The organism is Paracoccus onubensis, assembly GCF_003591515.1.
Taxonomy (GTDB): domain Bacteria; phylum Pseudomonadota; class Alphaproteobacteria; order Rhodobacterales; family Rhodobacteraceae; genus Paracoccus; species Paracoccus onubensis.
In genome coordinates this window covers 1-228,425 of sequence record NZ_QZCG01000006.1, presented here as the reverse complement: position 1 = coordinate 228,425, position 228,425 = coordinate 1, and the positions used below count along the sequence as shown (strand labels likewise).

220 protein-coding genes, 1 tRNA gene and 1 riboswitch (1 of these 222 running past the window's edge) are annotated in these 228,425 nt (G+C 60.3%); of the genes, 136 read left to right on the top strand and 85 right to left on the bottom strand.

Going from position 1 to position 228,425, the window contains the following annotated elements; all coding sequences use genetic code 11:
• Positions 1-1,392 carry the 5' portion of a lysine--tRNA ligase gene (locus D3P04_RS10605; protein ID WP_119748635.1) on the bottom strand. Its footprint begins 198 nt before the window's first position, so only the first 1,392 of its 1,590 coding nucleotides appear in the window; the start codon lies at positions 1,390-1,392; the stop codon falls past the left edge of the window.
• 91 nt (positions 1,393-1,483) lie between these two features.
• Here D3P04_RS10605 and D3P04_RS10600 point away from each other — a divergent pair, with 91 nt between their 5' ends.
• Positions 1,484-1,906 carry a tellurite resistance TerB family protein gene (locus tag D3P04_RS10600; protein WP_119748633.1) on the top strand — a complete coding sequence of 141 codons (423 nt, stop codon included), beginning with the start codon at positions 1,484-1,486 and terminating at the stop codon, positions 1,904-1,906.
• 65 nt (positions 1,907-1,971) lie between these two features.
• Here the strand turns inward: D3P04_RS10600 and recO are convergent, their stop codons facing one another.
• Positions 1,972-2,703, bottom strand: a complete 732-nt coding sequence (gene recO, locus D3P04_RS10595) for a DNA repair protein RecO (RefSeq protein ID WP_119748744.1) — start codon at positions 2,701-2,703, stop codon at positions 1,972-1,974.
• A gap of 87 nt (positions 2,704-2,790) precedes the next feature.
• Complete coding sequence (locus tag D3P04_RS10590; protein ID WP_119748631.1) at positions 2,791-3,297, bottom strand: MarR family winged helix-turn-helix transcriptional regulator; 507 nt, start codon at positions 3,295-3,297, stop codon at positions 2,791-2,793.
• Between the two features lie 222 nt (positions 3,298-3,519).
• On the opposite strand from D3P04_RS10590, the gene ectA reads away from it, so the two are divergent.
• From ectA to D3P04_RS10550, 8 genes are all read left to right on the top strand, one after another.
• Complete coding sequence (ectA, locus tag D3P04_RS10585) at positions 3,520-4,068, top strand: diaminobutyrate acetyltransferase (RefSeq protein ID WP_119748629.1); 549 nt, start codon at positions 3,520-3,522, stop codon at positions 4,066-4,068.
• A gap of 57 nt (positions 4,069-4,125) precedes the next feature.
• Positions 4,126-5,418 carry a diaminobutyrate--2-oxoglutarate transaminase gene (gene ectB, locus D3P04_RS10580; RefSeq protein ID WP_119748627.1) on the top strand — a complete coding sequence of 431 codons (1,293 nt, stop codon included), beginning with the start codon at positions 4,126-4,128 and terminating at the stop codon, positions 5,416-5,418.
• A gap of 5 nt (positions 5,419-5,423) precedes the next feature.
• Positions 5,424-5,819, top strand: coding sequence for an ectoine synthase (locus D3P04_RS10575; RefSeq protein WP_119748625.1), 396 nt, complete (start codon positions 5,424-5,426; stop codon positions 5,817-5,819).
• Between the two features lie 2 nt (positions 5,820-5,821).
• Complete coding sequence (locus D3P04_RS10570; protein WP_119748623.1) at positions 5,822-7,246, top strand: aspartate kinase; 1,425 nt, start codon at positions 5,822-5,824, stop codon at positions 7,244-7,246.
• Positions 7,247-7,359: 113 nt separating this feature from the next.
• Positions 7,360-7,554: riboswitch (cobalamin riboswitch) on the top strand.
• A 121-nt stretch (positions 7,555-7,675) separates the two neighbouring features.
• Positions 7,676-9,502 carry a TonB-dependent receptor plug domain-containing protein gene (locus D3P04_RS10565; RefSeq protein ID WP_119748621.1) on the top strand — a complete coding sequence of 609 codons (1,827 nt, stop codon included), beginning with the start codon at positions 7,676-7,678 and terminating at the stop codon, positions 9,500-9,502.
• Positions 9,489-10,289, top strand: a complete 801-nt coding sequence (locus D3P04_RS10560; RefSeq protein ID WP_232844967.1) for an ABC transporter substrate-binding protein — start codon at positions 9,489-9,491, stop codon at positions 10,287-10,289. The genes D3P04_RS10565 and D3P04_RS10560 overlap by 14 nt, the downstream gene beginning before the upstream one ends.
• The gene (locus D3P04_RS10555) at positions 10,286-11,272 is read left to right on the top strand and encodes a FecCD family ABC transporter permease (protein WP_119748617.1); all 987 of its coding nucleotides are present in this window, start codon (positions 10,286-10,288) and stop codon (positions 11,270-11,272) included. The genes D3P04_RS10560 and D3P04_RS10555 overlap by 4 nt, the downstream gene beginning before the upstream one ends.
• Complete coding sequence (locus tag D3P04_RS10550; RefSeq protein WP_119748615.1) at positions 11,269-12,009, top strand: ABC transporter ATP-binding protein; 741 nt, start codon at positions 11,269-11,271, stop codon at positions 12,007-12,009. Before D3P04_RS10555 ends, D3P04_RS10550 begins: the two co-directional genes overlap by 4 nt.
• A gap of 39 nt (positions 12,010-12,048) precedes the next feature.
• Here the strand turns inward: D3P04_RS10550 and D3P04_RS10545 are convergent, their stop codons facing one another.
• Entirely contained in the window at positions 12,049-13,947 is a 1,899-nt protein-coding gene (locus D3P04_RS10545; protein WP_119748613.1) for a propionyl-CoA synthetase, read from the bottom strand.
• Positions 13,948-14,154: 207 nt separating this feature from the next.
• Between D3P04_RS10545 and D3P04_RS10540 the strand changes: the two genes are divergently transcribed.
• The 9 genes from D3P04_RS10540 to nagZ all read left to right on the top strand — a co-directional run bounded on the left by D3P04_RS10540 (position 14,155) and on the right by nagZ (position 23,322).
• Positions 14,155-14,592 carry a hypothetical protein gene (locus D3P04_RS10540; RefSeq protein WP_119748612.1) on the top strand — a complete coding sequence of 146 codons (438 nt, stop codon included), beginning with the start codon at positions 14,155-14,157 and terminating at the stop codon, positions 14,590-14,592.
• A 113-nt stretch (positions 14,593-14,705) separates the two neighbouring features.
• Positions 14,706-15,332, top strand: a complete 627-nt coding sequence (locus tag D3P04_RS10535; protein WP_119748610.1) for a holin-associated N-acetylmuramidase — start codon at positions 14,706-14,708, stop codon at positions 15,330-15,332.
• Positions 15,323-15,835 (top strand): holin family protein, encoded by a 513-nt coding sequence (locus D3P04_RS10530; RefSeq protein WP_119748608.1) that lies wholly within the window; start codon positions 15,323-15,325, stop codon positions 15,833-15,835. The genes D3P04_RS10535 and D3P04_RS10530 overlap by 10 nt, the downstream gene beginning before the upstream one ends.
• 114 nt (positions 15,836-15,949) lie before the next feature.
• Complete coding sequence (locus tag D3P04_RS10525) at positions 15,950-17,911, top strand: heme lyase CcmF/NrfE family subunit (RefSeq protein WP_119748606.1); 1,962 nt, start codon at positions 15,950-15,952, stop codon at positions 17,909-17,911.
• On the top strand, positions 17,908-18,366 hold the full coding sequence (locus D3P04_RS10520; RefSeq protein WP_119748604.1) for a cytochrome c-type biogenesis protein: 459 nt from the start codon (positions 17,908-17,910) through the stop codon (positions 18,364-18,366). The genes D3P04_RS10525 and D3P04_RS10520 overlap by 4 nt, the downstream gene beginning before the upstream one ends.
• Before the next feature lie 63 nt (positions 18,367-18,429).
• Positions 18,430-19,200 (top strand): enoyl-CoA hydratase-related protein, encoded by a 771-nt coding sequence (locus D3P04_RS10515; RefSeq protein WP_119748602.1) that lies wholly within the window; start codon positions 18,430-18,432, stop codon positions 19,198-19,200.
• A 142-nt stretch (positions 19,201-19,342) separates the two neighbouring features.
• Positions 19,343-21,085, top strand: a complete 1,743-nt coding sequence (gene argS / locus D3P04_RS10510) for an arginine--tRNA ligase (protein ID WP_119748600.1) — start codon at positions 19,343-19,345, stop codon at positions 21,083-21,085.
• 72 nt (positions 21,086-21,157) lie between these two features.
• Complete coding sequence (locus D3P04_RS10505; protein ID WP_119748598.1) at positions 21,158-22,342, top strand: SPOR domain-containing protein; 1,185 nt, start codon at positions 21,158-21,160, stop codon at positions 22,340-22,342.
• Entirely contained in the window at positions 22,339-23,322 is a 984-nt protein-coding gene (gene nagZ, locus D3P04_RS10500) for a beta-N-acetylhexosaminidase (RefSeq protein WP_119748596.1), read from the top strand. Before D3P04_RS10505 ends, nagZ begins: the two co-directional genes overlap by 4 nt.
• Positions 23,323-23,519: 197 nt before the next feature.
• Here nagZ and D3P04_RS10495 read toward each other — a convergent pair whose 3' ends face one another.
• The 7 genes from D3P04_RS10495 to D3P04_RS10465 all read right to left on the bottom strand — a co-directional run bounded on the left by D3P04_RS10495 (position 23,520) and on the right by D3P04_RS10465 (position 29,307).
• Positions 23,520-24,347, bottom strand: a complete 828-nt coding sequence (locus tag D3P04_RS10495; RefSeq protein WP_119748594.1) for an alpha/beta fold hydrolase — start codon at positions 24,345-24,347, stop codon at positions 23,520-23,522.
• Entirely contained in the window at positions 24,344-24,994 is a 651-nt protein-coding gene (locus D3P04_RS10490; RefSeq protein ID WP_119748592.1) for a haloacid dehalogenase type II, read from the bottom strand. Before D3P04_RS10490 ends, D3P04_RS10495 begins: the two co-directional genes overlap by 4 nt.
• Positions 24,991-25,779 carry an enoyl-ACP reductase FabI gene (locus tag D3P04_RS10485; RefSeq protein ID WP_119748590.1) on the bottom strand — a complete coding sequence of 263 codons (789 nt, stop codon included), beginning with the start codon at positions 25,777-25,779 and terminating at the stop codon, positions 24,991-24,993. The genes D3P04_RS10490 and D3P04_RS10485 overlap by 4 nt, the downstream gene beginning before the upstream one ends.
• A gap of 21 nt (positions 25,780-25,800) precedes the next feature.
• Complete coding sequence (gene fabB, locus D3P04_RS10480) at positions 25,801-27,030, bottom strand: beta-ketoacyl-ACP synthase I (RefSeq protein WP_119748588.1); 1,230 nt, start codon at positions 27,028-27,030, stop codon at positions 25,801-25,803.
• A gap of 22 nt (positions 27,031-27,052) precedes the next feature.
• Complete coding sequence (gene fabA, locus D3P04_RS10475) at positions 27,053-27,562, bottom strand: bifunctional 3-hydroxydecanoyl-ACP dehydratase/trans-2-decenoyl-ACP isomerase (RefSeq protein ID WP_119748586.1); 510 nt, start codon at positions 27,560-27,562, stop codon at positions 27,053-27,055.
• Positions 27,563-27,699: 137 nt separating this feature from the next.
• Positions 27,700-28,572: a glycosyltransferase family 2 protein gene (locus D3P04_RS10470; protein WP_119748584.1), complete on the bottom strand. Its 873-nt coding sequence runs from the start codon at positions 28,570-28,572 to the stop codon at positions 27,700-27,702.
• A gap of 12 nt (positions 28,573-28,584) precedes the next feature.
• Positions 28,585-29,307 (bottom strand): hypothetical protein, encoded by a 723-nt coding sequence (locus D3P04_RS10465; RefSeq protein WP_182912804.1) that lies wholly within the window; start codon positions 29,305-29,307, stop codon positions 28,585-28,587.
• A gap of 203 nt (positions 29,308-29,510) precedes the next feature.
• Between D3P04_RS10465 and infC the strand changes: the two genes are divergently transcribed.
• From infC to D3P04_RS10450, 3 genes are all read left to right on the top strand, one after another.
• A complete protein-coding gene (gene infC / locus D3P04_RS10460) occupies positions 29,511-30,050 on the top strand; it encodes a translation initiation factor IF-3 (protein WP_119748582.1) in 540 nt (179 codons plus the stop codon).
• A 74-nt stretch (positions 30,051-30,124) separates the two neighbouring features.
• Positions 30,125-30,595 carry a dUTP diphosphatase gene (dut, locus tag D3P04_RS10455; protein WP_119748580.1) on the top strand — a complete coding sequence of 157 codons (471 nt, stop codon included), beginning with the start codon at positions 30,125-30,127 and terminating at the stop codon, positions 30,593-30,595.
• On the top strand, positions 30,595-31,638 hold the full coding sequence (locus D3P04_RS10450) for a HesA/MoeB/ThiF family protein (protein WP_119748578.1): 1,044 nt from the start codon (positions 30,595-30,597) through the stop codon (positions 31,636-31,638). The genes dut and D3P04_RS10450 overlap by 1 nt, the downstream gene beginning before the upstream one ends.
• A gap of 9 nt (positions 31,639-31,647) precedes the next feature.
• Here the strand turns inward: D3P04_RS10450 and D3P04_RS10445 are convergent, their stop codons facing one another.
• The 4 genes from D3P04_RS10445 to scpA all read right to left on the bottom strand — a co-directional run bounded on the left by D3P04_RS10445 (position 31,648) and on the right by scpA (position 36,803).
• Complete coding sequence (locus D3P04_RS10445; protein ID WP_119748575.1) at positions 31,648-32,937, bottom strand: homoserine dehydrogenase; 1,290 nt, start codon at positions 32,935-32,937, stop codon at positions 31,648-31,650.
• Positions 32,938-33,137: 200 nt separating this feature from the next.
• Positions 33,138-33,683 carry a hypothetical protein gene (locus D3P04_RS10440; RefSeq protein WP_147391912.1) on the bottom strand — a complete coding sequence of 182 codons (546 nt, stop codon included), beginning with the start codon at positions 33,681-33,683 and terminating at the stop codon, positions 33,138-33,140.
• Between the two features lie 46 nt (positions 33,684-33,729).
• A complete protein-coding gene (locus tag D3P04_RS10435) occupies positions 33,730-34,554 on the bottom strand; it encodes a glycosyl transferase (RefSeq protein ID WP_119748742.1) in 825 nt (274 codons plus the stop codon).
• Between the two features lie 116 nt (positions 34,555-34,670).
• Positions 34,671-36,803, bottom strand: a complete 2,133-nt coding sequence (gene scpA / locus D3P04_RS10430; RefSeq protein ID WP_119748571.1) for a methylmalonyl-CoA mutase — start codon at positions 36,801-36,803, stop codon at positions 34,671-34,673.
• 57 nt (positions 36,804-36,860) lie between these two features.
• Here scpA and D3P04_RS10425 point away from each other — a divergent pair, with 57 nt between their 5' ends.
• Entirely contained in the window at positions 36,861-37,379 is a 519-nt protein-coding gene (locus D3P04_RS10425) for a DUF4174 domain-containing protein (RefSeq protein ID WP_119748569.1), read from the top strand.
• 96 nt (positions 37,380-37,475) lie between these two features.
• Positions 37,476-37,685, top strand: coding sequence for a hypothetical protein (locus tag D3P04_RS10420; RefSeq protein WP_119748568.1), 210 nt, complete (start codon positions 37,476-37,478; stop codon positions 37,683-37,685).
• On the opposite strand, the gene D3P04_RS10415 is transcribed toward D3P04_RS10420, so the two are convergent.
• From D3P04_RS10415 to D3P04_RS10385, 8 genes are all read right to left on the bottom strand, one after another.
• On the bottom strand, positions 37,651-38,226 hold the full coding sequence (locus tag D3P04_RS10415) for a hypothetical protein (RefSeq protein WP_119748566.1): 576 nt from the start codon (positions 38,224-38,226) through the stop codon (positions 37,651-37,653). The genes D3P04_RS10420 and D3P04_RS10415 overlap by 35 nt on opposite strands.
• A gap of 40 nt (positions 38,227-38,266) precedes the next feature.
• Positions 38,267-40,264 (bottom strand): acetyl-CoA carboxylase biotin carboxylase subunit, encoded by a 1,998-nt coding sequence (locus tag D3P04_RS10410; protein ID WP_119748564.1) that lies wholly within the window; start codon positions 40,262-40,264, stop codon positions 38,267-38,269.
• Between the two features lie 106 nt (positions 40,265-40,370).
• Positions 40,371-40,601 (bottom strand): hypothetical protein, encoded by a 231-nt coding sequence (locus D3P04_RS23340; protein ID WP_119748562.1) that lies wholly within the window; start codon positions 40,599-40,601, stop codon positions 40,371-40,373.
• Between the two features lie 78 nt (positions 40,602-40,679).
• Entirely contained in the window at positions 40,680-40,928 is a 249-nt protein-coding gene (locus D3P04_RS10400) for a hypothetical protein (RefSeq protein WP_119748560.1), read from the bottom strand.
• Positions 40,929-41,058: 130 nt separating this feature from the next.
• Positions 41,059-41,448, bottom strand: coding sequence for a hypothetical protein (locus D3P04_RS10395; RefSeq protein ID WP_119748558.1), 390 nt, complete (start codon positions 41,446-41,448; stop codon positions 41,059-41,061).
• Between the two features lie 81 nt (positions 41,449-41,529).
• Complete coding sequence (locus D3P04_RS23335; protein ID WP_182912803.1) at positions 41,530-41,673, bottom strand: hypothetical protein; 144 nt, start codon at positions 41,671-41,673, stop codon at positions 41,530-41,532.
• Positions 41,674-41,878: 205 nt separating this feature from the next.
• Positions 41,879-43,411: an acyl-CoA carboxylase subunit beta gene (locus D3P04_RS10390; RefSeq protein ID WP_119748556.1), complete on the bottom strand. Its 1,533-nt coding sequence runs from the start codon at positions 43,409-43,411 to the stop codon at positions 41,879-41,881.
• A 203-nt stretch (positions 43,412-43,614) separates the two neighbouring features.
• The gene (locus D3P04_RS10385) at positions 43,615-44,451 is read right to left on the bottom strand and encodes a universal stress protein (protein ID WP_182912802.1); all 837 of its coding nucleotides are present in this window, start codon (positions 44,449-44,451) and stop codon (positions 43,615-43,617) included.
• Positions 44,452-44,558: 107 nt separating this feature from the next.
• On the opposite strand from D3P04_RS10385, the gene D3P04_RS10380 reads away from it, so the two are divergent.
• The 5 genes from D3P04_RS10380 to D3P04_RS10360 all read left to right on the top strand — a co-directional run bounded on the left by D3P04_RS10380 (position 44,559) and on the right by D3P04_RS10360 (position 49,803).
• The gene (locus D3P04_RS10380) at positions 44,559-46,070 is read left to right on the top strand and encodes an MFS transporter (RefSeq protein WP_232844965.1); all 1,512 of its coding nucleotides are present in this window, start codon (positions 44,559-44,561) and stop codon (positions 46,068-46,070) included.
• Positions 46,071-46,169: 99 nt separating this feature from the next.
• The gene (gene alr / locus D3P04_RS10375) at positions 46,170-47,186 is read left to right on the top strand and encodes an alanine racemase (RefSeq protein ID WP_119748738.1); all 1,017 of its coding nucleotides are present in this window, start codon (positions 46,170-46,172) and stop codon (positions 47,184-47,186) included.
• Positions 47,187-47,316: 130 nt separating this feature from the next.
• On the top strand, positions 47,317-48,393 hold the full coding sequence (locus D3P04_RS10370; protein ID WP_119748552.1) for a PhoH family protein: 1,077 nt from the start codon (positions 47,317-47,319) through the stop codon (positions 48,391-48,393).
• Positions 48,386-48,883, top strand: coding sequence for an rRNA maturation RNase YbeY (gene ybeY / locus D3P04_RS10365; protein ID WP_119748550.1), 498 nt, complete (start codon positions 48,386-48,388; stop codon positions 48,881-48,883). Before D3P04_RS10370 ends, ybeY begins: the two co-directional genes overlap by 8 nt.
• Positions 48,880-49,803, top strand: coding sequence for a hemolysin family protein (locus D3P04_RS10360; protein WP_119748548.1), 924 nt, complete (start codon positions 48,880-48,882; stop codon positions 49,801-49,803). Before ybeY ends, D3P04_RS10360 begins: the two co-directional genes overlap by 4 nt.
• 218 nt (positions 49,804-50,021) lie before the next feature.
• On the opposite strand, the gene D3P04_RS10355 is transcribed toward D3P04_RS10360, so the two are convergent.
• Together D3P04_RS10355 and D3P04_RS10350 are read right to left on the bottom strand one after the other, a co-directional pair.
• A complete protein-coding gene (locus D3P04_RS10355) occupies positions 50,022-50,975 on the bottom strand; it encodes an alpha/beta fold hydrolase (RefSeq protein WP_232844963.1) in 954 nt (317 codons plus the stop codon).
• Positions 50,976-51,002: 27 nt separating this feature from the next.
• Positions 51,003-51,287, bottom strand: a complete 285-nt coding sequence (locus tag D3P04_RS10350; RefSeq protein WP_119748546.1) for an SCP2 sterol-binding domain-containing protein — start codon at positions 51,285-51,287, stop codon at positions 51,003-51,005.
• A 61-nt stretch (positions 51,288-51,348) separates the two neighbouring features.
• Between D3P04_RS10350 and D3P04_RS10345 the strand changes: the two genes are divergently transcribed.
• The 5 genes from D3P04_RS10345 (at position 51,349) to D3P04_RS10325 (ending at position 56,513) form a co-directional block, all read left to right on the top strand.
• A complete protein-coding gene (locus tag D3P04_RS10345) occupies positions 51,349-51,930 on the top strand; it encodes a hypothetical protein (RefSeq protein WP_232844962.1) in 582 nt (193 codons plus the stop codon).
• A 4-nt stretch (positions 51,931-51,934) separates the two neighbouring features.
• On the top strand, positions 51,935-54,826 hold the full coding sequence (locus tag D3P04_RS10340) for a helicase-related protein (protein ID WP_232844961.1): 2,892 nt from the start codon (positions 51,935-51,937) through the stop codon (positions 54,824-54,826).
• The gene (locus D3P04_RS10335; protein ID WP_119748544.1) at positions 54,823-55,122 is read left to right on the top strand and encodes an RNA-binding S4 domain-containing protein; all 300 of its coding nucleotides are present in this window, start codon (positions 54,823-54,825) and stop codon (positions 55,120-55,122) included. Before D3P04_RS10340 ends, D3P04_RS10335 begins: the two co-directional genes overlap by 4 nt.
• Before the next feature lie 173 nt (positions 55,123-55,295).
• Complete coding sequence (fdxA, locus tag D3P04_RS10330; RefSeq protein WP_119748542.1) at positions 55,296-55,634, top strand: ferredoxin FdxA; 339 nt, start codon at positions 55,296-55,298, stop codon at positions 55,632-55,634.
• Positions 55,635-56,003: 369 nt separating this feature from the next.
• On the top strand, positions 56,004-56,513 hold the full coding sequence (locus D3P04_RS10325; RefSeq protein ID WP_119748540.1) for a CarD family transcriptional regulator: 510 nt from the start codon (positions 56,004-56,006) through the stop codon (positions 56,511-56,513).
• Positions 56,514-56,573: 60 nt separating this feature from the next.
• Here the strand turns inward: D3P04_RS10325 and D3P04_RS10320 are convergent, their stop codons facing one another.
• Positions 56,574-56,909 carry a VOC family protein gene (locus D3P04_RS10320; RefSeq protein WP_119748730.1) on the bottom strand — a complete coding sequence of 112 codons (336 nt, stop codon included), beginning with the start codon at positions 56,907-56,909 and terminating at the stop codon, positions 56,574-56,576.
• A 148-nt stretch (positions 56,910-57,057) separates the two neighbouring features.
• On the opposite strand from D3P04_RS10320, the gene D3P04_RS10315 reads away from it, so the two are divergent.
• From D3P04_RS10315 to D3P04_RS10290, 6 genes are all read left to right on the top strand, one after another.
• Complete coding sequence (locus D3P04_RS10315; protein WP_119748538.1) at positions 57,058-57,975, top strand: manganese-dependent inorganic pyrophosphatase; 918 nt, start codon at positions 57,058-57,060, stop codon at positions 57,973-57,975.
• On the top strand, positions 57,975-58,844 hold the full coding sequence (locus tag D3P04_RS10310) for a TIGR01459 family HAD-type hydrolase (RefSeq protein ID WP_119748536.1): 870 nt from the start codon (positions 57,975-57,977) through the stop codon (positions 58,842-58,844). Before D3P04_RS10315 ends, D3P04_RS10310 begins: the two co-directional genes overlap by 1 nt.
• A gap of 120 nt (positions 58,845-58,964) precedes the next feature.
• Positions 58,965-59,408 (top strand): MaoC family dehydratase, encoded by a 444-nt coding sequence (locus tag D3P04_RS10305; protein WP_119748534.1) that lies wholly within the window; start codon positions 58,965-58,967, stop codon positions 59,406-59,408.
• A gap of 29 nt (positions 59,409-59,437) precedes the next feature.
• Positions 59,438-60,367 carry a bifunctional riboflavin kinase/FAD synthetase gene (locus D3P04_RS10300; protein ID WP_119748532.1) on the top strand — a complete coding sequence of 310 codons (930 nt, stop codon included), beginning with the start codon at positions 59,438-59,440 and terminating at the stop codon, positions 60,365-60,367.
• Positions 60,367-60,807, top strand: a complete 441-nt coding sequence (locus D3P04_RS10295) for a YcgN family cysteine cluster protein (protein ID WP_119748530.1) — start codon at positions 60,367-60,369, stop codon at positions 60,805-60,807. Before D3P04_RS10300 ends, D3P04_RS10295 begins: the two co-directional genes overlap by 1 nt.
• Positions 60,804-61,844, top strand: a complete 1,041-nt coding sequence (locus D3P04_RS10290) for a threonine aldolase family protein (protein WP_119748528.1) — start codon at positions 60,804-60,806, stop codon at positions 61,842-61,844. The genes D3P04_RS10295 and D3P04_RS10290 overlap by 4 nt, the downstream gene beginning before the upstream one ends.
• Before the next feature lie 191 nt (positions 61,845-62,035).
• On the opposite strand, the gene D3P04_RS10285 is transcribed toward D3P04_RS10290, so the two are convergent.
• The 6 genes from D3P04_RS10285 to D3P04_RS10260 all read right to left on the bottom strand — a co-directional run bounded on the left by D3P04_RS10285 (position 62,036) and on the right by D3P04_RS10260 (position 68,544).
• Complete coding sequence (locus D3P04_RS10285) at positions 62,036-62,506, bottom strand: CinA family protein (RefSeq protein ID WP_119748527.1); 471 nt, start codon at positions 62,504-62,506, stop codon at positions 62,036-62,038.
• Entirely contained in the window at positions 62,503-62,994 is a 492-nt protein-coding gene (locus D3P04_RS10280; protein WP_119748525.1) for a phosphatidylglycerophosphatase A family protein, read from the bottom strand. The genes D3P04_RS10285 and D3P04_RS10280 overlap by 4 nt, the downstream gene beginning before the upstream one ends.
• A 111-nt stretch (positions 62,995-63,105) precedes the next feature.
• On the bottom strand, positions 63,106-64,287 hold the full coding sequence (locus tag D3P04_RS10275) for a bifunctional 2-C-methyl-D-erythritol 4-phosphate cytidylyltransferase/2-C-methyl-D-erythritol 2,4-cyclodiphosphate synthase (RefSeq protein ID WP_119748523.1): 1,182 nt from the start codon (positions 64,285-64,287) through the stop codon (positions 63,106-63,108).
• 10 nt (positions 64,288-64,297) lie between these two features.
• Entirely contained in the window at positions 64,298-66,478 is a 2,181-nt protein-coding gene (purL, locus tag D3P04_RS10270) for a phosphoribosylformylglycinamidine synthase subunit PurL (protein WP_119748521.1), read from the bottom strand.
• Between the two features lie 68 nt (positions 66,479-66,546).
• Positions 66,547-67,272, bottom strand: a complete 726-nt coding sequence (locus tag D3P04_RS10265; RefSeq protein WP_232844960.1) for a class I SAM-dependent methyltransferase — start codon at positions 67,270-67,272, stop codon at positions 66,547-66,549.
• A gap of 357 nt (positions 67,273-67,629) precedes the next feature.
• The gene (locus D3P04_RS10260) at positions 67,630-68,544 is read right to left on the bottom strand and encodes a LysR family transcriptional regulator (protein WP_119748517.1); all 915 of its coding nucleotides are present in this window, start codon (positions 68,542-68,544) and stop codon (positions 67,630-67,632) included.
• Between the two features lie 161 nt (positions 68,545-68,705).
• Between D3P04_RS10260 and D3P04_RS10255 the strand changes: the two genes are divergently transcribed.
• The 3 genes from D3P04_RS10255 to ccmE all read left to right on the top strand — a co-directional run bounded on the left by D3P04_RS10255 (position 68,706) and on the right by ccmE (position 73,582).
• Positions 68,706-72,095 carry an indolepyruvate ferredoxin oxidoreductase family protein gene (locus D3P04_RS10255; protein WP_119748515.1) on the top strand — a complete coding sequence of 1,130 codons (3,390 nt, stop codon included), beginning with the start codon at positions 68,706-68,708 and terminating at the stop codon, positions 72,093-72,095.
• A gap of 190 nt (positions 72,096-72,285) precedes the next feature.
• Positions 72,286-73,113, top strand: coding sequence for a glutamate racemase (locus D3P04_RS10250; protein ID WP_119748513.1), 828 nt, complete (start codon positions 72,286-72,288; stop codon positions 73,111-73,113).
• 10 nt (positions 73,114-73,123) lie between these two features.
• Positions 73,124-73,582, top strand: coding sequence for a cytochrome c maturation protein CcmE (gene ccmE / locus D3P04_RS10245; protein WP_119748511.1), 459 nt, complete (start codon positions 73,124-73,126; stop codon positions 73,580-73,582).
• 28 nt (positions 73,583-73,610) lie between these two features.
• Here ccmE and D3P04_RS10240 read toward each other — a convergent pair whose 3' ends face one another.
• From D3P04_RS10240 to D3P04_RS10215, 6 genes are all read right to left on the bottom strand, one after another.
• Positions 73,611-74,483, bottom strand: coding sequence for a lysophospholipid acyltransferase family protein (locus D3P04_RS10240; protein WP_119748509.1), 873 nt, complete (start codon positions 74,481-74,483; stop codon positions 73,611-73,613).
• Positions 74,483-75,430, bottom strand: a complete 948-nt coding sequence (locus D3P04_RS10235; RefSeq protein ID WP_232844959.1) for a DMT family transporter — start codon at positions 75,428-75,430, stop codon at positions 74,483-74,485. The genes D3P04_RS10240 and D3P04_RS10235 overlap by 1 nt, the downstream gene beginning before the upstream one ends.
• A 55-nt stretch (positions 75,431-75,485) precedes the next feature.
• The gene (tkt, locus tag D3P04_RS10230) at positions 75,486-77,513 is read right to left on the bottom strand and encodes a transketolase (protein ID WP_119748507.1); all 2,028 of its coding nucleotides are present in this window, start codon (positions 77,511-77,513) and stop codon (positions 75,486-75,488) included.
• Between the two features lie 80 nt (positions 77,514-77,593).
• On the bottom strand, positions 77,594-78,040 hold the full coding sequence (locus D3P04_RS10225; RefSeq protein ID WP_119748505.1) for a MarR family winged helix-turn-helix transcriptional regulator: 447 nt from the start codon (positions 78,038-78,040) through the stop codon (positions 77,594-77,596).
• A gap of 102 nt (positions 78,041-78,142) precedes the next feature.
• Positions 78,143-78,709, bottom strand: a complete 567-nt coding sequence (locus D3P04_RS10220; protein ID WP_119748503.1) for a retropepsin-like aspartic protease family protein — start codon at positions 78,707-78,709, stop codon at positions 78,143-78,145.
• Positions 78,709-79,326: a MarC family protein gene (locus D3P04_RS10215; RefSeq protein ID WP_119748501.1), complete on the bottom strand. Its 618-nt coding sequence runs from the start codon at positions 79,324-79,326 to the stop codon at positions 78,709-78,711. The genes D3P04_RS10220 and D3P04_RS10215 overlap by 1 nt, the downstream gene beginning before the upstream one ends.
• Positions 79,327-79,453: 127 nt before the next feature.
• On the opposite strand from D3P04_RS10215, the gene D3P04_RS10210 reads away from it, so the two are divergent.
• The 18 genes from D3P04_RS10210 (at position 79,454) to D3P04_RS10120 (ending at position 98,558) form a co-directional block, all read left to right on the top strand.
• A complete protein-coding gene (locus D3P04_RS10210) occupies positions 79,454-79,702 on the top strand; it encodes a twin-arginine translocase TatA/TatE family subunit (protein WP_119748499.1) in 249 nt (82 codons plus the stop codon).
• Between the two features lie 16 nt (positions 79,703-79,718).
• On the top strand, positions 79,719-80,204 hold the full coding sequence (gene tatB, locus D3P04_RS10205; protein WP_119748497.1) for a Sec-independent protein translocase protein TatB: 486 nt from the start codon (positions 79,719-79,721) through the stop codon (positions 80,202-80,204).
• A 1-nt stretch (position 80,205) separates the two neighbouring features.
• On the top strand, positions 80,206-81,060 hold the full coding sequence (tatC, locus tag D3P04_RS10200) for a twin-arginine translocase subunit TatC (protein ID WP_232844958.1): 855 nt from the start codon (positions 80,206-80,208) through the stop codon (positions 81,058-81,060).
• A 5-nt stretch (positions 81,061-81,065) separates the two neighbouring features.
• The gene (locus D3P04_RS10195; RefSeq protein ID WP_119748726.1) at positions 81,066-81,908 is read left to right on the top strand and encodes an ATP-binding protein; all 843 of its coding nucleotides are present in this window, start codon (positions 81,066-81,068) and stop codon (positions 81,906-81,908) included.
• Positions 81,909-82,005: 97 nt separating this feature from the next.
• Positions 82,006-83,289: a short-chain fatty acyl-CoA regulator family protein gene (locus tag D3P04_RS10190; protein WP_119748493.1), complete on the top strand. Its 1,284-nt coding sequence runs from the start codon at positions 82,006-82,008 to the stop codon at positions 83,287-83,289.
• A 113-nt stretch (positions 83,290-83,402) separates the two neighbouring features.
• Positions 83,403-83,762: a response regulator transcription factor gene (locus tag D3P04_RS10185; protein ID WP_119748491.1), complete on the top strand. Its 360-nt coding sequence runs from the start codon at positions 83,403-83,405 to the stop codon at positions 83,760-83,762.
• Positions 83,763-83,780: 18 nt separating this feature from the next.
• Positions 83,781-84,092: a hypothetical protein gene (locus D3P04_RS10180; protein ID WP_119748489.1), complete on the top strand. Its 312-nt coding sequence runs from the start codon at positions 83,781-83,783 to the stop codon at positions 84,090-84,092.
• Positions 84,082-86,730 (top strand): ATP-binding protein, encoded by a 2,649-nt coding sequence (locus D3P04_RS10175; RefSeq protein WP_119748487.1) that lies wholly within the window; start codon positions 84,082-84,084, stop codon positions 86,728-86,730. The genes D3P04_RS10180 and D3P04_RS10175 overlap by 11 nt, the downstream gene beginning before the upstream one ends.
• A gap of 79 nt (positions 86,731-86,809) precedes the next feature.
• Positions 86,810-87,961: a FliM/FliN family flagellar motor switch protein gene (locus D3P04_RS10170; RefSeq protein WP_119748486.1), complete on the top strand. Its 1,152-nt coding sequence runs from the start codon at positions 86,810-86,812 to the stop codon at positions 87,959-87,961.
• Between the two features lie 245 nt (positions 87,962-88,206).
• Complete coding sequence (infA, locus tag D3P04_RS10165) at positions 88,207-88,425, top strand: translation initiation factor IF-1 (protein WP_055212580.1); 219 nt, start codon at positions 88,207-88,209, stop codon at positions 88,423-88,425.
• Positions 88,409-89,008, top strand: coding sequence for a Maf family protein (locus D3P04_RS10160; protein ID WP_408634371.1), 600 nt, complete (start codon positions 88,409-88,411; stop codon positions 89,006-89,008). The genes infA and D3P04_RS10160 overlap by 17 nt, the downstream gene beginning before the upstream one ends.
• The gene (locus D3P04_RS10155; protein ID WP_119748482.1) at positions 89,005-90,051 is read left to right on the top strand and encodes a ribonuclease E/G; all 1,047 of its coding nucleotides are present in this window, start codon (positions 89,005-89,007) and stop codon (positions 90,049-90,051) included. The genes D3P04_RS10160 and D3P04_RS10155 overlap by 4 nt, the downstream gene beginning before the upstream one ends.
• A complete protein-coding gene (locus D3P04_RS10150) occupies positions 90,051-90,212 on the top strand; it encodes a DNA gyrase inhibitor YacG (protein ID WP_119748480.1) in 162 nt (53 codons plus the stop codon). The genes D3P04_RS10155 and D3P04_RS10150 overlap by 1 nt, the downstream gene beginning before the upstream one ends.
• An 84-nt stretch (positions 90,213-90,296) precedes the next feature.
• Positions 90,297-90,372, top strand: a tRNA-Phe gene (locus tag D3P04_RS10145).
• 317 nt (positions 90,373-90,689) lie between these two features.
• A complete protein-coding gene (locus tag D3P04_RS10135; protein ID WP_119748476.1) occupies positions 90,690-92,693 on the top strand; it encodes a type VI secretion system Vgr family protein in 2,004 nt (667 codons plus the stop codon).
• Positions 92,694-93,119: a DcrB-related protein gene (locus tag D3P04_RS10130; protein ID WP_119748474.1), complete on the top strand. Its 426-nt coding sequence runs from the start codon at positions 92,694-92,696 to the stop codon at positions 93,117-93,119.
• 4 nt (positions 93,120-93,123) lie between these two features.
• On the top strand, positions 93,124-97,761 hold the full coding sequence (locus D3P04_RS10125) for an RHS repeat-associated core domain-containing protein (protein WP_119748472.1): 4,638 nt from the start codon (positions 93,124-93,126) through the stop codon (positions 97,759-97,761).
• The gene (locus D3P04_RS10120) at positions 97,758-98,558 is read left to right on the top strand and encodes a hypothetical protein (RefSeq protein ID WP_147391910.1); all 801 of its coding nucleotides are present in this window, start codon (positions 97,758-97,760) and stop codon (positions 98,556-98,558) included. The genes D3P04_RS10125 and D3P04_RS10120 overlap by 4 nt, the downstream gene beginning before the upstream one ends.
• 224 nt (positions 98,559-98,782) lie before the next feature.
• On the opposite strand, the gene D3P04_RS10115 is transcribed toward D3P04_RS10120, so the two are convergent.
• Positions 98,783-99,010, bottom strand: a complete 228-nt coding sequence (locus D3P04_RS10115; protein ID WP_119748468.1) for a DUF1150 family protein — start codon at positions 99,008-99,010, stop codon at positions 98,783-98,785.
• Between the two features lie 10 nt (positions 99,011-99,020).
• Entirely contained in the window at positions 99,021-99,431 is a 411-nt protein-coding gene (locus D3P04_RS10110; protein ID WP_119748724.1) for an Hsp20 family protein, read from the bottom strand.
• 353 nt (positions 99,432-99,784) lie between these two features.
• On the opposite strand from D3P04_RS10110, the gene D3P04_RS10105 reads away from it, so the two are divergent.
• From D3P04_RS10105 to D3P04_RS10070, 7 genes are all read left to right on the top strand, one after another.
• A complete protein-coding gene (locus tag D3P04_RS10105; protein ID WP_119748466.1) occupies positions 99,785-100,018 on the top strand; it encodes a YdcH family protein in 234 nt (77 codons plus the stop codon).
• 73 nt (positions 100,019-100,091) lie between these two features.
• Positions 100,092-100,577, top strand: a complete 486-nt coding sequence (gene purE, locus D3P04_RS10100; RefSeq protein ID WP_119748464.1) for a 5-(carboxyamino)imidazole ribonucleotide mutase — start codon at positions 100,092-100,094, stop codon at positions 100,575-100,577.
• Positions 100,570-101,607 (top strand): 5-(carboxyamino)imidazole ribonucleotide synthase, encoded by a 1,038-nt coding sequence (locus tag D3P04_RS10095; protein WP_119748462.1) that lies wholly within the window; start codon positions 100,570-100,572, stop codon positions 101,605-101,607. The genes purE and D3P04_RS10095 overlap by 8 nt, the downstream gene beginning before the upstream one ends.
• Before the next feature lie 125 nt (positions 101,608-101,732).
• Positions 101,733-102,605 carry an ABC transporter permease gene (locus tag D3P04_RS10085; RefSeq protein ID WP_232844957.1) on the top strand — a complete coding sequence of 291 codons (873 nt, stop codon included), beginning with the start codon at positions 101,733-101,735 and terminating at the stop codon, positions 102,603-102,605.
• Positions 102,602-103,414 (top strand): ABC transporter permease, encoded by an 813-nt coding sequence (locus tag D3P04_RS10080; RefSeq protein WP_119748460.1) that lies wholly within the window; start codon positions 102,602-102,604, stop codon positions 103,412-103,414. The genes D3P04_RS10085 and D3P04_RS10080 overlap by 4 nt, the downstream gene beginning before the upstream one ends.
• A 38-nt stretch (positions 103,415-103,452) precedes the next feature.
• On the top strand, positions 103,453-104,535 hold the full coding sequence (locus tag D3P04_RS10075) for an ABC transporter ATP-binding protein (protein WP_119748458.1): 1,083 nt from the start codon (positions 103,453-103,455) through the stop codon (positions 104,533-104,535).
• Positions 104,502-105,164, top strand: coding sequence for a CCDC90 family protein (locus D3P04_RS10070; RefSeq protein WP_119748456.1), 663 nt, complete (start codon positions 104,502-104,504; stop codon positions 105,162-105,164). Before D3P04_RS10075 ends, D3P04_RS10070 begins: the two co-directional genes overlap by 34 nt.
• A gap of 9 nt (positions 105,165-105,173) precedes the next feature.
• Here D3P04_RS10070 and D3P04_RS10065 read toward each other — a convergent pair whose 3' ends face one another.
• From D3P04_RS10065 to D3P04_RS10050, 4 genes are all read right to left on the bottom strand, one after another.
• Complete coding sequence (locus tag D3P04_RS10065; RefSeq protein ID WP_119748454.1) at positions 105,174-105,515, bottom strand: MmcQ/YjbR family DNA-binding protein; 342 nt, start codon at positions 105,513-105,515, stop codon at positions 105,174-105,176.
• Positions 105,516-106,856, bottom strand: coding sequence for a cytochrome P450 (locus tag D3P04_RS10060; protein ID WP_119748452.1), 1,341 nt, complete (start codon positions 106,854-106,856; stop codon positions 105,516-105,518).
• Entirely contained in the window at positions 106,853-108,046 is a 1,194-nt protein-coding gene (locus D3P04_RS10055; RefSeq protein WP_119748721.1) for a hypothetical protein, read from the bottom strand. Before D3P04_RS10055 ends, D3P04_RS10060 begins: the two co-directional genes overlap by 4 nt.
• 177 nt (positions 108,047-108,223) lie before the next feature.
• On the bottom strand, positions 108,224-108,724 hold the full coding sequence (locus D3P04_RS10050; RefSeq protein ID WP_119748450.1) for an Lrp/AsnC family transcriptional regulator: 501 nt from the start codon (positions 108,722-108,724) through the stop codon (positions 108,224-108,226).
• Positions 108,725-108,871: 147 nt separating this feature from the next.
• Between D3P04_RS10050 and trxB the strand changes: the two genes are divergently transcribed.
• On the top strand, positions 108,872-109,864 hold the full coding sequence (gene trxB, locus D3P04_RS10045) for a thioredoxin-disulfide reductase (RefSeq protein ID WP_119748448.1): 993 nt from the start codon (positions 108,872-108,874) through the stop codon (positions 109,862-109,864).
• A gap of 39 nt (positions 109,865-109,903) precedes the next feature.
• On the opposite strand, the gene D3P04_RS10040 is transcribed toward trxB, so the two are convergent.
• Positions 109,904-110,803 (bottom strand): LysR substrate-binding domain-containing protein, encoded by a 900-nt coding sequence (locus tag D3P04_RS10040; RefSeq protein WP_119748446.1) that lies wholly within the window; start codon positions 110,801-110,803, stop codon positions 109,904-109,906.
• Positions 110,804-111,101: 298 nt separating this feature from the next.
• Here D3P04_RS10040 and D3P04_RS10035 point away from each other — a divergent pair, with 298 nt between their 5' ends.
• Entirely contained in the window at positions 111,102-111,791 is a 690-nt protein-coding gene (locus D3P04_RS10035) for a bifunctional sulfate adenylyltransferase/adenylylsulfate kinase (RefSeq protein ID WP_119748444.1), read from the top strand.
• A 51-nt stretch (positions 111,792-111,842) separates the two neighbouring features.
• Here the strand turns inward: D3P04_RS10035 and purD are convergent, their stop codons facing one another.
• Positions 111,843-113,105 (bottom strand): phosphoribosylamine--glycine ligase, encoded by a 1,263-nt coding sequence (gene purD / locus D3P04_RS10030; RefSeq protein WP_119748442.1) that lies wholly within the window; start codon positions 113,103-113,105, stop codon positions 111,843-111,845.
• A 170-nt stretch (positions 113,106-113,275) separates the two neighbouring features.
• On the opposite strand from purD, the gene xseA reads away from it, so the two are divergent.
• From xseA to D3P04_RS09975, 11 genes are all read left to right on the top strand, one after another.
• Complete coding sequence (gene xseA, locus D3P04_RS10025; RefSeq protein WP_119748441.1) at positions 113,276-114,850, top strand: exodeoxyribonuclease VII large subunit; 1,575 nt, start codon at positions 113,276-113,278, stop codon at positions 114,848-114,850.
• Positions 114,851-115,007: 157 nt separating this feature from the next.
• Complete coding sequence (locus D3P04_RS10020) at positions 115,008-116,333, top strand: efflux RND transporter periplasmic adaptor subunit (RefSeq protein ID WP_119748439.1); 1,326 nt, start codon at positions 115,008-115,010, stop codon at positions 116,331-116,333.
• A gap of 25 nt (positions 116,334-116,358) precedes the next feature.
• Positions 116,359-119,484, top strand: a complete 3,126-nt coding sequence (locus tag D3P04_RS10015) for an efflux RND transporter permease subunit (RefSeq protein ID WP_119748437.1) — start codon at positions 116,359-116,361, stop codon at positions 119,482-119,484.
• Between the two features lie 122 nt (positions 119,485-119,606).
• Positions 119,607-120,494: a LysR family transcriptional regulator gene (locus D3P04_RS10010; protein WP_119748435.1), complete on the top strand. Its 888-nt coding sequence runs from the start codon at positions 119,607-119,609 to the stop codon at positions 120,492-120,494.
• A gap of 87 nt (positions 120,495-120,581) precedes the next feature.
• Complete coding sequence (locus D3P04_RS10005; protein ID WP_119748433.1) at positions 120,582-121,058, top strand: formate dehydrogenase subunit gamma; 477 nt, start codon at positions 120,582-120,584, stop codon at positions 121,056-121,058.
• The gene (locus D3P04_RS10000; RefSeq protein ID WP_119748431.1) at positions 121,055-122,572 is read left to right on the top strand and encodes a formate dehydrogenase beta subunit; all 1,518 of its coding nucleotides are present in this window, start codon (positions 121,055-121,057) and stop codon (positions 122,570-122,572) included. The genes D3P04_RS10005 and D3P04_RS10000 overlap by 4 nt, the downstream gene beginning before the upstream one ends.
• A complete protein-coding gene (gene fdhF / locus D3P04_RS09995) occupies positions 122,569-125,475 on the top strand; it encodes a formate dehydrogenase subunit alpha (RefSeq protein ID WP_119748429.1) in 2,907 nt (968 codons plus the stop codon). The genes D3P04_RS10000 and fdhF overlap by 4 nt, the downstream gene beginning before the upstream one ends.
• A complete protein-coding gene (gene fdhD / locus D3P04_RS09990) occupies positions 125,475-126,302 on the top strand; it encodes a formate dehydrogenase accessory sulfurtransferase FdhD (RefSeq protein ID WP_408634369.1) in 828 nt (275 codons plus the stop codon). Before fdhF ends, fdhD begins: the two co-directional genes overlap by 1 nt.
• Positions 126,292-126,492, top strand: coding sequence for a formate dehydrogenase subunit delta (locus tag D3P04_RS09985; RefSeq protein ID WP_119748427.1), 201 nt, complete (start codon positions 126,292-126,294; stop codon positions 126,490-126,492). Before fdhD ends, D3P04_RS09985 begins: the two co-directional genes overlap by 11 nt.
• Positions 126,493-126,554: 62 nt before the next feature.
• Entirely contained in the window at positions 126,555-127,502 is a 948-nt protein-coding gene (locus D3P04_RS09980) for a diacylglycerol/lipid kinase family protein (protein ID WP_119748425.1), read from the top strand.
• Complete coding sequence (locus D3P04_RS09975) at positions 127,499-128,299, top strand: metallophosphoesterase family protein (protein WP_119748423.1); 801 nt, start codon at positions 127,499-127,501, stop codon at positions 128,297-128,299. Before D3P04_RS09980 ends, D3P04_RS09975 begins: the two co-directional genes overlap by 4 nt.
• A 93-nt stretch (positions 128,300-128,392) precedes the next feature.
• Here D3P04_RS09975 and D3P04_RS09970 read toward each other — a convergent pair whose 3' ends face one another.
• The 6 genes from D3P04_RS09970 to D3P04_RS09945 form a co-directional block, all read right to left on the bottom strand.
• Positions 128,393-129,718 carry a sigma-54-dependent transcriptional regulator gene (locus D3P04_RS09970; RefSeq protein WP_119748421.1) on the bottom strand — a complete coding sequence of 442 codons (1,326 nt, stop codon included), beginning with the start codon at positions 129,716-129,718 and terminating at the stop codon, positions 128,393-128,395.
• A gap of 20 nt (positions 129,719-129,738) precedes the next feature.
• Complete coding sequence (locus D3P04_RS09965) at positions 129,739-131,484, bottom strand: sensor histidine kinase (protein ID WP_232844972.1); 1,746 nt, start codon at positions 131,482-131,484, stop codon at positions 129,739-129,741.
• 119 nt (positions 131,485-131,603) lie between these two features.
• A complete protein-coding gene (gene purQ, locus D3P04_RS09960) occupies positions 131,604-132,272 on the bottom strand; it encodes a phosphoribosylformylglycinamidine synthase subunit PurQ (protein WP_119748419.1) in 669 nt (222 codons plus the stop codon).
• A gap of 204 nt (positions 132,273-132,476) precedes the next feature.
• The gene (gene glyS, locus D3P04_RS09955; protein ID WP_119748417.1) at positions 132,477-134,642 is read right to left on the bottom strand and encodes a glycine--tRNA ligase subunit beta; all 2,166 of its coding nucleotides are present in this window, start codon (positions 134,640-134,642) and stop codon (positions 132,477-132,479) included.
• The gene (locus D3P04_RS09950; protein ID WP_119748415.1) at positions 134,642-135,115 is read right to left on the bottom strand and encodes a DUF6446 family protein; all 474 of its coding nucleotides are present in this window, start codon (positions 135,113-135,115) and stop codon (positions 134,642-134,644) included. Before D3P04_RS09950 ends, glyS begins: the two co-directional genes overlap by 1 nt.
• Positions 135,112-136,035, bottom strand: a complete 924-nt coding sequence (locus tag D3P04_RS09945) for a glycine--tRNA ligase subunit alpha (RefSeq protein WP_119748413.1) — start codon at positions 136,033-136,035, stop codon at positions 135,112-135,114. The genes D3P04_RS09950 and D3P04_RS09945 overlap by 4 nt, the downstream gene beginning before the upstream one ends.
• Positions 136,036-136,142: 107 nt before the next feature.
• Here D3P04_RS09945 and D3P04_RS09940 point away from each other — a divergent pair, with 107 nt between their 5' ends.
• Together D3P04_RS09940 and D3P04_RS09935 are read left to right on the top strand one after the other, a co-directional pair.
• Complete coding sequence (locus D3P04_RS09940) at positions 136,143-137,597, top strand: peptidoglycan-binding domain-containing protein (RefSeq protein ID WP_182912801.1); 1,455 nt, start codon at positions 136,143-136,145, stop codon at positions 137,595-137,597.
• A 256-nt stretch (positions 137,598-137,853) separates the two neighbouring features.
• On the top strand, positions 137,854-138,681 hold the full coding sequence (locus D3P04_RS09935; protein ID WP_147391909.1) for a hypothetical protein: 828 nt from the start codon (positions 137,854-137,856) through the stop codon (positions 138,679-138,681).
• A 6-nt stretch (positions 138,682-138,687) separates the two neighbouring features.
• On the opposite strand, the gene D3P04_RS09930 is transcribed toward D3P04_RS09935, so the two are convergent.
• Positions 138,688-140,139 carry a TrkH family potassium uptake protein gene (locus D3P04_RS09930; protein WP_119748407.1) on the bottom strand — a complete coding sequence of 484 codons (1,452 nt, stop codon included), beginning with the start codon at positions 140,137-140,139 and terminating at the stop codon, positions 138,688-138,690.
• A gap of 148 nt (positions 140,140-140,287) precedes the next feature.
• Between D3P04_RS09930 and D3P04_RS09925 the strand changes: the two genes are divergently transcribed.
• The 3 genes from D3P04_RS09925 (at position 140,288) to D3P04_RS09915 (ending at position 143,241) form a co-directional block, all read left to right on the top strand.
• The gene (locus tag D3P04_RS09925) at positions 140,288-141,172 is read left to right on the top strand and encodes an MBL fold metallo-hydrolase (protein ID WP_119748405.1); all 885 of its coding nucleotides are present in this window, start codon (positions 140,288-140,290) and stop codon (positions 141,170-141,172) included.
• 192 nt (positions 141,173-141,364) lie between these two features.
• A complete protein-coding gene (locus tag D3P04_RS09920; RefSeq protein ID WP_119748403.1) occupies positions 141,365-142,486 on the top strand; it encodes a Ppx/GppA phosphatase family protein in 1,122 nt (373 codons plus the stop codon).
• Positions 142,486-143,241, top strand: coding sequence for an RlmE family RNA methyltransferase (locus tag D3P04_RS09915; RefSeq protein WP_119748401.1), 756 nt, complete (start codon positions 142,486-142,488; stop codon positions 143,239-143,241). Before D3P04_RS09920 ends, D3P04_RS09915 begins: the two co-directional genes overlap by 1 nt.
• On the opposite strand, the gene D3P04_RS09910 is transcribed toward D3P04_RS09915, so the two are convergent.
• Positions 143,233-144,078, bottom strand: a complete 846-nt coding sequence (locus tag D3P04_RS09910) for a helix-turn-helix transcriptional regulator (protein WP_182912800.1) — start codon at positions 144,076-144,078, stop codon at positions 143,233-143,235. The two genes, D3P04_RS09915 and D3P04_RS09910, sit on opposite strands and share 9 nt — an antisense overlap.
• A 329-nt stretch (positions 144,079-144,407) precedes the next feature.
• Positions 144,408-145,337: a tRNA (adenosine(37)-N6)-dimethylallyltransferase MiaA gene (gene miaA / locus D3P04_RS09905; RefSeq protein ID WP_408634368.1), complete on the bottom strand. Its 930-nt coding sequence runs from the start codon at positions 145,335-145,337 to the stop codon at positions 144,408-144,410.
• Positions 145,338-145,384: 47 nt separating this feature from the next.
• Here miaA and pyrH point away from each other — a divergent pair, with 47 nt between their 5' ends.
• The 8 genes from pyrH to D3P04_RS09865 all read left to right on the top strand — a co-directional run bounded on the left by pyrH (position 145,385) and on the right by D3P04_RS09865 (position 153,979).
• Positions 145,385-146,119, top strand: coding sequence for a UMP kinase (gene pyrH / locus D3P04_RS09900; RefSeq protein ID WP_119748395.1), 735 nt, complete (start codon positions 145,385-145,387; stop codon positions 146,117-146,119).
• Positions 146,120-146,237: 118 nt separating this feature from the next.
• Positions 146,238-146,801 (top strand): ribosome recycling factor, encoded by a 564-nt coding sequence (gene frr / locus D3P04_RS09895; RefSeq protein ID WP_119748393.1) that lies wholly within the window; start codon positions 146,238-146,240, stop codon positions 146,799-146,801.
• A gap of 6 nt (positions 146,802-146,807) precedes the next feature.
• Positions 146,808-147,545, top strand: coding sequence for a polyprenyl diphosphate synthase (gene uppS, locus D3P04_RS09890; protein WP_119748391.1), 738 nt, complete (start codon positions 146,808-146,810; stop codon positions 147,543-147,545).
• Between the two features lie 14 nt (positions 147,546-147,559).
• Positions 147,560-148,393 carry a phosphatidate cytidylyltransferase gene (locus tag D3P04_RS09885; protein ID WP_119748389.1) on the top strand — a complete coding sequence of 278 codons (834 nt, stop codon included), beginning with the start codon at positions 147,560-147,562 and terminating at the stop codon, positions 148,391-148,393.
• A gap of 4 nt (positions 148,394-148,397) precedes the next feature.
• Positions 148,398-149,555: a 1-deoxy-D-xylulose-5-phosphate reductoisomerase gene (gene dxr / locus D3P04_RS09880; protein ID WP_119748387.1), complete on the top strand. Its 1,158-nt coding sequence runs from the start codon at positions 148,398-148,400 to the stop codon at positions 149,553-149,555.
• The gene (gene rseP / locus D3P04_RS09875) at positions 149,552-150,883 is read left to right on the top strand and encodes an RIP metalloprotease RseP (RefSeq protein WP_119748385.1); all 1,332 of its coding nucleotides are present in this window, start codon (positions 149,552-149,554) and stop codon (positions 150,881-150,883) included. The genes dxr and rseP overlap by 4 nt, the downstream gene beginning before the upstream one ends.
• Before the next feature lie 103 nt (positions 150,884-150,986).
• Positions 150,987-153,290: an outer membrane protein assembly factor BamA gene (gene bamA, locus D3P04_RS09870; protein ID WP_119748383.1), complete on the top strand. Its 2,304-nt coding sequence runs from the start codon at positions 150,987-150,989 to the stop codon at positions 153,288-153,290.
• On the top strand, positions 153,290-153,979 hold the full coding sequence (locus tag D3P04_RS09865; RefSeq protein ID WP_119748381.1) for an OmpH family outer membrane protein: 690 nt from the start codon (positions 153,290-153,292) through the stop codon (positions 153,977-153,979). Before bamA ends, D3P04_RS09865 begins: the two co-directional genes overlap by 1 nt.
• 24 nt (positions 153,980-154,003) lie before the next feature.
• Here D3P04_RS09865 and D3P04_RS09860 read toward each other — a convergent pair whose 3' ends face one another.
• A complete protein-coding gene (locus tag D3P04_RS09860) occupies positions 154,004-154,942 on the bottom strand; it encodes a nucleoside hydrolase (protein ID WP_119748379.1) in 939 nt (312 codons plus the stop codon).
• A gap of 204 nt (positions 154,943-155,146) precedes the next feature.
• Between D3P04_RS09860 and D3P04_RS09855 the strand changes: the two genes are divergently transcribed.
• Positions 155,147-156,004, top strand: coding sequence for a DUF2189 domain-containing protein (locus tag D3P04_RS09855; protein ID WP_119748378.1), 858 nt, complete (start codon positions 155,147-155,149; stop codon positions 156,002-156,004).
• Positions 156,005-156,025: 21 nt separating this feature from the next.
• Here the strand turns inward: D3P04_RS09855 and tgt are convergent, their stop codons facing one another.
• On the bottom strand, positions 156,026-157,156 hold the full coding sequence (gene tgt, locus D3P04_RS09850; RefSeq protein ID WP_119748376.1) for a tRNA guanosine(34) transglycosylase Tgt: 1,131 nt from the start codon (positions 157,154-157,156) through the stop codon (positions 156,026-156,028).
• 126 nt (positions 157,157-157,282) lie between these two features.
• Between tgt and D3P04_RS09845 the strand changes: the two genes are divergently transcribed.
• From D3P04_RS09845 to tpiA, 3 genes are all read left to right on the top strand, one after another.
• Positions 157,283-157,639 carry an SUF system Fe-S cluster assembly protein gene (locus D3P04_RS09845; protein ID WP_119748374.1) on the top strand — a complete coding sequence of 119 codons (357 nt, stop codon included), beginning with the start codon at positions 157,283-157,285 and terminating at the stop codon, positions 157,637-157,639.
• A 164-nt stretch (positions 157,640-157,803) separates the two neighbouring features.
• The gene (locus tag D3P04_RS09840) at positions 157,804-158,175 is read left to right on the top strand and encodes a HesB/IscA family protein (RefSeq protein WP_119748372.1); all 372 of its coding nucleotides are present in this window, start codon (positions 157,804-157,806) and stop codon (positions 158,173-158,175) included.
• Positions 158,176-158,269: 94 nt separating this feature from the next.
• Positions 158,270-159,019, top strand: a complete 750-nt coding sequence (gene tpiA / locus D3P04_RS09835; protein WP_119748370.1) for a triose-phosphate isomerase — start codon at positions 158,270-158,272, stop codon at positions 159,017-159,019.
• Positions 159,020-159,040: 21 nt separating this feature from the next.
• On the opposite strand, the gene D3P04_RS09830 is transcribed toward tpiA, so the two are convergent.
• The 8 genes from D3P04_RS09830 to D3P04_RS09795 all read right to left on the bottom strand — a co-directional run bounded on the left by D3P04_RS09830 (position 159,041) and on the right by D3P04_RS09795 (position 167,835).
• Positions 159,041-159,742: an HAD-IA family hydrolase gene (locus D3P04_RS09830; protein ID WP_119748368.1), complete on the bottom strand. Its 702-nt coding sequence runs from the start codon at positions 159,740-159,742 to the stop codon at positions 159,041-159,043.
• The gene (gene cbbX, locus D3P04_RS09825; RefSeq protein WP_119748367.1) at positions 159,739-160,671 is read right to left on the bottom strand and encodes a CbbX protein; all 933 of its coding nucleotides are present in this window, start codon (positions 160,669-160,671) and stop codon (positions 159,739-159,741) included. The genes D3P04_RS09830 and cbbX overlap by 4 nt, the downstream gene beginning before the upstream one ends.
• Positions 160,672-160,855: 184 nt before the next feature.
• Positions 160,856-161,275: a ribulose bisphosphate carboxylase small subunit gene (locus D3P04_RS09820; RefSeq protein ID WP_119748365.1), complete on the bottom strand. Its 420-nt coding sequence runs from the start codon at positions 161,273-161,275 to the stop codon at positions 160,856-160,858.
• 83 nt (positions 161,276-161,358) lie between these two features.
• On the bottom strand, positions 161,359-162,825 hold the full coding sequence (locus tag D3P04_RS09815) for a form I ribulose bisphosphate carboxylase large subunit (RefSeq protein ID WP_119748363.1): 1,467 nt from the start codon (positions 162,823-162,825) through the stop codon (positions 161,359-161,361).
• Between the two features lie 23 nt (positions 162,826-162,848).
• Positions 162,849-163,928 carry a class II fructose-bisphosphate aldolase gene (gene fba, locus D3P04_RS09810; protein WP_119748361.1) on the bottom strand — a complete coding sequence of 360 codons (1,080 nt, stop codon included), beginning with the start codon at positions 163,926-163,928 and terminating at the stop codon, positions 162,849-162,851.
• Entirely contained in the window at positions 163,928-165,919 is a 1,992-nt protein-coding gene (tkt, locus tag D3P04_RS09805; protein ID WP_408634370.1) for a transketolase, read from the bottom strand. The genes fba and tkt (D3P04_RS09805) overlap by 1 nt, the downstream gene beginning before the upstream one ends.
• A 20-nt stretch (positions 165,920-165,939) precedes the next feature.
• A complete protein-coding gene (locus tag D3P04_RS09800; protein WP_119748357.1) occupies positions 165,940-166,812 on the bottom strand; it encodes a phosphoribulokinase in 873 nt (290 codons plus the stop codon).
• A gap of 15 nt (positions 166,813-166,827) precedes the next feature.
• On the bottom strand, positions 166,828-167,835 hold the full coding sequence (locus D3P04_RS09795; RefSeq protein WP_119748355.1) for a class 1 fructose-bisphosphatase: 1,008 nt from the start codon (positions 167,833-167,835) through the stop codon (positions 166,828-166,830).
• A gap of 97 nt (positions 167,836-167,932) precedes the next feature.
• Here D3P04_RS09795 and D3P04_RS09790 point away from each other — a divergent pair, with 97 nt between their 5' ends.
• Complete coding sequence (locus tag D3P04_RS09790) at positions 167,933-168,871, top strand: LysR family transcriptional regulator (RefSeq protein ID WP_119748353.1); 939 nt, start codon at positions 167,933-167,935, stop codon at positions 168,869-168,871.
• Here the strand turns inward: D3P04_RS09790 and D3P04_RS09785 are convergent.
• The gene (locus D3P04_RS09785; RefSeq protein WP_119748351.1) at positions 168,866-169,327 is read right to left on the bottom strand and encodes an Lrp/AsnC family transcriptional regulator; all 462 of its coding nucleotides are present in this window, start codon (positions 169,325-169,327) and stop codon (positions 168,866-168,868) included. The genes D3P04_RS09790 and D3P04_RS09785 overlap by 6 nt on opposite strands.
• Positions 169,328-169,465: 138 nt before the next feature.
• Here D3P04_RS09785 and hppD point away from each other — a divergent pair, with 138 nt between their 5' ends.
• A complete protein-coding gene (hppD, locus tag D3P04_RS09780; protein WP_119748349.1) occupies positions 169,466-170,578 on the top strand; it encodes a 4-hydroxyphenylpyruvate dioxygenase in 1,113 nt (370 codons plus the stop codon).
• Between the two features lie 64 nt (positions 170,579-170,642).
• Here hppD and D3P04_RS09775 read toward each other — a convergent pair whose 3' ends face one another.
• A complete protein-coding gene (locus tag D3P04_RS09775) occupies positions 170,643-170,846 on the bottom strand; it encodes a dodecin family protein (protein WP_119748347.1) in 204 nt (67 codons plus the stop codon).
• 90 nt (positions 170,847-170,936) lie between these two features.
• Between D3P04_RS09775 and D3P04_RS09770 the strand changes: the two genes are divergently transcribed.
• Positions 170,937-171,293: a Rieske (2Fe-2S) protein gene (locus tag D3P04_RS09770; protein WP_119748345.1), complete on the top strand. Its 357-nt coding sequence runs from the start codon at positions 170,937-170,939 to the stop codon at positions 171,291-171,293.
• A gap of 21 nt (positions 171,294-171,314) precedes the next feature.
• Here the strand turns inward: D3P04_RS09770 and parE are convergent, their stop codons facing one another.
• Complete coding sequence (gene parE / locus D3P04_RS09765; protein WP_119748343.1) at positions 171,315-173,276, bottom strand: DNA topoisomerase IV subunit B; 1,962 nt, start codon at positions 173,274-173,276, stop codon at positions 171,315-171,317.
• A 212-nt stretch (positions 173,277-173,488) separates the two neighbouring features.
• Positions 173,489-174,148, bottom strand: a complete 660-nt coding sequence (locus D3P04_RS09760; protein WP_119748341.1) for a glutathione S-transferase family protein — start codon at positions 174,146-174,148, stop codon at positions 173,489-173,491.
• Positions 174,149-174,311: 163 nt separating this feature from the next.
• Here D3P04_RS09760 and D3P04_RS09755 point away from each other — a divergent pair, with 163 nt between their 5' ends.
• The 3 genes from D3P04_RS09755 (at position 174,312) to D3P04_RS09745 (ending at position 179,464) form a co-directional block, all read left to right on the top strand.
• Positions 174,312-174,998, top strand: a complete 687-nt coding sequence (locus D3P04_RS09755; protein WP_333473096.1) for a DUF1007 family protein — start codon at positions 174,312-174,314, stop codon at positions 174,996-174,998.
• Complete coding sequence (locus D3P04_RS09750; RefSeq protein WP_119748337.1) at positions 174,995-175,915, top strand: nickel/cobalt transporter; 921 nt, start codon at positions 174,995-174,997, stop codon at positions 175,913-175,915. Before D3P04_RS09755 ends, D3P04_RS09750 begins: the two co-directional genes overlap by 4 nt.
• A gap of 114 nt (positions 175,916-176,029) precedes the next feature.
• Positions 176,030-179,464, top strand: coding sequence for a pyruvate carboxylase (locus D3P04_RS09745; protein WP_119748335.1), 3,435 nt, complete (start codon positions 176,030-176,032; stop codon positions 179,462-179,464).
• Positions 179,465-179,709: 245 nt separating this feature from the next.
• Here the strand turns inward: D3P04_RS09745 and D3P04_RS09740 are convergent, their stop codons facing one another.
• Positions 179,710-179,988 (bottom strand): hypothetical protein, encoded by a 279-nt coding sequence (locus D3P04_RS09740; protein WP_182912799.1) that lies wholly within the window; start codon positions 179,986-179,988, stop codon positions 179,710-179,712.
• 171 nt (positions 179,989-180,159) lie between these two features.
• On the opposite strand from D3P04_RS09740, the gene D3P04_RS09735 reads away from it, so the two are divergent.
• The 26 genes from D3P04_RS09735 (at position 180,160) to trmB (ending at position 203,101) form a co-directional block, all read left to right on the top strand.
• Positions 180,160-180,525: an NADH-quinone oxidoreductase subunit A gene (locus D3P04_RS09735; RefSeq protein WP_119748331.1), complete on the top strand. Its 366-nt coding sequence runs from the start codon at positions 180,160-180,162 to the stop codon at positions 180,523-180,525.
• A complete protein-coding gene (locus D3P04_RS09730; RefSeq protein ID WP_119748715.1) occupies positions 180,525-181,049 on the top strand; it encodes a NuoB/complex I 20 kDa subunit family protein in 525 nt (174 codons plus the stop codon). Before D3P04_RS09735 ends, D3P04_RS09730 begins: the two co-directional genes overlap by 1 nt.
• Positions 181,050-181,054: 5 nt before the next feature.
• The gene (locus D3P04_RS09725) at positions 181,055-181,675 is read left to right on the top strand and encodes an NADH-quinone oxidoreductase subunit C (RefSeq protein WP_119748329.1); all 621 of its coding nucleotides are present in this window, start codon (positions 181,055-181,057) and stop codon (positions 181,673-181,675) included.
• Complete coding sequence (locus tag D3P04_RS09720) at positions 181,672-182,091, top strand: GFA family protein (RefSeq protein ID WP_119748327.1); 420 nt, start codon at positions 181,672-181,674, stop codon at positions 182,089-182,091. The genes D3P04_RS09725 and D3P04_RS09720 overlap by 4 nt, the downstream gene beginning before the upstream one ends.
• Positions 182,092-182,094: 3 nt before the next feature.
• Complete coding sequence (locus tag D3P04_RS09715) at positions 182,095-183,333, top strand: NADH-quinone oxidoreductase subunit D (protein WP_119748325.1); 1,239 nt, start codon at positions 182,095-182,097, stop codon at positions 183,331-183,333.
• A 21-nt stretch (positions 183,334-183,354) separates the two neighbouring features.
• Positions 183,355-183,702, top strand: a complete 348-nt coding sequence (locus D3P04_RS09710) for a hypothetical protein (protein WP_119748323.1) — start codon at positions 183,355-183,357, stop codon at positions 183,700-183,702.
• Positions 183,703-183,710: 8 nt separating this feature from the next.
• On the top strand, positions 183,711-184,799 hold the full coding sequence (gene nuoE / locus D3P04_RS09705) for an NADH-quinone oxidoreductase subunit NuoE (protein ID WP_119748321.1): 1,089 nt from the start codon (positions 183,711-183,713) through the stop codon (positions 184,797-184,799).
• A 28-nt stretch (positions 184,800-184,827) separates the two neighbouring features.
• Positions 184,828-185,547, top strand: a complete 720-nt coding sequence (locus tag D3P04_RS09700; RefSeq protein WP_119748319.1) for a hypothetical protein — start codon at positions 184,828-184,830, stop codon at positions 185,545-185,547.
• Positions 185,547-185,759, top strand: coding sequence for a DUF5337 domain-containing protein (locus D3P04_RS09695; protein WP_119748317.1), 213 nt, complete (start codon positions 185,547-185,549; stop codon positions 185,757-185,759). The genes D3P04_RS09700 and D3P04_RS09695 overlap by 1 nt, the downstream gene beginning before the upstream one ends.
• Positions 185,760-185,786: 27 nt before the next feature.
• On the top strand, positions 185,787-187,082 hold the full coding sequence (gene nuoF, locus D3P04_RS09690; protein WP_119748315.1) for an NADH-quinone oxidoreductase subunit NuoF: 1,296 nt from the start codon (positions 185,787-185,789) through the stop codon (positions 187,080-187,082).
• A 6-nt stretch (positions 187,083-187,088) separates the two neighbouring features.
• The gene (locus D3P04_RS09685) at positions 187,089-187,472 is read left to right on the top strand and encodes a hypothetical protein (RefSeq protein WP_119748313.1); all 384 of its coding nucleotides are present in this window, start codon (positions 187,089-187,091) and stop codon (positions 187,470-187,472) included.
• Positions 187,472-188,062: a DUF5333 domain-containing protein gene (locus D3P04_RS09680; RefSeq protein WP_232844970.1), complete on the top strand. Its 591-nt coding sequence runs from the start codon at positions 187,472-187,474 to the stop codon at positions 188,060-188,062. Before D3P04_RS09685 ends, D3P04_RS09680 begins: the two co-directional genes overlap by 1 nt.
• Before the next feature lie 10 nt (positions 188,063-188,072).
• The gene (gene nuoG, locus D3P04_RS09675; RefSeq protein WP_119748311.1) at positions 188,073-190,094 is read left to right on the top strand and encodes an NADH-quinone oxidoreductase subunit NuoG; all 2,022 of its coding nucleotides are present in this window, start codon (positions 188,073-188,075) and stop codon (positions 190,092-190,094) included.
• Positions 190,095-190,099: 5 nt separating this feature from the next.
• Positions 190,100-190,873: a hypothetical protein gene (locus D3P04_RS09670; RefSeq protein ID WP_119748309.1), complete on the top strand. Its 774-nt coding sequence runs from the start codon at positions 190,100-190,102 to the stop codon at positions 190,871-190,873.
• A gap of 18 nt (positions 190,874-190,891) precedes the next feature.
• Positions 190,892-191,923, top strand: a complete 1,032-nt coding sequence (gene nuoH / locus D3P04_RS09665) for an NADH-quinone oxidoreductase subunit NuoH (protein WP_119748307.1) — start codon at positions 190,892-190,894, stop codon at positions 191,921-191,923.
• A 3-nt stretch (positions 191,924-191,926) separates the two neighbouring features.
• Complete coding sequence (gene nuoI / locus D3P04_RS09660) at positions 191,927-192,418, top strand: NADH-quinone oxidoreductase subunit NuoI (protein WP_119748305.1); 492 nt, start codon at positions 191,927-191,929, stop codon at positions 192,416-192,418.
• Entirely contained in the window at positions 192,415-192,825 is a 411-nt protein-coding gene (locus D3P04_RS09655; RefSeq protein WP_119748303.1) for a carboxymuconolactone decarboxylase family protein, read from the top strand. Before nuoI ends, D3P04_RS09655 begins: the two co-directional genes overlap by 4 nt.
• Positions 192,822-193,424, top strand: coding sequence for an NADH-quinone oxidoreductase subunit J (locus tag D3P04_RS09650; protein ID WP_119748301.1), 603 nt, complete (start codon positions 192,822-192,824; stop codon positions 193,422-193,424). The genes D3P04_RS09655 and D3P04_RS09650 overlap by 4 nt, the downstream gene beginning before the upstream one ends.
• A gap of 98 nt (positions 193,425-193,522) precedes the next feature.
• Positions 193,523-193,828, top strand: a complete 306-nt coding sequence (gene nuoK / locus D3P04_RS09645; protein ID WP_119748300.1) for an NADH-quinone oxidoreductase subunit NuoK — start codon at positions 193,523-193,525, stop codon at positions 193,826-193,828.
• 6 nt (positions 193,829-193,834) lie between these two features.
• A complete protein-coding gene (gene nuoL, locus D3P04_RS09640) occupies positions 193,835-195,991 on the top strand; it encodes an NADH-quinone oxidoreductase subunit L (protein WP_119748298.1) in 2,157 nt (718 codons plus the stop codon).
• Between the two features lies 1 nt (position 195,992).
• The gene (locus D3P04_RS09635; RefSeq protein WP_119748296.1) at positions 195,993-197,561 is read left to right on the top strand and encodes an NADH-quinone oxidoreductase subunit M; all 1,569 of its coding nucleotides are present in this window, start codon (positions 195,993-195,995) and stop codon (positions 197,559-197,561) included.
• Between the two features lie 10 nt (positions 197,562-197,571).
• On the top strand, positions 197,572-199,080 hold the full coding sequence (gene nuoN, locus D3P04_RS09630) for an NADH-quinone oxidoreductase subunit NuoN (protein WP_119748294.1): 1,509 nt from the start codon (positions 197,572-197,574) through the stop codon (positions 199,078-199,080).
• Positions 199,073-199,846: a biotin--[acetyl-CoA-carboxylase] ligase gene (locus D3P04_RS09625; protein WP_408634367.1), complete on the top strand. Its 774-nt coding sequence runs from the start codon at positions 199,073-199,075 to the stop codon at positions 199,844-199,846. The genes nuoN and D3P04_RS09625 overlap by 8 nt, the downstream gene beginning before the upstream one ends.
• Positions 199,847-199,850: 4 nt before the next feature.
• Positions 199,851-200,630: a type III pantothenate kinase gene (locus D3P04_RS09620; protein ID WP_119748290.1), complete on the top strand. Its 780-nt coding sequence runs from the start codon at positions 199,851-199,853 to the stop codon at positions 200,628-200,630.
• A complete protein-coding gene (locus D3P04_RS09615) occupies positions 200,623-202,299 on the top strand; it encodes a ribonuclease J (protein WP_119748288.1) in 1,677 nt (558 codons plus the stop codon). The genes D3P04_RS09620 and D3P04_RS09615 overlap by 8 nt, the downstream gene beginning before the upstream one ends.
• An 85-nt stretch (positions 202,300-202,384) precedes the next feature.
• Positions 202,385-203,101 (top strand): tRNA (guanine(46)-N(7))-methyltransferase TrmB, encoded by a 717-nt coding sequence (trmB, locus tag D3P04_RS09610; protein WP_119748286.1) that lies wholly within the window; start codon positions 202,385-202,387, stop codon positions 203,099-203,101.
• 48 nt (positions 203,102-203,149) lie between these two features.
• On the opposite strand, the gene guaA is transcribed toward trmB, so the two are convergent.
• The 8 genes from guaA to proS form a co-directional block, all read right to left on the bottom strand.
• Complete coding sequence (gene guaA / locus D3P04_RS09605; RefSeq protein ID WP_119748285.1) at positions 203,150-204,709, bottom strand: glutamine-hydrolyzing GMP synthase; 1,560 nt, start codon at positions 204,707-204,709, stop codon at positions 203,150-203,152.
• 113 nt (positions 204,710-204,822) lie between these two features.
• A complete protein-coding gene (locus D3P04_RS09600) occupies positions 204,823-206,166 on the bottom strand; it encodes a branched-chain amino acid ABC transporter permease (RefSeq protein ID WP_119748283.1) in 1,344 nt (447 codons plus the stop codon).
• 14 nt (positions 206,167-206,180) lie between these two features.
• Positions 206,181-207,188: a branched-chain amino acid ABC transporter permease gene (locus D3P04_RS09595; RefSeq protein ID WP_119748281.1), complete on the bottom strand. Its 1,008-nt coding sequence runs from the start codon at positions 207,186-207,188 to the stop codon at positions 206,181-206,183.
• Positions 207,189-207,191: 3 nt separating this feature from the next.
• A complete protein-coding gene (locus tag D3P04_RS09590) occupies positions 207,192-207,896 on the bottom strand; it encodes an ABC transporter ATP-binding protein (RefSeq protein WP_119748279.1) in 705 nt (234 codons plus the stop codon).
• A gap of 145 nt (positions 207,897-208,041) precedes the next feature.
• Positions 208,042-208,827 carry an ABC transporter ATP-binding protein gene (locus D3P04_RS09585; RefSeq protein ID WP_119748277.1) on the bottom strand — a complete coding sequence of 262 codons (786 nt, stop codon included), beginning with the start codon at positions 208,825-208,827 and terminating at the stop codon, positions 208,042-208,044.
• A 114-nt stretch (positions 208,828-208,941) separates the two neighbouring features.
• Positions 208,942-210,126, bottom strand: a complete 1,185-nt coding sequence (locus D3P04_RS09580) for an ABC transporter substrate-binding protein (RefSeq protein ID WP_119748275.1) — start codon at positions 210,124-210,126, stop codon at positions 208,942-208,944.
• 123 nt (positions 210,127-210,249) lie between these two features.
• Positions 210,250-211,251, bottom strand: coding sequence for an SRPBCC family protein (locus D3P04_RS09575; RefSeq protein ID WP_119748273.1), 1,002 nt, complete (start codon positions 211,249-211,251; stop codon positions 210,250-210,252).
• A 21-nt stretch (positions 211,252-211,272) separates the two neighbouring features.
• On the bottom strand, positions 211,273-212,622 hold the full coding sequence (proS, locus tag D3P04_RS09570) for a proline--tRNA ligase (protein WP_119748271.1): 1,350 nt from the start codon (positions 212,620-212,622) through the stop codon (positions 211,273-211,275).
• Positions 212,623-212,770: 148 nt separating this feature from the next.
• On the opposite strand from proS, the gene D3P04_RS09565 reads away from it, so the two are divergent.
• From D3P04_RS09565 to D3P04_RS09550, 4 genes are read left to right on the top strand one after another with little or no spacing between them, the layout of a single operon-like run.
• Positions 212,771-213,967: an AI-2E family transporter gene (locus tag D3P04_RS09565; protein WP_119748269.1), complete on the top strand. Its 1,197-nt coding sequence runs from the start codon at positions 212,771-212,773 to the stop codon at positions 213,965-213,967.
• A gap of 18 nt (positions 213,968-213,985) precedes the next feature.
• Positions 213,986-214,663 (top strand): P-loop NTPase family protein, encoded by a 678-nt coding sequence (locus D3P04_RS09560; RefSeq protein ID WP_232844956.1) that lies wholly within the window; start codon positions 213,986-213,988, stop codon positions 214,661-214,663.
• Between the two features lie 42 nt (positions 214,664-214,705).
• Positions 214,706-216,871 carry an RNA degradosome polyphosphate kinase gene (locus D3P04_RS09555; protein WP_119748265.1) on the top strand — a complete coding sequence of 722 codons (2,166 nt, stop codon included), beginning with the start codon at positions 214,706-214,708 and terminating at the stop codon, positions 216,869-216,871.
• Between the two features lie 55 nt (positions 216,872-216,926).
• Positions 216,927-218,450, top strand: coding sequence for a Ppx/GppA family phosphatase (locus D3P04_RS09550; protein ID WP_119748263.1), 1,524 nt, complete (start codon positions 216,927-216,929; stop codon positions 218,448-218,450).
• 8 nt (positions 218,451-218,458) lie between these two features.
• Here D3P04_RS09550 and D3P04_RS09545 read toward each other — a convergent pair whose 3' ends face one another.
• The 3 genes from D3P04_RS09545 to D3P04_RS09535 form a co-directional block, all read right to left on the bottom strand.
• The gene (locus D3P04_RS09545; protein WP_119748261.1) at positions 218,459-219,208 is read right to left on the bottom strand and encodes an SDR family NAD(P)-dependent oxidoreductase; all 750 of its coding nucleotides are present in this window, start codon (positions 219,206-219,208) and stop codon (positions 218,459-218,461) included.
• 106 nt (positions 219,209-219,314) lie between these two features.
• A complete protein-coding gene (gene groL, locus D3P04_RS09540) occupies positions 219,315-220,964 on the bottom strand; it encodes a chaperonin GroEL (protein WP_119748259.1) in 1,650 nt (549 codons plus the stop codon).
• A 54-nt stretch (positions 220,965-221,018) separates the two neighbouring features.
• The gene (locus D3P04_RS09535) at positions 221,019-221,306 is read right to left on the bottom strand and encodes a co-chaperone GroES (RefSeq protein WP_119748257.1); all 288 of its coding nucleotides are present in this window, start codon (positions 221,304-221,306) and stop codon (positions 221,019-221,021) included.
• A 198-nt stretch (positions 221,307-221,504) separates the two neighbouring features.
• On the opposite strand from D3P04_RS09535, the gene D3P04_RS09530 reads away from it, so the two are divergent.
• Entirely contained in the window at positions 221,505-222,515 is a 1,011-nt protein-coding gene (locus D3P04_RS09530; protein ID WP_119748255.1) for a TraB/GumN family protein, read from the top strand.
• 114 nt (positions 222,516-222,629) lie between these two features.
• Here D3P04_RS09530 and D3P04_RS09525 read toward each other — a convergent pair whose 3' ends face one another.
• Genes D3P04_RS09525 through D3P04_RS23330 form a run of 4 tightly spaced genes read right to left on the bottom strand, consistent with a single transcriptional unit; the run spans position 222,630 to position 226,552 of the window.
• A complete protein-coding gene (locus D3P04_RS09525; protein WP_119748253.1) occupies positions 222,630-223,970 on the bottom strand; it encodes an HlyC/CorC family transporter in 1,341 nt (446 codons plus the stop codon).
• An 8-nt stretch (positions 223,971-223,978) separates the two neighbouring features.
• Positions 223,979-224,944, bottom strand: coding sequence for a site-specific tyrosine recombinase XerD (locus D3P04_RS09520; protein WP_119748251.1), 966 nt, complete (start codon positions 224,942-224,944; stop codon positions 223,979-223,981).
• Positions 224,941-226,422 carry a hypothetical protein gene (locus tag D3P04_RS09515; protein WP_119748249.1) on the bottom strand — a complete coding sequence of 494 codons (1,482 nt, stop codon included), beginning with the start codon at positions 226,420-226,422 and terminating at the stop codon, positions 224,941-224,943. Before D3P04_RS09515 ends, D3P04_RS09520 begins: the two co-directional genes overlap by 4 nt.
• Complete coding sequence (locus D3P04_RS23330; protein WP_182912798.1) at positions 226,415-226,552, bottom strand: hypothetical protein; 138 nt, start codon at positions 226,550-226,552, stop codon at positions 226,415-226,417. Before D3P04_RS23330 ends, D3P04_RS09515 begins: the two co-directional genes overlap by 8 nt.
• A 144-nt stretch (positions 226,553-226,696) precedes the next feature.
• Between D3P04_RS23330 and D3P04_RS09510 the strand changes: the two genes are divergently transcribed.
• Both D3P04_RS09510 and aroB read left to right on the top strand, forming a co-directional pair.
• Entirely contained in the window at positions 226,697-227,233 is a 537-nt protein-coding gene (locus D3P04_RS09510) for a shikimate kinase (protein WP_119748247.1), read from the top strand.
• Positions 227,230-228,339, top strand: coding sequence for a 3-dehydroquinate synthase (aroB, locus tag D3P04_RS09505; RefSeq protein ID WP_119748245.1), 1,110 nt, complete (start codon positions 227,230-227,232; stop codon positions 228,337-228,339). The genes D3P04_RS09510 and aroB overlap by 4 nt, the downstream gene beginning before the upstream one ends.
• Positions 228,340-228,425: the final 86 nt, after the last annotated feature.

Sequence of the window (228,425 nt, the reverse complement as noted above, 5' to 3'; positions counted from 1 at the left end):
TTGCAGGGTTTCCGCATCAACGGGCTGGCCCCATTCGGCCAGCCGCGCGGCCAGATCTTCCATCGCCCTGCGCTCGATATCGTCCGGAGCCCGGAACTGCCGTGCAGGCGCCACGAAATCGTTGAAATAGCGCAGGGCGAAATCTGCAGCCTGATCGAGTCCGGGATGGGTTTCGGGGCTGGCTTCGGGCGCATAGCGGCGAATGAAACCCCAAAGCCCCTCCTTGCCCGAGGCGCCCGCGACCGAGGCGAGATTCAGCAGCATCTGGAACGACACGACCAGATCCGAGGCGGGCACGTTATCGCCATGAATATGCCGCACCGGGTTCATGAGTTTCTGTTCGGTGGTCTGTTCCGGATAGGCGCGCAATTGCTGATGATATTCGTCCACCGCCTTGGGAATGACGTCGAAATACATCCGCTTTGCCGTCTTGGGCTTCTGATACATGAAGTAAGACAGGCTCTCGGTGGCAGCATAGGTCAACCATTCGTCGATCGACAGGCCGTTGCCCTTGGATTTGCTGATCTTCTGCCCGTTCTGGTCAAGAAACAATTCATAGGTGAAATGTTCCGGTTTCCTGCCGCCAAGTATCTCGCAGATACGATCATAGATCGGCGTATTCGTGGAGTGATCTTTCCCGTACATCTCGAAATCCACGTCAAGCGCGGCCCACCGGGCGCCGAAATCGGGTTTCCACTGCAATTTGACCTGACCACCCGTCACCGGCAGGGTCAGTTCCTCACCCTCATCGTCGAAGGTGATCGTGCCGGCACGGGCATCGACATGCTTGATGGGAACATAAAGCACGCGTCCGGATGTCGGGCTGATCGGCAGGAAGCAACTATAGGTCTGCTGCCGCTCTTCGCGCAGGCTGGCCAGCATCACCTCCATGATCCTGTCATATTGCTCGGCCGCACGCAGCAGCACCGGATCGAACCGGCCCGAGCGATAGAAATCGGTGGCACTGATGAATTCATATTCGAATCCGAACGTGTCCAGAAAGCGGCGCAGCATGGCATTGTTATGCTGTCCGAAACTTTCATACTGCCCGAACGGGTCGGGCACCGAGGTCAGCGGCTTTTGCAGATGTTCGCGCAGCAATTCGGGTTGCGGCACATTCTCCGGCACCTTGCGCATTCCGTCCAGATCGTCCGAGAAGCAGATCAGCTTGGTCGGGATATCGCTGATGATTTCGAAGGCGCGGCGGATCATCGTCGTCCGCGCCACCTCGCCAAAGGTACCGATATGCGGCAGACCCGAGGGGCCATAACCGGTCTCGAACAGAACGTAACCCTTCTCGGGGGGCTTCTTTTCAAAGCGTTTCAGCACCCGGCGCGCCTCTTCGAACGGCCAGGCCTTCGATTTCATCGCGGCATCGCGCAAGGTGGTCATCGCATTTTCTCCTGTAACGGGACCTTGCCGCCTTATTGAAAGGCCGCGCAATCGTCAATATTCTGGTGTCCGACCCTGACGGAGACATGACATGACGACGAACTTGCCTTCCCTTTCGCCCTGCGATGCGCTGGTTGCCGTCATGGTCGCCGTTTCCGCCTCGGATGAGAACATGCGCACTGCCGAACTTGTGGCGATTCAGCGCATGGTCGATCATGCACCGATTTTCGCGGATTATGACGACGACCGGATCCGCCCCGTCAGCCAGACCGTCATGGCTCTGTTTGAAGAAGAGGACGGGCTTGACGCGTTTTTCGGTCTGATCCGCGAGGCACTGCCCGAGAAACTTTATGAAACCGCCTATGCGCTTGCCTGCGATGTCGGCGCGGCCAATGGCCGTCTTTACGAAGGCGAAATTGCCATGCTTGCGGAGATTCGCGATCAGCTTAACATCGTGCGCCTGCATGCCGCCGCGATCGAGCTTTCGGCGCGGGTACGCCACCGGGTGCTGTAACGCAGTCGCTGCGCCTGGGCGGACTGCCCGCTCCTGAAGGATTGCGGCAGGAAATCTGATCGACGTTAACCCCGGCCTGCAGTCGTCAGTCGCCGGATCAGCCGCCCCCGCGCCGCGGGTAACGGATGGCCGACCAGTTCCGCCGCAAGCCGGCCTTCAAGAAAATGCCCTGTGATGGCCAATCCTTCGGCAAGCCCATTGCCGCGATTGTCGCCCGCGCCGCCAAGCATTGCAGGCAAGGGCAATAGCCGCTCTGCCCATTCTCCGGCGCCTTCCCGGCTGACAGCCCGGCCCGAACGCGGGCTGACATATGCCAGCCCATCCCGTGTTCCGGTCACGGCGCATGTGTTCAGATCAAGGCCGAAGCCCATCTCGTCAAGCAGGCGCATTTCCCAATACAGGTAATCTTCCGCCCAGTCGCGGCCCTCATCCATGGCATCCAGCAGCGCTTCGGTTGCTGCGACCAGGGCCGGATGCGGATCGCGCTCGGGCAGTACAAAGCGCAGCAGCGCGCATACCGCATTCAACCCCGCCAGCCCAAGAGGATCCGCCAGAAGCGCCGCGCGTTGCCGGACCGGTTCGACCGCGAAATGTCCCAGATGATTCTCCTGTCGCGCCCGCCAGTGTAACGCCAGACGCGATCCGGGTTGCAGCAGCGCCGCCCGCTTCCGCGAGGCCCCGCCGGGCACCAGCCCGACATGGCGGCCATGTTGCAGGGTCAGCACATCCAGAATGACCGCGGTTTCTCCATGTGTCCGGGCAGAGATGACGGTGCCTTCAGCCTGCCATTCCATGATCGTCTTTCTCAAATGCGGGCATCAGGCTGGCATGATGCGGCGTTTCGCACAAGCCTCGTCCTTTACACAGCGCCTTTTTGCCCAAATTCAGCCGCGACCGCGATCCTGACGGATATCGCCGATCGTCAGGACCGGCGCGGCCTCGATATCGGCAGCGTTCAGCATCAAGGCAACCCTGTTCAGCACGGACAGGATCATCTGCTGCTCCCAGGCTTCCAGTTTCTGGTAATTGGCAACGAAATGCTGCTGCAGCGCGCTGGGAGCGCTGCGCAAAGCCTCGACCCCGGCGGGGGCGATAACGACATGGGTCTGTCGCCTGTCCGTGCTGGAACGTTCGCGGCGGACCATTCCACGGTTTTCAAGCTGATCGACAAGCGCGGTGACGGTCGCCTGACGGACTCCCATCTGGTTGGCCATGGCGGTCGGCGTGGCGTTGCCTTCCTTGCGTCCCGACAGGATTTGCAGCACGCGCAACTTGGCAGGCGTCAGGCCCGCCGCCTGCGCCAGTTCCCGCTCGTACAGCTCGGTCGCCCGCAGAATACGCCGTAAAGCGATCAGGGTATCGTCAAGTCGTTTGTCATCGGAACCGTCCATAGGCGCATCATCACATGAAAGATCGAACCGGTTCAATCTGTAAGCGTCGTGTAAAATATTTCGCTTGACTAATGACTTTCTGACATCGCATCGAGGTGATATATAAAAAAATTCATAAAAATACAGTAAATTAACTGAAAATGGCCAAAATGTGCCGATAAGGTTGCAACCAAAGCGTGTTTTTATTAATTAGTATCACGAAGCAATTCAGAGGCCTGATTAATGCCCAAGGACGTGAACGAGATCGAAAAGCAACGCATGCGGACACTTGTCCTGCGCAAACCCCGCAGTACCGACGGCTCGGCCATCTGGGAACTGGTGCGGGAATGTACGCCGCTGGATGAGAACTCGATGTATTGCAATCTCGTGCAGGCCGAACATTTCAGCGACACCTGCGTATTGGCCGAGATGGGTGGCGATATCGTCGGCTGGATCTCGGGCCACATGATCCCGAACGAGGATGCGCTTTTCGTCTGGCAGGTGGCTGTCAGCCCGCGTGCGCGGGGTCTTGGGCTTGGCCGCAGGATGCTTGAACATCTGATCGGCCGCGATGCTTGCGCGGAAGCCGACCGGCTGAATACCACGATCACCAAGGATAACGAGGCATCCTGGGCGCTGTTCCGCAGCTTTGCCCGCGAGGTCGGCGGAGAGATTTCCGACAAGGCGCATTACAAGCGCGACACCCATTTCGATGGCCAGCACGCGACCGAACATATGGTGACGATTACTCTTCCGGCCGCGGATGAGGCGGAAACCTCCGACGCCGCCTGAGACGTGCCTTGCATCCCAGGAATTCATCAGAACGCACGACGTGCGAAAGGACTTTCAATGTCTGACAACATGATTACGAAGCATGACTCGGAAATTTTCACGCGCCGCGAAAGCGAAGCGCGCTCATATTGCCGAAGCATTCCGGCGGTATTCACATCCGCGAGCGGTTCGATCCTGACCGATCAGGACGGTGTGGATCATATCGATTTTCTGGCTGGCTGCTCATCGCTGAATTACGGCCATAACGATGCCGATATGAAGGATGCGCTTGTTCGGCATATCACCTCGGACGGGCTGGCCCATGGGCTGGATCTGCATACCGATGCCAAGGCCGGCTTTCTGAAGGCGTTCGAGCATCATATCCTGAATCCCCGTGACATGGACCACCGTGTGATGTTCACCGGTCCGACCGGCGCGAATGCCGTCGAGGCGGCGATGAAAATTGCTCGCAAGGTCACCGGACGCACGAATATCATTGCCTTCACCAATGGTTTCCATGGCGTCACGATGGGCGCCCTGGCGGCGACCGGGAACGGCTATCATCGAGGCGGCGCGGGCATGGACAAGCAGGGCGTCACCCGTATGCCCTATGACGGCTATGCCAAGGATGTGGATGCTGCCGCGTTGCTGGACCAGATGCTGTCCGATGCCTCTGGCGGGATCGACGCGCCTGCCGCGATCATGCTTGAGACCATACAGGGCGAGGGCGGGCTGAACGCCGCCTCGGGCGAATTTGTCGGCAAGATTGCCGATATCGCGAAAAAGCACGGAGCATTGCTGATCATCGACGATATTCAGGCAGGCTGCGGCCGCAGCGGCACCTTCTTCTCGTTCGAGAAGATGGGCGTCATGCCGGATATCGTCACCATGGCGAAATCCGTCTCGGGCTTCGGTCTGCCGCTTGCGCTGGTGCTGGTGCGTCCGGAATATGACGTGTTCGGCCCTGCCGAGCATAATGGCACATTCCGGGGCAATACCCATGCCTTCGTGACAGCCCGTGTCGCCATCGAGAAATTCTGGGCGGACAAGGCATTCGAAACGGAACTGGCCGAAAAGGCAGTGCTGATCGAGACGCGTCTGACCGAACTGACCGATCTGGTTCCCGGCGCTTTTCTGAAAGGGCGCGGCCTGATGCGCGGCGTTGATGTGGGCACCGGCGAACTGGCCGATGAAATCTGTGGCCGTGCGTATGAAAAGGGCCTGATCATCGAAACCTCTGGCAGTGACGGGCAGGTCGTCAAAGTGCTTGCCCCGCTGACAACCTCGGTCGAGATTTTCAACAAGGGATTTGATATCCTGCTGGAATCGGCAGAGGAAGTCCTTGCCACAACCAAGATAGCTGCGGAGTAACAAAGATGATCGTGCGTGATTTCAACAAACTGAAAGATACCGATTCTTCGGTTTCGGATGCCCGGTGGAATTCTGTCCGGATGCTGCTGGCCGATGACGGGATGGGATTCTCGTTCCATATCACCACACTGGAAGCCGGCTCCGAGCATACATTTCATTACAAGCACCATTTCGAAAGCGTCTATTGCATGTCGGGCAAAGGCTCGATCACCGATCTGGGCACCGGCGAGACACATGAGATCAAGCCGGGCGTCATGTATGCGCTGAATCTGAATGACAAGCACACCGTGCGGGCCGAGGAAGAACTGGTCATGGCTTGCTGCTTCAACCCGCCCGTGACGGGCAAGGAAGTGCACCGTGAAGACGGCTCTTATGCTCCGGCGGAAGAACTGACGGACTGAATATGACCCATACTGTCGAGAAAATCGGCGGCACATCGATGTCGCGCATCCATGAATTGCGCGACACGCTGATCATCGGAGATCGCAAGGGGGCCGAACTTTACGGACGTATCTTTGTCGTCTCGGCCTTCGGCGGAATCACCAACCTGCTGCTGGAACACAAGAAATCCGGTAAGGCCGGGGTTTACGCGGCCTTTGCCAGCTCGGATTCCGATCATGGCTGGCATGAGGCGCTTGATCGCGTGGCCGAAGCCATGACCCGGGCGCATCAGGCCGTTCTGGACCATCCCGCTGATATCGAGCGTGCGGATGCATTCGTCCGCGACCGCATCCTTGGTGCCCGCAACTGCCTGATCGATCTGCAGCGCCTGTGTTCATACGGTCATTTCCGGCTGTCCGAGCATATGATGCAGACCCGCGAACTTCTGTCGGGGCTGGGCGAGGCGCATTCCGCCTTTGTCACTACGCTGATGTTGCAGCGAGCCGGGGTGAACGCCCGCTTTGTCGATCTGTCGGGCTGGCAGGACGACGGCGATGTCAGTCTTGACCAGCGTATCGGGGGCGCGATGGATGGTGTCGATCCCGCGAATGAAATGCCCATCGTCACTGGCTATGCGCAATGCAGCGAAGGTCTGATGCGCGAATTCGACCGCGGTTATTCGGAAGTGACCTTTTCGCGGCTGGCGGCACTTACCGGCGCGCGCGAGGCGATCATTCACAAGGAATTCCACCTGTCCTCCGCCGATCCGAACCTTGTCGGGCAGAAGGCCGTGCGCAAACTGGGGCGGACGAATTACGATGTTGCGGACCAGCTTTCCAATATGGGGATGGAGGCCATCCATCCCAAGGCAGCCAAGACCCTGCGTCAGTCAGGCGTACCGCTGCGGGTCACCAACGCGTTCGAGCCGGAGGATCCCGGCACCCTGATCGACGACCAGCCCACGGATGAAGCGCGGGTCGAGATCGTGACCGGGCTTGATCTTTTCGCGCTCGAACTGTTCGAGCAGGACATGGTCGGTGCGAAAGGATATGACGCCACGGTGCTGGAAATCCTGACCCGGCATAATGTGAGGATCGTCTCCAAAGTATCCAATGCCAACACGGTCACGCATTACGTCGACACGTCGCTCAAGGTTCTGCGCAGGGTCGAAAAGGATCTGGAGCAGCGTTATCCCTCGGCGCTGGTGACATCGCGGGCGATCTCGATGGTGGCAGCGATCGGGCGCGATCTGAATGGCTTGGCCGTGCTGAGCCGTGGCCTGAACGCATTGGCCGATAACGGCCTGGAAGCAATCGGCGCGACACAGGGGCCGCGTCCGGTCGATGTTCAGTTCATCGTGGAACGCGACGTCATGAAGCCTGCGATCCGGGCTTTGCATCATGCGCTGGTCGAACAGGAGCCGCAGGGGCTGTTGAAGGCAGCGTAAAACGGCATTGCCCGTGAGTGAGGATTCCGGCCCGCTGGCTTTGCCTGCGGGCTGTTTTCATTCATGGCCGCGCCAGCGCCCGCGTCTTTGCTTGCTTAATCGTTCATGTTGGATTAACTGCATCTTGCTTCGGTTCCGGGCGTCATGCCCGGTGAAAAGGGAACGCGGTGCAAACCCGCGACTGCCCCCGCAACTGTGAGCGGCGAGCGAAGCCGGAGGATGCCACTGTCTGCCTTGTCGCGGATGGGAAGGCCCGGCCAAGCGAAGACCCGCAAAGTCAGGAGACCTGCCAAAGCGATCACCCTGAGTGCATGCGAGGGGCATGCGCGATACGGTTTTTCCGTCGTGGTGATACTCGTGACCGGCAGCCGGTCTGTCCGGGCAAAATGTATCCAGCCCGCCACCGGGCGGCCGACAGGAAATCGACAGATGAGAATTATCGCAATTCTGACTGTAACCACAGCACTTACGGCAGTTTCCTCGAATGCGCAGGAGCCTGTGCTTCTGTCCGAGATTACCCTGACCGCTGGCAGCGAGGCTACCGAACTCAGCCGTTCGGGCAGTTCGGTTTCGGTGCTTGACGAAGACAGTCTCGCGAACCGGACCGGGCAACCCATCGCGCAAAGCATCAGCCGGTTGCCGGGAGTCACCATGACTCAGTCCGGTCCGCTGGGGACGACCGGCGCATTGCAGGTGCGCGGCGCGCCTGCGCAATATGTGCCTGTGATCATTGACGGAATCGATGTCTCGGATCCGGCGGCGGGGCAGCCCGCTTTCGATATCGGCGGCATGTTTGGCGCGAATCTGTCCCGGGTTGAGCTTTTGCGCGGAACCCAATCCTCGCTTTATGGCTCGCGCGCCGTGGGAGGTGTGCTTTCTATGCAGTCCCTGCGCCCGGAACAGGACGGGATTCACCATCGTTTCGGGATCGAGGCAGGCAGCTTCAATACGCTATTGGCCAGTTACGGCGTCACGTTGCGGCAGGGTGGAACGGATCTGGCGTTCTCGGCCAGTCGGATCCACAGCGACGGATTTTCCGCCAAGGACGAGAATGACGGCAATTTCGAGCGTGACGGTTACGACGCCACTCGCCTGAACTTCTATGCGGCGCAGGAATTGCAGAACGGGGCCATTATCGGCCTCAACGGTTTCTGGGAAAAAAGCGAGGGCGATTTCGACGAATTCGGCGGTGATATCACGGGCACACCGGGCGATGAATATAACGAACGCGAATCCTATGGGCTGCGTGCCTTCGCGCATTTCTCGACTGGCGAGGTTCAGCATGATGTCGCCCTGACCCGCTATCATATCGACCGCATGAGTTGGACGAATGATCATGGTGATCCTTTTGTCGGCACCCGCACCAAATTGTCCTGGCAGGGCGCAATGGATCTGGGCGGCGCGGGCACGCGCCTGATCATCGGCGCGGATACCGAGAAGGAAAAATCCGAAGGCAACGGCGATTCCCGCATGTCGGGCGCTTTCGCTGAAATTGCGGTGCCGGTGAGTCCTCGGCTTGACGTCAACGCCTCGCTGCGCCGCGATGAGCATTCGCGTTTTGGCGGCTATACCTCGGGCCGCCTGACCGCGGTTTATCGCGCCAGCGAGGATTTGCTGTTCCGCGCTGCGGTCGGCAATGGTTTCCGGGCGCCATCGCTGTACGAGCTATACGATTCCTACGGCAACCCTGATATGGAACGCGAGGAAAGCGTGACCGCTGAACTCGGTGTCGAAAAGCGTTGGGGAGATGAGAATTATCTGCGTGCCACCGCGTTCTACACCGAAGCAGAGAACCTGATCGGCTTTGATACGGAGTCGGTGTCCTGCAAGAGCGCGGTCGAGACAGGCTGGCCGGGATGCTACGCGCAGGTCGATGGGAAGGCCCGCCGCAAGGGGGTGGAACTCGATGGCCGCTTCGCCATTGGTACGGGCCGTGCCCTGACGGCATCCTATACCTACACGGACAGCAATGTAATCGCGAACTGGGCGGATGTTCCCGCGCATAGTCTTCACCTTGGCTTCGAGACGGAATTCACAAGCGGGACCACGGCAGGTATCTCGCTGCGATATCTGGCCGATCGGCCGGGAGAGCTGGAGGATTTCGCCACGCTCGATCTGCTGTTCAGCCATCCCCTGACCGAAAACGCCCAAGCCTATCTGCGCATCGAGAATATCTTCGACAAGCAATATCAACTGGTTGACAGCTATGGCACTCCTGATCGCTCTGTCTATGCGGGGCTGCGTGCGTCGTTCTAGGCGCATCTGCGGCTGGGTGGCGGCGATGCTGATCGCCGCAGTCCTTCCTGCCGAGTCCGCGCCGCAGCGTGTGGTGTCGATGAATCTGTGCACCGATCAGATTGCCATGTTGCTTGCGGCGGAAGGACAGTTGATTTCGGTCAGCGATCTGGCGGCGGATCCCCGGATGTCGTCGATGGCGGACAAGGCTGCGGCGTACCAGGAAAATCATGGCCGGGCCGAGGAAATCTATCTGATGCGTCCCGATCTGGTTATTGCGGGGCAATTCACGCAAGGGCCGACCGTGCAGATGTTGCGGCGGCTTGGGATCCGCGTCGAGGTTTTTCCTCCGGCCGAAAGCATCGAGTCGATCCGCAAGGAGATCCGCCATATGGGTGCGTTGCTGGGCCGTGAAAAAGCCGCGGAAGCCCTGCTTGCCGATTTCGACGAGGGTCTGGAGACTACCGCCAGCAAGACCCGGCGCGGCAGGGCTGCGCTTTATTATGCGAATGGTTTCACCTCCGGGCGGAACACGCTGGCCGGGACGATTCTGGATGCCGCGGGCTATGACAATGTCGCCGGAGATTTCGGCATCGACGACACCTCGGCGCTGCCCATGGAACTGATCGTGATGTCGCAGCCGGACCGGGTGATTACCGGCTCGAAATGGCCCGGGCAATCCCGGTCCGAGGCGATCCTTGATCATCCCGCCCTGAAGAAACTCTCATTCGGGATCGCCGAGGCGACGGACCGGGATTGGGTTTGCGGCACCCCGTATATTCTTCGCGCCATCGGGGATCTGCAATGAAGCCGGTTTTCGCCCTCCTGACCCTGCTGATGCTTGGGCTGTTCATCCTGTCTTTGGTGACCGGTCCCGCCGATCTGAGCATGGCTGACAGTCTTCTGGCGATGATATGGGGCGGAGACGGTCCGGTTCCGATCGTCATGCGCGAGATCCGTCTGCCGCGCGCGATCCTTGGGCTGGCGATCGGCGGGGCGCTTGGACTTGGCGGAGCGGCGATGCAGGGCTATCTGCGCAATCCGTTGGCCGAGCCGGGGCTGATCGGCGTCTCGGGGATGGCCGCGCTTGGGGCGGTTCTGGCGATTCAGACCGGAATGGCCCTGAACGCGCCACTGGCATTGCCGCTATCGGCTTTGATCGGCGCGGCGGCCGGAGCGGGTCTGCTGATCCTGCTGGCCGGTCCGGGCGGCGGGTCGGTCACGCTGATCCTTGCCGGAATTGCCATCTCGGCATTGGCGAATGCCGGGACGGCATTGGTTCTCAACCTGTCTCCTAACCCTTATGCGGCGAATGAGATCGTCTTCTGGCTGATGGGATCGCTGGCCGACCGCTCGATGCTGCATGTCGCGCTTGCCTTGCCGTTGATCCTGCTGGGCGCTGTGCTGGTCTGTGGCACGGCGCGCGGGCTGGATGCACTCACGCTGGGTGAATCCGCGGCGATGTCGATGGGAGTTTCGGCGGTGGCGCTAAGATGGCGCCTGATCGCGGGGCTGGCGCTTATGATCGGCCCGGCAACTGCGGTCGCCGGAGTGATCGGCTTCGTGGGGCTTGTCGTTCCGCATATCCTCAGGCCGTGGGTTGGCGCGCGCCCGTCGCTGCTGTTACCGGCATCGGCGCTTGGTGGTGCGATCCTTGTGCTGACTGCGGACATCGCAGTGCGGATGATCGTGCCCGAGAGGGATCTGAAACTGGGCGTGCTGACGGCAATCATCGGTGCGCCGCTGTTTCTGCATCTGATCTGGAAGACCCGCAGCGGAGGCAGGATATGAGTTTGCTCGAACTGCGGGAACTTTCGGTGATCCGGCGCAATCGGCAGGTGCTGAACGATGTGAGCCTGACCATTAGCGAAGGCGAACTGGTCGGGCTGATCGGTCCGAACGGTGCGGGAAAATCGACCCTGATGGAGGCCGCGCTGGGGATGATCCCGTTTTCCGGCAGTTCCAGCCTTGCAGCGATGGGAACGGAAGGGCGCGCCCGCAAAGCCGCCTATCTGCCGCAATCGCGTGAAATCGCCTGGCCCGTCAGCGTCGAGGATCTGATCTCGCTGGGGCGCCTTCCCTGGCCGGGCGGCGGATACAGGGCAGAAGACAGGGATGCCATCGAATCCGCCATCACCCGCATGGAGCTTCAGCCATTCCGTCATCGGACCGCGCTGCGCCTTTCGGGAGGCGAACAGGCGCGGGTTCTGATTGCGCGGGCATTGGCGCAGCAAACCCCGCTGATCGTCGCGGATGAGCCGGTCGCGGGGCTTGATCCGGCGCAACAGCTTGCCTGTCTGCGCCTGTTCCGGCAGCTCGCGCAAGAGGGCAGAGGCCTGCTTGTATCGTTGCACGATCTTGGGCTTGCCGTCCGGTTCTGCGACCGTCTCGTGCTTCTGGCCGGGGGAACGGTGCTGGCAGATGGCGATCCCCGGCATGTGCTGCGGGACGAGATGGTTCAGAACGCCTTCGGCATCACCCTCCGTCATGTCGAAACACCAGACGGGCCGACGGTTCTGCCGGTCTGAGGCCGTGCAGGGGAAATGTCCGGGACGGCAGAGGCGCTGTCAGGAGTCGCCTTGCCCGATATGCCCGACCTTTTTCAGTGCCTCGGCAATTTCATCCAGAATCGCGGGATCGTCTATCGTGGCGGGCGCAGTCACCGTTTCGCCATTCGCGACCTTTGCCATGATCGCGCGGAGGATCTTGCCCGAGCGGGTCTTGGGCAAGCGCTCGACCACACAGGCGGTCTTGAAAGCGGCGACGGGCCCGATCTTGTCCCGAACCATGGCAACGACCTCGCGGGTGATCTGTTCGTCCGGCGCTTCGATGCCGCGTTTCAGGCACAGGAAACCCAGCGGCACCTCGCCTTTCAGCGGATCGCTTGCGCCGATCACCGCAGCCTCGGCGACGGCAGGATGCGAGGCAAGAACTTCTTCCATGGCGCCGGTGGACAGGCGGTGACCGGCGACATTGATCACGTCATCGGTGCGCGCCATGATATAAAGATAGCCATCCGCATCGACATATCCCGCGTCCCCGGTTTCGTAATAGCCGGGGAAACGTTCGAAATAGGCCTTGTGAAGCCGCGCTTCGGCGTTCCACAGATTCGGCAGCGCTCCCGGCGGCAACGGCAATTTGATCGCAATCGCCCCAAGCGTCCCGGTTGGCGTCTCATTGCCTGAATCGTCAAGGATATGAACATCATAGCCGGGCATCGCCACCGAGGGGCTGCCCTTCTTGACCGGCAGATGCTCGATGCCGAAAGGGTTCGCGGCGATGGACCAGCCGGTTTCCGTCTGCCACCAGTGATCCAGTACTGGCAGGTTCAGCTTGTCCTCAAGCCAGGTGATCGTATCCGGATCGGCCCGTTCGCCCGCCAGAAACACCGCCTTGAGAGCAGACAGATCGTAATTGCCGATCAGCTTGCCCTCCGGATCCTCGCGTTTGACCGCCCGGATGGCGGTCGGAGCGGTGAAGAAGCTTTTGACCTTATGCTCGCTTATCACGCGCCAGAAGGTTCCGGCATCCGGCGTTCCGACCGGCTTGCCTTCGAATATGATCGTCGTCGCGCCCGCGAAAAGCGGTGCATAGCAGATATAGCTATGCCCGACCACCCAGCCGACATCCGAGGCGGCCCAATATACGTCTCCGGCCTCGATGTCGTAGATATTCTTCATCGACCAGTTCAGTGCCACCAGATGGCCGGCGCTATGCCTGATCACGCCCTTGGGCTTACCGGTCGTTCCCGAAGTGTATAGAATATAGACCGGATGGTTGCCCTCGACAGGCAGGCAATCCGCAGGAACTGCGTCCTGCTGGAAGCTGTCCCATTCAAAATCCCGCCCGGGGACCATCTCGGCGATTTCCTGTTCCCGCTGCAGGATCACGCAGAATTCCGGCTTATGCGTGGCCATGTCGATGGCCGTGTCCAGCAGTGGCTTGTAGCTGACGATCCGGCCCGGCTCGATCCCGCAGGAGGCCGAGATGATGGCACGGGGAGTTGCATCGTCGATACGTACCGCCAGTTCCCGCGCGGCAAAGCCGCCGAAGACGACGGAATGGATCGCGCCGATCCTTGCGCATGCGAGCATGGCGATGATCGCCTCGGGAACCATCGGCATATAGATAATGACCCTGTCGCCCTTGACGACGCCTTTTGCCTGCAAGGCGCCTGCCAGACGGGCGACCCGGTCGCGCAGCTCGGAAAAGGTGATCTTCTGGACGCTGCCGGTGACAGGGCTGTCATGAATGAGTGCGGGCTGATCGCCGCGTCCTGCCTTGACATGGCGATCCACGGCGTTCCAGCAGGTGTTGACCATCGCATCCGAGAACCATTCCCCCACCGGGCCCTGATCGAACCATCCCTTGGCGGGCGCGCGGTCCCAGTCGATATCCTCGGCCGCTTTCAGCCAGAATGCTTCCGGATCCGCTTTCCACGCGTCGTAAATGTCACGATAAGTCATGTCTCATCCCCTCCTTGCCTGCCAGCACCGGTGTTACACGATGATCTTCGGCGGCTGCAACGCCACTTTGCCCGAAGCGCGCTCTGTGGCCCGTTCCGGTCTGATGCGGGTTTGACAAAATCGACCGGTCACAGCAGGCTGTTTACCGGGGGCCGGGTTTGTCACGGCGGGTGTCTCGCCGGGCCGCTGCCCCGCAGGAGAGGTGCTATGAAACTGTCCGATATGTTTTCCAGTCTTGCCGGCAATGCCCGCAATTTCGAAGAGCGGGTCAGCGAATGGCAGGCCCAACTGACCAGCAGCAACGAAGACATGATGGTCAGTGCCCGCAAATGGCAAGAGACGGCCATGCAGCGTCAGGAAGAGTTGAACAAGCAGATGCAGGGCTATTTCGAAGAGGCGAATGAGAATGTTCGCGCACAATGGCAGACGATGCAGACATCCTGGGAAGAGCAGTTCAGGAAGATGCAGGAAAAGGGTGAGGAAATGCGTGCAGCGGCGATGAAAAGCGGGAATTTCCCCGACTGGGCCGAGGCCTATGCCGCCCAGATGGTGGCCTTCGCGCAAAAGATGCAGGATGAGGCCGCCAATGCCATCGCCGCCGCAACCGAGGCGCGGGGATCGGACAAAAAGAGCAGGAAAGGCTGATCTGTCAGGCGCCACAGGGAGGGCAACGCCCGCATGGTTAAGCCGGAATTAACCGGCGAGCGCGACTTTCGTCAACTCCGCCAATCCGGGCGGGAACAGGCGAAAGGGATGCAATGGCAAATGTTGAAGCGCCAACCGTGGACATGATCGCAAGAGAGATCGTCGCCCGCGAGGGCGGCTATGTGAATGATCCGGACGATCCGGGCGGGGCGACCAAATACGGCGTCACCATCGGCACCATGCGTGCGCTTGGGATGGATCTCGACAAGAACGGCCGCGTGGATCGGGCCGATGTGAAGGCCCTGACCCGCGAACAGGCCGAACATGTCTTTGTCGAACATTATTTTCATCGCCCCCGTTTGGCGGAACTGCCAGAGACGGTGCAGGCGTCGGTCTTCGACATGTATGTGAATTCCGGTGCCAATGCCGTGAAAATCCTGCAAAGGCTTGTGACGCGGATGGGGTTTCCTGCAAATCCCGACGGGGTGATCGGCCCCCTGACGGTTTCAGCCGCCCATGCCGCGGCGGATGCGGCGCCCGAATATCTTGCGGATGCCTATGGGATCGCCCGGCGCAACTATTATTACGCTTTGGCCGACCGCAGATCCGCCAGCCGCAAATATGCCCGCACCCGTAGGGGCGGCAAAGGGGGATGGATCACCCGCGCCGAAAGCTTCATCTCGCCCAGATATCATTTATCCGAAACCGAACATCGCAGGAGGATCGCGCAATGGGGCTGATCGGCAGGCTGGTTCGCGGGCAGGGCGCCACCGCGCTTGGCAGCGCCGTGGGGGGCGTGGCTGAAATCTTCGTCCAGAACGCCACCCGCCGGATGGAACTGGACGAAGCGGCATATGGCCGGGCGGTCACTCAGTTCGGGCAGGAATTCACGAACCGTGACGGCGGTTGGTTCGATAGCATCGTCAATGGATTGAACAGGCTTCCCCGGCCGCTTCTGGCTTTGGGGACGATGGCGCTTTTCGGTTATGCGATGATCGAGCCCGCCGGCTTCGGATTGCGGATGGAGGGCCTGCAACGGGTGCCCGAGCCGCTTTGGTGGCTGCTTGGCGCGATTGTCGGATTTTATTTCGGCGCGCGTGAAGCGCATTATTTCCGCAATCGCCATTGGCCCGTGAAAGGCGCGGAACCCGCAGCGCAACGGGCTGTTCAGGTGCCCGAAGACGATTTCCCGGACAATGCCGCCTTGCGGGATTGGGCGGCAAATATGCGAAAACGGCTGTGATTCTCGCCGCACCGGGGTGGCGGATACACGGAAAACTGACAGGTAGCGACAAAGGGGGGACTTTCCCCCCTTTTTTCATGGCTCTATGCTGTGCCCATACGGAGGTTCGCTCATATGATCGCAGAATTCGGCCATTTCGCCCTGATCCTTGCCCTGGCCGTCGCGGTCTATCAGATGATCGTGCCGATGATCGGGGCGGCAAAAGGCTGGCCCGGCTGGATGGAAAGCGCGCGTCCGGCGGCGATGGCGCAGTTCTTGCTGACCGGGCTGTCATTCGCGGCGTTGACGGTCGCATTCGTGACCTCGGATTTCTCGCTGAAACTGGTCTATGAGAATTCCCATACCGCCAAGCCGATGCTTTACAAGATCGCCGGCGTCTGGGGGAATCATGAAGGCTCGATGCTTTTATGGGTGCTGATTCTTGCCCTGTTCGGTGCGGCGGCCGCGGTGTTCGGGGGCAATCTGCCGCTACAGCTTCGGGCGCGGGTGCTGGCGGTGCAGGCGTCGATTGGTGCTGCGTTCTACGCATTCATCATCTTTACCTCGAACCCGTTCCTGCGGCTGGCGAACCCGCCTTTCGACGGGCGCGACCTGAACCCGCTCTTGCAGGATCCGGGCTTGGCCTTTCATCCGCCATTTCTCTATCTGGGCTATGTCGGGCTTTCGATGGCCTTCAGTTTCGCCGTCGCCGCCCTGATCGAAGGTCGCGTCGATGCGGCATGGGCGCGATGGGTCCGCCCCTGGACGCTTGCGGCATGGATGTTCCTGACCGTCGGTATCGCGCTTGGCTCGTGGTGGGCCTATTACGAGCTTGGCTGGGGCGGGTTCTGGTTCTGGGATCCGGTCGAGAACGCCAGTTTCATGCCCTGGCTGCTGGCGGCGGCGCTGCTGCATTCGGCAATCGTCGTGGAAAAGCGCGAGGCATTGAAAAGCTGGACGATCCTGCTGGCGATCATGGCTTTCGGTTTTTCGATGATCGGGACATTCATCGTCCGGTCGGGCGTGATCACCTCGGTCCACAGTTTCGCAAGCGATCCGACACGTGGCATCTTCATCCTTGCCATTCTGGCCGTGTTTACCGGCAGTGCATTGACGCTTTATGCCGCACGGGCGGGGCAGATGACGGCCCGGGGGGTCTTTACTCCGGCATCGCGCGAAGGCGCATTGGTGGTCAATAATGTATTGCTGGCAGTCTCGGCCCTGGTCGTCTTCGTTGGAACCATGTGGCCGCTGCTGGCTGAAATGCTTTGGGACCGCAAGCTTTCGGTCGGCGCGCCCTTCTTCAACAAAGCATTCACCCCCTTCATGCTGATCCTGGCCATCGCCCTGCCTTTGGGGGCGATCATCCCCTGGAAACGCGGATCGATGCGGGCATTGAAACCGCTGCGCGGCGCGTTGATTTTTACCGGGGCGGTCATGCTGCTGGTCTTCTCGGTCTCGACCGGGCGTTCCGCCATCGCCCTGATCGGTGCCGGGCTGGGCGCGTGGCTGATCGGTGGCGCGGTGGCGGAACTGGTTTACCGCACTGGAAATTCGGGCCTGTCACGGCTGTTGCGGCTGCCGCGGGCCGATTGGGGCAAGGCGGTGGCGCATGCGGGGCTGGGCGTGACCTTTATCGGCGTGGCGCTGCTGACTGCCTGGCAGACCGAGGATATCCGCGTCGCACAGATTGATGAGCCGTTCGAGATTGCAGGCTACCAGATCACACTGAAAGAGGTGAATGAGATCGAAGGGCCGAATTATATTTCGACCATGGCGACGATGGAGGTACAGCGGAACGGCCGGCAGGTCGCGCTGCTTCATCCTGAAAAGCGCGTCTATCCGGTGCAGGCGATGCCGACGACCGAAGCGGCGATAGATAACGGCCTGTTCCGCGACATTTATCTTGTCATCGGCGATGCCCAGAAGGACGGGGGCTGGGCGGTACGATCCTATGTGAAACCCTTTGCCAACTGGATCTGGGCGGGCGCGATCCTGATGGCGCTGGGCGGTGCGATCAGCCTGTCGGATCGCCGCTACCGTGTTGCGGCGGGCGAAAAGCGCCGCAGCCCTGCGGCAGCGGTGCCGGCTGAATGAAACGGCTGAGCCTGATAGCCGCGCTGTTGCTGGCGCTGGTGTCCCCCGTTTTCGCGGTGCAGCCGGATGAGGTGCTTGACGATCCCGTGCTGGAGGCACGCGCCCGCGAGATTTCGCAAAAGCTGCGCTGTCCCATCTGTCAGGGTGAGAATATCGATGAATCCAATGCGGCGATCAGCCGTGATCTGCGGCTATATGTGCGCGAGCGTCTGGTGGCGGGCGATAATGATGACAAGGTGATCGACGCGGTCGTGGACCGCTTCGGGGAATATGTCCTGTTCGAGCCACGCGCCCGCGGCTCGAACCTGATCCTGTGGCTCGCGGGGCCGGTCATGGCCTTGATCGGTCTGCTGATTGCATGGGGTTTCGTAAAGGCGCGGTCGCGCGAGGCGGCGGTTCCCGAACCGCTGAAAGATGACGAGCAGGCCCGCCTGCGCGAAATCATGCGGGATTGACGCCGGGTTCCGCTTTTATCGATGCGGAATTTGAGCATCATATGCCGCAAAGAAGGGGATGGTATGAATTACGAAACGATCGAGTTCACCACCGAAGGCGGAATCGGCACGCTGACGCTGAACCGTCCGAAGGTGATGAATGCCTTGAACAGCAGGATGCGGGCCGAAATCACGCAGGTGCTGACCGATTTGCCCGGCGAATCTCGCTGTGTCGTCATGACCGGATCTGGCGCGGCTTTCTGCTCTGGCCAGGATCTGACCGATGCCGGGTCGGCGATCGATCTGGAAGCAACCCTGCGCGACGAATACGAACCGATGCTGCGCGCGGTTCGCAACTGCCCGGTTCCGGTGATCGCGGCTGTCAATGGCGTGGCGGCAGGGGCGGGAGCCAATCTGGCGCTTGTCGCCGATGTGGTGATCGCGGCGGACAGCGCCAAGTTCATTCAGGCTTTCACCCGGATCGGGCTGATTCCCGATGCAGGCGGCACATGGGCGATCCCGCGTGCCGTCGGGGCTGCGCGCGCCATGGGGCTGATGCTCTTCGCGGATGCAATTCCGGCCCGCAAGGCTGCCGATTGGGGCCTGATCTGGGAAGCGGTTCCCGATGAGGATTTCACCGGGATCGTGGCCGACCGCGCCCGCCAGCTTGCTCAGGGGCCGACCTCGGCCTATCTGTCGGTGCGGCAGGCGGTGGCGGCGTCCTTCGACAATGATCTGGATGCGCAACTGAAGCTGGAAGCCAGTCTGCAGGGACGGGCAGGGCGCAGCGATGATTTCCGCGAGGGGGTGGCAGCCTTTCTCGAAAAGCGAAAGCCGCGCTTTACCGGGAAGTAAGGACGCTTTCCTGCGTCTGCCGGGTTGCGTTCCGGTTTGCCTGACATTTCGGGACTGCGGACCGGAAGGTACCGTGGCTTTGAATGGTTGACCTCCCCCGGTGAGTGGCGTTAACCCGCGATGATCAGTCAGGAAGACGAAAATGAACCTTTTCACCGATCTTCGCGGCACCGTCCTTGCCGCGCTGGAGCAGATGACCGAGGCAGGGGAACTGCCCAAGGGTCTGGATTTCTCGAATGTCGCGGTCGAGCCTCCGCGCGATCCGGCGCATGGGGACATGGCGACCAACGCCGCCATGGTGCTGGCAAAACCTGCCAGGGCCAAACCGCGCGATATCGCCGAAAAACTTGCCGCGAGGCTGACCGATCCGCGTATCAGCAGCGCCGAGGTAGCGGGACCGGGATTCCTCAATCTGCGCCTTGCGCCGGATATCTGGCGCGGCGTGGTCAAGGCCGCGATCGAGGGTGGTGAGGATTTCGGACGCTCGCAGATCGGCGCGGATATTCGCGTCAATGTCGAATTCGTCAGTGCCAATCCCACCGGCCCGATGCATGTCGGCCATGTCCGCGGGGCGGTCTTCGGGGATGCCCTGGCCAATCTTCTGGATTTCTCGGGCCATGACGTAACCCGCGAATATTATATCAATGACGGCGGCGCGCAGGTCGATGTTCTGGCGCGCTCCGCCTATGAGCGGTATCGCGAGGCCAACGGTCTTGAACCCGCGATCAGCGAGGGGCTTTATCCCGGCGATTACCTGATCCCGGTCGGTGAGGCGCTTAAGGCGAAATATGGCGACACTCTGCTGAACAAGCCGGAAGAGGATTGGCTGGACGACATCCGCGAATTCGCCACCCAGGCGATGATGCAGATGATCCGCGACGATCTGGATGCGCTGGGCGTGCGCATGGATGTCTATTCAAGCGAAAAGGCGCTTTACGGCAGCGGCAAGATCGAAGCCGCGATCGAGCGGCTGGACAGTATGGGCCTGATCTATCGCGGCGTCCTGGAACCGCCCAAGGGCAAGCTGCCCGAGGATTGGGAAGAGCGCGAGCAGATGTTGTTCCGCTCGACCGCGCATGGCGACGATGTGGACCGGCCGATTCAGAAATCGGATGGCGCCTGGACCTATTTCGCGCCCGACATCGCCTATCACTGGGACAAGATCGACCGGGGTTTCGATCAGTTGATCGATGTCTTCGGCGCCGATCACGGCGGTTATGTCAAGCGGATGAATGCGGCGGTCAAGGCTTTGTCGAACGGGCGTGTGCCTTTGGACATCAAGCTGATCCAGCTTGTGAAGCTGTTCAGGAATGGCGAGCCGTTCAAGATGTCCAAGCGCGCGGGGACCTTCGTCACGCTGCGCGACGTGGTCGAGGAGGCGGGGGCCGATGTAACCCGCTTCATCATGCTGACCCGCAAGAACGATGCGCCTCTGGATTTCGATTTCGCCAAGGTGCTTGAGCAGTCCAAGGATAATCCGGTCTGGTATGTGCAATATGCCAGCGCGCGGGTTCATTCGGTGCTGCGCCGCGCGCGCGAGGCGGGGATCGACGTTTCGGATAAGATGCTGCTTTCCGCCGATCTGGCCCGGATTTCGCATCCAGCCGAGCTTGACCTGGCGAAAAAAGTTGCAGAATGGCCACGCCTGGTCGAGCATGCCGCCCGCGCGCATGAGCCGCATCGCATTGCATTTTTCCTCTACGATATCGCGTCAGAGCTGCACTCATTGTGGAATCGCGGCAATGATGATGCCAGCCTGCGCTTCGTTCAGGATGATGATTTCGCTGCGAGTCAGGCAAAAATTGCCCTGGTTCGCGCCGTCGGCGTTGTCATTTCCTGTGGACTCGGTATCTTAGGCGTAGCTTCGGCAGAGGAAATGCGCTGATATAATGCGCCCCTGCCGGCAAGGAACGAGCAGGTAACAGTAAAGCCGGGCTAACCGGCAGGCAGGCAGGCTATGGCAGTGATGGATTTCCGCGAAGGCGGATATATTTTCTCGCGTCACAAGGTACGGCGCGAGTTTGCTTATGACCAAGGTGGCTGGGACGAAGACGGAGCGCATGTGGATGATGCCCGTTACGCGGGTGATCCCGATGGGCTTCCGCCCCTGACGACGCGCCTTGCCAGACTGACCCATTATCTGGGCGCATTGGCATCGGTCGCGTTGATGATCGGCCTGATGGTCTGGGGATGGCAGCTCATATCGCGGGATGTTTCGGGGATCCCGGTCATTCACGCGCTGGGAGGCGAGGCGCGTTCGACGCCTGAAGACCCCGGCGGAGAGCTGACAAACTATACCGGTTACGCCGTGAATAATGTCGCCGAGGGCGCCGACACCGTGCCGGTCGATCAGGTTGCGGTCGTTTCTTCGGAAATCGCTCTGGCGGATGAAGATGTGGCCATGGGTCAGCTGGGGGCCGAAGCCCGTGAACCGACCCAGCAATCCGAAGTTCCGCTAAGCTTCGACGGCGAGCCGATCGCGCCGCTGTCCGATAGCGAGATGCGCAAGATCGCCGAGGCCGAAAGCCGGGCCGCAGCGGCACATGCCGCCGCGCGGAATGAGGTTGCGAATGCCGAGATCGTTGATGCTCCGGCAAGCGAAGGCCCGGTCAATGAAGTCGTGACCGATGAAAACGGTGTTCCCGCTCAGGCCGCCGCCATCACTGCGGCGCTGGCAGAAGCACAAGCCCAACAGGCAAACGACGCGTTGGCGACATCGACCCGTCCGGCGCCTCGTCCGCGGAGAACAAGCGCCGCCGAGACTGCCCCCGCGACCACCCAGACGGCCGCTGCCGAGGCTGCTCCTGCCCCGGCATCGGCACCTGCCGCGCGTCCTGCGGCAGCCTCTGCTCCGGCGCCTGAAGCGCAGCCGGCAACCGCTGTCGCTTCGGCAGGCGGCCCGGTGGTGCAACTTGGGGCATTCGACAGCAATGCCATCGCAGAGAGCGAATGGAACCGCCTGTCGGGCAAGTTCGGCTCGTTGTTTTCCGGCAAGGGTCAGGTGATCCAGGAGCACGCATCGAATGGGCGCACCTATTGGCGGCTGCGGGTTGCGGGCTTCAGCGACACCTCTGACGCCCGGAATTTCTGCGCCGAGATGAAGGCCGGCGGAACCGATTGTATCGCGCTGGCGGCCCAGTGAACCACAGCGCAACGATTCTCGGCGGGATCGCCGGGACCAGCCTGACTGCGGCCGAACGGGATTTCTTCCGTTCGGCCGATCCTTGGGGCTTCATCCTTTTCGCCCGCAATGTCGAAAGCCCCGGACAGCTTCGCCGCCTGACCGGCGATCTGCGCGAGGCGGTAGGCCGCGATGCCGTCATTACCATCGATCAGGAAGGCGGCAGGGTTCAGCGCCTGCGCGCGCCGCATTGGCGCGAATGGCCCGCCCCGCTGGATCAGGCAGGGGCGGGCGCGCGGGCGATGTGGCTGCGCTATCGGCTGATCGGAGCGGAACTGAAGGATTGCGGGATCGATTCAGACTGCGCGCCGACGCTTGACGTCGCCCAGCCCGAGACGCATCCGTTTCTGCGCAATCGCTGCCTTGGAACCGATCCTGTCAAAGTGGCGGAACTGGGGCGCGCGGTGGCTGACGGTTTGCTGGCGGCGGGGATTCTTCCGGTGATGAAGCATATGCCCGGCCACGGCCGCGCCATTGCCGACAGTCATCATGATTTACCCAAAGTCGATGCCGGACCGGATGAATTGGCAGCGGTCGATTTTGCCCCCTTCCGCAGCCTGAACGATCTGCCCATGGGGATGACGGGTCATATCTGTTTCACGGCGTTGGATGCTACCCCCGCGACGGCATCTGCAAAGATCATTGGATTGATTCGTGACCAATTGGAATTCGATGGTTTGCTGATGACCGATGATATCAGCATGAACGCGCTTCCCGGAACCGAGGCCGAGCGCGCCGCGGCGGCAATTTCCGCCGGCTGCGATCTGGTGCTGCATTGCAATGGCGATATCGCCACGATGGAGCCGGTCGTTGCAGCAACAGGCATGATGAACGCCAAGGCGCAGCAACGCGCGGAACGCGTTCTGACCATGCGTCAAAGCCCGGAACCTGCCGATCTGGAGGCATTGTTGACGGAATATCACACGCTGATCGGCGCTTAGAGCGTGTCGCGTTGAATCTGAAACGCGGCTTATTTGCGTCCCGCGATGGCCGGGGGCACTGCCCCATTGCGGGCAGTCTCTTGGACCAGCGGCGCGACCCGCCGGCGACCCCGGAGGTATTTGGACAAAGAAGAAGCAGAGGGAGGGGGAGCCGGGCGGGCGCGACAGGTTATGGGTGCAGATCGCTTCGGACGTGATCAGCCTTGCATCGTGGCAAGCCAGCGGTTCAGGACATCCAGCGACTCAGGTTCGTCCAGCCATGGAATATGTGCGCGGCCGGGGATCTCTGCATAGATCGTATCGGGACGACGGCGGCGCATTTCGGTAACGGATTCCGGCGACAGAAGATTGGAATTCGCGCCGCGCAGCAGAGCGACGGGAAATCCGGCACAGGTATCCCAAAGCGGCCATAAATCCGGTGTCTCACCCTGAAATGCGGCCAGGAATGCGTTTCGCAACGCGGGATCGTATTTGATCCGCAGCCCGTCCGGGGTCTGCTCGTAATGTTTTTGCGCATCCGCAAACCAGCGGCCTTCCGGCACATCGACAAAGCCGGGCATGGCGGAAGGCAGGCGGGCGGCCAGTTCTGCATGGCTCTTTGCCGCAGGGTTGCGGCCGACATAATCGAATATCTGTTCAAGCCCGGTCTGCTCGATCTTCGGGCCGACATCGTTCAGGCACAGCCCAAGCAGCCGGTCATGTGCGGTCGCGGCAAGAAACAGGCCGATCAGACCGCCGCGCGAGGTTCCGAGGATCGCGGCCTTGCCGATGCCCAGATGATCCAGAAGCGCTGTCGCGTCTTTCGCTTCTTGCGGTACGGTATAGCTGTTCTCCCCCGTCCAGTCGGATTGGCCGCGGCCCCGGTAATCCATCCGGATCAGCCGGACATCCGGCAAATGCGGGGCGACATAATCGAAATCGGCCATGTTACGGGTCAGCCCCGCCAGACACAAAACCGGCAGCCCGTTGCCTTCGTCACGATAGGCAAGCCGGGTTCCATCTTTGACGGTGAAGAATTCGGTCATCGAAGCTCTCGCAGATCCGAAACGATCCTGCCGGGCTGGCAGGGCAGGCGGTCCACAGGGAAGCCCATGCGATTGACCCAGATGGTCCGAAAGCCGAATCGGGTCGCGCCGTAGATGTCCCAGCCATTGGAGGACACGAAATTGATATCGCCCGGAGCGCAGGAGAAATGATCGGTGACGATACCGTAAGCCCTTGCCGAGGGTTTGAATTCGCCCACGGTTTCCACCGATAGCAGCGCGTCAAATCGCTGATCCAGCTTTGCGGATGTGACCGCATCGTCAAGCATCCGGGGGTTGCCGTTGGAGAATATGGCGAGACGGCCGCCCTCGCTGCGCAGCCTGTCCAGCATCTTGGGCACCTCGGGATAGGCGGGCAGGTGGCGGTAAAGATCCAGCAGCCGGGCGGATTGTTCCGGCGTGACGCCATGATGCTCTGATACCCAGTCGAGCGCGTCGGATGTCACTTGCCAGAAATCGGCATGTTCACCGGTGATCGTGCGCAGCCATGAATATTCAAGCTGTTTGCGCCGCCAATCGGCCGAAAGCGCCTTCCAGACGGCATTCAGGGAAGGATCGTCGTTTGCCGCCTGACGCGCGGCCCCGTCGACATCGAACAGAGTGCCGTAAGCGTCGAAGACCCAGATCACAGGTTTTCGCTTTGCGGCATGCCAAGCACGTGATAGCCGCCATCCACCCGCACGACCTCACCGGTGGTCGAGGCGCCCCAATCCGACAACAGCCAGACCGCGGTGCCGCCGATCGCTTCCAACGTGGCATTGGCGCGCAGCGGCGCGTTCGCCTCGGTATGGCGGAAGGTCTTGCGCGCGCCGCCGATCGCCGCGCCTGCAAGGGTCTTCATCGGGCCGGGCGAGATGGCGTTGACGCGGATACCATCGGGGCCAAGATCATTCGCCAGATAGCGGACGCTGGATTCCAGCGCCGCCTTGGCGACGCCCATGACATTGTAATAGGGTGTCACCCGGTTCGATCCGGCATAGGTCATGGTCAGGATCGTCGAACCCGGAGCCATCAGTGGCATTGACCGGCGGGCCACCTCGATCAGCGAATAGCAGGAAATATCCAGCGAATGCTTGAAATTCGCGCGGCTGGTATTGACGAAACGCCCGGTCAATTCGTCCTTGTTGGAAAAGGCGATGGCATGGATCAGGAAGTCCAGACGGCCCCAGCGATCGGTTATACCGGTAAAGGCGGCATTCAGGCTGTCATCATCAGTGACATCGACATCCAGCAGAAAGTCCGAGCCGACGGATTCGGCCAATGGCGCGACCCGTTTGCCGAATGCCTCGCCCTGATAGCTGAACGCAAGTTCGGCCCCTTCGGCCGCCGTGGCGCGCGCAATACCCCAAGCGATGGAGCGGTCGTTGGCGACCCCCATCACAAGCCCTCGCTTGCCCTTAAGAAGTTCGCCCATATTCTGACCTCGTTCTTGTTCTTATTCAATATATCTGGACATCAGCAATGTCGCATTGGTGCCGCCGAAACCGAAACTGTTCGACAGAACCGAGTCAAGCCCGGCATTGTCGATGCGGGTCGTGGCAATCTCTTCCGGTTTGATCTCGGGATCCAGTGTCTGAATATTTGCAGATGCTGCAATGAAGTCATTTTGCAACATCAGCAGACAATAAATCGCCTCATGCACCCCTGTCGCGCCAAGGCTGTGACCTGTCAGCGATTTCGTAGAACTGACGGGCGGCATATTGCCCTCTCCGAACAGCCGCCGCAGCGCCTTGATTTCGCCCAAATCTCCTACCGGGGTCGAGGTGCCATGCGCGTTGACATAGGATATCTTGCGGCCTTCGGGCAGCGTTTCCACGGCAAGCCGCATCGAGCGTTCACCGCCTTCGCCGGACGGGGCCACCATGTCATAGCCGTCGGAGGTGGCGCCATAGCCGGTGACTTCGGCATAGATTTTCGCGCCGCGAGCCCTGGCATGCTCCAGTTCCTCCAGCACGACGACCCCGCCGCCGCCGGCGATCACGAAACCGTCCCGGGTTTCGTCATAAGGGCGCGAGGCGGTTTCCGGCGTGTCGTTATATTTCGACGACATCGCGCCCATCGCGTCGAACAGGCAGGACAGGGTCCAGTCCAGTTCCTCGCCGCCGCCCGCAAAGACAATATCCTGCTTGCCCATCTGGATTTGCTCGACCCCGTTGCCGATGCAATGCGCGCTGGTCGAGCAGGCCGAGGTGATCGAGTAATTGACGCCCTTGATCTTGAACGGTGTCGCAAGGCAGGCGGAATTGCTTGAAGACATGCAGCGCGTGACCATGAACGGTCCCATCCGCTTTGGCGCGCCCTTTTCGATGACGATCCGATGCGCCTCGAAGAAATTCGACGTGGATGGTCCGCCCGAACCCATGATCAGGCCTGAGCGCGGATTGGAAACGTCGCTTTCCTCCAGCCCGCTATCCGCGATTGCCTGCTCCATGGCGATGAAATTATAGGCTGCTCCGGGACCCATGAAGCGCAGGTTGCGCTTGTCGATATGATCTTCAAGCGTGATCTGCGGTTTGCCGTGGATCTGGCTTCGAAAGCCATGTTCAGCGTAATCCGGTGCGAATACGATACCCGAACGGCCCTGGCGCAAGCTTTCGGTGACTTCGGCGGCATTGTTGCCGATCGGAGAAACGATACCGAGCCCGGTGATAACGACACGTCTCATAGGGGCCTCCTTCTGGAATTGGTTAAGTGGTCGACAGAGCGACTTTCATATCCTTGACCTGATAGATGACGTCGCCATCGGCCTCGACCCGTCCATCCGCCACACCCATGGTCAGGCGCCGGGTTTGCACAGCCTTGGTGAAATCGACGAAATAGCGCAGCATTTTACGATCGGGGCGTACCATTCCCGTCAGCTTGACCTCACCGACGCCAAGCGCATAACCGCGCCCTTCCCAGCCGCGCCAGCCAAGATTGAAGCCGGTCAATTGCCACAGCCCGTCAAGACCAAGACAACCGGGCATGATCGGATTTCCGGGGAAATGGCAGGGAAAAAACCACAGGTCGGGCTTGATATCGAATTCGGCGGTGACATGACCCTTGCCATGCAGGCCGCCATCCGCGGAGATATCGGTGATCCGGTCCATCATCAGCATGGGAGGTTCCGGCAGCTGGGCGTTTCCGGGGCCGAACAACTCGCCCCGCGCACATGCAAGCAGCTCGTCGCGGTCAAAGCTGGTTTGCGTCATTGCCATAAAGTCCTGCCTTCCCTCTAATGTTCCCTCGACCGGTCATGGCCGACTTGATCATCGTTTATCATTCGCAGCGAAAGTCCTGCAAGCGCATGGCGCTACATGATCGAATTTAGGCGTCATATGGGCATTTTTGCAGATCAGAACCACTGACCGGGTTCCATCAGCCCGAAATCCATCAATTGCTGCGCGCGCCATTCGAAGGGCACCGAATTGCGCCAGACGAAGCTGCCGATCGCATCGCGAGAGCCGGGATTGGTGGTCAGTGCCTTGGCAACGCGGAAAGAGGCGATCGCCGCCGTCAGATTGTGATGCCACGGGCAGGAATAGGTATTGTATTCCTGTATGTTGAAGCGGTGATCCGGCAGAATTTCCAGACCTTTGGTCGCGCGGAACAACGATATCCGGTCGATTCGCCGTTTATCCGCCGACAGATGCTCTTCGAAGCGCCAGCGAAGCCCGCCGAAGAAATCAAGCTGACGCTCGACGGGATGATTATCGCGTCCAATCCGGGCAAGGGCATAATAGCCGGTGCGGTCGAACATGGTATGCTCGAAATCCACCGCATTCGGGCAGCGGTTCAGATCGGGCGCATAAAGATCGATGACATAGCTCAGCATGGCCGAGCGGCGTTCCTCGACATGGAAGGTCAGCATCTCACCGACGCTGCGGCTTTCGGAAAACGGGAAATAAAGAAATTCACCGTTGAAACAGTAATATAACCAGGTTCCTTCAGGGACGGCCCGGATGACGGCATTGATCGCATCGACATGCGCGGCCGGGCGCCGGGTCTGACAGCGCAGATTGGTCACCCGGGCCTTGTCCTCTTCGGACAGGATCAATGGTTCCGGAGACAGCGCGAGAATATGGCGAAAACCGGCTTTCAAATGATGTTTCAAGGTTGCCGCGACGGCGATGTCGTCTTCGACCAGGATTATCGCCAACGGCCCTTTGGTCAGGGCCTTGGGCTTGTTGTTCAGAAAATCGTTAAGATCAGAAAAATCAGATGTCATTTCAATGTTTTGTCAATTGCTTTTCATTACGGATTTGACCTGTTCGAGCGCGGCCTGAAGAAGCTGGGGATTGTCGCCCGCGCTTTCGATCAGACGTTTGAGCGTGGCCCGCTGGGCCTCGGGGATATCTGCCGTCTCGATCAGTTCAATGACACGTTCGGCGTCGAAGCCTTCGGGCGTAAGCTCCGATTCGATGCGGCTCGCCGTGACGGCGGCATCGGCGGCGGTATCGGTCGCTTCGGCTGCCTCTCTGGCGGCATTCGCGGCAACTTCCGCCGCTTCGCTTTGGGCGGATGAGGTGGGGTCATTGGCCTGCGCGGCGGCCTCTGCGGCACGATCCGCGGCATCCAGCGCAGCCTCGGCGGCGGCTTCGGCCTCGTTCGCGGCCGAGCTTGCAGCGGGATGCGCGGATTCTCCGGTCACCTGAACCGCTTCGGCAGCGGCGTCGGCGGCAATCGCGGCGGCATCGGCGGCGGCGTCCGCAGCGTCATTTGCGGCCTGTGCGGTATCTTCTTCCTGTGCGGACTGTTCCTCTTCGGCGGGGAGGTCGGTCCCGGCTTGCCCGGCCGCGTCCGGCCCGGCATCCGTTTCGGCAGAGGTTTCGTCGGATTCGGGTGCGGCTTCGGTTACCGGGGCTTCGTCGCTTGGGGATTCGCTTGTCCGCTGCCCGTCCCACCACCACCATCCGCCAGCGGCGGCAGCGAGAATCAGGAGTGGAAATAACAGCCTTTGCATGGTGAATCTTTCATTTCGGTCCCGGTCGCGTCATCTATCGCACAGGCGGCGCGCCGCGAAAAGTCACCATCCGGCCATCGGACGCGGCAAATGAGCGACAAAAGCATGCTTTGCATAACTCATAGCAGCGAATTCGGTTGAATCACCGGGGGCTCACGCTTATTTTTCCGCTATTCACGTCATGGTTATGAAGGAGAAACACCATAGCCCGCAGACCGCATAATGCACCGCCCACCCGTGACACTGGTCCCCGCGTCAACGAACGTATCCGTGTGGCAGAAATTAGACTGATCGGCCCCGAGGGCGAAAATGTAGGCGTTGTGCCTCCATCGGTCGGATTGCAGATGGCCGAAGATGCGGGGCTTGATCTGGTCGAGATTTCCCCGAACGCGACCCCGCCGGTCTGCAAGGTGATGGATCTTGGCAAATTCAAGTATGAACAGCAGAAACGCGAGGCCGAGGCGCGCAAGAAGCAGAAGATCATCGACGTCAAGGAGGTCAAGTTCCGTCCCGGCACGGATACCCATGACTATGACGTCAAGATGCGGAATGTCATGAAGTTTCTGGATGCGGGCGACAAGGTCAAGGTGACCCTGCGTTTCCGAGGCCGCGAAATGGCGCATCAGGATCTTGGTCTTGAACTGTTGAACCGGGTTAGAGACGATGTTGGCGAGGCCGGCAAGGTCGAGGCCATGCCGAAACTGGAAGGCCGCCAGATGGTGATGATGATCTCGCCGCGGTAAGCCTTTTCGTGCGAGATTGCTGAAACGGGGCCGCGCAGGCATTGCCGCGCGGCCTTTGCATGTGAGGAGATCGGATGAGCGAAGCACCAAGAATCGGAATCAAGCGGATCGAGGATTCGGATCACACTCTGGCGCTGCCGTCCTATGAAACCACCGGGGCGGCGGGCGCGGATCTGCGTGCGAATTTCCCCGACGGGGCGCGCGAAGGTCTTTTGCTTTCTCCGGGGCAGCGGGCTTTGGTGCCAACGGGGCTGATCCTTGACATCCTGCCGGGATGGGAGGTTCAGGTCAGGCCGCGTTCCGGGCTGGCGCTCAGACATGGTCTGACGCTGGTCAATACGCCCGGCACGATTGACAGCGATTATCGCGGCCCGGTCGGCGTGATCGTGATCAATCTGGGGGATGAGCCCTATCATCTGCGTCATGGCGAGCGCATTGCCCAGTTGGTTGTGGCACCCGCCTCGCAGGCCCGGTTCTTCGAAACCGTCGAAGTCAGTGAGACCGTCCGGGGCAACGGTGGTTTCGGCTCGACCGGGGCGGGGTGATGCTGGGCATCCTGATCTTCGTCGCAATCGCAGGGCTTGCATGGTTCGCAGGATTGCGGGGCAGGGACGCGGTTCTTGCCCTCGCTGTCCCGTGGTTGAGCGTGGTTCTTCTCAAGTCGCAGATGCCTGAAGCCTGGCTGGCGCGGCAGTTCGGCGGCGATATCCGTCACTGGCTGGTGATCGGGATGATCGGCGGGCTGGTTATCCTGTATCGGGTCGGGCTGCGGAAATTGCGGGGACTTGCGCCGGAACCTTCCGTGCCGGAAGCCGTACCGCAGGACGACACAATGTCCGATGCCGAGCTTGACCGCTATGCCCGCCATCTGGTGCTGCGGGAAATTGGCGGTCCGGGGCAGATGCGTCTGCGCGATGCGCGGGTGCTGGTGGTTGGTGCCGGAGGGCTTGGGTCGCCGGTCGGGTTGTATCTGGCGGCGGCAGGGGTCGGTGAGATTTGTCTGGCCGATGACGATATTGTCGATCTGTCGAATCTGCAAAGACAGGTAATTTTCCGGAATGATCAACGAGGTGAGTCGAAGGCGGAAGCGGCTGCGGAAAACCTGCTGGAGCTGAACCCGCATATCTACGCCCATACATGGCCCCATCGGATCACGGAAGAAAGCGCGAAGATGATCGCGTCCTATGACCTCGTGATCGACGGGACGGACAGTTATGCGTCGCGCGATGCTATCAACCGCGCCTGCGTCGCGGCCGGGGTTCCGTTGCTTGCCGGCGCGATTGCGCAATGGGAAGGGCAGGTCACCTTATATGATCCGGCACATGGCGGCCCCTGTTTTTCCTGCATGTTCCCGCAGGAACCCGCGCCCGGAAACGCGCCGCCATGCGCCGAGGCGGGGGTCGTCGGTGCGCTTCCCGGCGTGATCGGCAGTATCCTCGCGCTGGAGGCGATCAAGCACCTGACCGGCGCGGGGCAGGGACTTGACGGGCGGATGCTGGTCTTCGACGGATTATATGGCGAGACGCGGATGATAACGATCGCGTCCCGCCCGGATTGCCCGGTTTGCGGCAGGGTCGCCCCGGGCTGAGAGGGGCGTTCAGACCTCTTCGATCCGCAATTCCACCGGGTCGCTGACCAGAACGCCGGTACGCGGCAATGCCTCGATGGCGAAATCGATGGCTTCGGGTGTGGTCTTGTGGGTGACGACCAGAACCGGAACGCTGCTGTCGCTGGAATGCCCGTATTGCCGCATCCGGTCGATAGAGATCCCGGCTTCGCCCAGGACCGAGGCTACCTTGGCCAATGCGCCCGGTTTGTCCTGCAATTCCAGTCGCATGTAATACGAGGCAGGGACGGCGGTGCGTGCGGGCTGCGCTGGTTTCAGCCCGGTTGCGGGCTGGCCGAAGACCGGCAGGCGGATGCCGCGCGCGATATCGACGATATCGGACATGACGGCGCTTGCTGTCGGACCTTCGCCCGCGCCCGCACCGCGCAGCACGATCTGACCGACACTGTCACCCTCGACCACGATCATATTGGTGCCGCCCGCAAGTTGACCAAGCGGGCTGTCGGCGGGCACGAGACAGGGCGACATGCGCTGCTCCAGCCCGCGTGGCGTCATCTGCGCGATGCCCAGCAGCTTGATCCGGTAACCCATATCCGACGCGCGGTTGATATCGTCGATGCTGACCCGCTCGATCCCCTCGATCTCGACCGCGTCGAAATTCACCCTTGTCCCGAAGGCAATAGAGGAAAGGATCGCCAGCTTGTGCCCGGCATCGATACCGCCCACGTCCAGATTGGGATCGGCTTCCAGATAGCCAAGCTGCCGCGCTTCCTCGAATACCGCCTCATAGGGCAGGCCGGCGCTTTCCATGCGGGTCAGGATATAGTTGCAGGTGCCGTTCATCACCCCCATGACGCGGGTGGTGCTGTTGCCGGCCAGCGATTCCGTCATGGTCTTGATCACGGGGATGCCGCCCGCCACCGCGGCTTCGAAGCGGATCACGCGGCCAAGGCTTTCGGCCAGTTCGGCCAGTTCCTGTCCATGCATCGCCAGCAGCGCCTTGTTCGCGGTGACGACATCCTTACCGGCGCGCAGGGCGGCCTTGATGCTGTCGCTGGCGATGCCGTTATCGCCGCCGACCAGTTCGACATACAGATCCACGTCATCCGCCATGGCCACGGCCATCGGATCGTCTTCCCAGCGATAGGCCGAGATATCCGCATCGCGATTCTTCATCCGATCGCGGGCACTGACGGCGGTAATCGTAATCTCGCGCCCGGTCCGTTTGGCCAGCAGGCCAGCGTGTTTCTGGACGATCTTGATGACACCGATACCGACAGTACCAAGCCCGGCGATGCCGAGGCGGAGAGGGGACGACATGAAAGCCTCTTATTGTGGATTGCGCGGGTTGTTATCCTGCCTGTGGCGGCGTTGCAACGCAGGATCGGGAAATGCCGTCAGGAAAGCCGCACAGGTGCCCTGCCTGTGCCTTATTGGCCGCAAGAACTGCGGCGTTTCGGCGTTCTCCTGAAACATCGGAACTCAGTAAATTTTGTTTTGGCGCAATTCCAACAAAACCGCTATCCGCTTTTGTTGGAAATGCCCTGATCTTCCTCGTCACCGGCCAATTCGCCTTCGATCCCGGTTGCGCGCATGATCGACACCACCCGCCGGGCGATCTTCTGAGTCCGCTTGTGTATCGCGTCGACTTCATCGGCGTTCATTTCATCGGGATAACGCTCGCCGCGGGTATTGATGAAGGTCGGGTGCCAGTAACCGGGTTTCGATCCCGGACGCCATGACGCATGGCACAGCAGATTGCGCTTCAGTCGAAGCTCGCTCAGTTCCTCGGTCAGGATATGCCGGTCATCGACCCGCGCATGTTTGATCGTGGCGATGAAGCTGTCGATCAGAGTGCCAAGCGTATCGTCGGCGATATCCTCCATCCGCTGCAACCATTTCTCAAGCTCGTTCTCGCTTGCATCCTCTCCCAGTCCCTGCCGCGTCAGTGAAAAGATGGCGCGTTTCAGGGCCTCTTCCAGAAAACCGAAACCGGCGACGGCGTGACCGATGGCGGTGGCCATATCATCTGTCAGGCGCTCGGGAGTGGGGTTGAGGGTCATCATGGTCTTCTGAACGTGAGATTGACTGGATCGGGTTCGGACACGACGTCTATTCGCGCCACATCCGTTCAACCCACTCGGTGGGATGGACGTAATGCCGCAAATGCCTGAAGAAGCTTTCGCGGCGATCCCTGGCGAATGCCGCGCGGAGGTGATCCAGCGGCGGGCGCGGCGTGGCATGTTCATCCCAGCGTCCGGCAATGGCGTCGGGCGGGTTCAGATTGCCGGGAAAGATCACGATCCGGGCATTTCGGGGGATGCGGGGTTTAATGAAATAGTTCAGAGGAAAGACTGGCACGCATTGCATGCGGAAATGCACCATCCAGCGAAGCGGCCAGAACTTGACCCCACCCGGCGCGTTGCGGGTGACGAAGCGTTGTTCGTATTTATATTCATCCGCCACGGCTTGCGGATCGGCGCGGAAGATATCCTGCAAGGGGGCAAGATTGCCGACCTTCATCCGGTAAACCGAGGTCTGGCCCATGCGCTCGAAAGGCGTGTTCAGATTGCGCCCCAGAATCGTGTCCCCGGGATCGCCATGTTCGAAGAAGCAGTCGATATTGCCGGTAATGACGACATCCAGATCCAGAAACAGCACGACACCCGTCACATCCCCCAGATCGCCCCATAACCGCGACTTGGGCCATTTCCCCCGCGTCCGTTCCGGGGCCTTGTAGTCGAATTCGGGGAGCGGCCGCACAGCGATATCGGGATGCAGACCCGTGCCGTCGTCGGTGAAACAGAACAATCGGAAAGGCGGCGTGATATTGCGCGAGATCATGCCATGCAGGCGATTGACATATTCCGCGCCGAACTTGTCGCCCCATTTGATACAGATGACCTGCTTGACAGATCCGTTACGCCCGTCACTCATGACCGCCTCGCGAGTTTCGCTCGAAGGTTTCACAACCATGCAGTGAGAGCAAGAGAGGAAATCATCAGCCGCCCGGCCGGAACGGGGATGTTCCGATCCGGCCGGGCGATTTCAGATCATCCTCGCGCTTCACGGATCAGCCGCAGGATATCGGCGGCGGCGGCCGGGATATTCGTCCCGGGTCCGAAGATCGCCTTGACGCCCGCCTTGCGCAGGAAATCGTAATCCTGCTGCGGAATGACGCCGCCGCAGATCACCAGAATATCCCCGGCGCCCTGTTCCTTCAGGGCCTCGATCAGCTTCGGTGCAAGGGTCTTGTGGCCCGCCGCCTGGGACGAAATGCCCACCACGTGCACATCGTTATCCACGGCGTCCTGCGCGGCTTCTTCCGGGGTCTGGAACAGCGGACCGACATCGACGTCGAAGCCGATATCGGCAAAGGCGGTTGCGATGACCTTGGCGCCGCGGTCATGGCCGTCCTGACCCATCTTGACCACCAGCATGCGGGGACGGCGGCCTTCGTCCTCGGCGAATTTCTCGACATCGCGTTGAATGGCGGCGAAGCCTTCGTCGCCTTCATAGGCGGCGCCGTAAACTCCGGCGAGCGTTTTCACCTCAGCGCGGTGCCGGCCGAATTCCTTTTCTATGGCCATGCTGATCTCTCCGACTGATGCACGGGCGCGGGCGGCCTCGACGGCGGCCTCCAGCAGGTTGCCGCCCTCGCGGGCGCGGCGGGTCAATTCGTCAAGCGCCGCCTGACAGGCGGTCTCGTCGCGGCTGGCGCGGATCTTTTCCAGCCGTGCGATCTGACTGTCGCGAACCTTCACATTGTCGATATCCAGAATGTCGATCGGGTCTTCCTTGTCCTTGCGGTATTTGTTGACGCCGACGATCACCTCTTCGCCGCGGTCGATCATCGCCTGACGGCGGGCGGCGGTTTCTTCGATTCGCAGCTTGGGCATACCGGAAGCGACCGCCTTGGTCATGCCGCCCATCTCGTCGACCTCTTCCATCAGAGCCCAGGCCTTTTCCGCCAGTTCGGCGGTCAGGCTTTCGATGTAATAGGACCCGGCCAGAGGATCGATCACATTGGTGATGCCGGTTTCCTCTTGCAATATCAGCTGGGTATTGCGGGCGATGCGGGCACTGAAATCGGTGGGCAGGGCGATTGCCTCGTCCAGCGCGTTGGTATGCAGCGATTGCGTGCCGCCAAGCGCCGCGCTCATCGCCTCATATGCCGTGCGGATGACGTTGTTATAAGGATCCTGCTCTTGCAGGCTGACGCCCGAAGTCTGGCAATGCGTCCGCAGCATCTTCGAGCCGGTCTTTTTCGCCCCGAATTCTGTCATGACCCGGTGCCACAGCAGGCGCGCGGCCCGCAGCTTGGCGATCTCCATGAAGAAATTCATGCCGATGGCGAAGAAGAAGGACAGCCGCCCGGCAAAGACATCCACATCCATACCTGCATCGATCGCCGCCTTCACATATTCGCGCCCATCGGCAAGCGTATAGGCAAGCTCTTGCACCAAATTCGCGCCTGCCTCCTGCATGTGATAGCCGGAAATCGAGATCGAGTTGAAGCGCGGCATCTGGTTCGAGGTGAATTCGATGATGTCGCTGATGATCCGCATCGAGGGTTCGGGCGGGTAGATATAGGTGTTCCGGACCATGAATTCCTTGAGGATATCGTTCTGGATGGTGCCGGACAGCACTGAACGGTCGTGGCCCTGTTCCTCGCCCGTGACGATGAAATTCGCCAGAACCGGGATCACCGCGCCGTTCATGGTCATGGACACGCTGACCTTGTCCAGCGGGATGCCGTCGAACAGGATTTTCATATCCTCGACCGAGTCGATGGCGACGCCGGCCTTGCCCACATCGCCCACGACCCGGGGATGGTCGCTGTCATACCCCCGATGCGTCGCCAGATCGAAGGCGACCGACACACCCTGCTGACCGGCAGCCAGGCCGCGGCGGTAGAAGGCATTGGATTCCTCGGCGGTCGAAAAGCCCGCATATTGCCGGATGGTCCATGGACGACCGGCATACATCGTGGCGCGGGGGCCACGGGTGAAAGGCTCCATCCCCGGCAAACTGCCCAGATGGTCAAGCCCGCTTGTATCCGCCTCGGTGTAAAGCGGCTTGACGGTGATGTCTTCCAGCGTCTGCCATTCTAGGCTGGCCGGGTCGCGGCCCTTCAGTTCCTTTTCGGCAAGCTTGCGCCAGTCCTCCAATGTCGATTTTGTCATGATCTGTCCTTTCCCAGCGGCCCGCTTTGCTTATATTCAGAACAGGAAGAGGTGCCGATGAAGTTGAAATTCCTGATTTTCGCAATGGCCTTGGCTGCCATGGGCCAGGTGCGCGAGGCTCCGCCTCCGCGCAACGTGCCGATGACCGAGCCCGGTACGCCGATGAGTCCCGAGGAACTTGCCGGAGCGCCCGCAGAGCCGAAAGCGCAATCCGAATTGCAGCTATATGCGGCCGCTGATTCCGCGCCCGATGATTTCCAGTGGAAGTCCCGCCCGGTCGTGGTCTTTGCCGACAACCCGGACGATCCTGCCTTCATCGAACAGACGAAGGAATTGCAGCTCAATCCCCGTATGCTGGTCGAGCGTGATGTGGTGGTGATCACCGATACCGATCCGCAGGCAGACAGTGTCTGGCGACAACGATTCCATCCGAAAGGGTTTTCGCTGGTTCTTCTGGACAAGGACGGGCAGGTCAAGCTGCGCAAGCCCTTGCCCTGGGATGTCCGCGAAATCAGCCGTGCGATCGATAAATTCCCGTTGCGCCGGCAGGAGATCGGGCGGGCAGGGGTGCAATAGAATTCACCCTGACGCAGGTTCGGATTGCGAAAAACCGTTGTAGTCCCTATATTCAGGACAGGGCGGATATGTCTGCCCGCAAACGGAGGATGCGAAATGGCGAAAGCGGCCATGTTGCGTAATGACGAGCGGGGTTCTGTCCCGGCCCTCAGTGCCGAGCGGATGGAGCAATTCCGCAAACGGCTTGATGAACTGCTCCACGCCAGAAGAGAGTTTCTGGACAAGAACGGTTCGGTCAATGACGTGACCTCTGCCTTGGGATTGACGCCTATCACGGGCCGCTCCGGTCCACGGATGTTCTACTGATCGCGGCTTTCCCAAGCCCGGCGGTCAGTGTATCGACGGCCTCCCGTCCTGTTTCCAGCGTTTCATTCGAAATCGCGATATAATCCAGAAGCATCTTGGCCGCGCGGTCGGGGTTGTTCCTGATATTTTGCAGCACATCTTCCCCAAAAGCCGCCCGAACCGCCAAAAGGCGATAATATCTGACTACCGAATCGATGCTTGCCTCGGGCAACATATGCACATCGGTGACTATCGCGCGGAAAATGCGGTCATTGGCGTCATGCGGCAGGATTGGCGCCGCTCCTTCGGATATCAGGAGTTGCAACTGCTCGGCATCCGGCAAATCCAGCATCTGCCGCTCCAGCGCGACCACATGCGCCCGGATCTCCGCCAAAAGCGCCCGTTGTATATCGTTGATCCGTTCTCGACGCAGCACCAGATCGCGGCGGCGTGATAGCGCATGCGTCCAGAACCAGCCTGCCGCCACCACCCCGCCGCCCACAATGGCGGTGACAAGGGCGGCAGCGACCCTTTCGTTCAGGATGAGGGGGGACAGATCCACGGGTTGGCTCCTTGGCGTCAATGATATTTCGGGTTTTGCCTCACTCAAACTCCATGATCACGTCATCGACCTTCAGGCTTTGTCCGGCCTCGGCATTCACGGATTTGACCAAGCCTTTCCGTTCGGCCCGCAGGATGTTTTCCATCTTCATCGCCTCGACCGTGCAAAGCGCCTGACCCTCCTGAACCTCCTCGCCTGCGGCCACGTTGATTTTCACCACCAGTCCGGGCATCGGGCAAAGCAGGAATTTCGTCGTATCCGGTGCGATCTTCTCGGGCATCAGCTTGACCAGTTCGGCGGCGCGGGGGCGGCGGACATGGACGTGCAGATCGGCGCCGCGGCTGCGCAGGCGGAAACCCGCGGCGATCCTGTCGACCTTCATGACCAGAGACTGCCCGTCGACCAGCATCCGCGCAAGCGAATGGCCGGGCCGCCAGTCGCTTTCCACCCGCAGTTCACGCTCCCCCGCCTGAACCGTTGCGCCTTCGCGGTCGGCGCGGATCCTGACCGGCACCTCGCGCCCCGCCAGAAAGACCACCCAATGCTCGCCGACATGGCGTTCGTGATTGTCCAGCCTTCCGCTGATCCGTGCGCGGCGAATTTCGGCCACACGATGCATGGCTGCGGCGGCAGCGGCAATGCGGCTGGTTTCATCGTCTCCGGACACAACACCCTGAAAGCCATCGGGATATTCCTCGGCGATGAAAGCCGTGGTCATATCGCCCGCGACGAATTTCGGATGGTCCATCACGGCAGAGAGGAAGGGCAGATTATGCCCGATCCCCTCGACCTCGAACGTATCAAGCGCGACCCGCATTTCTTCGATCGCCTGCCCGCGCGTGGGCGCCCAGGTGCAAAGCTTGGCGATCATCGGGTCGTAATACATGCTGATCTCGCCGCCCTCATAGACGCCGGTATCGTTGCGCACGACATGCGTGGTATCCGCAACCTCTTCGGGCGGGCGATAGCGGGTCAGTCGCCCGATCGAGGGCAGGAAACCGCGATAGGGATCCTCGGCATATAGCCGGGACTCGATGGCCCAACCGTTGATCTTCAGATCGGATTGCGCAAAGGGCAGCGGCTCTCCGGCTGCGACGCGGATCATCTGTTCGACAAGATCGACGCCGGTAATCAGTTCCGTGACCGGATGTTCGACCTGAAGGCGGGTATTCATTTCGAGGAAGTAGAAATTCCGCTCGCCATCCACGATGAACTCGACGGTGCCCGCGCTTGTATACCCCACGGCTGACGCCAGCTTGCAGGCCTGTTCGCCCATGGCCTTGCGCGTGGCCTCGTCGAGGAAGGGCGAGGGGGCCTCTTCGATCACTTTCTGGTTGCGCCGCTGGATCGAGCATTCGCGTTCATGCAGGTAGACGCAATTGCCATGCGCGTCGGCCAGAACCTGAATCTCGATATGGCGCGGCTGGGTCACGAATTTCTCGATGAAGATGCGGTCGTCGCCAAAGCTGTTCGCGGCTTCGTTCTTCGAGGATTCGAAACCCTCGCGCGCCTCGACCTCGTTCCATGCGATCCGCATGCCTTTGCCGCCGCCGCCTGCGCTGGCCTTGATCATCACCGGATAGCCGATCTCATCCGAGATCTTCGCCGCCTCATCCGCATCGGCGATCAGGCCCATGAAACCGGGCACGGTGCTGACGCCCGCTTCAGCGGCCAGTTTCTTCGAGGTGATCTTGTCGCCCATAGCCTCGATAGCCGCCGCCGGGGGGCCGATAAAGGCTACGCCTTCGCGGGCCAGAGCCTCGGCGAAATTCTTGTTCTCGGACAGAAAACCATAGCCGGGATGAACTGCCTCTGCGCCGGTCTGGCGGATGGCATCCAGAATCCTGTCGATCACGATATAGGACTGATTGGCGGGCGGCGGGCCGATATGCACCGCTTCATCGGCCATTTTCACATGCAGCGCATTGCGATCGGCATCAGAATAGACGGCGACCGTCTGAATGCCCATCTTGCGGGCGGTCTTGATGACGCGGCAGGCGATTTCGCCCCGGTTGGCGATCAGGATTTTCTTGAACATGGATTAACCTTGGCCAGAGGACATGAAAAAGCCGCCCGAAGCGAAACGGCTTCGGACGGCTTTGTTGATTGTGATGCTGGGCTTGACCCGAGCGTATACGCAGCGATTACTGGCAGGCGGCAACGCCGACATCGTTGCAAAGCGCACCGCCAAGGGCACCTGCAGCAGCGCCTTTGTAGATATCGCTTTCGTCACCACCAAGAGCCGCCGTAAGCACCCCACCTGCTGCGGCACCCATAGCCGTGCGGTCGATTTCGGTTGCCCGGCCGGTCTGGTTGGCACAGCCCGCAAGGAGGGCGGTGCCAACGGCACCAGCAAGAAGGATTTTGATCGCCATGATGGTTCTTCCTTAACAAGTTTGATGCGAGTACAACTTAAACCGCACGGATTGGTTCCGTGGGAATGTTGAGTCTGATCAGTAAGCCCGGCGGCAGACGCCTGCGTCGTCACACAATGCGCCTGCTGCGCCACCAAGCGCCGCGCCAGCGGCAATATCTTCGTCCAGAGCTTTTGCAATGACAGCGCCTGCGACAGCACCACCGGCCGCCCGCTGCGCGTCAGGGGAAAGACCCGTTGCGGTCCCATAGCCACCTTGCGCACATGCCGACAGGCCAGCGAGCGCCAGCGAAAGACCAGTGAAGCGGATGATGTTGGAAACTTGCATGTTGTTTCTATGCCTGTATTCGTGGCCTCATTCAGAGGCGGTTGAGATGGACGCGCAACTATCACATGGCGGTTGCGCTTGTCCAACGGAGTCATAGCAAGAAAAGTTCCGCTTGGCAGTAAATCGCGCATCAGCGATTTTCCGCCGGTGCACTGTCCGAACGATCGTCGAAATCGTCATCGGAAAACAATTCCGGAAAGGATGCCCGGGCGCAGGCCATGTCGACACGCAGCAATTGCTCGTAATCGGTGGGATCGAGTTCTCCCACGGTCATGATCTCGCGACCGATCAGCCAGGACAGCCGGCCGGCATCCAGATTGCCGCGTTCGAAGGGCTCGTCGCCGAAATGTTCGATCAATGCCGCCAGAAAGCCGATATCCGCCGCCCGATCCGCGGCCTTGCGGTCGCGATAACGCTCGCGTCGGGCCAGGGGCGTCGCGCCCTTCTTGTTATTCCGCCGGATGGTGAACTGATAATCGGTGCCGGGAAGACGGCTGGGAAAACCGCGATGCTTCAGCATATGGCGCCCTCCGGAACGGATAGCGGGCGCGGAAGGCGCGGGCGATCGCACCGCCCGCGCATGATTGGTTGTCGAGTGGCCTTAGCCGTATTTGCCCGAATAGACCGGCTCTTGCGAGACCGGATCCGCCGCGGGTGCGGGGGGCACATAGACTTCGGGTTCCTGGCGCTGGCAAGCGGCGAAAGCCGAAACCAGGACAAGGCCGAGAATGATCTTCTTCGACATAAGCAAACTCTCCTGTATTGCGGACGGCGATGCGTCCGACTGCTCGGGTTTGTGCCGGCCCTTTGCGGGGCCTGACAATTATCCATGATAGCCAGCCCGGCAGCATGCAGATAGCCGGTCACATGCGGCGGCGGCGAAACTTCGCCGGGATGTGGCGCGGCTGCATCTATCACAAGCTTGTGTGTCCGCATGGGATTCCCGTAACTTACAAGGGGATGTTGTCGTGTTTTTTCCACGGGTTCGACAGCTTCTTCCCGCGCAGGGCAGCGAAAGAACGTGCAACCCGGCGGCGAGTCGAGCGGGGCTGGATCACCTCATCGATGAAGCCTTTTTCCGCCGCAACGAAAGGATTGGCAAAGCGATCCTCGTAATCCTTCGTCCTGGCCGCGATCTTGTCGGGGTCGTTCAACTCGCTGCGATACAGGATCTCGACCGCGCCCTTGGCGCCCATCACCGCGATTTCCGCAGTCGGCCAGGCATAGTTGAAATCGCCGCGCAGATGTTTGGACGCCATGACGTCATAGGCGCCGCCATAGGCCTTGCGGGTGATGACCGTGACTTTCGGCACCGTCGCCTCGCCATAGGCGAATAGCAGCTTGGCGCCATGCTTGATGACGCCGCCATATTCCTGACCGGTGCCCGGCAGGAAGCCCGGAACATCGACAAAGGTCAGGATCGGGATCTCGAATGCGTCGCAGAAGCGCACGAAACGCGCCGCCTTGCGGCTGCTGTCGATATCGAGGCAGCCCGCCAGCACCATCGGCTGATTGGCGACGACTCCGATGGTGCGGCCTTCCAGCCGGATGAATCCGGTGATGATATTCCCGGCGAAATCCTTCTGGATTTCGTAGAAATCGCCCTCATCCGCGACCTTCACGATCAGCTCTTTCATATCATAGGGCTGGTTGGGATTGTCGGGGATCAGCGTGTCCAGACTTTCATCGATACGCGCCGGATCATCGAAAAACGGCCGCACGGGAACACCGTCGCGATTGTTCAGGGGCAGGAAATCGAACAGCCGCCGGATTTCCGAGAGCGTCTCGACATCATCCTCGAACGCGCCATCAGCGACCGAGCTTTTCTTCGTATGGGTCGAGGCGCCGCCAAGCTGTTCGGCGGTGACCACTTCATTGGTGACGGTCTTGACCACATCCGGGCCGGTCACGAACATGTAAGAGGTATCTTTCACCATGAAGATGAAATCGGTCATGGCGGGGCTGTAGACCGCGCCACCCGCGCAGGGTCCCATGATGACGCTGATCTGCGGAACCACGCCGGATGCCATGATATTGCGTTGAAACACATCGGCATAACCGGCCAGAGATGCCACGCCTTCCTGAATCCGCGCCCCGCCTGAATCGTTCAGCCCGATGACCGGCGCGCCATTCTGCACCGCCATATCCATGATCTTGCAGATCTTCTGCGCATGGGTTTCCGACAGGGATCCGCCGAATACGGTGAAATCCTGGCTGAACACATAGACCATGCGCCCGTTGATCGTGCCCCAGCCGGTCACCACGCCGTCACCATAGGGCCGTTCGGCCTCCATCCCGAAATCGGTCGAACGATGCGCGACGAACATGTCGAATTCCTCGAAACTGCCCTCGTCCAGCAGCAATTCGATCCGTTCGCGCGCCGTCAGCTTCCCGCGCGCGTGCTGAGCATCGATGCGGCGCTGTCCTCCGCCAAGGCGGGCCTCGTCGCGGCGGCGTTCCAACTCTTGCAGAATATCCTTCATGGGCGGGACCTTTCGGTTGAGTTGCGGGAAAGTAGCGCGCGAATTCGGCGCATGAAAGAAGAATTGGGAAAATTTGCAAACTACATTGCCGGATGATGATGAAAATTGCAAAATCGCAAACTTTTGCAATCCCGATCTTACCGGTCCATCCCGGGCTCACCCCGAATTCATGAAGCCTGAACGGGCGGAATTTCCGGCCGCGATCAATGGGCCATGAACACCGGAAGCGTGGTTTCGGCAATGATTTCCCGCGTCGCGCCGCCGAAGATCAACTGCCGCAACCGGCTTTGGGTATAGGCGCCCTTGATGATCAGATCGGACCCATGCACTGCCGTTTCGGCCAGAATGGTTTCCCCGACTCCGCGCCCTTCCAGTTCCACCGAGCGGGCTTCGCAGGCGATGTCGTTGCGGTTGAGATAGGTGACGATATCGGCGCCGTCGGGGCCGGATACGCTGCTACCTTCAACCGTCAGGACAACGACCCGGTCCGCCCGCGCAAGCAGCGGCAGGGCGAAGGCGATCGTGCGCGCGGTTTCGGTGCTGCCATTCCAGACGATGAGAATGTTCTTGCCGAATTGCCGGGGCGGTTCGGGCGGTGCGATGAGGACCGGCCGGCCGCTTTCGAACAAGGCGGCCTCCAGCGTGGTGCCGCGCGGCTGGCCGTATTTCGAGCCGGGACGGCCAAGCACGGTGATATCGAATGCCCGCCCGATATTGCCGATGAAATCATCGCCATGCGTTTCTGCGTGCCAGCCGAAATGCGGCCCCTTGCCGGTACCGGTTGTTTCAGGGATCGCATGCGCCTGCATCGCGTCAAGGAATGCCTGCCGTGCCTTGGCGGCATTCTCGCCGTTATCCTGCGCATCCTCCTGATAAAGGACCATGGTGCCCATGGCATCGGCCGCCATGAACGGGCTGAGAGCGGGGCTGAGGGTAAAACCTTCAAGGTAACTGTCGAATGCCAGCCCCAGCAGCGCCGCTGTCTGAAGCGTCGATTGCGAGAGTTCGTGAAGTTCCACCGGGACGAGGATCGTTTTCATGACCATGACTCCAGTAGGGCTTGTGACTATGCCCTGATCTTAACATTATAGGCCCGTTCAGCCAAATTCGCATCAACGACCTTCACGCTACACCCGGAATTCATCTTTTGTCAGCCAAATCTACTCCTCCTTCGCCACCGGCCGGGCAATTGCCGCCTGCCAGCGGCGGGAGGGCGCATTTCTTCACGCTTTTCTCGGCGATCATGCTGCCGATGTTTCTTGCGATCGTCGATCAGACCATCGTCGCGGCTGCCTTGCCCGCAATCGCCGCGTCCCTTGGCGATGTCGAGCTGGTCTCGTGGGTGGTGGTGGCCTATCTGGTCACCACCACGATTGCCGCGCCGGTTTATGGGCGTCTTGGCGATCTGCTTGGGCGGCGGAATCTGATGTTCGTTGCCTTGGCCATCGTGATCGTCGCATCGATCCTGTGCGCGATCTCGACCAGCACGGTTTTCCTGATCTGCGCGCGTGCGCTTCAGGGTTTCGGGGGCGGCGGGCTCATGACATTGTCGCAGGCACTGATCGGCGAAAGTCTGGCGCCGCGCGACCGGGCGCGGTATCAGGGCTATCTGGCCGCGGTCGCCGTGACCTCCAGCGCCTTTGGCCCGGTCGTCGGCGGGTTCATGACCGAGCATCTGGGCTGGCGGTCGATTTTCCTGATGAATATCCCGCTTGGTCTGCTGGCGGCGATGCTGACGTTGCGCCTGCCGGCGCGGGGTGGATCGGGAGAGCCGATCCGCTTCGATTTTCCGGGCCTTGCGCTGTTTGCGACCTTTGTCGTCTCGGCTTTGGTGATGCTTCAGCAGGTCCAGCGCTTCGAACTCGGTTCCGTTCCCGTCATCATCGTCCTCTCACTGGCCGGCATTGCCGCGATCGTGCTGCTGATCTGGCGCGAGAAGCGCGCGCCGGATCCGTTATTGCCGCTTCCGCTATTCCGCAATCCCACAATCTGGCGAAGCGACGCATTGGCGGCCTGCCACGGCGCCATGCTTGTTTCGCTGATGACATTCGTGCCGATCTATCTGCGTGTGGTTCACGGAGCGTCTCCCGCCGAGATCGGCCTGATGGTCCTGCCGATGACGGCGGCTATCGGTCTGGGCTCTCTGGTGACTGGCCGCATCGTCAGCCGGACCGGCCGAACCGCGATCTTTCCCTCGGGTGGGCTGGCGGTCGTGGTGCTTGTCCTGATCACCATGGCGATCATCCTGCCATGGCTGAGCGCGCATGAATTCTCCTGGCTGCTGGGTTTCGGCGCGATCTTCATGGGCACGGTAATGGGTGTGGTCCAGCTGACGGTGCAGGTTGCCGCGGGCAGCAGCCGGTTGGGCATCGCGGCCGCGACGGTGCAATTCTCGCGCTCGCTTGGGGCCGCGCTTGGAACGGCCATTGTCGGGACGGTGCTTTTCGGCATGCTGACCATCGGGGATGCCGAAACCGCGCGGCTGTTCGGCACCATTCTTCAGGAAGGCCGGGATGTTCTGGCGTCATTGCCGGACGCGCAGCGAAGAATTGCGCAGGCCGAGATATCCGATGCCTTCCGTGCGGCGTTTCTGGTGATCACCAGCTTTGCTGCCGGCGGATTGTGGCTTGCCTGCTCGATGCCGCTGCGGCGCGTGTAGATTTTCCCAGGCGAGCGGAGGCTTTGCGAATCTGCGGAAATGTCCCTGCGCGACAAGCCGCATCTTGACGCGGAACGCCGTATGGGGAAAAGCAGAAATATGGGATTGCAGATCGATATTCAGGCCATTGTGGCCAACTGGCAGGCTTTGGCGGCCAAGGCTCCGACGGCGCGCGCCGCCGCTGTCGTCAAGGCCGATGGTTACGGTCTGGGCGCGGCGAAAATCGTCCCCGCCCTGTACGAGGCGGGGGCACGCGATTTTTTCGTGGCGCTGGCGCGGGAAGGGCAGGCGATCCGCCCGCATCTGCCCGCGGATGCCCGAATCAATGTCCTGTCCGGGCATATGGAAGGTGCCGACCTGACCGGGCTTGTGCCGGTCATCAACAGTCCTGAACAATTCTTTCGGGATCGCGCCATGCGCCCCGGCAAACCCTTCGCGATTCAGTTGGACAGCGGCATGAACCGGCTGGGAATGGAACCTGCCGAATGGTCATCGCTTCGCGACGAGGCGCTGGCAGCGGGTCCCGCCTTCATCATGTCGCATCTGGCCTGCGCCGATGAGCCGGAACATCCGGCCAATGCCATGCAGCTTGCGGCATTCCGCGAGATGACCGAAGGGGTCGATCTGCCCCTGTCCCTGGCGGCGACCGGGGGGATCCTGTTGGGGAAGGACTATCATTTCGATCTGGTGCGACCCGGGGTCGGGCTCTATGGTGGAATGCCCTTTGCCGACGCCCTGCCTGTTGTGCGTCTGTCATTGCCGGTCATCCAGACCCGGCTGGTCGAACCCGGTGAAATCGTAGGCTATGGCGCGACATGGACCTCGGACGCGCCGCGCCGCATCGCGACGGTTGCGGCGGGTTATGCCGATGGAATCCTGCGGATATTGTCAGGCAGTGGTGCCAGTCTTTATGCGGATGGCGTGGCCTGTCCCATCGTCGGGCGCGTCTCGATGGATCTGGTTACCGCCGATGTCACGCATCTGCGGCAGCTGCCTGCCGAGCTTGACCTGATCTGCCCGGAACAACCTATCGATGCCGTTGCCGACCGGGCCGGAACCATCGGTTACGAAATCCTGACCTCGCTTGGGCATCGTTACGAGCGCAGCTATCTTTAGGAATCTCTGCCGGTTTGTGCCGCATCGACATGGTTCTGTCATGTTCTTGCCACAGAAATTTGCAGCATGGCCTTGTGCGAATCCCCTTGGATCGCCACCATAAGAACATGATTTCGAGCAGGAGAGAAATTTGGGTCTGACTCCCACGTCACAACTTGCGACACCATCCAGCGAAACTCTGCTGGAATTTCCAGACAACCGGCTGTTGATTGATCTGTGCGGCGCGAATGACCGCCATCTCGCCCGCATCGAAGAGGCTCTGGGCGTCCATATCCTGCGGCGCGGCAACCAGCTTGCCGTGGTCGGTAAACCCGAGATGCAGCACGAGGCGGCGCAACTGCTGCAGGGGCTCTATGCCCGGCTGGAGCAGGGCAAGCCCGTCGAAATGCCCGAGATCGAGGCGGCCCTGCGCATGGGCACGGACAGCGCGACCGAAATCACGCCCGACGAACAGCTTGAGATGTTTTCCTCGGGCAATTACGAATTGCGCACCCGCAAGAAATCCGTCGAACCACGGACCGATGCGCAAAAGGCTTATGTCCGCTCGTTATTCGAGAATGCGCTGGCTTTCGGCATCGGTCCGGCCGGCACCGGCAAGACCTATCTGGCGGTTGCCGTGGGCGTGACGATGCTGATCGGCGGGCAGGTGGACCGAATCGTCCTGTCGCGCCCCGCCGTCGAGGCGGGAGAGCGTCTGGGCTTTCTTCCCGGCGACATGAAGGAGAAGGTCGATCCTTACATGCAGCCGCTTTACGATGCCTTGAACGATTTCCTTCCCGGCAAGCAATTGCAGAAGCTGATGGAGGAAAAGCGGATCGAGATCGCACCTTTGGCATTCATGCGCGGGCGGACGCTGGCCAACAGTTTCGTCGTGCTGGACGAGGCGCAGAACGCCTCGACCATGCAGATGAAGATGTTCCTGACACGGTTGGGCGAAGGATCGCGCATGGTCGTCACCGGCGACCGCACGCAGATCGATCTGCCGCGCGGCGTGCAGTCCGGCCTCAGCGACGCCGAACGGATACTGGCGGGCGTCAAGGGAATCAGCTTCAGCTATTTCACCGCCAAGGACGTGGTACGCCACCCGCTTGTCGCGCGCATCATCGAGGCGTATGATGCAGAGGCCGAGGCGGCATTGGCGCGCGGCGACAAGGAAGAGGTCCGGGGCGGCTATGTCCCTCGCCGGGCAGCAAGGAAAGATGCCTGACGAGATATCCTCTGATACCGTCATAGAAGACGAACGATGGAAGGCCGCGGAGCTTGACGCTCTTGCGGCCCGCGCCATCGGGGCGGTCTTGGAATGGCATGGGATCGGCGGCGAGGTCGTGGTGCTGGGCTGTGATGACGCCCGGATCGCGGTGCTGAACGCCGATTTCCGCGGCAAGCCGCGCCCCACCAATGTCCTGTCATGGCCCTCGGTCGAGCATGTCCCCCATGAACCCGGCATTCCTCCGGCGTTGCCGGATATCGATGAATTGGGCGATATCGCCATCGCTTATGACACCTGCGTCGCCGAGGCGATCGCGCAGGGCAAGCCGTTCGACGATCACGTCACGCATCTGCTGGTTCACGCGACCCTGCATCTGCTGGGCTATGATCACGAAAACGATCCGGACGCAGAAACCATGGAGCGGACCGAGCGTTCCATCCTGAAAAATCTTCGTATTCCCGATCCTTACCAAGAGAAAATCGCATGAGCTCCGAGCCCCGATTATCCGCATCCCATCTTGGCGACGAACCCGCCACGCCTGCCGATGGCGTCGGCGGAGAAGGTCGCGACCTTCCTGCCTCGCGCGGTTTTTTCGGCCGTTTTTTCGAGGCGTTGACCGGCCATGAAGACGATCACGAGGAACCGGGGGGACAGCAGCTTTCCACTGCGCCCCATGCACCGGGAATGCTGAACCTGCGCCGGATGCGGGTTGACGATGTTGCGATGCCCAAGGTCGAGATCGTCGCCGCGCCGCTGAATATTTCGCTTGAGGATCTGGTCGAGATGTTCCGCGAACACGGCGTTTCGCGCATCCCGGTATTCCGGGGCACTCTGGACAGTCCGCTTGGGCTGATCCATCTCAAGGATCTGGCGCTCAAGCACGGTTTCGGCAAGGGCGGCAAGTTCAGTCTGCGCCCGATGCTGCGCCCGCTGCTTTATGTGCCGCCATCCATGCCCATCGGTGTGCTGCTGCAGCAGATGCGGCAGAAACGGATTCACATGGCGCTTGTCATCGATGAATATGGCGGAGTCGACGGTCTGGTGACGATCGAGGATCTGATCGAGCAGGTGATCGGTCAGATCGAGGATGAACATGACGAGGTCGAAGACGGGCTTTGGACTGTCGAGAAACCGGGACAATGGCTTATTCAGGCGCGTGCCGAATTGAACGAGGTCGAGGCGGAAACCGGTCTGCGTCTTGCCAGTGACGACGAGGACGAAGAAATCGACACGCTGGGCGGGTTGATCTTCATGCTGACCGGCCGGGTCCCGCTGCGTGGCGAGGTGATCAGCCATGAATCCGGCGCGGAATTCGAGGTCGTCGAGGCCGATCCCCGCCGCATCAAGCGGGTCCGCCTGAGGCTGCCGGATGCCGGAAATGCAAGGCAGCAGGTCGTTGAAAATTAAGATCGTCCAACCTGCCCGCGGCGATGTCCGGGCCGGATTTCATCTCCCTGCCATGTTCAGATAACAGTTTGACAAGAAAGGACGCGGGCGTCTGCCGCGCGAACCCGGAAACATCGCCCCCCTTCTTCTTCATTCAAATATCCCGGGGGTACGGGGGCTGGCCCCCTGCCGTCGCGGGGGGCAAAATGTCTGCATCCCTGTTCAGCCGAGATATGTTTTTAACCGGTCCCGGCGCTCAGGAACTGTATCAAGGCAGCTTCCAGAACCCGGTCTCGCAGATCGGGCATTTCCATCAGCACCTCGTGCCGGCAGTTCTCGAATTCCAGCAGCCTCGCGCTATCCCAACGGCCCGCACGGTCGCGGATCGCGCGCGGAGACACGACCTTTTCGCAATCGCCGAGCGTGATCGTCACCGGCAGATCGGGCGAGGGCAGGGCGGCCAGCCGGTCGCATTCCCGGATTGCTTCCCTGAGCCAGTGCAGGGTCGCGCCACCAATGGTCAGTTCCGGCCATGAAGCCGCTTCATGCAAAAGCCGGGTCCATTCATCGAGATCGCTGGTCAGCACATTCTCACCGAATGCCTCATCGACGAAATAGGTGGTTTTGCCGCCTGTGCCGGGCACCATCTTTTCACCGAAACCCAGCCTGTCGCCCACCACCGCGAGGGCCTGAACGATCGGGCGCGGGAAGCCGTTCCTCTCCAGCCCCCACATCGGCGCGGAAAAGACCGCGCTTGCCACCGGCAATTCATCGAACAGCGCCGACAGCCCGATACAGCCGCCCATGGAATGAGCCAGCAGATGCCAGGGCTTCGGAAGATCGACGGCCGAGGCGGCCACCACCATTTCAAGCACGTCACGCTGATAATCCGCGAATGCGCCGACATGACCCCGCCGGGGATCATCGATCAGCCGGTCGGACATGCCCTGGCCGCGCCAGTCGATCGCAAGGACCTCATAACCGGTATCGGTCAGCCTGCGGGCGACGGGGGCGTATTTTTCCAGATACTCGGTCCGGCCCGGAAACAGCAGGACCCCTCCCACGGGTTCGACCGTCTCGCAGCGCCAAAGCGCCAATCGCAGACGGATGTCATCCTCGGTCCGGACCCAGAAAGCCGAGCCGGGTTTCAGCGGATCATGTGGAAGCTGGTGAAAGGGGGCCTGTTCGATCATCGGGGCATACTCGGATAAATTTCCGGTTCAGGTCAGTGCCTGACCCAGTTGCATCGCCACGCTCATGTCGCCATCCAGCGAGAGCTTGCCGCTCATATAGGCGGTCATCGGATTGACGCTGCCATCCAGGATGCCCTCGAAGGTCTCGCGGCTGGCGGTCAGCGTGACCTCTGCGTCTTCGTCGCCCGCGCGCACGCCGCTTTCGTCGATCATGATCGATCCTTCATCCTCGATCACGAATTTGGCGGTAGAGGAAAAGCTGCCAACCTTTTCCTGAAGCTTTTCGACGGCGGCATTCACGATGTCACTCATTTGATTGCGTCTCCTTGCGCTAACTCTGGTGCCCGACGGGCGGTAAGGTTACATTCGCGCTATGCGCCCGATCCGAAATTTTTACCACCTTATCGTTACGGCAGGCATTCGTGCAATTGTCACCTGCGTGATCGTGATCTGCGCAGCGCAGATTGCCGTGGCCCAGGATCCGGATATGGATGACCTTTTCGTCAAACTGGCGCAACCTGGTAACGACGCATGGCGAATCACCGAAGCCGATATCCTGCGCGAATGGTCAAAATCCGGTTCTGCGTCGGTGGATCTGCTGCTGAAACGCGGTGAAGACGCATTGGATACGGGCGATCTTGATGCGGCGATCGGGCATCTGACCGCATTGACCGATCATGCCCCGGATTTCGCGGCGGGCTGGCAGTTGCGGGGAACGGCCTATGCCGCGGCGGGCTATTTCGGCCCCGCCATCGCAGATCTGGGTCGGGCGCTGGAGCTGGAACCGCGGCAGTTCGCCGCCCTTACGCAGCTGGGCGCGATTTTCGAGGAGATGGAAAGGACCGAAAGCGCATTGACCGCCTATCGTGAAAGCCTGAAAATCCACCCGCATCAGCAAGAGGCCATAGATGCGGTGGCCCGGCTGGAAAAAGAACAGACCGGCACCGATATCTGACCCCATGAACATGTATTCAATCGATCGGGCAATCGATCGGGCGCGCGGCCGGGTGACGGCAGTCCTTGGCCCGACCAATACCGGCAAGACCCATTACGCCATCGAGCGGATGCTGGCCCATCGGACCGGCGTGATCGGTCTGCCACTGCGGCTGCTGGCGCGCGAGGTCTATGACCGGATCGTAAAGGCGCGCGGCCCTTCGGTCGTGGCCCTGATCACGGGCGAAGAACGTATCGTGCCCGAGCGGGTGCAATATTGGGTCGCCACCACCGAGGCCATGCCGTCGGTTGCTGCGGATTTCGTCGCCATAGACGAGATCCAGCTTTGCGCGGATCCCGAAAGAGGCCATGTCTTTACCGACCGCCTGCTGAACATGCGCGGGCTGCACGAGACATTGCTGCTGGGTAGCGACACCATGCGGCCGACCATCGCCGCGCTGGTGCCGGATGTGCAGTTTCAGCGGCGGGAGCGGTTCTCGGAACTGACATGGACCGGATCGAAGAAATTGTCGCGCATGCCCGCGCGTTCGGCCATCGTTGGATTCAGCACCGATGATGTCTATGCCATGGCCGAACTGATCCGGCGGCAAAAGGGCGGCTGCGCGGTGGTCATGGGGGCGCTGTCGCCGCGCACCCGGAATGCGCAGGTGGCCATGTATCAGGCGGGCGAGGTCGATTATCTGGTCGCGACCGACGCCATCGGCATGGGATTGAATCTCGATATCCGCCATATCGCCTTCAGTGCCACCCATAAATTCGACGGCCGCAGGGTGCGGGCGCTGTTCCCGCATGAGCTGGGCCAGATCGCGGGGCGGGCCGGACGGCATACGGATTCCGGAACTTTTGGCGTGACGGGCGAGGCGCGACCCCTTGATGCCGGGCTGATCGAGGCGCTGGAAAATCATCGCTTCGCGCCGATCCAGCGGTTGATGTGGCGCAACAATGCACTTGAATTCGGAACGATGGACCGGCTGGTTTCCAGCCTTGAAGCGGCTTCGGGGCATGAGCTTCTGGCACGGGGGCGCGAGGCCGACGATCTGGCAGCACTGAAATCCCTGCGAGACATGCCCGAGATTCGCGACCGGGTGCAGGACGGGCGCGACGTGCGGCTGTTATGGGATGTCTGCCGGGTACCGGATTTTCGGGGAATATCGCCCAGCGAACATTCCAGCCTTCTTGCCCGGATCTTCGGATTCCTGCGGGAAGGGTCGATTCCGTCCGACTGGATGTCACAGGCCGTCAAGCGGATCGACCGGACCCATGGCGATATAGACGCGCTGTCGAAAAGGCTGGCATATATCCGTACCTGGACCTATGTGGCGCAGCGAACCGGATGGGTCGAGGACGAAAATCATTGGCGCGGCGAAACTCGCGCTGTAGAAGACCGCCTGTCAGATGCGCTGCACGCGGCGTTGACACAAAGATTCGTGGACCGGCGCACATCCGTGCTGTTGCGCCGGCTCAAGCAGAAGGAGAGCCTTGTGGCCGAAGTGAACGACAAGGGCGAAGTGACGGTCGAAGGCGAATTCGCCGGTCGGCTGGAAGGATTCCGTTTCCGTCCCGACCAGACCGCGACAGCGGACGAGGCGAAGATGCTGAACCGGGTCAGTTACGAGGCTCTGCGTCCGCATTTTCACCTGCGCGCGGACCGTTTCTACAACGCTCCCGACACTGAACTGGATTTCACCGAGCAGGGCGGGCTGATGTGGGGCGAGGCCGCTGTCGGCAAGCTGACCAAAGGCGCGGATGCGCTGCATCCCGGCGTCGATGTATTCGTCGACGACGAAGCCGGCGACGAGATCGCCGAAAAGGTCCGCCGCCGTTTGCAGCATTTCATCGACCGGAAGGTCGCAGCCTTGTTCGAGCCTTTGCTGAGCATGGAGAAGGACGAGGCGCTTACCGGGCTGCCCAGGGGTTTTGCGTTCCGCCTGATCGAGGCGCTGGGCGTATTGCCGCGCGCAAGTGTTGCCACTGAGGTCAAGGAACTGGATCAGGAATCCCGCGGGATGCTGCGAAAGCATGGCGTGCGTTTCGGTCAGTTCACCATCTTCATGCCGGCGCTGCTGAAGCCCGCGCCGACGCGGTTGCGGCTGGTGCTTTGGTCTTTGACCGAGGGGTTGGACGAATTCCCCGAAAGCCCGCCTCCGGGTCTGGTCACGATTCCCCATATCCCCGAAGTGCCTGACGGGTATTACACATTGTCGGGTTATTGCCCGGCGGGCGAGCGGGCGATCCGTATCGACATGCTGGAGCGTCTGGCCGATCTGCTGCGCGCACAGGATACGCGCGGCGGATTCGAGGCCACGGCGGATATGCTGTCGATCACAGGCATGACGCTTGAACAATTCGCGGGGCTGATGCAGGGACTTGGCTATGCCGCCGAACAGGGCGAACGCGAAAAGGTGAAGGCGGCGGAACCCGAGGCTCCGGCCCCTGCGGTGACGGATGAAGAACGGCCTTCCGATGCGCCGATGACAGAGGAAGAAAGCGTTCTCGCCGCCGAAACGCGCGCCAAATGGGAGGCCGAGCAGGCCGAGAAACGCCGCGCCGAGGCCGAGATGTCAGGAGAAGCGGTTTCCGGCGAAGAGACTCCGGTCGAGACCGAGGTATTCTATACATTCCGCTGGGCACCCAAGCCGCGCGGCAATCGTCGTCCACAGGGGCAGAGCCGGCGCGAGTCGCAGAAGAATGCGCGATCCGAAGACGGCAAGCCGGGCGGTGGGCGCGAAAGTGGCAAGCAAGGTGGCGGGCGCGAAGGTGGAAAGCCGCGCGGCAAGGGCGCTTCCCGAAAGGGGGGCAAGCCGCAGGGTCCAAAGACCTTCACGTCGCGACCAGAGAAAAAGGCCGATCCCGACAGTCCCTTTGCTGTCCTGGCGGTGCTTAAAGACAAGAAGTGACGGCCGAATCCGACGGTTTGCGCCTTGATAAATGGCTATTCCATGCGCGGCTGTTCAAGTCGCGCGGGCTGGCCGCATCACGGATCGAGGGCGGCGGCATCAGGCTGAACGGCCAGCCCTGCCGCAAACCCGGCAAAACCGTGAGGCCGGGGGACAAGCTGGTGGTCTCGATTCACGGCCATGTGCGTTGCCTTGAGATTCTGGGGCTTGGCCTCCGGCGCGGCCCGGCCCCGGAAGCGAGTAAACTTTATCGTGAGGACGATAGCGGGGCAGAAGACGGATCGCCCGCCATATAGGTGTTGGCCTGGAAGTTATTCCCGTGTGGATTGTTATTCGCGACCGGCGCATGTCCGCAGAACACCTGTTTGCACTTTCCCACGGGCACGAAACCGCAGTCTTTTCGTCATAGGTGGTCTTGAATGATCCCAAGGCCGGGCGTACTTACGCGGCGAATGGAATGGAGCCTATCATGACCTATGTCGTCACGGACAATTGCATCATGTGCAAATATACCGATTGCGTCGAGGTCTGCCCTGTGGATTGCTTCTATGAGGGTGAGAACACCTTGGTCATCCATCCCGACGAATGCATCGATTGCGGTGTCTGCGAGCCGGAATGCCCCGCGGATGCGATCCGCCCGGATACCGAACCGGATATGGAGCAATGGGTCGAGTTCAACCGGAAATATTCCGAGCAGTGGCCGGTAATCACTCAGAAAAAAGATCCGTTGCCCACGGCCGAGGAAATGGATGGCGCGGAAGGCAAGCTGGAGAAGTATTTCTCGGAAGCGCCGGGTGAAGGGGATTGAGGCGGATTGTTACAATCCTCTGAAAAAGAGGTTGCAGCTTGTCGCGATTTGCGGGCGATTCGCGGTCGAGATTGCGTGATCGGCGGATTGAGATTTCATTAATTATTTGAATATAAATAAAAATACAGACTTTCTGCACTGCCGCGAAACTTCTTCGCGGCAACTTCCTTTAATGTCTTATTTATGTTATGTTCAATTCCAGTCGCATCTGATGGGAGTCAGAGGCCCGGATGATATGCGCCGCTAGCTGCTGTTCTCGTGTCCTCTGCCGGACGCGGGCAATTACAATGACCAAAACGGGCCGGACGCGGCATTTGCCGCCTTCGGTCCTTTGCGCCCTTCGCCGGGGCGCCACCTAGAGGAAGCCATATGTCGAAAGCCAAGAAAAACGAATTCCGCCCCGATGATTTCGTCGTTTATCCGGCCCATGGAGTCGGTCGCATCGTGTCGATCGAAGAGCAGGAAGTGGCGGGGCTGCGGCTGGAAATGTTTGTCATTTCCTTCGAGAAGGACAAGATGACCCTGCGTGTGCCCACCGCCCGCGCGACCGAGATCGGAATGCGTGGCCTTTCCACCCCGGATCTGGTGGACAAAGCGCTTGAAACGCTGAAGGGCAAGGCGCGGGTGAAACGCGCGATGTGGTCGCGCCGCGCGCAGGAATACGAGCAGAAGATCAATTCCGGCGATCTGCTGTCGATTGCCGAAGTGGTGCGCGACCTGCACCGCAATGACGAACAGCGCGAACAATCCTATTCCGAACGTCAGCTTTACGAAGCGGCCCTTGACCGCCTGACGCGGGAAGTCGCCGCTGTCGCCGGGCTGGACGAGGGTGCGGCGCAAAAGCGCGTGGACGAGGTTCTGCTGTCCCGCGCGGCCTGAATAATCCTGAAAGTCATTTTAGGGGCGTCCCATCACGGGGCGCCTTTTTTCTGGCGCGCTTCAGCTTTCGGACCAGACAGCCATTTCCGTGCCTCCCGGTTCGCGAAACTGAAAGCGTCGCCCGCCGGGGAAATCGAAAATCTCTTTGGTGATCCTGCCTCCGGCCGCGCGGATGCGTGACAAGGCCGCTTCCAGATCATCACTTTTCAGGACGATCAGCGGTGCGCGCAGGCCGGCACGTGCGATTCCGCCACCGATCCCCGCGCCCTGTATGTCGCGATAATCGGGACCGTATTCGATGAATTCCCAGCCAAGGGCATCCGCGAAAAATTTCTGGGTCTCCTCCAGTTCCGGAGAGGCGAATTCCACATAGTCGATCCTTAGCCGATCACTCATCTGCTGATCTCCGATAATACTGTGATAATGCTTGAATGTACCCGTTTTGTTCTTTCCGGTCAATCTTGCCATGCTGCAATGGTCTGCGCGTGGACATCTGCGGTCAGCCCTCCTATAACGCCCGCAACTTCCGAACACAGAGGTTTGCATGATCAAGGTTTTCGGCCATATCGCCCCCGACACCGATTCCACCGGCTCGCCCATCATCTGGGCGTGGTATCTGAACGAAATCCGCCAGACTCCGGCCAAAGCGGTCTTGCAGGGAGAACCCAATACCGAAGCCGCGTGGATGCTGGAACGCTGGGGGCTGGACAAGCCGGAAATCATCACGGATGTCGCTGCCGGCGAGCAATGCGTGATCGTCGATACCAACAATCCGGCGGAACTGCCCGCGTCGATCAACGAGGCCGAGGTGATCGAGATCATCGATCATCACATGCTGGCCGGCGGGGTAAAGACCCGCACGCCGATCAACATCACCATCCGACCGCTGGCATGCACCGCCACGATCATGCACGACCTGATCGGCGAAGATCTCGCCAAGGCGCCGGAAGGCGTGAAAGGCGCGATGCTGACCTGCATCCTTTCGGACACGCTGGAATTCCGCAGCCCGACCACGACGCCGCATGACCGCGAGGTGGCCGAGAAAATCGCCAGGGAATTGGGCATAATCATCAGCGAATATGCCGCCGAGATGTTCGCCGCGAAATCCGATGTGAGCGTTTTCTCTGAAGAGGAACTGTTGCGGATGGACAGTAAGGAATTCGAGATCGACGGCAGGAAGCTGCGTATCTCGGTTCTTGAGACGACTGCGCCGCAGGTGCTGCTGGACCGCAAGCAGGCCCTGATGGACGCCATGCCGGGCGTGGCTGAAAGCGATGGCGCCGATGAGGTGATCCTGTTCATCATCGATATCCTCAAGGAAGAGGCAACGCTGCTGGTGCCCAATGACGCCGTCAAGGAGATTGCCGAGAAAAGCTTTGATGTCACCGTGAACGGCGACTCGATCGTTCTGCCTGGCGTCATGAGCAGAAAGAAACAGATCATCCCGGTTCTGGCAGTCTGATGAGCCGGATCATCGGGAATCTGTCGCAGATCGGTAGCGAATATGAGGCGCTGTTCTGTGATCTTTGGGGCTGTCTGCATAACGGCAAGCAGCCCTATCCTGCGGCGGTGTCGGCGTTGCAAGACTATCGCCGGCAAGGGGGGAGGGTCTGCCTGATGACGAATGCCCCGCGCCCCAAGCAATATGTCATCGCGCAGCTTGAACGGATGGGTGTACCCGGGGATGCCTGGGATCTGGTGGTCAGCTCGGGCGATGCGGCGCAGGACGCGATGTTCGCGGGCGCAGTTGGCCGCAGGGTCTGGCATATCGGCACCGGGAAGGATGACGGATTTTTCGACGATATTCCGGCTGATTGGGCAGATGCCCCAGCGGTGTCGCGCGTGTCTCTGGAAGAGGCCGAGGGCATCGTCGTGACCGGTCCCTTCGATGAGGAGAATGAAGTCCCCGAGGATTATCGCGGCAGGTTGATGCAGGCGCGGGAACGGGGGCTGAAACTGCTTTGCGCCAATCCCGACGTGGTCGTGGATATGGGCGAAACGCGGATCTATTGTGCCGGTGCACTGGCCGAGCTTTATGAGGATATGGGCGGCGAGTCGCTGTATTTCGGCAAGCCGCATCCCCCGATCTATGAGCGTGCGCGCCGTCTGATGGATCTGGGCGACAGCGCCCGGGTTCTGGTCGTGGGCGATGGTATTCGCACTGATGTGCTGGGCGCGCAGCAGGAGGCGCTTGATTGCCTGTTCGTTACCGGGGGATTGGCGGCGCAGGCATTCGGACCCGATGTCGAGAATCCGGATGAGGAATTGCTGCGCGAGTGGCTTTCTGCGCATCAGATGACGCCAAAATACAGCATTGGCCGGCTTCGGTAATCGATCCGGCAATAAAATTCCATTTTTTGGGCCTTAAAGAGATATTTTCTTGCGTCATGCAGCTTATGCTGCTATGCAGCATGAACTGATCTGAACCCGGCGCATCTGATGGAACCTGACATGCTGGACAATCTTCCTCGTGGTACGATCGTGATCGAAGATCTCGAACTGGGCATGACGCGCTATCTGCAAAAGCAGGTAACCGATCGCGATATCGAGATGTTCGCCCAGGTTTCGACCGATCACAATCCGGTGCATCTGGACGATGATTATGCGCAGGATACGATCTTCGAGGGGCGGATTGCGCATGGAATGCTGACCGCGGGGCTGATCTCGGCTGTGATCGGGGAACAGCTTCCGGGGCATGGAACGGTCTATCTTGGGCAGACGCTGAAATTCATGGCGCCTGTCCGCCCCGGTGACATGGTCCGCGCCGAGGTTACGGTCGAGGCGATCGACCACGCGAAACGTCGGGTGACTCTTGCAACCCGCTGTCTCGTCGGCGATACGGTCGTTCTGAAAGGCGAGGCTGTCGTATTGGCGCCAAGTCGTAAGTTCGACTGACGAGGCGGAATGCCTCGATAGGGGGCATTTTGCAGATCCATCGTGACTGGACCGGATTGTCGGCAGATTGTCGTGACGCGACGGTTGCCATGGGTAATTTCGACGGCGTGCATCTGGGCCATCGGGCAGTCATCGAGGCAGCGGCAAAGGCCGCCGACGCCCCCCTTGGCGTCCTGACCTTCGAGCCGCATCCGCGCGAGTTTTTTGCCCCCGACGCGCCGCCTTTCCGGCTGATGAATGCCGAGGCCCGGGCCAATCGTCTTGCGCGTCTTGGCGTTCAGCAATTGTATGAACTGCCGTTCAATCAGGTGGTGGCCGGGCTGACCCCCGAAGCCTTTGCCCGCGATGTCCTGACCGAAGGGCTGGGCATTCGCCACCTTACGGTCGGTGCGGATTTCCGCTTTGGCAAGGATCGGGCCGGCGATGCCCGGGTTCTTTCCGCTCTCGGTGCGCAGATGGGTTTCGGCGTGACCATCGTGCCGCTGGCAGGAACGGCGGGGCAAGAATACAGCTCGACCGCTATCCGCCAGGCGCTGGCCGAAGGCCGGACGCGCGATGCCGAAAAGATGCTTGGCCATTGGCACCGCATCGAGGGCGAGGTTATCCATGGCGACAAGCGCGGACGGGATTTCGGCTGGCCCACCGCGAATATGAGCATGGAAGGGCTGCATCTGCCGCGACTGGGCATTTATGCGGTGCTGGTCGATGTGTTGACCGGCCCCGACCGGCTGTCCTGCCGGGGGGTCGCGAGTCTGGGCGTGCGGCCTATGTTCGGTCGCAATGCGCCGAATCTCGAAGTGCATCTGTTCGATTTTTCCGGCGATCTGTACGGTCAGCATCTGTCCGTCGCTCTGGTGGAATTTCTTCGCGATGAAGCGAAATTCGACTCGGTCGATGTGCTGATCGAGCAGATCGGCAAGGATGCGGAACAGGCGCGCGCGATTCTTGTAGGCGCGTGATGCGCGAGCGGTTCTGGGAATTGCCGCTAGAGCAGCTGACCCCCGGCGAATGGGAGGCGCTTTGCGACGGCTGTGGGCGCTGCTGTCTGAACAAGCTGGAATTCGAGGATACGGGCGAATTGGCGTTCACCCGCGTGGCCTGCAAGCTTCTGGACGGGCATAGCTGCCGCTGCGGCTCTTATGCGAACCGGCACGATTATGTGCCGGAATGCGTGGTGCTGACGCCGAAAAAGCTGAAAGAGATCGATTGGTGGCTGCCCCGAACTTGTGCTTATCGGCTGCGATCCGAGGGCAAGCCCTTGTATGACTGGCATTATCTGATCTCGGGCGATCCTGAATCGGTGCATCGTGCCGGGATCTCGGTGCGCGGCTGGACCGTCAGCGAGGCGGTGTTGCCGGAAGAAGATTGGGAAGATTATATCATCGAGGATCTGTCATGAATTTTGCATCCGACAATACCTATGGCGCGCATCCCGCGGTGCTTGCCGCATTGAGCGACTGCAATGATGGCGCGGTGATGGGATATGGGGCGGACCCGGTTACGGAACGGGCAGAGGCCGTGATCCGCGAGGTTCTGGAAGCGCCGCAGGCCGTGGTGCGTTTCGTGGCGACAGGTACAGCGGCGAATGCGCTGGTCTGCGGGCAATATGCGCCGCGATACGGGCGGATCTATTGTCATCAGGATGCGCATATCGAAACCAGCGAATGTGGGGCGCCAGAGTTCTTTACGGGCGGTGCCAAGCTGGTGACGGTGCCCGGAGGTTCCGGCAAGATGCAGCCCGGTGAACTGGCCTCCCGCATGTGGCGCGGTGCTGCCGGGGGCATGAATGGCGGGCGCAACGGGCTGATTTCCATCACGAACGCAACCGAATGGGGCACGATTTATTCCCTGCAGGAAATCGCCGCGATCGCTGATGTCGCGCATGAGGCCGGGCTGCCTTTGCATATGGATGGCGCACGGTTCGCCAATGCCGTCGCGGCAGCCGGTTGTTCGGCGGCGGATATGTCATGGCGCGCGGGCGTGGATGCGCTGTGTTTCGGCGGCACCAAGAACGGTGCGATGGGGGCCGAGGCCGTGGTGTTCTTCGATCCCGCGCATGCCGAGGATTTCGATTACCGGCGAAAGCAGTCGGGGCATGTCTTTTCCAAGCAGCGCTTTCTTGCGGTGCAGATGCTGGCGCTGCTGGAGGGCGGGCTTTGGCTGGAACTGGCGAAACATGCCAATGATCTGGCCGCCGGGCTGGCCGACGCAATCCTTGCGGCCGGAGGAAATTTGTTGGCGCCGGTGCAGTCGAACGCGGTTTTTGCGACAATTCCGCCCGAAGCCCACGCAAGGGCCAAGGCGGCAGGTGCCATCTATTATCTGTGGCCCGATAAATCCGCCGAAGGTCAGGATCCCGTGCCGATCCGGCTGGTAACGGCATGGAACACCCCGGATGCGGATGTCGCCGCCCTGATCGCGGCGTTGAAAGGCTAGAGAGGGTCGCGCCGGATCCGGAAATACCGGTTATTTGCGTGTCGCGATGGCCGGGGGCGCTGCCCGTCGCCGGCAGGTCTCTCGAAGCAGTGGCGCGACCCGCCGGCGACCCCCGAGGTATTTGGACAAAGAAGAAGGGGGAGGAGGAAAGGAAGCGGGTCCGGGCAGGCGCTACCTGCTCCGGGCGGCTGTTAGCCGTTCAACGCCTTCAGCAACAAGGCAAGCGCGTGGCTGACCGTCGCCGCGCGCACATCGCTGCGGCCTATGGCGCCGAATTCGACGGTTTCCGTCGTTACCCCGAATGCCGTTGCCACGCCGAAGCAGACCCGGCCTTCCGGCTTGTGCTCGGAGCGGCCGGGGCCGGCGATTCCGGTGACGGCAACGGTCAGGGACGCCTCTGAACGGGACAGCGCACCCATTGCCATCTCGGCTGCGATCTGTTCGCTGACGGCGCCATGAGCCGTCAGCGTCTCGCTGTGAATACCCAGCATCTGCTGCTTGGCGGCATTGGAATAGGTGACAAAACCACGATCCAGGACATCGGATGAACCGGGAATTTCCGTCAGGGCGGCGGCGATCAGCCCGCCTGTACAGCTTTCGGCGGTGGCGATCATTACGCCACGGGCTCGGGCGGCGTCCAGGACATCACCCGGGGAGGTCACAGGATCACCAGATGAAAGAGAGCGGCTGCGATCACGGTGGCAATACCGGCGAACAGCCCGGCCCAGAGATCGTCCTTCATCACCCCTGCCGCTGTGCCTTCCCCGTCGGCGCGGCCCACCAGCCAGGGCTTCCAGATGTCGAACAATCGGAAGAGCAGGAACGCCGCCACCCAGCCCGGCCAAGGAAAAACATGGCTTGGCATTTGCGCAAAGAAGAACCCCGCCGAGGGGAAGCAGAGCGCAATCCATTGCCCTGCGATCTCGTCGATGACGATTTCGCTGCGGTCGGGGTCGTCCATGCCGTCAGTATACCGGCGCACGGCCCAGAAGCCTGCCGCCGTCACGGCGAGGGTGGCGGCGGCCAGCAGCGGGAAATGTCCAAACCGGTGGATCAGGACGCCAAGCAGGACCGCGATTGCCGAGGCCCAGGTGCCGGGGGCAGGGCGCAGCAGACCGGCGCCGAACCAGATGCAGAGAAGGCGGGGCATGGAGGCTCCTTTGATATTTGCTTCGTTCTAGCGGGTCGGGAACCGGGAAACCAAGCAGATTTGCAATTTTTGATGCGGCATGACCTGATGGCCTGTCCGCATTGCCGTGCGCTATCCTCCGATCAGTGTCGCCGTCGCGATCGCGGCGATGCCTTCGCCGCGTCCGGTGAAGCCCAGACGCTCGGAGGTGGTGGCTTTCACGCTGATCCGTCCGGTTTCGACCTGCATGATTTCGGCAAGGCGGGTTTGCATCGCATCAGCATGGGGGCCGATCTTTGGGGTTTCACAGATCAGCGTCACATCGGCATTGCCAAGGCGGAAGCCGCGCTCCCGCGCCAGATCGATGGCATGGCGCAGAAAGACATGGCTTTCAGTACCCTTCCATTGCGGATCCGAAGGGGGGAAGTGCCGGCCGATATCGCCCTCGGCCAACGCGCCATAGATGGCGTCTGTCAGGGCATGCATGCCGACATCGGCATCGGAATGGCCTTTCAGCCCGGAATCATGCGGGATCCGGATGCCGCAAAGCCAGACATGATCGCCCGGCTCGAAAGCATGCACGTCAAAGCCGTTGCCCATGCGGATATCCATCGCGTTTCCCATCAGTCTTTCGGGCCCCATCAGTCGTTCGACCCCCATCAACCGTTCAGCACGTACGAAATCGTCCGGCCATGTGATTTTCAGATTGTCTTCACTGCCCGGCGTGATCGTGACCTCTAGCCCGATCTTCAAGGCAAGCGCCACGTCATCGGTCGCCCCTCCGGGATGCATCCGATGCGCGGCAAGGATTTCAGGAAGACGGAAACCCTGCGGCGTTTGCGCGCGATACAGGCCGTCGCGGGTTGTGATCGCGGTGACATTTCCGCCATCGCCACGCCATAGCGTATCCGAAACGGGCAGGGCGGGCGCGGCGGCCATTGCGCCCCCATTTAATGCGTCGACCACGCCCTGAATGACCGAAGCGGGCGTCAGCGGGCGGGCGCCGTCATGGACCAGCACATGGCTTGCCTGTCCTTCAAGCGCCAGCAGCCCGGCCAACACGCTGGCCGAGCGGGTTTCGCCGCCGGTGACGATGGTGACGGGGCCTGCAAAGCGTGTGATGGCGTCAGCCATGTCATCGGGATGGACGACCAGAACGATGCGGTCAAAACCAGCGAATGCCGCAAGCGTATGGGCAATGACCGGCTGGCCGCCAAGGTTGCGCCACTGCTTGGGCCGGTCGCTTCCGGCCCGCGCGCCGCGTCCGGCGGCGGTGATGATTGCGGCATAGCCTGTGGGGGCGCGCACAGTCATCCGAAAGCGATCATGCGTGATCGGGCATGTCGCCCCTGATGGCGCGGGCGAATGCGCTGCGGTAAAGCCCGGACAGTTCGGCAAGCGGCGCACTGTCATCGCCCAATGTCACGCTGTCCCCGCCGATGCGCCCGACCACGGCAACCGGGACTAAGGCGGCTTCGGCCGCATCCGTAAGCGCCTTTACCGAGACTTCCGGGCAAGCGACCAGATAGCGGGCCTGATCCTCGCCGAATAGCTGGGCGATATCCGCGCTATCGAGAACAAGGCCGCGCCCGCCATGCTCGGCCATTTCAAAACCGGCAAGGGCAAGACCGCCATCCGACAAATCCGTGGCGGCACTGAAAAGCGCCCGGTTGGCGCGGATGAATTCGCCGTGTTTCCGCTCGGCCGCGAGATCGACGGGCGGCGCGTCGCCCTCTTCCAGAGCAAAGGCTTCCGCGGCCAAGGCCGATTGATCAAGATGCCCCCGCGTCTCGCCGATGAGGACAAGCAGATCGCCATCCGCAAGCATCGGTGCGATCATCTCGTCCAGATGTGGGATCAGACCCACGCCGCCGATGGTGGGGGTGGGCAGGATGCCCTTGCCGTCGGTTTCATTGTAAAGCGAGACATTGCCCGAGACGATGGGGAAATCAAGCGCCCGGCAGGCCTCTCCGATACCTTTGATCGCGCCGACGAATTGCCCCATGATCTCGGGCTTTTCGGGATTGCCGAAATTCAGATTGTCGGTGGTGGCCAGCGGTATCGCCCCCACGGCGCAGAGGTTGCGGTAGGCCTCGGCCACGGCCTGTTTTCCGCCTTCATAGGGGTTGGCGCGGACATAGCGGGGGGTCACGTCGCTGGTGAAGGCAAGCGCCTTGTTGGTTCCGTGAACCCGCACCACGCCAGCGCCAAGGCCCGGACGGCGGATCGTGTCGGCGCCGACCTGCGTGTCATATTGCTCCCATACCCATGATTTATGCGCGTAATTGGGCGAGCCGATCAGCGATTTCATGGCGGCGATCGGAGTGATCGCGGGCAGGGTCGAGGCCGGGGCGGCGGGAGGCGTTTCTACCCATGGGCGGTCATATTCCGGCGCGCTGGAGGAAAGCTTCGACAGGGGAAGATCGGCCTTTACCTCATTGCCATGCAGGATCAGGAAACGGTCTTCGGCGATGGTCTCTCCGACAATGGCGAAATCCAGATCCCATTTCTCGAAAATTGCCCGGGCCTCTGCCTCTTTTTCCGGCTTCAGGACCATCAGCATCCGTTCCTGCGACTCGGACAGCATCATCTCATAGGCGGTCATGCTGGTTTCGCGCTGCGGCACATCGTCCAAAACCAGCCGGATACCCAGCCCGCCCTTGTCGCCCATCTCGACGGCCGAGCAGGTCAGACCCGCCGCGCCCATATCCTGAATGGAAATCACGCTGCCCGAGGCCATCAGCTCAAGACAGGCTTCCAGCAGGCATTTCTCGGTGAAGGGATCGCCGACCTGAACGGTGGGACGCTTTTCCTCAATCGTGTCATCGAATTCGGCGCTGGCCATGGTCGCGCCGCCCACGCCGTCGCGCCCGGTCTTTGCACCCAGATAGACGACCGGCATGCCGACACCCGAAGCGGCGGAGTAAAAGATCTTGTCGGTATCGGCCAAACCTGCCGCAAAGGCGTTCACAAGGCAGTTGCCGTCATAGGAGGCATGGAATCGCACTTCGCCGCCCACATTCGGCACGCCAAAACAATTGCCGTAAGAACCGATCCCCTCGACCACGCCCTTGACCAGATGCGGGGTCTTGGGATGTTCGGGCCGCCCGAAGGACAGCGAATCCATCGCGGCGATAGGGCGCGCGCCCATCGTGAACACGTCGCGCAGGATGCCGCCCACGCCGGTCGCAGCGCCCTGATGCGGCTCGATATAGCTGGGGTGATTGTGGCTTTCCATCTTGAAGACCACGGCCTGACCGTCGCCGATATCGACGACGCCGGCATTCTCGCCGGGGCCGCAGATCACCTGCGGGCCTTCGGTCGGCAAGGTGCGCAGCCATTTCTTGGACGATTTATAAGAGCAATGCTCGTTCCACATGGCCGAGAAGATGCCAAGCTCGGTAAAGCTTGGTTCGCGTCCGATGATCTGCAGGATGCGGTCATATTCATCGGGCTTCAGTCCGTGCGCGGCGATCAAGTCCGGGGTGATCGACGGTTCCTGCATGTCTGGCCCTTCCTGCCTGTGGAGTCTGGCGCCTTTTATGACTTGCAAGAGGATATGGAAAGGGCGGTTTATCCTGTTTCCGGCCTGTTATCGCCCGGTTTGATCCATTCCATGACGTGATGATAGGGCATCCGGCGATAGCGTTTGGTTCTGAAAGCCTCGCCGCCTTGTGGCAAGGGTTCGTCGAAATGGGAGAGCCGCAACCCCGAGGCCAGCAAAAGCTGCAGATAGAAACTGAAGGGCCGGTGCCAGTTGCGAATAGTGATCCCGGTCCAGCTTACCCATTCGGCACGCGCTTCCAGATAATTGTCCATGACGAAATAATCCGCGCCGTCTTCGCGCCTGCGCCAGTTTCCCGCCGTGGCGAAGCTATTGAGATTTGCGATCAGCAACGCGCCATTTGGCCTCAGGACACGGGCCATCTCGGCAATGGCGGCCTCGATCTCGTCGATATCGATCAGCGTCAGATAGCTGACCACAAGATCAAAGCTGGAATCCTCGAAGGGCAGCTTCTCGGCCTTGGCATCGAGGTAGCGTCCCGCAGGATCGCGGGCTTGCGCGGCTTCGCGCAGCGCGGCTGTCGGCTCTATCCCGATCGGGTCCAGCCCGGCTTCGCGCAGCATCCGGCAAAAGCGGCCCTCACCGCTGCCGATATCAAGTGCATTCGTGAATCCGCGGTCGCTGACACGGGCCATCATCGGCCCGTCAAGAACATGCCGGCGTGAGAAATCGCCATGCTCACCGATCGCCGCAAGCCAACCGGTGGCGGAACTGTCCCAACCATTATCCTGCATGTCCATCCCTGCCGCTGTTCCTGATGCATGAAAAAGTGGCAACCTAGAGTAGCTTGCCCGGCTTGGGAAGGGAGCGACGGTTTCACGGGTGGTGATTTTTCCGGATTTTCTGCCGTCGTAAAAAAAAGCCGGGCACAAGGCCCGGCCTAAGTCCAACAGGGAGGTAGAAGGTGATGAGCGATTACGCAAACCATCGCCTTCGCAGACCGATCTATGTGCAGGTTGTGTATCCTTCAAGTGGAAACAGACTGTTGTCGCAGCATAGCCGCCATGCAGTGACCGAATGGCTTCATGACAAAGTCGCGGATTTCCCCGGGAAAATGGCTATTCGGCAATTTTCCGCCGGTGGCGCTGCGGTTAGGTTTGTAGTGACTTTCCGGCTTCGCTCTGCCAGCGGCGATACGCTTGGATCTCTTCCAGAACGAAATCCCGGAATACAGCGACCCGGCGGGTCTGCCGAAGCTCTTCCGGATATGCCAGAAAAACCGGTACCACGCCGGATTCGATATCGGGAAGGACCCGGATCAGATCCGGATGATCCGCCGTGAGATAATCCGGCAGGACACCGATTCCGACATTGGCCAGAACCCCTTGCAGGACGCCGAAGTAATTATTCACGGTCAGGGTCGAGACGACATTCTGCGCCATGACCTCTTCGATCAGCTTGGCGCCTGCTGCAACCTGAGGCTGATCGGCTTTCTGGCACACCAGCCGGTGATTGGACAGTTCGGCCATGCTGCCCGGTGTTCCGGCACGGTCAAGATAATCCTGCGTCGCATAAAGGCGCATGCGGATATTCAGCAGACGGCGGCGGATCAGATCGGACTGGCTTGGTTCTTTCATGCGGATCGCCACATCGGCCTCGCGCATAGGAAGGTCGAGCACGCGCTCTTCCAGCATCAGGTCGATCTTGAGATCGGGATATGTCTCGTAGAGTTTCACCAGACGGGGGGCCAGCCAAAGGGAACCGAAACCGACGGTAGTCGTCACCTTCAATTCGCCGAAAACATGTTCCGCCGAGTCGCGCATCTTCGCCGAAGCGCTGTCAAGCTTGCGCGCCATCGATGAGGTCGCGTCAAACAGCAGCTCTCCCTGTTCGGTCAGAATCAGGCCGCGTGCATGGCGGTGGAAAAGCGTGGTTCCCAGCGCCTCTTCAAGCGCGCGAATCTGGCGGCTGACGGCGGATTGAGACAGATGCAGCGTGTCGCCGGCATGTGTCAGGCTGCCGGCATCGGCAACCGCGTGAAATATTCTTAGCTTGTCCCAGTCCATCGCTGTTACAATCCTGCCTTACCAGCTATGCGTTTTTTGCAATTCTATCATTCCACTGCCCGTCCTGACGCTCTGCGTCAAGGCAGGAATTAAGTCTTTATCGGTCAGTTATTCTGACCTATAATCGTTCCAGAGCCTTCGGGCATTGGAGGAGATGCAGGATGAGCAAGCAAGAATTCTCGCTAGCCGACCGTTTCGATCTGTCGAAATCCCAGGTATTGCTGAACGGAACGCAGGCACTTGTCAGGCTTATGCTTATGCAGGCGGCACGTGACCAGGCCGCCGGGTTGAATACGGCTGGCTATGTGACAGGTTATCGCGGCAGCCCGTTGGGCGGCGTCGATCTGCAGATGATGCGTGAGACGAAGCGCCTGCGCGAGGCGAATGTGCTGTTCCAGCCGGGCCTGAACGAAGATCTTGCCGCGACGGCAATCTGGGGCAGCCAGCAGGCCGAATTGCGGGGCGAGGGCAAATATGACGGGGTTTATGCCCTGTGGTACGGCAAGGGGCCGGGCATAGACCGCAGCGGCGATGTGATGCGCCACGCGAATATGGCGGGATCCTCGGCCAAGGGCGGTGTCGTCATGGCGATGGGCGACGACCATACCGGCGAAAGCTCGACCGTGCTGCATCAGTCCGACTGGGCGATGATCGACGCCTATATTCCGGTGCTGTCGCCCGCGGGTGTGCAGGAAATTCTGGATTACGGGCTGTATGGTTTCGCATTGTCGCGCTTTGCAGGCGTCTGGACCGGCCTCAAGACCATGAAGGACACGGTCGAGGCGACGGCGGTGGTGAATGGCGATCCGCACCGGCTGACATTCGTGACGCCCGATTTCCAGATGCCCGATGGCGGGTTGAATATCCGGCTGGGCGATACTCCGGTGCTGCAAGAGGCACGGATGATCGACCATAAACGCTGGGCGGCGGAGGCATTCAGCCGCGCCAACCGTATCGACCGCAAGATCTGGGGCAAGCCGGGGGCGAAGATCGGCTTTGTCGCAGCGGGCAAGAACTGGCTGGATCTGGTGCATGCGCTATCGCTTCTGGGGATCGACGAGGCAGAGGCCGAGCGGCTTGGGATCACCACTTACAAGGTTGGGCAAACCTGGCCGCTGGACATGAGGTCCATGCAGGAGTGGTCTGAAAATCTTGAACTAATCGTTTGCATCGAGGAAAAGCGCAAGCTGATCGAGGTGCAGCTTAAGGAAGCGATATTCGACAATCGTCGCGGCCGCCGGGTGCATGGCTGGAAACATGACCGCACGGGCGAAGAGCTGTTTCCCACGCGCTACGCTCTTGACCCGGTGATGATCGCGCAGAAGATCGGCGATATCCTGATCGAAGAGGGCCGCGGGACCGAGCATATCAAGGCAGGACTGACCCGCCTGACCGAGGTTCTGCGCAGCGACAATGCGCCAGAAATCGCGACACGGACGCCTTGGTATTGCTCGGGCTGCCCGCATAACAGCTCGACCCGTTTGCCCGAAGGCAGCCGCGCCTATGCGGGGATCGGCTGTCACTATATGGTGCAGTGGATGGGCCGCGAAACCGAGGGCTTCACCCATATGGGCGGTGAGGGTGTGAACTGGGTCGGAGAGGCGCCGTTCAGCAAAAGACCGCATGTATTTCAAAATCTTGGCGATGGAACCTATAATCATTCCGGGGTTCTGGCGATCCGCGCGGCCCTGGCTGCCGGGACCAATGTCACCTATAAGATCCTGTATAACGACGCCGTTGCGATGACCGGCGGCCAGCCGAATGAGGGCGGATTGTCTGCACCCCAGATCGCCCGTGAACTCAAGGCCATGGGGGTCGATCCGGTGGTCGCCGTCTATGACGAGAAAGAGGATGTCGACCGCACGCAGTTTCCTTCGGGCATGCGGTTCGAGGAACGCGCCGAGATGATGAATGTGCAGCGCGAACTGGAAAGCGCGCAGGGCGTCAGTGCCATTCTTTACATCCAGACCTGCGCCGCTGAAAAGCGCCGCCGTCGCAAGAAGGGAGCCTTCCCCGATCCGGATCTGCGGATCTGGATCAATCCCGACGTGTGCGAGGGATGTGGCGATTGCGGCGTGCAGTCGAACTGCGTTTCGGTGGTTCCTCTGGACACCGAACTGGGACGCAAGCGGCAGATCGACCAGTCAAGTTGCAACAAGGATTATTCCTGCGTGAACGGTTTCTGTCCCAGCTTTGTCTCGGTTCGGGGCGGCAAGCTGAAAAAGCCGAAACCCGAGGCGTTCGAAATTCCCGATCTGCCGGCGCCGGACCTGCCGGCTATTGCCGGCACCCATAATGTCGTCATCACCGGCGTTGGCGGCACAGGTGTTGTGACCATCGGCGCGGTGCTTGCTCAGGCGGCGCATATCGAGGGCAAGGGAGCGGGCATGATGGAGATGGCCGGGCTGGCGCAAAAGGGCGGCGCGGTTCATATCCATTTGCGGCTGGCCGAGAAACCGGAGGATATCAGTGCCATCCGCGTGGCTGTGGGCGAGGCGGATTGCGTCGTCGGTGGCGATCTGATCGTGACGGCAGGGTCCAAAACCATCGGCTTGATGACCCCGGGTCGCACCGGCGCGGTGGTGAACGATCACGAGATCATCACCGGCGATTTCACCCGGTTCCGTGATTTTCAGGTCCCTTCCGACCGGCTGAAACTGTCGCTTCAGGCACGGCTGGGCGATAATCTGGCATTTTTCGACGCGAATGAGCTGGCATTGCGGCTTCTGGGCGACTCGATCTATTCCAACATGCTGGTTCTGGGGGCCTGCTGGCAGCGCGGGTTGCTGCCTTTGACGCAAGAGGCGATCATGGAGGCGATCCGGCTGAACGGTGCCAAGGTCGCCGAAAACCAGCGCGCCTTCCACATCGGACGTTGGGCCGCAGCATTCCCCGAGCAGTCAAGGAAACCTGCAGAAGTCACTGAACTACCTGTAGAACCTGTGGAGTACCGCGCGGCGCGTCTGGTGGAATATCAGGGGCAGGCTTTGGCGAATAAATTCCGCAAACTGGTTAATTCCGCGCCCGATCCGCTTCGGGAATCCGTCGCAAGAGGCTACTATAAGCTTTTGTCTTACAAGGATGAATATGAGGTTGCGCGTCTGCACCTGAGCAGTGCCGAACAGATCGCCCAATCATGGGAGGGCGATACGAAACTGTCCTTCCATCTGGCACCGCCGATGCTGCCGGGCAAGGATGCCGAGGGCCGGCCGAAGAAACGTGAATTCGGGCCCTGGATACTGAAGGCGTTCCGGGCGCTGGCAGCCATGAAAACATTGCGCGGCACGCCTTTCGATCCGTTCGGCTATTTTCCTGAACGGCGGCGCGAGCGTGCGATGATCCGCGAATACGAACGCGACATGCGCGAGGTTCTGGACAATGTGACCGACGCGACCCTGCCGGTCGCCATTGAACTGGCGGAATTGCCGCTGAGCGTGCGCGGCTACGGCCCTGTCAAGGATCGCGCGGCGGATGAAGCTGCCCTGCGTCGTGAAGAGCTTCTTGCCCAGTTCCGCTCGGGCGAGGCACCGATACGGCAGGCGGCGGAATAATCGGCTGGCCCGGGATTACTGGCCCCGGATTACGCGCAAAAACGTTCAGGGGGCGGAATCTTCGGGCCTGTTTTCTGCGGTGATAGCGGGCTTGCAGGCTTCAAATCCGTCCACCTCATTCATTTGTGTCATTTTCAATTCCGGCCTCTACGCCTAAAACAATAGCACATGCGGGATAAGGAGGGGCGACATGGCGGTGGGGGTTTTCGATTCGGGACTTGGCGGGCTGACGGTTCATCAGGCCATCGCCGCGAAACTGCCCGATCTGCCGCTGGTCTATCTGGGCGACAACGCCCATACGCCCTACGGAGTGCGGACCGCTGACGACATTTTCAACCTGACCTGTGCGGGCGTCGAGCGTCTGTGGCAGGAAGGCTGCGATCTGGTCATCCTCGCCTGCAATACCGCCAGCGCTGCCGCCCTTCGCCGCATGCAGGAGACATGGCTGCCTGCGGACAAGCGGGTGCTGGGGGTCTTCGTGCCCATGATCGAGGCCCTGACAGAGCGCGGCTGGGGCGACAATTCGCCGCCGCGCGAAGTCCGGGTCAAGCATGTGGCGCTGTTCGCCACGCCTGCGACGGTGGCAAGCCGGGCCTTTCAGCGGGAACTGGCCTTCCGTGCCGTCGGTGTCGATGTCGAGGCACAACCATGTGCCGGAATCGTCGACGCGATCGAACAGGGCGACGAGATTCTGGCCGAGGCGCTGGTCGCCAGCCATGTCGAGGCGCTTCTGCGCCGCATGCCTCAGCCCGAAGCCGCAATCCTTGGCTGCACCCATTATCCGCTGGTGGAACCGGTCTTTCGCCGCGCTTTGGGGCCTGATGTCGCGGTTTACAGCCAGCCGGGGCTGGTCGCGGACAGCCTGGCCGATTATCTGGAGCGCAGGCCGGAATTTCTGGGCGAGGGAACCGTGTCGCGGTTTCTGACCACCGGCGATCCCGAGCGTGTATCCGGCAAGGCAGTTCAGTTCCTGCGTTGCCCGATCCGCTTCGAATCCGCCTGCAAAGAGCCAGCATGAGGGGCGCAATATGGCCGGTTTGAAATCGCTGAAGAAGCGCCGCCGGATTCAGATCCTGCTGGCCGCAGCCGCCGCCCTTGCGGTCTCTGCGGTTCTGATCGGCTATGGTTTCCGCGACGGGATCAATCTTTACCGCTCTCCCACGCAGGTCAGCGAAAGCGCGGTTTCGCCGGATGAATATTTCCAGCTTGGCGGATTGGTAAAGGAAGGCTCGGTGGTGAATGGCGACGGCGTGGCCTTTGAATTCGTGATCACCGATGGTCTGGTGGAAATTCCGGTCAGCTATGTCGGCAATGATCCCCGGCCAGATCTGTTCAGCGAAGGGCAGGGCACGATCGCCAAGGGATATTATCGCGACGGCCGCTTCGAGGCGCGGGATCTGCTGGCCAAACATGACGAGACCTATATGCCGCGCGAAGTGGTCGATACGCTGAAGGCAAGCGGCGTTTATCAGGAGCCGGAAAGCTGAGCCCGCTTCGCCGTTACTTCCAGCGCCGTTACTTCCAGCGCCGGTGAACCCAGAACCATTGCTCCATATGACGGCGCACCAGCGCCTCTAGATCGTCATTCAGGGCCTGCATCATCACTGCGGGCTCGTCATGGTCGACCGGCTCTCCGACATGGACGCGGAATGACAGCCCGTCCGGCTGGCGGATGCCATGCACCGGCAGGATCAACGCGTTGTAACGGATCGCCAGTTCGGCCGGGGTCAGGACGGTCCTGCTGGGCAGGTCGAAAAACTGCAATTCGGGCGCATGCCGGTCGAACTGGTCATATCCCAATGCCAGCCAGCCGCCCCCTTTCAGAAAGCGAAGCATCGCCGCAAGTCCCGCGCGTCCGCGTGGGAAAAGCGGCTCGGCAATGGCGGTGATTGCGGGAATGTAATGGCGGTTGAAGGCCTCGTTGTTCATGGGCCTGTACAGCGCCCCCACGGGCCAGCCCCGCGCCGACAGCGCAGTGCGCATGGCGTCGTAATTGCCGAAATGCGCGCAGGCGATGATGACGGGGCGCCCGGATGCGAAAGCGGCCTCCAGCTCGAGCAGGCCCGGCCCCTCCAGCGGGTCGGATGAACGGATCCGGTCGGTGAATTCATGTCCCGAGTAGATTTCGGCGACAGACCGGCCGGCATTGTTCGGCACCGCGCGGACCACCGCCTCGACCTCGTCGCGGGTCAGATCGGGGCGGGCCAACGCCAGATTGTCGCGGATCCGCCGTCGCCATCCGGCCACCGGGGCCAGAAGATTCGAAAACAGCCAGCCCAGCGCCGGAATGCGCCGTTCATAGGGCAACAGTCTCGCGACGCTCATCACAGCCACGAAAGCCGCATTTGCCAGCCGGTCGCCTAGCGGAAGTTTCTCACCGTCGCTCATTAATCCTTTCGCGCCCCACGATATTCGCGCGACCATACATAAAGACCTGCGCCAACGATAATCGCTGCGCCGGTGATGGTCCAGCGATCGGGGAACTGTCCAAAGAACAGGATGCCCCATAATCCGGCCCAGATCAGCCCGGTATATCCGAACGGTGCCAGCACGCCCGCTTCGCCGGTCGAGAAGGCCCGGACCAGAAGCCATTGGCTCAGCGTGCCGAAAAATGCCAGCAGCAGGACGATCCACCAATGCGCCGGATCGATGGGCTGCCAGACGAAGGGCACGAATAACGTGGTGACAGCCGTTCCGAACGCCGCCGACCACATGACCGAGGTTTCCACGGAATCGCTTCGCACCATCCGCGTCAGCAGCGCCCCCGCCGCAAAGGTGAAGGTGCCGGCAAGCGGCAGCAGGGCAGCGGGCTGGAAGACGCCGAGACCGGGGCGGATGATGATCAACGCACCGATCATCGCGGCAGCGATCCCGGCCAGCCGGCGAGGGCCGATCTTCTCACCCAGAAACAGCGCGGCTCCCAGCGTGATCAGCACCGGGTTCATATCCATGATCGCGGTGGCTTCGGCCAGCCCGATGAATTGCAGCGATGTGAAGAACAGCCCCACCGAAGCAAGTTGCGACAGGGCTCTCCCGACCTGCAAACCTGGTTGTTTCGTCCTTAACAGCCCGAACATCCGTCCGCGGAAGATCGCGGCGAAGATCAGCAGATTGCCGGTAAAGCGCACCCAGATCACCTGTCCCGGGTGATAATGCTGCGTCAGGAATTTCGCGGTCGCATCCATCAGCGTAAAGCCCAGGATCGCGGCAAGCAGTAGCAGGATTGCCGAGGCGTTGCTGTCACGGACCGGCCGCAGCCCGTCCCGCTCGCGCCCCATCAAGGCGAATGCCCGCGCCAGCACCTGCATCAGAACGCCATGCAAACAGCCGAGCAAATGCCCGGCTGCTTCTTCCTCATGAAAATATCCCCGCCGGAGGCAAGAATCTTTTTCACAACAGTGACCTGACGCGCTCGGTCACGGCCTCTGCGGTAATCCCGAACTCCTTGTAAAGCGCCGGCGCCGGAGCCGAGGCGCCAAAGCCCTCCATCCCGACGAATGCCGATTTCGCCTCATTGCCCCGCTCGCCCAGCAGCAGCCATTCCCAGGGTTGGCGGATGGCGGCCTCGATGGCGACGCGCACGGTATTGCCGGGCAGGACCTCTGCACGATATTCCCGGGATTGCGCGCGGAACAGCTCCATCGAGGGAACCGAGACGACGCGCGTCGGCGTGCCCTCCGCCTCGAGCGTCTCGCGTGCGGCGACCGCAATCTCGACTTCCGAGCCGGTTGCCATCAGCACCACAGCGGGTTTGCCGCCACTGGCTTCGCGCAGGATATAGGCGCCCCTGCGGGACAGGTTCTCATCGGAATGGCTGGTCCGGAGCGTCGGCAGGCCCTGTCGCGACAGGGCCATGACGGAAGGCGTGTCGTTCTCGGACAGGGCGATTTCCCAGGCTTCCGCCGTCTCGACCTGATCGCAGGGGCGCAGCGTCAGCGTATTCGGCGTGGCGCGGCAGATCGCCAGATGCTCGACCGGCTGATGGGTCGGCCCGTCCTCGCCCAGACCGATGGAGTCATGGGTCATCACATAGACGACCGGCAGCCCCATCAGTGCCGAAAGCCGCATCGCGCCGCGCGCGTAATCGGTGAAGGTCAGGAAGGTGCCGCCATAGGGCCGGAAGCCGCCATGCAGCCAGATCCCGTTCATCGCGGCCGCCATGCCATGTTCGCGGATACCGTAATGGATATAACGGCCCGTGCGGTTCTCGGGGCTGAATACGCCCATCTCGGGAGTCAGGGTATTGTTCGAACCGGTCAGATCGGCCGAACCGCCGAAATTCTCGGCCATCAGCGGGTTAAGCGCGGCCAGAACATTCTCGCTGGCCTTCCGGGTGGCGAGCTTGGGCTGTTCCTCTGACGTCTGCTGTTTCACCATCGCGACGGTTTTCGCCAGTTCCGGATGCGCATCATTGCTGATACGGCGAGCAAATTCGTCGCGGCTATCGGCGCTCAGCACATCCACCCGCGATTGCCATTCCTTGCGGGGAGTTTCGCCACGCGCGCCGATCTCATGCCAGCTTTGCACGATATCCTCGGGAATTTCGAATGGCGTCGTGTGGTTCCAGCCGTAACCCTTGCGGGTGGCGGCGATTTCGTCCGCACCCAGGGGAGAACCATGCGCTTTCGACGAATCCGCCTTGTTCGGCGCGCCGAAACCAATGATCGTCTTGCAGGAGACCAGAACCGGGCGGCCGTCTTCTTTTGCGGCTTCGGTCAGGGCGCGGTCGATATCCGCCGCGTCATGGCCATCGCATTCCAGCACCCGCCAGCCCGCAGCGGCAAAGCGCGCCATCTGGTCGGTCTTGTCCGACAGGCTGACGCGCCCGTCGATGGTGATGTCGTTATTGTCCCAAAGAACGATCAGACGGCCCAGCTGCTGATTTCCGGCCAGACCCACGGCTTCATGGCTGATCCCTTCCATCAGGCAGCCGTCGCCGGCGATGACCCATGTCCGGTGATCGCAAAGATCTGCGCCGAATTCCGCCCGCATCGCCTCTTCGGCGATGGCCATGCCCACGGCGGTCGAGATGCCTTGCCCAAGCGGACCGGTGGTCGTCTCGATTCCTTCGGCATGGCCGTATTCCGGATGGCCTGCGGTAATCGAGCCAAGCTGCCGGAAATTCTTGATCTGACCGATCGTCATCTGCTTGTAACCGGTCAGGTGCAGCAATGCGTAAAGCAACATCGAGCCATGCCCTGCGGACAGGACGAAACGGTCGCGGTCGAACCAGTTCGGCGCCGAGGCGTCGAATTTCAGATGTTTGCGGAACAGGACCGTGGCCACATCGGCCATGCCCATCGGCATGCCGGGATGGCCGGAATTGGCGGCCTCGACGGCATCCATCGCCAGAATGCGGATTGCGCTGGCCAGTTTCCAGTGATCGGGGTCGGCATTGCGGCGGGTTTCAATATCCATGACGTTCCCTTGGGTCAGAATGGGTTCGGGCACTTGTTAGGGTTAACGTGTTCCGGTTGCAAGGCGGCAGGTCCTCGTTCTCATGCTGCGGTGTCATTGCCCCGGGCCGCATTGGTGATAAGCTGCTCCAGCATGGTTTCGAACCGTTCAGCCTCGGGTCCCAGTTCGGCATGAAGCCTGGCTTGAAATGCATCCGCGATTTCTCCCAGCCGCTGCATCAGGTCCTGTCCCTTCGGTGTCAGCTCGAGCGAGATGAGGCGACGGTCCTGCATATGTCCGGATTTGCGAAGATGTCCGGCTTGTTCCAGCCGGGCGGCGGCCCGGCTGACAATGGATTTGTCGAGATTCACCCGGGCGTGAATGTCGCGTATACTGACCTGTCCTTCATTGGCCAGATGCGCCATGACCCGCCATTCGGGGATCGACAGTCCGGTCTCTTCCTGATGCAGGGCGGCGAAGCGGCGGCTGATCAGAGTGGCGGCGACGTTCAGTCGATAAGGCAGGAATTCATCCAGCATGAATGGCATCACGGTCTCCTTTGCCCGCAGAACAGCAAAGAGCGGTTGCGGTTGCAACGGGAATATGAGGCGCAGCCGCAGTTGAAACCCGGTTATCCTTGCCGTGACAGCTCACCGCTCCAGGACCAGCAGATCGCCTTCGAAACTGATACGGGCGAAGCGCTTCAGATAAGACATGCCCAGAAGCGAGTCGCTTAGCGCACCGTCATTGACCGATGCGCGAATATCGGAATCGGTGATACCGCCGATCCGGAACTCCCTGATCGTGACCGGAGCGGTCCGCACCAATCCGTTCGCGGTGCTGGCCCGGTCCCGGTAGTCCAGACGGTCGGGATCGATGCCGATCTTGCGGGTGTCTTCGCGGGTCAGCACCATCATCGTCGCGCCCGTGTCGATCATGAATTCTATCGGCTCACCATTCGCTTCGGCGGTCAGGTAGAAATGGCCGTCCGGACTGGCCGGTATCTCGATTCGCCCGCCTTCCAGAAAGCGCGGCTCGCTTTGCCGGTCGAACCAGAGATTGGCGGCAAAGGCCACCCCGGCGAAGATGACCACCCAAAGCGCAAGCTGCCGGATGGCCTGTCCCCCGCGCCCCGAGAATTCCACGATCAACGCGCCGCCAAGCAGCACCAGAAGCGTGACGGAATAGGCGATGCTGCCCCAGTCATCGGCGAACATCAGAACAACCCCGAACCTTGCAGCCCGTCGATCACGAACTGGATCGACAGGGCGGCCAGCAACATTCCCAGCAATCGCGTGACCACCATCGTACCGGTTCGTCCCAGCGCGCGGGCCAGCGGTGTCGCAAGGTGAAACAGCGCCAATGCGATGACCAGCACCGCCAGCATGGTCAGATGAACCATCACGACATGCAGGACGCCGGACTCCTGTCCGACCAGCAGGATCATGGTCGCCAGCGAACCGGGACCGGCCAGCAGTGGCGTCGCCAGCGGAAAGACCGACGGGTCGTTTTCGGCATCCTCGTCCTTGCCCTGACCTTCGCGCCTTGCGGTCCGGCGTTCGAACAGCATGTCAAGCGCGGTCAGAAACAGGAGTATGCCACCCGCGATGCGGAATGCGGAAAGTGATATACCGATGCCATTCAGGATCGCCTGACCCGCCAACCCGAACAATGTCAGCAGGATCGCCGAGATCACCACGGCCCGCCGCCCGATTCGCGCGCGGTCCGACGCGGACATTCCCGGGGTGAGCGCGATGAAGACCGGCGTCAGCCCCACCGGGTCGATGACCACGAAAAGCGTGACGAAAGCGGTGATGTAAAGCGAAATCTCCATGCTTCCTTATTACCGCTATGCCAATCCCTGCCAAGTAGGACCGATCACGCAATCGGGCTTTGCAATCCCCGGACAGAGTCCCTAAATGTGGCACGCGGGCGTCAGGCCCCGCACAAGGGAGATCGCAATGCTGAACAATATCGGCCTTCCCGGCCTTCTTCTGATCGCTGTCGTGGTGCTGGTTCTGTTCGGGCGCGGCAAGATTTCGTCGCTGATGGGCGAGGTCGGCAAGGGCATCACCGCCTTCAAGAAAGGCGTGAAGGACGGCACCGAAGAGATCGAGAAAGCCGCCGATGACGGTAGTCATGACGGGCAGGGCATGCCGGGTGAGCGTGCCAAGGACGTGACGCCCGATCACAGCGACAACCGTAGCTGAGGCGAAGGACGCGGCGATGCTGGACGTCGGCTGGAGTGAGCTTTTGCTGATCGGGGTCGTTGCCCTGATCGTGGTCGGCCCCAAGGATCTGCCGCATCTGTTCCATGCGCTGGGACGCTTTACCGCCCGCGCACGCAGCATGGCGCGTGAGTTTTCCTCGGCGATGGAAGAGGCCGCCAAGAGTTCCGGCATCGATGAGGCGACGGATTCGATCAAGGATCTCAAATCACTGACATCGAAGAAATCGCTGGGTCTGGATGCTTTGGACCGCGTGGCGGACCGGTTCGAGAAATGGGAGCCCAATCGCCCGGATAACAGGATTCGCCGGGATCCCGATGCGCCTCCGCCCCCTGCGCAAAGCGGTCGGGACGAGGTGGCGCCGGATAAACCCGAACCAGACAAGATCACGTCAAGGCCGGCAAATGAAGCGTCCGGCGGCACGGCAGACACCGGCAAGCGACGCCTTCATGCGGTGCGCCGGTCGGATACGAAAGACGACTGAATTGGCCACGAACCCGCAGAATGACGAAGACGAGATCGACGACAGCTCGGCCCCGCTGATCGAGCATCTGGCCGAATTGCGGACCCGGATCATCTGGTCGCTTCTGGCCTTCGTTATCATGATGGTGCTGTGCTACACCGTCTGGCAACCGATCTATAATTTCCTGACCCAGCCGATCTGCCATGCTCTGGCCGGTCGCGGACAGGATTGCCAATTGCAGATCATCAAATTGCAAGAGGGTTTCTTTACCGCCATCAATATCTCGTTCTTTGGCGGTTTCGCCTTGGCATTCCCGATCATCGGCTATCAATTATGGCGCTTCGTCGCCCCCGGTCTGTATCGTAGCGAAAAGGGCGCTTTCCTGCCGTTTCTGATCGCTTCGCCGGTGATGTTCGCGATCGGAGCCTCATTCGCCTATTACGTCATTCTGCCGATGGCCTATGATTTCTTCCTTGGCTTTCAGCAGGGGCCGCTGGTCGCCACTTCCGAAGAGGCGACGGAAACCCGGCAACTCGCGGGAATCGCGTTTCAGGGCTCGATGCAGGAATATCTTAACCTGACATTGAAATTCCTGATGGCTTTCGGTCTCAGTTTCCAGCTTCCGGTGCTGCTGACGCTGATGGGCAAGGCCGGGCTGGTTTCCAGTGAAGGGTTGGGCGCGGTGCGCAGATACGCCGTTGTCGCCATTCTGGTTCTTGCCGCGATCGCCACTCCGCCGGATGTCGTCTCGCAGGTCGTGCTGTTCTCGGTGATCTACGGGCTCTACGAGGTCTCGATCCAGCTTGTCCGACGGATCGAGAAGCGGCGCGAGGCCGACTTGAAGGCACAGGGGCTGTGGGTCGAGGATGAGGAATGAAGGATATGAACGACACGGCGCTTGAGCGTATCGCCGCCGCATTGGAACGACTGGCGCCGGTGCCGCATCCCGCGCCGCGCTTTACGGAAGCTGCCGCCTATGTCTGGCATCCCGACCCGGACCGCCTTGAACCGGTCGAGACGGTCAACCGCGTCGATCTGGTGCAATTGATCGGCATCGACCGGGCCAAGGACATCCTGCTGGCGAATACGATGCAATTCGCCCGGGGCTATGGCGCGAATAACGCGCTGCTCTGGGGTGCGCGCGGCATGGGGAAATCCTCGCTGGTCAAGGCGGTTCATGCCGAGGCCGTCGCGCAGGGTCTGCCGCTGGTACTGGTGGAAATCGCCCGCGAGGATCTGGGATCGGTCGGGCGGCTTCTGGCCATTCTGGGCAACGCGAAGGACCGGCGCTTCCTGCTGTTCTCGGATGATCTGTCTTTCAGCCATGATGATACGCAATACAAATCGCTCAAGGCGGTACTGGATGGCGGGATCAGCGGGCGGCCTGCGAATGTGATCCTTTACGCGACCTCGAACCGCCGCCATCTGATGCCGCGCGACATGATCGACAATGAACGCTCGACCGCGATCCATCCGGGCGAGGCGGTCGAGGAAAAGGTGTCGCTGTCCGACCGGTTCGGCCTGTGGCTGGGTTTCCATCCCTGCTCGCAGGATGAATATCTTGCCATGGTGCAGGGCTATTGCGACGCTTATGATCTGCGGATCGAGGCCGAGGAATTGCGCGCCGAGGCAGTGGAATGGCAAGCGACGCGCGGCGGACGCTCGGGTCGGGTGGCGTGGCAGTTCTTTACCGATCTGGCCGGGCGGCATGGGGTCGCACTTTAATCCCGCCTGACGCATTTTGGCGTCCGTGCAGGCCGAACCACCTGGAAGCGTGGCAAATGTCTTGCGTCACCGACCTTGGCCGGGTTTCATATCCGCCATGACCCTGCGCAGCCCCACCCATATCCTGACCGGCACCCGCATTCGTGAACGCCGGCTTGCGCTGCGGCGAAGGCAGGCGGATATTGCCCGGGCCGCCGGTATTTCGCCCGCCTATCTGAACCTGATCGAGCATAACCGCCGCCCCGTGGGCGACAGGCTGGTCGCGCGGCTTGCCGAGGCGCTGGAGGTTCCGGCTGCTGAACTGACCGCTGGCCGCGAAGAGGCGCGGATCGCGGCACTGCGCGAAGCTGCGGCGCGGGCGCCCTCGACCGGCGAGCTTGCGCCCGAACTGGAGCAGGCAGCCGAGATTCTGGCGCGGTTTCCGGGCTGGTCCGCGACATTGATCGCCACGGCGCGGCGTTCCGATGCGCTTGAGCGGCAATTGATCAACCTGTCCGACCGGATGACGCAGGATCCCTATCTGCTGACCAATCTGCACGAGGTGCTTTCGGCCGTGACCTCCCTGCGCTCGACCGCCACGATTCTTGCGGAAGAGGGCGATGTGCCCGTGGAATGGCGGCATCGGTTCCACGCCAATCTGGCCGAGGACAGTCTGCGCCTGTCAACCACGGCGCAGGCTCTGGTGGCCTATCTGGACGGTTTCGAGACCGAAGGCGGCATTTTCACTCCGCAAGAGGAGGTCGAGGCATGGATGGCCGCAGGTGCGCCGCCGATCGACAAGGCTACCGATCTTGCCTCGGATGCCGCGCGTGCGCTGGCACGGGACCATCTGGCGCGGATGGAGGATGAGCGGGCGGCGCTGCCGGATGCGGCATTGGCTGCGGCGTCGGAAGAAGGTGATCCGCTGCGGATCGCCACGCGGATGCGGGCGCCGCTCGATCTGGTGATGCGGCGGCTGGCGGCGCTGCGTCCGCCGGGTTTCGAAGAGGCGGGACTGTTGGTCTGCGACGGCTCGGGGACGTTGACCTTGCGCCGTCCCGCGCCGGGCTTTCCGCTGCCGCGCCCCGGCGATGCCTGTCCGCTATGGCCGCTTTATCAGGCACTGGCAGCGCCACAGACCGCGATCAGTGCACAGGTGGAGACGCCGCAACAGCACCGGTTCAGCACCATCAGCTATGCCACCCGCAGTCAACCCGAGGGCGCGTTCGGGCCGGTTCTGACCCGGGCGCAGATGCTGATTCTGCCTGTCGAGAAAGCTGCGAATGGGCCTGCTCCGGTGATCCGGATCGGCGCGTCTTGCCGGATCTGTCCGCGCATCGAATGCCCGGCCCGGCGCGAGCCGTCTATTCTTTCTCCGGCTCCGGCGGTGCAGGGGCCGTGATCCGGACCTTTATATGCCTGGGATATCGGTCGCGCCGGAAACTGGTTTTTGACAGAGGGCTCGGTTACTGCAAACTAGGCGGAACAGCCGAAGGAGGAGGCGGCGCTTACCCGATGACACCCGACATCCTGATGATCGAGGACGAGCCGAACATCGCCGAGGCCGTGCGCTTTATCCTGACGCGCGAGGGATGGAGCCTGGAGCTTCATGACGATGGATGGGGCGGGATGGCGGCGATCAGAAACCTGCGCCCGCGTCTGGTGATACTCGACCTCATGCTGCCGAACCGTTCCGGCGCCGAGATCCTGTCGGAATTGCGGGCCGAAAGCGACCGGTCGCTGGCCGAAACGCCGGTTCTGATGCTGACCGCCCGCGGCCAACCGGCAGAGTCCGCGGCACAGGCCGACGCGGTGATGCTGAAACCCTTCGCGAATGACATGCTATGCGAACAAGTCAGGCGGATGCTGGAATGAGCGCGATCCGGAGCAATCATGCCTGAACGTCCACTTTTTCTCGAACGCGCCTCGTTCAGGCGCAGGCGGCTGGGAGATGCGGCGCGGGTTTTGCCGGTGCTGGCGGCGATTGCCATGCTGTTGCCGGTCTGGTGGCTGCCAAAGGCGTTCAGCTTTGCCACCGGGATGCTTGCGCTGTTCGGCTTCTGGGCGGTGCTGATCCTGTCTGTCAGGCTGTTGCACCGCGCTTTGATCCGTGCCGATGCCGCGGCACTTGCGGAAACCGCCGTGCTGGGCGATGCGCCCGGGACGGATGATGCAACCGTCAGGAATGACCGCGATGCCCTTTGAGGCGTTGGTCGCAGGATGCCTTGCCTATGTGGCGCTGCTGTTCGGCGTGGCCTTTGCGGCCGATCGGGCAGCGCAGCGCGGCCATGTCCGCTGGCTCGATCATCCGGCGGTCTATACGCTGTCACTGTCGGTCTATTGTTCGGCCTGGACCTTTTACGGCGCGGTCGGATATGCCAGCCGTTCGGGTCTGGAATTCGCGACCATCTATATCGGCCCGACCATCGTGTTTACCGGCGCCTGGTGGGGGCTGCGCAGGCTGGTGCGGGTGGCGCGGATGCATCATGTCACATCCATCGCCGATCTGATTTCGGCCCGTTTCGGAAAATCGAACCCGCTGGCCGCCCTGATCACCCTGATCGCCGTCATTGCCGCTACGCCCTATATTGCGCTGCAACTGCAATCCGTCAGCCTGTCATTCGAAGTGTTCGCCACGCAATCCCCGAACGCGCCGAAGATAGGTGGAGGAACTGCCTTGTGGGTGGCTGCGGGACTTGCGCTGTTTGCGATCCTGTTCGGCACCCGCAATCTGGACGCGGATGAGCGGCATCATGGTGTCGTGACCGCCATCGCGCTTGAAGCGGTGGTCAAGCTGGTGGCATTTCTCGCGCTTGGAGTATTCGTGGTCTGGGGGCTTGCAGATGGTCCCGGCGATATCGTCTCGCGGATCTCATCGGCTGCCGCCGATCCATCGCGGGAAGGCTGGATATTGCGTCCGGATCGCTGGACCGCCCTGAATATCGTCTCGGCTGCGGCGGTGTTGACGCTTCCAAGGATGTTTCAGGTCATGGTCGTAGAGGCCGCCGATGAAGAGCGTCTGCATGTCGCCGGATGGGCTTTCCCCGCCTATCTCTTCGCGATGTCGCTTTTCGTGCTTCCTATCGCCGTGGTCGGGGCCGAGATATTGCCCGCAGACGCCAATCCGGATCTGTATATGCTGACCTTGCCGCAGGCATCCGGACAGAATTTTCTGGCATTGCTGGTCTTTCTTGGCGGGTTCTCGGCTGCGACCTCGATGGTGGTGGTCAGCGCGATTGCATTGGCGACGATGATCTCGAACCACTGGCTGACGCCGCTTTGGCTGTTTTTGCGCCGCCGTCCGGCGGGTGATGATCCCGAGGATCTGCGCGGATTCGTGTTGAACGCGCGAAGGCTTGCCATCGTGGCCGTGGCAGGCGCCGGCTGGGTCTATCATCAGGCCTCGGGCGGAGCGACGGCCCTGGCGGCCATGGGGCTGGTCGCCTTTACCGGTATGGCACAGGTCCTGCCTGCAATGCTGGGCGGGCTGTTGTGGCGCGGCGCGAACCGGATGGGTGCATATGCGGGGGTCGGTATCGGGTTTGCTCTTTGGCTTGCATTGATATTCCTGCCCTCGATCGGCGTCGGTTCCGCGCTGTCCCCGGGGCCGGAGGTGGACCCTTTGACTTTTGCGATCTTTCTATCGCTTGCCTGTAATACTTTGGCATTCATCAGTCTTTCGATCTTCGGCTTTCCCGACCCTGTCGAAAGGCTGCAAGGGTTGTCATTCGTCAATACTGTTCAGCCGTTCAGCCATTCCCGGCAGACACGTGCCGATGACCGCGCCGAACCGCTTCTGGCGATGGCGCGCAGGGTCTGGGGCGCGGATGCCGCCCTGCATTATTTCCGCTCCCGCGCGGCGGCGCAGGGAAAATCAGGCTATCTGCCCGATCTGACGCCCGGCTTCCTGACCGGGCTTGAACGGCGTCTTGCCGGCTCGGTCGGGGCGGCAACGGCGCATGCGATGATCGAAAGAGTGGCTGGCGGGATGTCTCTGACCGTCTCGGATCTGATGGAGGTCGCAGACGAGGCCCAGCGCGCCAAGGAAGAGGCGCAGCGGTTGGAGACCGCCAGCGCGGAACTTGAACGGATCGCAAGGCAATTGCGTGAGGCGAATGACAAGCTGACGGCGCTTTCCGTGCAGAAGGATGCCTTTCTGGGGCAGATCAGCCATGAATTGCGCACGCCGATGACCTCGGTCAGGGCATTTTCGGAAATCCTGAGCACGCCCGATCTTTCCGATGCGGAGCGCATGCGATTTGCCGGGATCATCCATAACGAGGCGGAACGGCTGACACGGCTTCTGGACGATCTGCTGGATCTTTCGGTTCTTGAAAGCGGCAATGCGCAGATTGCCGTTTCGGGGGCCAACCTGCATGATCTGATCAGCCGGGCGCTTTCGGCCACGTCGGCGATCCGGCCCGAGCGGATCTTTACGATCGATCGCGATATTCCGTCCGAACATCAAGGGGTTATCACTGATTCCGACCGGTTGCTGCAGGTGCTGATCAATGTGATCGGCAATGCCCGGAAATATTGCGATGCCGAACGGCCCGAACTGAAGATCCGGGTTGACCGGCGCAAAAAGAATGGACCGCAGATCGATATCAGCGATAACGGCTCGGGGATCGATATTGCCCGTCAGTCGCTGATTTTCGAGAAATTCGCGCGGCTGAACGAGCCTTCGCGGGCAGGCGGGGCAGGTCTGGGGCTTGCGATCTGCCGTGAAATCATGACCGCCTTGGGCGGGGATATCAGCTATCTGCCGGGGCAGGGCGGCGCGGCGTTCCGCATTACCTTGCCGAAAAGGCCGCCCGCGATGGCTCGAACAAATAAATCCTAACCTTTTCTTAGTCCTTTGCTGCCAGAAATGAGCTGTAAAACGGTCGCTTCAGCGTGACGGTAAAGACGGAAACGGCATCATGGACGGGCAGGATCGCGAAAGCAGCGGGGGAATTTTACGACAGTTGCTGCTGGCCCGGAATCACAGCAAGGCAGCGCATGGGCGGGTTCCGCAATTGCCGCTATTGCCCGAACAAACGCCAGCTCAGGCCGCCGCCACGGCAATCGAACGCACGGCCGAAACGCTTTATCACCTGCCCGTCCAGACGGAATCTGTCACATTGAACGGTGTTTCTCTGGCCGAAATCCCGGAACTGCTGCCCGACGGCGCCTTGCTGATGATCCTGCAAGGCAAGGGTGAGGAAACCGGGGTTATGGCGCTGTGCAGGGAAGCCGTCGCCGCGCTGATCGAAATGCAGACCTGCGTCCGTGTCACTGCCCGCCCCGTCCCAAATCGGCGACTGACCCGAGGCGATGCGTTGATGTGCGCGGAGTTTGCCAATTCGCTGCTTGCCGAACTCGCCACCGAACTGGGCGGGCTGGACGGCTATTCGGACTGGGGTGATTTCCGCTATGCAACCTTCCTTGACGATCCCCGGCCACTTCAGCTGATTCTTGATGACGGGCTTTTCCGCAGTCTGACCTGCCGACTGGCCTTTGGGCAGGATCAGGTCAGGCAATCGACGATTTTTCTTGCGCTGCCTCGTGCCGCATCGCAGCCGGTCGCTCCCTCCGATCCCGAACCGGTCGCGCAGCCGCGCTCTGAGCCTGCGCCGCAAGCTTTGGCCGGCGGCGGCGATTCCGTATCATCTGCCGATCTCGCCGCCAGCGTGCGGGATGTGCCGGTTGATCTTTTTGCGATGCTTTGCCGCCGCAAGATCACGTTGGGGGAACTGCGCTCTCTGACGGAAGGGGCGATCATCAGCCTTCCTCGTGTCACGCTGTCGGATGTGACCTTGGAACTGACGTCGGGGGAGGTATTGGCCGGCGGCAAGCTGGGCGAGGCAGAAGGTTATCACGCCATCCGTCTGCATGATCCGGCGGCGTTGGTGGATGATATGACTGGATCTCCGTCCATCCTTCCCGGGGATGAATCTGCTTCCGGACTCATGCCCGAGGCGATCAGTGCCGCATTGCCGGTGGACCTGGATTCTCCGAATATCTTCCTTGCGGATGCCGGCGAAGATCATGATCTTGATATAACGGGGATCGCCCCGGTGAATGCCGGTTGAAACGGATAAGTTTACCCTCTCTGTCCTTGCGACCAGAATGTGACGCATTGTCCGATGCGGTTTCGGATGAAATCACGTTGCCGAGGGTGACCATATAAGCTTTGTCCGGAAGGACGGGCGATGGGAATAAACTGCCCCGAATCCTGTTTTGCAGGTCGCAGAGCGCTTTTTCCTTGAATTTCTCGCTTATTGGACGCATCTAACGCTGGCCCCGAATCTTGCGGGGTGCTCAATACGGAGTGATCATGGCCAAGGAAGAAATGCTCGAATTCCCCGGCGTCGTGAAGGAACTCCTGCCTAATGCGACGTTCAAGGTCGAGCTGGAAAACGGCCATGAGATCATTGCGCATATGGCGGGCAAGATGCGGAAGAACCGCATCCGTGTTCTGGCCGGCGACCGGGTTCAGGTGGAAATGAACACCTATGACCTGACCAAGGGGCGGATCAATTACCGCTTCAAGTAAAGCTGTGCCGCCGCGGTTCATCCTTGGATCTTCCAGTCCGCGACGGTTGGAATTGCTGGCTCAGATCGGGTTCTCCCCGGATGACGTGCGGCCGGCGGATATAGATGAAACGCCCGTGGCGGGGGAATTGCCCCGTGATTACGTTGCGCGCATGGCGCGCGAAAAGGCCGAGGCGTTGTCTCTGGCCGAAGGCGAAGCCGCGTTGACCGCTGATACGACCGTTGCTGTCGGCAGACGGATCCTGGGCAAACCCGCCGACCGGGACGAAGCGGCGGCCTTCATGCGTCTGATGTCGGGCCGCAGGCATCGCGTCCTGACCGCCGTTGCCCTTCGATATGGCGGATATACAAGATTGCGACAGGTTCAGACATTGGTGCGGATGCGGCCTATCGACGAAGCCGCGCTTGAACGCTATCTCGATTTCGGGGACTGGCAGGGCAAAGCGGGCGCCTATGCGATTCAGGGTGCCGCAGCCGGATTCATCCCGTGGATTCAGGGATCGTTCTCGGCAGTTGTTGGTCTGCCGCTCTCCGAGACGGCGGCAATGCTGGCTGCCATCGGTATTCACGGAGGCACAAGATGAAGGGCCGGCAAATCGTGCTGGGGCATTTTCAGGATAATGAAGCTGCCGCATTGATGCAGGACGGACGGCTGATCGACCTGTTTCTTGACCCCTGTCCGCAGGTGACGCTTGCGCCGGGGATGATTTGCCGCGGCGTGACCGAGCGTCTGATGAAGGGGCAGGGCGGCGCGTTCGTCCGTTTACCCGATGGGCAAAGAGGCTATCTGCGCGACAGATCCGGGCTGGGCGAAGGGAAATCGGTTCTGGTCCAGATCGGCGGCGTTGCCGAGGAGGGTAAGGCCATTCCCCTGTCCACGCGGTTGATGTTCCGGGGGCGCTACGGCCTGGTGACGCCTGCCGCACCCGGCATCAATATCTCTCGCCGTATTCTTGACAGCAATCTGCGCGAGGAACTGCTTTTACAAGGGCAGGCGCTATTGGGCGAGCGTACCCACGGGTTGATTATCCGCAGCGCTTCCGCCCGCGCCGGGGACGAAGATATCGCCGCAGATCTTGTTCCGTTGATCGAACTGGCCGACCGGATTACCGCCGAAACCGATGGACCTCCAGAGGTCTTGCTGGAGGCTGCCTCGCCATGGGAACAAGCCTGGACGGAATGGGCCGATCCCGAACCCGATGCCATCGAAGAAGGCGCGGACAGTTTTGACCGCTGCGGCGTGAGCGATGCGATCGATGCGCTTTTATCCGCGCATGTTCATCTGCCATTGGGCGCGCATGCGGTGGTCGAGCCGACCCATGCTCTGATCGCGATTGATGTGAATACCGGCAGCGATACGAGCCCTGCGGCGGCGCTCAAGGCCAATATCGCTTTGGCGCGTGACCTTCCCCGTCAGCTCAGGTTGCGCGGTCTTGGCGGACAGGTGGTGGTGGATTTCGCCCCCGTTCCCAAACGCGACCGCGCAGTGCTTGATCAGGTGCTGCGGGCGGCCTTCAAGGGGGATGGAACCGAAACGACCCTGATCGGTTGGACCAAGATGGGACTGTATGAAATCAGCCGCAAGCGCGATCGGCCGCCCCTGATCCGGCTTATCGGGAGGGGCTGATGGCTTGTCCGATCTGCTCCAAGGACAGCACCCCGAGATACCGCCCGTTCTGTTCGAAACGATGCGCGGATGTCGATCTGGCGCGCTGGCTGAGGGGTGAGTATACCATTCCCGGTCCGCCTTTGGATGACGTGCCTTCCGGCGATGACGAGAAGGGGTGATTTTTCTGCCGTTGGGGGCTGGACAGTTCCGTTCCGCGCCCGTAAACACCGCGTCACGCCCGCCGTCGGACAGGACGCGCAGCGGCCCGGATAGCTCAGTTGGTAGAGCAGCGGATTGAAAATCCGCGTGTCGGTGGTTCGAATCCGCCTCCGGGCACCATTCAAATTCCTTAAAAATGATCGATATTTGCTATGCGTCGCGAAGGCCGGTTCGCTGGCATGTTTCCGGGGCGCATGACCACCACGCGGGGCCGCAGGATCAGGCCGATCTTCCCGCCATTTTGTCATCCGGTCAGCGGTGGCTGACAAGCGCCGGCTGCATGCCGCAGAAGATATTAAGTCTTGCAATCGTCCCATGATTCGGGGTCTTTGGTTAACCGAAGATGGTCGATGTCGTTAGCGTGATGCGGGAGGTTCCGGGTGGCGTGAGCGGGTCGACCCGGAAGCAGTGAATTATCCGGCGAAGGAGGCTGGAAAATGAACGCACCTTTCAAGCAAAACCAGCGTACTGGCCGTTTGATAACAGTACTTGGAGCTGACGAACTCGTTTTGTTGCGCTTCAATGGCACGGATCGTCTCAACGATCTGTTCGAATATCAGATCGAGGCATTGTCCGCCCGTGACGATCTGGATTTCGACGCCCTGATCGGTACCCATGCCACGGTCGAGATCGAAGCCCATGACAGCATGCGGCCCTTTGACGGGATCGTGACAAAGGCCAGATGGGTCGGTGTGGGCGAGAATGGTCATCGATACGATCTGACCTTGCGGCCGTGGCTGTGGCTGGCAGGCAAACGACGCAACCAGCGGATTTTCCACAACAAGACCGTGGACCAGATCCTTCAGGACCTGTTCATGGATTATGTGGTCGCGGGGGATGCCGCCTTCGAGCTCAAACTGTCCGAAGTCTATCCGGTGCTGGAATATACGGTGCAATACCGGGAAAGCGATCTGGATTTTGCGCGCCGTCAGATGGAGCGTCACGGGATCAGTTTTCATTTCCGTCATGAAGCTGGCAATCACGTCCTTGTGCTGACCGATGACGTGATTACGCATGAAAATATCGGGTCGCGGGAATTCAAGCGCTATGACGGGCATCATCATGGCCAGGGCGAGCATTTCTGGGAATGGTCGCCCGAGCGAAACCTGACCACCGGGGCGGTCAGGCTGATCGATTACAATTTCAAATCCCCGACGGCGACGATGGAATCCGATCATCTCGGGGATGCCAAATATGCATTCGGCCAGCTTGAAAGCTATGAGTATCCCGGCGATTTCGCGGATCAGGATCAAGGCAAGGCGGTTGCTCGGCTGCGGACCAGGCAGGAACGCGGTGGCGACTGGCGCAACCGTGCGGTGGGCGATTGCGTCAGCCTTGGCTCGGGTATGGTGCTTGAACTCACCGGCGAGCCGATCCCGGGCTCAAGCGAACGCTATCTGTGTCTGAGCGCCTCGCATAATTTCGTCAGCGAAGCCTATGGTTCGGGCGATGCGGGCAGTGACGGTTATGCCTTTACCGGCTCTTACACGCTGATGCCGGATACCGCTCCGATGGCTCCTCCGCGGCAGACTCCGGTGCCGATCGTACAGGGTCCGCAGACTGCGGTCGTGGTCGGAGACGGTGAGATCGATTGCGATGATTTCGGCCGTATTCTGGTTCAGTTCCACTGGGATCTGGAAGGCGCGCGGTCGATGCGGTGCCGCGTGGCGCAGAACTGGGCCGGAAACGGGCTTGGTGGCGTCGTCATTCCGCGCATCGGCATGGAGGTCGTGGTCGATTTCATCGATGGCAGCCCCGATAAGCCGATCGTTACCGGCTGCGTGGTGAATGGCAAGAATGGCAATATCTACGGCCTGCCCGGCAGCAAGACAAAAAGCGGCTTCAAGACCAAGACCCATGAAGGATCGGGTTTCAACGAACTCAGCTTCGAGGATGCCAATGGCGCCGAGCAGATCTTCATGCATGCCCAGAAGGATCTGTCGCGGATCGTCAAGGATAACGAATCCACCGTGGTCGAAGGCGGAAACCGCAGCATCAATGTGCAGGCCGGTGACGAGTTCAAATCGGTCGATAGCGGCAACCTTGCCGAGATCGTTGCATTGACCCGTTCGGTACAGGCCAATGTCGTCAGTGAAACCGCCGTGGCGGGCAAGGGCGGTCCGGGTGTGATTTCCTATTCTGCGGATGATGATATTGCGATGACGGCGAAGAAACTCGTCTCGGTCAATTCCGACAAGGACATGCAGCATATCGCGACGCTCAACATGGCTCTGGATGCGAAGGATATTGCTGCCGGTGCGAAGGAAACCATCACGATGAAGGCCGAAACCAGCATCACGCTTCAGGTCGGCGGCGGCACCATCTCGATGACACAGGAGGGGATCGTGCTGGATTTCAACGGTACCCGGGTGACCCTGGCGGAAGGGGTATTGGATCAGGTCTCGGGGATGATTCATCTCAACAAGGATTCGGCGGGCTGAATGTATCGCATCAACGAGGGCAGCATCGATCTGCCGAAAGACTGGCAGGACCGGACGATCAACGTTCTTGCATCGAATGCCGCAGGATCCGGCGTATCGCTGACAATCACCCGTGACGATATGCCATGGGGAATGGATTTCGGCGAATATGTCGAGGATCAGTCCAAGCAGGCCGCGACCGCGCTCAAGAATTTCGAGGTGCTGGATCGGCGTGAAGTTACCGTGAATAAGGCAGCGGCGATTGAATTGGAGTGCCGCTGGACCTCCAGACAGGGGCGCGTTCACCAGCTGATCACGACTGTGCAGGGCGCGGCGCGGCAGGTGATGGTGCTGACCGCCTCGGCAAATGACATCATGAGCGATGGACAGAAGAAAGAATTGCGCCGCATCGTATCAACACTGAAGCTGGACAAGGCCGGAGGCTAGGCGGATGGGCGGTTTCGTCGATGGCATGACATATGGTGCGGGCCGCCTTTCCAGAATTCCGGGCGACAGGGGCACATCGCCGCAGAACGGATCGACGGCGAATCTGAGCGATTATCATCAAAGCGAAATTTCGGCCGTGAATGCCTCGTCCGGGCCAAATCAGTTCGAGCAGTCGATCGATAATACGATTGCTGCCTATAATTCGGACACCGCCCAGAATGCCCTGACCTATGGACCCATAGTTGCCGCCGCAGCCTATGGCGGTGGCACGGCCGCGCTTGCCGGTACGCCGATTCTTGCCGGAGCCGCTGCCGCGGCGGCACCTGTCACTGCCGCGGTGGCCGCAGGCATGGTGACCGGTTTTGTGGGCTTCAAGGCCGGTGAAGCTCTTGGCGGTTGGGCGATGGAGGCGATGGGCTTTGAACGCATCGCGGAAGATGGCGAGATGCCTGCCACCAAGGGCCACCCGATCGCCCATGTCAGCGGCTGGTCGCTGGGCGCGATGGTCCTGGGCGCTGTGGCGGCAGTCGCGGTCGCCGCCCTTGTCGTCGCAACCGCCGGCGCGGCGCTTGGCCCGATCATGCTCGCGGTGGCGGCAGCCGGCGCAGCAGGGCTTGTTGGAGGCATAGGCTTCGGTTTCGCTTCGGTCGCGGGGCAATATGGGACCAATAAGGGTAAAATCGAAACCGGTTCCGCCGATGTCTATTTCAACAACAAGCCCGTCGCCCGAGTCAAGGATGTCGTCGATTGCAGCGAGCATTCCGTGTCCTTCGTTGCGGAAGGCGCCGAGACCGTCTTTGCCAATAACTGGCCCATCGCGCGCATCGGTCACAAGACCACCTGCGATGGCACGATCAATGACGGCATCCCGAATATTGCGATAGATATCGATACCAGCGCCATCGCTTTGGCCATTGATGTCGGATGGGACAGCAGGGCAGCCAATCTGCTGGTCATGGCCGCGGATTTGCTGCCGATTGGCGGAAGACGACCACGGGACGGCGATGGGTCTGCGGGGCATGCTGGCGATTTGCCGAACAGCTGTCGTACAACCTGCCGTGACCCGATCGACGTGGCCAGCGGTCAATTCGTCGAATTGCGCACTGATATCCATATTCCCGGCACCATCCCGCTACGACTGGATCGCTGCCACGCCCCTCAATCCACGGGCCTGCAAGGGGTTGGCTGGTCCGGTACCTGGGCCCAGCATCTGCGGATCGACGGCGAAACCATCAGTTTTCAGAATTCCGAAGGCAGCCTGATCGTTTTCCATGCGCCCGAAGACGAAGTGTTAAGCCACAACCTGCGCTTTCCGCATCTGGAGCTGTTGGGCCGCCGATCGGCCGATCTGTTCATCTACGACCGGATCACGCAACTTTTTCACGTCTTTGCCGAGGAAGAGAAAGCCACCCGCCGCCTGTCGCGGATCGAGGATCGCAACGGCAACCGGATCACCCTGCAATACGGGCATGACGGACTGTACCGGGTCGAGCATTCCGACGGTTTCGCGCTTCAGGTGGAGAGCGAAAACGGTTTGATCCGCCGCGCCGTTCTGGATTCGGCTGATGCGGATGAATGTGTTTTTTCATGGGATTACACCCGTGATAGACGTCTGAAAGAGGCCGTTTCCTCGCAATCCGGCTATTTCCGCTATGATTATGACGGGCAGGGCCGGATCACCGGCTGGCATGATTCCAAAGAGACCCATGTTCATTATGAATATGGCCCTTCGGGCCGGATCGAGAAGACATGGACGGATAGCGGCCATATGGCGGGCCGGATCGACTACGACCTGCCTGGCAAGCGCACGGTCGTGACAACCCCGGAAGGCGCGGTGACGGTCTATGACTGGGATGATGACGGGCTGGTCTGGCGCGAGACGGATCCGCTTGGCCATGTCTGGCTGACCGAATGGGACCGGGCCTTCCACATGACCGCACGGGTCGATCCGCTGGGAAATCGCGTCCAGCTTGAATATGACAGCTATGGCAACCTGACACGGCATACCGATGCCGAAGGCGCGGAGTTCACCTTCGAGCATGACAGCGCCGGAATGCTGATCGCCAGTATCGATCCTTTGGGAAACCGCACCGAATTCCGCCATGACGAGAACGGAAACCTTGTCGGCGTCACGGATGCTCTGGGCCGGATCAGCACATTGGGTCTGGGCGAAAAGGGGCAGGTCCTGCGCATCGACCTGCCCGGAGGGGTGCAAGAGCGGATTTATTACGACCCCCTGTTGCGCCCGAATCGACGCCGTGATCCGGACGGTAACGAGACGCGGATGGGCTATGACACCGAAGGCCGGTTGCGCTGGTTCACCGATGAAATCGGCGCGACGACGCATTATGATATGGGGCGCGGCTCTGATAACCCGCGCGGCGCATTGCGACAACTCAGGACGCCGGATGGCGCGATCTCGACCGTGAGCTGGGATATCGAGGGCCAGTTGAGCGCGATCACCGATCCGAATGGCACGACCCGGCATTTCCGCTTTGGCGCCTTCGATCTTCCCCGGGAAACCGTCGATGCACAGGGCCATCGCCTGCGTCTCGAACATGATCGGGAAATGCGACTGTCGGCTGTTGTCAACGAGTTGAGCGAACGCCATGAATTCACCTATGACCTGACTGGCAATATCCTGGCCGAGAAGGATTTTTCCGGCCGGATCACCCATTATTCCCATGACGCCGCCGGCCGTTTGATTCAGAAAATTTCGGCAAACGGGATTCGGACCAATTACAGCTATTCCGCCGCAGGCCGGCTTCTTGTTCAGCAGGTGGAAGGTGAATCCGAAACCCGGTTCACCTATGATGCCCGGGGCCTGATGATCCGGGCCGAGAATGACGCGGCGGTCGTCGAATATGATTACGACGCCCTTGGCCGTGTGGTGGCCGAGCGGTTGAATGGCCGGCAGATCACCTCTGATTACTCGGTCGCCGGGCAACGGGTGGCGCGGGCGGGCGATGTGCTGCATCTGACCTCTGGCTGGACGCGGGCAGGGCTTCCGGCCGAATTGCGGATTGGCGATCACGCGCCGCTGTCCTTCCGTCACGATCCGCGCGGGCTGGAGCAACTTCGCGCCTCATCCGCAGGTTTTGCGCAGGCGCAAGGCCACACGATCATGGGGCAACTGACCGAGCAGATGGCCGGTCCCCTGACCCGGCTGCCGGATGAGGCAAGAACCGGAGGGCTTGGCCGGGGCATGCCGATCGAGATCGCCACACGTATGGGCGCATTGACCCATCGCAGCTATGACTGGGATCGTGCGGGCCGGGCGATCACGGTGAATGACAGGATCATGGGGCAGGTGCGGCTCGACTATGACAATCGTGGTCAGGTCACCACCGCTCGCCGCGATAATGTCGACGGAGTCTCTGCGCTGTCGCATTTCGAATATGATCCGGCCCGCAATATCGCCGCCGTCATTGAAGCAGGGCGCACAGCACAGGTTCAGACCACTGCAGGGCGGGTGAAGCGCCGCGGGACTGTCAGCTATAGCCATGACGATAATGGCCGGGTCATCGAGAAACGGGTCGAGGAACCGGGTTTCCGCCCCAGGGTCTGGAAGATGGCGTGGGACGGCCGGGATCAGCTTGCCGCTGTCGAGACCCCGGATGGCACGATCTGGCGCTATGCTTATGATCCTTTGGGCCGCCGCGTCGCCCGGAACGCGTCAGGGCAGGGCTATGCGTACCAGTGGGAAGGCGATCAGCTGATCGCCGAGGCACCGATGACCGCCGATGGCATGGTGGCCTGGGATCAGGCACGCCACTGGATCTATGAACCCGGCAGTTTCCGCCCTCTGGCCCAGGTCGACGGCGAAACGCTGCATTACGTTGTCACCGATCATCTGGGGACGCCAAGGGAATTGCTGTCCGAGGATGGCACCGAGGTCGCATGGCGCGCCGAGCTTGGTCTTTGGGGCGAATTGTCAGAGCTGCGCCTGCCACGCCGCGCCGCTAATGACGATGCGCCGCCGACCGATTGCCCGATCCGGTTTCAGGGGCAATGGTACGATGCCGAAAGCGGGCTGCATTATAACCGTTTCCGCTATTACGATCCGGATGCGATGCAGTATCTGTCGCCCGATCCGATCGGGTTGGCAGGTGGCGTCAGGCCGCAAGGGTATGTGACGGATCCGAATGAATCTGTCGATCCTTTGGGTTTAGCTCCGATTACTCCGGGAGATTTTGGGCTAGGCACCATTACAGATGATCCAGTTCTACATCGACTATGGACCGATGCAATGAAAGATGCCGCCAGTTCCAGGCGGAGTAATGGTTATTCACGGTTGCTCGATATATATTCAAACGGGCAAACACCCACCACGAAACAGCTAGAATCGGCTTTTGGGGCGGTTAACCAACGCTTTATGAAGGCGGCACGCAGCGCTGGATATACGGTCGCACAGGTACATCATTGGAACTATAATAAGGGCAGCTTCCCCACGCAAATAGTCGATCCGCGACATTTGGTTCCAACTCCATCGCGACAGGTACATGAAGACATTCACCGAGCGACGACCTCCAATACATCTAATATATGGAAAGGCCCCATAGCAAATCAGCACCGTATAATCATACCTGATCACTCCACGCCGTTGCCTCCCGATTATTTCAAGCCAGGATCATGTAAATGAAAAGATATTCTGAACTCGTTTCCAATTTGGGATATTCGACTGCTCGGAATATCACTAATGAAAAGGTTGCATCCTTGTTCGAAAGTTACGAGGTGCCGCCGGGCTGGTATGGGTTTCCGCCTGCGCTTGTACCAATTATAAGTGATGGGTCACTGCCAAGTTATATTGGTTTATGGAAGCATTGGTTTGTTCAGAGAGAAGTAAGTTTTGTTACAATGAGTGTTTCGGATGATTATCGAATTTCGGAAATCGCACGGAATGAAGAGCAGCTTTCTCAGATATTTGTTGCAAATCTCATTGTTCTTCAGGACGAAGTGACAGAAGACGCGACTTGGCTTGCAAAACATTTGGGTGTGGAAAATGTCGATGAAATAGACGGGGTAACAATGACCTCCGGCGACGATCCCGAGGGCTTTTCGGCACTAAGCTCTTTCAAGCGGAATGCGCCGCTTTCGTCATGCGATCCGGCTGATTACGATGGCGAGTTTCCTACGCCGAACCGAATTGGAAGCGAATATCAATGCTATTTCGAATATGCAGAAGATTCGTTGGATGATTTGCTGGATGTTCCCGAGTGGATTAACCCGAATTCGGACAAGCCAAGACTTTTTGATAGATTTCTGGATGAGTCTCGCCTTGATTATGCCTGGTTGACGCTGAATGGAACCGGATGGCGCTATGCCGATGCTGCGGCGGCCTTGGATCGTTTGAGAAAATCAGCTCCAGCGGATGGAAATTTTCAGATGATGGCCGATATCTGGATATCTTTTGCGTCAGAATATGACGGTGGCTACTGAAATTATGCGTTTGTAATTTTTGAATAATGATGATGCGAAAATTTCCGAGAAGATCTTTCACATATGCCGCGTGAAGTTTATCTGTGCTGAAAAATGCGACGATAAAACCATCGTATTTGATGTGAGGATGCTTTGACGCTTGGCAAAGCTTTTAAAGAACCCTCACATCATTCATGATGATTATTAGTCTGCGCGACCAATGCGACCGACGTCAATGCAATTGACTAATGTACGCTGACCGGCATCAATTCATTCTGCCGTGCGAGCATGAATGCCATTTTACGGTCGCGCACGAGCGCGAGTCTTTCACCCTCGGCGTCGTGGACGGCATAGAGATTGTCCACGTCGGAAAGCTGCTCCTGCAATTCCTGTGGCAAGGTGTTTGTTGCGACCTGCCGGATATATACCGTGTTTTCCGCGACGTTATCGTGAAAGTCGAATTTGCTATCCATGATGATCCCCTTATTTGCGGCTGATCGGAATGGTTTGATGAATCTGTTCGGGTTGAACCCGGCGCAGATCGATATGCAGCAGCCCGTTCTCGATCTCGGCCGAGATTACTTCGACCCCGTCTGCGAGAACAAAGCTTCGCTGAAAGGCCCTGGCGGCGATCCCGCGATGCAGAAAAACCCGTTGCTCATCGCTGTCGGTCATGCGCCCGCGTATGACAAGCTGTCGGTCTTCGGTGGTGACACTCAGATCATCATCGGAAAACCCGGCAACGGCCAGAGTGATGCGGAAACCGTCAGGGGCGGTATGTTCGATATTATAGGGCGGATAACCGTCCGCACCCTTCGCGGCGCGTTCCGCCATGCGCTCCAACTGGTCGAACCCCAGCAGATAGGGATGTGCTCCTAACGAAATCTTGCTCATCTTCAGCCCTTTATCGGCAAGCGACTGTGAAAGGCGGCCCCGTGCAGGCAACCGCGCTGGAAACAATATGTGAACGCGCAAGGCCGGATGCAAGTCCGGATCGCCGTCCACGACGATTCCGGTATTCCATGCTTGAGCCGCTGAAATGCCCGGAACCGGCAAGGAAACCTGCAATGCGTTACGCATGAAGGATTATCATATGTCTTCAACGAACATGCGCATATTCCGATATCCTGGTTTCCAGGGATCGGTGAAAATTGGTCTGTTCTCCTGTCGCATTGCTATTAACAGAACCTGAACAACCGGCTATAATCGCCTCAACCAGCGTCATTGTTCAGTTCGGACATCGCCAGATGAATATGCAAAACCATCCTGCAAGCCATGAGATGTCTCATGACGAGATTCTTCGTGCGGAACTGTCCGTTCTGCGCGCCGCTCATCGCGATCTGGATCAGGAGATCACGGCCCTGACCCAGCAGAAGCTGGCCTCTTCACTGACGCTTCAGCGGTTGAAAAAGAAGAAGCTGCTGCTCAAGGATCAGATCTCGCGGCTGGAAGATGAAGTGACCCCCGATATCATCGCCTGATTGCGGGCGCCGCGCACAGGCGTTATCTGGGCGTGCGGCGACGCAATATGATGCGATACTTGAAGGGCAGGGCATGGACAAACCGGTGGGGATCATCATGGGCAGCCAGTCGGACTGGCCGACCATGCGAGAGGCGGCGCAGATTCTGGAAGAATTGGGCATAGGTTACGAAGCCCGGATCGTCAGTGCGCATCGGACACCGGACAGGCTGTGGGAATATGGCAAATCGGCGGTGTCGCGCGGGCTGAAGGTGATTATCGCAGGAGCCGGAGGGGCCGCTCATCTTCCCGGCATGATGGCATCGAAAACCCGCCTGCCTGTGATTGGCGTGCCGGTGCAGACGCGAGCATTGTCCGGCGTGGATTCGCTTTATTCGATCCTGCAGATGCCCAAGGGCTTTCCGGTGGCGACCATGGCGATCGGCGCGGCGGGGGCGGCGAATGCCGGACTGATGGCGGCGGCGATCCTTGCCGTCAGCGATCCCGCATTGGCCGAACGGCTGGAGCAGTGGCGCGAGGCCTTGTCGGCCTCGATCCCGCAGGAGCCCATGGATGAGTGAGAACCGCGTTATCGGGATTCTGGGGGGTGGCCAGCTTGGCCGGATGCTGTCGGTTGCGGCAAGCCGGCTGGGTCTGCGCTGCCATATCTATGAACCGGACGCCGCGCCGGCAGGAGATGTCGCCTATCGTCTGACCAATGCGTCATACGAGGATCGGGCGGCGCTGCGCGCATTCGCGGAATCCGTCGATGTCATCACCTATGAATTCGAGAATGTGCCGACTTCGGCGCTTGACCTGCTGGAAAGCATCCGTCCGATCAGTCCGAACCGCCGGGCTCTGGCGGTATCTCAGGATCGGCTGGAAGAGAAGACATTCCTGAACGGGATCGGGCTGGCGACCGCGCCTTTCGCTGATGTGCCGGACGAACGCGACCTGCCGGCTGCACTGGCGCAGATCGGGACGCCGTCGATCCTCAAGACCCGGCGGATGGGCTATGACGGCAAGGGGCAGGTCAGGATTACCGATCCGGCACAGGCCGAATGGACCGGTGCTCCGTCGGTGCTGGAAGGCTATGTGGAATTCAGTGCCGAGATCAGCGTGATCATCGCCCGCGCGGCGGATGGTCAGATTGCCGCTTTCGATCCGGGACTGAATGTGCATCAAGGCGGCATCTTGCGCAGTACCACCGTGCCGTGTGGCCTTTCGGGGAAAATCACAACCGACGCGGTTCTGATCGCGGCGAAAATCGTCAATGAACTGGATTATGTCGGTGTGATGGGGGTCGAATTATTCGTTGCGCCGGAGGGGCTGATCGTGAACGAAATCGCGCCGCGCGTGCATAATTCCGGGCACTGGACACAGGCCGGCTGTGCCGTCGATCAGTTCGAGCAGCATATCCGTGCCGTCGTCGGCCTGCCCTTGGGCGATGGCAGGCGTCATGCCGATATCCAGATGGAAAATCTGATCGGCAATGACATCGACAGGCTGCCCGAATTGCTGGCTGAACCGGGGGTGCAGCTTCATCTTTACGGCAAGGGCGAGGCCCGGCCGGGGCGCAAGATGGGACATCTGAACCGGATCCGTTCCTGACGGTTCACGCCATTTCGCGGCAAGATTGAATCGCAATCATCCCACAAGAAAATCCTCTTTCCTTGGACCTTCCGTTATGGAAGGAATTGGGAAAAGGCCCAGATACGGCAAGCGGGGACGGTGGGATGGCGAAACCGGGAATGGATCGCGAGGCAAGACAGGGTCTGACCCTGATCGCGCCGCCTTTCCTCTATGCGCTTGCGATTCTTGCCGCGCCTGTCCTGACGATCCTCAGCTACAGTTTCCTGACGGATGGATATCTCGAGGTGATCGGCGAATTCACCTTCGGGAATTACATCCAGGTCTGGAGCGATCCGATCGTGCGCGCGGTACTGCTTCGTTCGCTTGCCGTGTCGGCCGCCGTGACGGTCGTTACCGTTTTGCTTGCGTTCCCGGTTGCCTATTATCTCAGCTTCGTGGTCAAGCCCGAGCGGAAATCGATGTGGCTGTTCCTGATCACCATACCGTTCTGGACCAGCTATCTGATCCGGGTTTTCCTGTGGAAGGTCATTCTTGGCTATAATGGTGTCATCAACTCGTCGCTGACGGGGCTTGGCATCATCGACCAGCCATTGACCTTCATTCTGTACAACGTCAATTCGATGGTTCTGACGCTTGCCCATGCCTATGCGCCTTTCGCCATCCTTCCGATTTTCGTGGCACTGGAAAAGATCGACCGTTCGCTGCTTGAGGCAGGGCGGGACCTGGGCGAGAACCGGTTGATGACCTTCTGGCGGGTCACATTGCCGCTGGCGATGCCGGGGGTGGTTGCCGCGGTGCTGATCGTCTTTATCCCGACCATCGGCGATTACGTGACTCCCGAACTGATCGGTGGCGGCAAGATCCCGATGATTGCCAATCTGATACAGGTGCAGATGCTGGCTCTGGATAACCGTCCGCTTGGTTCTGCGCTTGCGGTGACGGCGATGCTGGTCGTTGCCGTGGTCAGCCTGATCTTCCTGTGGCTCAATCGCCGCTTTCTGAGGGTGAAACAATGAGCGGTCGAAGCAATGGTTTGCGCAGCTATGCGCTGCTTTATCTGTTGTTCCTTTATGCGCCGATCCTGCTTTTGCCGCTTTTTGCGTTCAATTCGGGTACGATCATCGCCTTTCCGCTTCAGGGTTTCACCACTGACTGGTTCACGCAGATGTGGGGTAATCCGACGCTGCGCCGGGCGCTGAGCAATTCGCTGATCATAGCAGTGTCGGCTTCTGTCATGGCGACCTGCCTTGGGGTTTTCGCTGCTCGCGCCTCGACCAGATTCACTTTTCCGGGCAAGGGTGGGATCATGGGTTTCATCATGCTGCCGATGGTCCTGCCCGAGATCATCGTTGCCATGTCGCTTCTGGTCGTCCTGCTTGGGCTGGGGGTGGAATTGTCGATCCTGACGGTGATCCTGGGCCATACGCTGATCTGCATGCCCTATGGAATCGCCATCCTGTCGACTGCTTTCTCCAGCCTCGACAGGTCTCTGGAAGAAGCGGCCTATGATCTGGGCGAGACGAAATGGGGTGCGTTCCGCCTGATCACCCTGCCTTTGGTCATGCCGGGGATCATTTCGTCGCTGCTGATCTCGTTCACCATTTCCCTGGACGAATTCATTATTGCCTTCTTCCTGGCCGGAACCGAACCGACATTGCCCACCTATATTTTCAGCCAGCTTCGTTTTCCCAAGCAGATCCCGTCGATCATGGCATTGGGAACGGTACTGGTGGCGCTGTCGATCCTGCTTCTGGGGATTGGCGAATATTTCCGCCGCCGGGGTATCGCCCGGATGGGTGGCAAGAATGGTGGAGGTTTCCTGTGATTGCATCCCGTGACCAACGACCCGAAACCGCAAGGCCGATGATCGAATGCAACGAGATTCAGAAATATTACGGTGATTATCACGCTCTGCGCGGGATCGATCTGGTTATTCGGGAAGGTGAATTCTTCTCGCTTCTCGGGCCATCGGGTTGCGGCAAGACGACGCTTCTGCGCACGATCGCCGGGTTCGAGGGCATTTCCTCGGGGGCTGTGCTGATCGACGGCAAGCATATGGAGAATGTGCCCGCGAATAGCCGGCCGACCAATATGGTCTTCCAGTCCTATGCCATATTCCCGCATCTGACTGTCGCCCAGAACGTGGCATTCGGCCTGCGCCGCGATCCGCGCGGCAAATCGGAAAAGGCGGCTCTGGTCGAGGAGGCACTGGCGATGGTGGGCCTTCGGGGTTACGGCGGGCGTGCCGCCCATGCACTTTCCGGCGGGCAACGGCAACGTGTCGCCCTGGCCCGCGCATTGATCCTGAAGCCCAAGGTGCTGCTTCTGGATGAGCCCCTGTCTGCGCTTGACCGCAAAATGCGCGAGCAGATGCAGGTGGAACTGATCAAGCTGCAGCGTCAGGTCGGAATCACCTTCGTGCTGGTGACACATGACCAGGAAGAGGCTTTGGTCATGTCGGATCGTATCGCGGTCATGTTCGATGGTGAAATCGCACAGCTGGACGAGCCAGAGACGCTTTACGCGCGGCCAAAGGATCGTCGGGTGGCGGATTTCATTGGCGTGATGAATTTTCTGCCGGCGCAAATTACAAGGGAAGCGGATGGGATCGTCAGCGTCGATGTGCCGGGGCTGGGTCCTGTCGAATTACCTGAATCTCAGGTCAGCCGGGCGAATCCCGACGATAGTGGTCCGGTGCTGGGCTTCCGGCCCGAAACAATGACCTTGCTGACGCCGGGGCAATCCAGCCAGCACGCGCGGGAAACGGACGTGGTCATCGATGAGGTCGTCTATTACGGCGACATGACCTATTACGATCTGCGGTTAGAGGACACGCAACACACGGTCCGGATTTCGATGCGCAATGTCTTCGGGCGCGATGTCCAATCCGTCGGCACCAAGGCGCGCGTGGCATGGTCGCCCGGATCGCTGGTGTTGTTTCGTTAACCCAATTTCAAACAAAAGCGCCTTATTCTGCTGACCGGTGTTATTCTGAGGCAGAACATGGATCATCCGGGGTGATGAACGCTTTGAATATCGATACGCTGAAACTCTCGCGCAAGCTGACTGCGGCAGGTCTGGAACCGGCGGCGGCAGAAGCGATTGCCGAGGTGATCAGGGATGTTGATACGGATGATCTGGCGACCCGGCAGGATCTTCAAACCACCGAACAGCGCCTGAAGCAGGACATCTTTGCGGCTCGGGGTGATCTTCAACAGGAAATCTCTGAATTGAGAAGCGGCCTGCTTCAGGATTTCTCCAACTTCAAAATTGAGATACAGCAGGATTTTTCGGTATTCAGAAGTGAAATGCAGCAGGAGAACGCGGCATTCAGAAGTGAAATGCAGCAGGAAAACGCGGCGTTTAGGAATGAGTTGCAGCAAGGAAATGCGGCATTTAGGAATGAACTGCGACAAGAAAGCTCGGCGCTAAGGAGTGAACTGCATCAGGAGATCGCAGCGGTTCGCGCGGACATGCGGGATATGGAGAATCGACTTGTCATCAAGATGGGCGGCATGATTGTCGGATCGCTTGCCATATTGACCGCGTTGATGCGCATGATGCCGCCAGGCTGACAAGACGGATCATTTCCCGACAAGTATTGCCTGAGTTTTTTTAGGCAAGCCCTTCAGTATAATCTCATAACTCACCTTGATCCGGTGCCGCAACTCATCCTCGGGACTCTCCAGAGGCAGTGCGACCCAACTGCGGTGAAGATAGCGCGCAGGCTTGGCCACGCCGGCATCGATCAACATCTGCGCGGTTTCCGGACTGTCGGTCTTGACCGAAACGACAGGGTCGATTGCGGCAGTAAGCGCGAACATTTTGCCGCCAACCTTCCAGCAATCATGCCCTCCACCCCAGGGATCGGAATGCTCGGCCCCCGGATATGCGGCACATATGCGATTGACTGCCTCGCGGCTCATTCATTCCTCGCGGCGTTCCAGCCGGATCAGAATGCCGTTCTTGCCCCGAACGGTCAAGCGGGCAACCGGAACGGGCGTTTCGCTGCCCGGATACAGCCGAAATGCCGCTGCGATCCGTGCCAGCATCACCACCCCTTCCAGCATCGCGAAGCCGGCACCCGGACAGACCCGTTGCCCGGCAGAAAACGGGATATAGGCATCACGGGCGCTTGCCTTGCCTTCGGGTGTGTCCCATCTGCCCGGATCGAACATATCCGGCTGCTGCCATAATCTTTCATGCCGATGCAGATGCCAGGGCGACAGGACCAGTTGTGCTTTCCGGGGAACCTTTCGGTCTCTGAATGTTTCGGGTTGGGCAGCTTCACGCACCATCATCGGGACCGGGGGATAAAGCCGCAAGGTTTCGCGAAACACGGCGCGGGTGGCCTTCAGGCCCGACACAGCCTTGAAATCCGGTGTCAGCATTCTGCCTTCGGCGGCGACGCGATCCTGCCATTCCGGATGTGCCGCCAATAGCCATAGCGCCCAGGCTAGGGCCGAAGCGCCGGTTTCATGCCCGGCCAAAAAGAAAACCGCGACCTGATCGACCATTTCCGAGGCGGTAAAGCGTTCATCGGTCTGAGGATCCGATGTTGTCATGATCTTGGTTGCCAGATCGTCCGGTGCGGTACCGTCGCGAATTGCATTCATACGGGCGGAGACCAGTTCCCTGATCAATTCCCGGATTTCTGCTGCACTTCGTTTCGTTTGCCGGGAGGGGAACCGGGGTAGCCAGCGTGGCAGGGGAATCAACACCGCGAGATTGACGAGGGGTTGACTGTCCTGATGGGTGCGAAATGCCCGAAAGACCTTGAAAGCAATTTCATGCTCGATCGGTAGGGAGAAGAGCGAACGAAAGATGACGTCAGCGGCGGCATGGCTGGTTTCAGGCTCTATATCGATCTCTCCGGACGGCAACCGTGCGATGATCGCACTCGCCGCGGACCAGATTGCCGGGAAGGCTTCGCGTACGCGGCCACCTTCGAAAGCGGGATCGATAATGCGCCGTTGATGCCGCCATTCCTCGCCATTGGTGACGAAGACGGATTCTCCAAGCAGCGGCGCCAGCCCTTCGCGCAGGCGGTTTGATTTCGGGAAATCGTCGGGACGTTCCTGCAGAATCAGCCGAACCAGTGCCGGATCGTTGCAGACGAAACTGTGAATTAACGGATTGCGATACTCGGCCATCCAGGCCCGGTACATCCGCTTGGGAAATGTCGATAGCAGATCCCGGCGAAATCCGCGGATCAGGCGAAACAGGGAACTGCGCCCCTCGGTACCATCGGGTTTCGGGGCGCTCATGTTCTGCGGCCCGGTCCGACGGGACGCGTGATCCGGGCCGGAGAAGGATGGCGATCGGCAAACCGTTTGGACAGCTTCAACGGGCCGGCGGTGATTGCGAAATAATCGTAATCTCCGGGCCGGTCAAAGGCGCAGAGATATTGGAAATGCAGCCTGAACCAACGCCAGCGAAGCGATTTCTGCATCTCGGGCGATAGCGTTTGCCGAAACGCGGCCGAGATGACCAAAGGCCATCGCTGGTCGGGGCCGGCCATCCCGCTGACGGCCACCGGATCGCATAATCCGAAACAGCAGGCATCCCCTGGCGCAGTGACATCCAGCCAGAAGATTGTTTCATTTTCGGACAGAAATGCCAGATCCTCACGCAACCGGTCGGCCTTTGGCAGAAACGAGGCCATCGGAACGACATGACCAAGGCTAAGCAGCGCAAGCGCGGGACCTTTTTCGGGCAAGGGTTTAGCGCGCAGAAGATCCGCCAGCAGCGAAACTGCCAGATACGCACCCGAGGAATGTCCGACCACCAGCACTTCATCGACATCTTCGCTTAATGCCTGACTCACCCGGTCGCCGAATTGGGCAAGACGTTGCTCCAGTTCCGCTGGGTAAGCGCCGCGATGCTGTGCTGTGAAGGCGTAATCATGCATCAGGTAATAGGCGAACAGCCGGTTGTCGATGCGGCGAAAGCCCGACAACATGCCCCAGAAGACTGCCAGCGCAACCGGCAATCCGATCCACCACAGGGTCAGCTTCGTCAGGATCCAGCCCGCCAATCCCGCGAGGATCAGCCCGACCAGTGCCTGAAGCAGCAGAACCACGATCGGATAAAGCGCCGCCAATACCGGGCCGCGCCGCAATTTCATCAATTGGAAAAGCGCTCCGGTCCCGATATAGGCCCATGCCGTCGAGAAGAGCTGCATATATGTGCCGGCGATCCCGCGGCGCATCGAATCCTGCACCAGATCAGCCCAGACCAGCACTTCGAACTGGGTCTCGGCCTCTCCTTCGGGGAAACTGCCACGGGTCTGCCAACCGAAGGCCGCCTTATGCAACGGGCGGACCAGTTCCATCCGGTAATCGGATATGGCTGCCTGAACGGGCGATTCCTTGCGAAACAGCTCGCGATAGCGGCGTGGCGGGATGGGATCGAAGCCTGGGATATAAAGAACTTTGCGTCTAAATGGTCTGGACATGATCTGGCCTTGTTGAGCGCGGTCAGGATTAGCAAATTTGCCCTGCGCGGCAACCCGCATGCGCGGAACAAATCGAAATCATGCATTTCATTTGCTTAAAACTGTTGCAGAAGCCGGCAAAGCTCCGGCTTTCGCGAACTCCGCAATATGATCGGTCGCGACCTTTGCCGTCGCGTTTCAGCCCGCCTGCCGCACCCGTTCTTCCACCACTTCGAAGGGTACGGCCGGTTCGTCCTTGGCTCCGCGAATCACGAGCGATGTCTTGACGCTGGCCACATTGGGCGCGGCGGTCAGTCGGTCCGTCAGGAATTTCTGAAAGCTCGACAAATCGGGCGAGACGCATTTCAGGATGAAATCGATCTCGCCGTTCAGCATGTGACATTCGCGCACGAAAGGCCAGTCAAGCACAAGTGCCTCGAATGCCGAGAGATCGCGCTCTGATTGCGAGGTCAGCCGGACCATCGCGAAAACCTGCACCTCGAACCCAAGCTCGCGTGCGTCGATATCCGCGTGATAGCCACGAATGAACCCGGTTTCCTCAAGCGCGCGGACCCGGCGAAGGCAAGGAGGGGCCGAAATGCCGACGCGCCGCGCAAGCTCGACATTCGTCATCCGGCCGTCAGCCTGCAGCTCGGCCAGGATTTTACGGTCGATCTCGTCCAGTTTGGTGCCGGTCATGCTGCCCTTCTTCCCTGTTTCTTATGGATTGCGGGAAACTACAATGCGGCCCCGGATTGCGCAACATTGTTTCTGTAATTACCGGATCCATTGCGCAGCACGGCAGGGGCGATTACCTAGGCATGGAAATCAAGATCGAGGCGCAAGATGAGCGACACCACCCATACCAAACTCCTGATCGTCGGCTCGGGACCGGCGGGTTATACCGCTGCCGTTTACGGCGCCCGGGCGATGCTGAACCCGATGCTGATCCAGGGGGTGCAGCCGGGCGGGCAGCTGACCATCACCACCGAGGTCGAAAACTGGCCGGGCGAGACAGAGATTCAGGGCCCCGATCTGATGGTCAAGATGGAAGCGCATGCGCGTGCCGTGGGGGCAGAGGTCGTAAGCGATTACGTGACGAATCTGGACCTTGGTCAACGTCCTTTCGTGGCGGAATGCGACAGCGGACGCCGGGTTACGGCGGATGCCGTGATCCTGGCGACCGGTGCTCAGGCTCGCTGGCTGGGTCTGGAATCGGAAGAAAAGTTCAAGGGATTCGGTGTCAGTGCCTGCGCTACATGTGACGGATTCTTTTATCGCAACCGCGAGGTGCTGGTGATCGGCGGCGGCAATACCGCGGTCGAAGAGGCGCTGTTCCTGACCAAATTCGCCTCGAAGGTGACGCTGGTGCATCGCCGCGACAGTTTGCGGGCCGAGAAGATCCTGCAAAACCGCCTGTTCAAGCACCCCAAGGTCGAGATTGTCTGGGATCACGAATTGATCGAGGTCAAAGGCACCGACGATCCGCTGGGCGTCAATGGAGCGGTGCTGCGCAGCACCAAGAATGGCGCAACGCAAGAGGTCAGGGCCGATGGCGTTTTCGTGGCCATTGGCCATGCGCCTGCCAATGAACTGGTGAAGGATCAGCTTGAGCTGCATAATGGTGGTTATGTAAAAGTCGAACCGGGTAGCACCCGGACCTCGGTTCCCGGCGTCTTCGCTGCGGGCGATTTGACTGATCATGTCTATCGGCAGGCCGTGACCAGTGCCGGAATGGGATGCATGGCGGCACTGGATGCCGAGCAGTGGCTTGCCGTGCAGGACGAAGGCGAAGAGGTCCCGGCACAGCCGGTAGCTGAGAAAGCACCGGCAGAATAAGCGCTTTATTCGGGCTCATCTGCATACGGATGAAACGTGTCAGGCCGGCCAGTCGCGCGCGGTGGCGTTCAGTTCCGCGCGCAGCCAGTTGCGGAAATGGGTAATGGCGGGTTTCCGTCGCGCTTCGGTTGCGGTCACGAACCAATAGCTGTTCCCGGTCGCGGCACGGCCCGATAGCGGCGCAGTGATCTGACCACGTGCAAGGGCGTCACTGGCCAGTGTTTCCCACGCCATGAATATGCCTTGCCCGGAAATCGCGGCATCCAGGCATAATCCGCCATCGGCGAATGTCGGCCCGTCCGGGATCCCGTCCGGGTCGATGCCATGCGGGGTGAGCCAATCCTGCCATCCTGCCAGAAATTCGTTTTCTCGCAGGATCGGAAGGCGTAACAGATCTGCGGGCTCATGGATATGTTTCGCCAATGCGGGCGCGCAAACAGGCATGACCCGCTGATCAAGCAGCTTCTCTGCCCGCAATCCCGGCCATTCTCCACGCCCCACGCGCAACCCGATATCCACACCGCCGACGCCCGGCGTCACCATCTGGCTGACGGGTTCCAGCCGGACGCGGATATCGGGACGGGTTTCGGTAAAGCCGGGAAGGCGCCAGATCAGCCAGCGGCTGGCGAAGAGAGGCGCGACCGAGACATTCAGCAAATCGTCCTGTGCCGGATCCGCCAGCATGGCCGCCGCAGACAATTCGGCCAAACCGCGCGACAGCCGGGCCGCCATATCCTGGCCAAGCTCGTTAAGCTTCAACCCGGCGCCGCTGCGATCGAAGACGGGGCGGCCAAGCTGCGCCTCGGTTCGGCTGATCCGCTGGCTAAGCGCGCCGGGAGTAACGCCAAGTTCCCTGGCCGCAGCCGAAAGGCTTCCCAATCGGGCGACGGCTTCGATGGCGCGAAGGCCACTCAGCGAGATGCGGTTCAACGGATTCATTTAGAAAATCTAAAATCATGAAGTGATAATCTCAATACTGAAACAGCAGAATTTCGAATATATTCAGATCATGTTAAATCTTCTCCGCCTGTTGCTGCGCCGGAGCTCCGGCAAGCTGGCCCCGTATCCGCAGGTCCGCGAACCGCTGGACCATCCCGACATTCAGCATATGAGCAAAAGGGAACTCGACGATTTGCCGCTGCCACGCCCATCCGACAAGTGTGACTCGTCCGATTGTCGCGCTTGAACCTCAGAGGGAAGGCAGCTACGGGCAGGGGATATCTGCCACGAGATTGACATGACCCCGCTGAACCAGATCCCGATTCCTGAACTTTTCGTCTCGCCCGAGGCTGCCGAGAAACTGACCGAAGAAGGGACGAAATTGCCGCGATGGGTTTTGTCCGAACAGCAGGCAAGTGATCTGGAGCTTTTGATGAATGGCGGGTTTTTCCCGTTACGAGGCTTCATGACTCAGGCTGATTGCGACACCGTCACGCGCGATGGGAGTCTGACCTCGGGCGCGGTATGGCCTCTGCCGGTGACACTGGACGTCGACGAGGATTTCGCCGGACGGATTGAACCCGGTGACGATATTGCCTTGTCGGATGGGCCGGATCTGCTGGCGATCATGTCCGTTACCGATCATTGGCAATCCGATGGCGTGACGCATCTGGGCGGAAAGGTCAAAGGGTTGCGGCCACCGGCGAAGGCAGGCGATACGCCCAACCAGTTGCGCAGGATGTTCCGTCAGACCGGCTGGGAGGATGTGACGGCGCTTTATAATGGCGATGGGCTGGCCGATATACAGGGCCCGGCCATGCTTATCCTGCCAGTTGCGGATCAGGTGGAGGATCGCGCCGCACCCTTTATCCGCGATAACATATATATCGCCCGGATCCGTCTTTTCGCCCGTGCCGAGAATGAAGCCATGGTTGCCCTGCGGGAGATCGTTGGCAGAAACCACGGCGCGACACGCGTTCATTCCTGACCTGCATGGGTGCGGGGGATTCTCTGTCGGCAGCTGGCAGGTTAATCACGCTTAATCATCAAGCGCCCGCCAACCGATGTCGCGGCGGCAAAACCCCTCGGGCCAGTCGATGGCATCCACAAGATGGTAGGCACGGGAATGGGCCTCGGACAGGGTCGCACCGCGCCCGGTACAGGCAAGAACGCGTCCGCCCTGAGCGGTGAACTGCCCGTCCGCCATACCGGTTCCCGCATGGAAAACCATCTCGAAACTGGATTGATTTATCTTATCCAGATTTTTGATAAGGCTACCTTTTTTATATTCATCCGGATAACCTTTGGCGGCCATGACAACCGTCAGAGCATGATCGTCCGCCCAATTGACCGTGGTTTCGGCCAGCCTGCCTGACGCGCAGGCATGCAACAAATCCAGGACCTGTGCGCCCAATCGGATCATCAACACCTGACATTCCGGGTCCCCGAAGCGGACATTATATTCCACCAGCCGAGCCTCTTCACCGGCAATCATCAAGCCAGCGTAAAGAATGCCTTGAAACGGCATGTTTCGACGAGACATTTCTGCGATAGTGGGGCGAATGATCCGCTCCATCACCTGTGCTTGCAATTTTTCCGACAAAACCGGCGCAGGGCTGTAGGCGCCCATTCCGCCGGTATTGGGGCCGGTATCGCCTTCGCCGACGCGCTTGTGATCCTGAGCGGTTCCGATGGGCAGACAATCGGTTCCGTCGCACAGAACGAAAAAGCTTGCCTCTTCGCCATGCATGAACTCTTCGATCACGACTGAAGTATCGCCGAATTCTCCTTGAAAGATCAAATCAATAGCGTCATGCGCCTGCGCAACGCTTTCCGCGACCGTCACGCCTTTTCCGGCGGCAAGGCCATCTGCCTTGACGACGATGGGCGCGCCTTGAGCGGTGACGTAATCCTTTGCCGGTGCAGCTTCGGTAAATCGCGCCCATGCGGCGGTGGGTGCGCCGCAGGCATCGCAAATTTCCTTGGTGAAGGTTTTCGATGCCTCCAGTTCCGCGGCCGCCTGACTGGGACCAAACACCAGAAATCCCGCCGCGCGCAATGCATCCGAGACACCGGCAGCCAGCGGTGCCTCAGGGCCGATCACCACAAAATCTATCGCATTATCTTCTGCAAATTCAAGAATTTCTGCGCGAGAATTGATGTCGATTTCGGCGCAATCCGCCACCTCGGCGATCCCCGCATTGCCCGGTGCGACAATCAGCCGATCGCATTTCGGATTCTGCCGGATCGCCCATGCCAGCGCATGTTCACGCCCGCCACCGCCGAGGATCAGGATATTCATTTGCCGCCCTTTCGCTTGCTGCCGGTTCTGCCGTCTTCTAGGGTCGCAACCTGTCGCCATCAAGCAAGAGCGTCATGTAGAAAGCGGAAATCTGGCAGAGACTGACGGGGTTTCCGGCGTTTCCGGGCGTGAGCGATGGCGGCGAAGGCGGTTGCGAAGGAAATTGACATATGGATCTGCTAGAGGATAGCGCAGGCGACAATGCCCATGAATTTACCGTCTCGGAACTTTCGGGCGCGGTAAAGCGCAATATCGAGGATCAGTTCGGCCGCGTCCGTGTGCGCGGTGAAATCGGGCGGGTATCCCGGCCATCCTCGGGGCATCTCTATTTCGATCTCAAGGATGACCGCTCGGTTCTGGCGGCGGTTACCTGGAAGGGGCAGGCGTCCCGCCTGGCCCAGCGCCCGGAAGAGGGAATGGAAGTCGTCGCCACCGGGCGGATGACGACGTTTCCGGGGCAGTCGAAATATCAGCTGATCGTGGATCAGATCGAACCCGCCGGGATGGGCGCGTTGATGGCGATGCTTGAAAAACGCCGCAAGGCTTTGGCGGCCGAGGGGCTTTTCGATGATGCGCGCAAACGCCCCTTGCCGTTTCTGCCGCGTGTTATCGGAGTCGTGACGTCGCCTTCGGGCGCGGTGATCCGCGATATCCTTCATCGCCTGCGCGACCGTTTCCCGACCCATGTGCTGATCTGGCCGGTGGCGGTGCAGGGAGAAGCATGCGCGCCCCAGGTCGCCGCAGCAATTCGCGGGTTCAATGATCTGCCGCGCGGCGGAACTGTGCCACGGCCCGATCTGATTATCGTCGCGCGAGGCGGCGGCAGTATCGAGGATTTATGGGGCTTCAATGAAGAAGAGGTCGTACGGGCGGCAGCAGCCAGTGACATTCCGCTGATCTCGGCGGTCGGGCATGAGACCGACACGACATTGATCGACTTTGCCTCGGACCGCCGGGCGCCTACGCCGACGGCGGCGGCAGAGCTTGCCGTGCCGGTCCGCAGCGATCTGGCGGCGCGGCTGGCCGAGGCGGGAGCACGGATGTCCCGGGCCAGCGGTCTGCGGATCGAGCGTCCCCGACAGCGTTTGCGCGATCTTGCCCGGGCGATGGGCCGGCCTGCGGCCCTGACCGAGGGCGCACGGCAGCGGCTTGATCTGTGGGGTACGCGGCTGGAGCCAGCGCTACGCGGATTGGTGCGGGCACGGCGGCAGCAACTTGCCTCACGGCCCATGCCTGCCGCGAGCCTTCGGCAATTCACCTCGGCCAAGCGGCAGTCGCTTGAATATAACGTCAGGCAGCTGCGCAATAGCGGTCAAAGACAAGTCGAACGACGCAAGGACCGGCTTTTGCAGTTGCGGGAACGTCTGGAATCTTCCCTGCGGCGGGTAACGGCCATGACCCGCAGGGCTATCGGCACCCAGTCCGAGAGATTGGCGGAATTGACGCTTCGGCTGGATCAAAGCGCGCATCGCGCGATAAATCAGCGGCGGGATGCGTTATTGCGTCTTGACCGGATGCGCCGGACGCTGGGATATGAGCAGACGCTTCGGCGCGGATTCGCGGTTGTGCACGGTGCCGGCGGTGTCGTTACTTCGGCGGCTGCAGCTGGAAAACTTGCGCATTTCGAAATCGAATTTGCGGATGGTCGCATTCAGGCGGGACCGGACGATTCCCGTTCCGAACCGGGGCGAAAGGCCAAGGGCGGGAAGACGGATGATGGCCCGTCGCAAGGGTCGCTTTTCTGATTTGGACGACTCAGTGATCTGGGGTTCCCTGGCTGAAAATCAAGTGGTTGTGTCCGGTATGTTATCGCCATAGGTTGCGCAATGGCATTGTGGAATTTCCGCGTTATTTGCCGTTGCACAAATCTGACGATCTATCTTTAGAATACAGGCCGCGGGCATGATTGAACATACTCGAATTCTCGTTGCTGCTTCGGCACTTGGCGCGATATTCTGGACCAGCGCCATCATGGCGCAAGGGCAGGGCGAGGGCGAGATGCCTCCGCCCGCCGTTACCGTCGTGACGCTCAAGTCAGAGGATGTGACTTTGACGTCAACCTTACCGGGCCGCGTTCTCGCATCGGCCGAGGCGGAACTGCGTCCGCAGGTTAACGGCCTTGTGATCGAACGCCTGTTCGACGAGGGCAGCGTGGTCGAACAGGGACAGCCGCTATACCGGATCGATCCCCGCAGCTATCAGGCTGCGGTGGCGCAAGCCGAGGCGGCCCTGGCACAGGCGAATGCGCAGGCGGACTCCGCACGGCGCGAGGCCGAACGGGTCGGCGCGCTTCGCGATCGCCGCGTCGCCAGCGAGCAAACGCAGGATAGTGCCGTTGCCGCGCGCCTTGCCGCCGAGGCGGCGGTCAAGGCTGCGGAAGCCAGCCTGCAAGCAGCGCAGATCGACCTTGACCGCACGACGATCACCGCTCCGGTCGATGGGGTTATCGGACTTGCGCTGGCCTCGCAGGGGGCGCTGGTGACGGCGTCGCAGGCAGAGCCGCTTACCGTCATTCGCCGCATCGATCCGGTCCGTGTCGATGTGACCCAATCTGCGGCAGAAATCATCCGCTGGCAGCGTCTGGGTGCCGACGCCGCCTTGCCCGAAGGGGTGGATCGGACCGTTTCGCTGCAACTGGCGGATGGCAGCACGTTCGAGAATACCGGATCGCTGACCGCGGCCGAGCCTCGCGTTGATGAAACCACCGGCGTCGTGACATTGCGGATGGAATTTGCCAATCCCGATGGCCTATTGCTGCCCGGAATGTATGTGCAGGCGGAAATCCCGCAAGCTTTCCTGCGCGATGTGGTGCTTACTCCGCAGGAGGGCGTCACCCGTGACCGTCGTGGCCGCCCGATTGCCATGGTGGTGAATGACGATAACGTGGTCGAGACGAGGTCGCTCGAGATTGCTCAGGATCGCGGCAGCGACTGGATCGTGACCGAGGGGCTGAAAGACGGCGACCGCTTGATTGTCGAGGGTCTTCAACTGATCGGCGAAGGGATGCCCGTGACTCCGGAAGAACGCGGTGCGGAACCGGCAGCGGATGGCGAGGGTGCTCCTGCCGCCGGGGAAGCCGCGGAAGGCGGGGCGCCGACGGAAGAGGCACCGGCTCAGGAAGCGGATCCGGCTCAGGAAGACGCTGCACCGGCTGAAGAGGAACCGGCGCAGGAAGATGCCGCCCCGGCGGAAGAGGCTGCCGAGGCTCAGGACGACACCGGCAACTGATTGCCGGATCAGCGCGAGAGATATCATGGCCCGTTTTTTCATCGACCGTCCAGTATTCGCCTGGGTGATCTCGATCATCATCATGGGGATCGGCGTATTGTCGATCATGACGCTGCCGGTCGCGCAATATCCGCAGATCGCGCCGCCCTCGGTGACGATCCGCGCGACTTATCCGGGGGCCTCGGCTGATACCGTCAGTAATACCGTCACCCAGATCATCGAACAGCAGATGACCGGGCTGGACGGCTTGCGCTACATGTCGTCCGATTCGACCTCTGATGGATCGTCAAGCACAACACTGACTTTCGAGACCGGCACCAATCCCGATATCGCGCAGGTTCAGGTGCAGAACAAGCTGTCGCAGGCCACGCCTTTGCTGCCCGAACAGGTGCAGCGAGAGGGTGTTGTCGTCGAAAAGGCGGCTTCGGGCTTTCTGATGGTTGTCGGCCTGATCGGCGATGAAGGATTCGATTCGACCGATCTCAGCGATTACATGGTGGCCAATCTGGTCGATGATCTCAGCCGGATCGAAGGCATCGGCAGTGTCGAGGTATTCGGCGGGCAATATGCCATGCGGATCTGGCTGGATCCGGCAAAGCTCGCCGCTTATGAACTGGCGCCATCCGATGTGGTGTCGGCTGTGTCGGCGCAGAATACCCAGATTTCGGCGGGCGCGTTTGGCGGTCTGCCGACGGTCGAGGGGCAGATGCTGAACGCGACCGTGACCGCGCAGTCATTGCTGTCCACGCCCGAGGATTTCCGTCAGATCGTATTGCGGGCCGAAGAGAATGGCGGGCTGGTGCTGCTGCAGGATGTCGCCCGCGTCGAAATCGGTTCCGAAAGCTATTTCACCGATCCCACCTATAACGGCCGCCCCGCTTCGGGTATGGCACTCAGCCTTGCGCCCGGCGCGAATGCCCTGGACACCGCCGAGCGGGTGAAGGAGCGGATGAAGGAATTCGCGGAATTCTTCCCCGAAGGCGTCGAATATGTGATTCCCTTCGATACCGCGCCTTTTGTCGAGATCTCGATCGAAGAAGTGGTGCGAACGCTGGTCGAAGCCATCGGGCTGGTCTTTGTGGTGATGTTCATCTTCCTGCAAAGCTTCCGGGCGACATTGATTCCGACCCTGGCCGTCCCGATCGTTCTGCTTGGGACATTCGGGATCATGGCCGCATTCGGCTTTACGATCAACACGCTGACCATGCTTGCCATGGTGCTGGCCATCGGTCTTCTGGTCGATGACGCTATCGTCGTGGTCGAGAATGTCGAGCGGATCATGGAAGAGGAAGGTCTGTCTCCGCGTGATGCGACCCGCAAATCCATGGGGCAGATTACCGGCGCGTTGATCGGTATCGCGCTGGTCCTCTCGGCGGTGTTCGTGCCGATGGCCTTCTTCGGCGGCTCGACGGGGGTGATCTATCAGCAATTCGCGATCACCATCGTTTCGGCAATGGCCCTGTCGGTGGTGGTTGCGTTGACGCTGACACCCGCGCTTTGCGCCTCGATTTTGCGCCCGGCGCATGAAGCGAAGACTCGTGGTCTGTTCGGCCTGTTCAATCGTGGGTTCGACCGGACCTCGCGCGGGTATACCGGCGCGGTTGGCTGGATCGTGCGGCGGCCGCTGCGGATGCTGTTGATCTATGCCGGTCTTGGCGCAGTGATGGCGCTGCTGTTTCTGCGTACTCCGGAGGGTTTCCTGCCTGACGAGGATCAGGGCATCATGTTTGTGCTGGTGCAGGGACCGACCGGAGCCACAGTGGAACGAACCGAAGCCGTCCTGAACGAGGTCGAGAATTATTTCATGAATCAGGAATCCGAGTCGGTCGATTCGATGTTCGCCGTTTCGGGATTCAGCTTTGCCGGATCCGGGCAGAATGTCGGGATGGCCTTCGTGCGGATGAAGGACTGGTCAGAGCGACCGTCGCCTGAACAATCCGTGCAGGCGGTGGCCGGCCGTGCCTTTGGCGCACTTAGCCAGATCAGGGACGCCATGGTCTTCCCGGTTGTGCCGCCTGCGGTGATCGAACTGGGCAATGTCTCGGGTTTCGACTTCTATCTTCAGGCACGTGGCGGGCAATCGCATGAGCAATTGCTTGACGCGCGCAATCAGCTTCTGGGCATGGCCGGAGAAAGCCCGCTGATCGAACAGATCCGTCCCTCGGGGCTGGAGGACGCGGCGCAGTACCGGTTGAATATCGACTGGCGCAAGGCCGGTGCCATGGGCGTGACCGCGACCGATGTCGCCAATCTGATGCAGATCGCATGGACCGGTTCTTATGTGAATGACTTCATTGATCGGGGAAGAATCAAGAAGGTCTATGTTCAGGCCGAGGCGGATTCCCGTTCCGTTCCCAGCGATTTCGATAAATGGCGGGTGCGCAATTCTCATGGAGAACTGGTGCCTTTCTCAAACTTTACCGAGGGTGAATGGACCTTTGGTCCGCAAGGGTTAAGCCGCTATAACGGTGTTCCGTCCATGCAGATTCAAGGCGGCCCGACCCCCGGAGTCAGTTCCGGTGAAGCCATGGCCGAGATGGAGAATCTGGTTGGTCAGCTTCCTGCCGGTTTCAACATTGCCTGGACCGGGCTGTCTCTGGAAGAGCAGGATTCGGGTGACCAGACGATGCTGCTGTATGCGTTGTCGCTGGCGGCGGTGTTCCTGTGTCTTGCGGCGCTGTATGAAAGCTGGGCGATCCCTCTGGCGGTCATTCTGGTGATGCCGATCGGGATTCTGGGTGCCGTGCTTGGCGTGTTCCTGGGAAAATTCGACAATGGGGTGTTCTTCCAGGTCGGTCTGCTGACGGTGATCGGCCTGACCGGCAAGAACGCCATCCTGATTGTCGAATTCGCCCGAGAACAGACGCAGGCCGGGGTTCCGCTTTACAATGCCGTCGTCGAGGCCGCGCGTCAGCGTTTCCGCCCGATCATCATGACCTCTATCGCATTCTCGCTTGGGGTGCTGCCGCTGGTATTGTCCACCGGCGCTGGCGCGAACGGGCGTAACGCCATCGGTGCCACCGTTCTGGGTGGGACCGTGATGGCAACGATCTTCGGGATCTTGTTTGCGCCACTGTTCTTCGTGCTGATGCGGCGTTTGCTTGGCCGCAAGGACGAATGGGAGGATACGTCGGCGGAAGCGTCTCGCTGACGGGTTCGGTTCGGTGAGCGGGTGCTGCTCGTCATCGGGCCGCGCCTTTCCGATTGTTTGCGGCATTTGAACTGTCCCGAGTTGCGGATAAACTCGGCTGGACAGCGGCGGGAGGGGCGCGGGTGATCGACAAGCTTGAAATGTTTCTGGCCGTCGCGAAAGAGCGTCATTTCGGCCGGGCTGCAGCGTCGATGGGGATCACCCAGCCGACGCTGTCCGCAGGGATCAAGCAGCTTGAGGAGCAGCTTGGGGTTCTGCTGATCTTTCGCGGCTCACGCTTTGGGGGGCTGACCCCAGAGGGGCAGAGTGCGCTGGTCTGGGCACGGCGGATCGTCGGCGACACGCGGCAATTGCGCGAAGAGATGCGGGCAGTGCGGCACGGGCTGGCGGGGCGGTTGCGGATTGCAGTGATCCCCACCGCACTGACCTGGGCGGCGAAGATCAGTGCCCGTTTCGGTGCGATGCATCCAAAGGTCGGTTTCACGATTCTGTCGCGTACCTCGATCGAGATTCTGCAGATGATCGACGATCTCGATGTCGACGCGGGCATTTCTTATCTGGACAACGAGCCGCTGGGTAAGGTGAGCGCCGTCCCGCTATATGACGAGCGTTACATGCTGGTCTGCGGAATGGAGAGCGAGTTTGCAGAGCGGGACAGTGTGGCCTGGACGGAATTGAACGGGCAGAGACTCTGCCTGCTGACCTCGGACATGCAGAATCGGCGGATCATCAACCGCAATCTCGCGGCTGCCGGGGTAACGCCCATGACGACCGTCGAATCCAGCTCGACCGTGGTGATGGTCTCGCATGTTCTGGTGGGGGGATGGTTGACGATTCTGCCCGAGGATATCGCCCGGTTTCTGACCCAGGGAAAGGATTTGCGACTGATCCCGCTGGACGGCGTGGACAGCATTCATACGGTGGGTTTGATCGCGCCGTGGCGCGAGCCGCATACTCCGGTGCTCCAGGCGCTGCTCACCGAAGCGCGCCGAATGGTTTCTAATAGATGATTTCTATCAATTGACGGGATAACGATATTGATTCCGTATCGCATAAGGTGTTGAATCGGGTAAAAGAGGAATGACGAAAGGCCAGCTATGCATGTTAATGCGCCAGCACCATCCGAAGAAGACATTCGCGGCATTGTCGCGCCGCTGACTTCTTTGGAAGGACCACTTCTCCCGATGCTGCACGCTTTGCAGGACAGCTACGGTTATGTGCCACAGGAAGCCGTGCCGGTTCTGGCGGATGAGCTGAACCTGGGGCGCGCCGAAATTCATGGCGTCATCAGCTTTTATCATGACTTCCGCAAGGCGCCCGCGGGCCGTCATGTGCTGAAGATTTGCCGTGCTGAAGCCTGTCAGTCGATGGGCGGCAATGCCTTGGCCGAGGCGACTTTGCGCAAGCTGGGCATCGGCTGGCATGATACGACCTCCAACGGCACTGTGACCGTCGAGCCGGTCTATTGCCTTGGTCTTTGCGCCTGCGCTCCGGCCGCGATGCTGGACGATCGCGTCGCCGGGCGCGTGGATGAGGCGCGGATGGACAAGCTGCTGAATGAGGCCGGCGCATGAAGATTTATGTTCCCATGGATAGCGCAGCCAAGGCCCTGGGCGCGGATGAAGTGGCTGATGCGGTTCGCCGCGAAGCCGCGTCACGAGGAATTGATGCGCAGATCATTCGCAACGGTACGCGCGGAATGGTCTGGCTGGAGCCATTGGTCGAGATCGATCAGGGGCAAGGGCGGATCGGCTATGGTCCCGTGACGCCTGAGGATGTTCCGGCGTTGCTGGACGGCAAGCTTGAAAGTCTTGGGCCGGTCGACGAGATTCCGTGGTACGCGCGCCAGACAAGGCTGACATTTGCCCGCTGCGGCGTGATCGATCCGCTGGATCTGGATGATTATCGGGCGCATGGCGGACTGGCAGGGTTGCGCCGCGCCTGTGGCATGTCACAGGCCGAAATCATAAAGGAAACTACCGATAGCGGATTGCGCGGGCGCGGCGGGGCCGGATTCCCCACCGGGATCAAGTGGAAAACCGTGATGGAAGCCTCGGCCGAGCAGAAATATATCGTCTGCAACGCCGATGAGGGCGACAGCGGCACTTTCGCCGACCGCATGATCATGGAGGGTGATCCCTTTACCCTGATCGAGGGGATGGCGATTGCCGGACTCGGTGTCGGCGCGACCAGGGGCTATGTCTATCTGCGCTCGGAATACCCGGATGCCATCAGGGTCATGAATGACGCCGTGCGGATCGCAAGGCAGGAAGGCGTGCTTGGGCCGGATGTGCTGGGCTCTGGCAAGGCGTTCGACATGGAGATCCGCATGGGCGCGGGCGCCTATGTCTGTGGTGAGGAAACCTCACTGTTGAACAGCCTCGAAGGCCGGCGCGGCGTGGTTCGGGCCAAGCCTCCGCTGCCCGCTCTGGAAGGGTTCCTTGGCCGACCGACCGTGGTCAATAACGTCATTTCGCTTGCGACCATCCCGGTCATCTTCGAGAAGGGCGCGGCGTATTATTCCGGTCTCGGCATCGGGCGTTCGCGCGGCACGGCCACATTGCAGATCGCCGGCAATATCAAATATGGCGGACTGTTCGAGACGGCTTTCGGTGTGACTCTGGGCGAGGTCGTGAACGAAATCGGCGGAGGCACCGCATCGGGACGCCCGGTCAAGGCGGTGCAGGTGGGCGGACCCCTGGGGGCCTATATGCCGGTCAGCAAATTCGACACGCCGATGGGCTACGAGGAATTCGACCAGAATGGCGGGCTGATCGGCCATGCCGGGCTGGTGGTGTTCGACGATACTGCCGACATGCTGCAAATGGCCCGGTTCGCGCTTGAATTCTGCGCTGTCGAAAGCTGTGGCAAATGCACGCCATGCCGCCTTGGCGCGGTGCGCGGTGTCGAAACCGTTGACCGGATCGCGGGCGGTGACCCCGCGGCCGTGGATCTGCTGACAGATCTTTGTGAAACCATGAAGGACGGGTCGCTTTGCGCGCTCGGAGGGCTGACGCCCATGCCGGTGATGTCCGCTCTGACCCAGTTCCCCGACGATTTTGCCTGCCATAAGGAGGCTGCCGAATGAAAGATTTCATCATTCCCGCATTCCCGCCCGGTGACGACCGCGACATGGGCACCCCTGCACGCAGCGGTGCGCCGGTCTCGCTGACCATCGACGGTTTCGAAGTGACCGTGCCTGAAGGCACATCGGTCATGCGCGCGGCTGCAGAAGCCGGGATCCAGGTTCCGAAACTCTGCGCAAGCGACAACATGGAAGCATTTGGCTCCTGCCGCCTTTGCCTCGTCGAGATCGACGGGCGTCGCGGCACGCCTGCATCCTGCACGACGCCCGTTGCCGAGGGTATGGTGGTACATACCCAGAACGAGAAACTACGCCGGATGCGCAAGGGCGTGATGGAGCTGTATATCAGCGACCACCCGCTTGATTGTCTGACCTGCGCCGCCAATGGCGATTGCGAATTGCAGGACATGGCCGGGGCCGTGGGGCTGCGCGATGTGCGCTACAAGGCGCCCGAAAATGGCGGGCTGGCCAATCACTTCGCGCAACGCGACGGGGCCGGGCCGAATGCGAATTATATTCCGAAGGACGAAAGCAACCCGTATTTCACCTATGATCCCTCGAAATGCATCGTCTGCTCGCGCTGCGTGCGGGCATGTGAAGAGGTGCAGGGCACTTTCGCTCTGACGATCGAGGGCAGGGGCTTTGACAGCCGGGTGAGTGCCGGCGCTGCAACCGATGATTTCCTGACCTCCGATTGCGTGTCCTGTGGTGCCTGCGTACAGGCCTGCCCGACCGCAACGCTTCAGGAAAAATCGGTAATCGAACTGGGCACGCCCGAACGCTCGGTCATCACCACCTGCGCCTATTGCGGTGTGGGATGCAGCTTCAAGGCCGAGTTGAACGGCGATGAGCTGGTGCGCATGGTGCCTTATAAGCACGGCAAGGCGAACCGGGGTCATAGCTGCATCAAGGGACGTTTTGCCTATGGCTATGCCCAGCATAAGGACCGCATCCTGAAGCCGATGATCCGTGATCATATCGATGAGCCGTGGAAAGAGGTCGAATGGGATGAGGCCCTTGCTTTTGCTGCGAACCGGATGCGCGGGCTGCAGGAAAAATACGGTCAGAAATCCATCGGCGTGATCACATCCAGCCGCTGCACGAATGAGGAAACCTATCTCGTGCAGAAACTGACCCGCGCGGTGTTCAAGAACAACAATACCGATACCTGCGCGCGCGTCTGCCATTCGCCCACCGGCTATGGTCTGGGCAAGACCTATGGCACCTCGGCCGGAACGCAGGATTTCGACTCGGTGCAATATTCCGATGTAATCATGATCATCGGTGCGAATCCGACCGATGCGCATCCTGTCTTTGCCTCGCGGATGAAAAAGCGCGTGCGGGCAGGCGCCAAGGTCATCGTCGTGGATCCGCGTCGGATCGATATGGTACGCTCGACCCATATTCGCGCAGAGCATCATCTGCCGCTGCGCCCCGGCACCAATGTGGCCGTCGTCACCGCCATGGCGCATGTGATCGTGACCGAAGGGCTCTATGACGAAATGTTCATTCGTGAACGTTGCGATTGGGACGAATTCCAGCATTATGTCGAATTCGCTCGTGATCCACGTCATGCGCCCGAAGCGATCGAGATGCTGACCGGCGTTCCCGCGGCCGATCTGCGGGCCGCCGCACGGCTATATGCGACGGGCGGCAATGGTGCGATCTATTACGGGCTGGGCGTAACCGAACATTCGCAGGGCTCGACCACCGTCATGGGGATCGCCAACCTCGCCATGCTGACCGGCAATATCGGCCGCGAGGGCGTGGGGGTGAATCCGCTGCGCGGCCAGAACAACGTGCAGGGTTCCTGCGACATGGGCTCCTTCCCGCATGAACTGCCCGGTTACCGGCATGTGAAACTGCCGGATGTGCGTGCAATCTACGAACAAGCATGGGGCGTCGAGATCGATCCCGAACCGGGTCTGCGGATCCCCAACATGCTGGATGCCGCTGTCGAGGGCACGTTCAAGGGGCTGTATTGCCAGGGAGAGGATATCCTGCAATCCGATCCCGACACCCATCACGTCGCGGCGGGACTGGCTGCGATGGAATGCGTGATCGTGCATGACCTGTTCCTGAACGAGACGGCCAATTACGCCCATGTCTTCCTGCCCGGCTCGACCTTCCTTGAGAAGAACGGCACCTTCACCAATGCCGAACGGCGGATCAATCTGGTCCGCAAGGTCATGGCGCCACGGAACGGCTATGAGGACTGGGAGGTCACGCAGATGCTGGCCAATGCGATGGGGGCGGGGTGGCACTATACCCACCCGTCGCAGATCATGGATGAGATCGCCGCGACTACGCCAAGCTTTGCCGGAGTGACGTTCGAGCTTCTGGAAGAGAAGGGCTCCGTGCAATGGCCCTGCAATGAGGAGGCGCCCGAGGGCACGCCCTTGATGCATGTCGACGGCTTCAAGGCGGGCAAGGGTCATTTCATGATCACCGAATATGTGGCGACGGATGAACGTACCGGCCCGCGTTACCCGCTTTTGCTGACCACGGGGCGGATCCTGTCTCAGTATAATGTGGGCGCTCAGACGCGCCGGACTCACAACAGCATCTGGCATGACGAGGATGTACTTGAGATCCATCCGCATGATGCCGAACAGCGTGGTGTCAATGATGGCGATTTCGTGCGGCTGGCCTCGCGCACGGGGGAGACGACGCTGCGCGCCGTTGTAACCGAACGTGTCGCGACAGGGGTGGTTTATACGACCTTCCACCACCCGACGACGCAGGCAAATGTGGTGACGACCGATTTCTCGGACTGGGCGACCAACTGTCCTGAATTCAAGGTCACCGCGGTGCAGGTCAGCCCCTCGAACGGGCCTTCGGAGTGGCAGGAAAACTATAACCGGCACGCCGAATTGTCGCGCCGGATCCTGCCTGCGGCGGAGTGATGGCGGAACTGCCGGAACCCGTCGGCGTGATGGCTGCAAGCCATGTCCGGCCGGGCAGTCAAAATGGCGTAAGCCGGAGTCTTCCCGAGGAAACTCCGGTCGCCATGGTCTATGACGGGACGAGCCACGCGGTGATGATGGCCACGCCTGCCGATATTCAGGATTTCGCGGCGGGGTTTTCGCTGACCGAGGGGTTCGTGACCGGGCTTGAGGATATCGCCTCTTGCGAAGTCATCGCACATGATCTGGGCATCGAGGCCCGGATGTGGCTGCGCGGCGATCGGGCGCAGGCATTGGCCGCCCGCCGTCGCAACATGATCGGCCCTGTCGGTTGCGGGCTATGCGGAATCGACTCTCTGGAAGAGGCGAGCCGGGCCTTGCCCGATTTGCGGGACAGGGGCCCGTCGCTTTCTGTGTCGCAGGTTGCCTTGGCCACGGACTCCTTGCGCGACTGGCAACCGTTTCACGACCGGACAAGGGCGGTCCATGCCGCCGGATTCCTGATTCCGGGCCGGGGCGTGGTTCTTGCCCGCGAAGATGTTGGCCGCCACAACGCGCTTGACAAGCTGATCGGCGCGATGGCGCGGCAGGACATGGATGCGGAGCGGGGCGCGATCGTCCTGACCAGCCGTGTCTCGGTCGAAATGGTGCAGAAATGCGCCATGGCCGGGTGCGCCATCCTGATCGCGGTCTCGGCGCCTACGCTTCATGCTCTGCGGATCGCCGATGCCGCAGGCATCACCGTCGCCGCATTCGCCCGTGGCGAAGGCTTCGATCTTTTTACCCACCCTGAACGGCTGAAGGCCGAGGTATCGCATGTCGCCTGAAAAAATGGTCATGATGGCCAATCAGATCGCTACTTTTTTCAATACCCAACCCGGTGATGCGGCGAAAAATATCGCCAGCCATATCTCTGATTTCTGGGAACCAAGAATGCGCAAGCAATTGGCGGATTATATCGCATCCGGCGGCACGGGTCTGAACCCGTCGGTGGAGGCTGCGGCGAAATTGCTTTGAAACCGGCAAGGTCTCTGTAAGTTATCTTTAACCTGTAACCGGTGAATAGCTTCCGAGGCCTTATGCCGAACAATGACTTGGATCTGTCGCAAAGCCGCCTTTGCGTCATCATGAATCTTGGTTCCGGCCGCAAGGACGATCAGGAATTCATCACGCTTGTAACGAAGACAATGCAGCCTCTTTGTGCTGCATTCGAATTGCGCCAGACTCAGCGCGGCGAAGATCTGACGCGGATGACGCGACAGGCCGTCTCGGACGGTTTCAAGGTTATCATTGCGGCAGGTGGTGACGGCACATTGGCGGCTGTCGCTGGCGTGCTTGCCGGAACCGATACCATCATGGGCGTTCTGCCCGGCGGCACATTCAACTATTTCGCCCGTGATCTGGGCGTGGGCGAGACGCCGGAAGAGGCGCTTGAAACGCTTCGGAATGCTCGTATCGCGACGGTGGATATCGGACAGATCAACGATCTGGTGTTTCTGAACAATGTCAGTCTGGGCATCTACCCGCATATCCTCAAGATGCGCGAAGGCATCTATCGGCGATGGGGGCGCTCGCGTATTGCTGCCTATGGTTCGGTCTTGATTTCATTGCGGCGATTACGCCGGCCGATGACGCTGTCCGCGCGGATCGGGGACGAAACCCGTCATTTCACGACCGCGCTTGTCTTCGTTGCCCGGAGTGCATACCAACTTGAAAGCTTTGGTCTTGAGGGTGCCGATGCAATCCGCAAAGGGCAGTTTGCCGTGTTGATCGCCCGCGCGCGCAAACCGTTGCCGCTGATCCGTTCTGCCCTTCGGCTGGTGGCGGGACTGGGCGCACAGGATGATGATTTCGACCTGATCACCACTGACGAATTGACGATCCAGACCAGAAAAAGCCAGCATGTCGCGCATGACGGCGAAAAAAACCTGATGCATAGCCCATTGCATCTGCGTGTCCGCAAGGATGCATTGCGTATGCTGTTGCCCGCCGAGGGGCGCGGCAAGACCAATGGTGACGGCGCGTGACGCGGCTTGTCCATCTTTCCGACCTGCATTTCGGCTATGAACATGCGGGAATGGTTGAATCCCTGCTTGCCTGCGTCAACCGCCAAGAGGCCGATCTGGTCGTTGTGACCGGAGATCTGACCCATCGCGCCCGTCCAGACCAGTTCGCCGCAGCCGCCGATTTCCTTTCCCGCATCAAGGCGCCACTGCTGGCGGTGCCCGGCAATCATGACATTCCGCTGTACAGCCTTATGATGCGTTTCACCCAGCCTTGGGCGGGCTATCGTCGCAGTATAGTCGCCGATCTTTCACCGGCCATGCGGGTGGGCGGGGTGCAGGTCCTGGGCATAAACAGCGTTGACCCGTTTTCATGGCGTCGCGGTGCGCTACGCAATGGCGTGGTCAGGGCTGCCATTGCCCGGATTGATCCTGCCGCGATGAATATCGTTGCCATTCACCATCCCCTGCAGCAGGCGCCGGACGCGCCGAAGCAGCTTGCCCGGAATGCCGGAACGGCATTGGCGATGCTGGAAGAGGCGGGGGTGCAGGTCATTCTGTCGGGGCATCTGCATCGGTGGGAGGCAAAATTCCTGCTTGGGCCGGGCTCGCCCGCGCGGATTTTGCAGATTCACGCAGGAACCGCGCTTTGCGCACGCCCCGAGGATCCGCCGAACGAATTTGCCGTTCTGGAATTCAGCGACGACAACACGCTGTTTGTCGCGCGTCATCATGCGCGGAATGGAACCTATGATCCTGACGGGATCGCCGAAACGTCAAGATTTTCGCGGGTGGACGGGTACTGGCAGAGTCTGGACTAGAAACCTGCGGCCTTGCCGCTGTCATCTGCGCTTGCTCAAAGGCGAAACCTGCCGCCGGATTCATTCAAGGCGGCGGCAGGTTGCGGAACCGGTTTACAGGTAATCGCTGCGCTGCAGCCCGTATTTCGCCATCTTTTCGTTCAGCGTCCGCCGGGGCAGGCATAATTCGTCCATGACGCTGGCGATGCTTCCCCTGTGACGGCGCATGGTATTGTCGATCAGCATCCGCTCGAAACTTTCGACATATTCCTTGAGCGGTTTGCCTTCCGTCGTGGTCGCCTGCTGATTGTCGTCGCCATCGGACATCAGCAGCGACACGATGCTGCCGGTGCCGCGCCGGTTCTGCAGCACCGCACGCTCGGCGACATTGATGAGCTGACGGATATTCCCCGGCCACGGAGCCTGCAGAAGCTGCGCGGCCTCCTGTGCGCCGACCTGCGGCGCGTCGCAGCCGTATTCCTCGGCGAATTGCTCGGTCATGCGGTTGAACAATGTCAGGATATCCTCGCCCCGGGCGCGCAGGGGGGGCAGGGTGATATTCAATGCCGAAAGGCGGTAGAACAAATCCGGGCGCAGTGAATCCTCGGCCTTGCGGCCTTCGCCACGGGCATTCGAGATGGCGATGATCCGGGTTTCCGAAGGCGAGGCCTGATCGTTGATGAAGGCGAGCAGCCGTGCCTGCAAGGGCTCCGACAAGGCTTCGATGTCTTCCAGACATAATGTCCCGCCGCGCGTCTCTTCCAGTGCGGGCAACCCGTCATCCATCGGGCCGAACAGGCGAGAGGTTAGCGCCTCGTCATTATAGGCGGCGCAGGAGACCGGTACGAATTTTCTGTTCGCTCGTGGCCCCACAGCATGCAGTGCATGGGCCACCAGCGTCTTGCCGGTGCCGGTTTCGCCATCGATCAGGACATGGCCGTCAGCCTGTCCGAGATCAAGGATATCCTCGCGCAGCCGTTCCATGACCGGGCTTGAGCCGATCAGTTTCGACATGACCTGCTGACCCTCTGACAGGTCGCGGCGCAATGCGCGGTTGTCCAGCGTCATGCGCCGGGCATGGGTCGCCTTCTTGGCCAGCGAGGTCATCTTGTCGGGATTGAACGGCTTTTCCATGAAATCCATGGCGCCAAGCCGCATGGCCTCGACCGCCATCGGGACATCGCCATGCCCGGTGATCAGAATGACCGGCAGGGCGGAATCCGTGCTCATGAGCCGTTTGAGAAATGCGATGCCGTCCATGCCGGGCATACGAATATCCGACAGGACAATCCCGGGCCAGTCCGGCCCGATAACCTTCAATGCATCCTCTGCGCTTGCAAAGGTTTCGGTATCGAAACCCGAAAGGACCAGCCACTGGCTGATCGATTCCCGCATATCGGGCTCGTCGTCAACGATCGCAATCTTCAGTTTGCGGGACATCAGGCATCCTCTCCTGTTTCTTATTCGGCAGCAAGCGCTTCGCTCGGGTCATCCGGTCTGTGCAAGGGCAACTCAACCTGAAACACCGCTCCGCTGCCTTCGGTTTCATTATGTGCGGTTAATCGTCCTCCGAAATCCGCGACGATAGTCGAAGAGATGGCCAAACCCAGGCCGGTACCCTCTCCGGGTTTTTTCGTTGTCCAGAAAGGTTCAAACAGTTTTTCGAGATCAGCGACACCCGGGCCGTTGTCCCGTACCGACAAATAAGCGTGAGCACGGGTTTCCACCGTGATATCGATCTGTCCATCACGCCGGTCTTTTACCGCATCCATTGCATTACGTAACAGATTGATGATGACCTGCTCAAGCCGGATGCGATCCGCCATCACCATGATCTTCTCGCGCGGGATGTTCCGGTTTACGCGGATCGGACGTTCGCGCAGTTGCGGCTCCATCATGCTGAGCGCGGAACTGACGGCTGCGCGAAGATCGACAGGCTCGACGGCCTCGCCACCCTTGCGGGCATAGGATTTCAATTGTCGCGTGATCGCGGTCATGCGGTCGATCAGATCATTGATCCGCTGAAAGCTGGACAGCGCCTCTTCGGGGCGTGCGCGTTGCAGCAGCAGCCTGGCGCCCGCCAGATAGGTCTTCATCGCGGCCAGCGGCTGGTTGAGTTCGTGACTGACCCCGGCCGACATTTCGCCAAGTGCCGCGAGTTTCGAGCTTTGCTGGACGGTCTGTTCCGCCACCCGAAGCTCTTTCTGGACCCGCTCGCGTTCAGCGATCTCGCGCGTGAGACGGGCGTTCAATGCCCGCAGGTCGGCAGACTCGCGCATATAGGCCACGGATTGCATCCGCGCCCGGCGCGACAGGATATAGAAACTTGCCGCCAGCAGGATCGCAAAGCCCATGATCTCAAGTGCCAATACGGCATTCACACGCTCGCGGATCGAGGAATAGGTGGTGAAGCCGATCATCTTCCAGCCCCGGAACGGGATCCGCGCCTCGCTGCGCATCACCGCGTTTCCGGCAAGATAGGCGTCGGCAGGCGGGGTGGTCCAGTCGGTGGTGACCTGAAACGCCCGCTGGATGGCGGAGGGCGCCGAGCGCACCTCAAGCGCCTCGGGCATGGTCAGCCCGCGCCAGCGCGGCTCTGTGGCCAGAATGATATTGCCTGAACTGTCGACGACCGCGACGGCATCCGATATTCCCGCCCATGACCGTTCGATCTGCGTCAGTTCCGCGCCGACGACGATCACGCCCAGCGTCTTGCCTTCGGCGACGACGGCGCGGGAATAGGTGAATTCATAGCCGGCCGCATTCTCGTTCGAGACAGTGAAAACCGTATCGCGAGAGCGCAATGCATCGACGTAATGGCGCGCAAGCGCGTAATTGGTGCCGATCTGGAAACGGTCTGTTGAGCTTACGGTGCGCCCGGATGCGTCGAGAAGCCGGATCGACACGCCGCCGATTTCCTTTTGCGCCGCGATCAGCCGTGCCGAGGTGGTCGAGAAATTATTGCTGTTCAACGCCTCGATCAGCAGCGGATCACGGGCCAGCAGCAATGGCACCACGGCAGTCCGCCGCAATTCCGAAATCAGGTTCCCGGTATAAAGCGCAAGCCGCAATTCCGCCCGGACACGGGTATTCTCGGATATGCGATCGGTCAGCCAGGCATTCGTCGTCCAGATCGACGCGATCGCGGTCAGCACGATCAGCACAATGGAACCGCGCAGCCACCACGGCTTCACTGCGGCGGCCAGTCTTCGGCGCCGTCTGGTCTGGATGTGAGCCGTGTTATTGTCTCCTTCAGTCACAAGGCGAACTTTCGGCTGCAAGTTACGGTTATGGCAGTCTAGTTCCAGAACCGTTTCCGCTCAAGTCAACTGCTTACCAATGCATCAACCAGTCCGCGGAACAGCAGCGCGCCGTCATTGCCGCCAAGTCTTTCATCCGCGGCCCGTTCGGGATGCGGCATCATGCCCAGCACCCGACGATTACCCGAAAGGATTCCGGCGATATCGGCGACAGAACCGTTGATCGCGGGCGCATAGGTGAAGGCGATCCGGTCCTCTTTGTACAGCTTTTCAAGCTCGTCAGGGGTGATCTGATAATTGCCGTCATGATGGGCAACCGGGATCGTAATCTGCTGACCTGCGGAATAGCCCGAGGTAAAGACGCTATCCGTCGTGGCGACTTCCAGAACGGCGGGTTTGCACAGAAATGTCAGTCCCTGATTGCGCATCAATGCGCCAGGAAGCAGGTCCAGTTCGGTCAAGACCTGGAAACCATTGCAAATTCCAAGCACGAAGCCCCCACGCTCGGCATGTTGCCGCAGGGCTTTTGCAATCGGTGACTGCGCCGCGATCGCGCCGCAACGCAGATAATCGCCATAGGAAAACCCACCGGGCACTGCGACCAGATCGGTTCCTGCGGGCAGAGAGTCGTCCTTATGCCAGACCCGCGCGACCTCCGCCCCTGCCTGTTGTAGCGCCACGACCAGATCTCGGTCGCAATTAGAGCCGGGGAAGGTGATGACAGCAGCTTTCATGGGCGAAACTCCTAGCGAAGATGTCGCTGCCTTAGCCTAATTTCATCGCCCCGAAAAGAGTTTCCGCCCGTAAATCGCTGATGACGGGGTAATAATCGACGCTTTCCGTCGAACCTGCATTTCGGCCCCGGTCCGCCCGTCATTCGCCCGGCTGACCGGGAGGCGCAAATGGCCTGCCGTGTTTCGCACCCGATGTCGGGATGGTTATCCTTCGATGCGGGTGAAATCCGCGATCTGCCGTCCGGCTTCGCGAATGCGTGACAGCAGGTTCAGCCGGTTGCGCCGCACGATCTGCGCATCGGTATTGACCTGTACCGCTTCGAAAAACGCATCTATGGGCATGCGGAGCGCGGCAATTGCGGTCATCGCGGCGGGGAAATCCTCGCGCTTGACAGCGTCCGAGATTGCCGGTTCCGCCTGATCGAGCGCCGAGAACAGGGCGCGTTCCGCATCGGTTTCGGCGAATTTCACATCGGCGCCAAAGCTGTATTCGACCCCGTCCTGCTGTTCCGCTTGCGACAGGATATTCCCGGCGCGTTTCAACCCCTGCGTCAGGTTCTGCCCGTCCTCGGTCGCCAACATGCCGTTCAGTGCCGTTGCCCGGTTCACGACCGGCACCAGATCGTCATTGCCGGGCTGGGCCAGTACGGCATCGATAATATCGTGGCGGATACCCTGATCGCGCAGATGCACCTTGAGGCGGTCGTGGAGGAAAGTCAGGAGGTCTATTACGTCGGGATCAGTGGCTTCTCGTCGCCAACTTGCTGCTCCCTGTGCGAGAATTTTTTCTAATACTCCATCATTCGGGTGCTCTAGGTGACGTCTCAATTCAAATGAGTAATCATGATATCCGAGGCAATCACGAATTGGATCCAATAATGAGAAATTTTCATTATTGGTAAGAATAAGCCTGATTACCCCCAACGCCGCCCGCCGCAGCGCAAAAGGATCCTTCGATCCGGTCGGTTTTTCATCAATCGCCCAGAATCCGGTCAGCATGTCGATCTTGTCGGCCAGTGCGACGGCGACCGAAACCGGCGCCGCCGGAACTGCATCGGATGGCCCAAGCGGCGAATAATGATCCCGCACGGCATCGGCCACGGCATCGGCATGACCTGCCGCTCTGGCATAATAGCGCCCCATGATCCCCTGCAATTCCGGGAATTCCCCGACCATTTCCGACCGCAGATCCAGCTTGGCGAGCTTTGCGGCTTCTTCGGCCTGATCGCTGTCCGCACCGACCAGCGGTGCAATCTCGCGGGCCAGGGCGGCGATCCGCTGAACCCGATCCGCCTGAGAGCCGAGCTTGCTTTGAAAGGTCACCGATTTCAGCCCTTCGGCCCAGACCTCCATCCCCGCTTTCGCCATCCGCAGATCGTTTTCCCAGAAAAACGCCGCATCCGAGAGACGCGCGGCCAGCACCCTCTGGTTCCCGGCAAGGATGGTCGCGCCATCATCCTCGGTCGCGATATTGGCGACGGTCACAAAACCCTCGATCCGACCGGTCTTGGGGTTCCGGGCGGAGAAGAACTTCTGATGCTCTTTCATCGAGGTTTGCAGCACCTCGGGCGGCAGGTCGAGGAAACGCTCTTCGATCACCCCCATCAGCGGTACCGGCCATTCGACCAGCCCGGCCACTTCGGACAGAAGCCCTTCATCTGAAACGATTTCCCAGCCGCGAGCAAAGGCGAGGCTTTCAGCTTCCTGACGGATGGCCGCTTCACGCTCGGCCATGCCCAGCATGACATGGGCGCGGCGCAGCCGGGTGGCGTAATCCTCGAAATTGCTGACGCTGAACGCATCCGGTGACATGAAGCGATGTCCGCGCGTGCTGCCGTTTGCAGTGATCCCGTCAATGGTCAGAGGGACGACCGATGCCCCGGATTCATCCGAGAGGATGCACAGGATGGAATGCAGCGGACGCACCCAGCGAATGCTGCCGGCACCCCAGCGCATGGATTTGGGCCACGGAAAATTGCGGATCGCGGCGTCCAGAACCTCGGCCACGATCTCGGCGGCGGGGCGTCCCGGCTTTTCGACGGTGGCGAAATAAACCTGCCCTTTCTTGTCGTCGCGGGTTTCCAGCTGATCACGGGTAAGGCCGGTGCTGCGCAGGAAGCCTTCGATCGCCTTTTCGGGCGCATCCACGCGCGGTCCCTTGCGTTCTTCGCGCAGGGTCGGGCTGTTGGCGCTCAGGCCCTCGACCGTCAGGGTCAGGCGGCGCGGTGTACTGAATACGCCTGCTGAACCGTAAGTCAGCCCGGCCTCGACCAGCCCGTCGGTGATCAGGCGTTTCAGATCGGCCCGCGCGCGGGATTGCATCCGGGCGGGAATTTCTTCCGAGAAAAGCTCGATGAGAAGGTCGGGCATCAGTCCATCACTCCGCGTTCCGGGGTCTTGTCGTTATATTGGTGCCAGCCATAGGTACGGCCATCGGGATAAATGGCCAGCACACGATCCACATCCGGGTGGATTTCGGGCTGTGCAAGCACGGCGCGGGCCTTTCCCGCTTCGAGATCCGCACCGATCTGCGAGGCATCGAAACAATCGAACCAACCGGGCGCAATCAGCGGGGTTGGATTGTCGAAAGGGATTGTCTCGGGCAATTCACCTTCCAGCCTGAAACAGGCACGCCAGCGAATGGGCGAGCTCTCGGCATCGATGATCTGAAATTCGCTCCCGGCAATATCTTTCTGTCCGTCGGGCGTGGCGATCTGAACCCGGGCGGCGGGGCTGCCCGGTTCAACCGTTTGGTAATATCCATATTGCTGCGCATACCAAATCCCGCCTCCCACAAGGAGCGGCGCGAGGATCAGCACGATAACGGCAATCTTGCCCTTCACGCGGCTTCTCCTGCCGCGTCGGTGGTCAGAAACAGATCGGCGCAGCCTTTTGCAAGCGCCCGCACGCGGCCGATATAAGCCTGACGCTCGGTGACGGAGATCACCCCCCGCGCATCCAGAAGGTTGAAGATATGGCTGGCCTTGATGCATTGGTCATAGGCCGGATGCGCCATCGGAATGCGGCGTCCGGCCTTGTCCTCTGCCGCGGCGTTGAGGATGCGGGCGCATTCGGCCTCGGCATCCTTGAAATGCTGGAACAGCGTGCCGGTATCGGCCTGATCGAAATTCCAGCGGGAATATTCCTGCTCGGTCTGGCGGAAAATGTCGCCATAGGTCAGGGCAATGGCGGAGGCCGGGTCGTTGAAAGGCATATCCATCACATGCTCGACCCCAAGCACATACATCGCAAGCCGCTCCAGCCCATAGGTCAACTCGCCCGAAACGGGGCGGCAATCATATCCGCCGACCTGCTGGAAATAGGTGAACTGGCTGACCTCCATCCCGTCGCACCAGACCTCCCAGCCAAGGCCCCATGCGCCGAGTGTGGGCGATTCCCAGTCATCTTCGACAAAGCGCACATCGTGCAGCATCGGATCCAGACCAATGGCGCGAAGGCTGCCCAGATAGAGATCTTGAAGGTTCGGAGGGCTGGGCTTGATGATCACCTGATATTGATAATAATGCTGTAGCCGGTTCGGGTTCTCGCCATAGCGTCCGTCGGCCGGGCGGCGGGATGGTTGCACATAGGCGGCCGCCCAGGGACGCGCACCCAGTGCCCGCAGGGTCGTCGCCGGGTGGAATGTGCCTGCGCCGACCTCCATGTCATAGGGTTGCAGAATCGCGCAGCCTTGCGCAGCCCAATAGTTCTGCAGGCGGAGAATCACCTCCTGAAAGCTGCGGGGACGGTTGGGGCTGGTCATCGGAGCGTCCTTTTTGCATAGGTAAGGCAACACATCCCGCGCCTTCTAGGCGCGGCAGGGGGCAGGGTCAATAAAGGGCCGGATAGCGACATGCAAAGGAGGCCGGTATGCGGCAATTAGTATCGGTGGTTCTGGCGGTTTGTCTGCCGATGGCGGCGGTCGCGCAGGATGCGGTCATCCGCATCGAGGCCAAGCGCGGTGAGGCCGCCGCATCGCAGGCCGCATCGGGATGGCGGCAGGAATTCGACGATGTCGTCACCTTTCCACTGAATGGCGAATGGATCGGGATCGCTTTGGGGCCGCTGCCGCGCAACAAGGCGGACGCGCTGCTTGCCGAATTGCTGCGATCGAGCCGCATTCCGGCGGACAGCTTTGTCACTGTCCCGGGCGGTGACGTCGCCCTGACGCCGGTGGTCGAGGCGGCGGGCGCAGGGGCAGGAGAGACGCCGGGGGCGGAGGGAATATTAGACGGTGGCACCACGGAGCAGGACGGAGCTCCGGACGCCGGAACCGACGGAGAGCCAGAGGTCATGCCTGTCCCGGCAGATGATCAGGCGACGACGACGCCAGCCGATGCACCTGACCCGGTCGTGGAGCCTGTCATTGCGGGCCCCGACACGTATATCCGTCTGCAATCGCTCAGAACGGAAGCGGAGGCCGAGGAAGCCCTGACCAAATGGCGCAAGGATTTTCCCGGAGCCGGGATGTGGCGCCTGCCGGGCGACTGGTTCGGCGTGGCGCTGGGACCGCTGGAAGAAGAGACGGCGCAGGCATGGCTTGGGGTATTCCGGCAGGGCGGGATATTGCCCGATGACGCTTTCACCTCCCATGCCGATGAAATGGGCGTGGTGGTGACGCCGGGCGAGGCGCCCGATCTGCCCGCGCCGGACGGTACGCGCGAGATGCCTCCTGTTCACGAGGTGCAGCAGGCGCTTCGCTGGGCGGGTCTTTACGAGGGCGACATCGACGGAAAACCTGGCCCGCAGACCAATGCTGCCATTCAGGCTGAAGTGCTTGCGGAACGGCTGTCCCCGGATCCCGGCACGGCGATGCAAAAGCTGATCGAACGGCGTGAGGCATGGCGCAAGGAGATGGGGCTGACTTTGCTTGAGGACGAGCATACCGGGCTGAGCCTGATGGCGCCACTGGACAAACTGCAATTCGACCGGACCGAGCGCGCATTGTCGATCTATGGCCCTGCGAATGGTTCCGGAGGGGCGTTGATTCTGTTCAGCCAACCGGGCGGACAACAAGAGCTTCTGGATCTTTCGGGGCTGATCACCGCGCTTGGCTGGGTGCCTCAGCCCGAGCGGCAGATTGAATCCGGCCATGTCCTGTTGAAAGGACAGAATTCCGATCATTTCGGCCGTGCCGAAGGTTGGGTAAGAGACGGTCGCGCCGAAGGATTCGTGTTGGTCTGGCCTGCCGCGGATGCAAAAACCCATGAACGGCTGGCCGCCGAGATGAGCGATAGTCTTACACGGTTCGAAACCGAAGATAACGAAGCGGCGGCAAGCGAGGATGCCGCGACAGGGCCGGAAGTTACCCCGGTGCAGCAATGATAGCCATGTCATGCCGGGTTCCCGGGATATGAAGACGGCCGGATGCGGAAAGGCTGTGTTCCTGCCACGTCATGGTTCGTTCGGCCCGATAGATCGTATCGGATCAAGTATCGGGGCCGGTCAATTCCGGTAGGTTATCTGCGTCACCGCTGCGCCCGGAACGCAACCCCCTGAAGCCGCGTTATTGCAGTTGCGCAGGTCATCTTGCGATATTCCGGCGCAATTCATTTGTCAGATCGAGCTAAATTTCGAATTCATGTTACAGATCAGTAAAAGCGAAAATCTTGTCATTCAAACCGGGTTTTATACCCTGGAAGCGTTCGTCTACGACGACGGCGGGCCACTTGTCGTCACGTTCGAGCACCTCAGGGGGCAGGGGCGTGCGCAACACCGGCTTCGCTCGGGTTGGATGGTGAATTATCTGCGAACCAAGCGGGTTTCGCATCTTGCCGTCAAGCCGGGCCGGAATGACTGGTATCGGCGTCAGGGTCTGACCGAGGCTTTTCAGTATCTGAAGGATTCCGGCTTTCTGGACAGATTCGCGCGCGTGATCACCTGCGGCGGCTCGATGGGGGGATATGGTGCGCTGGCCTATTCCGGCATGCTCGATGCCGATACCGTTGTCGCGTTCAATCCGTTGACGACATTGAATTCCCGGCTTGTCCCATGGGAAACGCGCTTTCAGAATTATGCCACGAATTTCGACTGGGACGGCCCCTTCCACGATGCTGCAAAGGAATGCGCTTCGGCCCGGCAGGTTTATGCGGTCGTGGACAGATGCTATGATCTGGACTGGAAACATGTCGCGCGCATGCCATCGCATAATCTTCACGTTCTCAATGCGCCGTTCCTGCAGCATCAGTTACCGCTTTATCTTCATTGGCTCGGGCTGCTTGAACCGTTCTTTGACAATATGGTGCAGGGGCGGATCGAGACCATGCCGTTCAACAAGGTTCTTCGTGATCGCCGCGAACTGGCGCAATATTTCAACGTGCTCGAAAATGCGCCACGGGTCAGGAGCAGTCCTGTTTTCAGCGGAATCGTCAGGCGTTTCAAACAAGAAAGCCCCCTGATGGGAAGTTGAACCGGGTCAGCTCCGCCAGAATTTCGGCAGGAGCAGCAGCAGAACCGAGATCAGTTCGAGCCGGCCAAGAAACATGCCAAGGATCATCAGCCATTTGGCGCTTGTCGGGAATTCGGCGACGGATCCGTTCGCCGTAACCTCCGGCCCCCATGCCGGACCGATATTGGCAATGGCGGTCCATGCCGCTGTCAGGGCGGTTTTCGGATGCAGCCCGGTCAGCGAAAGCCCGATGATCAGCAAGCCGAATGTCAGCATGAACAGGGTGAAGAATGTAATGACGGAATCGATGACCTCCTGTTCGATATGCCGCCCGCCATATCGAAGCGGGTAAACCCGATGCGGCGAGTGGATCCGCCGGATCTGGGCGCGTACCGCTTGAAACAGAACCAGATAACGAAAGACCTTGACCGAACAGCCGGTGGAACTGGTGCAACCACCGATCAGTCCCACGAGGATCAGCACCGCCAGCGGCAGATGACCCCATGCCGTCATGTCGGTCGAGGCAAAGCCGGTGCCGGAAAAGGTCGAGATCGTGTTGAAGACCGTCTCCCGGATCAGGTCAGAGGGGTTTTCTCCCTGTTTCATCACGATCAGGCGGTAGAGAACGATGATCGTGCAGGCATAGGTGATCCACCTCAGATAAGCGCGGATCTGAATGTCCTGCCATAGCGGCACGAAATTTCCTCGCAGCGCCTGCACCATCCGGATGAACGGGATCGACGCCAGGATCATGTAGAATGACGCGGCCCATTCCGGCGCACCCAGGAAGGCTCCGAAACTGGCATCGTAACTGGAAAATCCGCCGGTCGACACGGATGACAGCGCATGAACGACGGCGTCGTAACCGTTCATCCCCAGCAGGATATAGGTCAATATCGCTGCAACGGTCAGGAAGACGTATATCCGTGTCATCTCGGACGCGATTTCACCTGCGCGAGGCAGGATTTTACCCAAAGTATCGAAACCCTCCGAGCGAAAGAACTGCATGCCCCCGATCTTCATCACGGGCATGAAGACCATCGCAACGACCACGATTCCCAGCCCTCCGATCCATTGAAGGATCGAGCGCCACAGATTCGTTCCTCGCGGCAGGTTGTCCAATTCGGGAAAGGCGGTGGCGCCGGTCGTGGTCACGCCGGACATCGCCTCGAAATAGGCATCGGTGAAACTGGCTCCGGGCTGGCCAAGAATGAAGGGCAGGGCGCCGAATACCGGCAGCACGGCCCATAATCCCGAGGTGATCAGAAAAGCCTGCTGGATATTCAGAACCCGGACTTCCCGCTGCGCCGCCGTGGCGATCAGAAGCCCCGCAACGACGGTCAGGAAACCGCATTGAAGAAAGACTTTCCAATGTGCATCTCCGGCCCACAGATCGACAGTCATGGGCAGGAACATGGAGACCCCAAGCACGACTGTGACTTTTCCGATCGGTTGAGCAACGGGCCGCATGTCAATCATCCTGATTGCTTGCCGCGTGGCGCGAAGAGCGTCAAGCACAGAAACGGCGCGGATGGTCGGGGGCATGCAATGAGAGCGGGGCTGTATGCCACGAAGAAGACGCGCTATACTCGTTTTCGAAACGTGACCCGCATATCCCGGAGGAAGGATGACCGCATATCCCGTAACGATGTCCGTTCAACCGGAGGTTCGCGGCTATTTCGATTCCGCGACGAACACGATCAGCTATATCGTGAAGGATCCTGCCACGGATGCATGCGCGATTGTCGATTCCGTCATGGATATCGATTACGCGGCAGGCAGGATCACCTATGAACATGCTGACAGGCTGATCGAGGAAATCAGCCGGGAAAACCTGCGCCTGGAATGGATCATCGAAACCCATGTCCATGCCGATCATCTTTCTGCCGCGCCCTATATTCAGGATCGTCTCGGCGGCAAGATCGGCATCGGCAGCAAGATCATGGCGGTACAGGAAGAATTCGGCAAGATTTTCAATGAAGGCACCGATTTTCAGCGGGACGGCAGCCAGTTCGACCGGCTGTTCGAAGATGGCGACAGTTATATGGTCGGCGAGATGCCTTGCTTTGCCATCCATACCCCCGGTCATACCCCTGCCTGCATGACCCATGTCATCGGTGACGCCGCTTTCGTTGGCGATACCCTGTTCATGCCCGATGGCGGCTCTGCCCGGGCCGATTTCCCGGGTGGCGATGCGGGCACGCTGTATGACAGTATCCGGAAGGTCTTGTCCTTGCCCGACGAGATGCGGCTTTTCATGTGCCACGATTACGGACCGAATGGCCGCGATATCCAGTGGGAAACGACGGTGGCCGAAGAGAAAGCCAATAATATCCATGTCGGCGGCGGCAAGACGCGCGAGGAATTCATCCGCTTCCGGACCGAGCGCGATGCGCAGCTGGCGATGCCGAAACTGATCATTCCTTCGCTTCAGGTGAATATGCGCGCCGGCGAGGTGCCGACCGACAAGGATGGTCGCCCGATGCTGAAGGTGCCGGTCAACGGACTATAGCAACGCTCCCGGGGGCGGAAATCCGCTCGGATCCGATGGTGCCGCATTGCGCGAGATATCAGCCCGATGCCGTTCTGGCGGGCAGATCATGTGTCGGAGCAATGCCGAAATAAGTTAATACGCCGTCGCGCCCTTGATCGCGCCTCACCCACGCGCTACCTTTATGACAAGTTGAAATCGGAGGGCGTAGAAATGACGCCCAAGCGTCCCGCGGGTGGGGGCGCGTTCCCGAAAAATACGGTTGAGCCGTTCGTCACCCGCCAGACCGAGGAGGGCGCGCTTTATGCGGCGCTCGACCTTGGGACAAATTCGTGCCGGATGCTGATTGCGAGACCGCAGGGCAGTCAGTTTCTGGTCGTGGACAGCTTCTCCAAGCCCGTGCAGCTTGGCCGGGGGCTGGAGGCTTCGGGGCGTCTGTCCCGCAGTTCGATGGCGCGCACCATTCACGCATTGCAGGTGTGCCGCCGTAAATTGGACCAGCACAACGTCCGGAGTATGCGGCTGGTTGCGACCGAGGCCTGTCGGCGCGCGCGTAACGGCAAGGATCTCATGCGCAATATCCGCCGCGAAACCGGCCTGCCGCTCGAGGTCATCGGACCCGAGGAAGAAGCCCGGCTTGCCGTGATCTCCTGTGCGCCGCTGGTCAGCCACAAGACCGAAACGCTGATGGTCGTGGATATCGGCGGCGGCTCGACCGAGCTTGTCTGGATCGATCTTGAGGATGTCGAACCCCGTGAACGTCCGCGCGCGATCATGAAACTCAGCGAGGGGTTCGGTGATCCGAAGCCGGGCGGTGCCCGTGTCGTCGACTGGATCAGCGTGCCGCTTGGCGTTGCGACCCTGCGCGACATGTTCTCGGATGTCGAGGACGATCAGGGCCGTTTCGCGTTGATGAGCTGGTATTTCGAGGAATTGCTGGCCGATTTCGCGCCCTATGCGGATGGCTCCCCCGATGGGGGGTTTCAGATCATCGGCACCTCCGGCACAGTGACGACGGTCGCGGCCAGCCATCTCAATCTGCGCCGGTATGACCGTACCAAGGTCGATGGTCTGGCTATGAGCACCGAACAGATCGACCGGGTGATTCAATCCTATCTTGCCCTTGGTCCCGATGGCCGCCGCGCGGATCCCCGGATCGGACGCGAACGGCACGCGCTCATCATGTCCGGTGCGGCGATTCTGCAGACGTTGATGCGGGTCTGGCCGACAGACAAGCTGTCGGTTGCGGACAGAGGACTGCGCGAGGGGTTGCTTTATGCCCAGATGGTGCGCGATGGAGTGCTGAAGCCCGAGGGGCTGAACGGAGTGGCATGATGGCAATCAAGGGATCAGACGGCAGTCGGGCAGGCAAGTCCAGCGGCCGGGGTCAGCGGGATCTGAAAGTGCGGGTCAAGACCGCCAAGGGGCGCAAGCTGTCCAGCAAGCTGTGGCTGGAACGGCAGTTGAACGATCCTTATGTCGCCCGCGCCAAGCGCGATGGCTATCGGGGCAGGGCGGCCTACAAGATCCTTGAACTGGATGACAAATACCGCTTTCTCGTGCCGGGCGCGCGGGTGGTCGATCTGGGATGCGCGCCGGGCGGCTGGTGTCAGGTTGCGGTCCGGCGGGTGAACGCGTTGGGTGAAAAATCCGGCAAATCGGTGGGCCGTGTGATTGGCGTCGATCTGCAAGAGGTCGATCCGGTCCCGGGAGCCGAGATCCATGTGCTGGATTTCCTGTCGGATGGCGCGGATGACCAGGTCAAGGAATGGCTGGGCGGTCGTGCGGATGTGGTGATGTCGGATATGGCCGCGTCGTCATCGGGGCATAAGGGTACCGATCATCTGCGGATCGTGGCTTTGGTCGAGGCGGCAGCCGCGCTTGCCTTTGATGTGCTGGAACCCGGAGGTACTTTTGTCGCCAAGGTTCTTGCCGGCGGTGCGGAAAGCGAAATGCAATCGATGCTCAAGCGCAATTTTCACAAGGTTGCCAATGTGAAGCCTCCGGCCAGCCGCAGCGATTCATCGGAAAAATTTGTGGTTGCGACCGGCTTTCGCGGGAGTGACGACAGTAATGGGGACCTAGCGTGATTGATCGCGATAGGTTTCGGGGCTGCTGCCGGTGGCCGAAACGAAGATACGGGTGAAATGCGCGAAGCTGGTATATCCGAGCTTCTGCGCAATCCGCGTCGCGCTCAGGTTACTGTCCCGCAGCATCTCCATCGCCTGTTCCAACCGCAATTCATTCATCACTTCGATGGCGCGTTTGCCATAGGCGTCGCGGCATGCGCGATCCAGAAAGCCGGTATTGGTTCCCAGTTCCGCGGCGATCTCGGCGACAGTAGCTCCGTTCTGCAACTGCATGGCAGCCGCCGTCATAAAATGTCCGGCCAATGATTCCTGCGCGTGGCCATGTGGGACTATGATGCGATCCGATGGTTTCCGAACCGGCTCCAACCGCCCCAAATGCCGGGCCAACAGATGCAAGATGCGATGCAGCGTCTTGATATCGGGATCGGGACGGCTCGTCTCGGCCTCGATCTGGGCGAAGAGATCAGAAAGCTGGGATTTCGCGCCGTCGACCGAGCCGGCAAGCGGTTGCCCAGGAAATGATGGCTCGGATTCCGGTAGAATGGGTGGCGCAAGCAAGAGCGCGCTTCCTTGCGCGCTGGAACCGGGAAAGGTGGCAAATGCAGTTCCGGCGGGAACGAATTGAATCGAGCCATGCGGCAGAATTTGCTGCCGGCGCGGAAAATCGAGGTGCAACTCTCCGGCGGTAATCCAGAGCAGAACGTGGTCCGGATTGGTTCGGGGACGTGGATGCCTTCCCCTGTTACCCCAGGCGAATCCGGCCAGTGGCAGCAACCGCAATGCCGGCTGCCTGATCGTGGAACGCGCGAGATGAAGGCGGCGCGGAAGACGCGGCATATCCGGTATTCTGTCATTCAAATCCGGCTGCCGCTGCAGGATATGATGCCCCCCGGAAGCCGAAAGCCGGGGATTCCCTTCGGGAATTCCGGAATCGTTTATCTGCGTGGCAGACAAATCTCCGGCCTGTGAACGAAGTCCCGGGATACGGCCGGCGAATGGGCTTTGCGAAAACGGGAACCCGGATTTCCGTTCGTGGCGAGAACTCGATATCATCGTGAACAACCCAATCATTATCGAACTTGCTCCAGTTAATGCGACCCTGCTGGAACAGCAACGCTGAACTAGGTTAATAAATTATTGAAAACATGGACTTCACGGGGATTTTTTCAGATTTGAGGTCCAACGGGCCAGTCGCACCAGTCTTTCATGCGATTGCGGAACCATATTCGCTGTGATTTCGCATATTGTCGCGTGGCGATGATGGCCCGCGTGATCGCGTCGTCAAGTTCAAGCTTGCCGCGCAGACAGGCGACAAGCTCTGGCGCCCCGATTGCGCGGGCCCATTGTTTTTCGGGCCGCCATTCAGGCAGCATTCGCTTCACCTCGTCCAATGCGCCTTCGCTGATCATCGCGTGGAAGCGCGACGCGATTCGCCCGGCCAGCCAATCCCGGTCGGCTTGCAGCACCAGCCGCTGGCATTCCGAGGGCGCGATCAGTGGCGGCGGCGTATCCGTCTGCCAGTCGGACAGGCCGCGCCCGGTTGCCTTCAGAACCTCCCATGCCCGTTGCACGCGCGCGGGGTTTTGCCTGTCGATACGTCCACCGGTCGTTTCGTCAAGTTCGGCCAGCATCTGCCCAAGCCCGCCGGATCTTGCCAGAATATCGTCTCCCGCCGCGCGGATCTCGGGCGGGACCGGCGGGATATAAGCCAACCCCCGGGTCAGGGCGCTCAGGTAAAGGCCGGTACCGCCGACCACGATCAATCGCTGATCCAGCAGGCCTTCGACATCGCGCAGCCAGTCCCCGACCGAATAACTTTGGCAGGGCGATACATGGCCATATAGCGCATGAGACGCGGTTGCCTCGTCCTCCGGGGTCGGCCGCGCGGTCAGCACCCGCCAGCACGACCAGATCTGCAATGCGTCGGCATTCACGATCAGCCCGCCTTGCCGCTGGGCCACGGCAAGCGCAAGCGCGGATTTCCCGCTCGCGGTCGGTCCGGCAATGACCAGATGGCGCTGCGGGTCGATCCGTGAAAGATCAAAGACGTGCATGGTTGAGTCCGGGCTGTTGATCCTGCCGGTCTTTTGCGACATTTTGCGCGGCAATTAAAGCGCCATGCCCGGCAATGAAAGGACAGGACATGACCAAGGAACAGGGACATACACCCACACAATACGGCCGGGTAATGCTGAAGATTTCGGGTGAGGCCCTGATGGGCGATCAGGGATTTGGCCTGCATCCCCCGACTGTCAGCCGTATCGCCGACGAGGTCGAATCGGTTGCCCGAATGGGTGTCGAAGTCTGCATGGTGATCGGTGGCGGCAATATTTTCCGCGGACTTCAGGGCAGCGCGCAGGGAATGGAGCGGACGACCGCCGATTACATGGGGATGCTTGCCACGGTGATGAACGCCCTTGCGATGCAGTCTGCGCTTGAGGCGAAGGGGCTTCATTGCCGGGTGATCAGTGCGATCCGCATGGATGAAGTCTGCGAGCCCTATATCCGGCGTCGCGCGATCCGCCATCTTGAGAAAAAGCGGGTCGTGATCTTCGCCGCCGGTACCGGCAACCCGTATTTTACCACCGATACCGCCGCCACCCTGCGGGCCAATGAAATGAATTGCGAAGCGATTTTCAAGGGCACCAAGGTCGACGGCGTTTATGACATGGATCCCAAGAAATACTCCGAGGCGCGCCGCTATGACACCGTCACCTATGACGAGGTTCTGCAGAAACATCTGGGCGTCATGGATGCCTCGGCCATTGCGTTGGCGCGGGACAACCGGCTGCCGATCATCGTGTTTTCTTTGGATGAGCCGGGCGGATTTAGGACCATTCTGGAAGGGCGGGGAACTTATACGCGGGTTCATATCTGAGATTTCCCCTCCGGCCCGGATCATGGCTGTCAAAGCCCGCCGATAGGCGGGTAAAGGCTTTGCCAAGCCATTGCATTGCGGTTACAAGCGGTGAAAATCAATTCAGAGGCAGTCCAAGATGGCAGAGGACATCGAAATAGACATTGACGATCTGGAACGGCGGATGAAGGGCGCAATGGAGAATTTGCGCCATGAATTCGCTTCGCTGCGCACGGGCCGCGCCTCGGCATCCATGGTCGAGCCCGTTCAGGTCGAGGCCTATGGCCAGCTGACACCTGTCAATCAGCTTGGCACCGTCAACGTGCCCGAACCCCGGATGGTCACCATCAATATCTGGGACAAGGGTCTGGTGGGTAAGGTTGAAAAGGCCATCCGCGAAAGCGGTCTTGGGATCAATCCGCAGACCAATGGCACGATCATCATGCTGCCGATCCCCGAGCTGAATGAAGAACGCCGCCGGGAACTGACCAAGGTCGCGGCTCAATATGCAGAGAATGCGCGGGTCGCGGTCCGCAATATACGCCGCGACGGCATGGATCAGGTCAAGAAGGGCAAGGCGAGCGGCATGCCCGAGGACGACCAGAAATTCTGGGAAACCGCGGTGCAGGAATTGACCGACAAGATGATTGCCGGTGTGGACGAGGCGCTTGAGGCCAAGCAGGCCGAAATCATGCAGGTCTGACGCAGGATGGCCGCAGAACCCGCAGCAGCATTCGAAGAGACGGGCGGCGGTGACCGGCGCCCGCGCCATATCGCCATCATCATGGACGGCAATGGCCGCTGGGCGACCGAACGCGGCTGGCCGCGTCTGGTGGGACATCGCCGAGGAGCCGAGCGTGTCAAGCAGATCGTCAGGGCCTGTCCCGATCTTGGCGTGGACTGGCTGACCGTTTATGCCTTCTCGACCGAGAACTGGAAGCGTTCGACCGAGGAAGTGCTTGGTCTGATGAAGATTTTCCGCCGCTATATCCAATACGAAGCCGAGAGCATGTCTGCCGAAGGCGTGCGGATGCGCTTCATCGGCGGCCGCGACCGGCTTGATCCCAAATTGCAGTCGCTGATGTCCTCGATCGAGATGCGCACCGCCAAGAACAGCCGGCTGAACCTGACGGTCGCAATCAATTATGGCGGCCGGGATGAACTTGCGCGCGCGGCGCAGCGGCTTGCCGGAAAGGTTATGCGCGGCGAGGTGAGCGAGGCCGGTGAAGATGATCTCGAGGCATGTCTCGACACGGCGGGCCATCCCGATCCGGATCTGGTGATCCGGACCTCGGGCGAGACGCGGACCTCGAATTTTCTTCCGTGGCAGGCGGCATATGCGGAATATGAATTCACCCCGACTTTATGGCCTGATTTCACTCCGGATCATCTGAAGGCCATTCTGGACAGATATGGACTGCGCGAGCGCCGCTTCGGGGGCGTATGAACGAGAAAGAGCCGATGGTACAGAAAGCACCGGCGTCGCCAGGTAAATGGAGCGATCTTTCACGCCGTCTTGCCTCGACCGCGGTTTTACTGACTATCGGCATTCTTCTGGCTTTCGCCTCGGGTGTCTGGCTGCGATTGGGCGTGGCGGTGATTTCGGCCCTCACCTTCTGGGAGCTCGCGGCGATGACCGGCTGGCGTTATCCGCGCTTTCACGCCGGACCGTTCGGCAAATCGCGCCCGGTTGCGCTGGCGGTGATTGCCGGGCTGACGCAATTCGCGGCACTGATGATCGGCGGAGCCTGGGGATGGGGATTGCTGTTGCTGCCCATCCTTTCCGGTCTGCCCGGCGCGGCCTCTCGCGATCGCTGGACATATGTGATCTTCGGGATCGCGATATTGCTGGTTGCCTACGGGCTGGTCGGCTTCCGCGAAGAATTCGGACTGGGCTTCGTGCTGTGGCTGATGGGAATCGTGATCATCTCTGACACGGCGGGTTATTTCTTCGGCCGGATCATCGGTGGACGCAAATTCTGGCCCTCGCTCAGCCCCAAGAAGACATGGTCGGGCACCGTTGCCGGCTGGATCGGTGCCCTGATCCTTGGCGTCGTGCTATGGCTTGCGAATTGGGGCGATATCGCGCTTGTCTGGTGCTCGCCGCTGGTCTGTTTTGCCGGGCAGATGGGCGATATCGCCGAAAGCTGGCTGAAGCGGCGCGCGGGGGTCAAGGACAGTTCCAACCTGATTCCCGGCCATGGCGGCTTCATGGACCGCTTTGACGCAGTGACAGGAGCGGTTCTGGCTGCGATATTGCTTGGACTTATCACGAGCCTGCCAGCGGTTAACTGAAGATATGCGACGGATTTCCATTTTCGGAGCGACCGGATCGATCGGCGCCAACGGGATCGACCTGATCCGGCGCGCGGGCGGCGCCGGGCCGTTCGATATCGTCGCCCTGACCGGAGGGCGCAATATTGCCCGTCTCGCCGAAATGGCGCGGGAATTGCGCGCCGAGGTGGCGGTCACCGCGCATGAGGAACTACTTGGGGATTTGCGGACAAGGCTGGAGGGCAGCGGGGTCGAGGCTGCCGCCGGGCCCGCCGCGTTGATCGAGGCCGCCTCGCGTCCCGCCGACTGGGTGCTGTCCGCGATTGTCGGAGCTGCCGGGCTTGCGCCGGGACTGACGGCACTTGGACAGGGCAGCGTCCTGGCATTGGCCAATAAGGAATCACTGGTCTGTGCCGGTTCCTTGATGCGGGCCGCGGCGAAGCGGGGAAAGACCCGGATCCTTCCGGTAGATTCCGAACATTCCGCAATATTTCAGGCGCTTGGATCGGAAACCCTGGAAACGGTGAGTCATGTGACCATTACCGCGTCTGGCGGGGCGTTCCGTGACTGGCCGCTGGAACGGCTGGCCGCGGCGACGGTGGCTGAAGCCTCGAACCATCCCAACTGGGCGATGGGGCAGCGGATCACCATCGACAGCGCCTCGATGTTCAATAAGGCCATGGAAGTCATCGAAACACATGAGTTTTTCGGTTTGGACGAAAATCGGATCAAGGTTCTGATTCATCCGGAATCGATCATTCATGCCATGGTGACGCATATCGATGGCGGTACGATTGCGCATCTTGGCGCGCCGGATATGCGTCACGCGATCGGTTATGCGCTTAACTGGCCGAAACGTGCCCCGCTGCCGGTGCCCGCGCTTGATCTGGCGGCGATCGGCAGGTTGAATTTTCGTGAACCGGACGAAAAACGCTGGCCCGCCCTGCGCCTTGCGCGAGAGGTCATGGCTGCGGGTGGCATGGCGGGGGCGGTATTCAACGCCGCCAAGGAGCAGGCGCTTGACGATTTTATCGGCGGGCGGATCGGTTTCACTCAAATGGCATCCCTGGTCGAGACGGTACTTGAGGCCCTTGCGGGCAGGCCCGGTTTCGGCGATGAACCTGTCGATCTTGAAACGGTCCTGCATTGGGATCGCATCGCCCGACAGGAGGCCGCCGCATGAGCGAACTGATCCCGCAATTCGGGGGCACGATCTGGACGCTGGCGGCATTTGTCATTGCATTGGCCGTGATCGTGACCGTGCATGAATACGGCCATTACATCGTTGGCCGATGGTCCGGGATCAGGGCCGAGGTGTTTTCCGTCGGATTCGGACCAAGACTTTTCGCCCGCAGGGACCGGCGCGGCACGGTCTGGCAGATCGCCGCGATTCCCTTGGGGGGCTATGTCCGCTTTCTGGGCGATGCCAATGCCGCAAGCGCGGGCACCGGCCGGCAGGTCGATCCGGCTTTCAGACGGCAGACCCTGACCGGAGCCCCTCTTTGGGCCCGGTTCTCGACCCTGCTGGCCGGGCCGGTCTTCAACTTCATCCTGTCGATCCTGATCTTTGCGGGTTTCGCCTTTACACAGGGGCTGCCCACGCAAGAGGTTCAACTGGGAACCATTGCTCCCGCGCCGCCACAGGTCGTGAACGAATTGCAGGCGGGCGATCTGGTGCGCGCCATCGACGGCAATCCGGTCACAAACTGGGGCGATATCGGCGCGGTGGCGGATAAATTGCCGATTGCGGTACAACATGAATGGCGGGTCGAACGGGACGGCGCGGAGATAACGGTTGCAGGTCCCGATCCGATGCCGCCCCGGATATCCGGCGTGGCTCCGCGCAGCGCTGCGGCCGATGCGGGCTTGCGGGCGGGGGATGTCGTGATCGGTATCGACGATCAGCCCATCTCGCGATTTTCCCAGATGCCTGAGATGGTCAAGGCGGCCCAGGGTAAAGCCTTGCTGCTGGAAGTCTGGCGACCCGGAAGTGGCACCGCGCAATACAGTCTTCTGCCGAAAGAGCAGGACATCCCCAAAGCGGATGGCGGCTATGAGAAACGCTGGCTGATCGGCGTGACCGGCGGTTCAGGCTATTTCGAGCCGGCGACCAGATCGGTGGGGCTGTTCGAGGGGCTTTGGCTGGGGATCGCGCAGACCCGAGATATCATCCTGTCCTCGCTATCGGGAATGTGGGCGATGATCACCGGCCAGATCGGCAGTTGCAATCTTGGCGGCGCGATCTCGATTGCGGAAAGCACCGGACAGGCCGCCAGTCAGGGGGCTGGCAATTTCCTGTGGTGGATTGCCGTATTATCCGCGGCAATCGGTTTTCTGAATCTGCTGCCGATCCCGGTTTTGGATGGCGGTCACCTGATGTTTTATATTTTCGAGGCCGTGGTCGGACGGCCGCCGTCGGACCGGATGTTGAATTTTTTGACGTCGCTGGGCATGGCTGCGGTGCTGGGTTTGATGATTTTTGGCCTCACAAACGATCTTTTCTGCCCCTGAACCGCGATGCGCTTTTGACACTGCGCCCCGGTTAAGGATACAGAAAGAGCAAAAGAAGGCGTCGGCAGGGCGTATATGCAGGCTGAAATAATGAGGGGCGGACATGAGTAAGAAACTGGGCAAGCGCGGTGTCGCGCTGGTGACGGCTTTGACGATCTCGGTTCCGGCGGGATTGCTCGTGCCGCAACCGGCTGCGGCTTATGTGTTCAATGATGTGCGGATCGAAGGGGCGCAGCGGATCGAACCGGCGACCATCCTGTCCTACGCGAATATCGCGCGCGGGCAGGACGTTTCTGCCGGAGAGTTGAACGATGCCCTGCAGAGATTGCAGAATTCCGGTCTTTTCGAGACGGTAGAGATCGTGCCGCAAGGCGGGATGCTGGTCATTCGGGTCCGTGAATATCCCACGATCAACCAGATCACCTTCGAGGGTAATCGCCGGATCAAGGACGAACAGCTTGCACAGGGCATTCAAAGCCAGGCACGCAGGGTCTATCAGCCATCCTTGGCGATGGCGGACGCTTCGAACATTGCTCAGGCCTATGCGGCAGAGGGACGGCTTGCCGCGCGTGTCGATCCCAAGATCATCCGCCGCAGTGACAACCGGGTCGATCTGGTGTTCGAAATCCGCGAGGGCGATCTGACCGAGATCGAACGAATCGGATTTACGGGCAACCGTTCTTATTCCGACCGCCGGTTGCGTCAGGTGCTGGAATCGAAACAGGCCGGGTTGCTGCGTACGCTGATCCGCCGCGACACATTTGCGCCCGAACGGGTTCCGGTGGATGAAAAACTGCTGACGGATTTTTACCGTTCGCGCGGTTTTGCCGATTTCAAGGTGCAGGGTATCGCACCGGAAATCGCGCGGGAACGTGATGCGTTCTATATCACCTTCAACATTCAGGAAGGCCCGCGCTATCGCTTTGCGCGGATTGACACCATATCCCAGATTCCGGGAGTGGATGCCGCGCCCTTCGCGGCCCAGAACCGGGTCAAGCGCGGGGCCTATTACAATCCTGCGGCCATCGATAACACCATTCGCCGGATGGAGACCGTCGCCATTCAGCAAGGTCTCGATTTCGTCAATATCGAGCCTCGGGTAACGCGGAACCCACACGATCAGACCCTGAATCTCGTGTTCGCACTGACACGCGGCCCGCGGGTTTTCGTCGAGCGTATCGATATCGAGGGAAATACGACGACACGCGATGAAGTCATCCGCCGCGAATTCACCTCTGTCGAGGGTGATCCGTTCAACCCGCGCGAAATCCGTAACGCGGCCGAGCGCATCCGGGCACTGGGATACTTCTCGAATGCGAATGTGGACAGCCGTCCGGGCACCAGCGATGAGCGGGTGATCGTGGACGTCAATGTCGAGGAACAGCCGACCGGCTCCTTGTCATTCGGCGCGTCTTACGGCGTCAATTCCGGTGTCGGCGTGAACATCTCCCTTAACGAAACCAATTTCCTGGGGCGCGGACAGACCGTTGGCGTGACCATCGCGACAGCCAAGGGCGACCGGCAGGCCTCGATCAATCTCATCGAACCCTATTTCCTTGGCCGCGATCTGCGTTTCCGTTTCCGCACCTGGTATAGCGAAACCGAGGCCCTGAATTCCGATTACGATACCCGTACCATGGGGCTGTCGCCATCGATTGAATTCCCGATTTCCGAGAATGGCCGGTTGGAACTGCGCTACAAGATCAATGAAGACAAGCTTGAGAACCTTGACGAGGGCAGCTCGAAAATCCTGCGGGATGAAGAGGGGACGCGCCTCAGTTCGGGTGTTGGCTATACCTATAGCTGGGACACGCGTCGCACGGGTCTTGACCCGCTGACAAGTTACAAGATCGAATTCGCGCAGGACTTCGCGGGCCTCGGTGGCGATGTGAAAAGCGTCACGACGACCGCATTGGCGGGGATCGAAAGCCGCGCCTGGCGTGAAGAGGTGACATTGCGCGCCGAGATCGAGGCCGGCGCGGTTCACGCGCTGAGCGATTACGACACCTGGATTCTCGATCGTTTCCGCGGTGGCGGTAAAATCCGGGGCTTTGAGCCGAATGGAATCGGCCCGCGCGATCTGAACGCGGAGAACGAAGACGCTTTGGGCGGCAATTATTTCTGGGCGGCGCGCGCCGAGGCGCAATTCCCGCTTGGATTACCCGAGGAATACGGCATCAGTGGCGGTTTGTTCGCCGATGTCGGCTCGATCTGGGGGCTGGACCAGACGATCGGGAATGGCGGGGCTGTGGTCGATGACTCGATGCATATTCGCGCATCGGTTGGCGCGTCGATCTTCTGGACCACGCCGATCGGACCTTTGCGCTTCAACTTCTCGCATGCTGTCCGCAAGGAAGACTACGATGAAGAGCAGAATTTCGACCTGACGATTTCCACAAGGTTCTGATGCTGCGCGGGTTACGCATAATCCTGGCCTTCTGCCTGAATTTGTCATGGCTGATGGCCGGGACAGCGGTTTTGGCCCAGGAATTGTCCGAGGATTTCGCGACGCCGGAAACCCAGCAGGAAACGCAACCACGCGAAAACCTTCCCAACCGGACTATCGAAAGCGATGGCGAGACGCCGGGGTTACAGGCCGCTCCTCTTCTGACGGTGGATCAGGAGCGGTTGTTTACCGATTCCCAATGGGGCCAGCGCGCGCAGCGGGAGCTTGAGGAAAAAGGCAGCAAGATCGAAGCCGAGAATGAAAGGCTTGCAAAGCAACTGTCCGATGAAGAGGCGGAATTGACCGAAAAGCGTGAAACGCTTGATCCGGCAGAGTTTCGCAAGGAGGCCGAAGCCTTCGATGCCCGCGCTACCGAAATCCGGCGCGAACGTGCGCAGGTCGTGCAGGAGCTAAGCGCTCAGGCAGAAGCCGATCGGAACAATTTTTACCGCGCGGCGCTTCCGGTCATGGGTGAGGTCATGCAGGCTCGTGGCGCCATCGCCGTGCTGGATCGCAGGACGGTTTTTGTCTCGCTTGACGCCATCGATATCACGGATGAGTTGATTGCCGCTCTGGATGACCGGATCGGCGAGGGACCGGCACAAGAAGCTTCCGATCCCGAAATCCAACCAGTGCCTTCCGATAACTGAACAGGATCAGGTATTCCGGCTATCCTATGGCAACAAAGCGATTTTTTCGCTGAGCAGAGCAAACAGACCGTCACGATCCACATGCCGGATGAACAGCGCATTCGCCGGGCGTTCGCTGACCCGCCACCAATCCGCAACCATCATGCCCGTCGTGAATTCCCCCTGGGTCTCGATCTCCACATTGATCTGCCTGCCTTCGAAGAGTTCGGGGCGAAGCAGCCATGCGATCGTGCAGGGATCATGTAACGGAGCCCCTTCGCTGCCGTATTTCTCGCGATCGTAGCGCTCGAAGAAATCGGTCCAGCTGGCCACGGCAGGGCCACAGCGATTGGGCAGGGCGCGCATCGCCTCGACCCACCCGCGCGAGGTCAATGCTTCATGCGTCACATCCAGAGGCAGTACGACCAGCGGCGCGCCTGACGCAAAGACGATGCTGGCGGCTTCAGGATCAACATAGATATTGAACTCTGCCGCCGGGGTGATGTTTCCCACTTCGAAATAGGCGCCGCCCATCAGGACGATCTGTTTCACGCGAGAGACGATATCGGGGGCCTTCTGGAAAGCGGTGGCAATATTGGTCAGCGGCCCGATGGGTACCAGCGTGATACTGCCTTCAGGGTGCTGTCGCAGGCAGTCGATGATGAAATCCACGGCATGGACCGATTGCAGCTGCATCGCCGGCATGGGAAGCTCGATTCCGTCGAGGCCGGTCTTGCCATGGACATATTCGGCCGTCACCAGTTTGCGGGTAAGCGGCGCGTCGCAACCCGCGAAGACCGGAATTTCCTGCCGTCCCGCCAGTTCAAGGATCTTGCGGGCGTTCAATTCGGTCAGGTTCAGGGGCACATTGCCCGCGACGGCGGTAATTCCCAACAGGTCCAGTTCCGAGCTTGCCAGCGCCAGCAGGATCGCAACGGCGTCATCCTGACCGGGATCCGTATCGATGATGATTTTCTGTGTCATGGCTGCTCCCGTGGTTGCGCGTAAATCTGCGCTGCGGGGCGAATGGGTGCAACCGGAAAACCGCGACGGGCGAATACGGAAAACGTGATCCGGAATTTGTGGTTTTTCTGCTATACTGTTGATATCCGGGCTTGAGATTGCCGGAATAACCGCGTGTCTCCGCATATCCCGAGCCCGTCGGCTTTGAAAAAGGGAGGCTTCGGCATGGATCAAACCATTGGGAACCCGGTTTCTTGGGCAGTACGCCACATATCCGCCTCATTCTCGCATGTTGGCGATATGGCGCGGACGGTCAGCGGCGAAGAAGAGCGGGAACTGCCCATCGTCAATAGTTTGTCACTGCAGGATTTGCGTGACGCGCTTGCGCAGGGCTACGATGATTTCAAGACATTCCGATCTGATTTGATCGCTGTCTGCACACTTTACCCGATCATCGGCATCTGCCTTGCCGTCATGGCGTTTCAGGGCAATCTGGTTCACCTGATCGTTCCACTGATCACGGGCTTTGCCTTGCTTGGCCCCGTGGCGTCGGTCGGAATGTATGAAATGAGCAGGCGCCGTGAAGCGGGTCAGGAGACGAATTGGCTTGCGATATTCGAGGTGATCCGTTCGCCGAATATCGGAGCAATTCTGGTGCTTGCCGTCATGTGTTTCGCGCTGTTCGCCGCATGGCTGGGGGCGGCACATATCATCTATCTGATGACCATCGGGACATGGCCGCCCGCAAGTATGGGAAGTTTTCTGGCCGATGTCTTCGGAACGCCTGCTGGCTCGGCCATGATGATCGTGGGAATGGCGGTCGGGTTCGTCTTTGCGCTTGTCGTACTGATGATCAGCATCGTCTCCTTCCCGCTCCTGCTGGAGCGCAGGGTCGGCGTCCCGGTTGCCATCGCGACCTCTTTGCATGTGGTGAGCGAAAACCCGGTTCCGGCCATGGTATGGGGGCTGATCGTCGCCATATCGCTGACGATAGGGTCGATCCCGGCATTGCTGGGATTGATGGTCGTCCTGCCCATTCTTGGGCATGCGACATGGCATCTGTATCGCAAGGCCGTCACCTGAGCGGACGGAAAGCGATCATGATCAAAGCGGGGGGATATCGCCCCCCGCGCGCATCGCGTGGAAATCCGCGATGAAATCATTCAGTCGTCCCTGGCTGATTGCATCGCGCAGACCGCCCATGAGATCCTGATAATAATGCAGGTTGTGCCATGTCAGCAGCATGCCCGAAATCATCTCTCCGGCGCGGAAGACATGGTGCAGATAGGCACGGGAATAGCTGCGGCAGGCAGGGCAGGTGCAGTCTTCATCCAATGGGCGCGGGTCGTCCTGATGCCGGGCATTCTTGATATTGAGCTGTCCGCGCCGCGTCCATGCCTGCCCGGTCCGTCCCGAACGCGAGGGCAGGACACAATCCATCATGTCGACCCCGCGTTGAACGGCCCCCACGATATCATCCGGTTTGCCCACACCCATCAGATAGCGCGGCTTGTCCTGCGGCAACAGGCCGGGGGCGTAATCCAGAACACCGAACATCGCCTCTTGCCCCTCACCCACGGCAAGCCCGCCGATGGCATAGCCGTCGAAGCCGATCCCGGTCAGGGCCTGCGCCGATTCCTCGCGCAATTCGCGGGTGACGCCGCCCTGCATGATGCCGAACAGCGCATGGCCCGGTCGATCTCCGAAAGCGTCGCGGGACCGCTGCGCCCATCTCATCGAGCGGCGCATGGAATCCGCCACGCTTTCCTCGGTCGCGGGCAGGGCGGGACATTCATCGAAGGCCATGACGATATCCGAGCCAAGCAACCGCTGGATTTCCATGCTGCGCTCGGGCGTCAATTCGTGGCGGGAACCATCGATATGACTGGCAAAGGTCACGCCTTCCTCGGTCAGTTTTCGCAGGGGGCCAAGGCTCATCACCTGAAAGCCGCCCGAATCGGTCAGGATGGGGTGCTGCCAGTTCATGAAATCGTGAAGCCCGCCAAATCGCGCGATCCGCTCGGCGCCCGGTCGCAGCATCAGATGATAGGTATTTCCCAGCAGAATATCCGCGCCGGTCTCACGCACCGATTCCGGCAGCATCGCCTTGACGGTCGCGGCAGTTCCCACGGGCATGAAGGCAGGCGTGCGGATATCGCCCCGCATTGTCTGGAGGACACCCGTGCGCGCCTGTCCGTCACGGGCGTTCACGGCAAAGGAAAATCGGTCGGACATGTTCTTGGGCCTGCTCATGGAACCGCATGCCCATAGCCCGTTTACCTGGCAGAGGCAACGCTGGCCGGACTGGACCCACGCCTTCCGGTACCCTATATATCCAAGTGAAATTGACAGGAACGCGATATGACAGAATCGATGATGGAAGGAGAGCCGCTGATCGCGCCCTCAAGCACCGATCACCCGCTATATGACTCGGTGGTCGAGGCCTGCAAGACCGTTTATGACCCCGAGATCCCGGTGAATATCTATGATCTGGGGCTGATCTATACGGTTGATATCAACGACTCGAACGACGTCCGGATCATCATGACCCTGACCGCGCCGGGCTGTCCGGTCGCAGGTGAAATGCCGGGTTGGGTGGCCGACGCGGTAGAGCCTTTGCCGGGAGTCAAGCAGGTTGATGTCGAGATGACCTTTCAGCCGCAATGGGGCATGGACATGATGTCCGACGAAGCGCGGCTGGAACTTGGCTTCATGTGATTTTCCGCCGTTCAGCTCGTGAAAAAGGGGGCTGTCCGCCCCCGCCGCCCGTTCCGGGCGACTCCCCCGAAGGTATTGCCGCAAAAGAGAAGCTGCTCGTGGGATCTTGAGATGAGCGGGCAGGGGGCCTATCTTTGGAGTAACCGAGTCAGGAAGGTTCGATCATGTTTGGCATTCCCGGATCATCTCCGGTCACGATCACGCCCGCCGCCGAGAAGCAGATCGCCCGGCTGATGGCGGGCAAGAACGCTTATGGTTTGCGGATCGGCCTGAAAAAGGGCGGATGCGCGGGCATGGAATATACGATGGAATTGGCCGATACGCCCAATACCAACGAAGAGGTCGTTGAACAGGGCGGGGCGCGGGTGATGATCGCGCCCATGGCACAGATGTTCCTGTTCGGAACCGAAATCGATTATGAAACCGGTCTGCTGGAATCCGGCTTCAAATTCCGCAATCCGAATGTTACCGACAGTTGCGGTTGTGGGGAGTCGGTCCGGTTCGAGCCTTTGGAAGGCAGTCGCGCCGAACTGTAATCTCTTCGTTATTCCGGCTGATACCGGCGCTATGACGATTGCGCCGGGACGCCATTATCCTTAATCCGGGGCCAGAAACGGATAGGAGGATCATATGGCACCGCGCAAACTGGCTGCAGGAAACTGGAAGATGAATGGCGATCTGGCGTCGCTGTCCGAGATCGACCAGCTTTGCAAGGCGCATCCGGACCCGGGTTGCGATATGCTGATCTGCCCTCCGGCCCTGCTCATTCATCCGATGGCGGCAAGCGCGCAGGCCCATGCCCTGACGGTGGGCGGACAGGATTGCCATGCGAAGGAATCCGGGGCGCATACGGGCGATATCTCGGCAGTGCAGTTGCGGGATGCCGGCGCGGAATACGTGATCCTTGGCCATTCCGAAAGGCGCGCGGACCATGGCGAGACGAATGCCGATGTGGCCGCCAAGGCTGCTGCCGCGCATCAGGCGGGGTTGATCGCGATAATTTGTGTGGGCGAAACCGAGGCACAGCGAGATGCGGGCGAAACCCTGTCCGTGATCGGCGAGCAGATCGCCGGATCGCTGCCCGAAAGAAGCGATTCCGCGAATACCGTCATCGCCTATGAACCGGTCTGGGCGATCGGGACGGGCCGCACGCCGACCAATGAGCAGATAGCCGAAGTGCATGGCTTCATCCGGGGACAACTTGACGGGCGCACAGGCGATGCCGTCAATCTGCGGCTGCTTTACGGCGGCAGTGTCAAGCCCGCGAATGCCGCGGAGATATTTGCCATTCCGAATGTCGACGGTGCCCTGGTCGGTGGCGCGAGCCTGAAGGCGGCGGATTTCGGTGGAATCGTCGCCGCGCTGGAAGCGGCTGGTTGAACTGGTTCTGGCCTGTTGGAATCAGGACTGATTTTCAAACAGATATGCAAGCGATTCGGGCAGTTCCGCCCGGGTCAGATCATGGGCGCGCAAGGTGGCATCGCTGAAATCCTGATGTCTCGTATAAGCTGAGGGTGTCACCATGCAACGCAATCCCGCAGCCAAAGCCGCATCCAGGCCCGGGAGACTGTCCTCGAAGGCGATCGCCTGTGTGGCCTCAACGCCAAGCCGGGCAAGCGCAAGCAGATAAACATCCGGGGATGGTTTCTTTTCCGCAACCTCATCCCCCGCGGCGATCGCATCGAATAGAAGCTCCGCACTTGTCCTCCAGCAATTCAGGCATAATGCCTCCACATTGCGGCGGTTGGTGGTCGTGGCGACGGCGATTTTCAATCCGGCCTTGCGGCCTGTATCGATCAGGTCCCGGATACCGGGGCGCAGTTCCAGCGCTCCGCCTTGCAAACTCCTCGCATAGCGCGCGGTTTTGTCGGAATGCAGCGCGGCAATCTGGTCGTCCAGGGGTAGCGTCGCGCCGATTTCGTCACGGTAGCGGCGGATCCGTTCCTTTCCCCCGGTCGTGCCCAGAAGACGGGTATAATCGGCGACTGACCAGTGCCAGTCCAGGCCTGCCGTGGCGAAAGCCTCGTTAAAGGCGTGGCGATGCGCTTCTTCGGTTTCGGCCAGCGTGCCATCCACATCGAAGATCAGGGCGCGCAGCGTCATGCCGCGCCGGCGACGGGCTTGCGATCCACATCCAACCCGCCCTGAAAGACCCGGCTCATCCTGATATCCGGTTCCGAGATGGTTGATAGCGCCCGGGCATCCAGTGGCCCCTTGGCCTCGTTGAACAGCCGGTTCGCCTGCCGCAGCCGCGCCCGATCCAGGGCATTGCGGACCGAGCGGGCATTGGCGAAATGCGGCTGGGCGCGACGTAGCCGGATATATTCAGCCATGGCCTTTTCCCCGCCTTGATCAAAGCGATACCCCAATCCGTTCAGCATCACTGCGGCGATCTGGTCCAGTTCCGCGTCGGTATAATCGGGAAACTCGATGTGATGTGCCATACGTGACCGAAAGCCGGGGTTGGCGTTGAAGAAACGGTCCATCCGGTCAGCATAGCCGGCCATGATCACAACCAGATCGTCGCGGTTGTTTTCCATCACCTGCAACAGGATCTCGATGGCTTCCTGCCCGTAATCCCGTTCATTTTCCGGCCGGTAAAGGTAATAGGCTTCATCGATGAACAAGACGCCGCCCATCGCCTTCTTCAGAACCTCCTTGGTCTTTGGCGCGGTATGGCCGATATATTGCCCCACCAGATCGTCACGGGTGACGGTGACCAGATGGCCTTTGCGCACATAGCCCAGACGATGCAGCAGATCGGCCATTTTCAGGGCTACGGTGGTCTTGCCGGTACCGGGATTGCCGGTAAAGCTCATATGCAGGGTCGGGGTCTCGCTGCTCAATCCCATCTGCTGCCGCGCCCGGTCCACCAGCAGAAGCGCGGCGGTTTCACGAATGCGCTGCTTGACCGGCGCAAGGCCGATCATGGTTTCATCCAGTTCCTGCAGGATGTCGCGCACGCCGCTTTCCTCGAAGGCGGCGGCCAGATCGACCGTGGTGGGTTTCTCGATATCGTTTTGATCGTTCATCACGGACCTCTTGCAGAGAAAAGGGATCAATTCGGGCGACGGCAGGGGGAAACCGCCGCCCGAAACCGGATGAGTTCGAAGCGGAACCTGCCCGAACTCATAACTTCTTCTTTGCCCAAATACCTTCGGGAGGGGTCCGGGGAGGGCAGACAGCCCTCTCCGGCTTCGCGGGACGCCGGGACGATCAGGCGTAGCGTTGTCCCTCGGGCTCCCGGACAGCGTAGCTTTCGATGGCGTAGCGGATGGCCCGGCCATCGACCTCCTGTCGGACGACGCGGAATCCCGGCTCGTCTTTCGGGCGGTTGACGATGAAGCTCATCCGGATCGATTCCCATCCGGGCGAGGCGTCGAATGCGATCACCCGGATATATTTGCCGCCATGTTCCTTGCGGCATTCATTGACTTCAAAGACCACAGCGGCGGCGTCCGGGTTGTCGAACATCGGATGTCCCCACATTTCCCAATAGGTGTTCCGGGGATGCGGGTCGTCGGTATATTCGACCGAAACCGCCCAGCCGTTATCGATGGCATATTGCGCCTGAACCCGGATATCGTCATCCGAAAGATCGGGCAGAAAGCTGAATTGTCCCTGTGTGAGACGCATGTTCATTCTCCTTCGCGAAGCGCGTGGTGCAATTCCGGTTTCGGCTTTGCGGACCCTGCGCGTGAAACTGATCGTTCAGCGGGTTACATCGAGACTTCGGGCGTCGGCGCAAAATCGGGCGCGTCGGTCGAAGCGTAATCGAAGGTCACATCCTTCCAGGTATCCAGGGCCTGTTTCAGCGGCGTGCAGGTCCTGGCAGCGTCGCGCAGGATGTCCTCGCCCTCGTTCCAGATGTCGCGGCCCGCGTTGCGGGCGAACACCATGGCTTCCAGCGCGACCCGGTTGGCCGTTGCGCCTGCGGCGATGCCATGCGGGTGGCCGATGGTGCCGCCGCCGAATTGCAGCACCACATCCTCGCCCAGATAGGTCAGAAGCTGATGCATCTGCCCGGCATGGATGCCGCCCGATGCGACCGGCATCATCTTGTTCAGCGAGGCCCAGTCCTGATCGAAGAAGATACCGTTCTCCAGTGCCATGGGGTTAAATTCCTCGCGGAAGATATCGTAGTAACCCCTGGTCGTTGCGGGGTCCCCTTCCAGCTTGCCGACGACCGTGCCCGCATGCAGATGATCCACACCGGCAAGGCGCATCCATTTGGCGATGACCCGGAAGCTGACGCCGTGGCTGCGTTGCCGCGTATAGGTCGAATGGCCCGCGCGGTGCAGGTGCAGGATCATGTCATTCGCCCGCGCCCATTTTGCCATCGACTGGATCGCGGTATAGCCGATGACCAGATCGATCATGATGACGACCGAGCCAAGCTGCTTGGCGAATTCGGCCCGCTCATACATCTCTTCCATGGTGCCGGCGGTTATGTTCAGATAGGTGCCCTTGACCTCGCCCGTTGCGGCAGAGGCGCGGTTGACGGCCTCCATGCAATACAGGAAGCGGTCGCGCCAATGCATGAAGGCCTGGCTGTTGATATTCTCGTCATCCTTGGTGAAATCCAGCCCACCCCGCAGCGCCTCGTAGACGACGCGCCCGTAATTGCGGCCCGACAGGCCCAGCTTCGGCTTGACCGTCGCGCCCAGAAGCGGGCGGCCATAGCAGTTCAGGCGCTCGCGTTCGACGACGATGCCGGTTGCGGGCCCCTGAAAGGTTTTCACATAAGCGACCGGCAGGCGCATGTCTTCCAGGCGGAGCGCCTTGAGTGGTTTGAAACCAAAGACATTGCCAATGATCGAAGCGGTCAGGTTGGCAATCGAGCCCGGCTCGAACAGGTCAAGATCATAGGCGATATAGGCGAAAAACTCGCCCTGACTGTTCGGTACCGGATCGACGCGATAGGCTTTGGCGCGATATTTCTCGCAAGCAGTCAGCCGGTCGGTCCAGACCACGGTCCATGTCGCGGTCGAACTTTCGCCCGCAACTGCCGCCGCCGCCTCGATCGCATCCACGCCGTCCTGTGGGGTAATGCGGAACAGTGCAATGACATCCGTGTCTTTTGGCGTGTAATCGGGCTCCCAATAGCCCATCTGGGCATATTTCATCACGCCAGCGGAATAGCGCTTTGCGCCGGTGACCGTTTTTGCGTCGGATAGATCGTTCATGGTCGTCTCCTCTCTAAATGTCTTCAGGCGGCTTTGGCGGCGGCAATGCGCGGGGCGAGAGCACCCGAGGCATAGCGCCTGGCCATGTCGTCCATCGGGATCGGTTTGATGCCGTTTGTCTTCCCGGCTGTGCCGAACCGTTCGAAACGGTCGCGGCACAGGCTTTCCAGCTCATTCATGGCTGGGATCAGGAACTTGCGTGGATCGAATTCCGTCGGTTTCTCACTTGCGATCTTGCGGAACTGCCCGGTCATCGCCATGCGGCAATCGGTGTCGATATTCACCTTGCGGACACCGTGACGGATGCCACGCTCGATTTCTTCGACCGGGACGCCGTAGGTCTGCGGCATCTCTCCGCCCGACGCGTTGATGAGGTCCTGCAGATGCTGTGGCACGCTGCTGGAGCCATGCATGACCAGATGGGTATCGGGCAGGCGTTTATGGATCGCCTCGATCACATGCATGGCAAGGATATCGCCATCGGGCTTGCGGGTGAATTTATAGGCGCCGTGGCTGGTGCCGCAGGCAATGGCCAGAGCATCGCATTGGGTCGCGGAGACGAAATCGAGCGCTTGATCGGGATCGGTCAGAAGCTGGCTGTGATCCAGCTTGCCTTCCGCGCCCGAGCCATCCTCGGCGGCCGCTTCTCCGGTTTCAAGCGAACCCAGCACACCCAGTTCCCCCTCGACCGAGGCGCCAACCGCATGGGCGGCTCGGGTGACACGGGCGGTGATCTCGACATTATATTCATAGGACGCCGGGGTTTTCATGTCCTCTTCCAGCGAGCCGTCCATCATCACGCTGGTGAAACCGTGGCGGATGGCGGACAGGCAGGTGGCGTCGTTATTGCCGTGATCCTGATGCAGGACGATATGATTGTCGGGATACATCTCGGCCAAAGCCTGAACCATGTGCCGCAGCATCACATCGCCCGCATAGGACCGGGCGCCCCGGCTTGCCTGAAGGATCACCGGCGCGTCGCAGCCCTGTGCAGCCCGCATGATCGCCAGACCTTGCTCCATATTGTTGATGTTGAAGGCGGGCACGCCATAATCATGCTCGGCTGCGTGATCCAGAAGCTGTCTCAGGGTGATGAGCGCCATTATTTCTTTCCTTCGATGAGTTGGCGGGCCAAGGCCGCGACAGCCTCGGGGGTGATGTCGAAATGGCGGTAAAGCTCGGGGGAGGGGGCGGATGCGCCGAAACCGGTCATGCCGATGAAACCGTCTTCCGGACGCAGCATCAGATCCCAGCCCTGACGAATAGCGGCCTCGATCCCGATGCGTGGCGCGTCGCAAAGTACGCCTTGCCGATACGCGCGGTCCTGTGCGGCGAAGAGTTCGAAACAGGGAGCCGAGATGACGGCGGCGTCGATGCGCTGTTCCCGCAGCAGATCGGCGGCTGCAAGTGCGATCTCGACCTCGGAGCCGGTCGCGATCAGCGTGACGTCGCGGGGCGCCGGCGTGCTGCGCAGGACATAGGCGCCGCGCAGGCTGCGATTCTCGCCCTCATCTTCGGTACGCACGGCGGGCAGGTTCTGCCGTGACAGACAGAGGACCGAGGGCGTGCTTTCGCTGAGCAGAGCGATTTCCCAGGCTTCTGCGGTTTCGACCGCGTCGGCGGGGCGAAAAACCTGCAGATTGGGGATCGCACGAAGCGCCGCCAGATGTTCGACCGGCTGATGGGTGGGGCCGTCTTCGCCAAGCCCGATACTGTCATGGGTCATCACATGGATCACCCTGACTCCCATCAATGCACCCAGCCGGATCGCGGGACGGGAATAATCGGCGAAGGCCAGGAAGGTGCCGCCATAAGGAATGAAACCGCCATGCAGCGCGATTCCGTTCATCACCGCCGCCATTGCATGTTCGCGGATGCCGTAATGGATATAGCGCCCGGAATAGTCGCCGGAACGGATCGGCTGCATCCCCTTGGTCAGGGTATTGTTCGAGCCGGTCAGATCGGCGCTGCCGCCGATGGTGTTGGGCAGGGTGGCGTTGACGATCTCAAGCGCCATCTCGCTGGATTTGCGGGTCGCGACCTTGGGACGCTCGGCCACCAGCTTGTGGCAATATTCCCCTATGGCCGAGCGAAGGGCGGCTTCGTTCGGCTGCCCCTGTGCCGCCATGAATTCGTTCCGGTTTTTCGACGAGTCAAGCCGCGCTGTCCAGTTGGCCCGTGCTTCTGCACCGTGCGACGCAATTGCCGCCCAGCCGTTCAGCACATCATCAGGCAGGAAAAAGGGCTCATATGGCCAGTCAAGCGCCTCGCGCGCGGCCGCGATCTCTTCGGCGCCAAGAGGGGCGCCGTGAACCGAATGGCTGCCTTGCTTGTTCGGTGCGCCAAAGCCGATCACGGTCTTGCAGGCAATCATCGATGGGCGGTCATCTGCACGGGCCGCCTCGATTGCCGCCGCCACGGCCTCTCGGTCATGACCATCTACCTGCTGCACATGCCAGCCGGCAGCGGCAAACCGCGCCTTCTGGTCGGTCGAGGTCGACAGGTCGGTATTGCCGTCGATGGTGATGCCATTATCGTCCCATAGCACGATCAGGCGACCAAGACGCAGATGCCCGGCAAGGTCGATGGCCTCGTGGCTGATACCCTCCATCAGACAGCCATCACCCGCGATCACATAGGTGTGGTGATCGACCAGATCGTCGCCCCAGCGGGCATTGGCCATACGCTCGGCCAATGCCATCCCGACCGCGGTGGTGATGCCCTGACCCAGCGGGCCGGTCGTCGTCTCGATTCCCTTGGCGTGGCCATATTCGGGATGTCCCGCCGTACGCGATCCCATCTGCCGGAAGGCGCGGATCTGGTCCATGCCCATATCGTCATAGCCCAGCATGTGGTTGATCGCATAAACCAGCATCGAGCCATGACCCGCCGACATCACGAAACGGTCGCGGTCGGGCCAATCATGCGTGGTCGGATCTACCCGCATGAAGCGGTTGAACAGCACCGCCGCCACATCGGCCATTCCCATCGGTGCGCCGGGATGACCGGATTTCGCCGCCTCGACGGCATCCATGGCAAGCGCGCGGATGGCATTCGCCATGCGAGCTTCCAGCGCGGTATCTATCGGGGTCATCTGGTTCATCTTTTCCTCCTTCAGGCGCGGCGGGATTCGTCGCGCAGGCGCAGGATCATCGGCGTCAGGATCAGTTGCATCGCCAGATCCACCTTGGGGCCGGGAACGACGATGGAGTTGGCACGGGTCATCCACGAGCCCTGAATCATCGAGGTGAGATAGGGAAAATCGATTCCGCGCGGATTGCGGAACCGGATCACCACAAGGCTTTCATCGGGCGTCGGTATCCAGCGGGCAACGAATGGGTTCGAGGTATCGACCACGGGCACCCGTTGGAAATTGATATCCGTCTCGGTGAATTGCGGGCAGATGCAATGCACATAAGCATGCATCCGGCGCAGGATCGTGTCGGTCACGGCCTCGGTCGTGTAGCCGCGGCTGGCCTTGTCGCGGTGAATCTTCTGGATCCATTCCAGATTGATCACCGGCACAACCCCGATTTTCAGATCCGCCAGCTTGGCCAGGTTGACATTGTCGTTGACGACCGCGCCGTGCAGCCCCTCGTAGAACAGCAGGTCAGAGCCGTTCTCGAAAGGGGCCCAGTCGGTGAAGGTGCCGGGAGGGTTGCCATAACGTTCGGATTCTTCCTCGTCATGAACGTAGTGCCGGGTTTCGCCCTTGCCGGTCTTGCCATAGACGCGGAACACCTCTTGCAGCTTTTCCAGTTCATTGGCGTCATAGCTGAAATGGCTGAAGGTCTGATCTCCGCCTGCCTGACGACGGATAAGCTCTTCTTTCATCGCGGCACGATCAAAGCGGTGAAAAGCGTCGCCCTCGATGCTGACGGCCTTGATGCCTTCGCGGCGGAAGATCTGGTCGAAGGTGCTTTTGACCGTCGTGGTGCCTGCTCCGGATGAGCCGGTGACCGAGATGATGGGATGTTTTCTGGACATGTATTTTCCCTTGATTCAGGCGCGGAACAACCCGCGATTGCCGAACAGAGCCGAAACCTCGTGCTCGGGCAGGTCGTGATAAGTGGCGACACGCTCGACCTTGTCGGGAGTGCCAAAGACGAATGGCGTGCGGGCGTGCAGGCTGTCGGGAGTCAGGTCGAGGATGGAGGTAAGCGCATTGGTGGCCTTGCCGCCGGATTGCTCGATCAGGAAAGCGATCGGCGCGCATTCATAGACCAGCCGCAGCCGACCGCTTTGATAGCCGTCGCGGGCATCTGCCGGATAAAGGAAAATTCCGCCCCGGGTGATGATCCGATGCGTTTCGGCCACCAGAGAAGCAATCCACCGCATGTTGAAATTTTTGCCGCGTGGCCCGTTGGTTCCGGCAAGACAATCGTCGATATAGGCCCGGATCGGCTGCGGCCAATGGCGGTAATTCGAGGCGTTGATGGCGAATTCAGGAACCTTGCAGGATTGCGGCAACCCGGATGCAGGGGTCTCGACAAATACGTTCTTTTCGCGATCCAGGATAAATTTGCGGATGCCGTCGCCGAAGCTGACCATCAATGCGGTCTGCGGGCCATAGATGAAATATCCAGCAGCCTCGATGTGATGTCCCGGACGCAGGAAAGTGGTTTCGGGGTCGGCCTCGGCGGGCTGAATGCTGAAGATCGTCCCGATCGAGACATTCACGTCGATATTCGAGGAACCGTCCAGCGGGTCGATGGCGATCGCCAGCTTGCCTTCCGCGTCGACCTCGACCGCGTTCTCCTGTTCCTCCGACGCATACCAGCGAATGCCTGTTCCACGCAGGGCCGCGGTGAAAGCCTCATCCGCGATCACGTCCAGCGCTTTTTGCGTATCGCCGTCGGTATTCGCGCCGACATTTTCAGCAAGATTCCCCTCTAACCCGCCAGCCGCGATGCGAGCGGCCAGATCTGCTGCCACCCGGCACATTGCCGCGACGGGTGTTTCGAGATGCGCAGGAATCGCGCCGCCGGCGATCTGCTGAATTCGGGCCATCGACTGAACCTCCCCTTTCAAGTTCGACAGGCCCTTGCTATTTCATCGCGGGGTGATAATAAATTTTAAAATTCTTTTCTAATACTAAAGAAAAATTATGTCCCTGCTGGATCGGATCACGCTCAAACAGCTGCGCGCACTGCGCGCATTGGCGGATCATGGCACGGTGACCGCTGCTGCAAAGGCGATCAGCCTGACTGCGCCGGCTGTTCATATCCAATTGAAAAATCTAGAAGAAATATCCGGAACGCCATTGGTGGATCGCGAATCCCGTGAGGGCGGACTGACCCCGCAGGGTCATGCGATGCTACGGGCGCATGACCAGATAGAGGCGGCAATCACCCGTGCTCTGGCCGAGGTGGAGGCGTTGAATGCCGGTACCTGCGGCAATTTGACGCTGGGCGTCGTGACCACCTGCAAATATTTCGCGCCCGAGATCGTCGCGCTTCTGGCGCAGGATATGCCTGATGTCACGATTGCCCTGAAAATCGGCAATCGCAGCGAACTCATGCAGGGGCTGGAGCGGGGGGAATATGATCTGTGTATCATGGGCCGCCCGCCACGCGAACCTCTGGTCGGGGCGCGGTCGCTTGCGCCGCATCCGCATGTGCTGATCGCGCGTCCGGATCATCCGCTGGCCGGGCGCAATGATATCCGTCCCGTCGATCTGGTGGATGAACGTTTCGTCATGCGCGAGCCGGGGTCGGGCACCCGCATCCTTGCCGAGCGCTTTCTGAGCGATGTCGCCGAGAAGAAACAGGCCGCGACCATCGAAATGAGTTCGAACGAGACGATCAAGCAGGCGGTGATCAGCGGTCTCGGGATTGCGCTTATCTCGGGCCATACGGTCGCTTATGAATTGCAGATGAAGCGGTTGGTCACATTGAACGTGGTTGGTTTGCCGATCTTGCGGACCTGGTATGTCATCACTCCCCGCGACGTTCCCCTGTCCATCGTCGCACAACGGGTGCGGGAATGGCTGCTTGAAAATGCGGCGCGATTTCTGCCTGCGCTGGACACGGAAGCACGGCTATGAAACCGCGATCCCCCGATCATCCTTAAGCGTTTTCAACACGATTTCCGACCGGACTTGCGAGACCTGCGGATGGGGCAGCAATTGCCGGTGTACGAATTCGGCGAACGCGTCCAGATCGCGGGTGCGCACATCCAGCACATAATCCGCATCCCCGGAAACCGAAAAGGCCGAACGAATCTGCGGATGACTGGCGACGAAACGGGCAAAATCATCCTCTTTGCTCTGCCCGTGGCTGGACAGGTTCACCCGGATGATCGCTCGCATCCCATAGCCCAGCTTGGCCGCGTTCAGCCGTGCGGAATAGCCCGAGATCACGCCAGCCTGTTCCAGTGCCGCCCGCCTGCGCGAACATTGCGAGGCGGACAGATTCACCACTTCGGACAAAGCGGCATTGGTCATCGCGCCGTCGCGCTGCAATGCGGCAAGAATGGCGATGTCAAAGCTGTCCAGGTTCATTTTCTGCGCAGTTCAAGCTGATTTTGCATGTTTCGTGCAATACTGCCGTGATCGGGGCAGGGTTTGCAAGCATATTGCATCCTTACGGCGGCATCCTTGGGTCAAGGCGATATCACGCAGTTATCGGAGGAAAAAGATATGGGTCCGTACCCGCATAACGCCCCCAAGGCCACGATCAGCAAGGCGAACCCCGCTGGCACGGACGGCTTCGAATTCGTCGAATATGCCCATCCCGAGCCCGAAAAGCTGGATGTCATTTTTCGTCAGATGGGATTCATCCCCGTCGCCAGGCACAAGCGCAAAAAGATCACCCTTTATCGTCAAGGAGATATCAATTATCTGCTGAATGCCGAACCGGGCAGTCATGCGGCCGGTTTCGTCAAGGAGCATGGCCCCTGCGCTCCGGCCATGGCGTGGCGCGTCGTTGATGCTCAGGCGGCACTGAAACGTGCGCTTGATCTGGGGGCAAAGGAATATACCGGCGGCGGCAAATCGATCGAAGCGCCTGCGGTCCTTGGGATCGGCAGTTCGCTGCTGTATTTCATCGACAGATATGGTGAGGACGGCAGCGCTTATACCGCCGATTACGACTGGCTGGGCGAAGTCGATCCGGCGCCGGAAGGGTTCGGCTTCTATTATCTCGACCATCTGACCCATAATGTCATTCGCGGCAATATGGATACCTGGTACAAATTCTATCACGACACCTTCAATTTCCGCGAAATCAAGTATTTCGATATCAAGGGCAAGCAAACCGGCCTTGTCAGCCGCGCCCTGACCTCACCGGATGGCAAGATCCGCATTCCGATCAACGAATCCAGTGACGAGCATAGCCAGATCGAGGAATATCTGCGCGAATACAAGGGCGAGGGTATCCAGCATATCGCCATCGCCACCGAGGATATCTATGCTGGCACGGATCGGATTTCGGATGCCGGAATGCAGTTCATGCCGGGGCCGCCCGATGTCTATTACGAGATGTCGCACAAGCGGGTGAAAGGCCATGAAGAGCCGATCGAACGGATGAAGAAACATGGGATCCTGATCGATGGCGAAGGCGTGGTCGGCGGTGGCGAAACCCGGATCCTGCTGCAGATTTTCTCGAAAACCGTGATCGGGCCGATTTTCTTCGAATTCATCCAACGTAAAGGCGATGACGGTTTTGGCGAGGGCAATTTCCGGGCCTTGTTCGAATCCATCGAAGAGGATCAGATTCGCCGTGGCGTGCTGAATGCCGAACCGGCAAGCTGAGATTGCAGGCCCCGCCGGATCACCCGGCGGAGCCGGTTTTCGGCGACAGGATCAGTCGTCAAGATCAATCATCCAGAACGAAAGTCACCATCATGTTGACGCGATAACTGGTGATCTGACCACTGTCGCAGTCAACGCTTTGTTCCTTGATCCATGCCCCTTTGACATTGCGCAGGGTATCGTTCGCGCGCTTGATACCTTGCGTTACGGCATCCTCGAAGCTGGTGGGGGATGAAGCTGAAATTTCGGTTACACGTGCGATGGACATGATTTTTTCCCTTCCTGTGAGATATCGTAAGAAACCAACGTACCCGGTCAGCACCGGGTTCCGGCCCCTGCCAAAGGGGCGGGAAACGGTATGAGCTGGGCGGATTACGCATCGGCCCCGGCGCCCGGCACTCCTATCTGCCGCGAGTCAGAGGCGGGCGCGGTAAACGTCCTGACCATCACCACCGGGAAGGGCGGTTTTCCGGTGCTGTTGCTGCGCACGGCGCAGGGTTGGCGCGCTTATGTCAATGCATGCCCGCATCAATATCTGCCGCTGAACTATCGCGGTGAACAGCTTGTTTCTGCGGATGGCGCGAAGCTGATATGCACGGCACATGGCGCGCAGTTCGATATTCACAGCGGTCAGGTGATTCACGGCGCGGATTGCGGTCTTGACGCAATTCCCATCGAAATTTCCGGCGGAGAGATCCGCATCGCCCTGATGTGAATGACTCCGGCCCGAGCCGCGTCAGATATCCAGCTCTTCCACGAAACGGGCGTTTTCCTGAATATACTGAAAACGCAGTTCCGGCTTCTTGCCCATCAGCCGCTCGACCAGATCGCCGGTTTCTCCGCCCGCATCCTCGTCGATATTGACGCGGATCAGGCGCCGCGTCGCGGGGTTCATCGTGGTATCGCGCAAATCCTTGGCGTCCATTTCCCCAAGGCCCTTGAAGCGTTGCAGGTCAATCTTGCCTTTGCCGCCCAATCCCTTGGCCAGCATCCGCTCTTTCTCGGCATCGTCGGCGACATAGACGCGATGCGCACCCTGCGTCAGCCGGTAAAGTGGTGGGCAAGCCAGATACAAATGCCCCTTGTCGATCAGCGGGCGCATCTGGGTGAAAAAGAAGGTCATCAGCAGGCTTGCGATATGTGCGCCGTCCACATCGGCATCGGTCATGATGATGATCTTGTCATAGCGCAGATCGTCTATATTGAACCTGCTGCCCATGCCGACGCCAAGCGCCTGACAGATATCGCCGATCTCCTGATTGGCGCTCATTTTGTTCGAGGCCGCGCCCAGCACGTTCAGAACCTTGCCGCGCAGGGGCAGAAGGGCCTGGGTCTTGCGGTCCCGCGCCATTTTGGCGCTGCCACCGGCGCTGTCACCCTCGACGATGAACAGCTCGGTCCCGTCACGCGCCGCATTCGAGCAATCGACCAGCTTTCCCGGAAGCCGCAGCTTCTTGGTCGCGGATTTGCGGGCGGTTTCCTTTTCCTGCCTGCGCCGCAGTCGCTCTTCGGCCCGCAGCACAAGAAAATCGAGGATCGCGCCCGCCGATTTCGTATCCGCCGCCAGCCAGTTGTCGAAATGGTCGCGCACCGCACCCTCGACCAGTTTATGCGCTTCGGTCGTGGCCAGACGATCCTTGGTCTGGCCGACAAATTCCGGTTCGCGGATGAAGCAGGACACCAGTGCGCAGCCCCCGGTCAGCAAATCCTCGCGGGTGATCTGGGCGGCCTTCTTGTTGTTCACCAATTCGCCATAGGCGCGGATACCCTTGAGGATCGCGGCCCAGAACCCGGCCTCATGCGTCCCGCCTTCGGGCGTGGGAACGGTGTTGCAATAGGACTGGATGAATCCGTCCCGCGAAGGTGTCCAGTTGATCGCCCAATCGACCTTGCCGGGCGCATTGAAGCGTTTGAAATCCATACTGCCCGAAAAGGGCCGGTCGGCATAGGTCGTCGCGCCCTCCAGCGTTTCGCCCAGATAATCCGCCAGACCGCCGGGGAAATGAAAAACCGCCTCTTGCGGTGTTTCGCCATCGTCGATTTCGGATTTCCAGCGGATCTCGACGCCTGAAAACAGATAGGCTTTGGATTTCACCAGTTTGATCAGCCGCGCCGGCTTGAAACGGTGATGGCCGAAAATCTCTTCGTCGGCGTGGAAGGTCGTGGTCGTGCCCCGCCGATTCGGAGCCGCGCCCAGCTTTTCGACCGGACCCAGAGGCACACCCCGGGAAAAGCTTTGCTGGAACAATTCGCGGTTGCGGGCGACCTGCACCACAAGGGAATCAGACAGCGCATTGACGACCGAAGCGCCGACGCCATGCAGCCCGCCCGACGTTTCGTAGGAATCGCCCGAGAACTTTCCGCCAGCATGCAAGGTGCACAGAATGACCTCGAGCGCCGATTTGCCCGGAAATTTGGGGTGCGGGTCGATGGGGATCCCGCGTCCGTTATCCCGGATGGTCACGCTGTAATCGGCGAGCAATTCGACCTCGATCCGGCTGGCATGACCCGCGACGGCTTCATCCATCGAGTTGTCGAGGATCTCGGCCACAAGATGATGCAGGGCGCGTTCATCCGTGCCACCAATATACATACCCGGGCGCTTGCGCACCGGTTCAAGCCCCTCCAGCACCTCGATGGAGGCGGCAGAATAGGCATCGGCATTCATATCAACGGTGGAAAGAAGATCGTCGGCCATCCGGACTGCTCGTTTTTTGTCGTGTTTTACCTACTATCTCATGTCAGCGGGTATCGGCGCAAGGGGTTGTAGGGCAGGGCGGGTCGTCCGCAAGCAGTTGCGGATATGCGGGCGGCATCACGGCGTCTTACTGCCCGATAACCCGAAAGGCCGCCATCCATACGGCGCGTTGACCGGGACCGAATCCGGCACGCTCTTGGCCAGTGCATTCCTCATTCAGGCTCGGCTAGTCTTGTCTTCCACATTTTCTGGAATGCCGGGCGGATCTGGCATTCGGTCAGCCATGCGTTCATGGCGGGAAACTGCTCCATCAGCGGGTCATAGCATTGGGCATAGCGCAGCACCTCGGCCATATTGATATCGGCGACCGTGAATCGGCCTCCGACCATATAGTTTTGACCCGACAGGTGTTCATCGACCACAGCGAGGGGTCTTTTCAGCCGTTCGGCGGCATTCTCGACAGATGCTTTCTCACCGGATGACAATGCTTTCCCGGGACCATAGACGTAAAGCAATGTCAGGGCATCGGGTTCGATACTTGTTGCGGCGTAAAAGCTCCATTGCATCATCAACGCATCTTCCGGTGCGTCGGCGGGACCATAGGGCTGACCGTATTTCCGCGCGAGATAGAGATTGCAGGCCATTGATTCCCGCAAGACCAGCGGGCCATCCTCGATCACCGGTATGGCGCTTGCAGGCGAAAGCGCCATGAATTGCGGCGACCGGGTATTCAGCGGCGCATCCGCCGCATCGGGATCCGACAGCCGATAAGCCTGGATCACAGGGATTTGTTCGAACCCTATGCCGATCTCGTGGCACAGCCAGATGATACGCGACGCGCGGGAGCGGGTGACACCGTGGATTTTCAGCATGGCATTCCTCCTGTTTGTGCCAGAGGATATCGGATTGTCGGCAGTGTCGACCTGAAAAACCGCTCATGATGAAGGCGAGCGAGGATCTTTGGTCGCCAAGCGGGCGCCACATGATGCCATTTGCATTGAATGGCGCGGATGAGTAACAGGTATCGAACCCGAATTGAGGTTGCCCGCTTTGTTCCGCCCTGTTCTCGTCGCCACCTGCCTGACCTTTGTGCCAGAATCGCTCATGGCCCATCCGCATATCTATATCGAGGCCAGCCTTGATCTGATCTATAACGAGAAAGGGGAACTGACGTCTTTTGGCGTCGAATGGGCTTATGACGAGCTGTATTCACTGCTGATCATCGAGGATTTCAGCTTTGATCAGGATGGTGACGGCGTTCTGACACCCGAGGAGAACGAGATGATCCAGGGTTTCGATGCCGATTGGGAACCGGATTTCGACGGCCGGCTTTATCCTTCGGTCGATGGCCAGCCGGTTGCGATGGAACCCGTGCGCGATTTTACGGCTGAATATCGTGACGGACGCCTTGTCTCTTATCACCTGCATCCGCTTTCCACGCCTCTGCCTGCGGATAAATCATTAACGATTCAGGTATATGATCCTGAGTTTTATGTCCATTTCACGCTTCCCGAACCGCCCGAGGCCAAGGGGCGCGACGATTGTGAAATCACGTTGATCCCGGGCGATCCGAACGCGGCCCCGGCGGCCTATCGTCAAGCGGTCGAGGCGTTGCTGGGCAGCAATGCGTCCAATGACGACGCGGATCTTGTAACGGTCGATATCGGTGCCGCAGGCGCGGATGAGGCCCGGATCCGTTGCGGGACCGGGCTGGCTGAATGAGGATGCCCGCCCGCATTCTCGCCGTAACCGGATTGTTGACCGCCGCAATCGTGGTCTTCCTGTGGCAGAGCGGATGGCTGGCGGGCCTTGAACAATGGGCCGCGCTGCGGCAGCGCGAGGCGCAGACCATGATGGCCGGGGCGCTGCGCGGGCTGCGCGCGGGCGATCCGGGCGCCAGTCTTTCGCTGATGGCGATCTGTTTCGGTTACGGCTTCCTGCATGCTGTCGGACCCGGCCATGGCAAGGTTCTGATCGGCGGATATGGCTATGGCGCAAAAGTTCCGCTTGGACGATTGGCGGGGATTTCCGTTGTGGCTTCTTTGGCGCAAGCCCTGACCGCTATATTGCTGGTCTGGGGCGGGCTGACATTGTTCGATCTGTCCCGCGATGCGCTTACCGGCCTGTCCGAGGATCATATGGCCGATATCAGTGCCGTCATGATCGGGCTGGTCGGTATTTGGCTGGCATGGCGCGGAATGCGGCAATTGATCCGGGCCCGGCGCAGCGCGGAGGATCACGGCCATCATCATGACCACGATCACGATACGGATTGCGGATGCGGCCATGTTCACGGTCCCAGCATCGATCAGGTCACCGAAACCCGCTCGCTGCGGGATGCGCTTGCTTTGATCGCGGGGATCGCCATCCGGCCCTGCACAGGGGCGATCTTTCTGCTGCTGCTGACCTGGCGGATGGGCTTTTTCGGTACCGGAATTGCCGGGGCATTCGCCATGGGGCTGGGAACCGCGACGGTGACATTGCTGGTCGCCTGTCTCTCGGTATGGGCGCGCGAGGGAAGTTTCGCGCTTTTTTCCGGCGCCGGTGCCATTGGAACCATGAGCCGCTGGTTACCCGGCATGATGCAGCTTGCCGCCGGACTGGTCGTGGCGCTCGTCGCCCTGAGTTTGTTGCGCTAAGGTCAATTGGCCGGGGTTCGCTCATTCCGCCTATGGTATGAGGGTCCTGATTGAAATGCTTGCGCTGCGTTGCAGCATCGCTAGGATGCGCCAAATCGTCGATAGGGAGCCGGCATGTTTCAGAAAATCCTGATTGCCAATCGTGGCGAGATTGCGATTCGCGTTATGCGGGCTGCGAATGAGTTGGGGAAACGCACGGTCGCGGTCTATGCCGAAGAAGACAAGCTGGGTCTGCACCGTTTCAAGGCGGACGAGGCTTACCGGATCGGCAAGGGGCTGGGACCGGTGGCGGCGTATCTTTCGATTCCCGAGATTATCCGGGTGGCGAAAGAATCGGGCGCGGATGCGATCCATCCGGGCTATGGGCTGTTGTCCGAAAACCCGAATTTCGTGGATGCCTGCGCGCAAGCGGGAATTACCTTTATCGGTCCCAGGGCCGAGACGATGCGCGCCCTTGGCGACAAGGCCAGCGCCCGTCGGGTCGCCATGGGGGCCGGTGTGCCGGTCATCCCCGCGACCGAGGTGCTGGGCGATGATTTCGACGCCATCAAGCGCGAGGCGGCAGAGATCGGCTATCCGCTGATGCTCAAGGCTAGCTGGGGCGGCGGCGGGCGGGGCATGCGTCCGATCAATTCCGAGGCCGAACTTGTCGAAAAGGTCCGCGAGGGCCGGCGCGAGGCCGAAGCCGCATTCGGCAATGGCGAGGGTTATCTGGAAAAGATGATCCTGCGGGCGCGGCATGTCGAGGTGCAGTTGCTGGGCGACACGCATGGGGGGCTTTATCACCTGTATGAGCGCGACTGCACCGTGCAGCGCCGCAACCAGAAGGTGGTCGAACGTGCGCCCGCTCCTTATCTGACCGAGGCGCAGCGCAGGGAAGTCTGTGCGCTGGCGTTGAAGATCGGGCAGGCGGTCGGCTACCAGAACGCCGGCACGGTCGAATTCCTGATGGATATGGACAGCCAGGAGTTCTATTTCATCGAGGTGAACCCGCGTGTCCAGGTCGAACACACGGTCACCGAGGAGGTGACGGGGATCGACATCGTGCAGGCCCAGATCAGGATCGCCGAGGGCGCGACTCTGGCAGAGGCGACCGGGGCGGGGCGGCAGGAGGATATCGAACTGTCCGGCCATGCGCTGCAATGCCGGGTGACGACCGAGGATCCGCAGAACAATTTCATCCCCGATTACGGGCGGATCACCGCTTATCGTTCGGCCACCGGCATGGGGATCCGTCTGGATGGCGGTACTGCCTATTCGGGCGGAGTCATCACGCGCTTCTACGATTCGCTGCTGGTGAAGGTCACCGCCTGGGCGCAGACCCCGGATCAGGCGATCAAGCGGATGGATCGCGCCTTGCGGGAATTTCGGGTGCGGGGCGTCAGCACGAATATCGATTTCGTCATCAACCTGCTGAAACACCCGGTTTTTCTTGACGACACCTATACGACGAAATTCATCGACACGACCCCGGATCTGTTCTCGTTCCGCAAACGCCGGGATCGTGGAACCAAGATCCTGACCTATCTGGCCGATATCACCGTGAACGGCCATCCCGAAACGGCAGGCCGTCCCGTGCCGCCCGCACAGACACGCGAGCCGACGCCACCCGCGCCGACAGCCGAACCTGCCCCCGGCACAAGGCAGCTGCTCGAGGAAAAGGGCGCCCAGGCGGTTGCCGACTGGATGGCGGCGCAAAAGCGGCTGCTGATCACCGACACGACCATGCGCGACAGTCACCAGTCGCTGCTGGCAACGCGGATGCGCTCGATCGACATGATCCGGGTCGCACCCAGCTATGCCGCCAATCTGCCGCAATTGTTCAGCGTCGAATGCTGGGGCGGCGCGACCTTTGATGTCGCCTATCGTTTCCTGCAGGAATGCCCCTGGCAACGGCTGCGCGATATCCGCGCCCGGATGCCGAACCTGATGACGCAAATGCTGCTGCGGGCCAGTAACGGGGTCGGTTATACCAATTATCCCGATAATGTCGTGCAGTCCTTCGTGCGTCAGGCCGCCGAGACCGGAGTGGATGTGTTCCGCGTTTTCGACAGTCTGAATTGGGTCGAGAATATGCGCGTGGCCATGGATGCGGTGATCGAATCCGGCAAGATCTGCGAAGGCTCGGTTTGTTATACCGGCAATATGCTGGACCCAGATCGCGCCAAATACGATCTGCAATATTACGTGAAAACCGCCAGCGAGCTGAAAGCTGCCGGCGCGCATGTGCTGGGCCTGAAGGATATGGCCGGGCTTCTGAAACCGGCTGCCGCGACATTGCTGGTCAAGGCCCTGAAGGAAGAAGTGGGCCTGCCGGTGCATTTCCATACCCATGACACCAGCGGCATGGGCAGCGCGACGATTCTGGCCGCGGCGGAAGCGGGGGTGGATGCCGTGGATTGCGCCATGGACGCGCTGTCGGGCAATACCAGCCAGCCGACCCTTGGCAGCGTGGTCGAGGCCCTGGCCGTGACCGAACGCGATACCGGGCTGGATATCGGTCATATCCGCGCCATCTCGAACTACTGGGAGCGGGTGCGCGAAAACTATGCCGCCTTCGAATCCGGCCTGCAATCGCCCGCGTCCGAGGTTTATCTGCACGAAATGCCGGGCGGCCAGTTCACCAACCTGAAATCCCAGGCGCGCAGCATGGGGCTTGAGGATCGCTGGCACGAGGTCGCGCAGGCCTATGCCGATGTGAACCGGATGTTCGGCGATATCGTCAAGGTCACGCCATCCTCGAAAGTGGTGGGCGATATGGCGTTGATGATGGTCGCCCAGAACCTGACGCCCGAGCAGGTGGCGGATCCGGATGTCGATGTCAGCTTCCCCGACTCGGTCGTCGACATGATGCGCGGCAATCTGGGGCAGCCGCCCGGTGGTTGGCCCGAAGCCCTGCAACGGCGCATCCTCAAGGGCGAGGCCCCGGTCACCGACCGACCCGGCGCACATCTGGCGCCGGTCGATCTGGAGGCCGAACGGGCGAAACTGTCCGAAGAGCTGGAGGGAAAAGCCGTCGATAATGAGGATCTGAACGGTTATCTGATGTATCCGAAAGTGTTCCTCGACTATATGGGCAGGCATCGTATCTATGGTCCGGTGCGGGCTTTGCCGACCCGGAATTTCTTTTACGGAATGGAACCCGGAGAAGAGATCACGGCCGAGATCGATCCCGGCAAGACCCTGGAAATCCGCTTTCAGACCTTGAGCGAAACGGATGAGCAGGGCGAGGTGAAGGTGTTCTTCGAACTCAACGGTCAGCCGCGCAGCGTCCGGGTGCCTAACCGCAAGGTGAAAGCCGAAACCGTGGCGCGCCCCAAGGCGGATCCGGCGAATGAGGCGCATATCGGCGCGCCCATGCCGGGGGTGGTCGCCTCGGTTGCAATCAAGGCGGGGCAGGTGGTCAAGCAGGGCGATCTGCTGCTGACCATCGAGGCAATGAAGATGGAGACCGGCATTCACGCCGATCGCGACGGCACCGTAAAGGCCGTCCACATCACGCCCGGCGCACAGATCGATGCAAAAGACCTGATGATCGAATTGGAGTGAGGTAATTAGCGGCAAAGCATCCCGAAAGAGAAAACTACATTTTTTCGGGATGCTGCGTTCCTAGAGATGCCGATCTGCCCGTAAAGCTTGTGGACCTTAACGGCTACCGGACTACGCTCCGCCGCAATGACGATGGTGTCGAGAGTCCCCTTGGTTCCGTTGCTTCCCCGTCACACGAATGCGAAGAAGGGCTGTCTTCCAATCCCTCCGCCCACCACTATCCGTCAGGTTGATACATCCGCAAATCAGCAATATGCCGCGATGTTGAAATATGCACCTTTCGCATTGTAAAGTATCACTTTCAGGCGATTTTCAATACGTGCTTTATAACGATCTTCGATGACTGCCCTGTCGGTCGCTGTCAACTGGGCGATGACGGGCGGCCCGCCGATAGCGTGAACCTTTGATTTGCCGTGATCCACGCAGGCATCAAGCGGCAAAAGCAATGGGATTGTTGCCAATATTTTACATATGACACTCTCTAAAGTTCTGTTTCGTTGGATTTCAGGAAATCCGCCAGACATTTAAAAACAATTAATGCGACTGCTCGAAAACACAAAAATTCTTGGTGTTTTCCTCTGCCGTCCTGCCCCTCCGCCCGTTGACCCCGCTGGCCGTCAGGTCTAAACCGTGCCAAGCCAACCCGTCGCGGGGCAGCCAGCAAAATCCCCGCGACCGACAAGGGGATTTCGCCCGTGGAACATCTTCTGCAGGAATATCTGCCGATCCTCGTTTTTGCCGCAATGGCCTCGGGCCTTGCTCTCGTTCTGATTCTTGCCGCGGTCGTCATCGCGGTGCGCAACCCCGATCCGGAAAAAGTCAGTGCGTATGAGTGCGGTTTCAACGCATTCGACGACGCGCGGATGAAGTTCGACGTCCGGTTCTACCTGGTCTCGATCCTGTTCATCATTTTCGATCTCGAGGTGGCATTCCTGTTTCCCTGGGCGGTCGGTTTCGCGGATTTGTCCGAGTCGGCATTCTGGTCGATGATGGTGTTCCTTGCCGTTCTGACGGTTGGCTTTGCCTATGAATGGAAGAAAGGTGCTTTGGAATGGGCGTGATGACCGGTGCCAACACCGCCGGGGCCGATCGCGAGGTCGCGACCCAGGCCCTGAATTCCGAACTGCAGGACAAGGGTTTCCTGCTGACCACGACCGAGGATATCATCAACTGGGCCCGTAACGGCTCACTGCACTGGATGACCTTCGGGTTGGCCTGTTGCGCGGTCGAGATGATGCAGGTGTCGATGCCACGTTATGATGTCGAACGGTTCGGTACCGCCCCGCGCGCAAGTCCGCGCCAGTCGGACCTGATGATCGTGGCGGGTACGCTGACCAACAAGATGGCCCCGGCATTGCGGAAGGTCTATGACCAGATGCCCGAGCCCCGCTATGTCATCAGCATGGGGTCCTGCGCCAATGGCGGCGGCTATTATCATTACAGCTATTCGGTGGTGCGTGGCTGTGACCGGATCGTGCCGGTGGATATCTATGTTCCCGGCTGCCCGCCCACGGCCGAGGCGCTGCTTTATGGCATCCTGCAACTTCAGCGTCGCATCCGGCGCACCGGCACGCTGGTGAGGTAAAAGCCATGACAGCCTATCCCGATCTTGATGCGCTGCAGCAACTGGGTGAGCATATCAGCCTGCGCCGCAACAATTCCGTGCTGGATACACAGGTCGAATTCGACGAACTGACGGTGACCTGCACGGTCAGCGGCCTGCTGGATCTGGTCGAATTTCTGCGCAGTGATTCAAGTTGCCGTTTTTCGACATTGGTCGATATCACCGCTGTGGATTATCCGGCCCGGGCGCAGCGTTTCGACGTGGTCTGGCATTTCCTGTCGATGTATCAGAACCAGCGCATTCGGGTGAAGGTCGCTATCCGCGAGGATGAGATCGTGCCGTCGCTGATCAGGATCCATCCCTCGGCCAACTGGTTCGAACGCGAGATTTTCGATATGTTCGGGATCATGTTCTCGGGCCATCCCGATTTGCGCCGGATCCTGACCGATTACGGTTTCCGCGGTTATCCGCTGCGCAAGGATTTCCCGACAACCGGCTATGTCGAGGTGCGCTATGACGAATCCGAAAAGCGCGTGGTCTACGAACCGGTGAATCTGACACAGGAATATCGCCAGTTCGATTTCCTGTCGCCATGGGAAGGGGCGAAATATATCCTGCCCGGCGACGAGAAGGAGGGGATGAAATGACCGAATTGCAAGGTCAGTGCCTCTGTGGCGCGGTGCGGTTTACCGCCATACCCAAAGGCGGCGCGGCGGTCTGTCATTGTAATATGTGCCGCAGATGGACCGGGGGCATCAATATCGCGGTCGATCTCTCTGAACCGCCTGTTTTCAAGGATGAAAGCAAGCTGGGCATTTACCGGTCCTCGGACTGGGCCGAGCGGCTGTTTTGTTCCCAATGCGGCAGCAGCATCATGTATCGCACCGTTGACGGTGTGCATAACGTGGTTTCCGCCCAGTGCTTCGACGATCCGTCGCAATTCCCGCTCGAAAGCGAAATCTTTATTGACGAAAAGCCCTCCAGCTATTCTCTGGCCGGAGAGCATCCGCGTATGACGGGGGCCGAGTTCATGGCGATGATCGCCCCGGGCAAGGAGGGCTGAGTGATGGACGGCGATATTCGCAATAACAGTTACGATGACGGCAATGCCGATTATCTGACGGGTGAACAGCGCATCCGCAATTTCAACATCAATTTCGGCCCGCAACACCCTGCCGCACATGGTGTTTTGCGCATGGTGCTTGAGCTGGACGGCGAGGTCGTAGAGCGTGCGGACCCGCATATCGGGCTGCTGCATCGCGGTACCGAAAAGCTGATGGAAAGCCGCACCTATCTGCAGAACCTGCCATATTTCGATCGGCTTGATTATGTCGCACCGATGAATCAGGAACATGCATGGTGCCTGGCCATCGAGAAATTGTCCGGCACGGAAATCCCGCGCCGAGCCAGCCTGATCCGGGTGCTGTATTCCGAGATCGGGCGGATCCTGAACCATTTGCTGAACGTGACCACGCAGGCGATGGATGTCGGAGCACTGACCCCGCCCTTGTGGGGCTTTGAAGAGCGCGAAAAGCTGATGGTGTTTTACGAACGCGCCTGCGGTGCGCGGCTGCACTCGGCCTATTTTCGCCCCGGCGGCGTGCATCAGGATCTGCCGCCTGAACTGATCGATGATATCGAGGCATGGTGCGATCCGTTCCTGAAAGTTGTCGACGATCTGGACGGGTTGCTGACCGAGAATCGTATCTTCAAGCAGCGCAATGTCGATATCGGCATTGTCAGCGAACAGGATTGCCTTGACTGGGGCTATTCCGGCGTGATGGTGCGCGGCTCCGGCATGGCCTGGGATCTGCGGCGCAGTCAGCCCTATGAATGCTATGATGAATTCGACTTCCAGATCCCGGTCGGCAGGAATGGTGACTGCTACGACCGTTACCTGATCCGCATGGAAGAGATGCGGCAATCGGTCCGGATCATGAAACAGGCGATCGACAAGCTGCGCGCAGAGCCTGCGGGCGATGTGATGGCGCGTGGAAAGCTGGCTCCGCCACGGCGCGGCGATATGAAGCGCGACATGGAAAGCCTGATTCACCACTTCAAGCTTTATACAGAAGGTTTCCGTGTTCCCGCAGGCGAAGTCTATGCCGCGGTCGAAGCGCCAAAGGGCGAATTCGGCGTTTATCTGGTCAGCGACGGCAGCAACAAGCCCTACCGTGCCAAGCTGCGGGCTCCGGGGTTTTTGCATCTTCAGTCCATCGACTGGATGGCCAAAGGGCATTTGCTGGCGGATGTTTCAGCTATTATCGGCACGATGGATATCGTGTTCGGTGAGGTCGACAGGTAACGGGTAAGGAGAGGCCGTGTGATGGCAACCCTTGTTAATTGGTTCGGCTGGCTTCTGGCGCTGGCGATGATCGGCGTTACCGTATTGCTTGCGTTGAACAAGCAAAGCGGACTGAAGCTGATTCAGCACCGGATCGATATGCTCCCGCAGGCCATGCTGGTTCGATATGCCGGGCTGACGGTGCTGGCTGTGGTGGCGTCCTGGTTTGGCGCCCCGCGCGTGTTGTTTGGCCTTTTGATCGCCATTGCCGTCATCAGTCTTGGTGACACTTATATTTACCGCCGGGCGGGTCATCCGTTCTGGCTTCATCTCGCGATCGGGGGGGCGGCGGCATTCGGCGCCTTCCTGTCGCTATTTGCGATGAACTGAGGGTTTTCATGCTTCGCAGACTTCATCCCGTCCAGCCGGACAGCTTCGAATTCACGCCCGCCAATCTGGAATGGGCGAAAGCGCAGATGACCAAATATCCCGAGGGTCGCCAGCAATCGGCGATCATTCCGGTGTTGTGGCGCGCGCAGGAACAGGAAGGCTGGCTTAGCCGTGCCGCGATCGAATATTGCGCGGCGCTTCTTGATATGCCCTATATCAGGGTGCTTGAGGTGGCGACGTTCTACTTCATGTTCCAACTGCAACCAGTTGGGAAAATTGCCAATATACAGATTTGCGGAACGACGAGCTGCATGATCTGCGGTGCCGAGGATCTGATCGAGATTTGCAAGCGCAGGATCGCGCCGACCCCGCATACGGTTTCGGAAGACGGCAAGTTCAGCTGGGAAGAGGTCGAATGCCTGGGCGCCTGTGCCAATGCACCGATGGCGCAGATCGGCAAGGATTATTACGAGGATCTGACCCCTGCGAAACTGGAAGCGTTGCTTGACGCATTCTCTGACGGAAAAGTACCATTGCCCGGACCGCAGAATGGTCGTTTTGCGTCCGAACCGGCGGCAGGTCTGACCTCGTTGCGGGATCATGGTGGGGGTGGCGGCGAGTTGAATGCCAGTGCGGCGCTTGCCCGCGAATTCGGCGAGACGGTCAAGCGGATCGACGGTACCGAAGTGCCGATTCTGACGAAATGGCTGAAATCGGACCAACCCGCAGCAGCGACGGAGCAGGCTCGGAAAACCGAAACCCGCGAGATCGCTCAAGAGCCCGACCTGCCGGCCGAGGCGGGTCGCCGGCCAGAAGGACTTGATGCCCCAAGGGACGATGCCGCCGATGATCTCAAGCTGATCAAGGGCGTTGGACCCAAGCTCGAAGAATTGTTGAACAGCCTTGGATTCTGGCATTTCGATCAGGTTGCGGCCTGGGGGGCCAAAGAATTGGCCTGGGTTGATGCCAATCTGGAAGGTTTCAAGGGCCGGGCCTCGCGCGATGACTGGGTGACGCAGGCCAAGGTGCTTGCCGAGGGCGGCGAGACCGAATTTTCCAGCCGCGCGGAAAAAGAGAATTTGTATGATAAGGAGTAAGTCAGGAAACCGCTAGGATCGGGAGAAGATGATGTCGACCGCTAATTGCACCAGAAATTGTTGGATCGCCGGGGGCGTGCTTGGCCTTCTCGTGTGGATTTTCACCTCTGGTGTCGGCCCGTTGCGATGGTTCGAAGGCTTGTTTCTGGGCCTGATTGCTGCGGGGTTGATGGGCCAGTTTCTGATCTGGTTCCTCTGTGGCGGCGCGCGTTCGGTCGGCGGCGAAGATTGGCAGCCATCCTCGACGGTTACCCAGCCAGAGCCGGTGGCATCAGCGGTTGGATTTGCTGATATGGCGGCGAAGCGGCAGGACGATCCGGATGATGCGGGGTCCCGGACAGCTGAACCTCCGCAGCGGGCAGAGGGACGCGATGCCGTCATGAAGCAACCGGCAGGCGGTGCCGATTCAGAAGCCGCCGCCCCGAGGTCGACCGAATCGGGAAGCGTCGCATCTGCGGGAGTCGGCCCTGCGGCGCAACCGGCGGCCAAGGACGAAGCGGCAAAAGATGATCTGAAGGAGATCAAGGGCGTGGGTCCGAAACTTGAAGATCTGCTAAGCCAACATGGCGTAACCCGCTTTGCGCAGATCGCGGAATGGGGCGATGCCGAGATTGACCATTTCGCCGAACTGATCGGCCGGATGGGCAGCCGTATCCGCAGCGATGACTGGGTTGGGCAGGCCCGGATACTTGCGGCGGGGGGCGAGACGGAATTTTCGAAGCGCGTCGAGAAGGGTGACGTTTACTGATGGATCACCGGCGCGATCAGGATAGCGGGCAGATGCGGCTGGTCGCCGTTGTCATCGCGATTGCGATGATCGGCTGGCTGGGGATGCAATGGCTTGGCAGTCAATATGGCTGGGCCGCGAAATGGGCCTATCTGATCGATCTTGCCGCTATCGGCGCTTTTGTCTGGTCGCTGCTTGTGACCTGGCGTATTTGGCGGCGCAGGAATGCTTGACGCCCGGATGAAGAGGACAGGAACAGGATGCTGAAAGATCAGGATCGCATATTTACCAACCTCTATGGGATGGGTGACCGCAGTCTGGAAGGCGCGAAGAAGCGTGGCCATTGGGACGGGACGGCGGCTATCCTTGCACGTGGTCGTGACAAGATCGTCGAAGAGGTCAAGGCCTCGGGGTTGCGCGGGCGCGGCGGCGCTGGTTTTCCGACCGGGTTGAAATGGTCCTTCATGCCCAAGGAAAGCGATGGCCGCCCCTCTTATCTGGTTATCAATGCCGACGAATCGGAACCCGCGACCTGCAAAGACCGCGAGATCATGCGCCACGATCCGCATACCCTGATCGAGGGCGCCCTGATTGGCAGTTTCGCGATGGGCGCGCATGCCTGCTATATCTATCTGCGCGGCGAATATATCCGCGAGCGCGAGGCTTTGCAGGCGGCGATCGACGAATGTTACGATGCCGGATTGCTGGGCGCGAATGCCGCCGGGTCGGGCTGGGATTTCGATTGCTACCTGCATCACGGCGCAGGCGCCTATATCTGCGGCGAGGAAACGGCGCTTCTGGAAAGCCTTGAAGGCAAGAAGGGCATGCCACGGATGAAGCCTCCGTTTCCTGCTGGGGCCGGGCTCTATGGTTGCCCGACAACCGTGAACAATGTCGAATCCATCGCCGTGGTGCCGACGATCCTGCGCCGGGGGCCGGAATGGTTCGCAGGTTTCGGGCGTCCGAACAATGCCGGGGTGAAGCTGTTCGGCCTGACCGGTCATGTCGAAAACACCTGTGTGGTGGAAGAGGCCATGTCGATCAGCATGAAGGAATTGATCGAAAAGCATGGCGGTGGCGTGCGCGGCGGCTGGAAGAACCTGAAAGCAGTGATTCCCGGCGGTGCGTCCTGCCCGGTCCTGACGGCCGAGCAATGCGAGACCGCGATCATGGATTACGACGGCATGCGCGATCTGAGGTCGAGCTTTGGCACTGCCTGCATGATCGTGATGGATCAGTCCACCGATGTCATCAAGGCGGTCTGGCGGCTGTCGAAATTCTTCAAGCATGAAAGCTGCGGTCAGTGCACGCCCTGCCGCGAGGGCACCGGCTGGATGATGCGGGTGATGGATCGACTGGTCCGGGGCGAGGCCGAGATCGAGGAAATCGACATGCTGTTTGACGTGACCAAACAGGTCGAGGGCCACACGATCTGCGCTTTGGGTGATGCGGCTGCATGGCCGATTCAGGGTCTGATCCGCAATTTCCGCGAGGAGATCGAGGATCGGATCAAGGCCAGACGAACGGGGCGCATGGGCGCCATGGCGGCGGAATAGGGGGCAATGATGATCGGAATCCGTAACATTGCTGATCGTGCCGGAATTCTGGTTGGCATGCTGGGGCTGACTGCATTGTCCGGCTGTTTCGGCATCGGCGGCCCGGATGCTCCGCCGCCGCTTGCCAGTGCTCAGGTGAATGGCGTGCAATATCGGGTCGATGCGGTTGAAGCCGGCGCGGCGTCCGGCGTCGCGCAATCGCCACTCGACCTTGCCGGCGCCGGATCGGGTTGGGTCGTTAGCCGTACGGATGGCAAGCCGATGACCGCCGCGGATGAACAGGGTGCCTATCGGGCCTTTGCGGTTCATTGCAAGGGGCTGATCGGGCCGGGTAACCTGTCGCAGCATCAGGGCAAGTCGGTCTATCGCTTCCGGGAGTGTAACGAGTGATGATGAACCTGCGTTCAGCCATGCAGATCGCGCCGTCCGGCAGGGCGGTGATTGCGGCTGGCGCGGCTGTGATGGGTTTTGCCGGACATGTGGCGACCTTCACGCATCTTTCACCGAACCGTGCGACCGCGTTCCGTGTTATGTCCGGCAGACATAACAGACCGGAGGCACGAGCCATGAAAGCCCGTAACTGCATGGCGGCAGCAATTGCCGCGACATTGACCCTGACCGCTATTCCCGCCGTCGCGCTGGAGCCGTTGAGCCAGGAGCGTTATATCAATGACCGCCTGATCGCGGCGCGGATCGCCGACCGGATCCGACGGGAATGCCCCTCGATCAGTGCAAGAATGGTTTATGCGTGGTCGCAGGCGCGCGCGCTCAAGAAATATGCGCGCGACAAGGGATATTCCGAAGCCCAGATCGAGGCGTTTCTGGACAGCAAAGCCGATAAGCAGCGCATTTATGCCGTGGCCGAGGATTACATGGCCCGCAATGGCGTGACAAACGGCGATGCAGAGAGTTATTGCCGCCTTGGGCGGGATGAAATCGCGAAGAAGACGGTCACCGGATCGCTTCTGAGCGCAAAGTAAGGATGGAATGATGGCCGAATTGCGGACAATCAAGATCGACGGCAAGGAAATCGAGGTCGATCCCAACCTGACTCTCATTCAGGCTTGCGAGCAGGCCGGGGTCGAGATTCCGCGCTTCTGCTATCACGAGCGGCTGTCGATTGCCGGAAACTGCCGGATGTGTCTGGTCGAAGTGGTCGGCGGCCCGCCCAAGCCGGCGGCCTCCTGTGCCATGCAAGTCAAGGATTTGCGTCCGGGGCCCGAAGGTGCGCCGAGCGAGATCCGCACCAACAGCCCGATGGTCAAGAAGGCGCGCGAAGGGGTGATGGAGTTTCTGCTGATCAACCACCCGCTGGATTGCCCGATCTGCGATCAGGGCGGCGAATGCGATCTTCAGGATCAGGCCATGGCTTACGGCGTCGATTTCAGCCGTTATCGCGAACCCAAGCGAGCTTCGGAGGAGCTTAATCTCGGGCCGCTGGTCGAGACACATATGACCCGCTGCATCTCCTGCACCCGCTGCGTGCGCTTCACGTCCGAGGTGGCGGGGATCACCCAGATGGGCCAGACCGGACGCGGCGAAGACAGTGAGATCACCAGTTATCTGAACGAAACGCTGGCCTCGAACCTGCAGGGCAATATCATTGATCTTTGCCCGGTCGGCGCCTTGGTCAGCAAGCCCTATGCCTTCACCGCCCGCCCGTGGGAACTGACCAAGACCGAGACGATCGACGTCATGGATGCGCTTGGCAGCAATATTCGCGTCGATACCAAGGGACGCGAGGTAATGCGGATCATGCCTCGTAACCATGATGGCGTGAATGAGGAATGGATCAGCGACAAGTCCCGCTTCGTCTGGGACGGGCTGCGCCGTCAGCGGCTGGACCGGCCCTATATCCGCGAGAATGGTAAATTGCGGGTGGCAACATGGCCCGAGGCTTTGACCGCTGCGGCCCGTGCGATGCAAGGCAAGAAAATTGCGGGGCTGGTCGGCGATCTGGCCCCGACCGAAGCCGCCTTCAGCCTGAAGACGCTGATCGAGGGGTTCGGCGGCAATGTCGAATGCCGCACCGACGGGGCACGGCTGCCTGCCGGAAACCGCGCGGGCTATGCGGGGACGGCGCGGATCGAGGATATCGATAATGCCGCGATGATCCAGTTGATCGGCACCAATCCCAGAGAAGAGGCCCCGGTATTGAATGCCCGTATCCGCAAGGCGTGGGCTGCCGGCGCACAGATCGGGCTGGTGGGCGAGGCCGTCGATCTGACCTATGATTACGCCCATGTCGGCACGGATCGAGCGGCACTTGAAAAGCTGTCTTCACAGAAAATCAGCGATGAGACCCGTGATAAGCCGACGCTGGTCATCGTTGGTCAGGGTGCCATCCGAGAGGCCGATGGCGAGGCGGTTCTTGCCCATGCGATGAAACTGGCCGAGAACTCGAATTCCGGGTTGCTGATCCTGCATACGGCCGCCTCGCGCGTGGGCGCGATGGATGTCGGCGCCGTGACCGAAGGCGGATTGCCCGCGGCCATCGAGGGTGCCGAGGTGATCTTCAATCTTGGTGCTGACGAGGTCGAAATCGCCGAAGGGCAGTTCGTGATCTATCAGGGAAGCCATGGCGACAGGGGGGCGCATCGCGCCGATGTGATCCTGCCTGCGGCCTGCTACACCGAGGAAAACGGGTTGTTCGTGAATACCGAAGGCCGTCCGCAACTGGCGCTGCGTGCCAATTTTGCGCCGGGCGAGGCCAAGGAGAACTGGGCGATCCTGCGTGCGCTTTCCGCGGAACTGGGTCAGGCATTACCCTGGGATAGCCTGGCGCAACTGCGCCGTGCCCTGATCAAGGCGGTTCCGCATCTGGCCCTGATCGATCAGGTGCCCGAGAACGAATGGCAGGCTTTGGAACTGGCCGATCTTGGACGCGCGGATTTCAGCAATCCGATCAAGGATTTCTATCTCACCAACCCAATCGCGCGCAGTTCGCCCCTGATGGGGGAATTGTCGCGTATGGCCGCGGCGCGTCATGCGCCGGCCATAGCTGCGGAGTAATCGATATGCTGCCAGCCCCTCGCAAGCCCGTGTTTCGCCTCGCCCTTCTGGGGGTGCTGTTGCTGGCTGGTTGTGGGGCGGGGGACAAGCCGCAGCGCCCTCCGGAAAAGCCCAATTATCTGGTGGCCCGGGTCGGATCCGCCGGTCAGTCTGCGAAAGCAGGGGAGCTGAAACTGGCGCGGGTTTCGACGAAATCCGGTGAAATCCTGATTCTCGAACCGGATGGCGAGGTGACCTCGATGGATCTCGATTCGCCGGAAGGGAAGGAGGCCTTTGCAATCACCGAGGCCGACCTGATGGCGTTGAACGCCAATCTGGATATCGACCTTTCGGGCGTTGCCGGTCCTGCCGAACCCGGTCGGCCACCGCGCAAATCGGCGCAGCAGAAGATGATCGAGGCGTTCGCCGCGCGGACACAGCCGCTTTTGCCGAATATGAGGGAAGGGGCCAAGATCGATCCCGAGGATTTCCTTGCGGTGCAGGTGGTGGTTCTGAATCCCGGCAAGGGTGACGATCTGGTCAGCGTTAAGGCAAATCTGCGTAAAGGGGTGGACGCCGATATCGCCTTTTCGTATGCCACCTGCGCACTGGCCGGGTGGGCGAATGACTCGGGAGCGAATTACGGACGTCATATCCGTACGTTACAGGATACACGTAACGGGAAAGTACTGATCAACGCGGCATTCACGATCTCGGACGAAAAGCCGCTGGGATTGCGGGTCATGGAAACACAAGACGCTTTGCAAGAGTGCAAGGCACGCGGCATTCCCGCGGCATAAGGCAGAGGGACGGGCTATATGGCTGAATTCTGGGCATCCTCTTTGGGCATCGCAATCAGCCTGCTGTTGCAGGGACTTGCGTTGATCGCCTTTGTGATGGGTTCGCTCATCTATCTGGTTTATGGCGACCGCAAGATCTGGGCTGCGGTTCAGATGCGGCGCGGCCCGAACGTGGTCGGACCCTGGGGGCTTTTGCAGACCTTCGCCGACGCCTTGAAATATGTCGTCAAGGAAATCGTCGTTCCCGCCGGTGCGGATAAATTCGTATTCTTCCTTGCGCCTTTCCTGTCGATGGTGCTGGCGCTGCTGGCATTCGTTGCGATTCCCTTCGCGCCGGGCTGGGTGATGGCCGATATCAATGTCGGCATTCTGTTCATCTTTGCCGTGTCCTCGCTGGAAGTATATGGCGTGATCATGGGCGGCTGGGCCTCCAACTCGAAATATCCGTTCCTGGGCTCGCTGCGTTCCGCCGCTCAGATGATCTCATACGAAGTCAGCCTTGGCCTGATCATCATCGGCATCATCATCTCGTCCGGCTCGATGAACCTGACCGCCATCGTCGAGTCGCAAAGCGGGGCCGGGCTGTTGTCGTGGTACTGGCTGCCGCATCTGCCGATGCTGGTGCTGTTCTTCGTCTCGGCACTGGCCGAAACCAACCGTCCGCCCTTCGATCTGCCCGAGGCGGAATCCGAATTGGTCGCAGGCTTCATGGTCGAATATTCCTCGACGCCCTATCTGCTGTTCATGGCCGGCGAATATATCGCCATGTGGCTGATGTGCGCACTGATCTCGCTGCTGTTCTTCGGCGGCTGGCTGTCGCCCATTCCGGGTATTCCCGACGGGGCGCTGTGGATGGTCCTGAAGATGGCCTTCTGGTTCTTCATGTTCGCCATGGTGAAGGCCATCGTGCCGCGTTACCGCTATGATCAGCTTATGCGGATCGGCTGGAAAGTGTTCCTGCCGCTGTCACTGGGCTGGGTCGTGATCGTGGCATTTCTTGTAAAATATGAAGTGCTTGGCGGGTTCTGGACCCGCTGGGCGGGAGCATAAGCTATGGCATTCGATATCGCCCGAGCCACCAAATATTTCCTGATGGTCGATTTCATCAAGGGCTTTGGCCTTGGCATGAAATATTTCTTCGCACCCAAGGCCACGCTGAATTATCCGCATGAAAAGGGCCCGCTTTCGCCGCGCTTCCGGGGCGAACATGCGCTGCGCCGTTACCCGAACGGGGAAGAGCGTTGCATCGCCTGCAAACTGTGCGAGGCGATCTGCCCCGCGCAGGCGATCACCATCGATGCCGAACCGCGCGAAGATGGCAGCCGCCGCACCACCCGCTATGATATCGACATGACCAAATGCATCTATTGCGGGTTCTGCCAGGAGGCTTGCCCGGTGGATGCCATTGTCGAGGGTCCGAATTTCGAGTTCGCGACCGAAAGCCGGGAAGAGCTGTTTTACGACAAGCAGAAATTGCTGGATAACGGCGCCCGTTGGGAAGCCGAAATCGCCCGCAACCTTGCCATTGACGCGCCCTACAGATGACCGACGCTTTCAACAAGATGTTCCAGCAGATGCTGCAATCCGGACAGGAGATGGCGCGCGCCTTCAATCCGGCGCTGGAGCATGTCGATACCAGGGCGTTTGAGAAACTGGTTCCGACCATGCCGTCGGACATGCTGGAGATGTGGTTTGGCAAGACCTTCAACCGTGACGGTCTTGACGCGCGGACGCGGCTGCTGGTGACGATCGCTGCAATGACCGTGCAGGGCGCCCATGCCGAACCGCAGCTTCGCCTGACCATCCGCCATGCCCGTGAAGCGGGCGCCTCCGCGCGCGAGATTGCCGAGGTGATCTATCAGATGGGGATGTTCGGCGGTATTCCAGCGATGCAGAAAGCCCTTGAAATCGCGCAGGGCGTATTCACTGAAGACGAGGACGAGACCGAATGATTACACTTGCATTCTACCTGTTCGCGATCTCTGTCTGCGTGGCCGGATTCATGGTCGTGCTGTCCAGAAACCCGGTGCATTCGGTCCTGTGGCTGATCCTGGCGTTCCTGTCGGCTGCGGGCCTGTTCGTACTGCAGGGGGCGGAATTCGTGGCGATGTTGCTGGTGATCGTCTATGTCGGCGCGGTTGCGGTTCTCTTCCTGTTCGTCGTCATGATGCTGGATGTGGATTTTGCCGAGCTCAAAGGAGAATTTGCCCGCTATCTTCCGCTTGGCGGGCTGATCGCCATCGTCCTGATGGCGCAGCTTGGGATCGCGCTCGGAGCCTGGGAAAGCGCACAGGACGCCGAGGCATTGCGCGCCGTCCCGATCACGGGCGAGGCGATGAACTCGCATGCGATCGGCAACGTGCTTTATGACCATTATATGCTGCCCTTCCAGCTTGCCGGTCTGGTATTGCTGGTGGCAATGATCGGGGCGATCACGCTGACCATGCGCCACCGCCGCGACATCAAGCGGCAGGACGTGATCGAACAGATGCACCGCGATCCAGCCAAAACCATGGAACTGCGTGACGTGAAACCGGGGCAGGGGCTTTGAGGACCGGCAGCATAATTGCAATAGCCATCGGAATCCTGGCAGCGGTTCTTGTGGCAAACGGATATTTCAGTGGGTAAAAACCCTGAGGGACAAGGACGATGATTGGACTGACGCATTATCTCGTGGTGGGGGCGATCCTGTTCGTCACCGGCATTTTCGGCATCTTCGTGAACCGCAAGAACGTCATCGTCATCCTGATGTCGATCGAACTGATGCTGCTTGCGGTGAATATCAATTTCGTCGCCTTCTCGACCCATCTCGGCGATCTGACCGGGCAGATATTCACCTTGTTCGTGCTGACCGTGGCCGCAGCCGAGGCGGCGATCGGGCTTGCCATTCTCGTGGTGTTCTTCCGCAACCGCGGCTCGATCGCGGTGGAAGATGTCAATGTGATGAAGGGGTAAGGAGACATGGCGCAATTCATCCTTTTTGCCCCACTGCTGGGTGCGATCATCGCCGGTTTCGGCTGGCGCGTGATCGGCGAGACGGCGGCGCAATATCTGACAACGGGCATCCTGTTCGCGGCGGCGCTGTTCAGCTGGATCATCTTCCTCAGCTTCGATGGCGAAGTACAGCATCTGCCGGTGTTCGACTGGGTGGTTTCGGGTGATTTCACCTCGGAATGGGCCATCCGGCTGGATCGGCTGACAGCGATCATGCTGGTGGTGGTGACGACGGTTTCGGCGCTCGTCCATCTGTATTCGATGGGCTACATGGCCCATGACGATAATTTCGACCATGATCAGAACTACAAGGCGCGCTTCTTCGCCTATCTGTCCTTCTTTACCTTTGCCATGCTGATGCTGGTGACCGCTGACAATCTGTTGCAGATGTTCTTCGGATGGGAGGGTGTGGGCGTCGCCTCTTACCTGCTGATCGGTTTCTATTTCAGGAAGCAATCGGCGGGCGCGGCGGCGATGAAGGCGTTCATCGTCAACCGGGTAGGCGATTTCGGGTTCCTGCTGGGGATTTTCGGCCTGTACTGGATGACCGGCTCGATCCAGTTCGACACGGTTTTCGAACAGGTGCCGGAACTGGCGCAAACACAGATGCACTTCCTCTGGAGCGACTGGAACGCAGTCGAGGTTATCGCGGTGCTGCTGTTCATCGGCGCGATGGGGAAATCCGCACAGCTTCTGCTGCATACATGGCTGCCCGACGCGATGGAGGGTCCGACGCCGGTTTCCGCCCTGATCCACGCCGCGACGATGGTGACGGCGGGGGTCTTCCTCGTCTGCCGGATGTCGCCCTTGTATGAGTTCGCCCCGGATGCCAAGACCTTCATTACCGTCATTGGCGCGACAACGGCGTTTTTCGCGGCGACCGTGGGGCTGGTGCAGAACGATATCAAGCGGGTGATCGCCTATTCGACCTGTTCACAGCTGGGCTATATGTTCGTGGCTGCCGGTGTAGGCGTCTATTCGGTGGCGATGTTCCACCTGCTGACCCATGCCTTCTTCAAGGCCATGCTGTTCCTTGGCGCAGGCTCGGTCATTCATGCGATGCATCATGAACAGGATATGCGGAATTATGGCGGGTTGCGGAAGAAAGTGCCGCTGACTTTCGCCGCGATGCTGATCGGCACGCTGGCGATTACCGGGGTCGGGATACCGCTGACGCATATCGGTTTCGCAGGCTTCCTGTCCAAGGACGCCGCGATCGAAAGCGCATGGGCAGGCAATACCTATGCGTTCTGGATGCTGGTCATTGCTGCGGCATTCACCAGCTTTTATAGCTGGCGGCTGATGTTCATGACCTTCTGGGGCAAGCCGCGCGGCGATCATCATGCGCATGACCACGCCCATGAAAGCCCGCGCGTCATGACTGTGCCTCTGGGTGTTCTGGCGGTCGGGGCGATCTTTGCCGGGATGGTCTGGTATCAGCCTTTCTTCGGCAGTCATGACCGTGTGGCCGAATTCTTCCATATGGGGCATGGCGAGGCCCATGCCAGCGCCGAGGCCGGGCATGAAGAGGCCGAAGCCGAAGAGGGCACGGGCGAGGAAACCGCTGCCGCCGAAGGGCAGGAAGCGGCAGCACCCGCTGAGGGTGAAGCGGCGACCGGGACTGATCCCGCAGAGGGTGAGGAACAGGCGATTGCCACCGACGTTCCGGCACCGGTCGGCGGCGCGATCTACATGCATCCCGGCAATCATGTTCTGGACGAGGCGCATCATTCGCCCGCATGGGTCAAGGTTTCGCCGTTCATTGCCATGCTTGGAGGATTGCTGGTTGCGTGGCTCTTTTACATCCGTTATCCGCAGGCCCCCGCAAAACTGGCTGCCCAGCAGCCTGCGCTATATCAGTTCCTGCTGAACAAATGGTATTTCGATGAGCTTTACGAAGTCGTTTTCGTCCGTCCTGCCAAATGGCTTGGCCGCAAGCTGTGGACGGGCGGCGACGGAGTGGTTATCGACGGCACCATCAACGGGATAGCCATGGGAATCATCCCGCGTCTGACGCGCTTTGCCGGTCGGGTGCAGTCTGGCTACCTGTTCCATTACGCCTTCGCGATGGTTCTTGGCATCGTGGGCTTGCTGATCTGGGTAATGATGCGGGGAACGCACTGATATGACGAACTTACTTTCGATCATTACCTTTCTGCCAATTGTTGCGGCCATCATTCTGGCGCTGTTCCTGCGCGGCGATGACGAAGCGGCGCAAAAGAATGCCAAATGGCTGGCACTGATCGCGACATCGGCGACATTCGTGATCTCGCTGTTCCTGCTGACGGGCTTCAATCCGGCCGATACCGGGTTCCAGTTCGTCGAGGATCATGCATGGATCATGGGTCTGCGCTACAAGATGGGCGTCGATGGCATCTCGATCCTGTTCGTGATGCTGACCACCTTCCTGATGCCGCTGACGATTCTGTCAACATGGGACGTCAATGCGCGTGTGAAGGAATACATGATCGCCTTTCTGGCCCTTGAGGGGCTGATGATCGGCGTTTTCACGGCGCTTGACCTGTTCCTGTTCTACCTGTTCTTCGAGGCCGGGCTGATCCCGATGTTCCTGATCATCGGCATCTGGGGCGGCCAGAACCGTATCTATGCGGCGTTCAAGTTCTTTCTCTATACCTTCCTTGGCTCGGTGCTGATGCTGGTTGCGATGATCGCCATGTACCGGACCGCGGGTACGACGGATATCGCCGTTTTGCTGGACTATAATTTCCCGTCCGAGACGCTGCGGGTACTGGGATTCACCATCGTTGGCGGCATGCAGACGCTGCTGTTCCTGGCCTTCTTCGCCAGTTTTGCGGTGAAGATGCCGATGTGGCCGGTGCATACCTGGTTGCCGGACGCCCATGTTCAGGCACCCACCGCGGGCTCGGTCGTGCTGGCGGCGGTGCTGTTGAAGATGGGCGGCTATGGTTTCCTGCGGTTCTCGCTGCCGATGTTCCCGGTGGCAAGCGAGATGTTGCAGCCGCTGGTCTTCTGGATGTCGGCGATCGCCATTGTCTACACTTCGCTGGTGGCCATGGCGCAGTCGGACATGAAGAAGTTGATCGCCTATTCATCGGTGGCGCATATGGGTTATGTGACCATGGGGATTTTTGCCGCCAATCAGCAGGGGCTGGACGGGGCGATTTTCCAGATGCTGTCGCATGGGTTCATCTCGGGCGCGCTGTTCCTGTGTGTCGGCGTCATCTATGACCGGATGCACACGCGCGAGATTGATGCCTATGGCGGGCTTGTGAACCGGATGCCTGCCTATGCGCTGGTGTTCATGTTCTTCACGCTTGCCAATGTCGGCCTGCCCGGAACCTCGGGTTTCGTAGGTGAATTCCTGACATTGATGGGAACGTTCAAGGCGAATACCTGGGTGGCCTTTGTCGCCGCGACAGGCGTGATCCTTTCGGCAGCCTATGCGCTGTGGCTTTATCGCCGGGTGACGCTTGGCGCGTTGATCAAGGAAAGTCTCAAGATGATCAGCGATCTGACGCCGCGCGAGAAATGGATTTTCGCGCCGCTGGTTGCGATGACTCTGCTTCTGGGCGTCTATCCGCGCCTTGTCACCGATATCACCGGCCCCGCAGTCGAGGCGCTGCTGGCCGGCTATACCGACGCTCTGCCGCACGAGGCGGCCGACGGGCTTGCCCCGCTTGGCTCTGCCGCCGCCTCTGAGTCCAGCCATTGAGGAAAGCAAGATGACCGCGCTCGATTTCTCGACCATTCTGCCCGAGCTGCTGCTGGCCATCTATGCGCTGGTGGCGCTGTTGGCCGGGGCTTATTTCGGCAAGGATGCCATTGCAAAGCCGATCATGTGGGCGACTGTCGCGGCGCTGCTGCTGGCGGGGCTATATATCGGCCTTGGCAACCAGCCCGCTCAGCGGACCGCTTTTTATGGCATGTTCATCGACGATTCCTTTGCGCGCTTCGCGAAGGTGACGATCCTTGTCTCTGCCGCCGCAGTTCTTGCAATGAGCGCGGATTACATGATGCGGCGCGGATTGATGAGATTCGAATATCCCATCCTGATCACCCTGGCCGCAATCGGCATGATGATGATGGTTTCCGCCGGGGATCTGCTGTCGCTTTATCTGGGCCTGGAGCTGCAATCGCTGTCGCTTTACGTCGTGGCGGCGATGCGTCGGGAAAGCGCCAAATCATCGGAGGCAGGGCTCAAGTATTTCGTGCTTGGCGCGCTTAGTTCGGGGCTGTTGCTGTTCGGCGCCTCGTTGGTCTATGGCTTTGCGGGAACCACGAATTTCGAAGCGATTGCGGGAACCGTGACCGGCGACAGCCTGTCGATCGGGATTCTGTTCGGTCTGGTCTTCCTGCTGGTCGGTCTTGCCTTCAAGGTCTCGGCGGTACCGTTCCATATGTGGACGCCAGATGTCTATGAAGGTGCGCCCACGCCGGTTGCGGCCTTCTTCGCCACCGCGCCCAAGGTCGCGGCCATGGCGCTTCTGGCACGGCTGTTGTTCGGCGCATTCGGGAACGTGACCGATGACTGGGGACAGATCGTCGCGGCGCTTGCGGTCATGTCGATGTTCCTTGGCTCGATTGCCGGGATCGGGCAGCGCAATATCAAGCGCCTGATGGCCTATTCCTCGATCGCGCATATGGGGTTCGCGCTGGTCGGACTTGCTTCTGGCACCGCCGACGGGGTGCAGGCGATGCTGCTTTATATGGCGATCTATGCGGTGATGAATGTCGGCACCTTTGCCTTTATCCTCTCGATGGAGCGTGACGGCGAACCGGTGACCGATCTGGACAGCCTGAACCGCTTTGCCCTGTCCGAGCCGACAAAGGGAATGGCTGTGCTGTTCCTGATGTTCAGCCTTGCCGGCGTTCCGCCTTTTCTGGGCTTTTTCGCCAAGCTTGGCGTGCTTTCGGCGGCGGTCGACTCGGGCATGGCCTGGCTTGCGGTGATGGGCGTCGTCGCTTCGGTCATTGGCGCGTTCTATTACCTGCGGATCGTCTATTATATGTATTTCGGCGCCGAAGGTGACGCCATCGCAAGCCGTATGGGATTGATGCAATATCTGGCTTTGATCGTGCCCGCGGCTGTCCTTTTGCTTGGCGCGGCCTCGATGATGGGCGCCGATCAGGCCGCCGCCACGGCAGCGCATTCGCTTGTCGCACCCGAGTCCGCGGCAGCAGGCGCAGATGCCGTGGAAGGCCAGAGCCCCGCCGGGACGGATAGTGAATAATCCGGCGATTGCGGATTGGCCCGACGGTGTCGCCCGGCATGTTCTGGAGCGCGTGGACAGCACGAATGCCGAGGCTTTTCGCCTAGCTCCGCATCTGAGCGGACCCGCCTGGATCATGGCGCGACGACAAGAGGCCGGGCGCGGGCGCCGCGGACGGCCCTGGAACGATCCTCCGGGGAATTTCGCGGCTACACTGGTGCTCCGCCCAACGGGTGGTCCGGGCGAGGCGGCGCGGCTGTCCTTTGTCGCGGCGCTTGCCCTGCATGATGCGTTGGTTACTCTGTGTGGCCCGCAACTTCGGCTTGCGTTGAAATGGCCGAACGATGTGCTGCTGAATGGCGGCAAGCTGTCGGGTATTCTTCTGGAAAGCAGCGGAACCGGTGGCAGCATGGCATCGCTGGCCATCGGCATCGGCGTCAACCTTGCGGCTGCACCGGAATCCGAACAGATCGAGGCCGGGGCCATGCGGCCCGTCAGCCTGCTGGGTGAAACCGGGCTGACGATCACGCCCGAGGAATTGCTGGACGCGCTTGCGCCTGCGTTCAATGATTGGGCGCGGCGCATGGAGAATGAGGGCTTTGCGCCGATCCGTCAGGCATGGCTGGCGCGGGCGGCAAGACTGGGCGAAACTATTCTTGCGCGGGCCGGGAATACCCGGATCGAGGGTCGCTTTGACGGCATAGACGAAACCGGCGCACTGATCCTGACAACGGCGGGTGGCCGGCAGGCAATACCTGCTGCCGAGATATATTTCAGCGGGGGCTGAGGACATGCTTCTGTGTATCGACACGGGCAATACCAACACGGTTTTTTCGATCTGGGACGGCGACAGGTTCCTGACGCATTGGCGTATCGCGACCGATCACCGTCGCACAGCGGATGAATATTATGTCTGGCTGTCCACATTGATCGCGGTGCGGAAGTTCGAGCTGGACATCGATGCCTGCATCATCAGTGCCACCGCTCCGCGCGTCTTGTTCAATCTGCGTGTGCTGTGCAATCGCTATTTCAGCATTCGCCCGCTGGTCGTCGGCAAGCCCGAATGTCTTCTGCCGGTCGAGCCGCGCGTGGATCCGGGGCAACGCGTTGGCCCGGATCGGCTGGCGAATACTGTGGGCGCCTTTGACCGGCATGGCGGCTATACGGTGGTGGTCGATTTCGGAACTGCGACGAATTTCGATCTGGTCGATTGCGACGGCGCTTATGCGGGCGGCGTGATAGCGCCCGGCGTGAACCTGTCGCTTGAGGCATTGCATATGGCTGCGGCCGCGTTGCCGCATGTGGATGTGACGACTCCCGAACGGGTCATCGGAACGAATACGGTTGCCTGTATTCAATCGGGCATTTACTGGGGTTATATCGGCCTGATCGAAGGCATCATAAAGCGCATCCGCATTGAACGGAACCACGATTTCAAAGTCGTGGCGACCGGGGGGCTTGCGCCGCTTTTCGATCAGGGATTTGACCTCTTCGACACAATCGAAGACGATCTGACGATGCACGGATTACGACTTATACACGATTACAACAAGGAGATGGGCAATGGCTGAACGCCTGTTTTATCTGCCGCTGGGCGGCGCGGGCGAAATCGGCATGAACGCCTATGTCTATGGGTATGGCGCGCCGGGCAAGGAACGTCTGATCCTTGTCGATCTGGGCGTGACATTCGGGGATATGGAGTCCAGCCCCGGGATCGACCTGATCATGCCCGATGTGACCTGGCTTGAGGAAAACCGCGACCGGCTGGAGGCGATCTTCATCACCCATGGCCACGAAGATCATCTTGGCGCGATCGCGCATCTGTGGCCCCGGCTTGGCGTGCCGGTCTATGCGCGTAAATTCACCGCCACGTTGTGCCGGTTGAAACTGGAAGAGGTGGGTTTGCCCACCGATACGGTGAAGATCGTCGAACCGCGGCCGCATGTCATCGAGCAAGGACCGTTCTCGGTCCAGTTCCTGCCGGTCAGCCACTCGATTCCGGAAAGCGCCGGGCTGATCATCGATACGCCCGCGGGGCGGATCCTGCATACCGGCGATCTGAAGCTGGATGAGACGCCGGTTGTCGGCGATCCCTTCGAGCCCGCAAAATGGCAGGAGATTGCCAATGAGGGGCAGGGGATCAAGGTCATGGCCTGCGATTCCACCAATGTATTCGCCACCCATCCGGGCCGCTCGGAAACCATACTGGCCGAACCGATCCGCGACTGGGTGACCGCGCAGAAAAACATGGTTGTGGCCACCACCTTCGCCAGCAATATCGCCCGGCTCAGAACGCTTGCCGATGCCGCGATCGCTTCGGGCCGCAAGGTATGCCTTCTGGGGCGCGCCATGCGCCGGATGGTTTCGGTAGGCCTTGAGACCGGCATCCTGACCGATTTTCCCGAAACCATCGGCCCGGATGAGGCGGCGGATCTGCCACGCGACAAGGTCATGCTGATCGTCACCGGCTCTCAGGGGGAACGCCGTGCGGCAAGCGCGCAATTGTCGCGCGGACGCTACCTTGGCCTGTCGCTGAAAGAGGGCGACAGCTTCCTGTTCAGTTCGAAAACCATTCCCGGGAATGAGCGTTCGGTCGGGCGCATCATGAATGCACTTAGCGAACTGGGCGTGAATGTGTTCGATGACAAGGACGGGCTGTATCACGTCTCGGGTCATGCGAACCGCCCGGATATCGAGCGGATCCATGATCTGATGAAACCGCAGATCGTCGTGCCGATGCATGGCGAGCATCTGCATCTGCGTGAACATGTCGAGATCGCGCGTAGCAAGGGCTCAATTGCGGAGATCGTGACCAATGGCACGATGCTTGAGCTTACCGGTGATGTCCCCCGGGTGATCGACCATGTCGAGACGGGCCGGCTGTATCTTGACGGCAATACGCTGATCGGCGCGATGGACGGGATCGTGCGCGACCGTATCCGCATGGCATTGAACGGCCATGCCCTGATCAGTGTGATCGTGGATGAAGATGACAATGTGCTGCCCGACGCATGGGTCGAACTGATGGGCCTTCCCGCTCGTACCCGCGGCGGTGACGATCTGCCCCGGCATGTGGAAACCGAACTGGCCGAGTTTCTGGAGACCGCCAACCGCAAGACTGTCGCGGATGACAAGAAACTTGACGAGGCGATCCGCAAAATCACCCGTCAGGTCTGCATGGAAGAAATCGGCAAGAAACCCGAGGTGACCGTTATCATCAGCCGCTTGACGGCAGAGTAGCGATAAGGTTTCTGGCGTCCTGCGATGGCCGGGGGCATATGCCGCCCCCGGATTTCTCGCAGGTTATTTGGACAAAGAAGAAGCGATGAGCGAGACTGGAAAATCGGCATTCGATCCGAATCCGCCACGCCGGAATTTCTATGGCCGGAGGCATGGCAAAACCCTGCGGCATAGTCAGAAGGGCTATCTTCAGGAGGATCTGGGCGAATTACGTCCTCGAGGCATCACATTCGATGAAAACCCCGAGCGCAGGCCGATTTCTCTTAGCGCCATTTTCGGAGATGACCGGGATGTCTGGTTAGAGATCGGCTTTGGTGGCGGAGAGCATATGGTGCATATGGCCGCCAGCTATCCGAAGATCGGGATTATCGGCTGCGAGCCATATATCAATGGCGTAGCCATGCTGCTGGGCAAGATCCGGCAGGCCGGGGTCAGTAATCTTTCGGTTCATCCGGGCGATGCGCGTGACCTGATGGATGTGCTGCCCGATGCAAGTATTTCGCGCAGTTTCCTGCTATATCCCGATCCCTGGCCCAAGGCGCGCCATCATCGCCGCCGTTTCGTGACGCCCGAGCATCTTCTGCCTCTGGCGCGCGTCATGCGACCGGGGGGCGAGTTTCGGGTTGCGACCGATATCCCTGATTATGTGCGCCAGACATTGGAAGAGGTGCCTCTGGCCGGGTTCGATCTTGTCAGTGAAACCGACAGGCCCTGGGATGACTGGATCAGCACCAGATACGAGCAAAAAGCCCTGCGCGAGGGGCGTATGCCGCATTATGTGACATTCCGAAGGCAGAGTTAGACCGGCTTCTTCTTTGCTTAAATACCTAAAGAAAAATCATCAGGTCGCTCACTCCCACTCGATGGTGCCCGGTGGCTTCGAGGTGATGTCATAGGTGCAGCGATTTATCCCTTTGACCTCATTGATGATCCGTGTCGCGGTCTCGCCAAGGAACTCATGGCTGAACGGGTAGTAATCGGCAGTCATTCCATCCACCGAGGTCACAGCCCGCAAGGCGCAGGCATAATCATATGTCCGCCCGTCGCCCATCACGCCGACCGTGCGGACCGGAAGGATGGCGACGAAAGCCTGCCAGATTTCGTCATAGAGCCCATGTTTGCGGATCTGGTCGATGAAGACGGCATCCGCCTTGCGTAGGATCTCCAGCTTGTCACGGGTGATTTCGCCGGGACAGCGGATGGCCAGACCGGGGCCCGGGAAGGGATGGCGGCCAATGAAGGAAGCCGGCAGGCCAAGTTCCCGGCCCAAAGCGCGAACCTCATCCTTGAACAGCGCGCGCAAAGGCTCGACCAGCTTCAGCCCCATCTTTTCGGGCAAACCACCGACATTATGGTGCGATTTGATCGTGACGGAAGGCCCGCCGCTGAACGAGACACTTTCGATCACGTCGGGATAGAGCGTGCCCTGCGCGAGAAACTCGGCCCCTTCGATATCATTCGCATATTTCTGAAAGACATCGATGAACAGCTTGCCGATGGTCTTGCGCTTGACCTCGGGATCGCTGATGCCCTCAAGCGCGCCAAGGAATAGTTCGCTTTCATCGGCATGAACCAGCGGGATATTGTAGTTGTCGCGGAACATCGAGACGACTTCCTGCGCCTCGTTCAGCCGCAAGAGGCCATGATCGACGAAGACGCAGGTCAGCTGATCGCCGATTGCCTCATGGATCAGAACGGCCGCAACCGAGGAATCCACACCGCCCGATAGCCCGCAGATCACCTTGCGGTCGCCGACCTGCTCGCGGATCAAGGCGATTGCCTCGTCGCGATAGCTGGCCATGGTCCAGTCGCCCGTGAATCCGGCCAGACGCACGAAGTTTTCCAGCATCTTCCGGCCATTGGCGGTGTGATGCACCTCGGGGTGGAACTGGACGGCGTAGAAATGGCGGGCTTCATCCGCGATCATCGCCATGGGCGCATTCGGCGATGTGCCGATGATCTCGAAACCCGGGGCCAGTTGGGTTACCCGATCACCATGGCTCATCCAGACTTCTTCCCGGCCCGTTTCGAACAGACCGTTGAAGATGCCGTCGCCTTTATGACCGGCGGCGGGCGAGATGAAGGCGCGGCCATATTCGGCGTGATGACCGGCTTCGACGCGACCGCCAAGCTGTTCCATCATCACCTGCTGGCCGTAGCAGATACCGAAAACCGGCACGCCCAGCCCGAATACTTCCTGAGGGGCACGGGGGCTCTCGGCCTCAGTCACGCTGGCCGGACCGCCTGACAGAATCACCGCTTTCGGGGCGATCTGTTGCAGGGTCTCGGCGGTGACCGCATTGAAGGGACGTATTTCGGAATAGATGTTCAACTCACGCAGGCGGCGGGCAATAAGCTGCGTCACCTGGGAACCGAAATCGATGATGAGAAGACACTGATGCTGGGTCATGGATGCGCTTTAAGCGGCGGAGGCGAATGGTGCAAGTGGTCAGCAGGGGAAATGGGGTTCTGCCCTGTCGCCTTGCGGCGACTCCCCGGGATATTTCAGTGAAGAAGAAGCGCCTATCGTTCGGGCACCAGCCCGCGCGGGGCGAAACGCAGGACCAGTAACAGCACCAGACCCATAGCGATGAAACGCATATGCGCGGCACCTTCAAGCAGGCCCGATTTGAAACTGCTTGCAGGGAGTGGCGCAGTCAGGAACGCGATCAGTTCCGGTCCCCAGACCTCGGCCTTGATCCAGAGGAACCAGATCAGCACGCCTCCCAAAGCCGCGCCCCAGTTATTCCCCGATCCACCGACGATCACCATGACCCAGATCAGGAATGTATAACGCAGCGGATTATATCCGACAGGCGCCATCAAACCGTCAAGCGTGATCATCATCGCGCCAGCGATACCGATTACCGCCGAGCCAAGGATGAAGACCTGCAGATGCCGGGCGGTCACATCCTTGCCCATGGCCTCGGCCGCGGTCTCATTGTCACGGATCGCGCGCATCATGCGGCCCCATGGCGATTTCAGAGCAAGTTCGGCAAGCAGGATGAGCAGCAGCAATACGACCAGAAACAGCAGCATATAGCACAGTTTCACCCATATTCCCGAGGCGGTCGAGGCCGCCATGCCCCAGCTATTCGCGAATTCCATGAATTCGGGATTCCGTTGCAGCTGAATTTCGAACGGGACGGGGCGGGGGATTGCCGTGATATTCTTGACGCCGCGGGCCAGCCAGTCTTCGTTCTTCAGGACGGCGATAATGATTTCACCGATACCAAGTGTCGCGATTGCAAGATAATCCGAGCGCAGCCCGAGTGCGACCTTGCCCACGGCCCATGCCGCGGCGGCCGCGAATATGCCGCCGGCCAGCCAGGACAGCAGAACTGGCAGCCCCAATCCGCCGATATTGCCGTGACGCGCGGGATTGTTGGATTCAATCGCCGTCACCGCCGGATCGAAAAGCCCGCGATAGAGGACGAAGCCCGCGATCAGCAGGACAGTCAGTGCCAGCCCCCGCAGCTTGCCTCTTGGCATATGCCGCCATAACAGTGATGCCAGTGCCAATGTGCCGACGGCGGTGGCAAGGGCGATGAGCATACGCGGCCCGCCCGCCTGCCATGCGCCTTCGACCGGTGCGGTGGAGATCAGAACCGGGGCAAGACCGCCAAGCGCGAAGAAACCCACCACGCCGACATTGAACAAGCCCGCATAGCCCCATTGCATATTGACGCCCAATGCGGTGATCGCCGAAATCAGACCCATATTCAAAATGGCCAGAGAGGTGTTCCAGCTTCCCGAGAACATGCCGTTCCTGACCGTGCCCTCAAGAATGAAAAGCACGGCAAGAATGGCGAACAGGACCGGGATGCGCCAGCGACTGGCTGCGGCTGCCTGACGGTTCGTGGACATGCGCGGAACCTCTCTTACACCGATTTGCCGCGGAACAGCCCGGTTGGGCGGAACAGCAGCACCACGATCAGAATGACGAAACTGACGGCGAATTTATATTCGGTTCCCAGCAATTGCAGCAGCCCGTCCGGCTGCCAGTCGGGGAACAGGTAGCCTGCGATCTTTCGCCAGGGATAGGTGATCGCAATCTCGGAAAAGGCGACAAGGAAGCCTCCGGCGATCGCGCCCACGGGATTGCCAAGCCCGCCCACGATGGCAGCGGCAAAGATCGGCAGCAGGATCTGGAAATAATTGAAAGGCTTGAAGGCCTTGTCGAGACCGTAAAGGGTGCCTGCAATCGTCGCCAGCCCCGCCGCGATGATCCAGGTCATGCGGACGACTTTTTCGGGATCGATACCGGACAGCAGTGCCAGATCCTCGTTATCGGAAAAAGCGCGCATGGCCTTGCCGGATCTGGTACGATTGAGAAACCAGAACAATATCCAGACCACAATGATCGCCATGAGGATGGACAATCCCTGCGTGGTCTTGAAGGCCAGCCCTTCGGACAATCCCGTCATGTCGCGGAAATCGCGGACATTGATGATGAATCTGGCGCCATCCGCGAAGCGGTGCTCATCCACGCCGATCAGCAGGCGGGTGAAGCCGTTCATCAGGAACATCACCCCGACCGAGGCCATGACGAAGATGATCGGCACCGCTTTCTGCACGCGGTAGAAACGATAGACCGCTCTGTCGGTGGCCAGGACGACGAGCGCCGTAACCGCGATGCCGACCGGCAACGCAAGCAATGCGGTGGGCAGCGGTCCAAGCGAAACCCCCAATGCTTGCAGACCCCAGGTCGCCAGAATGGTGGCGGCGGTGCCAAAGGCCATGGTGTCCCCATGGGCGAAATTCGAGAAGCGCAGGATGCCGTAGATCAGCGTCACGCCAAGCGCCCCAAGCGCAAGCTGCGCTCCGTAAGCGGTGGCGGGGATGACGACGAAATTCAAGACTGCGACGACAGCGTTCAGAATATCCATCTTTCAGCCCCCCAGGAATGTGCGGCGGACCTCGGGATCGGCCAGCAGGGCCTGCCCGGTGTCGGTGTAACGGTTTTGGCCCTGGACAAGAACATAACCGATATCGGCGATCCCAAGCGCCTGACGCGCATTCTGTTCGACCATCAGGATCGAGATCCCGGTGCGTGCGATCTCGATGATGCGGTCGAACAACTCATCCATGACGATCGGGCTGACGCCCGCCGTCGGCTCATCCAGCATCAGCAATTGCGGGCGGGTCATCAGGGCGCGCCCCACCGCGACCTGCTGCCGCTGCCCACCGGAAAGCTCGCCTGCGGCCTGACGGCGCTTGTCTTTCAGAACGGGAAAAAGATCGAAGACCTGGTCCATCGTTGCGGCGATATCGTCGTTGCGGATGAAGGCGCCCATTTCAAGATTTTCCTCGACCGACATCGAGGGGAACACGTTATTGACCTGCGGCACGAAGCCCATACCCTTTCTGACCCGCTCCTGTGGGGACAGGGTGGTGATGTCCTGGCCATCCAGCGTCACCTGACCCTCGCGCAGCGGCAGCATCCCGAAAACCGCCTTCATCGCGGTGGATTTTCCTGCACCATTGGGGCCGACGATCACCGCGATCTGTCCCTTTTCGACGTTCAGGGTGCAGCCGTGCAGGATATCGGCCTTGCCATAACCGCCGCGCATATCTGTTGCGGAAAGATAATTCATGGGCCTATCGCCTTCAGGCTTTGCACAGATTTGCAATGCAGATCTGCAAGGTGCTGATCGAATTCGTATTTTTTCCACTTATGCGCAGTTCGCGCCATAATGCGATGACTTCCATGCGGAAATGCGGTCGGCAGAACAAGCTTTTTCATCCTGTCCCTGCCTTGACCTGGTTCTTGAGGCCAGTTCCCAGATAAGCCTCGATTACCGCTTCGTTCTGCATGATTTCATCCGATGCGCCGGTGGCGAGGACCTTGCCTTCCGCCATGACGATGACCGGATCGCATAGCTTGGCGATGAAATCCATATCATGCTCGATCACGCAAAACGTATAGCCCCGTTCCTTGTTCAGCCGGACGATCGCATCTCCGATTGTGCCAAGGAGCGTCCGGTTGACGCCTGCGCCGACCTCATCGAGAAAGACGACCTTGGCATCGACCATCATCGTCCGGCCAAGTTCCAGCAGTTTTTTCTGCCCGCCGGACAGGTTGCCGGCCCTTTCATGCGCCAGATGCCGGATCGTCAGGAATTCCAGGACCTCATCCGCCTTTTTGCGCAGTTCCAGTTCCTCCCGCTCGATCTGGCCGCGCCGGAGCCATGTGCTCCAGATGGTTTCTCCGGTTTGCTGGCCGGGGACCATCATCAGATTTTCGCGCACGGTCATCGACGCGAATTCATGGGCAAGCTGGAAGGTGCGCAGCAATCCGCGATGAAACAATTCATGTGGGGGCAGGCCGGTGATCTCCTCATCATCCATGAAGACGCGCCCCGAAGTCGGAGGAAGGACGCCTGCAACCACATTGAAAAGCGTAGATTTTCCCGCGCCATTCGGGCCGATCAGCCCGGTTATCGAACCTGTCTCGATGGACAGGCTGGCACCGTCTACAGCGCGAAACCCGCCAAAATGACGGTGCAGGTCTTCGACCCTGATCATATATATTTCCCTGTCGTCTTCACATTGAACGGTGAAGTTTCCGCCATAAGCGGTTGTTGGAATGTTGATCGGCCCGGCGCATGGAGGGCGTCGGGCCGATCGCGTCGATATGTCTTAGCGGTAGCCAACCACTTCCATTTCGCCGCCGGTAAAGGAAACTTCGCGATAGATGCCGGCGGATTCGCCCGGCTCGACGAATTCGACCGAAGTCGCGCCGACATAATCGATATCACCGCCTTCGCTCAAGATGTCGAGCGCCTTGCCCAATTCTCCGGGGAGGATCTTTTCGCCCGGCTCATTGGCGATATCCATGATCTTTTCCTTGTATTCCGCCGGATCGCTGGAGCCTGCCGCTGCCATGCCCAGCAGAATCAGCGCTGCGGCGTCATAGGATTCAGCCGAGAAGGCGCCGGTGCCATCATATCCGGCCTCTTCGGCCATTTTGACATAGATATCGCGACCTTCGCCCTCGGCGGCAGGGTTCTGTCCGAAGCTGCCTTCGATTTCTTCGCCGAAATTATCGACCAGCGCCTGACCGACCATGCCGTCCGGGAACACGAATGTATCGAACGCGCCGGTATCCAACGCGGCACGCACCACGCCCGAACCGCCCTGATCGACATAACCCGCCACGACCAGCGCATCACCACCGGCGGCGGACAATGCGGCGACCTCGGCCGAGTAATCGGCCTTGCCATCCTCATGCGCGGAATTGGTGGTGATCGTGCCGCCTTTTTCCGTGAAAGCGGCCTCGAAGCTTTCCGCCAGACCTTTGCCGTAATCGTTATTGGTATAGGTTACGGCGACGTTCTCGATGCCCTTCTCCATGATGATATCGGCCATCACCTCGCCCTGCCGGGCATCCGACGGCGACGTGCGGAAGAACAGGCCATTATCCTCGATCGTGGAAAGCGCGGGAGAGGTTGCCGAAGGAGAGATCATCACGATGCCATTAGGCACGGCGACATTTTCAAGCGAGGCAATCGCTTCGCCGGAACACATTCCGCCGATGATCCCTTTTACGCCTTCTGCGGTAATCAGACGCTCGACCGTGGCGGTTGCGGCGGCGGCATCGGCGCAGGTCGAATCGCCCTGAACGAGAGATACGGTCGAACCGTCCAGAAACTTGCCGGAATCACTGATTTCCTTAACGGCCAGTTCGGCACCTTTCTGCATGTCCGGAGCCATGGATTCCAGCGGTCCGGTGAAGCCCAGCGAAGTCCCCAGCTTGATTTCCTCGGCACTGACCATACCCGCTGAAAGGGCGGTCACGGCAGTCGCGATAAGAAGTTTTTTCATAGTTAAGTCTCCCGGTTGGAACATTGCCCTGAAGAGCAGGTTAGAAGGCCCGCGAATAAAAGGAAAGTGGCTATTCCCAGCCCGGCTGAGGTCCGGATACCGTATGATTCGACCGCCGATTCCTCATATCGGCCTGCCGCTGTCCTGCGCGGCGTCGGTTTCGGAGCGGTGCTTGATAACCTGCAGAACGGCGCTGTGGAAATCGCCAAGGAAAACCTGTCCCCACCAGTCGCAATAGGCGTTGATCGGGGTGGCGATCCTGTATTCCGTCGTCAGGGTCAGCCGGGTGCGCCCGCCGGGAAGCGGTTCCAGCGTGTAATTGCCGTTCGAAATCCCGAGATAGGGGCTGTCGATGTCGATATGCCCCTCGACCGAGGCGGGAATGGCGTCCTGATCGAAACGGAAATCCCATGCCAGATAGCGATCCTGCTCCCATGCGGTCACGATTTCTTGAAAACGCACGCCCTCGCTCCAGCGGAGATGCCGCACAGCGCCGGGGCCTGAACCTTCAAGCGCCGCATTTTCCGGGCGCGGAACGCCGATGATGTCATGGCTGATGCTGAATGGCAGTTCATCGCGGGCAATTCCGGGGATCTCGACCGTGTGCCGCCATACCGTGGCGGGCGGGGCCTCTATCTCGACCACGCTTGTGACCGAGCCGTAATGATCGGCATGGCTCAGGTGAGGTTCAAGCGGCAGGACCAGCAAAGGCAGCGCGATCATGAAAACCGTGGTTTTGCGCGCATTGTACCAGCGCAGAAGGTTATGAGTCAGTATCGTGCCGAGCACGGATCCGGCGGCAAGGAACGGCGCTGCCATCACTGCGCAGATGCCGCCTTCCCCAAAGAATGCCATGCTGATGATCACCAGCACCATGATGATGCCCAGACCGACCAGAATGTGACCGCCGATTGGCTCTGCGCCTCGCGGATCGGCAAGGATCTTGGCGATGCTGGCGATGGCCATGGGCATCAGGATCAGCCCGCTGATGACGGGCAGGATCATTTCATCGATACCCATTCCGACCCAGATCATCAGATAAAGGATCAGACCATAAAGCAGGGCTGCGATAACCGCCAGCGCAAGGCGTTTCCTGACAGGAACGGAAAGACCCGAATCCGGCATTGTCACGGCCTTTTCCCGCCGTCAGCCTGCGTTCAACACGGGCTCATAAATCGCAGCAATCCGCGCGACGGCGTCATTGGGCGGCAGTTCTTCGGTTTCGCCGCTGCGGCGGTTGGTCAGTTCGACCTTGTTATTCGCCAGTCCTCGCGGCCCCACAGTGATCCGCCAGGGCAGTCCGATCAGGTCCATTGTGGCGAATTTCGCGCCCGCCCGTTCGTCCCGGTCATCATAAAGCGGATCAAGCCCCTGTGCGCGAAGTTCGGCATAAAGCGCTTCGCAGGCGCTGTCGGTGGAATTGTCGCCCTGTTTCAGATTGACGATTCCGACATGGAATGGCGTCACGCCTTCGGGCCAGATGATCCCGCGCTCGTCATGGCTGGCCTCGATGATCGCGCCGAGAAGGCGGCTGACGCCGATACCGTGGCTGCCCATGTGAACCGGCACGCGGCTGCCATCGGGCGCGACCACGGTGGCGCCCATCGGTTCGGAATATTTGGTGCCGAAATAGAAGATCTGCCCGACCTCGATCCCGCGCGCCACGCGGCGGCGGTCTTCGGGAAGCTGCTGGAACAGGGTCTCGTCATGGGTTTCGTCGGTGCGGGCGTAGCGGCTGGTGAATTCTTCCATGACCGCCTGGCATTCGGCATGGCTGTCATGGTCGATCCGCCGGTTCCCGAATTTCAGATCGGTGATCTCGCTGTCGTAATAGACCTCGGATTCGCCCGTCTCGGCCAGCACCAGAAATTCGTGCGTATGGTCTCCGCCGATGGGTCCGCCATCCGCCCGCATCGGGATCGCCTGAAGGCCCATCCGTTCATAGGTGCGCAAATAGCTCACCAGATGACGGTTATAGGCGTGCAGCGCGTCTTCCTTGGTCAGGTCGAAATTATAGCCGTCCTTCATCAGGAATTCGCGGCCGCGCATCACGCCGAAACGGGGGCGGATTTCGTCACGGAATTTCCACTGGATATGATAAAGGGTCAGCGGCAGATCCTTGTAGCTGCCGACATGGCTGCGGAAAATATCGGTGATCATCTCCTCATTGGTGGGACCGTAAAGAAGATCGCGCTTGTGACGGTCGCGAATCCGCAACATCTCTTCGCCGTAATCGTCATAGCGGCCGCTTTCGCGCCACAGATCGGCGGATTGAAGCGTGGGCATCAGAAGCGGGATATGCCCGACGCGCTGCTGTTCCTCGTGCACGATCTGTTCGATCCGGCGCAGAACCTTGTATCCAAGCGGAAGCCATGAATAAATTCCCGCCGCCTGCTGGCGGATCATCCCGGCGCGCAGCATCAGGCGGTGACTGACGATCTGGGCCTCTTTGGGGTCTTCTTTCAGAACGGGAAGAAAATAACGGCTCAGACGCATGGGCGGGATCCTCTGTAATCGGTTCCGCGAGGGTTAGCGGATCGTCCGGGGCTTGCCAAGGAGATGTGCATAAGCAACTCGGGTCGACCTTGCAACCGCCCGCCAAGCCCTCCACATTCATCCCGGACAAATCAGGCGGAGAGACGCAATGAGCGTGCCGGTACGGAAACAGGCGATCTGGTGGGGCGTGGCTGCTTTGGCGCTATTTCTTGCCATGTGGCTGCTGGGACAGGCGATCCTGCCGTTCCTTCTGGGTGCGGGCATCGCCTATATGCTGGACCCGATCGCAGACAGGCTGCAGCGGATCGGGCTGTCGCGAACCATGTCCGTGGTGGTCATCACGGCGGGTGCGGTGCTGCTTCTTGCCGCGGTGTTCCTGCTGATCGTGCCGGTTTTGCTGCGTCAGGCTGCCTCGCTGATCGAAACCGCACCCCAGATGCTGGATCAGGCGCGGGCCTTCGTCTCGGCGCATTTTCCCGAACTGGTGCCCGAGGGCGGCACGATCGGTTCGGCGATCAGCGATCTGGGCAAGAGCATGGGTGAGCAACTGGGCAAGGTCGCGGGCACGCTGCTTGGCTCGGTTCGCGGTGTCTTCGGGGTGCTGGCGCTGCTTGTGATCGTGCCGGTGGTGACATTCTATCTGCTGCTGGACTGGGACAGGATGGTCACGCGGATTGACGGTTTGCTGCCGCGCGAGCATGCGCCCTCGATCCGGCGATTGGCGGGCGAGATCGACGACGCCCTGTCGGGATTTCTGCGCGGACAAGGGCTGGTGATCCTGATCCTTGGGACATGGTATTCCATTGCGCTTGCTCTTGTGGGACTGCCTTTCGGATTCTTTATCGGTATCATGGCCGCGGTGCTGTCTTTCGTTCCCTATGTCGGCGTTCTGGTGGGTGGAGCGACGGCCATCGGTGTGGCGCTGTTCAATTTCTGGGGCGAGCCGCTGTGGATTGGCGCGGTCGTGGTGATCTTTGCCATCGGCCAGATTGTCGAGGGTAATTATCTGCAGCCCAAGATCGTCGGCGGCCATGTCGGCCTGCATCCGGTCTGGCTGTTGCTGGCCCTGTCAGTCTTTGGCGCGCTGTTTGGGTTTGTCGGGCTGGTATTGGCGGTCCCGCTGGCGGCGGCGGTGGGCGTGCTGGCGAGGTTCCTGACCGAGCGATATCTTGAAAGCCCGCTTTACACCGGGCAGGCGGCGCCACCCGAGCCGGAATTGCCTTTGCGTGTGGAGCTTGCGCCCCGTGGTTCGCTGAAGGCCGAATTGCATGCGGCTTATCTGCGCGAAGAAGCGGAAGAGATCGCAATCCTGGAGCATCAGGACGACAAGACGGAAAAAGGCTGACAGGATTTGCCCCGGCAATTGACTTTGGATCTGACCACGCCGCCGGCATTTTCCCGGGCAGATTTTCTGCCGTCGGCAGCAAATGAGACTGCGCTTTCAGCATTGGATGCCCCGCGGGACTGGCCACAGGGGCGTATGCTGCTGATCGGGCCGGAGGGCTCGGGTAAATCGCATATGGTGGCCTTTTGGGCGGCCGAGAATGGTGCGCGCAAGGTATCTGCGGCCGTGTTGAACCCCGAAAGCACCGATCGTCTGGTGGCCGAAGGCGGTGCGCTGGTGGTCGAGGATGCGGATCATTCCGGCTATGCGGCAGGGGCCGAACAGGCGCTGTTTCATCTGTGGAATCTCTGCGGAGCGCGAGATTGCCTGTTACTGATGACCGCGCGAAGCGCTCCGCGGGACTGGGGGCTGGTGCTGCCCGATCTGCGCTCTCGCATGGATGCGGTTGCGCAGGTCAGACTCGGTCCGCCGGATGAGGCATTGCTGGCCGCCGTTCTGGTCAAGCTGTTCGCCGACCGGCAATTGGCGGTATCCGCCGGACTGATCGACTGGCTGGTATTGCGCATGGATCGGGATATGGGGCTGGCGCGGCGGCTGGTGTCCGGGATGGATCGGATGGCGCTTGCGCGCAAGGGACCTGTGACCCGCAAGATCGCCGCGGATCTGCTGGACAAGCTGACCGTCGCTGACGCATGATGCCGCCTCGATTTCATCCCCTCGACTCCCGTTCCGGAACCCATGACTCAGGCAAATTTTCTTAGAAACCCGTTTCCCGAGGCCAAGGAGCTGCCTTCAGGCCTGCCCGAAGGTCCGGCACGATTCTTCAACCGCGAGCTAAGCTGGCTCAGCTTCAACTGGCGGGTACTGGACGAGGCCCGGAATGCGCGGGTGCCCTTGCTCGAACGGCTGCGCTTCGTCTCGATCAGTGCCGCCAATCTGGACGAGTTCTATACCGTTCGCGTGGCGGGTCTGCGGGAACTGGTTCGCGAAGGGAACACGTCCCCTTCGGATGATGGGCTGACCGCCGCCGAACAGCTCAGCCTGATAGATGCCGATGCGCGGCGTCTGATGAGTGCGCAGCAGGGGGTCTGGAACCGTCTGCGCCGCGAGATGGAAGAACAGGGGATCATGATCCTGTCGCGCAGCAATATCACGCGCGCGGAAGAGGAATTCCTGCGAAAGCATTTCGAAGACAATGTGCTGCCGGTCCTGTCTCCGCTGGCCATCGATCCGGCCCATCCGTTTCCGTTCATTCCGAATGCCGGATTTTCGCTAGCGCTGGAGCTGGCTCGGGAAACCGGTGGGCTGCAGATGCAGGCCCTGCTGCCGATTCCGGCGCAATTGCAGCGCTTCATCCCGCTTCCGGGCGGGCAGCGCTTCCTGCGCCTGGAGGATTTGCTGCTGATGCATCTGTCCAGCCTGTTCCCTGGCTATCGCGATACCGGGCATTGCGCGTTCCGGGTATTGCGCGACAGCGATCTGGAGGTCGAGGAAGAGGCCGAGGATCTTGTCCGTGAATTCGAAACGGCACTGAAACGACGCCGCAGGGGAAGCGTGATCCGGCTGAAGATCACCAGAGGCGCGCCTGACCGGCTTCGCCGGCTGATCATGGAGGAACTCGAGGTCGATTCCGACGAGGTGGTCGAGGTCGCAGGGCTGCTGGGCATGGCTGATCTGGGTCAGCTTGTACTGGACAGCCGCCGTGATCTGCTATGGCCCAGTTTCAACCCGCGGGTTCCCGAGCGGGTGCGGGACCATCACGGCGATATGTTCGCGGCGATCCGGCAGAAAGACATGCTGCTGCATCATCCCTATGAAACATTCGACATGGTCGTGCGCTTTCTTCAGCAGGCCGCGCGGGATCCGAATGTGCTGGCGATCAAGCAGACGCTTTACCGAACCAGCCGCGACAGCCCGATTGTCGAAGCCCTGTGCGAGGCTGCCGAAGCAGGAAAATCGGTGACGGCGCTTGTCGAACTCAAGGCGCGGTTCGACGAGGCCGCGAATATCCGGCAGTCGCGGCGCCTGGAGCGGGCAGGGGCGCATGTCGTCTATGGTTTCGTGCAGTACAAGACCCATGCCAAGATCAGTACCGTGGTCCGGCGCGAGGGCGATACATTGGTGACCTATACCCATTACGGCACCGGCAATTATCATCCGATCACCGCGCGGATCTATACCGACCTGTCGTTGTTCACCTGTGACGCGGCGCTTGGGCGCGATGCCACCAAGGTCTTCAACTATCTGTCCGGCTATGTTCAGCCGGAAGGGTTGGAGAATCTGTCAATCTCTCCGATCGATCTCAAGGAGAACCTGCTGGCCCTGATCGCGAGAGAGGCGGAATATGCGCGGCTGGGGCGTCCTGCGGCGATCTGGGCCAAGATGAATTCGATTATCGAGACAGATGTGATCGAGGCGCTTTATGCCGCAAGCAATGCCGGGGTAAAGATCAGTCTGGTTATTCGCGGAATTTGCGGGATACGTCCCGGGATCAAGGGGTTATCGGAAAATATTCGGGTGAAGTCTATTATCGGACGCTATCTCGAACACTCCCGGATCGTCTGTTTCGGCAATGGCCACGGGCTGCCATCGAAGAAAGCGCGGGTCTTCTTTTCCTCGGCTGACTGGATGGTGCGGAACCTGTCGCGGCGCGTCGAAACGCTGGTCGAGTGTCGCAATGAAACGGTAAAGGCCCAGATCACCAGTCAGATCATGGCCGCCAATATGGCGGATGAGGCGCAAAGCTGGATCCTGCAGCCCGATGGGCGATTCGTCCGTTATCTGCCGGACGGACGAGACGATCTGTTCAACTGTCACCGGTTTTTCATGGAAAACCCCTCACTGTCGGGACGAGGCACCGCAGGCGCGCGTGACGTTCCGGCGCTCACCCATTCAGCCGATTGACCCGTAGGGAAGATCGGTTCATTAACGTGACGATGCGAAAGCAGGGGGCTTTGCGATGAACCGCGAACGACGCTTGACCGGTCCGATGGTAGAGTCTTTTGGCAAGCTGCCGAAACGCGCCTTGTCCAGGGTGGGGGTCGTCGATGTGGGCTCGAACTCGATCCGGCTGGTCGTTTTCGACGGCGCGGCACGTTCCCCGGCCTATTTCTACAATGAGAAAGTCATGGCCGGACTTGGTCAGGACATGGTTTCGACGGGCCGACTGAACCCCGCCGGGGTCGAACGGGGATTTGCTGCCTTGCGGCGGTTTGCCGCTCTCGCCAAGGGCATGGATATTGAGCCTTTGACCTGCGTGGCCACGGCAGCCATCCGCGAGGCAGAGGACGGGCTGGAATTCCAGAAGCGGGTCGCCAGGGAAACCGGGCTCAAACTGATCGTGATCGATGGCGAGGAAGAGGCGCGGCTTTCGGCTCAGGGCGTGTTGCTAGGCTGGCCTGAAGCAAAAGGTCTGGTCTGCGATATCGGCGGCAACTCGATGGAACTGGCCGAAGTATCGGGCGGCAAGGTCGGTCGGCGAACGACCTCGCAACTGGGGCCATTCCGTTTGCAGCAGGTCGAGGGCGGCAAGACCGGCCTGCAGAAACATATCCGCAAGATCATGGAGGGTCTGGCCGATCATATCGGCACCGATCACGAACGGATCTATCTGGTCGGCGGCTCGTGGCGAGCCATCGCCCGGCTGGACATGGAACGGACCGGTTATCCGATGACGGTTCTGCATGAATACCGGATGACACCGGAATCCGTGGCGAAGACCGTTGACTGGATCGCCGAACACGATCCGAACCAGTTGCGCGGGAGGGTCGGTATATCATCTTCGCGGATGGAACTTGTGCCGCTTGCCTCCAGAGTGCTGTCTGAACTTGTCGCGACATTCAAGCCTGCGGAACTTGCCGTCTCCAGCTATGGCATCCGCGAAGGGCTTCTTTACGAGCAGATGTCCGATCAGCTACGCAAGCGCGATCCGCTGATCGAGGTTGCCCGCTTTACCGAGCGGCAGATGGCGCGGATCCCGGGTTTCGGGAAGAAACTGTATCATTTCCTGTTGCCGATCTTCGCCGATGCTCCGCCCGAGCAAGAGCGGCTGATCCGCGCGGCATGTCTGCTTCACGACACGACATGGCGCGCCCACCCGGATTATCGCGCCGAAGCCTGTTTCGACAATGTGACCCGCGCAAATATGGCGGCGATCAGTCATCAGGAACGGATTTTTCTGGGGTTGGCACTTTTGCATCGCTACAAGAACAGCCGATCGAAATCACTGATGGCGCCGCTTTTCGATCTGCTCTCCAAGGAGGAAATCCGCACCGCCGAGATATTGGGCAAGGCGATGCGATTCGGAGCAATGTTCGCGATCGACGATCCGTCGGATGCCGGCGAACTGACCTTTCTGCCAGCGAAGGGCAGGCTTGAACTGAAACTGACCGCGACGGGGCGGCAATTATCGGGCGAGGTCGTCGAAGCTCGGTTCAAATCACTCTGCAGCTCGCTTGATGTCGAGCCGATCATGAAAACCTGAACGGGTTTTCAGGGCAGGACGGTTCGCAAGGCGGGCAGCCCGACACCGGTTGACTCGAAACCGCCATCCACCGCCAGCACCTGACCGGTGATATAGCTGGCCTTGTCGCTTGCCAGAAAAACGATCGCCTCGGCCAGTTCCTCTTCGCTGCCATAACGGTTCAGGGGGATGGCATCGTGATAGGCCGCGATGATCTCGGGGCTGTGAACGGCCATGGCCAGCTTGGTGCGGACTGGGCCGGGCGCGACGCAATTCACGCGGATGCCGTATTCACCCAGTTCGGCGGCCTGCTGACGGGTCAAGTGGATCACCGCAGCCTTAGAGGTGCCATAGGCAACCCGCAGCGTCGAGCCGCGAAGGCCCGAGATCGAGGCAATGTTGACGATTGCGCCGCCCTGTTCTTTCAGGGCCGGAATGCAGGACTGGCTGACAAGGAAAGTGCCGTCCAGATTGGTTGCCATGACGGTACGCCAGCGTGCGAAATCGGTTTGCTCTATCGGGCCGAAATCGGCGACACCGGCATTGTTCACCAGCGCATCGATACGTCCGGTCCGGGCCAGTACCTGGGCGGTCATCGCGTCGACCTGATCGGGATCCGAGATGTCGCAATCAATCGCGAAACCTTCGGGAAAGGTGGCGCGGGCCAGTTCCGCGCTGTCACGATCCACCAAAGCGACCTGCCAGCCTCCAGCCGCGAAAAGTTTCGCCGTCGCCAGTCCGATTCCGCGTGCCGCACCGGTCACGATTGCTGTCTTCATGCTGTTCTCCCCTGATCGCGATGCTGCGCAGAATAGGTATCTGGCGGCAAAAGAAAAGGGCACCCGAAGGCGCCCTTTCCGTATCTGCCAAGGGGGCAGGGGCTGATTACATCATGCCGCCCATGCCACCCATTCCGCCCATATCGGGCATGCCGCCGCCGCCAGCACCTTTCGGCTCCGGTTTCTCGGCGATCATGGCTTCGGTGGTGATCAGCAGACCGGCAACCGACGCCGCATCTTCCAAAGCGGTACGGACGACTTTGGCCGGATCGATGACGCCGAACTTGAACAGGTCGCCATATTCTTCGGTCTGGGCGTTGAAGCCGAATTTGACATCGTCCGATTCACGGATCTTGCCGGCAACGACAGCACCGTCAACGCCCGCATTCTCGGCGATCTGACGCAGCGGAGCCTCAAGCGCGCGGCGCACGATGGCGATACCGGCTTCCTGATCGCTGTTTTCGCTCTTGAGATCGGAAAGACCCTTCGCGCCCTGAACCAGAGCGACACCGCCACCGACCACGACGCCTTCCTGAACGGCCGCACGGGTTGCGTTCAATGCGTCGTCAACGCGGTCCTTGCGCTCTTTCACTTCGATTTCGGTCATACCGCCAACGCGGATCACGGCAACGCCGCCTGCCAGTTTGGCAACACGCTCTTGCAGTTTTTCCTTGTCGTAATCCGAAGTGGTTTCTTCGATCTGCTGACGAATCTGCGAAACGCGGGCTTCGATCTCGGGCTTGTCACCGGCACCGTCGATGATGGTGGTGTTGTCCTTGTTGATCGAAACTTTCTTGGCCGTGCCCAGCATGTCGATCGTGACGTTTTCCAGCTTCATGCCAAGGTCTTCGCTGATAACCTGACCGCCAGTCAGGATCGCGATGTCCTGCAGCATGGCCTTGCGGCGATCGCCGAAGCCCGGAGCCTTGACCGCAGCGATTTTCAGACCGCCGCGCAGCTTGTTGACGACCAGCGTGGCCAGAGCCTCACCTTCAACGTCTTCTGCGATGATCAGCAGCGGCTTTTGCGACTGAATGACCGATTCCAGCAGCGGAACCATCGGTTGCAGCGAGGACAGTTTTTTCTCGTGCAGCAGGATGTAGCAGTCTTCCAGATCCGCGATCATCTTGTCGGGATTGGTGACGAAATAGGGCGACAGGTAGCCACGGTCGAACTGCATGCCTTCGACGACTTCGACTTCGGTTTCCAGACCCTTGTTTTCCTCGACGGTGATGACGCCTTCATTGCCGACCTTTTGCATCGCATCGGCGATCTGGCGACCGATCGAAGCTTCGCCATTGGCCGAGATGGTGCCGACCTGAGCGACTTCGTCGCTGTCGTTCACCGGGCGCGAGGCGGCTTTGATGGCTTCGACGACCTTGGCGGTCGCTGCATCGATACCGCGCTTCAGATCCATTGGGTTCATGCCGGCGGCGACGGCTTTCATGCCTTCGCGGACGATGGCCTGAGCCAGAACGGTTGCGGTGGTGGTGCCGTCACCGGCTTCGTCATTGGTGCGCGAAGCGACTTCGCGGACCATCTGGGCACCCATGTTTTCGAACTTGTCGGTCAGTTCGATTTCCTTGGCGACCGTTACACCGTCCTTGGTGATGCGTGGAGCGCCGAAGGATTTGTCGATCACCACGTTGCGGCCTTTGGGGCCCAGCGTTACCTTCACAGCGTCGGCAAGGATGTTGACGCCTTTCAGCATCCGGTCGCGGGCGTCGGTGTTGAACTTGACTTCTTTACCAGCCATTTGAATCTCCTACTTGTTTTATCCTGAAGTTGCGTTTTCCGGGAAACGGCTGGATCAGCCGATAATGCCCAGGATGTCGCTTTCCTTCATGATCAGCAGCTCTTCACCATCGATGGTGACCTCGGTGCCCGACCATTTGCCGAACAGAACGCGGTCGCCCGCCTTCACCGCCGGTGCGATCAGTTCGCCCGAATCCTTGCGCGCGCCTTCGCCGACCGAGATGATCTCGCCCTCGGCGGGTTTTTCCTTGGCGCTGTCAGGAATGATCAGGCCGCCTTTGGTCTTTTCGTCTGATTCGACGCGGCGGACCAGCACACGGTCATGCAGCGGTTTGAATGCCATTGGTTAACACTCCGATGTTTCTGTTGCAGTGTTGTTGGCACTCATCCAGTGCGAGTGCCAGTGACGGGGATCTAGGAGAGTGCGGCGGTTCTGTCAACGACAAGTTCGCAAAATTTTGCGCGATATACCGGTGGCGGTGCTGGGGTAATCATGCCAGCCTGTGATCTGTTTTTAGGTAATGAGAAGGGCCGAAACGGAATGCGCATTCTGCTGATGGTATTTCTGACGCTATGGACCGGAACCGCGGGGGCCGCGCCATGTGAAGGGCGAAATCTGTTCGACGCCCTGTCGGCCGAAGATCGCTCTCGCCTCGATGCGGCAGTTGATGACATTCCCTATCACAGCGGGCTCTTATGGCGCGCAACCAAGGATTCCGCGGAAATCACGCTGGTCGGCACCTATCACTTTCCCGATGCCCGTCATGAAGCGATGCTGGACCGGTTGGGCGATCCGCTCGGCAATGCCGCGGCCGTCTATGTCGAGGCGGGGCCACAGGAAGAGGAAAGGCTTGCGACGGCGTTAAGCGAGGATCCCTCGCTCATGGTCAACGAATCCGGCCCGACCTTGCCCGAGCGTTTGAACGAACAGGAATGGGAAATTCTGTCCCGTGCCATGGCGGAGCGTGGCCTTCCCGCCGTTGTCACCGCCAAGCTTCGGCCCTGGTATGTGGCGATGATGATCGGCATTTCCCCCTGCGTTCTGCAGGAAGCCGGGCAGGAGGGAGAATTGCGCGGTCTGGATCACCTGTTGATTGAAGAGGCCGAGGATCAGGAATTGCCCGTCCATGCGCTTGAACCCTGGGATACGGTTTTTTCCCTTTTCACCGGCATGACACCGGAAGAAGAGTTGGACATGATCCGGACCGCCTTGCCGGTTGCATCCTATTCCAACGATTACGCGGTGACGCTGACCGAAGCCTATTTTTCCGGTGACGTGTGGAAAATATGGGAATTCGGCCGCATCGACGCCTATGCGAATTCAGGGTTGAGCGAGGACGAGGTGGACGAACAGTTCAGCTTTGCGCAGTCGCGGCTGATGGATCAGCGGAATGAAAGCTGGATCGAACCGCTTACGGAAGGTGCCCTTGCCGCCGCCGGCGAGGGCAAGGAAATCGTCGCAGGATTCGGTGCACTCCACCTGCCCGGCGAACAGGGCGTGCTGCGATTGCTGGAAAAGCGCGGCTGGACGATTGAACGGCTCGACGGCTGAGGCATCGCCTGTCGCTGACAGTCCGCTTATCCTGACCGGGCGATCACTCGCCCGTTTCCGGGATATCTGGATGCCATGAAAGACGCGGGATTTCCGATCGGATATGCCGCGATATCAGGAGGGCTGCTGGTCATCTTCCCCATATTCGTCATTTAGCGGACGAATACGCAGCCTCGTGATGCGATTTTCGCGGCGGCTGGCGACCTCGAAACGATAACCGTGGATGGAAAACACCTGGCCCGGCTCGGGAATCGACTGGGCCATGTGAATGACCAGACCGGCAATCGTATTCGCCTCGTCATCGGGCAGATTCCATTCCAGCTGCCGGTTCAGGTCACGGATCGTCATGCCGCCATCAACCGAGTAATCGCCCTGGGCATTCGGCGTCAGGGTCTGATCGGCTTCCGTATCATGCTCATCCGCGATCTCGCCGACGATCTCTTCCAGAATATCCTCCAGCGTGATCAACCCGCGCAGCGAGCCGTATTCATCCACCACAAGCGCGAAATGCGTCCGGCGTTTCAGGAATTCCCGCATCTGTTCGTCAAGCGCGGTGGTGTCAGGCACGAAATAGGGTTTCATCGCCACGGCCAGCACGTCAAAATTCTGAAGCGTGCCGGCAGTGCCGTTTTCACGTACAGCCTTGTTGACCGCGCGCAGCAAATCCTTGGCGTGGATGACGCCCACGACATTTTCACGTTCGCCTTTGTAGACCGGCAACCGGGTATGCGGACTGGCCAGAACCGCGTCGAGGAGGTTCGATGGCGGCATGTCGCAATCGATCATCTGAATGCCTGATCGGTGAAGCATGATCTCTTCGACGGTGCGATTGCCCAGATCCAGCGCCCCCAGCAGCCGGTCCCGGTCCTCTTTCTGCACCGCGCCTGTGGCCTGTCCGATCGACAGGGCGCCTGCGATTTCCTCGTGGACCGAGAACATGTTCGATTCCGGATCGGTCTTCAGCCCGAAAAGGCGCAGAATGCCGCGCACGATGAGCCGAACCACCGCAACAAGGGGCGACAGCAGAAGCGTCACCCAGCGAATCGGGCGGGCCACGAGGCTGGCGACATTCTCGGGTGCCGAGATGGCATAGGTCTTGGGCATCACCTCGGAAAAGATCAGCACGAGGACCGTCATCACCAGCGTTGCGATGGCGACGCCGCTGGAACCCAGAAGCCGCGTGAACAGTGCGGTGGCCAGACTTGCCGACAGGATATTGACGACATTATTGCCCAGAAGGACCGCGCCAATCAGGCTTTCGCTGTCCTCGGATACTTTCAGGGCCGCCTCTGCACCGGAATCACCTTTATCCGCACGTGAGCGCAGTTTGGCACGGCTGGCGGCAGTCAGGGCCGTTTCTGACCCCGAGAAGAAGGCCGAAAACATCAGCAGAACAAGAATCGCCGCAATGGTAATCCAGAAAGCGGCGTCGTACATACTTGAAGGGTCGTCCATGGGTTCCGTCAATTATTATCGGAGGCCGTCGCGTTCGGAAGCGCCAGCGGGTGATGATTCAGTACAAGGTCGCGCATGCGCTGGTCCAGCACATGCGTATAGATTTCGGTCGTGCCAAGATCGGCATGGCCGAGCAATGTCTGGATACTGCGCAGATCGGCCCCGCCTTCCAGAAGATGCGTGGCAAAAGCATGGCGAATGACATGAGGGGTCACGCGTGACGGATCAAGTCCGGCGGCTGCGGAGATATCCTTGAGCAGGCGGCCAAAGCTTTGCCGCGGCAAATGCCCGGCTGCGCCCGGCGCAGGGAACAGCCAGCGTGTGCCCTTGTCCGCGATCAGCCGTGCCAACGGGCTGTCCTTTGGCGCATTGTCGCGGATTTTCAGCCATGCCGACAATGCCTTGCGGGCCGGTTCGGTCAACGGAACCATCCGTTCCTTGTTGCCCTTGCCCCGGATCAGCAGCAATGCCGGATCGCCCCGACAGGCCGCAACGGGAAGCGAAACCAGTTCACTGACGCGCATTCCCGTTGCATATAGCAATTCGATCAGGCACAGGTTGCGGCTGCGATCGGCCACCGTGCGGCCCAAACCGGGCGCGGCCGCCAATATCGCCTCGACCTCCGCGCGGTTCAGCGTTTTCGGCAGGCGCTGCGATCTGCCCGGCCCGCTGATGCGGATCGCGGGATCGTCCTCTCGCCAGCCTTCTTCAAGCGCGAAGCGGGTGAACTGCCGTATCGAGGATAATCGTCGCGCCCGCGTCGCCTTTGAAAAACCCTGCGCCTCGCAATGGGTCAGGTAATCCTCGACCATTTCGCGTGTCAGATCGCCCAATGAGTGCCGCTTGTCCCCAAGCCAGTCCGACAGGTCGCGCAGATCACGGCCATAGGCCAGAAGCGTATTCCGGGCCGCGCCGGACTCGGCCGCCTGTGCGTCCAGAAAGGCCGAGATCGCGCGATGATCGGACATGCTCATCCAGGCGTTTCTTTCATCTGCGGCAATAGCGTCAGTTGCGCGGCGGCCAGATCGGCATCGCTGTTCAGCCCCAGCGCCCGCATCATCGCCAGCCCCTCGGCTGCGCGCGCCAGATCACCATCCAGTCCGGCGTCGATATCGGCCATCGCCTCAAGCAAAGCCTCGCCCCGACGCCCTGCGGGCGGTTCCGTTTCCCCGTTTTGAAGCTCAGGGGCGATTTCGGCGGATTGCATGGCATCCAGCCCCTGCCACTGACGCAGCCAGGTTGCAATCTCGCCGGCGTTGCCTGCGACATCGGACGGCAGATCCGCTGCGACCATCGCGGCCAGCACATCGGCCATATCGGCCGCGCGGAATTGCGCGAAGGCATGCGGCAAAGCATTGGCAAGATCACCCGCCGCCATTGCCGCCTCCAATGTCCTCATGGCGCTGGCCCGTTCCCACACGCCGCCCGAAGCGGCAGGTTTCTGTTCGGCATATATCTGCCGCAGCCGTTCGGGACTGATGGCCCCGGCCCGCGCAAGCCGTTCCGCCGCTTCGAGCCGCGCCTTCCAGCCGCTATTGGCGCGGAGGTCGGACAGGGCGAATGCAAGCGGAAGATGTTGTGTCGGCAGCGGTTGGCCAATCGCTTCATGCATGCGGAATTCAAGCGGGGTCACGTGGTCCGGCAGCGGAATCTGCTCGCCGCTGTCGACATAGGAATCGTGCAGGAAATGCGTCAGAAGCTGAACCTGCGGCTCATCGATCAGGCCAAGATCCTCGCCGCCGTTCAGACCGATCGCGGCTGCGGCCCAATCGCCCGATTGCGCAAGACAGAAAATACGGGCCGACAGGCTGGGCGCGATGCCCGGCGTGTTGACCATTCTTTCGCAGGCCTGTGCCTCCTCACCCTCAAGCAAAGCGATATCAAAGAGGCGCCGGAACTGTTCGGGCTCGCGCCCGCCGGCGGCCATGATCAGGTCGCGCGCCTGATCCAACGCTCCCATATCCAGCAACCGGTCGGTACGGGCCAGAAACAACGTCCCCCGATGCATCTCGGAATCTTGCGGAGGTTGAAGCTGTGCGATCAGTATTCTTTGCAGTAACGCGCTCATCGCAGGCAGGCGCGTCGGAGATTGCAGAATCCCTTCCGCAATGGTTCCGACATCGCTGTCTTTCCACAGATCGCGGGGTAATCCGGCCTTGCGGGCGGTAATCGTTCCGGCAAGATCGGGATTGGACCCGTCCAGGCGCGTCACCTTGATCTCACCGACCGCCCCGCTTTCGGCGACGGGCTGGGGATTCCCCTGACCCTTAACGCTCGGAGGCACCGGATCTCCCGGTCGCCATGCAGAGCTTTCCCGCGCCGGGCCTTTGACGCTGCCTGAAAGCCAGTCGCTCGCCGATAGCGGCGTCTCGGCCATGGCTGCGCCGGCCAGCATTCCGGCGAAGGGCAGGGCGATCAGGGCACCGCGAATATATGCGATCGAATTACCCACCCGCGCCCTCGGTATTGATTGGAACGCGCATTTCCTGCTGCGGTGCAGCCATGTCGCCCAGATAGGCATAAGCCACCAGAGCAACCAGCGCAGCCAGTATCAGCACCACAAGAAATTTCAGTAACCGCATATATCTTTGCCCTTGCTCTGCCAGATCCGTTTTCGCTTTACGGACTTTCGCCGATTTCACCCGAATATATATGGCAATTCGGGAAAGATCACGTCATTCAGTGGCACTGGTGGTAACGACTTGTCGGGGAAAACGCGAGGGAAGATGAAGCGGCATATCGTGATGATCGGGATGATGGGGGCGGGCAAGACCGCGGTCGGGTCTGAATTGGCCCGTCAGTTGCGGGTCAGCTTCACCGATTCGGATGCCGAGATCGAAACCGCCGCGGCCATGTCCGTCAGCGAGATATTCGCGCGCGACGGCGAAGCCTTTTTCCGCGACCGCGAAACCCAGATTCTTGCGCGCATCCTTCAGGGGCGTCCCGGCGTCGTCTCGACCGGTGGCGGTGCCTGGATGCAGGCCGGGAATCGAGAGTTGATCGCCGCCCGTGGGCTTTCTGTCTGGTTGAAATGCGATCTCGTGACATTGTGGCAGCGAGTGCGCCAGCGCAGCACGCGCCCTTTGCTCAGGACAGCCGATCCCAAAGGAACGCTGGCAAGGCTGATCGAGCAGCGTTATCCAACCTATGCCGAAGCCGATATAACCTTTGACGCGAATTCGAATGACAGTATCGAGACTGCGGCCCGACGGCTGATCGCGCAGATCCGCCGCGAGGTTCCCGGACTTCTGGAGGCAAAATGACCGAAACCATCACCGTTCACGTGCCGCTGGACGATCGCGCCTATGATGTCAGGATCGGGCAGGGACTCATTCAGGATGCCGGAGCCCAGATCGGCCCGTTTCTGCAGCGCTCCCGCGTTGCCATCGTCACCGATGAAACTGTGTCGACGCTGCATCTTGAACCTTTGCGGGCAGCATTGGCGGCTGCGGGGATCGCGTCGGAAGCATTGGTTCTGCCCGCTGGCGAAGCGACGAAAAGCTGGCCGCATCTGACCCGCTGCGTCGAATGGCTTCTTGAGCAGAGGATTGAACGGCGGGATATCGTTATCGCGCTTGGCGGCGGGGTGATCGGTGATCTTGTCGGTTTTGCCGCGGCGATCCTGCGGCGTGGCGTGCGATTCGTGCAGATTCCGACCACGCTTCTGGCACAGGTCGACAGCAGCGTTGGCGGCAAGACCGGAATCAACAGCGGATTCGGCAAGAATCTGATCGGGGCATTTCATCAGCCTGCGCTGGTGCTGGCCGATGTCGGCGTTCTGGATACGCTGTCCGAGCGCGATTTTCATGCCGGATATGGCGAGGTCATGAAATACGGCCTGCTGGGAGACGCGGATTTCTTTGCCTGGCTTGAAACCAACGCGACGCAATTACGGGCGGATATGGCGCTGCGCCAGCAGGCCGTCGCGCATTCGGTGCGGATGAAAGCCGCAATTGTGCTTCGCGACGAAACCGAACAGGGAGAGCGGGCGCTGCTGAATCTTGGCCACACATTCGGTCATGCGCTCGAAGCCGCGACGGGATATTCCGACCGGCTTCTGCACGGAGAAGGGGTCGCAATCGGTTGCGCGCTGGCCTTTGATCTTTCGGCGCGGATGGGATTGTGCAGTCAGGAAGAGCCCGGCCGTGTTCTGGCGCATCTGCGGCAGATGAATCTGCCGGCGTCACTTTCCGAGATTCCCGGCGAATTGCCCGATGATGCCGCTCTGATCGCCCTGATGGGGCAGGACAAGAAAGTCATCGACGGGCAATTGCGTTTCGTGCTTGCGAAGGGGATCGGGGAAAGTTTCGTCAGCGATGCCGTCGAAAGCGATGTGCTCGCATCGGTTCTGTGCGAGGCACGGCGTTAGTCTGTCTCCGAATTGGAGTGCGTTTCGTTCGACCGGAAACGTAATACGATGCGTCCCGCGACGGCCGGGGGCGCTGCCCCCGGACC

Excerpts from the sequence above, each read along its gene's own strand:
- nuoE (WP_119748321.1), top strand. The coding sequence starts at position 183,711 with ATGCTTCGCAGACTTCATCCCGTCCAGCCGGACAGCTTCGAATTCACG.
- D3P04_RS10255 (WP_119748515.1), top strand. The coding sequence starts at position 68,706 with ATGAGCAAGCAAGAATTCTCGCTAGCCGACCGTTTCGATCTGTCGAAA.
- D3P04_RS10155 (WP_119748482.1), top strand. The coding sequence starts at position 89,005 with ATGAAGGGCCGGCAAATCGTGCTGGGGCATTTTCAGGATAATGAAGCT.
- guaA (WP_119748285.1), bottom strand. The coding sequence starts at position 204,709 with ATGACCCAGCATCAGTGTCTTCTCATCATCGATTTCGGTTCCCAGGTG.
- D3P04_RS09585 (WP_119748277.1), bottom strand. The coding sequence starts at position 208,827 with ATGATCAGGGTCGAAGACCTGCACCGTCATTTTGGCGGGTTTCGCGCT.
- D3P04_RS09620 (WP_119748290.1), top strand. The coding sequence starts at position 199,851 with ATGCTTCTGTGTATCGACACGGGCAATACCAACACGGTTTTTTCGATC.
- D3P04_RS09845 (WP_119748374.1), top strand. The coding sequence starts at position 157,283 with ATGACAGAATCGATGATGGAAGGAGAGCCGCTGATCGCGCCCTCAAGC.
- D3P04_RS10150 (WP_119748480.1), top strand. The coding sequence starts at position 90,051 with ATGGCTTGTCCGATCTGCTCCAAGGACAGCACCCCGAGATACCGCCCG.
- fabA (WP_119748586.1), bottom strand. The coding sequence starts at position 27,562 with ATGGCAATGACGCAAACCAGCTTTGACCGCGACGAGCTGCTTGCATGT.
- D3P04_RS10265 (WP_232844960.1), bottom strand. The coding sequence starts at position 67,272 with ATGCAGGATAATGGTTGGGACAGTTCCGCCACCGGTTGGCTTGCGGCG.
- D3P04_RS09545 (WP_119748261.1), bottom strand. The coding sequence starts at position 219,208 with ATGAAGACAGCAATCGTGACCGGTGCGGCACGCGGAATCGGACTGGCG.
- D3P04_RS09820 (WP_119748365.1), bottom strand. The coding sequence starts at position 161,275 with ATGCGTCTCACACAGGGACAATTCAGCTTTCTGCCCGATCTTTCGGAT.
- D3P04_RS09730 (WP_119748715.1), top strand. The coding sequence starts at position 180,525 with ATGACCGGTGCCAACACCGCCGGGGCCGATCGCGAGGTCGCGACCCAG.
- D3P04_RS10515 (WP_119748602.1), top strand. The coding sequence starts at position 18,430 with ATGAATTACGAAACGATCGAGTTCACCACCGAAGGCGGAATCGGCACG.
- D3P04_RS10530 (WP_119748608.1), top strand. The coding sequence starts at position 15,323 with ATGGGGCTGATCGGCAGGCTGGTTCGCGGGCAGGGCGCCACCGCGCTT.
- alr (WP_119748738.1), top strand. The coding sequence starts at position 46,170 with ATGGGATTGCAGATCGATATTCAGGCCATTGTGGCCAACTGGCAGGCT.
- D3P04_RS09725 (WP_119748329.1), top strand. The coding sequence starts at position 181,055 with ATGACAGCCTATCCCGATCTTGATGCGCTGCAGCAACTGGGTGAGCAT.
- D3P04_RS23330 (WP_182912798.1), bottom strand. The coding sequence starts at position 226,552 with ATGCGGTTACTGAAATTTCTTGTGGTGCTGATACTGGCTGCGCTGGTT.
- D3P04_RS10035 (WP_119748444.1), top strand. The coding sequence starts at position 111,102 with ATGACCCCGCTGAACCAGATCCCGATTCCTGAACTTTTCGTCTCGCCC.
- D3P04_RS09530 (WP_119748255.1), top strand. The coding sequence starts at position 221,505 with ATGCGCATTCTGCTGATGGTATTTCTGACGCTATGGACCGGAACCGCG.
- D3P04_RS09685 (WP_119748313.1), top strand. The coding sequence starts at position 187,089 with ATGATGATCGGAATCCGTAACATTGCTGATCGTGCCGGAATTCTGGTT.
- D3P04_RS10395 (WP_119748558.1), bottom strand. The coding sequence starts at position 41,448 with ATGCTGAAGCATCGCGGTTTTCCCAGCCGTCTTCCCGGCACCGATTAT.
- D3P04_RS09700 (WP_119748319.1), top strand. The coding sequence starts at position 184,828 with ATGATGTCGACCGCTAATTGCACCAGAAATTGTTGGATCGCCGGGGGC.
- D3P04_RS09615 (WP_119748288.1), top strand. The coding sequence starts at position 200,623 with ATGGCTGAACGCCTGTTTTATCTGCCGCTGGGCGGCGCGGGCGAAATC.
- D3P04_RS10425 (WP_119748569.1), top strand. The coding sequence starts at position 36,861 with ATGAAGTTGAAATTCCTGATTTTCGCAATGGCCTTGGCTGCCATGGGC.
- D3P04_RS09555 (WP_119748265.1), top strand. The coding sequence starts at position 214,706 with ATGACTCAGGCAAATTTTCTTAGAAACCCGTTTCCCGAGGCCAAGGAG.
- D3P04_RS09785 (WP_119748351.1), bottom strand. The coding sequence starts at position 169,327 with ATGAACCTGGACAGCTTTGACATCGCCATTCTTGCCGCATTGCAGCGC.
- D3P04_RS09575 (WP_119748273.1), bottom strand. The coding sequence starts at position 211,251 with ATGCCGGATTCGGGTCTTTCCGTTCCTGTCAGGAAACGCCTTGCGCTG.
- nuoI (WP_119748305.1), top strand. The coding sequence starts at position 191,927 with ATGGCATTCGATATCGCCCGAGCCACCAAATATTTCCTGATGGTCGAT.
- nuoK (WP_119748300.1), top strand. The coding sequence starts at position 193,523 with ATGATTGGACTGACGCATTATCTCGTGGTGGGGGCGATCCTGTTCGTC.
- D3P04_RS09720 (WP_119748327.1), top strand. The coding sequence starts at position 181,672 with ATGACCGAATTGCAAGGTCAGTGCCTCTGTGGCGCGGTGCGGTTTACC.
- nuoF (WP_119748315.1), top strand. The coding sequence starts at position 185,787 with ATGCTGAAAGATCAGGATCGCATATTTACCAACCTCTATGGGATGGGT.
- D3P04_RS09980 (WP_119748425.1), top strand. The coding sequence starts at position 126,555 with ATGCCGAACAATGACTTGGATCTGTCGCAAAGCCGCCTTTGCGTCATC.
- D3P04_RS09670 (WP_119748309.1), top strand. The coding sequence starts at position 190,100 with ATGCTGCCAGCCCCTCGCAAGCCCGTGTTTCGCCTCGCCCTTCTGGGG.
- D3P04_RS10450 (WP_119748578.1), top strand. The coding sequence starts at position 30,595 with ATGCTGGGCATCCTGATCTTCGTCGCAATCGCAGGGCTTGCATGGTTC.
- fabB (WP_119748588.1), bottom strand. The coding sequence starts at position 27,030 with ATGAGACGTGTCGTTATCACCGGGCTCGGTATCGTTTCTCCGATCGGC.
- D3P04_RS09930 (WP_119748407.1), bottom strand. The coding sequence starts at position 140,139 with ATGATTGACATGCGGCCCGTTGCTCAACCGATCGGAAAAGTCACAGTC.
- D3P04_RS10220 (WP_119748503.1), bottom strand. The coding sequence starts at position 78,709 with ATGTTCGCCGATGACTGGGGCAGCATCGCCTATTCCGTCACGCTTCTG.
- D3P04_RS10315 (WP_119748538.1), top strand. The coding sequence starts at position 57,058 with ATGATCAAGGTTTTCGGCCATATCGCCCCCGACACCGATTCCACCGGC.
- fdhF (WP_119748429.1), top strand. The coding sequence starts at position 122,569 with ATGAAAGATTTCATCATTCCCGCATTCCCGCCCGGTGACGACCGCGAC.
- parE (WP_119748343.1), bottom strand. The coding sequence starts at position 173,276 with ATGGCCGACGATCTTCTTTCCACCGTTGATATGAATGCCGATGCCTAT.
- D3P04_RS09815 (WP_119748363.1), bottom strand. The coding sequence starts at position 162,825 with ATGAACGATCTATCCGACGCAAAAACGGTCACCGGCGCAAAGCGCTAT.
- D3P04_RS10305 (WP_119748534.1), top strand. The coding sequence starts at position 58,965 with ATGCTGGACAATCTTCCTCGTGGTACGATCGTGATCGAAGATCTCGAA.
- D3P04_RS23335 (WP_182912803.1), bottom strand. The coding sequence starts at position 41,673 with ATGTCGAAGAAGATCATTCTCGGCCTTGTCCTGGTTTCGGCTTTCGCC.
- D3P04_RS10525 (WP_119748606.1), top strand. The coding sequence starts at position 15,950 with ATGATCGCAGAATTCGGCCATTTCGCCCTGATCCTTGCCCTGGCCGTC.
- D3P04_RS09650 (WP_119748301.1), top strand. The coding sequence starts at position 192,822 with ATGATTACACTTGCATTCTACCTGTTCGCGATCTCTGTCTGCGTGGCC.
- purL (WP_119748521.1), bottom strand. The coding sequence starts at position 66,478 with ATGCAGGAACCGTCGATCACCCCGGACTTGATCGCCGCGCACGGACTG.
- D3P04_RS10095 (WP_119748462.1), top strand. The coding sequence starts at position 100,570 with ATGAGTGAGAACCGCGTTATCGGGATTCTGGGGGGTGGCCAGCTTGGC.
- D3P04_RS10225 (WP_119748505.1), bottom strand. The coding sequence starts at position 78,040 with ATGCCATTCATGCTGGATGAATTCCTGCCTTATCGACTGAACGTCGCC.
- D3P04_RS10085 (WP_232844957.1), top strand. The coding sequence starts at position 101,733 with ATGGCGAAACCGGGAATGGATCGCGAGGCAAGACAGGGTCTGACCCTG.
- tgt (WP_119748376.1), bottom strand. The coding sequence starts at position 157,156 with ATGTCCGACCGATTTTCCTTTGCCGTGAACGCCCGTGACGGACAGGCG.
- purQ (WP_119748419.1), bottom strand. The coding sequence starts at position 132,272 with ATGAAAGCTGCTGTCATCACCTTCCCCGGCTCTAATTGCGACCGAGAT.
- D3P04_RS10130 (WP_119748474.1), top strand. The coding sequence starts at position 92,694 with ATGTATCGCATCAACGAGGGCAGCATCGATCTGCCGAAAGACTGGCAG.
- D3P04_RS09775 (WP_119748347.1), bottom strand. The coding sequence starts at position 170,846 with ATGTCCATCGCACGTGTAACCGAAATTTCAGCTTCATCCCCCACCAGC.
- bamA (WP_119748383.1), top strand. The coding sequence starts at position 150,987 with ATGAGTAAGAAACTGGGCAAGCGCGGTGTCGCGCTGGTGACGGCTTTG.
- D3P04_RS10175 (WP_119748487.1), top strand. The coding sequence starts at position 84,082 with ATGCCCTTTGAGGCGTTGGTCGCAGGATGCCTTGCCTATGTGGCGCTG.
- D3P04_RS10260 (WP_119748517.1), bottom strand. The coding sequence starts at position 68,544 with ATGGACTGGGACAAGCTAAGAATATTTCACGCGGTTGCCGATGCCGGC.
- D3P04_RS10465 (WP_182912804.1), bottom strand. The coding sequence starts at position 29,307 with ATGCAAAGGCTGTTATTTCCACTCCTGATTCTCGCTGCCGCCGCTGGC.
- D3P04_RS09860 (WP_119748379.1), bottom strand. The coding sequence starts at position 154,942 with ATGACACAGAAAATCATCATCGATACGGATCCCGGTCAGGATGACGCC.
- groL (WP_119748259.1), bottom strand. The coding sequence starts at position 220,964 with ATGGCTGGTAAAGAAGTCAAGTTCAACACCGACGCCCGCGACCGGATG.
- D3P04_RS09915 (WP_119748401.1), top strand. The coding sequence starts at position 142,486 with ATGGCAATCAAGGGATCAGACGGCAGTCGGGCAGGCAAGTCCAGCGGC.
- D3P04_RS10125 (WP_119748472.1), top strand. The coding sequence starts at position 93,124 with ATGGGCGGTTTCGTCGATGGCATGACATATGGTGCGGGCCGCCTTTCC.
- fdhD (WP_408634369.1), top strand. The coding sequence starts at position 125,475 with ATGGCGGAACTGCCGGAACCCGTCGGCGTGATGGCTGCAAGCCATGTC.
- D3P04_RS10180 (WP_119748489.1), top strand. The coding sequence starts at position 83,781 with ATGCCTGAACGTCCACTTTTTCTCGAACGCGCCTCGTTCAGGCGCAGG.
- ccmE (WP_119748511.1), top strand. The coding sequence starts at position 73,124 with ATGGCCGGTTTGAAATCGCTGAAGAAGCGCCGCCGGATTCAGATCCTG.
- D3P04_RS10340 (WP_232844961.1), top strand. The coding sequence starts at position 51,935 with ATGAACATGTATTCAATCGATCGGGCAATCGATCGGGCGCGCGGCCGG.
- D3P04_RS10135 (WP_119748476.1), top strand. The coding sequence starts at position 90,690 with ATGAACGCACCTTTCAAGCAAAACCAGCGTACTGGCCGTTTGATAACA.
- D3P04_RS10210 (WP_119748499.1), top strand. The coding sequence starts at position 79,454 with ATGCTGAACAATATCGGCCTTCCCGGCCTTCTTCTGATCGCTGTCGTG.
- cbbX (WP_119748367.1), bottom strand. The coding sequence starts at position 160,671 with ATGAACGATCAAAACGATATCGAGAAACCCACCACGGTCGATCTGGCC.
- D3P04_RS10280 (WP_119748525.1), bottom strand. The coding sequence starts at position 62,994 with ATGCCCCGCCTTCTCTGCATCTGGTTCGGCGCCGGTCTGCTGCGCCCT.
- D3P04_RS10470 (WP_119748584.1), bottom strand. The coding sequence starts at position 28,572 with ATGACATCTGATTTTTCTGATCTTAACGATTTTCTGAACAACAAGCCC.
- D3P04_RS09920 (WP_119748403.1), top strand. The coding sequence starts at position 141,365 with ATGACGCCCAAGCGTCCCGCGGGTGGGGGCGCGTTCCCGAAAAATACG.
- D3P04_RS10250 (WP_119748513.1), top strand. The coding sequence starts at position 72,286 with ATGGCGGTGGGGGTTTTCGATTCGGGACTTGGCGGGCTGACGGTTCAT.
- D3P04_RS09945 (WP_119748413.1), bottom strand. The coding sequence starts at position 136,035 with ATGACCAGCCCCAACCGTCCCCGCAGCTTTCAGGAGGTGATTCTCCGC.
- D3P04_RS09750 (WP_119748337.1), top strand. The coding sequence starts at position 174,995 with ATGAGGATGCCCGCCCGCATTCTCGCCGTAACCGGATTGTTGACCGCC.
- D3P04_RS10120 (WP_147391910.1), top strand. The coding sequence starts at position 97,758 with ATGAAAAGATATTCTGAACTCGTTTCCAATTTGGGATATTCGACTGCT.
- D3P04_RS10020 (WP_119748439.1), top strand. The coding sequence starts at position 115,008 with ATGATTGAACATACTCGAATTCTCGTTGCTGCTTCGGCACTTGGCGCG.
- D3P04_RS10170 (WP_119748486.1), top strand. The coding sequence starts at position 86,810 with ATGGACGGGCAGGATCGCGAAAGCAGCGGGGGAATTTTACGACAGTTG.
- D3P04_RS10420 (WP_119748568.1), top strand. The coding sequence starts at position 37,476 with ATGGCGAAAGCGGCCATGTTGCGTAATGACGAGCGGGGTTCTGTCCCG.
- D3P04_RS10075 (WP_119748458.1), top strand. The coding sequence starts at position 103,453 with ATGATCGAATGCAACGAGATTCAGAAATATTACGGTGATTATCACGCT.
- dxr (WP_119748387.1), top strand. The coding sequence starts at position 148,398 with ATGCGACGGATTTCCATTTTCGGAGCGACCGGATCGATCGGCGCCAAC.
- glyS (WP_119748417.1), bottom strand. The coding sequence starts at position 134,642 with ATGCCCGACCTTCTCATCGAGCTTTTCTCGGAAGAAATTCCCGCCCGG.
- D3P04_RS10115 (WP_119748468.1), bottom strand. The coding sequence starts at position 99,010 with ATGGATAGCAAATTCGACTTTCACGATAACGTCGCGGAAAACACGGTA.
- D3P04_RS10440 (WP_147391912.1), bottom strand. The coding sequence starts at position 33,683 with ATGATGACCCTCAACCCCACTCCCGAGCGCCTGACAGATGATATGGCC.
- purE (WP_119748464.1), top strand. The coding sequence starts at position 100,092 with ATGGACAAACCGGTGGGGATCATCATGGGCAGCCAGTCGGACTGGCCG.
- D3P04_RS09935 (WP_147391909.1), top strand. The coding sequence starts at position 137,854 with ATGTTACAGATCAGTAAAAGCGAAAATCTTGTCATTCAAACCGGGTTT.
- D3P04_RS10295 (WP_119748530.1), top strand. The coding sequence starts at position 60,367 with ATGCGCGAGCGGTTCTGGGAATTGCCGCTAGAGCAGCTGACCCCCGGC.
- D3P04_RS09795 (WP_119748355.1), bottom strand. The coding sequence starts at position 167,835 with ATGGCCCGAATTCAGCAGATCGCCGGCGGCGCGATTCCTGCGCATCTC.
- tpiA (WP_119748370.1), top strand. The coding sequence starts at position 158,270 with ATGGCACCGCGCAAACTGGCTGCAGGAAACTGGAAGATGAATGGCGAT.
- D3P04_RS09855 (WP_119748378.1), top strand. The coding sequence starts at position 155,147 with ATGGATCAAACCATTGGGAACCCGGTTTCTTGGGCAGTACGCCACATA.
- scpA (WP_119748571.1), bottom strand. The coding sequence starts at position 36,803 with ATGACAAAATCGACATTGGAGGACTGGCGCAAGCTTGCCGAAAAGGAA.
- D3P04_RS10570 (WP_119748623.1), top strand. The coding sequence starts at position 5,822 with ATGACCCATACTGTCGAGAAAATCGGCGGCACATCGATGTCGCGCATC.
- D3P04_RS09655 (WP_119748303.1), top strand. The coding sequence starts at position 192,415 with ATGACCGACGCTTTCAACAAGATGTTCCAGCAGATGCTGCAATCCGGA.
- D3P04_RS10290 (WP_119748528.1), top strand. The coding sequence starts at position 60,804 with ATGAATTTTGCATCCGACAATACCTATGGCGCGCATCCCGCGGTGCTT.
- D3P04_RS10060 (WP_119748452.1), bottom strand. The coding sequence starts at position 106,856 with ATGAGCGCCCCGAAACCCGATGGTACCGAGGGGCGCAGTTCCCTGTTT.
- uppS (WP_119748391.1), top strand. The coding sequence starts at position 146,808 with ATGGCCGCAGAACCCGCAGCAGCATTCGAAGAGACGGGCGGCGGTGAC.
- D3P04_RS10550 (WP_119748615.1), top strand. The coding sequence starts at position 11,269 with ATGAGTTTGCTCGAACTGCGGGAACTTTCGGTGATCCGGCGCAATCGG.
- D3P04_RS10520 (WP_119748604.1), top strand. The coding sequence starts at position 17,908 with ATGAAACGGCTGAGCCTGATAGCCGCGCTGTTGCTGGCGCTGGTGTCC.
- D3P04_RS10385 (WP_182912802.1), bottom strand. The coding sequence starts at position 44,451 with ATGAAAACGATCCTCGTCCCGGTGGAACTTCACGAACTCTCGCAATCG.
- D3P04_RS09925 (WP_119748405.1), top strand. The coding sequence starts at position 140,288 with ATGACCGCATATCCCGTAACGATGTCCGTTCAACCGGAGGTTCGCGGC.
- D3P04_RS10345 (WP_232844962.1), top strand. The coding sequence starts at position 51,349 with ATGCGCCCGATCCGAAATTTTTACCACCTTATCGTTACGGCAGGCATT.
- D3P04_RS09595 (WP_119748281.1), bottom strand. The coding sequence starts at position 207,188 with ATGGATATTCTGAACGCTGTCGTCGCAGTCTTGAATTTCGTCGTCATC.
- ectB (WP_119748627.1), top strand. The coding sequence starts at position 4,126 with ATGTCTGACAACATGATTACGAAGCATGACTCGGAAATTTTCACGCGC.
- D3P04_RS10105 (WP_119748466.1), top strand. The coding sequence starts at position 99,785 with ATGAATATGCAAAACCATCCTGCAAGCCATGAGATGTCTCATGACGAG.
- D3P04_RS10565 (WP_119748621.1), top strand. The coding sequence starts at position 7,676 with ATGAGAATTATCGCAATTCTGACTGTAACCACAGCACTTACGGCAGTT.
- D3P04_RS10495 (WP_119748594.1), bottom strand. The coding sequence starts at position 24,347 with ATGACCGAATTCTTCACCGTCAAAGATGGAACCCGGCTTGCCTATCGT.
- D3P04_RS09525 (WP_119748253.1), bottom strand. The coding sequence starts at position 223,970 with ATGGACGACCCTTCAAGTATGTACGACGCCGCTTTCTGGATTACCATT.
- D3P04_RS09745 (WP_119748335.1), top strand. The coding sequence starts at position 176,030 with ATGTTTCAGAAAATCCTGATTGCCAATCGTGGCGAGATTGCGATTCGC.
- frr (WP_119748393.1), top strand. The coding sequence starts at position 146,238 with ATGGCAGAGGACATCGAAATAGACATTGACGATCTGGAACGGCGGATG.
- D3P04_RS10575 (WP_119748625.1), top strand. The coding sequence starts at position 5,424 with ATGATCGTGCGTGATTTCAACAAACTGAAAGATACCGATTCTTCGGTT.
- nuoG (WP_119748311.1), top strand. The coding sequence starts at position 188,073 with ATGGCCGAATTGCGGACAATCAAGATCGACGGCAAGGAAATCGAGGTC.
- nuoN (WP_119748294.1), top strand. The coding sequence starts at position 197,572 with ATGACCGCGCTCGATTTCTCGACCATTCTGCCCGAGCTGCTGCTGGCC.
- tkt (WP_119748507.1), bottom strand. The coding sequence starts at position 77,513 with ATGGATATTGAAACCCGCCGCAATGCCGACCCCGATCACTGGAAACTG.
- trmB (WP_119748286.1), top strand. The coding sequence starts at position 202,385 with ATGAGCGAGACTGGAAAATCGGCATTCGATCCGAATCCGCCACGCCGG.
- nuoL (WP_119748298.1), top strand. The coding sequence starts at position 193,835 with ATGGCGCAATTCATCCTTTTTGCCCCACTGCTGGGTGCGATCATCGCC.
- D3P04_RS09520 (WP_119748251.1), bottom strand. The coding sequence starts at position 224,944 with ATGAGCATGTCCGATCATCGCGCGATCTCGGCCTTTCTGGACGCACAG.
- D3P04_RS10015 (WP_119748437.1), top strand. The coding sequence starts at position 116,359 with ATGGCCCGTTTTTTCATCGACCGTCCAGTATTCGCCTGGGTGATCTCG.
- argS (WP_119748600.1), top strand. The coding sequence starts at position 19,343 with ATGAACCTTTTCACCGATCTTCGCGGCACCGTCCTTGCCGCGCTGGAG.
- D3P04_RS09770 (WP_119748345.1), top strand. The coding sequence starts at position 170,937 with ATGAGCTGGGCGGATTACGCATCGGCCCCGGCGCCCGGCACTCCTATC.
- D3P04_RS10190 (WP_119748493.1), top strand. The coding sequence starts at position 82,006 with ATGACCCTGCGCAGCCCCACCCATATCCTGACCGGCACCCGCATTCGT.
- D3P04_RS10000 (WP_119748431.1), top strand. The coding sequence starts at position 121,055 with ATGAAGATTTATGTTCCCATGGATAGCGCAGCCAAGGCCCTGGGCGCG.
- D3P04_RS10195 (WP_119748726.1), top strand. The coding sequence starts at position 81,066 with ATGAACGACACGGCGCTTGAGCGTATCGCCGCCGCATTGGAACGACTG.
- D3P04_RS09910 (WP_182912800.1), bottom strand. The coding sequence starts at position 144,078 with ATGCCGCGTCTTCCGCGCCGCCTTCATCTCGCGCGTTCCACGATCAGG.
- D3P04_RS10400 (WP_119748560.1), bottom strand. The coding sequence starts at position 40,928 with ATGCAAGTTTCCAACATCATCCGCTTCACTGGTCTTTCGCTGGCGCTC.
- D3P04_RS10050 (WP_119748450.1), bottom strand. The coding sequence starts at position 108,724 with ATGACCGGCACCAAACTGGACGAGATCGACCGTAAAATCCTGGCCGAG.
- D3P04_RS10040 (WP_119748446.1), bottom strand. The coding sequence starts at position 110,803 with ATGAATCCGTTGAACCGCATCTCGCTGAGTGGCCTTCGCGCCATCGAA.
- ectA (WP_119748629.1), top strand. The coding sequence starts at position 3,520 with ATGCCCAAGGACGTGAACGAGATCGAAAAGCAACGCATGCGGACACTT.
- D3P04_RS10080 (WP_119748460.1), top strand. The coding sequence starts at position 102,602 with ATGAGCGGTCGAAGCAATGGTTTGCGCAGCTATGCGCTGCTTTATCTG.
- D3P04_RS10445 (WP_119748575.1), bottom strand. The coding sequence starts at position 32,937 with ATGTCGTCCCCTCTCCGCCTCGGCATCGCCGGGCTTGGTACTGTCGGT.
- tatB (WP_119748497.1), top strand. The coding sequence starts at position 79,719 with ATGCTGGACGTCGGCTGGAGTGAGCTTTTGCTGATCGGGGTCGTTGCC.
- D3P04_RS10065 (WP_119748454.1), bottom strand. The coding sequence starts at position 105,515 with ATGAGCCGCGAGGCAGTCAATCGCATATGTGCCGCATATCCGGGGGCC.
- D3P04_RS10240 (WP_119748509.1), bottom strand. The coding sequence starts at position 74,483 with ATGAGCGACGGTGAGAAACTTCCGCTAGGCGACCGGCTGGCAAATGCG.
- ybeY (WP_119748550.1), top strand. The coding sequence starts at position 48,386 with ATGCCTGACGAGATATCCTCTGATACCGTCATAGAAGACGAACGATGG.
- D3P04_RS10355 (WP_232844963.1), bottom strand. The coding sequence starts at position 50,975 with ATGATCGAACAGGCCCCCTTTCACCAGCTTCCACATGATCCGCTGAAA.
- pyrH (WP_119748395.1), top strand. The coding sequence starts at position 145,385 with ATGACCAAGGAACAGGGACATACACCCACACAATACGGCCGGGTAATG.
- D3P04_RS09885 (WP_119748389.1), top strand. The coding sequence starts at position 147,560 with ATGGTACAGAAAGCACCGGCGTCGCCAGGTAAATGGAGCGATCTTTCA.
- D3P04_RS10055 (WP_119748721.1), bottom strand. The coding sequence starts at position 108,046 with ATGTCCAGACCATTTAGACGCAAAGTTCTTTATATCCCAGGCTTCGAT.
- D3P04_RS10600 (WP_119748633.1), top strand. The coding sequence starts at position 1,484 with ATGACGACGAACTTGCCTTCCCTTTCGCCCTGCGATGCGCTGGTTGCC.
- D3P04_RS10110 (WP_119748724.1), bottom strand. The coding sequence starts at position 99,431 with ATGAGCAAGATTTCGTTAGGAGCACATCCCTATCTGCTGGGGTTCGAC.
- D3P04_RS10485 (WP_119748590.1), bottom strand. The coding sequence starts at position 25,779 with ATGGGCGAACTTCTTAAGGGCAAGCGAGGGCTTGTGATGGGGGTCGCC.
- D3P04_RS23340 (WP_119748562.1), bottom strand. The coding sequence starts at position 40,601 with ATGGCGATCAAAATCCTTCTTGCTGGTGCCGTTGGCACCGCCCTCCTT.
- D3P04_RS09535 (WP_119748257.1), bottom strand. The coding sequence starts at position 221,306 with ATGGCATTCAAACCGCTGCATGACCGTGTGCTGGTCCGCCGCGTCGAA.
- xseA (WP_119748441.1), top strand. The coding sequence starts at position 113,276 with ATGGATCTGCTAGAGGATAGCGCAGGCGACAATGCCCATGAATTTACC.
- D3P04_RS09600 (WP_119748283.1), bottom strand. The coding sequence starts at position 206,166 with ATGTCCACGAACCGTCAGGCAGCCGCAGCCAGTCGCTGGCGCATCCCG.
- rseP (WP_119748385.1), top strand. The coding sequence starts at position 149,552 with ATGAGCGAACTGATCCCGCAATTCGGGGGCACGATCTGGACGCTGGCG.
- D3P04_RS09865 (WP_119748381.1), top strand. The coding sequence starts at position 153,290 with ATGCTGCGCGGGTTACGCATAATCCTGGCCTTCTGCCTGAATTTGTCA.
- D3P04_RS10310 (WP_119748536.1), top strand. The coding sequence starts at position 57,975 with ATGAGCCGGATCATCGGGAATCTGTCGCAGATCGGTAGCGAATATGAG.
- D3P04_RS09590 (WP_119748279.1), bottom strand. The coding sequence starts at position 207,896 with ATGAATTATCTTTCCGCAACAGATATGCGCGGCGGTTATGGCAAGGCC.
- D3P04_RS10410 (WP_119748564.1), bottom strand. The coding sequence starts at position 40,264 with ATGTTCAAGAAAATCCTGATCGCCAACCGGGGCGAAATCGCCTGCCGC.
- D3P04_RS10005 (WP_119748433.1), top strand. The coding sequence starts at position 120,582 with ATGCATGTTAATGCGCCAGCACCATCCGAAGAAGACATTCGCGGCATT.
- hppD (WP_119748349.1), top strand. The coding sequence starts at position 169,466 with ATGGGTCCGTACCCGCATAACGCCCCCAAGGCCACGATCAGCAAGGCG.
- D3P04_RS09740 (WP_182912799.1), bottom strand. The coding sequence starts at position 179,988 with ATGTCTGGCGGATTTCCTGAAATCCAACGAAACAGAACTTTAGAGAGT.
- D3P04_RS10540 (WP_119748612.1), top strand. The coding sequence starts at position 14,155 with ATGAAACTGTCCGATATGTTTTCCAGTCTTGCCGGCAATGCCCGCAAT.
- D3P04_RS09970 (WP_119748421.1), bottom strand. The coding sequence starts at position 129,718 with ATGTCCCGCAAACTGAAGATTGCGATCGTTGACGACGAGCCCGATATG.
- D3P04_RS09715 (WP_119748325.1), top strand. The coding sequence starts at position 182,095 with ATGGACGGCGATATTCGCAATAACAGTTACGATGACGGCAATGCCGAT.
- D3P04_RS10590 (WP_119748631.1), bottom strand. The coding sequence starts at position 3,297 with ATGGACGGTTCCGATGACAAACGACTTGACGATACCCTGATCGCTTTA.
- D3P04_RS10545 (WP_119748613.1), bottom strand. The coding sequence starts at position 13,947 with ATGACTTATCGTGACATTTACGACGCGTGGAAAGCGGATCCGGAAGCA.
- D3P04_RS10535 (WP_119748610.1), top strand. The coding sequence starts at position 14,706 with ATGGCAAATGTTGAAGCGCCAACCGTGGACATGATCGCAAGAGAGATC.
- D3P04_RS10070 (WP_119748456.1), top strand. The coding sequence starts at position 104,502 with ATGGTCGCCCGGATCGCTGGTGTTGTTTCGTTAACCCAATTTCAAACA.
- D3P04_RS10350 (WP_119748546.1), bottom strand. The coding sequence starts at position 51,287 with ATGAGTGACATCGTGAATGCCGCCGTCGAAAAGCTTCAGGAAAAGGTT.
- fba (WP_119748361.1), bottom strand. The coding sequence starts at position 163,928 with ATGGCGCTCATCACCCTGAGACAGCTTCTGGATCACGCAGCCGAGCAT.
- D3P04_RS09800 (WP_119748357.1), bottom strand. The coding sequence starts at position 166,812 with ATGTCCAGAAAACATCCCATCATCTCGGTCACCGGCTCATCCGGAGCA.
- D3P04_RS09680 (WP_232844970.1), top strand. The coding sequence starts at position 187,472 with ATGATGAACCTGCGTTCAGCCATGCAGATCGCGCCGTCCGGCAGGGCG.
- D3P04_RS09550 (WP_119748263.1), top strand. The coding sequence starts at position 216,927 with ATGAACCGCGAACGACGCTTGACCGGTCCGATGGTAGAGTCTTTTGGC.
- infA (WP_055212580.1), top strand. The coding sequence starts at position 88,207 with ATGGCCAAGGAAGAAATGCTCGAATTCCCCGGCGTCGTGAAGGAACTC.
- D3P04_RS09790 (WP_119748353.1), top strand. The coding sequence starts at position 167,933 with ATGTCCCTGCTGGATCGGATCACGCTCAAACAGCTGCGCGCACTGCGC.
- nuoH (WP_119748307.1), top strand. The coding sequence starts at position 190,892 with ATGGCTGAATTCTGGGCATCCTCTTTGGGCATCGCAATCAGCCTGCTG.
- D3P04_RS09830 (WP_119748368.1), bottom strand. The coding sequence starts at position 159,742 with ATGACGCTGCGCGCCCTGATCTTCGATGTGGATGGCACGCTGGCCGAA.
- D3P04_RS10505 (WP_119748598.1), top strand. The coding sequence starts at position 21,158 with ATGGCAGTGATGGATTTCCGCGAAGGCGGATATATTTTCTCGCGTCAC.
- D3P04_RS10435 (WP_119748742.1), bottom strand. The coding sequence starts at position 34,554 with ATGAGTGACGGGCGTAACGGATCTGTCAAGCAGGTCATCTGTATCAAA.
- D3P04_RS09985 (WP_119748427.1), top strand. The coding sequence starts at position 126,292 with ATGTCGCCTGAAAAAATGGTCATGATGGCCAATCAGATCGCTACTTTT.
- D3P04_RS10555 (WP_119748617.1), top strand. The coding sequence starts at position 10,286 with ATGAAGCCGGTTTTCGCCCTCCTGACCCTGCTGATGCTTGGGCTGTTC.
- D3P04_RS10360 (WP_119748548.1), top strand. The coding sequence starts at position 48,880 with ATGAGCTCCGAGCCCCGATTATCCGCATCCCATCTTGGCGACGAACCC.
- D3P04_RS10275 (WP_119748523.1), bottom strand. The coding sequence starts at position 64,287 with ATGACTGTGCGCGCCCCCACAGGCTATGCCGCAATCATCACCGCCGCC.
- proS (WP_119748271.1), bottom strand. The coding sequence starts at position 212,622 with ATGCGTCTGAGCCGTTATTTTCTTCCCGTTCTGAAAGAAGACCCCAAA.
- D3P04_RS09565 (WP_119748269.1), top strand. The coding sequence starts at position 212,771 with ATGAGCGTGCCGGTACGGAAACAGGCGATCTGGTGGGGCGTGGCTGCT.
- D3P04_RS09710 (WP_119748323.1), top strand. The coding sequence starts at position 183,355 with ATGGCAACCCTTGTTAATTGGTTCGGCTGGCTTCTGGCGCTGGCGATG.
- D3P04_RS09760 (WP_119748341.1), bottom strand. The coding sequence starts at position 174,148 with ATGCTGAAAATCCACGGTGTCACCCGCTCCCGCGCGTCGCGTATCATC.
- aroB (WP_119748245.1), top strand. The coding sequence starts at position 227,230 with ATGACCGAAACCATCACCGTTCACGTGCCGCTGGACGATCGCGCCTAT.
- D3P04_RS10185 (WP_119748491.1), top strand. The coding sequence starts at position 83,403 with ATGACACCCGACATCCTGATGATCGAGGACGAGCCGAACATCGCCGAG.
- D3P04_RS09940 (WP_182912801.1), top strand. The coding sequence starts at position 136,143 with ATGCGGCAATTAGTATCGGTGGTTCTGGCGGTTTGTCTGCCGATGGCG.
- fdxA (WP_119748542.1), top strand. The coding sequence starts at position 55,296 with ATGACCTATGTCGTCACGGACAATTGCATCATGTGCAAATATACCGAT.
- purD (WP_119748442.1), bottom strand. The coding sequence starts at position 113,105 with ATGAATATCCTGATCCTCGGCGGTGGCGGGCGTGAACATGCGCTGGCA.
- D3P04_RS10390 (WP_119748556.1), bottom strand. The coding sequence starts at position 43,411 with ATGAAGGATATTCTGCAAGAGTTGGAACGCCGCCGCGACGAGGCCCGC.
- D3P04_RS09840 (WP_119748372.1), top strand. The coding sequence starts at position 157,804 with ATGTTTGGCATTCCCGGATCATCTCCGGTCACGATCACGCCCGCCGCC.
- tkt (WP_408634370.1), bottom strand. The coding sequence starts at position 165,919 with ATGACCCCGATAGATACCGCGCTGGAAGCTCGCATGGCGAATGCCATC.
- D3P04_RS09635 (WP_119748296.1), top strand. The coding sequence starts at position 195,993 with ATGACGAACTTACTTTCGATCATTACCTTTCTGCCAATTGTTGCGGCC.
- miaA (WP_408634368.1), bottom strand. The coding sequence starts at position 145,337 with ATGTCGCAAAAGACCGGCAGGATCAACAGCCCGGACTCAACCATGCAC.
- D3P04_RS10215 (WP_119748501.1), bottom strand. The coding sequence starts at position 79,326 with ATGGAGATTTCGCTTTACATCACCGCTTTCGTCACGCTTTTCGTGGTC.
- D3P04_RS09580 (WP_119748275.1), bottom strand. The coding sequence starts at position 210,126 with ATGAAAAAACTTCTTATCGCGACTGCCGTGACCGCCCTTTCAGCGGGT.
- dut (WP_119748580.1), top strand. The coding sequence starts at position 30,125 with ATGAGCGAAGCACCAAGAATCGGAATCAAGCGGATCGAGGATTCGGAT.
- D3P04_RS09695 (WP_119748317.1), top strand. The coding sequence starts at position 185,547 with ATGGATCACCGGCGCGATCAGGATAGCGGGCAGATGCGGCTGGTCGCC.
- D3P04_RS10325 (WP_119748540.1), top strand. The coding sequence starts at position 56,004 with ATGTCGAAAGCCAAGAAAAACGAATTCCGCCCCGATGATTTCGTCGTT.
- D3P04_RS09510 (WP_119748247.1), top strand. The coding sequence starts at position 226,697 with ATGAAGCGGCATATCGTGATGATCGGGATGATGGGGGCGGGCAAGACC.
- trxB (WP_119748448.1), top strand. The coding sequence starts at position 108,872 with ATGAGCGACACCACCCATACCAAACTCCTGATCGTCGGCTCGGGACCG.
- D3P04_RS10320 (WP_119748730.1), bottom strand. The coding sequence starts at position 56,909 with ATGAGTGATCGGCTAAGGATCGACTATGTGGAATTCGCCTCTCCGGAA.